This is a genomic window from Rothia mucilaginosa, assembly GCF_901875305.1.
Taxonomy (GTDB): domain Bacteria; phylum Actinomycetota; class Actinomycetes; order Actinomycetales; family Micrococcaceae; genus Rothia.
This window is the reverse complement of the sequence record NZ_CABFLY010000004.1, coordinates 1-230,686: the sequence shown is the minus strand read 5'-3', so window position 1 is coordinate 230,686 and position 230,686 is coordinate 1. Positions and strand designations below refer to the sequence as shown.

Here is a 230,686-nt window from a genome sequence, read left to right as displayed (position 1 = left end):
GCTGGCTTCGGAGTCTTTCGATGACACCAAGCCCTCGAAGCGTCCTGCTGTTCAGGTGGGCGACCCCTTCGCTGAGAAGGTTCTGATTGAGTGCTGCCTGGAGCTGTTCAAGGGCTCCGTGGTTGAGGGTATTCAGGACCTGGGCGCAGCGGGTATTTCCTGCGCAACCAGCGAGCTGGCTTCTAACGGTGAGGGCGGCATGCACGTCGACCTGACCAAGGTTCTGCTGCGTGACCCCACCCTGACTCCGGGTGAGATTCTGATGTCTGAGTCTCAGGAACGCATGATGGCGGTTGTCTCCCCCGAGAACGTGGAGCGCTTCGAGGCCATCATGAACAAGTGGGGCGTGGAGTACTCTTTCCTCGGTGAGGTGACCGACTCCGGCCGCCTGGTCATCGAATGGGACGGCGAGGTCATCGTGGATGTTGATCCCCGCACCGTCGCACACGACGGCCCGACCTACGAGCGCCCCTACGCTCGTCCCGAGTGGCAGGATGACGTGCAGGCTAACCACTTCACCGGTTCAGTTGCCGACGATTTCCGCCCGCGCGGTGAGGAGCTTGGCGAGGCAATCAAGGCCTTCATGGCATCCCCGAACATGTGCTCCAAGTCCTGGATTACCAACCAGTACGACCGCTACGTGCAGGGCAACACCGCCCTGTCCATGCCGGATGACGGCGGCGTGGTGCGTGTGGACGAGAACACCAACCTCGGTGTTGCTCTGGCCACCGACGCATCCGCACGTTTCACCTACCTGGATCCGTACGAGGGTGCACGTGCCTCCCTGGCTGAGGCATACCGCAACGTGGCTACCGTTGGTGCGCGCCCCGTGGCCGTGTCTGACTGCCTGAACTTCGGTTCCCCCGAGGACCCGGACGTCATGTGGCAGTTCGCCGAGGCTGTTCGTGGCCTGGCTGATGGTTGCATGGAGCTGGGTGTTCCGGTGACCGGCGGTAACGTGTCCCTGTACAACCAGACCGGTGGTAAGGCCATCAACCCGACTCCCGTGGTCGCGATGATGGGCGTGATGGATGATGTCACTCGCCGCACCCCGTCGGGTTGGGCTCCTGAGCATGATGGCCAGGCTATCTACCTGCTGGGCACCACCCGCGATGAGCTGGATGGTTCCGAGTGGGCTCGTTTCAAGGGTCATCTGGGCGGTCTGCCTCCGAAGGTTGATTTGGCTCTGGAGCGTCAGCTGGGTGACATGCTGGTGAACATGTCTCGTGACGGCATGATTGATGCCGCTCACGACGTGTCTGCCGGTGGTCTGGCTGCCGCTCTGGTGGAGGCTTGCTTGCGCTTCAACACCGGTGCCCGCATTGGCCTGGGCGAGGTTGCTGAGCGCGACGGTCTGGACCTGTTCACCCTGCTGTTCTCGGAGTCGCTGGGCCGCGTTGTGGTTTCGGTTCCGCGTTCGGAAGAGGTGCGCTTCAAGGATATGTGCACCGCTCGCCAGTTCCCCTTCGCCCGTATCGGTGTGGTGGATGCTGCGTCGAACGCTCTGGACTTCCAGGACGAGGTGTCCATCAACCTGGACGAGCTGCGTGCAGCTCACGAAGGCACCATGGCTGCTCACTTCGGTGAGGTTGCTAAGGGCTAACACCTAAGACGGTTATCGCTTGAGAGGGGCAGATGCTTGCGAAGGCATCTGCCCCTTTTAGTGCGCTTAGGGGTTGGTAGGTTGAGCATAGGGGCACTTATGCTTTCCACCTCAAAATATGCCAATATTCGCATGTATTAAATCTCTGTTCTGGAATGACTGTAACTATCAGCTCATTACGGGGCAAAGATTATCTTTATCCCCTTCTGCACGGATACACTGAGAGGTAGTGTCCGCAATGCTGAACTCTATTCAGTTCTGCATTCCACCCATTCGAGAAAGAGACCCCTGCATGGACCCTCAGCAGCCTCACGAGCGGAGAAACGCGAGCGCTGCCGCCGGATACGTTCCCGAGTACTCCGAAGCGGCGCATAGCGGCTCCTTTGACATCGCCCAGCACGGCCTCAGCAGTGACGACGTTGCACGCCTGACAGCTGAGGGTAAGGTCAATACCCAGAACACGAAGTCTTCTCGCACGCTGTGGAGCATTATGCGTGCGCACCTTTTCACGGTCTTTAACCTGGTTCTGGGCCTCTGTGGTGCCGTGGTGATTGCCTACCAGCGTTGGGCGGATCTTCTCTTCTTGGGTGCTGTGATTGCCAATATCGTGATTGGTTTTGTGCAGGAGTACAAGGCCAAGCTGGAGCTGGATCGCATCTCCCTGCTGGACCGTTCCCCCGCGACCGCTGTGCGCGACGGCAAGACCGTTGAGGTTCCTATGGAGCAGTTGGTGGAGGGCGACGTGGTGGTCCTCAAGCGCGGCGATCAGGTACCTGCTGATGCCGTGGTGCTTACCTCCGATTCGTTGGAGTTGGACGAATCTCTGCTGACCGGTGAGAACGATCCGATTGCGAAGCACCCGGGCGATATGGTGCTCTCGGCTTCGAGCGTGCTCGGCGGTACCGGTCGCGTGTTGCTCTCTCACGTGGGTGCTAATTCTCGTGCAAGCAAGATCTCTGATGAGGCGCGCCAGTTCTCGCGCATCCAGTCTGAGTTGCGTGATGCGCTGAACCTGGTGGTCCGCTGGATTACGGTTGGTCTTGCGGTCATTATTCCGGTGGTGCTGTGGGGTCAGATTCGCGCCGCCGGTGGCTTGGAGACCGTGCAGCAGAACCACCTGTGGGAACAGGTTTCTATTGCTGTGGTTTCTTCGGTGGCTTCGATGATTCCGCAGGGTCTGGCGCTGATGACCACTCTGGCCTTCGCGGCGGCGGCCGTGGCTCTGGGCCGCAAGCACAATATTCTGGTGCAGGAGCAGCCTGCGGTTGAGGTGCTGGCTCGTGTTGATGTGGTCTGCTTCGATAAGACCGGTACCCTGACCGAGGGTGGCGTGATTTTTGATTCGGTGCGCCCCCTGACCACGGACGCGGTGGCTGAGGGCCCCGGCGCCGACTCTGCCGAGCACACTTCCTGGCGTGCTTCTCTGCCGGCGGGTTGGAACGAGGCGCTGTCGTGGTTCGGTCACGATGAGAACGCGAACCCGACCGCAGCCGCGCTGACCGGTGGTTTCCCGCAGGCGTCTTCGGCTACTGTGAGCGGTATTGTTCCGTTCTCTTCGGCTCTGCGTTTTAGCGCAATTGAGTTTAAGGATTCGGGTGCGTGGCTTCTGGGTGCTCCGGAGGCGCTTCTCGCCAAGGGTAGCGCTGAGCGCGAGCGTGCCGCTGAGCTAGCGGCTTTGGGTCTGCGCACGATGGTTTTGGCTCATGCTTCTGCTGTGATTCGTAATGAGAAGGGTGAGCCCGTCCAGAAGATTCCGGCGGACGTCTCCCCGGTTCTGTTCGTGATTTTCCGTGAGAACGTGCGTGCGGACGCCCCGGAGATTGTGGAGTACTTCCACCGTCAGGGTGTGACGTTGAAGGTCTTCTCGGGTGATAACCCGTTCACTGTGGCTGCGGCTGCGAAGACTGCGGGCATGGATACTTCTGCGGGTGCGGTCGATGCATCTACTCTGCCTGAGGACGGTCCGGAGCTTACTGAGGCTGCCGCGACCCACAATATTTTTGGCCGTGTCTCGCCTGAGCAGAAGAAGAACATGGTGATTGCGTTGAAGGAGCGCGGTCACGTGGTGGCGATGACCGGTGACGGTATTAATGACGCGTTGGCTCTCAAGCATGCCAGCTTGGGTATTGCGATGGGTAATGCTGCCCCGGCGACGAAGGCGGTTTCGCGCCTGGTGCTGTTGGATGGCAAGTTCTCCTCGCTACCTGCTGCGCTGGAGCAGGGCCGCCAGGTCATTACGAACATTGAGATGGTGGCGAACCTGTTCCTGACGAAGACCGGTTTTGCGATTCTTCTGGGTGTTCTATTCAGCCTCTTCGGTTTGACCTTCCCGTTCTTGCCGCGTCAGTACTCGACGGCTGACTTCTTGATTGTGGGCGCGTCGTCCTTCGCACTGACTCTGTTGCCGAACTCACGCCGTTACGTGCCGGGCTTCTTGCGCCGCGTGCTGAACTACACGGTTCCGAACTCGGTGATTGTGGTGGCTATGCTACTTCTGGTGACGGCCGCTTCGCTGTGGATGCACATCGGTGATATCCGCCAGGTGCAGACGGCTTCGTTCGTTACCCTGGTCATGATGGGCCTGTGGAACCTAGCTGCGGTGGCCCGCCCGCTGAACCGTGCCCGCGTGTTGCTCTTCGGTGCGTTGTTGGCGGTGTTCTTCGCGGCATTGTTCGTACCGGTTCTGGTGGAGTACCACCAGTTCACTGAGGTAGCTCCGCATCTGCTGTGGACTGCGGTTGGTGCTGGCGTCCTGGGTGCGGCTCTGATTGAGGTGAATGCGCATCGCAACCGCCGCTGGCAGAAGCGCCACTACCCCGATCTTGAGGTGGCGTCGCTGAGCTTCGTTCCGAAGAAGGCCACGAAGTAGTTCGTTGCCTTTGGCCGGGGTTAGCCCCGGTTGGGACTTTTTCAGAGGGCCCCGTATCCTCGCTTTGAGGATGCGGGGCCTTTCTGTGTACTGTATCTCTGCTTATTGGGAGGGATTATTGGGCGGGACTCCGTCCATGTGTAGAAATTTTTAACAGCTTCTGAGAGTTTTCTGGGTCCATCTTGCCCTAAACCTGGGAAAACCCTTAAAGTTACAGGGAACTATTGAGAGAGGGCTGTTCCTCTCTTGACAGGATTGTTACTGGATTGGCAGGCAAGACCTGAGTGGCTCAACACCATAGCGGTAATGTAGCTTCCGGCGCGTAGCCGGTGGCCACGTTGCATCGCTGTACCCGTGCGGGGTGTCCGTCCCGACCGTCGGTTGAGAGTACTCGGGTCTTTTGTGTTTTTTGGAGTTTTTCCGCGTGTTGCGCGGCTGTTTCTCTTGGACCGCCTGGCCGTCTGGTTTGTATCCTGCGCATAGACTTTGACCGTATATCTAAGGAAGTATCGTGAACAACCGCGAACTTGGCAAGAAGATTCTTGAGGGCCTGGGTGGCCCTGAGAACGTCTCGCACATGACGCACTGCGCGACCCGCCTTCGTGTTACTCCTGTGTCTAATGACGCAGTGCAGAACGAGAAGATTAAGTCCCTGCCCGGCGTGCTCACCGTGATTGAGCAGTCCGGTCAGACTCAGGTGGTGCTGGGTGACCGCGTTGAGGCTGTGTACAACGAGATTACTGCACTGCCCTCCATGTCGAAGCAGGCTGAGAGCGAGGCTCCGGCGGAGGCTAATGGCAAGAAGACCAACTGGATTAACAACGTCTTTGACGTTCTGTCTGACTCTTTCCGTCCTCTGCTGTGGGCTCTGCTGGGTACCTCGATGGTTCTGACCCTGATTGTGTTCTTGCAGCAGCTGGGTTTCTTCGGCCAGTACACTGACTTAACCGGTCAGACCGTGAACATCGACATCATTAACGGTGCTCGCCTGGCTGATGATAAAGCCGCTACCGCTCTGAACAACCAGTGGATGCAGCAGTTTGCTTTCTGGTACATCCTGAAGGCTGCTTCGCTGTCTGTTCTGAACTTCATGCCTATCATGCTGGGTGCTACCGCGGCTAAGCGTCTGGGCGCGAACATGTGGGTTGGTGCGGCTATCCCGGCTGCACTGATGACCGGTACCTTCACCGATCTGACTGCTCTGGCTGATAAGACCACTAAGATTCTAAATGTTCCGTTCTTCGGTCTGGACTTGCCGCTGTACGCGTTCAGCTACACCGGTCAGGTTTTCCCGCCGCTGCTGGCTGTTGCTCTGTTGGCTCCGTTGGAGCGCTTCTTGAAGAAGGTTATTCCTGCGATGCTGCAGATGGTGTTCGTGCCGATGATTTCGGTGATGATTCTGGTTCCGTTGACCGCGTTCCTGGTGGGCCCCATCGGTATCGGTGTGGCTATGTCGATTTCTGACTTCCTGAAGATGATTAACGACCATGCTCCCGGTGTGGTGGGTGCTCTGATTGCTGGCCTGTACCTGTTCATGGTTCCGCTGGGTCTGCACTGGCCGCTGAACGCTGTCATGATTAACAACCTGCAGACCATGGGCACTGACTTCATTCAGTCTCCGATGGGTGCGTACAACTTCGCTGTGTTCGGTGTTGTGACCGGTGTGGCTATTAAGGCTAAGCGTGACCGTGAGTTGCGTCAGACTGCTGTTGGTGCGTCGATGTCCGGTCTGCTCGGTGGTATTTCTGAGCCGTCCCTGTACGGTGTTGTGCTCCGTTACAAGCGTGTGATTCCGAGCATTCTGGTTCCTGCTGTTATTGGTGGCGCTACCATTTCCTTCCTGGGTGTTAAGTCCTACGCGTTTGCGTTTACTTCGTTGCTGTCAATTCCGGCTATGCAGCCTTCTCAGCTGTATGTGATTGGTCTGGCGATTGCGTTCTTTGGTGCGATGACTAGTGTTCTGATTTTCGGTTATGAGTCGAAGGCTGATGCTGTTAAGCACGCCGCTCAGCGCGCGAAGGAAGAGGCTGTGGAGGCCGCTGTTGAGGCTGCTGAGAAGAAGGTGGAGGAGGCTGAGGCTCCTAAGGCTGAGGCTGCTACTCCTGCCGCTACCGCTGCTGCTCCCGCCGCTGGTGAGGTCATTGAGCTGCACGCCCCGATTGAGGGTACCGCTGTTGCTCTGTCTGAGGTTCCGGACCCGATTTTCGCTGCTGGTAAGCTGGGCCAGGGTGTGGCGATTGAGCCGACCGGTACTACTGTTGTTGCTCCGGCAGCCGGTAAGGTTGCTGCGACCTACCCCTCGGGCCACGCTGTTGGTCTGAAGCTGGAGAACGGCGTTGAGCTGCTGATTCACGTTGGTTTGGATACCGTGAACCTGGATGGTAAGGGCTTCAGCGTGAAGGTCGCTAAGGGCGATGTTGTTGCTGCTGGCGACGCTCTGATTGAGTTTGATCCTGAGGTTATCAAGGAGGCGGGTTACCCGCTGATCACCCCGGTGATTGTGACCAACACCCGCAAGTTTGCTGAGGTTAAGGGTCTGCCGGGCGTTGCTCACCAGAACCTGAGCACTGTCCTGAAGGTGACCACCAAGTAGTCCGCTTTCTAAGGCTCTGTAGGGGCCCCACCATGACGGTGGGGTCCCTTTCCTTATGCCCTTATTTCCTTGTGCGCTGATTCTTTGGGCAGGGTTTACTTGGGCGTATGCACTAGCCGGGGGGGGTATTTCTGCTAGTGTGGAAATAAGCTCAATAAGGAAGTTCTCAAGTGATAGCGAGTACGATGATGTCTTCTGATACAAGGGTGCGGGATACCGGGGCGTGGGAAGAGCAGCAAGAAGAGCTACGCGCTCTTTCTCCTTTTCGGCGGCTGATGCGCCAGCTCAACCTTGAGGCACTCATCTACGAGTCCGCGCCGTTCCCGGTTCTACTGCGTAAGCTTTCTGCACTGGTTCCAGCGTGCCTTCTGTGGTGGGTTATCTACGAGCCGTACCGGCTTGCTTCCTCCACCAGCCTCCCCGAAGGCACCCACCCCATTACCTTACTCCCTGGAGCCTGGGGGAACCCCGCTACGGGGGCTTATGGCGGCCTTCCTGACCTGCCGGGCGTCCTCGTACGCTGGGTGCTGTGCATTGCGGCAATGGTGGCTGTCGTTCATCTCTGCCGCGTCAAAGCAAAGGGTCAGAGCTTCACGATTCCTCACGATGCCCGTTCACGGCTGATTGCCCTGATGCAGGCTCTCGGTATTTTCGGTGCGTTTGCGCTGGTCGTCTGGATTGAGTACATGATGACTCCGCTGACCCTCATGTTTGAAACCGTGTACGCGGGCCCCACCGCAGCCTATAGCGGCGACGGCATGATTCCCCTGCACCTGTTCCTGTCATCGTCGTTGAGCGCTATTTTCCTGGGCTATTTTTGCGTGAACATTCTTGCCTCACTGAATATCCCCGGGTACCTGGGCATCCCCGCAATTATTTACGTAGGGGCGCTTCCGTGGGCTCAGACGGAGCGGCACCAGTTCACGTTAGCGCTGGCGTGGGTGATTGCGGTGACACTGGTGAGCTGGCTGGTGCGCGGCATGTGGGGCACTCTACTCGCCTGCGCGGGCTACTCCATGTGGATTGTGCTGGTGGCAACCAGCAGTGATCCTTTTGACCTGTCCGCCAATATGAGCCGTGTGCTCGTAATTTTGGGTTTCCCGCTGGCTTTTATCGTTGCTGGAGGCGGCATTTACCGCATCTTCTACCTGCGGCAGAACCCGAAGCTATTGAGGTACCTGCAGGAGCGTTCCCTGTACCTGGGCGAGTGGTAGTAGCCGGTCATAGGGGCACTCCCCTCCCCCAGTTTTTGTAATTACATACTCCCCAGAAAATGAGCACAGAAACAAAGCATAGAAAAATCCCGGGCACTCTCTCGCGAGAGTACCCGGGATTCTATGTCTTAGAGGACACTTAGAGCATTACCTGAGGCGGTATTACTCCTACCTGTTCTATGCCTGCCAGCCGACGTTGACCCAGTAGTCAGCGCTAGTGTAGCTAGCCTTGAACAGGGACGGGCCGTAGTTTGCGACCTTCGCCTTAGCAGCAACGTACATCGGGCCGTTTGCGTAGGGCAGGTACACGGCAACCTTCTCGTAGTAGAGCTTCTCCGCGTCGTTCGCAATCTTGATGCGCTCGTCTGCGTTCTCGGTGTCCTGCAGCTTCTTGATCAGTGCGTCCACCTCGGGGTCACCGACCTCAAACACCTGAGTGTCGAAGTAGTAGGGTGCGCTGGATGCCATGTCAGGCAGGACGCCCCAGCCGGTGAAGATTGCTTCGTAGCTCTTCTGGCCGACCACAGAGTTAGAGTTTGCCTGAGGCTGGTTGTCAGAGGTCAAACGGATACCTGCCGACTTCAGCTGCTGCTCCAGAATCTGGTAAACCGCCTGATAGACTGCCTCAGAACCGAAGGAGGTCAGGGCGAAACCAGCAGTCTTGCCGTTCTTGGTGTAGTAGTCACCAGACTTGGAGTAACCTGCTGCTTCGAGGAGCTTGGCAGCAGCCTGCGCACCGGTATCGCCTGCGTAGTTGTTCTGGTAACCCTTCTGGAACGGCATAGCAAGCAGGGAGCCAGGCAGCGGCTCAGTCCAACCAAGCTGCGAGAAGTAGGCCTTAGCAATCTGCTCGCGGTCTACTGCTGCGAGGATTGCACGGCGCAGAGCCAGGTCCTCAATACGCTTGGGGTTCAGCTGAATAATGTTGACATTGGTGTTCTGGCCCTGGCGAATCTCGGTTCCTGCCTGGCCCTTCACAGCGTTGTAGCTGGTAGCGCCTAGGAAGCTGAAGGCGTCCAGTTCGCCGTTCTTGAAACCTGCACGGATTGCGTCGGAGTCCATCTGACGCCAGACGATACGATCCAGCAACGGCTTCTCGCCCCACCACTTGTCGTTCTTGACCAGGGTGAGGACCTTCTGCGAAGAGTTCCACTCGCCAATCTTGAAGGGGCCTGCCCAGTACTGGTCGAGGGGCTTGTCAACAAATCCGTCGTTGAAGAGTGCGGTATCCACCAGTGCGGGGTGAATTGCGTAGGCGCACAGACCCTCAGAGGGGTAGTACGGGGTCTTCATAGTGACCTTGACGTGGTAGTTGTCGCCGTCGACTGCCTCAATGCTCTCAACCTGCTGCCACATCGCATTGTCGATGATGTGGTAGGGGTTATCGGAGGCGGCGCTGTAGACCTTCCAGCAAGCCTGCACAGCCTTCACGTCCATGGGAGTGCCGTCGTTGAAGACAGCCTTCGGGTTGATCTTGAAGGTTGCAATCTGCACGCCATTGACGGTTTCGGTCTTGTGCTCGGTGCAGAAGTCGTTGTTGAGGGTACTTTCACCGTCAGGGCTCATGGTGTAGAAGCCCATCACGGCTGCAAGGTTACACGGAGCCAGTGCATCAAGGTTGCTTGCGGTGTAACCGCTCTGAGTCTGCAGGTTGAAGTTCGGGCCAAGCGCAGGAGCTGCCAGGTTAAGGGTGCCGCCCTGCTTCAGAGAGGAACGGTCCTGCTTGTTGACCTGAAGGTTCTTCAGAATGTCTTCGGCACTGTTAGCGGCAGTACCACCGACCTTCTCCTTCGAACCGCCGCAGGCGGCCAGTAGACCAACGGTGCCGAGGGCAACGGTGCCGGTCAGGAGGGCACGGCGGGAGACAGAAAGGCTCGTCATTGAATTCTCCTAGAATATTCGCAGTGTTGCGGAAGGCCTCGCCGCATACGGTGCGCCTCGGGCTTCCTCCGGATGAGGCCTCAACGAGGAGGGCATTCGACCGGGTGTGAGCAGACCGCTCACTTGGTTTTAAGTATATCCTCGCCGCCCCTACCTAAAATGCTGAAAGCGGCGTGCTACAGAGGTTTAATCCTCCTGTAACACGCCGCTGACGCATCCTCACGGATGGTATCTCAGGCGATTATTAGCGCCCGTCCGCTACTTTTCCCAACCGACATTAATCCATACGTTCGGGTTGTAGTAGGGTAGGCCGAAGAGCATCGGGCCGTAGTTTGCCAGGCCCTTACGGCACGCCTTGAAGTTCGGGCCATTGTGGGTGGGCACGTAAATGGCGACCTCGTCCAGGTGGCGCTTCTCCAGCTCGTTCATGAGCTTAAGCTGTTCCTTCGGGTCCTCGGTGGACATCATGGTGGCTGCCAGCGAGTCCAGCTCCTTACCGTGACCGTTGTTGGTCTCGGAGATGTAGAAGTAGTTCGCCGCATCCACCGGGGAGGTGGTGATACCGTAGCCGCCGGTCTTAATCGCGAAGTTCTTGGAGGAGATGATGCTCGACATTTCGGAAGCACCGTGGTTCTCGATGGTCAGCTCGATGCCGACCTCCTTCATCTGCTGCACCAGGAACTGGGCGGTAGAGCTGACGACCGGGTCGCTACCGAAGGTGATGACCGGGTAGGAGGCCTTGGTGCCATCCTTGGCGTAGTAGTCGCCGTTCTTGGTGTAGCCTGCCTCTTCGAGGATCTTGGTGGCGACGTCCTTGCCGAGCTTGGTCGGGTAGTTGTCCTGGTAGCCTTCCTGCATGGGCAGCATGCACATGGAGCCGGGCAGGTTTTCCTTCCATCCGAGCTTCTCGTAGCGCAACTTGAGTAGCTGGTCGCGGTTGAGGGCCGCAACGAATGCGCGGCGGATGGGCAGCGGCACCTTTTCGGGGTTGAGTTCGTAGTTACCCACGCTGAGGGCGCTGCCCTTGCGAATGTCGGTGTTTGCCGCGCCGGAGAGCTCGTTGTAGGAGCTGAGGGTGCTGGCGTCCACGTAGTCGATTTCGCCGTTCTTGTAGGCCGCCTGCTCCGCCTGGGAGCTCATCTCGCGCCAGGTGATGCGCTCGAGAGTGGGCTTCTGGCCCCACCACTTATTGTTGCGGACGACGGTGAGGACCTTGGAGGAGGAGTTCCACTCACCAATCTTGAAGGGTCCTGCCCAGTACTGGTCGAGGGGCTTGTCATTCATGCCGTCGTTGAAGAACTTAACATCGGTGAACGCCGGGTGCAGGAACGAGGTGAAGCTACCTTCAATGGGGTACCAGGGCTTAGACATGGTGACTTTTACGTGGCGGTCGTCGCCGTCCACTGCCTCAACGCTGGCAACCTGTTCCCAGATGGGTGAGGGGGTGATCTGGTAGTCCTTACCCTCTGCGGCGCCGCGGTAGATGGTCTGGTAACTCTTAACAGCGTTCACGTCGATGGGGGTGCCGTCGTTGAAGACCGCCTTGGGGTTGATCTTAAAGGTCACGGTCTGCACGCCGTTGACGGTCTCAGCCTTGTACTCGGTGACGTAGTCTTCATTCATGTGGGACTCGCCGCGGAAGTCAGCGTAGAAGCCGCCGGTGAAGGCGGAGTTGATGGCGGCCTGAATGTTCAGGTTGCCGGCGGTGTAGCCGTTGGTGTTGAGGATGTTGAAGTTGGGGCCGATGCCGTCTGCGCTCAGGCGCAGTTCGCCGCCGTCCTTGAGGGCGGAGCGGTCCTTTTCGTTGTAGGAGACTGCCTTAGAGAGGTCGTCACCCGCGGAGAGCGCGTTGGTTTCGGTCTTGGAGGATTTGCTGCCGCAGGCCGCGAGCAGGCCGACGGTGCCCAGGGCGACGGTGCCGGTGAGCAGGGCGCGGCGGTTGAGGGTGAAAGTGGTCATGGTCTGTCCTTGTCTGAGGACCGGGGTACATACGTGAGGTATCGTACGGACCCCGGTCTGGGATGAGTGTTGAAACGTGGTGCCATTCGTTTGCGTGGAAGGTGGGGGAACACAACCCACCCCACACGTTTGTGATATGAATCTATGATGAAACGCACGTTTGCATTGAGATTAGTATACACACAAAACCCACACGCCATGACCCAACTCATCCTTTACAGGAAAATATTTCACAGAAACCCTTCACCTCTCAGCCTCAACCGCCCCGCCCCCTTAAGCACAAAAGAGTCCCGCGATACCCCACCCATTGGGCGGAATACCGCGGGACTCATACTATCCAAGGCCCCTAGCAGAGCATCCAATGATTCAGAAACTACCCGCTAAGACCTCAAAAAATAGCCTGTGGATTTACTTCTGCCAACCCACATTAGTCCAGCGCTTGGGGTCGGTGTAGCTGGTTGCAAAGAGGGAAGGACCGTAGTTAGCCAGCTTCTCCTTCACAGCTACGTAGCTAGGACCATTGCCGTAGGGGAGGTAAATAGCAACCTTCTCCATGTGCTGCTTCTCAGCCTCAGCAGCCATCTTCAGCTGCTCCTCGTGAGATTCCTTCTCGTAAATAGACGCAATGAACTTATCCAGTTCAGGATCACCCACACCCTCGTTGATTTCGCTGGTGTAGAAGTACTGAACACTATCAGCAGGATCAGCACCGACACCCCAACCGGAGAAGGCACAATCGTACTGCTTAGAGCCCATCACCGAGTTGAACTGAGACTGCGGCTGGTTGTCCTGCTCGAGCTTAATACCCGCTGCCTTGAGCTGCTGCTCGAGGTTCTGGAACTGAGCCAGGGAGGTTGCATCCGAACCGAAGTAGGTGATGGAGAAGCCTGCGGTCTTGCCATCCTTAGCGTAGTAGTCGCCGTTCTTGGAGTAGCCTGCGGCTTCCAGAATCTTTGCCGCTGCTTCAGGACCGGGCTTGGAAGGCATGTTGTCCTGGTAACCCTTCTGGAAGGGCATAGCAATCAGAGAGCCAGTCAGGGGCTCATTCCAGTTAATCTGACCGAACCTGACCTTAGCCAGCTGGGAGCGATCAACCGCCGCGAAAACTGCACGACGCAGGGCGGTGTCGGTCACGCGGGTCGGGTTGAACTGCAGGTTAATCACGCCGAGGCTCTGGCCGGTACGAATCTGGATGCCGGGCTGATCCTTGACGGCATTGTAGGTTGCCAGACCAGCGAAGCTGATGCTGTCCAGCTCGCCGTTCTTGAACGCTGCGCGCTCTGCTTCGTCGCCCATTTCACGCCAGATGATGCGGTCCAGCAGGGGCTTCTCGCCCCACCACTTGTCGTTAGCGACCAGGGTGAGGGTCTTGGCGGAGGAGTTCCACTCGCCCACCTTGAAGGGGCCGGACCAGTACTGATCCATGGGCTTGTTCACGAAGCCGTTGTTAAAGAGCTCCTTGTCGGTCAATGCGGGGTGCAGACCGAGCAGACCGAGGGTTTGAGCGGGATACAGGGGCTTGGACATGACAATCTTGACGCGGGTCTTGTCGCCATCCACGGGGTCGATGGAGGCCACCTGCTGCCAGAAGGGAGTGGCGGTGACGTTGTAGCCGTCATTAGGGTTGCGGTAGACGGTCCACGCGGCGCGGATTGCTTCAATATCAACGGGGGTGCCGTCATTGAAGACAGCCTTAGGGTTGAGCTTATAGGTAATCGTCTGAACGCCATCGACGGTCTCTGCCTTGTAATCGGAGACATAGTCATCATTGAGGCTGTATTCGCCAGCAGGGCTCAGGGAGGTAAAGCCGATAGCGGAGGGGATGTTGCAGGCACCGCCGAATGCGGCAAGGTTTTCGGTGGTGTAGCCACTCTGGGTCAGGATGTTGAAGTTCGGGCCGATTGCGGAGACGCTACCGCGGAACTCGCCTCCCTGCTTGAGGGCGGAGCGGTCCTGCTTGTTGATTTCGAGATTCTTGACGATGTCCTCGGTGCTTGAAGCAGCCTTACCGCTAATCTTCTTGTCCGAACCGCCGCCGCCGCAGGCAGCCAACAGACCGACGGTACCCAGGGCAACGGTGCCAGTGAGCAGGGCACGGCGATTAATCTGTAGGTGAGTCATGATGTTCTCCTCATGCCGGGGGGCCTCAACGGCGCATTAGGGCTTTGAACACCCCTGCCGTTCTACAGGCGAAGGTGACGAGGCCTCGCCCGCATCATCCTTTGATGTGAGAGCCCCCACATATTTTGTGGTCGAAACACAGTATACTCGCAAAATACGCGGTCCAAGACATATTTTTACGCACGAGCAAGACAAGTAACGCATAAAAATACTTTATGACCCATACGCACCTCTGACTTTTCGGGGCCCACGGGCATAAAAATTTATGAGCAAAACTTTATACCACTACCATCAACAAGCGTGTCATCTCATCAGCCAAGAAAAAGGACGAGTTTCAAACGCTTTGAGATAGGATTCAGACCACAAATTAAACCAAAACGCCCTCCACCCACAGAAAGCTCCCCGCCTCCACCACGACACTGCGAAACATAGTGGAAACGGGGAGCAGGTACTACAGGAGGCTACTCCATCCAGCCGACCGTGCTCCAGTCGATGGTCCTGAAGAGGGACGGGCCGTAGTTAGCCAGCTTCGGGCGGCATGCTTCGAAGTTCGGACCATTGAGGAAGGGGATGAAGAGGCAAACCTCGCTCATGTGCTTCTTCTCAATCTCGTTGCACTTCTCTGCGCGCTTGGCATCATCGAGAATGGTAACCATCTCTTCAACCATCGCATCAATTTCCGGGGTACCGACGCCATTCCAGTTCTTAGAGTGGTAGAAGTACTCCGCTGCACTGGTCGGCTCGGAGCTCACACCGAAGCCCGAAATGCTCACGTCGTACTCACGGTTACCAACAACCTTCGAGAATTCCGACTGCGCACGCGAATCGAGCTCAAAGTTAATGCCGACCTCCTTCATGCTCTGAATGAAGGTCTGTGCCTGGCCCTTGGTGGTTGCGTCATCGCCGAAGGTGGTCAGCTTCAGGGTGATGGTCTTGCCGTCCTTTGCGTAGTAGTCGCCGGACTTGGTGTAGCCTGCCTTCTCCAGGACCTTGCGCGCTTCTTCCGGGTTACGTGCCGGGTAGTTGTCGCGGTAGTACTGGGAGGAGCTCATCAACAGCATCGAACCGGGCACCTGTTCTTCATAGGGAAGGCCCTGGAAGCGAATCTTTGCGAGGGCACCGCGGTCGATACCCAGGAAGATTGCCTTACGCACGGCAGCATCAGTGATGTGCTGTGCGTTCAGGTTCATGCCGCCGGCGAAGAGGCGGTGGCCGCGGCGGATTTCGGAGTTGGAGGCATCCTTCATTTCGTTGTAGGCGCTGAGGGTACGTGCCTCAACAACGTCCAGCTCGCCGTTCTTGTAGGCAGCACGTGCCGCAGTATCCGCCATTTCGCGCACAATGATGCGATCCAGCTTGGGCTTGTCGCCCCACCACTTGCTATTGGGTACAGCCGTGAAGGTCTTCTCGGAGGAGTTCCAGCCATTAGGTGCCAGGGTGAAGGGGCCGCAACCAAGCTCGGGGTGGGGGTTGTCAACGAAGCCCTCATTAAAGAGGGTGACGTCGAGCATTGCCGGGTGCAGGATACCACCGAAGAGCAGGCCCTTGACGGGGTTGTGCGCAGTCTTGAAGACGACGCGTGCGTGGTAGCGATCGCCATCGATTGCTTCGACGCTTTCGATGTATTCGTAGATGCCCGCTGCACCGATCTTGTATTCGCCGTCGGGATCACGCTGAATCTGCCAGGTGGCTTTGAGCGCATCGATGTCGATGGGGGTGCCGTCATTGAAGACAGCCTTGGGGTTCAGGCGGACCTCTGCGGTAATCTTGCCGTCGACTTCCTTGACGTCGAAGTCGAGGCAGTAGTTGGGGTCGAGCTCGTCTTCACCCTTGTAGGTGCTCCGCCAGATACCGGCACCGGCGATAACGCCCATAGTATCGGAGACGGACATGCTGGAGCCATTCTGGGAGAAGCGGTTGAAGTCCGGGCCAAGAGAGTAGGTGCTCAGGTTCAGGGTGCCGCCCTGCTTGAGCTTGGAGCGGTCCTGCTCGTTGATTTCATACAGGGGCGTCTCGGAGGCCTTGTGCTCAACCTTGGAGGAAGAGGAGCCGCAAGCGCTGAGTGCGCCCGCAGCGGCGAGGGCACCCGCACCGCCGAGCAACACACGGCGGCTCAGCACGGGGTTGAATTCGAGGGGAGAGGGGGTGGGATGGGGGCTCATGGTGGGCTCCTTGTGGGTGTGGACTGCGCTGATGCAGTGTTTGCAGTGTAGAGTGGGTGGCTCGCGTGCTCTAGAGGCGGGGTTTCCGCTTACAGGAGCGCCTGCTATCTGCGGTGATGGAACGGGCAGGTGAAGCCGTGCAAAATAATGTGACTCAAATCTATGCCTTAAGCCACATTTAATATTTTTAGTAGTGTACACCACATACATTATCGCGTGTACACAACACGATATATTTTCTTAATTTTTTAGGTCCGCGTCGCTCACACTGCCGCCTCCAACAGACCCCTCCCCCACCTCCACGCCCCCCCCGAAGCAGGCAGGTAGCAGACACAACAAAGCGGGCCGAATGTGCGCATACACATTCGACCCGCTCATAGGGCAGAGCCGTTTAGGAGTTCATCCAACCCACGGCAGTCCAGTCGGTCGACTTGTAAAGACTCGGGCCGTAGTTAGCCAGGGTCTTCTTGACCATCATGAAATCCGGACCGTTCGTAATGGTACCCAGGAATGCAAACTCAGCCATGTGCTTCTTCTCAATCTCGTTACAAGCGAGGTTACGAGCCTTATCATCCTCCATGACAGTCATGGCATCAATCAGAGCGTCAATCTCCTTGCTACCATTACCATCATTATTTTCAGAGTAGTAGAACTGCTTCGTAGCCTCGGTAGCGTCCGGGGTAGAGACACCGTAGCCGCTGAAGGAAATATCGTAGTCCCAGTTGCCCAGCACGCTAGCAAACTCACTATCTGCACGCTGGTCGATGCGGATTTCAATACCGACATCCTTCATCTGCTGAGTGAAGGTCTGGGCCTTACCCTTGGTAGTCGGGTCGTCACCAAAGACCACCACAGCACAGCTAGCCTTCTGACCGTCCTTCTCGTAGTAATCGCCCTTCTTGGCGTAACCGGCGGCTTCCAGAATCTTCTGAGCCCCCGAAACACTATTGTTCGGGGTCGGGTAGTTGTCCTGGTAGTAGGGCGAGAACGGCATGTGAATCATCGAGCCAGGAATCGATTCTTCATATGGCAAACCCTGGAACTGAATCTTGGCAAGTGCCTCACGATTCACACCGGCAAAGATTGCCTTACGCAGGGCTGCATCCTTGACACGGCGGGGATTAATATCCAGACCACCGGCGTAGAGACGGGTGCCCTTACGCAGTTCAGCACCAGCAACACTCTTAACCTCCGTGTACGAGGCGGAAGTGTTAGCACCAATGGCGTCGATTTCGTCATTCTTGAAAGCAGCACGTGCAGCGCTGGACTCCATCTGAGTGAAGACAATCTTCTCAAGCAGAGGCTTAGTACCCCACCACTTATCACTGGGTACAACACTGAAGGTCTTCGCGGTGGAGTCCCAACCCTTGTCGGCGAGAGTGAAGGGTCCAGCCCAGTATTCAGGGTGAGGATTGTCGACGAAGCCATTATTGAAGAGCTCGACATCTTCCAGCGCGGGGTGCAGAATCTCGGAGAAGAGGCTCTGCAGCGGGTAGTAGGGCTTGGAGAAAGTGACGGTTGCACTATAGTCGTCTTCGCCCTTTTCTACGGATTCAACGAATTCGTAAATACCACTGGAGACGATGTTGTACCCGTTATCCAAGCTCTTGAAGATATTCCAGGTGGACTGAAGAGCCTTGTAGTTAATGGGGGTGCCATCGTTGAAGACAGCCTTGGGGTTGAGCTTGATGGCAACCTGAATCTTGTCGTCCTTCTTGCTGTGCTCAAAGGAGACAGCAAAGTCGGTGTTCAGCTTGTAGGTACCGTCAAAGTCGAGGTTCCACATGCCAGCCTGACCGATAGTGCTCATCACATTGACGTTATCGCCAGTGTTACCACTCTGAGTGTAGACATTGAAGTTCGGGCCAATGGAGCCGGAGGGGAGGCGCAGAGTGCCGCCCTTCTTCAGGCTGTTTACATCCTGGGCGTTGATGTTGTATAGGTCCTTGATGTTTGCCCCTGCACCTGCAGCCTTGGTCTTTTCGGCGCTAGCGCTACCGTTACCACAGGCGCTAAGCAGGCCCACAGCACCCAGAGCCGCAGTACCGCCAATCAGGGCGCGGCGGCTGAAGCTATTCTTAGTCGCTTCGTGGCTACTCGCGGTATATGCGGTGTTCGCGGTCATGGGATGGCTTCTTTCTTTTGCTCTGGTTAGGCCCGAAGCCTAACAACTCGTACGTTACTGATTATTTATGCAATAGCTTGCATAACTTTGTATGACTCTACTGTAGCGCATGTTCAGAGCAAAGACCAGGAATTTTCACAAAAATTCTTAATATTTATCGTATTTTTTGAATATTCATACAATGCATACGCTGCTTTTGTGCGAATTTTTCAGTTTTATAGCGGATAGCTATACCACCCATCCCCTACTTCTCCCCTCACACCGGCATACAGACAGACCCGTAAAGCCTCAGAAAACACAAAAGTGTCCACCCGAATAATCCGGGTGGACACTTTCACAGCTCTAGGTCATTCACCTAGCGGGTGAGGGAATGAGGACTTACTTAGCCCAACCAACCTTCTCCCAGGGAATGCCGGTGCCCTGGTACAGGGACACACCGTAGTTGCGCAGGCCCTTCTTCACGAACTTGTACTCGGGGCCGTTGAACAGCGGAACCAGCACAGCAACCTCAGCCATGTGCTTCTTCTCAATCTCGTTGCAAGCCTGGTTACGTGCCTTGTCGTCAGAGATGAGCTTCATCTTCTCAACCAGCTTGTCAATCTCGTCGGTACCGGCATCCTCAGGCTTCTCACGCTCATAGAACTGCTGGGTAGCCTGGGTTGCATCCGGATCGGTCAGACCGTAGCCCGATGCGGTAGCGTCATAATCCTTAGCCTGCATTGCCTTGCCGAACTCGCTAGCAGCGCGAGCATCCAGCTCAACGTTAATACCGGCAGCCTTCAGCTGCTGCACAACAGTCTGAGCCACAGCCTTAGAGGTGGGGTCCTCGCCAAAGACAGAGTACTTGAAAGTAGCCTGCTGGCCGTCCTTCTCGTAGAAGTCGCCCTTCTTGGTGTAGCCAGCCTCTTCCAGAATCTTGGAAGCTGCAGATGCATCGTTGTTCGGAGTCGGGTAAACGTCCTGGTAGTACTCAGAGAAGGGCATGTGAATCATCGAGCCGGGCTGCTTCTCTTCGTAATCCAGACCCTGGAAGCGCACCTTAGAAATAGCTTCGCGGTTCAGGCCAGCCATAACCGCACGGCGCAGGGCAACGTCCTTCATGCGGGCGGGGTTCATAATCATACCGCCGGAGAAGAGGCGAACACCGCGACGCATCTCAGTGTTAGAAACTTCCTTCAGCTCCTTGTAGCTTGCGGCAGCCGTAGCAGGAGCAACGTCAATTTCATCGTTCTTGAATGCTGCACGCTCAGCGGCGGAATCCATCTGACGGAAGACGATGCGCTCCAGAACGGGCTTCTGGCCCCACCACTTCTCGTTGCGGGTCAAGGTCAGGGTCTTCTCGGAGGAGTTCCAGCCACCCTCTGCAATGGTGAAGGGGCCGGCAGCGTACTCGGGGTGCGGGTTATCCACGAAACCGTTGTTGAAGAGTTCCTTATCCAGCAGAGCAGGGTGCAGAATCTCAGCAAAGAGGACGTTCACCGGGTAGTATGCTTCAGCGAAAGTAACCTTGACCTTGAAGTCGTCGCCGTCACGTTCCACGGAGGCAACGCTACCGTAAATACCGCTGGTCTCAATCTTGTAATCGCCGTCAGTGCTCTTAAGGATGTTCCAGGTAGCCTGCAGAGCCTTGTAGTCGATGGGGGTACCGTCGTTGAACTTAGCCTGGGGGTTCAGCTCGATGGAGACCACGGGCACGCCGTTCTCCTGAGACACATTGAAGCTCTTAGCAAACTCGGGAGCCAGGGTGCGCTTACCCTTGGGGTCTGCCTGCCAGATGCCGTTGTAGTATACGGGGCTCAGAGCAGCCTGGGTGTACGAGGTACCGCCGGTGCCAAGGAGGTTGAAGTCAGGACCAAGCGAAGTCACGGACAGGCGCAGAGTACCGCCCTGCTTCAGGTCCGAAACAGCAGCCTCAGCCATATCGTAGAGTTCCTTAGCATCAGTACCTGCGGTAGCGCCTTGGGTGGATGCCTTGGAGTCCTTCGACGAACCGCACGCAGCCAGTACGCCCACAGCGCCCAGCGCTGCAGCGCCACCGAGAACGGTACGACGATTCAGGATGAAATTCTTCTCCATGAGAGTGTCCTCTTATATGTATGACCCTCAATAATCCGCAGGAAAGCATCAAGGATTCCCTGCTCATACGCCACCCAAAGGTGCGGTGAGCGATGAATTAGTGCCGGTCTATGAATGTGTTCCATCGGGTGCGCCATTAGCGACGCGCCCCTACGGTTAATTATTACGCACCGTCCGTTCAGATACCCTCCCATAAATATTCATATCTTGAATGGTGAGAAAGGTTACGCCTAGTCAGTGCAGTTTTGTCCGTTTTCGGGGCTGTTTCAGTGCCTAGCACCACATTCTGAAGGTCGGAGCGTCTCACCAGGTGACAGCCCCCGAGCTGTGCATCCACGCCGGTATCGGGCATAAAAAACCCGAGGGGCGAACATCCACTAGATATTCGCCCCTCGGCACACATGCGACTTTTCAGCCGACTCTAGAGCTACACCATGGCCGCTTCGGCTTCAGGGTAGTAGCAAGCATATCCGTGATCCTCACCCTCAACGTGAGTAATCTCGGGCATCTTCTCCAGGCAACGCTGCTTCTTATCCTCAGGCAACAGCTTGAAAATCGGGCAACGGCTCGAGAAGCCGCAACCCTGCGGAGCGTTCACCGGGGTGGGCAGATCACCTTCCAGCATGATGCGGTGGCGGTTAGCCTCAACCTCAGGATCGGGAACCGGGATAGCCGAGAGCAGAGCACGAGTGTACGGGTGAATCGGGTTGTCGAACACGCGGTCCACATCACCAATTTCCACAATGCGGCCCAGGTACATCACCGCGACGCGGTCGGAGGCGTGGCGAATCACCGCAAGGTCGTGAGCCACCATCAGGTAGCTCAGGCCCAGGTTGGCGCGCAACTCCTCCAGCAGGTTAATCACGCCCGCCTGAACCGACACGTCCAGTGCCGACACCGGCTCGTCCAGAACCACCAGCTTGGGGTTCACGGCCAGGGCACGGGCGATACCGATACGCTGACGCTGACCACCCGAGAACTGGTTCGGGAAACGGTTCACGTGATCGGGCTGCAGGCCCACCGTGCGCATCAGCTCAACAACGCGCTTCTTAATTTCGGACTTCTTCATACCCTGGTTCTCCAGGGGCTCAGCCAAAACCTCGAAGACGGTGAAACGCGGGTCCAGGGCACCGGTCGGGTCCTGGAACACCATCTGCTGGTTCTTACGCAGTGCAAGAATCTCACCGGCGGACTTACCGTCCTTGGTGGAGACGCCGTTAATCAGAATCTCACCATCGGTGTCCTTGTTGAACTCCATGATTTCCAGCAGGGTGGTGGTCTTACCACAACCGGACTCACCCACGATGGAGAAGCATTCGCCCTCGCGAATATCGAAGGTTACGCCATTGACGGCCTTCACGGTACCCACGCGGCGCTTGATGAGAGCACCCTTCATGAGCGGGAAGTGCTTCTTGACGTTACGCACCTCCAGCACAGGAGCGCGCTCCTCACGCGGAATACCGTGATACTTCGAGACCGGGGGTTCCGGAACCGGGTACAACTCGTCAGCAGTCTTACCGACCAAATCCTGAGAGATAGTGCAGGCCGAGTAGTGACCTTCGCCGACGCCTTCCAGCAGCTGCAGCTCAGGCTCGCCGTTGGAGTCCTGGCAACACTGGCCACCACTCTTAGCAATGGGGCAACGCGGGCGGAAGGAGCAGCAGGTCACGGGCTTAATCAGGTTCGGAGGGGTACCCTCAATCGGAACCAGGGAGACCTTCTCAGAACGGTCCACACGCGGAACCGCACCCAGCAGACCAATGGTGTACGGGTGGGAGGGATGCTTGTACAGGTCCTCTGCCTTGGCAATCTCCACCGGCTTACCGGCATACATCACCAGAATGTCGTCAGCCATGCCCGCCACAACACCCAGGTCGTGGGTAATCATGATGGTAGCCGCGCCGGTCTCCTCCTGGGCCTTCTGCATGACCTCCAGCACCTGCGCCTGAATGGTCACATCCAGTGCGGTGGTGGGCTCATCAGCAATCAGCACACGGGGGTCGTTCGCGATGGCCATAGCGATCATGATGCGCTGGCGCATACCGCCCGAGAACTCGTGCGGGAAAGAACGCAGACGATCAGCCGGCGAGGGGATGCCCACCATGCGCATCAGCTCAATCGAACGGTCCTTGATAGCCTGCTTGCTCATGCCCTTGTTGTGGACCTTGAGCACCTCGGCAATCTGGTCACCAATGGTGTACACGGGAGTCAGCGAGGACAGCGGGTCCTGGAAAATCATGGAGATGTGCTTGCCGCGGTAGGCACACATTTCCTTATCGCTCAAGCCCAGCAGCTCGGTGCCGTTGTACTTAATCGAACCGGTGATATCCGCGGTGGTCGGATGCAGACCCATGATGGCCATCGAAGCCACCGACTTACCGGAACCAGACTCACCCACAATACCCAGGGTCTTACCCGGGTACAGGTCAAAGTTCACACCGCGCACGGCGTGCACGACACCGTTTTCGGTGTTGAATCGGACGTTGAGGTCCTTAACGCTCAGAACGGGAGAGGTGCTCATTAGTTCTTCGCCTCCTTCTTCTCGTTCTTCTTAGACTTCTTGATCTTACCGACCGACATGGAGGTCGGGTCGAAGGCGTCACGCAGACCATCGTTCATGAGAGCCAGCGGGCCGACCAGCAGGAAGAAGAACAGAACCGGGAACCAGAACATGTGCGGCAGAGTGTTAATCTGCTGCGAAGCATCCGAAATCAGCGAACCCAACGAGTAGTTCGGGTACTTAATACCGATGCCGATGAAGGAGTAAGCAACCTCGGAGAGCACAGCGTTCATGATGCCGCTGGTGAAGTTCAGAACCAGCAGGGAGCCGATGTTCGGCACCAGGTGACGCATCACAATCTTGAGGGGGTGCACGCCCATGTAGCGTGCAGCCTTCACAAAGTCGCGGCTGATGAGAGACTGCGCCATTGCACGAATCACACGGGCGCTACCCATCCAGCCGAAGGCAATCAGCACGGCAGCGAGCAGAATCCAGGTCGGCACGCTCTTCTGGATCTGCTTACCAACCTGACCGTTGATCAGGATAGCCAGAATCAGCAGGGAGGGAACCATGATGAGGGTTTCCAGGATGAAGAGCATAATCTTGTCGATCCAGCCACCGAAGTAGGCCATCACACAGCCGTACACTGCGGAAATCAGCACGGTTGCCAGACCAACAATCACACCAATCTCAAGGGAGGTCCACACGGCCTCCACCATCATGGCGAACACATCATTACCAGCAATGGTGGTGCCAAACCAGTGGTCGGCGCTCGGGCCTTCACCCAGGGCCATGTAGTCAATGTCGTTCGGCTTGTACTTAGTCAGGTACTTACCAAACAGGCCAAACAGGCCCATACCGATAAAGACCGCAAGGCCGAAAACAGCCGCCTTGTTACGCAGGAAGCGGCGCAGAATAATGACGTTCTTGTTGATGACCTTGAAGTCACCATTCTCCTGTACCACCGGCACGGAGGAAGTTGCAGTTACCTGGCTCATGAGATCCTCACTCGGGGGTCAACGACGGTAGTCGCAATATCAGCGATGATTGCACCAACGGCAAAGAGGGCGGAACCGTAAGCGAGAGTCACCGTCGCTGCGTTCACATCCTGCGAGGAGATGGAGTCAATCGACCACTTACCGATACCGGGCCACGCGAACACACTCTCCGCGAAGAATGCACCCGCGAAAATCAGCGGAATCTGGTAAGCGATGGACTGCGCCACGGGAATAAAGGACACGCGCAGAGCGTGACGGGTAATAGCCTGGTTACGGGTCAGACCCTTAGCGCGAGCGGTACGCACAAAGTCGGCGTTCACGTTATCGAGCAGGTACTGACGCTGAGCAATCTGGTAGCCAGCCCAACCGAAGATGGTCATACAGAAAGTCGGCACAATGTAGTGCGCCGCCATATCGAGGGTGATTTCCCAGAAGCCAGTTAGACCCGGCGTCGAAATACCGGTCACGTAGAAAATCTTCTCTCCACCATTAGCAACAGCAATGTTGTTGATAGTGGTCGCGCCCTGCTGCACCACGAAGTATGCAACGGGGGCGGGGATGATGTAAACCAGGTAGGAGTAACCGGTAATCACACGGTCAGAGAACTTGTACTGGCGAGCTGCCGAATACACACCCAGAGCGATACCAATCACGATGGACAGGAGGGTTGCGACCAACAGCAGTCGGGTCGAAACCCACACGCGCTGGCCAAACTCCTGGTTGATGTACGCGCCATTGGGGCTACGACCCCAGTCGAACTTGGTCACGACGTTGGTCAGCCACTGCACGTAGCGGTCCCAGGGGTTCATCTCAGGGTCAAGACCCAGTGATGCGAAGTTGCGGTTCACCTGCTCAGGACTGGGCTTCGGAACCTTTTCCTGCTCCAGCAGAGCAGGCTTCAGGGCAGTAACCGCAGCAAAGTAACCCATTGTGGTCGTAATAAAGACCATGACGAGATACGTCAGCGATCGCTGGAGGATGTACCTAAACATGGGACGGTTCCCCTCCTTGTGTAGATGTCGGTGTTAAGGCATGTGTGTCATGCTGTCCCAGTGCGCTGTTTCGTGATGACTGTCACTAGGAGCATAGTTACTTTATCTTATATAGCCCGTAACATTTCCACCAAACCCACATCGGGCGCTCTCACCCCTTAGAACACCCTGTACACAGGCTGGAAAGACCCTGTGTAAAAAAATACCCCGGAATTACCGGGGCAAAGGGGCGAATTAATAATTTTTACGAAAATTTTACTTCGGAAACATTCCCCACGACATAAGGACGTTATGACACTTTCGATAGGGGCATTATCAGGGTAAAACTCCACGTAAACCCACTAGTTCAGTGGCTAAACCAACAGGTCATAAAGCTGAAATAGAAGCTAAGGCTCACCTCAATAGTGCACTATCTCTCCATCCTCAAACTGGCAACACCCACGCACCAACGACAGACAAAACCCGGTGCCCCACGAGGTATCGACCCACGCAGGACACCGGGCATCAGCTCAACAAAATGCTAAGCTAGGCCTTCGCCTCCGGAGATGCATCCGAAGACTCCGAGGAACCGGACTCACCGACCACCGACTCAGCCGAAGCCTCCGAGCTCAACGACTCATCAATACGAGCACGAGCAGAGCCGTGCATCTCTTCAAGCTCCTGAGCATCCTGAACCGCCATCTCCGGAGTAATCACAGGAATAGCACCGGTCGCCGCACGAGCAACATCAACAGCAGGCTCAGTCTCCAGAGTCGTTGCGAGCGCATCCTCACGAATGAAGAGCAGAAGCAACGTAGACACCAAGCAGAGCGGCACCAGGTACAGGAACAGCGGAATCAGCGCATCGTTATACGCATTCACAATGATGCCGTGCACCGGCTCCGGCAGGGCAGAAACCATCTGCGGGGTAAGCGACGACGACGCGTGATCGCCCGAAGACTGCAACGCCTGCTTCGGCATACGCTCAGAAATCAGCGAAGTCAGACGCGAGGTAAATAGACCACCCACCAGGGATGCACCTACCGTCGAACCCACCTGACGGAAGAAGTTATTAGCCGCCGTCGCAGTACCCACCAGGCGCACCGGGAACGCATTCTGAACAATCAAGGTCAAGAACTGCATAGACATACCCAAACCGGCACCCATCACACCCAGGTACACGCAGAACAGCCAGGTCGGAGTCTCCAAATCCACCCGGGAGAGCAGGAAGAGACCAAAGGCCACAATCGCCGTACCCACAGTGACGTACGCCTTGTACCGTCCCGTCTTCGACACCAGGCGGCCGGTAATAATCGACACCACCAACAGAACACCCATCATGGGAATCATCAGCAGACCGGCCGCCGTAGCACTCACACCCAGCGCCATCTGCAGATAGGTCGGGATGTACTCCACCGCACCGAACATCGCCACACCCAGGGCCAGCGAAGCACCCAAGGTCAGCACAAAGTTACGGTTTTTGAACAGGTACATCGGCATAATCGGCTCAACCGCACGGTTCTCCACCGGGATAAACACCAGCGCTGCCACCACCGAGAAGACCAACAAGCCAATAATCTCAGGAGAAGTCCACTCGTACTGGTTACCGCCCCAAATCGTAGCGAGCACCAGCGCGCTCGTACCCGACATAAGAATCAGCGAACCCAGGTAATCAACGCTGTGCCTCTCACGGTCACGGAACGGACGGTGCGGCAACAGGAAAATCACCGCAAGAATCGACAGAATAGCCAGCGGCAAGTTCAGCCAGAACGCCCAACGCCAACCCGGGCCCTCAGTAATCCAACCACCAATCAGCGGGCCAGCCACCGAGGAGAACGCAAAAACGCCACCAATAACACCCATATAACGGCCACGGTCACGGGGAGGAATCACATCAGCAATCACAGCCTGAGACAGAATCATCAGGCCACCACCACCCAGACCCTGCAGAGCACGAGCCACAATCAACCAACCCATGCTATCGGCGAGCGCACCAACCACAGAACCAGCCATAAAGGCGACAATCGCGAAAATCAGGAAGGGCTTACGTCCAAACTGATCGGACAGCTTGCCGTAGACCGGCATCGTAATCGTCGAGAGCAGGATGAAAATAGTAATCACCCAGCTCATGTGCTCCACACCGTGCAGCTCGCCCACAATGGTGGGTAGCGACGGCGCCAGAATCGTCTGATTCAGTGAAGACATGAGCATCACAATCATCAGACCGACAAACATAGTGCGGATACGGTTCTTGCTGAGCGTCTGCGCACCCGTCGTGTGAGTACTCTGTTGCGCTGTGTCTTCTCCTGCAGGAGAGGACGCCGCACGGCTGGCGGGTTTCGAACTCATAATGACCTCTTCTAGTTATGTTCTGTGACTAATGCGTTGTCGTGCTGTGCGGTGGCGCGAACGCCACAAGATTCCGGGGCCTCCATGAGGTGCGCCCAGGAGTATTCCTCCGGTAAATTCGAAGCTGCCCCATCCCAACGGGCAGGATAAGGAGGCGCTATATCGCCGGGCGGCTCTGCTCAAAAAGCAGGAACTGGTAAGTCTTCACCGTCTGTCGGATACCGCGGTTAATTTCTTCCTCGTCCTCCAGGTGACGTGCGAACTCCAGCTGACGCAAAACCGCCGAGGCCAACTGCACCTTGGCGCGCGCACGCTCTTGCAGATGTTCAGTCAGCGGGTCCGACGGGGACCGGCGGGGGAAAGGACCACGACGCCCAGCAGCATCAAAAGCAACCCAGTCAATCGTATTCAGATACTCGGTGAGCACCTGCTCACACCGCATATGGTGCATCTTGAAGCGCTTGATTGAGTCGGGGAACTCACGACAGTGCGTCTGGAAGTCGTTGTTCTTGACCTTGATGTAGTAGAAGCTGTGGAAAATAATCTGCCACAGCAGGTGGGTGACACGAATAATCGTGTTTTCGTCCTCGTGGAGACGATCGGTTTCGAGGATCTCCTCGCTGACAACCGGCTCGCGCAGGCCCAGGACGGCATCTTCTTTAGAAGGGAAGTAATTGAAGAAAGTGCGGGGTGAAACCCCGGCCTCCTGCGCAATCTCCTCAACGGTAGTTCCGCGCATCCCGTGCTCACGGACGCGACTGAGAGCCGCTTCGTGGATGGCGCGCCAGGTCTGCTCGCGTCGTCGTTCTCGAAGACTCAGTTCCTTTTTCTGCATGAGTGCAATTATTACATCCCTGCATAAAATGCTCAAATGGACATCCACACCCCCTGCAACGACTTACCCCGTGCCTTTTTGTACTCTCCCCCAAACAGCACAGCCCCCTACATCAGACTGCGCACCCCGAACCCCGCATGAGTTCACCAACCACGGCATAATAGACGGGTGAATTTGTTTGCCCCCGCATACCTCGACTTCCTGCCCGACTGGCTCCGCATCACCCTCGGCATTCTCGATATCCTCATTCGACTCATTGCCCTCTTCTGGCTTCCGTACAACCGCAAGCCCGTGGTCGCCCTCGGCTGGCTCATGGCTATTTTCTTCATCCCCTACGCCGGATTCTTCGTCTTCCTCGTCTTCGGGTCCTCACGCCTACCCGCCTACCGACGCGCTCGACAACACGCCATGAACGACATGATTCGCGAGGCCACCGCCGGCACCCCCTTCCTGGCGCGCACCGACGACCTCTCTGATCCGGCGCTCGTAGCCAGCCAGCTCAACTACACCCTCGGCTCCCTCCCCCTCGTCGGCGGCAACCAATTCACCCTCCACACCGATAACCACCAAGCCATGGTCACCATGGCCGAAGAAGTCGACCGCGCCACCGAATACGTGCACTTCGAGTTCTACATCGCCGCCTACGATGAAACCAGCGCCGTACTCTGGGACTCCCTCTTCGCAGCCCACCGCCGCGGCGTGCAGGTGCGCGTACTCATCGACCACATCGGCTCACGGAAATACCCTTCCTACAAGCGTCTCGTGAAGATGCTCAACGAATCCGGCATGCAATGGAAGCTCACGCTACCCATCAAGCCCTGGAAACTCAAATGGCAGCGCCCCGACCTGCGCAACCACCGCAAGATACTCGTCGTAGACGGCCAGGTCGCCTTCTCCGGCTCGCAGAACGTCATCGACCGTTCCTACGACACCCCCGAAAACATCAAGAAAGGCCTGCGGTGGAAGGACCTCACGTTCTCCTGCACCGGTCCCGTCGTCGAAGAACTCAACGCCGTCTTCGTCTCCGACTGGTACTCCGAAACAAACCAGCTACTGCTCGCCGAAATTAACACAAACATTCCCTACGTAGGCGACGGGATGCGCGCCCAGGTTGTGCCCTCCGGCCCCGGTTTCGAAACGGAAAACAACCTACGCCTCATCAACTACATGATTTATAACGCCGAACGGCGCATCACCATCTGCTCCCCGTACTTCGTGCCCGAAGAAACCCTGCTTCAGGCGCTCACCAACGCGGCCTACTCCGGTATCGAAACCACCGTGATTGTGTGCGAAAAGGGCGATCAATTCCTACCCAACATGGCGCAACGCTCCTACTACGAGCAGCTACTCCAGGCCGGCGTGCGCATCCTTCAGTATCCCAGCCCAACCGTACTGCATTCCAAGTTCATGTTCGCGGACGACGACCTGGCATTCATCGGCTCCTCCAATATGGACCCGCGTTCCTTCTCACTCAACATGGAGGTTTCCACCTTCATCACCGACCGCACCATGGTCACCATGCTGGAGGAAGTCACGGCCGATTATGAAAGCAAATGCGCCGAGCTGCTGTACACCCAGTGGGCGGAGCGTCCGCGCCGCATCAAGGTGATTGAGAACCTCTGCCGGCTCTGGTCGTCGCTCCTCTAAATTGTTTTCGTGCGCTCGGGGACCGCATTTTTGTTCCCACACTGACCTAAGGATCCCAGATTGCCTCTCTTCATCCGTAAAGCACGCCGTAAGTTCGCAGAGCTCGACGCACACGACGTTGCCCACCGTATTTCCGCGTATACCTACGGTAATTTTCTGGTTCTAGCGGCGTTGCTGACCCTCTACGATGCAAAATCCATCTTTGACGGTACCGCAATCCTCTACATTGCGGGCACCGGCCTAACCACCTATATTGCCCACGTTATTGCTGAAATGCAGGAGTACCGGGTGCTACACGGCGGCACCCCTCCTCGTGAATTTGTTAAGCATGCACTACGCAACGCAAGCCCCATTCTTGGCACCACAGTGTACCCCGTCATGTTGCTGATTGTGGCCATGCTTCTGCCGTCTGGTGGCAAATATGACATCATCTTTGACCTCACAATTATTCTCTGTCTGGCAACCGTGGTGTGGCGTATTTTTAGCCTCAACTTCGTCATTGCTCACTACCGCGGTGAACCAATCTGCTGGCGTACTGTCCGAAGCGCAGTATGGCTCACCCTCGCCATTATTATTCTTGACATTATGAAGTTTATGTTTACTCACGCCGGTAAATAACCTCAAAGCTCCCCTAAAGCTCGGAATAACCGAGATCAGGGGAGCTTTCGTATCCTCACAAACGCACGGGTGTATCTAAATATACAAAGCATGGAAAATATACACCATGGCAGAACTACCGCTCAGGTTCACCGGGTATTCCCCGCTATCTCACTCCGCCAGGTCTCTATACTCCATCTGCCCTTGTCAGATGTTGCTTACAGGGATTACCCTACTGGCTCGCACCACCAGGTTTCAGCCGAAAAGGGCAAAAAGAAACACGCGAGGCCTCCACTCAATGCATAGATTCTATGCGGTGGACGCATCGCGCGTTTATTTCTACCCAATTCTATTCTAACGCCACAAACGGTTTCCCGTGTGAATTGAAGAAGGTTTAATCTGCATCCAGTCGGGAGCCATCAGACGAACCGCCTTCGCGCACCCCGCCAAAGCGGTAATAATCGACTCGCAGCGCTGATTGAATTCGCTTTGATGTCGTTTATCAACAATTTGCCCGGGAAAATGCCGATGCATTTTCGACACGGAGTCACTACTCTCCTGCAGGCCGTGGCCCGTATGGCCCGGAACATGCTTCACCAGCACACGCTTCTCACGAATTGCCTCGGTCAAAGCACGCATCTGCGCAACCACGCGTTCATCCTGCACGCCCTCCGAAGCCCAGGTCTCAAAAGCCCAACGACTATGAGCCAGGCGCAACACGAAGGTAATGGCACCCAACGAATCAGTGTTAATAATCAGACGACGCGAACCACTACGGAACACCGTGTAGGCGGCCAACACAGCCGAAAGCTCACCGGTCATGATATTCACACCGTCATAATGAGCATGAAAGTAGAAGCCGTCCTCACTCACACCGGCAATGCCCATGCGACCGCCACGCTGATACTTCTTGTTGTGCGTGGAACGAAACGAGCAGTCCGTAAAGACGCTGTAATCCTCCAGCTGTTCCAGCGGGCGAGGATCCAGAGCATCATGCACCATAGCGTCCACAGTCTCACGCGTACGGGTGACCTCAGCCTGCATCCGCTCATAGGCGGGGGTGCCGGCCAGCTTCACGTGCACCTCACCCAGAGAGTGATTATCGTAGGGGTCCAACACCTTCTCGAAAGCGCGATACTCCATAATCGTCTTCAGATGGTCGCAATCGCGGAACAGGTGCTTCAAATGCTTACGGTCAGCCGCAATCGTCACCAGGTTGCGACGGTACTGCTCCGGAATGTAATCCCAAGCAGCCAGCACAGCCCGGCCCAGCAGGCGGGGATGCACCTCATCGCAAGACTCCATGAGCGAATGAGTGTGCTGAAAAAGCAGGGGCTCCTCATTGATGACGGTACGGGTGCCGTCCTGCTTCGAAATAAAAACCACCGTCGACAGCGCCGAATAGCAAAAACCCTGCGCCTCGCGGTGTTCCTGAGCTACCGCAATAACAGCGACCCCTTGATTGGTGTACCCGGCCGGGTAGGAGGCACTATAGTCGGGTGCCTCCCAGGTCAGGGCGCATCGTTTGATATGAGCCGGTGAAAATACCAATGCGGTCACCTCCCGTGACTACCATTCCGCTTCTCCTTTCATGCGTGCGGATTGACTTACCTTTCTTTTATAGGTCGAAGCCGGAGGAGGCGCAAACATTTGTGAGAATTTTTTCCAGTCAGCGAAGGGTCAGCGGCCATCCGCTTCCACCGGGGTGGACATCCGCCGCGCCTGAACCACGCAACGGCCCCAAAGGTGTACCGTAAAAGAGTCATCAACGATGCGGCACCAGCCGCCCCTAACCGAAGGAGAAACCATGATTGGTGTCTACGCAGGACTGTCCGTCAAGCCCGAGCACGTCGAGGAATTCCTCAAGACCATTGAGCCGCTCGTAACCGCCAGCCGCAAGGACGAGGGCAACGTCAGCTACGACTTCGGTACTGTCTCCGAAACCGAGTTTGCTTTCATCGAGCGTTGGGAATCCCAGGCTCTGCTGGATACACACATGGCCACCGAGCACTTCCAGAAGGCTGTCGCCGCATGGGAGCCGCTACTCTCCTCCGAGCTGGACGTGCGTATCGTCAACTTCCGCTAAGTAGCCTCTAAACATACGGTGCCCGGCATCCCTTCCTCTGAAGGGTGCCGGGCACCGTGTACTTTAAGTCCCGAAAGCGAGCGCAATCGCTAGTGACGCTCCAGGCCAACCTCCACCGAATCAAGGGTAAAACCATGACCGGAGCTCACGCAGTGCACCTTACCGGTATTCACCGACTTGCAGGTGTACCCGTAGGCGGTCACCACTTGGCCAATCGGTAGGGTCATAATCTTCTGGGTGTCTACCGGCTCCGGGCTGGAGGTCTGACCCACCAGAGAGGCCTCCGCGGTGTCCTTGTTCAGGTGCACTCGCTGCTGCGGCGCACCGGTCGCGGCGTCCCACCCCGGCAAGGTAAGGGGCACCATAGCCTGACAGTCCACACCTCCAGGCTTGATGGCGCAAGCTACCTTACCGTCAGCGCTGGCGAAGCGCAGAGTCTCAACGGTTTTCGCCTGCTCCCCCTGACCAAAAGTGCCGCCGCCGTACGCCTCAGCGAAAGTCAGCGTGCCCGACAGCATACGGGTCGTAGCGGGAATAACCGCCAGGCGAGGCTTCTCGGCACTACCGCTCTGGGTAAAGCAGGCCGCCGTCACGTAGGCGCGGCCCTGCACCTGGGTTGTGCACTGGTACCACTCCACCGAGGCGGTGCCGTTCTGGCTCTTACGGTTATTGAAAAGACGGATCGTTTCCTGAGCCTTCGTACAATCGGATCCGTCATACACGTAGATACCGGCGGAATCCCCCAGCAGGCTCGTCACGCCGCAACGGGATCCGGGATCGGTGGTCTGGGCGCTCGAGGTGGCAAAGGCCGCCTCATACTCGGCATCGGTGCTCGGCTCAGCGGTGGGAGTTGCAACCGCATCAAAGGTGGCCGGCGCATCCAACCCGAGGGGAATCTGAACCGTGTTAGCCTTCCACGCACCGTCAGCGGTCTGGAAGAGGGTCTTCGCATCAACAGATGCCGTAGGGGTAGCCGCCGAGGTGATCGGAGCAGAATCAGAGTATTCTTCGTGGGCGGCACACGAACTCAAAGTTAGTGCGCCGATGCAGGCCAAAGCGGTTAGTGCGCGGCGCGTCAGGGGACGCCGCACACGTGCAGGTAGGGTAAGCATGAATGCCAAATCCTCACAGGTACGGTGGGTGCAATGTATTTGAGTGGTTGTGCTGAGTCGGTGAATACAAACCGGGTGCTCCTACACCCTACTGCAACCCAGGGAACCTCGCAATACACCTCGCCGAGAACCCACAAAAGAGAGCTACTACCGATAAGGGTAGTGCCCTACACCACATGTATGTGGTGTAGGGCACTACCCTTATCAGACGCCACGCTGAGGCATCCCACTACATCAGAGACCGGCCGCAACGCACCAGCCTCACGACCATCAAGTCAGCGACTTAAGCATCCTCAGGCAGGATACGCACGCCACCCTTATCGGCCGAAGCAGCCAGCATGCCGTACACCTTCAGCGCGTTCGACACGTGACGCTCACGCGGCTTCGACGGACGCCACGGCGCGGCACCCTTCGCCTCGCGGCGAGCAGCCAGCTCCTCATCCGAAACGTTCACGCGCAGGATGCGGTTGTTCACGTCAATCTCAATCTCGTCACCGGTCTGCACCAGGCCGATAGCGCCACCAGCAGCAGCCTCCGGGGAAATGTGGCCAATCGAGATGCCCGAGGTACCACCCGAGAAACGACCGTCAGTAATCAGTGCGCACTTCTTACCCAAGCCCAGGCCCTTCAGGTAGGAGGTCGGGTACAGCATCTCCTGCATACCCGGGCCACCCTTCGGACCCTCGTACTGGATGACGACGACGTCGCCCTCCTTGACGTTCTTCGACAGAATCTCGTACACAGCCTCATCCTGGGACTCGACCACGAAGGCACGACCCTTGAAGTGGAACAGTTCCTCATCGATGCCGGCGGACTTAATGATCGCGCCGTTCTGGGCAATGTTGCCGTACAGGACCGCCAGGCCGCCATCCTTGGTGTAGGCGTGCTCGACCGAACGGATGCAACCGTTCTCGGAGTCAGTCTCGTGGGACTCGTACTTGTTCGCGGTCGAGAACGCGCGGGTGGTGCGCACGCCACCGGGGGCTGCCAGGAAGAGGTCCTTGGCCTTCTCACTGGCCTTGCCGCCGCGGATGTCCCACTCGTCCAGCCACTCGTCCAGCGAATCCGCGTGAACAGAATGAACGTTCTTGTGGAGCAGGCCGGCGCGGTTCAGCTCACCCAGCAGGGCGGGGATACCGCCGGCACGGTGCACATGCTCAATGTGGTACTTGGTGGAGTTCGGGGCAATCTTCGCCAGGCAGGGAACCTGACGCGAGATACGGTCGATGTCGTCCAGGGTGAAGTCGGCGCCCGCCTCGTGAGCAATCGCCAGGGTGTGCAGCACGGTGTTGGTCGAACCGCCCATCGCCACATCCAGGGCCATGGCGTTCTCGAACGCCTCCTTGGTAGCAATCGAGCGGGGCAGAACCGACTCGTCGTCCTGGTCGTAGTAACGCTTGGCCAGCTCAACGATGCGGCGGCCAGCGTCCAGGAACAGCTCCTTACGAGCCACCTGGGTAGCCAGAGTCGTGCCGTTACCGGGCAGGGCCAGGCCGATAGCCTCATTCAGGCAGTTCATGGAGTTTGCGGTGAACATACCAGCGCAGGAACCGCAGGTGGGGCAGGCGTTCTTCTCAACCTGGGCCAGCTCCTCATCGCTGACGCTGTCGTCAACAGCCATCACCATGGCGTCAATCAAGTCGAGGCGGTGCTCCACGATGCCCTCGATGCCGGCACCGGACTCCATCGGGCCACCGGACACAAAAATCGTGGGGATGTTCAGGCGCATAGCAGCCAGAAGCATACCGGGGGTGATTTTATCGCAGTTCGAGATGCAGACCAGGGCGTCGGCACGGTGCGCGTTCACCATGTACTCGACCGAATCCGCAATCAGGTCGCGCGAAGGCAACGAGTACAGCATGCCGTCGTGACCCATAGCAATACCGTCATCAACAGCGATGGTGTTGAATTCCTTGGCGACGCCACCCGCCTCACGGATAGCACCGGCGACCAGTTCACCCATGTTCTTCAGGTGCACATGACCGGGCACAAACTGGGTGAAAGAGTTAGCGATCGCAATAATGGGCTTGCCGAAATCATCGTCACCCATACCGGTGGCACGCCACAGGGCGCGAGCACCGGCCATATTACGGCCGTGAGTTGAAGTACGTGAACGCAGTTCGGGCATTTCTAAACCTTCCGTAGTGATGCAACTACTGATTCTACGCGCGGCGTCCAACGCTCTTCAGCTCAGGGTCACTTTGGTTCCATGCATCGAAACGCGCACAAGCCTGCAACCACCAATCGGGGGGAGAGTTGAGGCCACGGGGGTTGTGCCGGATCTGCGGCAGAATTGCCCCCTTTGGGGTAGATGGGGGATATCACCCCATTATGCCCCCTAATCTGGAATGAGCTCAGGTTGCAGGCGGCGATATTCAGTCGGCGAACGCACCAGGAGGCGGCGGGCTGCTGTGTCTGCCGCGTACAGACCTCGTTGTGCATACGTAGCACCGGCGCGGTTCGTATCCAACACACTGATTTATACACACTGAACCCTGCTTACGTTTCAGAAGGTTTCGATGACACAGGCACCCACCGCATCACTCACCCTCACCCCGGCAACCACCCCGGCAGGCGGCAAGGACTTCGCGTCCTCGGTGATCTACCAGGTCTACCCCAAGTCCTTCTACTCCTCGGCCGGTGGCGCCTACGGCGACCTGCGCGGCATTATCGAGAAGGTGCCCTACATCGCCTCCCTGGGCGTGGACATGGTGTGGTTCAACCCATTCTTCGCCTCCCCGCAGAACGACAACGGCTACGACATCTCCGACTACTACGCCATCAACCCCGACCTGGGCACCATGGAAGACGTCGAAGAGATGATTGCCGCCCTCGCCGAGCACGGTGTGGGCGTCATGTTCGACATGGTGCTCAACCATGTTTCGACCGAGCACGAGTGGTTCCAGCGTGCGCTCGCCGGTGAGCGCAAGTACTGGGATTACTTCTACATTCGCCCCGGCAAATACACCGAGGACGGCCAGCTACGCGAACCGACCAACTGGGAGTCGAAGTTCGGCGGGCCTTGCTGGTCCCACTTCGGCGAGTACACGGACGAGCACGGCACTCCCCTGTTCTACATGCACCTGTACGACCGCACCCAGGCGGATCTGAACTGGTACAACCCGGTCGTGCGCGACGCACTGTTTAAGGTCGTGAACTTCTGGTACGACAAGGGCGTGCGCGGCTTCCGTTTCGACGTTATTAACGTCATCGGCAAGGGTGAGGAGCTACTCGACGCCCCCGAAGGAACCGTGGACAAGGCACAATACACCGATACCCCGATTGTGCACACACGCATTCAGCAGCTGAACCGCGCCTCCTTCGGTCAGCACGACGACACCGTGACCGTGGGCGAAATGTCCTCGACCAGCATCGAGAACTGCCTGGGTTACTCCAACCCGGTAAACCACGAGCTAGACATGGTGTTCAGCTTCCACCACCTGAAAGTGGACTACGAGAACGGCGAGAAGTGGTCAAAGGTGCCGTTCTGTTTTGCCGAGTTGAAGCAGATTCTGAACGATTGGGCACTGGGTATGCAGGCTGGCGGCGGCTGGAACGCGCTGTTCTGGAATAACCACGATCAGCCTCGCGCGCTGAACCGTTTTGGTGACGTTGAGCGTTACCGTGCCGAGTCGGCGACCATGCTGGCGACCGTGATTCACCTGCTGCGCGGCACCCCGTACGTGTACCAGGGCGAGGAAATCGGCATGATTGACCCGGTCTACTCCTCCATCGAGCAGTACATGGATGTGGAGGCGCACAACGCCTACGCGATGCTGCGTGAGCGCGGTCTGAGCGAGCAGCAGGCTCTGGAGATTGTGCGCGCGAAGGCCCGCGATAATTCGCGTGTGCCGATGCAGTGGACCGCTGATCCGGCAACCGCCGGCTTCGGTTCCGAGTCGCCCTGGCTGGCTCCTGCCCCGGTGCGCGATGCGGCGACCGGTGCCGGTATTTCGGTGGAGGACGAGGAACGCGACGGCGTTATCCTGCCCTACTACCGCAACCTGATTGCCCTGCGTAAGCAGTACCCGGTCATCTCTGCGGGTTCGTACGCGCCCTACGCGCTGGATCACGAGCGGGTGTTTGCGTACCTGCGTGAGCTACCCGCCGAAGGTGACACTGAAAACGATAACCCGGCGCAGCGTCTGCTGGTGCTGACGAACTTCTACGGTGAGCCGACCGAGGTTGAGGTTCCGGCTGAGTTCGTCCGTTCCGGTCGCGTGCTGGTGTGTAATTACAAGAAATATACGGTCGATTCCGCCGCGGCTGATTCGGCTGAAACGGTGACGCTGATCCTGCGCCCCTACGAGGCTCTGGCGCTGCTCGTCGAAGGCTAAAAGCGGCTCTGTGCCTCTCCCCTAGCTTGCGGGTAAAGAGCACTATAAACCGACCTGGCAATATTCTATTTCAAGAATATTCCCAGGTCGGTTTGATTTTATCCATACTTGTCAAGGAATTTTAGGAGGTGCTCTAGAAACCCCGCTCGCCCAGCCACCAGGCCGCCGCCTGTGCGGGTTCCTGCTTCAAGGTGCCAGCCACGCGGTCGTTAAGAACGCGAAGGTCGGCAGTGGTGAGCTTCTCCGAAACCCGGTTCAGCACCTCCACGGCGCTCTCGGGCACCCGCGAAGTATTCACGATGGGCAGCACCTGCTGGGCCAAAATCATATTCTTTGGGTCTTCCAATACCACCAGCTTATTCTGCTCAATCGCGGGGGTCGTCGAGTAAAGATCAACCACCTGCACGGTATCATCCAGCAGGGCCTTGACGGTCAGCGCGCCGCCTCCATCCGAGAGGGGTACGAACTCAGCGGGAACGCATCCGTACTTCTCCTTCAGGCCCGGGATACCGTAGGCGCGCTCGGCGAACTCGGGGGCCGCGCCGAGCTTGAGGTCGGTGCAGTGGGAGGCGAGATCCTCAAGGCTTCGCAGACCGTATTTTTGGGCAGTCTGCGCGGTCACGACGAGGCTGTCCTTATCCTCGGCGGCGGAGGCCTTCAGCGCGCGCAACTCACCGCCGCGAGTCTGCAGGGTACTCAGGGCCGCGGGCAAAGCCTGCAGAATTTCCTCGGCGGTCGAGGCGGTGGCCTTCGGGTCGAGGTAGAGCAGCAGGTTGCCGGAGTAATCCGGAATGACGTCCACCGCGCCGGAGGCGAGCGCCCCCAGGTAGGCCTCGCGCGCGCCGATGCTCAGCTGGGTGCGGGCATTAAATCCCGCCTTTTTGAGCGCCCCGGCGAAGATTTCAGCGAGAATCTGGGATTCGGCGAAGGCCGCCGAGCCGACGACGATTCCCTCGTGATCGCCGCTGAAGACGTTCTCACCGCTGAGCCCGCAGGCACTGAGAAGACCCGTCACGCCGAGCACTCCGGCAGCGCCCAGAACGGTGCGACGCGAGAAGATATGAGGCTTCTGATTCATCGGATTCATGCCTTCCTACGATTAATAGCGAGCCCCGCGGGGGTGAGCCAGCGCTGCACGAGGCCCATGAGCGCATCCACGACGAAGGCGAGAAGCGCCACGAGCAGGGTGGCGACCAGCATGCGCGGGTAGTCGCGCACCGCCAGGCCGTCAAAGAGGTAGCGACCGAGGGTTCCGCCGCTCACGTAGGCGACGATGGTGGCCGTCGCGATGACCTGCACGAGCGCGGAACGCAGGCCGCCCAGCATCAGCTGTAATCCCAGCGGAATCTCAACGCGCGTAAGAATCTGCCATTCGGTCAGGCCCTGGGCGCGGGCCGCATCCACCAGCTCTTCGGGAACGGAGGCGAGGCCCTCCAGCACCCCGGAAAGCAGTGGTGCGGCGGCGATAATGACCAGTACGACCAGGGAGGGGACAATCGAAATCCCTAGCCAGAGCGCCACGAGGGTGAGCAGACCGAGGGCGGGTAGGGCTCGGCTGGCGCCGACGAGGGTCGTCAGCAGGTTGGCAGCCCAACGACGCGAGCGGCTCCTGCGGTGTCCCGCCCAGAGGCCGAGCGGAACCACCAGCGCGGCCGCGCAGGCGACGGCGAAGAACGTGATGCCCAGGTGTTCCAGCAGGCGCGCAGTGATACCATCGCTCCCCTGCCAGCGGGAGGCATCCCCCAGGTAGAAGAAGGTGCGTTCGATAACGTTCACGGTGGTTACCTCCTTCTTTCAGCGGCACGCCAGGGGGTCAGGATACGGGTCAGCAGCATGAGGAGGCCGTCAAGCACGAAGGCCATGCCCAGGCTCAGGGCGACACCCACCAGAATCTCAGAGGGAATATCGCGCGCTAGGCCGTCGGTGAAGAGGGTGCCGAGCGAGGGCACGCCGATGAGCGCACCGACGGAGACCATGGCGATATTAGAGACGGTTGCCACGCGCAGGCCCGATAGAATCACGGGTGCCGCCAGGGGCACCATCAGTTCGCGACGTGCCTGGCCGGGTGTGTATCCGAGGGCTCGGGCCGATTCGTAGAGGCTGTCTGGCACGGAGTCGAAGGCATCCACACCGGCACGCACCATGAGCGAGAAGCTGTACACGCTCAGCGCGACCAGCACGTTCATCGGGGAAATAATCGAGGTTCCCAGGACGAGCGGCATCAGCACGAATAACGCGATGGAGGGAATCGTGTACAGCAATGAGGAAAGGTATAGGAGGATCAGCGTGCCGGGGCGACGTCCGCCTTTCGAGGCGCGGCGACGGCTGGCATAGTAGGCGACGGGCATGGCCAGGGCCGCCCCCACCGCGACGGGCACGACTGCCTGGTAGAGGTGGTTGAGGGTGAGCTCCAGGATGCGCCGACCATTGGCCGCGACCCATTCCCAGTGCAGGTCACCGGCCGCTAGAGGAGGTGCACTCAACAGAATAGATTGAAGAACGCTCATTCGTTATCCATGCCTTTCGGGGCGTGTTCTTGAGCCTCTCGGCGCATTCCCTCGAGGCGACGAGCACGCGCCTGACGCACCGTGCGCTCATCGAGCAGGCCGGCGACAGAGCGGCTCACGAAGGAACGCACGAAGTCATCGGCCGGACTGTACAGAATCTCTTCGGGAGTTCCGTACTGGGCCAGGCGACCGCCCTCGGCAAAGACGGCGATGCGATCGCCCAGCAGGAGCGCCTCGTCGATATCGTGAGTCACGAACACGATGGTCTTACCCAGGCGCGCCTGCAGATGCAGAAGTTCGCGCTGCAGCTCGGTGCGCACAATCGGGTCAACGGCCGAAAAGGGCTCGTCCATGAGCAGGATGGGCGCATTGGCGGCAAGGGCACGAGCCACGCCGACGCGCTGCACCTGGCCGCCGGAAAGTTGGGCCGGGTAGCGGTCCGCGTAGCCTGCGTCCAGGCCCACCAGCTCCAGCAATTCCACGGCACGGGCGCGCGCTTCACGACGCGACATTCCCTGAAGCCGGGGCACGGTAGCAATGTTTTGAGCAACGGTGCGGTGCGGCATGAGGCCACCGTTCTGCATCACGTATCCGATGCCTCGGCGCAGCTCGTAGGGGTTCTTCTCGTGCACGTTCACGCCGTCAATGGTGATGGTGCCGCTATTGGGCTCCACCATGCGGTTAATCATGCGCAGACTAGTGGTTTTACCGCAGCCGGAGGGGCCGACGAATACGGTAATCTGCCCGGCGGGAATATGCAGGTTCAGGTTCTGCAGTACCGTGGTGGGTTCACCGGTTCGACTCGGGTAGCTCTTGGTGATGTTGTCGAAGCGGATTCCGCCTGCCTGAGCGCTGTCGGCAACCGCATTTTTTGCCCAGGGAATCTGGGGTGAGCTCTCCGGAGGCTGTGTACTGAAATTCTGGGCAGTCATGGGTGCGGCAATCCTTTCTGCAACCCGTTGTATGCACTCTTTCAGCAGAAATTATCGAGTAGCTTCCTGCTGGGCGTTTCTACAGTGAGTGTGGTGTACCTGTTCTGTACATAGACCGTATATAAAAAGGCGGCACCCCAGGGTTTTATTCCCAAGATGCCGCCCTTTCGACAGTTTGCAGTATCTGCAACCGCCAAGTGTTTTAAAAAACAAAACCTGCCCCACTGTAGAAGCCTGGAGGCGGATTTCGTGGCTCCGACCGGCGTCGATCCGGTGACCTTACGATTTTCAGTCGTACGCTCTACCAACTGAGCTACAGAGCCTTGCGTATTTAGTTTTAGATACGCAATGACCGCGTCTTCGGATGAGTAATCATCTGAACTTACGCGGCCAGAGCGACCCCGACGGGACTTGAACCCGCGACCTCCGCCGTGACAGGGCGGCGCGCTAACCAACTGCGCTACGGGGCCTTGTTGGAATCAACAGGAGTAAATCCTACATCATCTAACTTGGCTTTGCAAACCGATATGATTTGCAAGTACCCCCAACGGGATTTGAACCCGTGCTACCGCCGTGAAAGGGCGGCGTCCTAGGCCGCTAGACGATGGGGGCCTAGTCGATCGAACAGGTTCTTTATTCATCCCGTCGTTCGAACCTCCACTAGTCTACGCTAGGTTCGGAAGAGCGCGCAAATCGTATTGTTCGATTTTGGGGGTTTCCGAGGCTGATACGCAGGTATTTATGTCCCAGGACACCATCATTTAAACATGTCAGAACAAATTATGTGAAAAATAAAAAATTTTTAAATTTTCTTCGAAATCCCTCTTGGATGCGGTTTTTGAGGTTCAATCCCCCTCCACGCCCCCCAAGCTACCCTTATATAGCCCCAAGGAATTGCCGACAGGAGAGATGCTCACGGAGATACCCACCTAATCACTCCAGCCAACCTGGGCCACATACAGCCACTGACGGTCGCACTGACAGTCGAGTAGGCGCTTTCCCACAGGCCTGCCGAGAGCGGCACCTGCCGGAAATTCATGAAGGCGCACACGCACTCAAAAAATCCGCATCCCTCCCACCCTCCGTCGCCTCGCATCTCGCACAAGCGCCCCGCGTGCATGCCTAAATTTATGGAGTGACCTCGGAAGTACTTTTGCCCTTTTCGACATTTACTAAAATGCACTTTGTGCATATTTGGCAAAATAGTCATTTATCCGATGCGCATATCAAGCGCATATTTAGTAGCGCGCTATGTGAAAGTGCACTTTTTGAAGAAAAGTATTCCCTGCGTCTCGCAAGTGTGCACCATAATGCAAATATTCACTCCAGGGAATACAATAAACCGGCTTGTCAGAGGCATATTTTTACGCCAATGCACCTAAAGCGGGATTTATGACGACACACAAATATAAAGATTTGATAAACCTCTAGCGATTGACAAGGCGAGATAATATTCGCCTCAAAATAGCCCCCAATATTGCTTGAAGCACCCTCTTTGAGCACCGTACTATAGGAGACGTGAGATCGCTTCCGGACCTCACGGGACCACTTCCGAAAGTCCCAACGACGAAAGTCACCGCACATTATTTACCGATAAACCGTATAGAGATCTGATGGGGGATCCAGCGTCGGCAGCAACGCCCGCCACGAATCACCGCGTGACAGGCACGGGCACCATCCCGTACGAAAGCATGCAACCTGGATCCTCCAACTGTGTCCATAGCTCGCTGAGCGCGTCAAACATGCCACGCCACCAGCAGCATCCCCCAGGTCTGAATAAGTGTGCGCGGTCCACACGCCGTAGGACCGCGTGCTTGTTTAGAGAGCTAATCTTGGTGTTTCTTTAGCTTTCTAGACCCCGTTAGAGGACGCGCCGCACGTGGAGCCACTGCATGGGTTCGCCGCGCGTCCAGGGTAGCCGGAGGGTATGTCCTCGAGTGTCTTCGGCACCTACCCCGCCCACCCCGCATTACCTCATGATGCGGGGTGGGTTTTCTTTACCCCCTCCTCGCCTCCCCAATTTCCCGCAAGAGACAAAAATCGACCCCGCACCGGCACACGGTACGGGGTCGATTTCTACGTTCTACCCACTACGCGGCAGGATTACTCGCCACGGGAGATGTTAATCATCTCGTCGCGGTCCACAACCTTCACGCGGGCGCGAGGCTCACCGGCAGCGTCCTTGGATGCTGCGCCCAGTGCCTTCTCGTGGTCGTCTAGGCGGTGCCAGCCTTCCCAGGTGGTGTACTTGATGCCCTTAGAGTCCAGGTAGGCGCTGAAGGTCTCGGCGTCCGGCTCGGGGGCAGTGTAGAGGTTCTCGTGGTCCTCAAGCAGGTGGGTGATGGTTTCGAGCGCATCGGACTTGGTGGAGCCAATCAGACCCACGGGGCCGCGCTTAATCCAACCGGTTGCGTACAGGCCGGGAACGACCTCACCGTTCTCGTCCACGACGCGACCCTCAACGTTGGTGACCACGCCGCGCTTGCTGTCGTAGCCGACCTCGGGCAGCTCGGAACCGAAGTAACCGATGGCGCGGTAGACGGCCTGTACGGGGTAGTCCACGTACTCGCCGGTACCGATGATGCCGCCGTTGCCGTCGAGCTTGTTGCGTTCCATGCGCAGGCCCACGACCTTGCCGTCTTCGCCGAGGATCTCGTGCGGGGACTGCAGGAAGTGCAGGTGCAGGCGGCGGGATGCGGTCTGCTCGTTGTTCTTCTGGTCTTCCAGCCAGCCGCGCAGGGTCTTCATCATAACCTTGGTCTGGGCGTTCTTCTCCATTGCTTCCTCGGAAGCGGCGTCGAACTGGAAGTCCTCTTCGTATAGGACGATGTCCACGTCACGGGAGTGTGCGAGTTCGCGCAGCTCGAGCGGGGTGAACTTCATCTGTGCGGGGCCGCGGCGACCGAAGACGTGCACGTCGGTCACGGGGGAAGCCTTCAGGCCCTGATAGACGTTATCGGGGATTTCGGTGACGAGCAGGTCGTCAGCGTGCTTGGAGAGGATGCGGGAGACGTCCAGGGCGACGTTGCCGTTACCGAGCACCGCTACCTGCTCAGCCTTCAGCGGCCAGGTGCGGGGGTAGTCGGGGTGACCGTCGTACCAGGAGACGAAGTCGGCAGCGCCGTAGGAGCCGTCCAGGTCGATGCCCTCAATGTTCAGCGCTGCGTCGTGAATGGCTCCGGTCGCGAAGATAATGGCGTCGTAGTGCTCGCGCAGGTCGGCGAGGGTTAGGTCCTTACCGTACTCGACGTTGCCGAAGAAACGGATGTCGCCGCGGTCCAGGACCTTGTGCAGGGCGGTGATGATGCCCTTAATGCGCGGGTGGTCCGGTGCCACACCGTAACGAATCAGGCCGAAGGGGGCGGGGTAGCGGTCGAAGATGTCGATGGCGACCTCGACGGCGCCGGTGCGGACTTCTTCGGACTTGGTGAGGATGTCGGCGGTGTAAATACCGGCGGGACCTGCACCAATCACGGCGACGCGCAGGGGGCGTGCTGCTTCAGACACGAATATCTTCCTTTCAAAGTTCACCGGCAAACGCCCGGTACGGCGTGAAGGCGCGGTGAGCTTAGTGTTCACTTCGTGCCTATTTTACCGGGCAGGAGCGCCCCTATACGGGGAAAAGGGGACAAGCTCAGCAAATAGGATAATTTTCTATCACCTAATACGGCCTCAGTGGAGGGCTGCGGGGCGAGCTACGGTCGATCCGCTCCGCACAAAAAACCGCCCCGCCCTCCGAGGTGCAGGAGGGCGGGGCGGTGTATGGAACACGCATCCGCGTGGATTTTTGCTACCTCAACCGTATGCGGGCGAGGAGTTTAGGGGCGAAGCCTAGCGAGCCTCGACGGGGTACTCGGCGTCCGGCTCGCCGGTGATGCGGTTACGCAAATCGCGGCGGACCAGTTCGATGGACCAGAGCCAGATGATGTGGCCGAAGAATTCTGAGAAGTGCTCGCCGAAGGGCTGGTTCCAGGGGGCGGGCACGATACCCATAGCGGGCATGATGATGACGTGGAAGAGGATGTCCAGGACGATACCAAATACGACACCCTGCCAGAGCTTAATCTTGGGCCAGTACTCGGCGACCACGCAGTAGAGGACCGCGAAGAAAATCGCGAAGGAGAAGTGGATGATAAAGCTCATGTAGGGCAGGTCGTTTCCCAGGTAGGAGTAGGTTGCGTGGGAGGTTTCCGGGGACATGCCGAAAATCTGCTCCAGCAACGCCTGCGGCGGGTTGGTGGAGTTACGCTCGGGGGTGCGCGGCGGGAAGGGCACTTCCCAACCGAACTTGATAATGCCCGAGAAGATACCGGCGATAATGCCGACGAGGACCGCAACGCCGACGCGGCGGCGTGCAGGGTCGGTGCTGGTTTTGAAGGTGACCTTGACCTTCTGCCCCGCCTTCTTGGCGGTGGTGGTTACTGCGTTCTCAGACATGTCGCTCCTGAGGTGTGAAGTGGTGTGCTTAGTGTCTCAACCCTACCGCAATCCCAACATTATTCCCAGGGGTTTCACACATAAACCCACTTAAAGCCAAAAATACCTTTATTTTTATATCGTGCTGACCAGTATGTTTACATTTCTAAATCTGCGGAAAATTTTTACTGACGGAATTCACACAAAGTGTCACATCACTTCATGTAATACTTGAAAGCTTCTCAGTAGCACCCCTTCAGAGCCGCTCGGGCACACGAAAGCCCCCGGCACGGCGAGAAAAACTCACCGCATCGGGGGCTCATAAAGCTTTCACATGCGACCCGAAGCGAAGACTAGGGGGTCAGTTACTAGGCGGCGGGTACCGCCTCAAAGGTTACGGCCAGTTCGTCACGCTCACCGAAGCGGACCAGGTGACGGTCCAGCACATCCGCCAGGCGGGCAGCCTGTTCGTCGTTTTCGGCGCGTACCTCCATGACGAGTGCGCCGTCGATTTCGCGCAGGTCACCGTAGCCGCGGAAAATGCCGTCGCGGTTGAAGGTGAGGCGGATGCCATCGGGCAGTTCTGCGGTGCCGAGCTTGCGGCCCATGTGCGAGCCGAGCTGCTTGATGTAGCGTGCGGGGCGGTCGGTTGCTACGATGGCGCGCTGGCGTACCGGCAGGGATTCTGCGGCGGGGTAGCTTTCGGCGGGAATGGCGGTGTTTTCCTGCGGGGTTTCAGTCACGGCGGACTCCTTCTTGTTCATGCCGAAAAAGGCTCACCACACAGAACCTGGCATCCGGCGACACAATATTTCACTCCGAATATAGCAGGAACTTAGGGTTCACTAACCTAATATGTCATCGTTGTTCGCGCAGGGGCGATAAACAACCACCGTTCTTTACACGCCTACCTCTTGAGCTTAATCTCAGCAGCAGCACCCAAATGTGCCGAAGTCACCGCATCGTCCAAATATTTAAAATCCGACCGGTCAGTATACGTAATCGTCAAAACAGCCTTCTGCCCATCGCACAGAAGAGTCTGGGAGAATTCAACATTCTTTGCAGCCGAACGAATAGCATTAAGCTCTTCAGTCCGTGCAAGAGCTTGCTGCACGTCCTCCGGTGAAGAAGCTGTTGCACAAGCTGGTGTAGTGGTCGAATACTCATTCAGCCATGGCTCAAAAGCTCCACCCCAGTACAGGCCCAGAAGAGCGCCAACAAACACCACGCAAGATACTAGAACGCCCACCACTTTTCGCGGCAGGTGCAACAATCCGTTTTTTCGAGGGGTGTCGCCTCCTGAATTTTCCGGTACACGATCATACTCATCACGAGCTAGAGGGCTCCTTGTCGTCATGATTTATTCTCCTTCCGTTGAGAATTTACGTTTACATCCACTAATCCCGAATCGGGAATTCTGGTAGGGCTTTCAAGACGGCATAGCCTATCGCAGGCGGTCATCATATCTGCATCATGAGTCGCCACGATAACTGTGGCTCCTCGCCGAGCAGCAGAGCTCAATAGCTCAACAACCAATGCCCGGTTCTCAGCATCGAGACTTGCCGTCGGCTCATCCGCAAAAATGTAGCGCACACCCTTGTGGATTGCCCGAGCAATGCCCACTCTCTGCTTCTCACCACCACTCAGCAGGGCAGCCGAAGTACGTTCCTTCCCTTCAAGACCAATGATGCTCAGAAGCTCACGGCTCTCATCCGTAATTCGAGCACGACCAAAGGTCCTACGATCAAGCAGAATATTCTCGATAACGCTCCATTCCTCAATAATTCCGTAATCCTGAAAAACGAAGGAAGCTTCATCAGCCCAGAACGCAAGACGCTCCTTCTCGCGAGCATGTTCCATATGCCGGCCCCCAATAACAACCTCACCCTCATGAGGCGGCATCAGCAGACCCAACACATTCAAAAGCGTCGTTTTACCGCATCCGCTCGGACCCACAATGCCAGTTACTTCCCCCGCATATGCCTCAAAGTGAGGACTCTGGAGAATGGGCTGCCCCTGCGCATACACCACAATGTCGCGGGAGGCGATAGTTACCTCAGGATGTTCCACATTGCCAGAGGGATAAACAGTATTCCTCATCATTCACTCCTATACGTGACGACGGTGAACCGTCGCGGTGAAGATACGGTTAAAACTCAGTCTCAGCACCAGCGCCAGAATAGTGCCGTACAACAGCGGTGCCGCCAACGCTGAAAAAGCGTACTCTGCTCCCTGCACCAGAAGAAGTACCAACCCAGCAGCAGAGCAAAGGCACACAATGCAGGCTTCCTTCAGAAGGTACCCACTAAAAATTGTTCTAAGAGGCAGACCAGCAGTGCGCAAAACAAAATCATTACGAGCACGAGCCGCAAGGGTAATGTACGTATTAATTGCTGTACCAATAACGAGTGCCGCACAGAGAATTGCTAGACCCACAAGATACGCAACATACTGGTTACGTTCCAGCTGCGCGATGTAAAGGTGTTCCTCTCCCGCGCGGTCCACAGAAAGTAGGGTCTGCCCAATTTCCTCAGCGTTGTAGGCAGCCCGTACAGACGCAGGCTGAGAGACCATGATGTTACCGGTAGTCAAGGCCGCAGAAATAAAGGAAGGTTGTAGATTCTGAGTCGCCGATTCGGTTACCACAAGAACAGGCTTTTTATAGTTCAGGAGCCGTGAATCCTGAGAGCTCAAAGCAGGCACCGTTACCCCCGACGAGCTGGTTTTATCCTCCACAGTGAGCAGAGTAAATCCGCGATCCTCGCGGTCCTTCTGGTGGAAAGAATACTCTGCACGCAAAGACTGAGATCCAGGGAAGCTGCTATCCTCAACCTTCTTGAACGACAAGCCAAGACGCTGCTGAAGAAGGTCCACATAGGCGCGGTTCACCATAAGAGCGCCATCGTATCCGCTACCCTCCAAACCCTTAACGTTTTCTAACGCATAGGACAGGAGGACACCGTTCCGTGATTCAAGAGAACCTAAAGCACGCACTGTGGCCTGGTCGTAGGAGGCGAGCGCTTGTTCATCCCGTATCGTCGCTTCAGGCACGTTCACACGTAAGGTGTACTGGTCAGAAAGAAGAGACCAGCCAGCCGCCGAATCGCTCCTACCCAAACTCACTTGAGCGCTTGAGACCAGACCCGGAATAGTGCACGCCACTAAAACCACCACAGCATACTTAGCGATTGCACTCGGAACTGTAAAACGTTGATACGCCGGTTCCCTACGTCCCACAGCATTAATGCTCGGCCAAGTCATGAGGTTGATAAGCAGTAGAGCAACCAGCATGAGAACGGTAAACACGGCAAAGATCAGTGCCGTAACCCCCATCAGTTGAGGAAGATGCGCCACGCCGTACACGAACCCCTCTACACACCCCATGCACAATGCTGTTACCGCTGCAGGAGGTAGCGCCAGGAGCAGGAGATCTTGTGCATCCCTTAGCTGCAGACGCTGCGGGGAGTATCCGTTCAGAAGCAGAATATTCTGAGTTCGCGAACGGACCGACAACCACCCCATGATTGCGGTACAGAAGAGCACAGCGAGGCAGATAAGGCTCGTCAGAGAGCCCGAAGAAGTAACAGCCCCGTAGACAACACGCACCGGGTTAACGGAGGTAACTTTAACATCCATGCCTTGTTCACGGGCAAGGTTTTCAAAAGCACGCACAAATTCTTGGCTACCCGCTAGCGCGTATTGGCCGTCAAGCGAAGAATCCCCGAGTGCTCGTGACGGATATTTTTTCCCGTGCTTATCCGGGTCGAACCAATCGATAGTTTCACCGTCAGAGCTCAGTGAATTCGCCCCAAACACGTAGACGGATTTTCCGTGCCAGAAATCTTCGGGGTCGGCGACCACCTTGAGTAGCTGGGCGCCATCGGCGGCGTAGCGATCCACCAGAGCATCAAAGTTCTGAATCAGCTCAGACTTAGACTGTTGCGAAGCACGCAGAGAAAGCTGTGCCTGCGCATTGGTACCCAGAGGAGTCTGCGTCTCCAGGACAGAGATGAGGGCGCTACCCAGCAGAAAGGTCAGAACTGTGCACAATATTGCGCACACTCTCAGAGCATTTTTCATCGTTGAATCCCCGTCTGTAGCGGGCGGGTATAAAACTTCACCGCCCCAGGCCTGGTGCTAGAAGACTACCACCTTCATAGCCTAAATGGTATAGATTTTCGAATTATTTAGATTCATGACATATATTTTTTTACTAGTCAGCGGATTTTAGAGTTTTTACCGTGCCTTACCAGGCTTCCTGAACGAAAGCTGAGAGTTTGCTGAACTAGCGTAGAAAATACCTTTAACCGTAAAATATCGTGGTAACAACAGCGTCACATCCCACTTTGCGGGACGTGACGCTTTTCTTATGCGGGCTCGGAACCCCGAGTCACGCCCCGACTACGAGTATCTACGGATTTTCACGAATGTCTTCTGAGAACACCGCGGCTCCCCAGACCCCCAAGGCAGAAGCCAAGGGCGCACTGGACCGTTACTTCAAAATCACTGAGCGAGGCTCCACCATCGCCGCCGAATTCCGCGGCGGCCTCGCCACCTTCTTCGCGATGAGCTACATCGTCGTGCTGAACCCCCTCATCATCGGCCTCGGCAAGGACGCATCCGGCAACACGCTCGGCGTGCCGCAGGTCGCCGCAATGACCGCACTGGTCGCAGGCGTCATGACCATCCTCATGGGCGTCGTCGCCAAGCAGCCCTTCGCCATGGCCGCAGGCCTCGGCGTGAACGCGCTGCTGGCAACCACCATCGCCTCCACCCCCAACCTGACCTGGCCCGCCATCATGGGTCTGGTCGTCTGGGCGGGTGTGCTGATGACCATCCTCGTGCTGACCGGCTTCCGCACCGCAGTGTTCAACGCGGTCCCCGAATCGCTCAAGGTCGCAATCGTCGTCGGTATCGGCTTCTTCATCGCCTTCATCGGCCTCGTTAACGCGGGTATCATCCGCCGTATGCCCGACGCAGCCGGCACCACCGTGCCTGTCTCCTTCGGCGTGAGCGGCCACCTACTCGGCTGGCCCACCCTGGTCTTCCTCTTCGGCCTGTTCCTCACCATTGCGCTGTTCATCCGCAATGTGAAGGGTGCAATCCTCTACGGCGTGCTCGCCTCCACCGCCCTCTCCATCATCCTGGAGCAGGTCGTGCCCTCCGGCAGCTCGGTTAAGTCCCCCACCGGCTGGTCTCTGAACGTCCCCGTCTGGGACTCCAACACCAGCAAGCTGCCCAACTTCTCCCTGTTCGGCTCCGCTGACCTGTTCGGTGCCTTCGGCACCCTCGGCGGCATGGCTGCAGTTCTGCTGATCTTCACCATCCTCATCTCCGCGTTCTTCGACGCAATGGGCACCTCCGTCGGTCTTGCGACCGAGGCAGGCACCATCAAGGACGGCCAGATCGAGAACGTCGACAAGGTCCTGCTCGTGGACGCCCTCGGCTCCGTAGCCGGCGGTGGCACCTCCTCCTCCTCGAGCCAGATCTTCGTGGAGTCCGCAACCGGTATCGGCGCGGGCGCACGCACCGGCTTCGCAAACATCGTCACCGGTGTGCTGTTCCTGATCGCTATCTTCCTGTCCCCGCTGGTCACCATCGTCCCCTTCGAGGCTGTTGCACCCGCAATGGTGTTCGTTGGCTTCCTGATGATCCGACAGGCAGTGAACATCGACTGGAACGACTGGGGTCTGGGTATCCCCGCGTTCATGACCATCATCTTCATGCCCCTGTCCTACTCCATCGCGGACGGTATCGGCGCAGGCTTCCTGTCCTACGTCTTCATCCGCCTGGTGCAGGGTCGCGGCAAGGAAGTTCACTGGCTCATGTACGTGGTTTCCGCAGTGTTCCTCATCTTCTTCGCTAACGGCCTGATTACCGGCTGGATGCACTAAATACATCGGGTGCCTCACCCTCCCACGTGGAGGCGGGCACCAGCAGGGCGGGGTACCGGCACCTTCGGGTGTCGGCGCCCCGCCCTGAGCTATTCTCTTCCCCGTTGCCGACCTAGCTGCCGGAGCGGGGAAACACCACATCACCGACTGAACCGTCGCACACAACGCGTTTCAACGGCACAAGCTAGGAGGCGGCGCCTACAATGGTTGAACCATTGTGGCGCCCGGTTATGAGCCTAGTCCGCGGGCTTCACCCGCGAAACCGGCGGCGCAACAGTACACACCGAACAACATCAACGGATCCTCACATGTCTGAACCCCAGAAGGCGGCAGCGCCCACCAGCGCACTCGACCGCTACTTCAAGATTTCCGAACGCGGCTCCTCCATCGCCGCAGAATTCCGCGGCGGCCTCGCCGCATTCTTCGCCATGAGCTACATCGTGGTGCTGAACCCCCTCGTCATCGGTACCGGTGCTGACGCCTCCGAACGCACCCTCGGTATCGCACCCGTCGCGGCTGTGACCGCGCTGGTTGCCGGCGTGATGACCATCCTCATGGGTGTTATCGCCAAGCAGCCCTTCGCCATGGCGGCTGGCCTGGGCGTGAACGCGCTGCTCGCCTCCACCATTGCCACCACCCCGAACCTGACCTGGGCAGACATCATGGGCCTGGTCGTTCTTGCCGGTCTGATCATGACCGTTCTGGTGCTCACCGGCTTCCGTACCGCGGTGTTTGAGGCGGTTCCCGAGTCGCTCAAGACCGCGATCGTGGTGGGTATCGGTTTCTTCATTTCCTTTATCGGTCTGGTCGACTCCGGCATTATCCGCCGCATGCCTGACGCAGCTGGCACCACCGTTCCGGTGAGCCTCGGCGCAGGTGGTCACCTGCTCGGCTGGCCCACTCTCGTCTTCCTCTTCGGTCTGTTCTTCACCATCGCCCTGTTTATCCGCAACGTGAAGGGCGCAATCCTGTGGGGCGTGCTCGCCTCCACCGCGCTGTCCCTGATTCTGGAGGCGGTTGTCCCCTCCGGTTCTGTACAGAAGGCTGCAACCGGCTGGTCCCTGAACGTGCCCTCCCTGGCTGACCTGAAGTTCACCACCCCGGACTTCTCCCTCATCGGTTCCACTGACTTGTTCGGCGCGTTCTCCCACATCGGTCCGCTGGCTGCGTCGCTGCTGGTGTTCACCATTCTGCTGTCCGTGTTCTTCGACGCGATGGGCGTTTCGGTTGGTCTTGCCGCCGAGGCCGGCACCATGAAGGACGGCAAGGTTGAGGACATTGACAAGGTCCTGCTCGTGGACGCTTTCGGTTCCGTTGTTGGTGGTGGCGCGTCCGGTTCGGCGAACCAGATCTTCGTGGAGTCCGCTACCGGTATTGGTGCGGGTGCACGCACCGGCTTTGCGAACATTGTGACCGGTGTGCTGTTCCTGCTGGCGATTTTCATTTCGCCGCTGGTCACCATCGTTCCTTTCGAGGCGGTTGCTCCGGCGCTGGTCGTGGTCGGCTTCCTGATGATCCGCCAGGCCGTGAACATCGACTGGACTGACTGGGGTCTGGGTATTCCGGCGTTCCTGACCATTATTTTCATGCCGCTGTCGTACTCGATTGCGAACGGTATTGGTGCCGGCTTCGTGGCGTACACTTTCATTCGCCTGGTGCAGGGCCGCGGTAAGGACGTTCACTGGCTGATGTACCTGGTCTCCGCGGTGTTCGTAATCTACTTCGGTATGGGCATCATTAACGGCTGGACTAGCTAAGTCCAACAGTCTACATATTTGCTGAGGGCAGGTTCCTGAGGCGGCTGAGAATGTAAGTTTTCAAGCTGCCGAAGGGCCTGCCTTTTGTGTACCTGGTTCGCCCGTGCAGGTTCCTTATCGCGACTGGGCGCGGGCGCAAATTCATGGCAGAATCATTCCGTTTCCGGTATGATTCTGCCATGATGTCCGTTCAAGAGTATGCTCAAGAAGCTCAGGTTTCAGAGCGAAGCGTGCGCGCCCGCCTAGAACGTGGAATGCTCCAAGGGCGTAAATTGGGAAGCCGCTGGGTTGTCGACGCTCTTCCCGCTGCGCACCGCAGTAATGCTGGCCGCCCTATTTCCTTCGAGGCATTCAATGCTTTGGCGCGTTACTGCGATGGCCAGTCATCTGTTTTATCTGCTGAGGAACGCCGCAGGGCAAAAGAACGCGCCTCAGCAATTCAGGTGCAAGGACCTGCGTCTGTTGAGCGATACCGAGCCCGCCGCGGTCTGAAAGTGCATCATCTGCAGGCTCCTCCCGCTGAGATTCCTGCAATTTTGGAAGACTCTGCATTGTCGCTTACCGGCATTAGTAGCGATATTTCTCAGGTGTACGGCTCAATGGTTGATGCATATGTTTCAAGCCAGGATTTAGAGAACATCATTTTTCTGTACAACCTGCTTCCGGCGTCTGTAGATTCGGCGAACATTATCTTGCGTGAATGCGATGAGCCGCCCCATATTCTGCCCTTGCATGTGGCGGTAGATCTTCTAGATTTGGGGGATCCGCGAAGCTCCGCTGAGGCAGAGCGCATTCTTCAAGATTCTGTTTTCAAGAAAGCGTCTTAGTCATGACCGCATCCCCTATTTTGATTCCTGCTATTGGGGCTGAGCGTGCCTCATGGCTAGGTCTGGCTGATATTTCAGATTGACTTTGAAAAGCTTCTAAAAGACAGAAGCTAACCAAAACAAAGAATGGCAGAATCGTTCCGGTTTCGGAATGATTCTGCCATTTCTTTTATGCCTGCCCTCTGCACGTACGAGAGGCAGGGAAAGTGACGAGATTTAGCGGACGTCGCCGTCCACGTAGAACCAGGCGCCGTCCACCTTCTCAAAGCGCGACAGCTCATGCATGCTGCCCTTCACCCGCTCCTCCGCAGGGGTGTCCGGCACCGACCGGTAGTAGGCGATAAACTCCACCGTGCCGGAGGCGTCAAACGGGCCGCCCGAAGCACCCAGAATATCCAGGCGGTACCAGCGGATATCATCCTCCAACTCCAAGGCGGGCGGGCGAGTACTCGGATGCCAGCTCGCCAACAGGTACGCCGCATCGCCAATCGCAAAGGCGGTAAAACGCGAGCGCATCAGCTGCTCCGGCGCGGGAGCAGTCAGCGTTCCGGAGGCAGCAAACTCGCCCAGGAACCTGCCGCAGCAGGCGCCGTACACCTCGCCGCTCGAGCAGGGGCAGCGGTCGTCATGATTCAGTTCAGTCATGCCAACCAGTATAGGGAACGCGCCGCACCAAGAAAGCACAGCGGCAAGAAGGCACAGCGCAGAGAAACGCCCGCTCAGCCGGGGATACAAATCCTCCAGCAGAACGGGCGTTCTTGTTTTCAATCGTTAAGTTTGAGCGAACCTACACGGCACGCTTCAGCGGCAACGCTTATTCAGCAATTGCGCGAGCCGGGGTGTCAGCCGCCGAAGGCTTGCCCACGTATGCGCCGCGGTACTTAGCAGCCGGGTGGGAGTCAGCAACCTTGGTGTGACCCTTACCGAAGATGTTCTCACGCAGGGTGTTGCCCTCGTACTCGGTGCGGTAGCGGCCGCGCTTCTGCAGCTCGGGCACAACGTACTCAATGAAGTCCTCGAAGGAACCCGGGGAGACGTGGTACGCAAGGTTGATGCCGTCCAGGCCACCCTCATCGATCCAACGCTCCAGCTCGTCAGCAACCTGAACCGGGTCACCAACAATGACATCGCCCATGCCACCGATGGTGGTGTGCTCGGCGATAGCCTTACGGGTCCACTTCTTGTCCTTCGCCTGCAGGGTGAAGGGGGTCAGGAAGGACTGAATCGACTCGGTCTGCACGTAGTTCAGGACCTCGTCCTCGTCGAACTGGGACAGGTCAACACCGGACCAGCCGCCGATAATGGCCTGTGCAGATTCGAGGTTGATGTACTTCTTGTAATCCTCGTACTTTGCCTTTGCCTTCTCTTCGGTCTCATCCACGATGACCGAGAGCATTGCGAGGATCTTCACGTCGTCGCGGCTACGGCCCTGCTCCTCAGCAGAGGCACGAATACGGTCAGTCACGACGCGGGTCAGGTCCGGGCGCAGGGCGCTAATGAACACAGCCTCAGCGTGCTTGCCGGAGAACTTCTGGCCGCGGCTGGATGCGCCAGCCTGGAAAATCACGGGGGTGCGCTGCGGGCTCGGCTCGGTCAGGGAGATGCCGGGCACGGAGAAGTACTTGCCCTTGTGGCCAATCGGGTGGACCTTCGAGGGGTCAGCGTAGATGCCGCGCTCGCGGTCCTTGATGACTGCGCCGTCTTCCCAGGAGCCTTCCCACAGCTTGTAGCAGACGTCCAGGAACTCGTCAGCGATGTCGTAGCGCTCGTCGTGCGGGATCTGGGTGGGCAGGCCCTGGTTCTCAGCAGCCGACGGCAGGTAAGAAGTCACAACGTTGAAGCCGACACGGCCCTCAGTGAGGTGGTCGAGGGAGGCGTAGCGGCGAGCCAGGGTGTAGGGCTGCTCGAAAGTAGCGGCAGCAGTCACACCAAAGCCGAGGTGCTCGGTCACAGCAGCCATTGCAGAAATCTGGGTTGCGGGGTCATTCACGGGAACCTGAGCGGCACCCTCGATGGCGGGAGCGGCAGAGTTCTTGTACACGTCGTAGATGCCGACCACGTCAGCGATGAACACGGCGTCAAACAGGCCGCGCTCAAGGGTCTTAGCCAAGTCAGTCCAGTACTTGATGGTGTTGTACTCGGTTGCGCGGGAGCGCGGGTGACGCCAGAGGTCGAAGCTCTGGTGACCGATGCAGGTCATCTCGAATGCGTTAACTACGATGCGCTTCTTCTGCTCAGCCATCGATTTTCCTTTCGCGAATGATCGGGGACGATCCGGTTTGTACCCTGCACCCCGCGCGCCGCCTCCTGATGCCTTCTGCGTTCGGTGGTGGCCTTCGTGCAGGTGGCGCGTTCGCGCCGTACTTGCCTCGTAACGTTGAGGCCAGATCATCATCTGGGGCACCCCGCTACGGGAGAGGGTTGCCGCCCAGCCAGCCAGAGCTTAGCGCCGGGACTCATGATCTCGTGGTTTGAGTGTACGGTGCACGCGGGAGGGAGAGCACGTTTGTGACGAAAAAATATTTTTGTGACGTAGAGCCGAAATATTTCGTGACAAATGCGACATAAAGAGTCACAGAAATTCATACGCGGCCATAGGGTTGATTGCGGCGTGGCACAGCCCATAGGGTGAGTAAAGCAAACCATCCAGAGCGACCGAGAGACCTGGCTCCACGACGTCGCAGCAACCGATAGCGGCATCCCCACCGCCGGTGCTAACGCCAGGAACGATGGAAGTGACTATGACACTCAACAGTGCAACATCTGCCGGCGTATCCAGCGCCGCAGTGCCCCTCATCTTCGATACTGTAGGCCAGTCCTTCGCGGTATCCGGCGGAACCCACGAAGTTCTGCGCGAGGTCACCTTCACCGCCGAACCCGGCGAAATCATCTCGGTGATTGGTTCCTCGGGATGCGGCAAGTCCACCCTCCTGCGCGCCGCGGCCGGCCTGAACCGCATCACCGCCGGCACCGTGCGCATCGGTGAGAAGGCCGTGACCGGACTCGACCCCCGCGTGGCCATTGGTTTTCAGGAACCGCGCCTGCTCCCCTGGCGCACCGTCGCCGACAACGTGGCGCTCGGCCTGCCGCAGGGCACTAAGAAGGCCGAGGGCGAGGCGACCGTGACCCGCCTGCTGAGCCTCGTCGGTCTGAGCGAGTATGCCGATCACCGCCCCAAGGAAATTTCGGGCGGCATGGCGCAGCGCGTCTCCCTGGCTCGAGCACTCGCCCGCACCCCCGGCGTGCTGCTGCTCGACGAGCCCTTCGGTGCTCTCGACGCGCTGACCCGCATCAACATGCAGGACCTACTGCTGGACGTACACCGCCAGGACCCGACCACGATTCTGCTGGTCACCCACGACGTGGAGGAGGCGCTCTACCTCTCCGACCGGGTCATCGTGCTCGGTAAGGACACCCCGGAGGCCCCCGCGACTATCCAGCGCATCGTGACCGTTGACCGTGCTCACCCCCGCGACCGCGCTGATGCAGAAATCACCGCGTTGCGCAGCGAGTTGCTTGCCGAGCTCGGCGTGGAGGAAATTGCGGTCTAAACCGCCCCAAGCCCTCTCGGTATTAGCGCCGTCTAGGGTATATAGCCAATTAGCTATACCCTGCGGGCCGCGCTCCTCATCTCATCACATCATCATCTTCAGAAGCGAAAAGAACCATCATGACTTTCTCCCCGTCCCGTCGTACCGCCCTCAAGTCCCTGGCCGCAGCCGCCGCCTTCGCAACCCTGCTCAGCGGTTGCGCCGGTGAAGGTTCTGGCTCCCCCAACGCCTCCGGTGCAGCCGGCGGCGGCAAGGACACCGTGACCATTGACTACGCCACCTACAACCCGCTCTCGCTGATTATCCGCAAGAAGGGCTGGCTCGAAACCGCCCTGTCCACCGAGGGCAAGAAGGTGGAGTGGGTCAAGTCGGCCGGCTCGAACAAGGCAAACGAGGCGCTGCGCAGCGGCAACATCGACGTCGGCTCCACCGCAGGCTCAGCGGCGCTACTGGCCCGTGCGAACGGTTCCCCCATCAAGGTCATCAGCCTCTACTCGCAGCCCGAGTGGTCGGCGCTCGTCACCCGCAAGAACTCGGGCATCACCAAGGTCACCGACCTGAAGGGTAAGAGCGTGGCCGTCACCAAGGGCACCGACCCCTACTTCCTGCTCCTGCAGGCCCTCAAGCAGGCCGGCGTTTCCGCCTCCGACGTGAACATTCAGAACCTGCAGCACGCCGACGGCCGCACCGCACTAGACAACGGCCAGGTCAACGCGTGGAGCGGCCTGGACCCGATTATGGCTGCTGCCGAGGTGGAGAGCGGCGACGTGCTCTTCTACCGCAATCTGGACTTCAACACCTACGGTTTCCTGAACGCCACCGAGAAGTTCATCCAGTCCAACCCGGCCGCCGCACAGATCATCGTGAACGTGTACGAGTACGCTCGTGCCTGGGCCAAGAAGAACCCCGAAGAGGCCGTGAAGATCGTGGAGGAGGAGTCCGGCATTAAGCACGAGACCGCCCAAGTCGTCATGGAGCGCACCCACCTGGACATCAACCCGGTTCCGGGCACTAAGCAGGTTGAGGTACTCAAGGGTGTGGGCCCGATTCTGGTCGAGTCCGGCGACGTCCCCTCCCAGTCCGACGTGGACAAGGCCCTGAACAGCATCGTGGACGATCAGTTCGCAAAGAAGGCTGACAGCGCCGCAGTCGAGAAGATCGCCAAGGCGGTGGATAAGTAATGAGCGCCGCAACCATTGCCTCCGCGCAGGAGAGCGCGGCTAAACTCCCGACGCCGAAGCTTCCCTCGAACCCCTTCGCGGGTAAGCAGTACTTGGGCCTGATTCTGCCCATCGCACTGATTGCGCTCTGGTATGTTCTGAGCACCAACGGCGTATTTACGCAGGTCCAGTTGCCTTCCCCCGACCGTGTGGTCAGCGCCGGTATTGAGCTGGCGCAACGCGGCGAGCTGGCCCGTCATATCGCGATTTCGACCCAGCGCGTGCTGATTGGCTTCGGCATCGGCGCGGTACTCGGCCTGGTACTCGGATCGCTGATTGGCTTGTCGGCCCCGGTGCGCGTGTTTGTTGCCCCGACCATCGGCGCTCTGCGCGCGGTCCCCTCGCTCGCGTGGGTCCCGTTGCTTCTGCTGTGGATTGGTATCGGCGAGAACTCGAAGGTGACCCTCGTGGCCATCGGTGCGTTCTTCCCCGTGTACACCACGGTTTCCGCCGCCCTTGCCCACGTGGACCCGAAGCTCGTGGAGATGGCTCGCGCCTTCGGCCTGAAGGGCCTGCGCCTGTTCACCACGGTTCAGCTTCCGGCGGTTCTGCCGGCCGTCATCTCGGGTCTGCGTCTGGCGCTGGCTCAGGCGTGGCTGTTCCTGGTCGCTGCCGAGCTGCTGGGCGCTTCCATGGGCCTGGGCTACCTGCTGACCGACTCGCAGAACAACGGCCGCACCGACCGCCTGCTACTCGCCATCGTGGCGCTGGCCATCCTGGGCAAGATTACCGACGCCCTCGTCGGCCTGTTTGAGCGCTGGGTTAAGGCAAAGTATCCCAGCAACTAGCGCCACCGGCACTAGCGCACAGCTAAACACAACGCTCAGCACGCGCCTGAGCCTTCAGGAGAGATGTCCGCGCGTCAGTCATTGCGACGCGCCGGAAAAAGAAGTCGGCGGGGAGACCTGTCGCCTACTGAATGATGATGATGTGCCCCGTCCCGCGCCCCACAGTAGTGAGCGCGGGGCGGGGTTCTTAATATGTCGTTATATTACGAAGCGCTACACAGTGTGCCTTTTATGACGGGAACCTTTGCATCAGGCCCCGCGGCGCGCTTTACTAAGAAGGCAAACCATCCAGAGCGACCGAGAGACCTGGCTCCATGACGTCGCAGCAACCCCCTCGCGCATCCGCACACACAAGTAGGCAGCGCGAGCAAGGGTGCTAATGCCAGCAACCGATGGGAGAGATATGGGACTGCCCACCCCCTTTTCATTCACCGACCCACTGAACCCCACCCCGAACCCCGCACTCGAATCTGACGAGGCGCGCGTAGCGTTCTGGGAGAAGCAGGCACAGCGCCTCACCTGGGCTGAGCCCTGGCACACCGCGCACCGCTTCGAGAAGCCGAAGTCCCTCGGCTTCGACGAAGAAGGCATCGAACAGTTCACGATTCCTGAGATTAAGTGGTTCGAGGGCGGTAAGCTCAACGTCACCTACAACTGCGTGGACCGCCACGTGGAGGCCGGCCGCGGCGACAAGGTCGCCCTCTACTTCGAGGGTGAGCCCGGCGACCGTGAGGCCATCACCTACGCAGAGTTGCAGCGTCGTATTGCGAAGGCAGCGAACGGTCTGCTGTCTCTGGGCGTGCGTAAGGGTGACCGCGTGGTCATCTACCTGCCCGTCATCCCCGAAACCATTATTTTCACTCTGGCCTGCGCGCGTATTGGTGCGATTCACTCCCTCGTGTTTGGCGGTTTCTCCGCCGAGGCGCTGAAGTTCCGTGTTGAGGACACCGGCGCGAAGGTACTCGTCACCACCGACGGTCAGAACCGCCGCGGCAAGGTCGTTCCCGTGAAGGTCAACGCCGACGAGGCATGCTCCGGTGAGAACAACATCGAGCACGTCATCGTGGTGGACCGCACCAGCGCCTCCGATCCGGTAGCGCACGCAGCTGTGCCGTGGACTGAAGGCCGCGACGTCTGGTACCACGACCTGGTGGATGACCAGCCGGACACCCACGCCTACGAACTGCACGACGCCGAGGATCCGCTGTTCATTATCTACACCTCCGGCACGACCGGTAAGCCCAAGGGCCTGGTGCACACGATGGCTGGATACCTGGTGCAGACCGCGTACACTCACGCGCTACTGTACGATCTGCTGCCGGATTACGTGGACGAGAACGGCGTGTTGCGCCCCGACGAGCTGTCGGCTGTCAACGACCCCGAGAAGGTAGAATCCACCGTCCACTGGTGCACCGCCGACCTCGCCTGGGTTACCGCGCACACCTACGAAATCTACGGTCCGCTGGTCAACGGCGTGTCCGAGGTGATTTACGAGGGTACCCCGAACACCCCGCACTACGGTCGCCACTTCGAGGTCATCGAACGCTACGGCGTGACCAACTACTACACCGCGCCGACCTTGATTCGCTCCCTCATGGGTGCGTTCCCGAACGGCCCGGAGCCCGGCAAGTACGACTTCTCGACCGTGCGCCTGCTCGGTTCGGTGGGTGAGTCCATCAACCCGGAGGCGTGGCGTTGGCTGCGCGAGCACGTGGGTGGTGGCACCGCATCCTTCATCGACACCTGGTGGCAGTCCGAGACCGGTTCGACCGTGTGCTCCCCGCGCCCGCACGACCCGGCCTTCGCCCCCGCCGGCACCTACCCGGAGGGCACCCCGCACTGCACTCCCCTGCCCGGTTGCGCTACCCGCGCCGTTCCGGGTGTGTCCACCCGCGTGGTGGATGAGCACGGCGACCCGGTGGAGCCGGGTAAGCAGGGCTTCATCGTGGTCGATAAGATTGGCCCCTCCATGGCCCGCACCGTGTGGAAGAACCCGCAGCGATTCCTGGACTCCTACTGGCGCCACTACGGCGAGCGCGGCTGGTTCCTGGCCGGTGACGGTGCGAAGGAAGACGAGGAAGGTAACGTGTACATCCTCGGCCGTATTGATGACGTGATTAACATTTCGGGTCACCGCCTGTCCACGATTGAAATTGAGTCGGCTCTGGTGACTCACCCGGCCGTGGTGGAGGCTGGCGTCTGCCCCGTGGAGGACGATCTGACCGGTCACCAGGCGGTCGCCTACGTGACGCTCACCGACGAGGGTAAGGCCCTGACCGAGGACGAGCTGAAGGCGGCCTTGACCGCGCACGTGCGTGAGCACATCGGCCCGATTGCTAAGCCCAAGGATGTTGTGGCGGTTGCCGATATCCCGAAGACCCGTTCGGGTAAGATTACTCGCCGTCTGCTGGGTGAGCTGTACCAGGGCCGCCCCCTGGGTGATGTTTCCTCGCTGCAGAACGAGGAGGCGCTGGGCCACATCGCGCAGGTGCTGGTGGAAACCGGCCGCGTGAAGAAGGATGAGGAGCGCGAGGCGGCTTAGTCTCCTCCCCTCCCTCGGGGCACCCCTCGGCGTGCTTGTTGGTGCGCTCCGGTGCAGCCCCGGCGTAGGGGTCGCTATGCATCACAAAGGTGCGGATGCCGAATGATGATTCGGTATCCGCACCTTGTTGTTTAACGGTACTGATAAGGCCTTTTGCCCCGGAAGCTGCCTAGTTAATCAGGCCCAGGGAGCGGGCGTACTCGGCGGTAATGCCGCTCGGCTCAATACGCTGGGGACCCTTCTCACGCTCCGGATGCGCGGTCGCCTGGAAGCGAATCATCTTCAGGTCGTTTGCCGCACCCAGGTTCGAGATCATGCCGTCACCGTTCAGGTCCACGGACACCGGCTCGGTATCGATCTTGCCGTTACCATTGAAGTCGATGGGGCCGTCGGCGGGCTTGCCCTTATAGAGCATCCCGGCGGCACGGGGGCCGAAGCCGCGTGCCTCGTAGAGCTTCGCCTCGTTCAACATGCGGTACTCGGCGGTGGAGTAGCCAAAGTAGCGGCTACCGTCGGCCATAGGCACGCCGGTGAGGGTGTACTGGTAGTTCATGACGCTCAGGTAGTTGGGCTTGTAGTTGATTTCGTCCCAGCCGCCGTGGCTCAGCGCCAGGTTGTGGCCGAGCTCGTGCACGAATACGGCCACGCGGATGTCGCTGCTTGCTTTACCCCAGAAGTGCGGGCCGACGGTGACCATGAGGTTGCGGCCTCCAAAGTTAGCGATGCCGGAGGAGGTGCTGTTGTCGTAGTAGTCGCCCCAGATGACGTAGTGGAAGGTGCCTTCGCGGGCGGGGTTGAACTTGCCCTCGGAGGCCTTGATCCGGTTAAGTGCCTTGAATTCGCTGTCGAGTGCCTGGTGGCTGATTTCATTACCGCCGCCGAGGTTGTACTTGGCGCTGCGGGCGCTACCGGCGTCCAGGTGAATGTTCACGCCGGCGCTACCATCGGGGTTACGCATGGGCAGGTCGGCGTAAATCTTAGTGATGCGGTCCAGTTCCTCTTCGCTGGGGAGCAGGCCGGGCATGTAGTCCATCTCAACGAAGATGTCCTTGTGGTTGGGGTCGGCGCCCATTGCGGGGAAGTCGACGTCAATCTTGCCGTCGCCGTCGGCATCGTAGCCCTTCATCTCCCAGGTGTTGGGGATGCCGTCACCGTCGATGTCGGGGTTGTAGGCGTTGGCTGCCGGGGCGGCGACCGCGCCCAGGCAGAGGACCGCCAGGGAGGCAAACGCGAGACGCGCGCGCTTCAGAGAGGCCATAAATCTGTCCTTTAACGTGATGGTGTGAGGATGCGATACCCGTGACGGGCACGCGGAGGTGGGCGGCAGTGTTCTTAGGTGTTCACGCCCGGGATGGGCTGTGCGTTGTTCTGCAAGGCTGGCGGGGTGCCTTTGGGCTGTGTCGCGTCACTTCATGAGCTTTAGCAAGAGCTTGCAGAAAACCTGCTTTAAAGTTGAGACAATTTTGAAGATGAGCTGAATTACACTACAGTATCAGTAATTCGCCCCACGCGCATCACCGTATTCACCAGTGAAAGAAAGAAAGATTACATGTCTCAACAGCCGACCAGTTACAGCACCCCCACTTCCGGCAAGCGTGGCGTAAACCGCCGCTCCCTCATCAAGGGTGCTCTCTGGAGCGCACCTGTCGTCGCTACCGCCGCGACCGTACCCGCCTACGCGGCCTCCACCGACGTACCGGAAACCCCGACCCTGCAGTTCGGTGTCTTCACCCAGGCCTTCAACTCCAACCCCTCCAATAACTTCGATACCCGCTACGGCCTAGACTCCTACACCGTGCAGGTGCCTAACAAGACTGCAACCTCCACGAGCCCGCAGAGCGCCGGCGGCGGCACTTTCACCCCCGGCGGTAGCGTCGGTGCGGGCCTGTACGGTGGTGCCGGCCTGTGGATTTCTGCCCCCATCAACTCCAAGGGCGAGTTCCAGGGCAGCACCTGGCTGTACGGCTCCGCGCACCTGCAGGTGACCTTCGAATTCACCTTCCCCACTGCTGAGGACGTCACCGCCCCGCTGCTGTGGGACCCCGACAACGACACTGAGGTAGCTGAGCTGGCCAAGAGCGAGGGCGGCGCCAAGACCAACAACCCGGCAGTGAGCGCCTTCAACGGTGTGGCCTACACGGCGAAGTTCTACGAGCCGGTCATTGAGGGCAACACCTGGACCGGTGTGCTGGATATCCGCACCGCGGACTTCCTGACCGCAACCGCTAACGGCCCCGTGCACTACGCACAGGTGCTGGCATCGCAGGTTCCGGTGTACTTCACCGAGGTGACCTCAACGTACACTCTGACCACGACCGCTCAGATCACCAGCGGCACCGTCGCAATGCAGCTGACCGACACCGGCGAGTACACCTACCAGGACCTGGCGGGCGCGAGCGCCTCCGCGACCATTACCCGCTAACGCGGCCGCCGCAGCAAGCAGAAAGGGGCCCGGCATCCGTAACGGATGCCGGGCCCCCCTTTGTTTTAGCGGGTTTTTAGCGGGTAGCGGCTACAGGCTAATCCTTAGCCGGGACCATACCCTGCGAACGAGCAAAATCGGCAGTCATCTTGTTCTGAGCAATAGCAGCCGACAGGTGCTTCTCAGAACGGTACACGCCGCCCTGCGCTTCCACGCCCTCAGCCTGCAGCTTCAGGGTTGCCAGGTCGTTCGGGGCGGTCAGCTCGGTCAGCTGGCCGTCACCGTTCAGGTCGACCGATACCGGCTCGTCATCAATCTTGCCGTTGCCGTTGAAGTCGATACCCTCCCAGGCGGGCTTGCGGAAGTACAGCCAGCCGTAAGCGTTACGACCAAAGCCGGCGCGCTCATCCAGCTTGTTCTCGTCCAGGGTCTTGTAGGCGCGGGTCGAGTAGCTGAAGTGCAGCTCACCGCTGGCGCGGCGCACACCGTAAATCTGGTAGCTGTAGTTCATGACGCTCTGGTAGTTCGGCTTATCGTTCACGTCATCAGTACCGCCGTGGCCCAGGCCCAGGTTGTGGCCAAGCTCGTGAATGAAGGTACCTACGCGCACGTCGGAGGTTGCCGACTTACCCCAGAAGCGCGGGCCCACGGTCACGACGAAGCCGCGGCCGCCCACGTAGCCCAGACCGGAGGAGCCGGAGTCGTCGTATGCGTCACCCCAGATCATGTAGTGGAAGACGCTTTCACGGTTCGGGTCCATGTTCTTCGAGCGGATTTCAGCCCACTTGGTCATGGTGTTGTCGAGCTGTTCGTGCGCCACCTCGTTACCGCCGCCAAGATTGTACTTGGCGCTGCGGGCGCTACCGGCGTCCAGGTGAATGTTGATGCCGGTGGTGCCGTTGGGGTTGCGAACGGGCAGCTGCGCGAAGGATTCGGTGATGCGGTCAAGCTCATCCTCGCTGGCGAGCAGGCCGGGCATGTAGTCCATCTCAACGAAGATATCCTTCTTCAGCGGATTGGCGCCCATGCCGGGGAAGTCGACGTCAATCTTTCCGTCGCCGTCGGCATCGTAGCCCTTCATCTCCCAGGTGTTGGGGATGCCGTCACCGTCAATGTCGGGGTTGTAGGCGTTAGCCGCGGGTGCCGCAACCGTGCCGAGCATCAGCAGAGCCGCTGAGGCGAGCGCGGTACGCACTACGCGTGTTGAGGTCAGAAAAGACATGGAATCTCTCTTCGTATCTTGACCACGCGGGAGGTTGCATCATCTGAGGTTGCGCACGGTATGGGTCGTACGGGTCCGGTTCTAGGGTGAGTAGAAGTATCAGGCGGCTACCGCGTGGTTCAGTGGTCATATGTGTGTCGCTGCCGCCAGCATGTAACCGGTGTACCGCAAGTGAGTACGGCATTTAAAAGACAGCGGGTCACTGCCGAACCCTCCGGTGGAGGCAAAGGAACCGTTCGTGGCTCCCTTCTGTTCGACGGTGACCCGCTTCATCATACACAGAGTGCATCTAGTTTGTCCCGGCATTCGCACCGTATCTCAAGTTATGCACCGTTTATAACGTAAAAGCGCTCTGATAAGCCTCTATTTAGTGTTTTCTGACTCAGGCTCTGACTCAGGGTTCTGTGCGGCAGCCTTCGCCTCGGAGGTCTTCTTGGAGGCATAGAACAGGCACACGACCGCGCCCGCAGCGGCCGCGACCAGGGGAAGCATCATGGAATCAGCCATTGCCGCCGCATAGGGTTCGCGCAGAATCTGCGGAAGCACGCCTCCAGCAGCGCCGTCGTGAGAACCACCGCCCGCTGCGGCTGCAGGACCCAACGCGGACAGGTGCGAGGTAATCGCAGACGCCATAATCGTGGTAATCGCAGCCGAACCGAGCACCGACGCCATCTGGCGGGTCTCGTTGTACACACCCGAACCGGCACCGGCACGCTGCGGCGGCAGGTTACGGGTCGCCGACACCGACAGCGGACCCCAGATGCAGGAGTTCGCCGCACCCAGAATAATCATCGGGCCAACCATCAGCCACAGGTTGCCGTCCGCAACCATCGTCGGGCGCAGCAGAGCAAAACCAACAACCATCAGCGTAAAACCAATTACCGCAATCCACTTCGGGTCGTTACGGTTCAGACGCGCACCCACCACCGGCGCCAACGCGCCCGAGAACAACGCCATCGGGGCGGTTATCAGCGCAGCCTGGGTCGGGTCCAGGCCCTCCACCTGCTGCAGGTACAGGGTCAGCGGGAACGCCATACTGATAGCGACCACGCCCATAGCCGAAATAGCCACATTCGATACGGAGAAGTTACGGTCACTGAACAGGCTCAGCGGAACCAGCGGCTCACGCGGGTTAATAGCCTGCCAACCGATGAACAGGCCCAGCACCAGAATGCCGGCAATAATCAGGCCCCACACGCTCACCGGAACACCGGTGCCCAGGAACGAATCGGTCATGGTACCCCAGTCGTAGCTAGCGCCTTCCTGAATGCCGAAGACCAGCAGGAACAGGCCGACCGCCGACAGCACCACGCCCAACCAGTCGAAGCTGTGCTTCTTCTGCTCAAACACCGGCACATTACGCCACGCCAAGAACAGGCCGACCAGGCCAACCGGAATGTTGATGAAGAAAATCCAGCCCCAGCTGAGGGTATCCACCAGCACGCCACCCAGAATCGGGCCAACCAGCGAGGCGACACCCGCAGTCGCGCCCCAAATACTCATCGCAACACCGCGCGCATTCGGCGGGAACATGAGCGTAATCAGAGACATGGTCTGCGGGGTCATCAGCGATGCGCCCAGGCCCTGCACCACGCGGGCAGTAATCAGCGACTCAACATTCGGCGACAGACCACACCACAGGGAGGCAAACGTAAAAATGCCCATACCAATCATGTACAGGTTCTTCTGACCGAAGCGGTCACCCATACGGCCGGTAATGAGCAGCGGCACCGCATACGCCAGCAGGTAGGCACTCGTCACCCACATACCCGCCGACAGGGATGCATCCAGATCCTGCAGCATATGCGGCAGGGCAATGGTGACAATATTGCCATCCACCAGGATCATGAAGAAGCCAACGACCAGGGACCAGAGAGCGGGCCAGGGCTTGTAGGGTGTCTTCGCCGGGTTACCGACGAGAGGCGCTTTCTTAGGGCGTGAACTCAATGATCCTCCAGCGGATGAGTGTTGCGGGTACATGTCTGCGTGTTCAGCGTGGCCGCTGATAAATATCACCCCATCTTACTCCCCTTATCGGCGCGGCCCCGGTTGCTCCACCCTAATCAGCGCTCATCAGCGGCTTACCGGCACCCGTGTGCGGCAACCCGGCAATAAGCAGCACACCGCACCCACTAGACTGAAGCTATAGAAGCTTATCGGGGCGCTAGCACCGGCGCCCCATCAGAACATCCTCAACGAGACGACCACGGGAGGACCCATGGGTTTCTTTGACTTCTTCACCGACCGCACCCCGGCTGAGCCCGCCGAAATCCGCCTCGTCGCCCATGTGCGCGGCAAAGTGCAGGGCGTGGGCTTCCGCTGGTGGTGTGCCGGTACCGCCAAGCCGCTAGGTTTGACCGGGTACGCCGAAAACCTCGATGACGGGCGCGTGAAGGTGATTGCGGAGGGGACGGCCGCCTCCTGCGCTCGCTTGGTGGATATTCTGCGCGGCGGCGACACCGCGGGCCGGGTTGACGAGGTGCTTGTGGAGTGGGAGGAGCCGTCCGGTTCGTTCCGCGGCTTCGGCATCAGGTAGCCTCCCGATTCTGCGTGTAGGGCGCGTCGGGTACTGTTCTCGCTACGAGGAGGCACCCGACGCGCCCCTATGCTGTGCACGAGCTAGCCCAGCGGGTCCGTCCAGAGCGCCGCGAATTGCGTGCGGGTCATATCGGCGCGGCGTACCCGGTGCTGCACCGGGTGGCCGTTCTCGTCGGGGCGGCCGGAGCTCGGGTCAATATCGTCATAGATACCGGTGAAACCCGCTTTAACCGCCACTCGTTCGGATGCCTCGTTACCCGCCAGGGCGGTCCAGCGGACGGTCTCAAGGCCCAGCCCGAGCGGGTCAAAAGCGTAGCCGAGGACGGCTCGTAGCGCCTCAGTCATGTAGCCCTTTCCGCGCGCCTGCGGGGCGGTGTAATAGCCCAGTTTGGCGCGAGTTCCGGGGCTTTCGGGGGTGCCGTCGGGCAGGCGCAGTTCGATACTCCCGGCGAACACGCCGGAGGCGTCAATCGCCCAACGCTGAATCTGCCCGGCGGCGATTTGGCGGGCAGTAGTAAGTAGGGAGTCCTCGGCGTCGGCGCGCGTGTAGTTCAGCGGTACGCGGGTGTAGCGAATCATTTGCGGGTCGCGGCAGGATTCCACAATGTCGGGGATATCCGCCTCGCGCAGGTGGCGCAGGGTGAGGCGTTCGGTAATGAGTTCGGGCTGGTTAGGGTTTTCGTCCTGTTCGGTGTGGCTGGGAGTGGCCGGGTGAAAGTTCATGGTTTCACCTTACACCACCTTCACCGGTGAGCTAAATCATAGTTTTGGGTACATGTTTAGGGTTGATTATTATGAGTAATTCATAATAATATAGAGATAAGCCCGGGTTCCCGGGCAGCGCACTGAAAAACGTCACGCGCAGTGCACACACCCGCGCGACACAAGAGAAAGAAGAACACCATGGCAGTTCTGACCATCGGCGACCAGTTCCCCGCATACGAGCTCACCGGCGTTGTCCCCGGCAAGCTCGCTGACATCGAAGCAACCAAGCCCGAAGACTACTTCACCACCGTCTCCTCCGAAGGTCTGGACGAGGACACCTGGCGCGTCGTCTTCTTCTGGCCGAAGGACTTCACCTTCGTTTGCCCCACCGAGATTGCAGCATTCGGTAAGCTGGCTGACGAGTTCGAGGCACGCGACTGCCAGGTCATCGGCGTTTCCGTCGACAACGAGTACACCCACTACGCATGGCGCCGCTCCCACGAAGAGCTCGTGGACCTGCCCATCGTCATGGCATCCGACCTCAAGCGTGAGCTGGTTAGCGCACTGGGCATCCTGAACAAGGACGGCGTTGCAGACCGCGCAACCTTCATCATCGACCCCCACAACACCATCCAGTCGGTCTCCATTACCGCTGACTCCGTCGGCCGTAACACCGACGAGGTGCTCCGCCAGCTGGACGCACTGCAGTCCGACGAGCTGTGCGCATGCAACTGGAAGAAGGGTGCAGCAACCATCGACGCATTCAAGGAGATGAAGTAATAAATGAGCATCGATAACCTGCGTTCGGCTCTGCCTTCCTACGCGAAGGACATGAACCTCAACCTGTCCTCCCTGCCCCGCATTAGCTCTCTCACCGAGCAGCAGCTTTGGGGCGCAATCCTCGCAACCGCAGCAGCAACCAAGGTTGACTCTGTTGTTGTTGAGATTGCTGCAGAGGCTAAGGAGCACCTGAGCGACACCGCTTACGAGGCTGCTCTGGGCGCTGCATCCATCATGGGCATGAACAACATCTTCTACCGCACCCGTGGCTTCCTGAACGGTGCATACGATGACCAGCGCGCAAACCTGCGTATGCAGATCATCGGTAAGAACGGTGGCATTGAGAAGCTGGACTTCGAGATGTACGCACTGGCAGTGTCCGCAGTCAACGGCTGCTCCCACTGCGTTGAGGCTCACGAGCACACCCTGCGCGAAGAGGGCGCAACCAAGGAGCAGGTCAACGACCTGATTCGCGTTGCTGCAACCCTCGGCGGCGTGGCACAGGGCATTCAGCTGGCTGAGGCACTGGGCTAAAACCCGCCACCTCAGCAGCCAGATTCGGTACATCGAACCCGGCGCACTAAGACGAGGTACGCGGTAGCGCGGCACTGGGTAAAGCACACACAGGGCTCGGTGACGCCCCCGTGCCGTCTTGGTGACGCATCCATAGCGATGCAGGAGAGATGAGAAGCGGCGCATCCACCCCGTCACGGGTCGGATGCGCCGCTTCGTTTATACTCCAAGCTCCGTTGTGACCAATAAACGCACTCTGCGGCAGATATATGTCCTCCCCCGGCGCTATACAATGCCTGTATGCGGTACTGTATTTTAGACTCCAGCAACCCCTACCCCAGCACGGAAGAACTTACCGAGCTCTACGACGCTGTAGGCTGGAGCGCATATACCAAAACACCCGAACGTCTCCTCCCCATGTTGGAAGGTTCACGGTATCTCTACACCGCACGGGAGGTGATACCGCAAGGAACAGGGCGACTCGTCGGGCTAGTACGCGCAGTCGGGGACGGACAATCTGTCGCCTACATTCAGGACCTCCTAGTACATCCGCAGGCTCAGCGTCAGGGCATTGGTTCTGCGCTTCTAAAGCGTGTCATTGAGGACTTTGACCGAGAAGACATTCGACAGCGACTTATTACTACCGACATCGGTAACGAACACGCCGTTGCGCTCTACAAATGCTACGGTTACGCCCCCGTAGAGGTAGCAGGATGCATCACCCTTGCATGCTATCGATAAGGCAATATCTCATACGGCTCGACTCGTTCAAGTAAGCGTTAGAGCTTGAAACAAAGCGGCGCATCCACCCCATCACGGGTCGGATGCGCCGCTTTGTTTTAGCTGCTTTTGTTTCAGCTGGTCGACGAGTCCGCTCGCAGGGCGGCGTCCCAGCCGCTCGCCAGGCGCGTCGCCGCGGCCACCAGAGCCGCCAAATCCTCGGCGTACACCGGGGTCGAGCGCACGCCCGCACACCAGTCAATCGTGCCCAAACCCAGCCAGGGCTTACCGGGGAAGAACTCGCGCCGCAGCGCCACGCGACGCTTACCCAGGGCGCGGCGACCCGGCACGTACCCGCCGCGGCTGACGAACAGCATCTCGCAGCCCTCGGACTCCACCAGCGCCTCCAGGGCCCTCAGCGCAGGAACCCAGCTCGGCTCCCCCACGCTCGCCAGGTCAGCCAGTTCGGGATACTCGCTCTCATGCTCCGCCACGCTCACGCCCAGGATGTACTGGTAGCGCACCTGCCCGAGCTCCTGCGGCAGGCCGCGGTCGGCGGTCTGAATCGTACCGCACAGGTGCCGAACGACCGGCTCACATTCGGCGTTCACGCCGGCCAGGGGTTCGCCGTCCCGGTAGATTGCGGGGCCGTCCAGGTAGAGCCCCACCGCGCCGGTACCCGTGATGTTGGGGCGCACCGACCAGCCGGGAAGCGCCTCCTCCAGGCGGGGCACCACGCCCCGCAGGATTTCGAAAACTTCGTCACGCGATACCGTCACGGCGGCTCCTTTCACCTTACATTCCTTCTTGCACCATACACGTGTGGCCCGGACCGAGTCCGGGCCACACGCCTCTAGTATTCGTCTAGACCCAGCTTAGCGAGCGCTCCGCTTACGGGAGGGTAGCCACACCATGAGCGCCGACAGCGCCGCACCGGAAAACATCATGATCGCCATAGACTCCACCACATTCAGGGGGCTCAACGCCAACAGCAGCGAAGAAATGATGCCGCTACCGTACTGGAAGGAACCCAGCAACGCCGCAGCCGTACCGGCGATAGCGGGCTCCACCGAGTTCAAAGCTGCCGCGTTCGTGCAGGCCGCCACCACGCCATTCATACCGAACACGAAGAACACCGTAACCACCACACCCCACAGGCCACCTACACCGGTTACAGCGGTAGCAACAAGCGCTACACCCGCCACAGTGGCCACCAAGGTGGCAACCTTGAGGATACCGCGCAGACTGTAGTTCTTCACCCACCGCTTGTTGAAAGCGGTCAAGCTCATCAAACCCACCATATTCAGGCCAAACAGCACGCCGTAGTAGCGCGGGTCCACACCGAAATGGGCGATATACGAGGAGGCCGAATTCGTCACGAAGGCGTAAATCGCAATGTAGTAGAAATACACGCACAGCACGTAACGCATGAACGGGCCGTTCTTAAAGAGCACCGGGTAGTTCACGAACGCTGAAAAAATTGAGCCGCTATCACGCTTCGCCGGAGGCAGGGACTCTGGCAGGAGCAGAATCAGCCCGAAAATAATGAGCGCAACGGCGGCAATAGTCCAGAAGGTCCAGCGCCAACCACCGGCCACCACCAGGAAACCACCCATGAGCGGGCCAAGAATCGGGGCGAGCGCCATAATCAGCATAAGCGTGGAGAGCACCTGAGCGGCACGCGTCCCCTCGTAGAGGTCACGCACAATGGCGCGGGCCAGCATCGGGCCGGTGCAGGCGCCTACGGCCTGCAGAACGCGGGTGGCGATAAGTTCCGGCATGGTGTCAGCAACAGCGCACCAGGCAGAACCCAGCGCGAATACAATCATGCCCGCAGCCAGCGGAATCTTACGGCCCACGCGGTCGCTCACCGGGCCCAGAATCAGCTGAGCCAGCGCGAAACCCAACAGGAAGCTGGTAATCATGAGTTCTTCGCCGGAACCAAGTTCCGCAGTGATTTCGGGAACGCCCGGCAGGAAAATATCCGTTGCGAGGGCCGTGCAGGCCATGAGAGCGCTGAGCGTAATGTACAGCAGAAGGGTGCGTTTCGCCCCGTAGTTATCGGGGTGGACCATGTGAGGCTCTGCTACGCCCCGAGAGGTTGAGTGAGAAGTGGACGAGGCGGTGGATGCGTCAGCAACCGTCTCAGAATTCGTTAGAGATGAGGCCATATGTCCTTAATTCTTGAGGCGCGAGGAGGCCCGCGTCTCAGCGATACTGTATGAGGTTATATCTGTGTGTTACCGCCCGTAGCCCTCACGGCGGGGTCATTCCCCTGTAAGAGGGCATAGAAAAGCCCGCGGGCGGATAGAACGGGCGGTTAACCAGTGTACGCCCGGGTGAGCCCCGCACGAAAATGAGGCAGCCGCCCGGTGCAGCACATGAGGTTCCGGGGTTGAGGTCCGCTCCCCGGTTCAACCCGCGCTCAACTAGGAGCGTTGCCGAGCCCGGGGCTACAATGAATCGGTGCTATGACGCCAACGCCCCCGAGCGCGCAGGTCAGCACAGCCGGATGCGGTGATAGCGTCGTCACCCGACCGCCCACCGTGCATGCCTCACCCCGCGGGCCCCGTTATGCCCGCAGGCACTGAGCACAGACACACATCGTCCACGCAGGAGAACGCCCATGCATGAGTTCTTTGACCCGGATCAGGTATTCCGCATCGTCGATATTGCCGCCGTTGTTGCCAACGGTCTGCTCGGCGGTGCTGTGGCGCGTGCCTTCCGGTTCGACATTGTGGGCTTCCTGCTGCTCGCCGTTGCCTGCGGTATGGGCGGCGGCATGATTCGTGACGTGCTGCTGAACTCGGGCCTGCCCGTGGCGCTCACCGACGGCGGCTACTGGATTGGCGCGATTGGCTCATCTATCCTGGCGTACAGCATTGATTTGAGCGCCCGCTGGGCGACCCGAACCCTGCTTGTCGTGGACTTCGTGGGTATGGGGTGTTGGGCTGCGACCGGCACCATCAAGTCCCTGAACATGGGCCTGCACTGGCTGCCGTCCATTACCCTGGGTATTACCACCGCCGTGGGTGGTGGTCTGATTCGCGACATCATGGTCAACCGTATTCCCGCGATCTTTGGCGGTAACTCCCTGTATGCGACCGTCGCCCTGGTTGGTGCCGCCGAGACCGCTCTCGTGACGGGCCTGTTCCACCGCCCGAACCTGGCGATGGCGCTGTCCATTCTCCTGTGCCTGGTGCTGGGTGTGCTGTCCCACGCGCGGAACTGGCAGCTGCCCACTACCCCGGGTGGTTTGCAGGTGCATCGCCCGCGTCTGCTGACCTTTTTCAATCGTCACGAGAACGCGGTGCATAACGAGGGCTGGTCACCGGGTGAGCCGCTCACCGATCAGCTGCAGGTGGTCAGTCCCGCGCAGCTGGATGAGTACCGCCGCACCAAAGCTCAAACCGAGCCTCACAAGGACGAATAATAGTAAAAGTAGGAGGGTGGGCCGGTCCGTAGAGGAACCGGCCCACCCTTCCGTTTTGGGCTCTGCCGCCGTGCGCTGAGGCATGGATACTGCCGCAGGGCTAAATGGTGTACTCGCTGCTGTCGTACACGGTCAGGAACTTGCGGATGCGCTCATCATCCGAGGCGAAGAAGCCGTTCGGCTCGCCGTTGTAGCGCAGGGTGCCGTTCTCCAGGAACACGATACGGTCCGCAACCTTCTTCGCGAACGCCATATTGTGCGTCACGATGACCAGGGAGCGACCTTCCTTCGCCAGCTGCATGAGCACGCGAATCACCTCGGCCTCAAGTTCGGGGTCCAGGGCGCTCGTCGGCTCGTCGAAGAGCAGGTAGGCCGGTTCCAGCGCCAGGGCGCGGGCAATGGCCACGCGCTGCTGCTGGCCGCCCGAGAGCGACTCCGGGTAGGAGCCGGTCTTATCGGCCAGGCCCACCTTGGCGAGCAGCTCGCGGGCGCGCTCCTCAGCCTGCTTAGCGTCCAGGGTGCCGTTGAGGGTCGGGGCGAGCGCCACGTTCTTCAGCGCCGTGTAGTTCGGGAACAGGTTGAACTGCTGGAACACCATGGCCGAGCGGGAGCGGATGTCACGCACCTGCGCATCGGTGAGCTTCTGGCTGTAGTCCACCTGCACGTCGTCAATGGTGAGCGTGCCGGACTGCGGGGTTTCCAGCAGGTTCAGGCAACGCAACAGGGTCGACTTGCCGCTACCGGAGGGGCCCAGAATGACGGTGGTTTCACCGCTGGGAATGTCCAGGCTAATGTTCTTGAGGACCTGCGTCGTACCGAAGCTCTTCGAGAGGGATTCCACGCTAAGCATTACGGCTCCTTACGTAACGGTTGCTGTACTTCTCCAGGGCCGACTGCGCGGCGGTCAGCACAGTGAAAATCACCAGGTAGACGATGGCAACCTCACTGTACATGGCCAGCGGCTCGAAGGTGCGTGAAGCAATCTGCTTACCGGTCTGGAACAGGTCAACCATCGAGATGACCGACACCAGCGAAGTGCCCTTAATCAGATCAATGAAGTTGTTACCCAGGTTCGGCAGCGCGATGCGCACAGCCTGCGGAATCACGACGTAACGCAAGGTCTGCAGGCGCGTGAAGTTCAGGGTTGCAGCCGCCTCAAACTGGCCGCCGGGAATAGCCGCCACGGCCGAGCGGAAGGTCTCCGCCACGTACGCGCCGGTGTGCAGGCTCATCGTGATGATCGCGGCGCTCCACACGTCCAGGGCTAAGCCCACCTTCGGTAGGCCGTAGAAGACGATGAACAGCTGAACCAGCAGCGGGGTGCCGCGGAAAACCCAAATGTACAGCCAGGCCAGCCAGTTCACCGGGGCGAAGCGGCTCGTGCGCGCGCCGGCGGAGATGATGCCCACCAGCAGCGCCAGCGCGAAGGAGATGAGCGATAGCGGAATGGTCACTGCCACCGTTGAGGTCAGCAGCTGCGGCAGTGATTCTGCCCAGAGGTTGAGGTAGCGTTCCATGCGCGGAACTCAGCTCCTTATGAGAGTGTTAGTTCTTCGGGGAGAGGTCTTCACCCACGTACTTTTCGTAGATGGCCTTGATGTCGCCGTTGCCCAGGTGCTTCTTCAGCGACTCGTCGATAGCGTTACGCAAGGCGTCCTGCCCCTTAGCCATCAGGATGGAGGAGTTGCTGCCGGTGCCCAGGTCACCGGAGAGCAGGCGCAGGTTGGCGTCCGGGTGCTCCTTGAAGTACTCGGCGAAGGACACGGAGTCGTTCGCGGTCATCTCGGCGCGGCCCGACAGGACCTGCTCGATGGCCTCGTCGAAGCCGGATACGACCACGATCGAGGCGCCCTTCGCCTCCACCATCTTGCGGAAGTTCGAGGTCTCAGACTGCGCCGAGGAGTGGCCGGAAATCTCGCTCACGTTCTGCAGGGAGGAGTCCTTCTTCACGGCAACCTTCGGCTCCGAGTACAGGTAGGGTACGGAGAAGTCGTACTTCTGCTTGCGCTCGTCGGTTGCGGAGACATTGTTAATGACGATGTCGTAGCGGTCGGCGTCCACACCGGCAATCAGCGAATCCCAGGGAGTCTCGACGAATTCGGCGGTCACGCCCAGGTCCTTGGCGATCAGGTCGGCGATTTCCTTCTCGAAGCCGACCAGGGTGCCGTTGGACTCGTGGAAGGAGAAGGGACGGTAGGTGCCCTCCAAACCCACGCGAATCTTGCCGGCGGACTTGATGGCCTCCAGCTTGTTGGCGCTGGATGCGGTGCTACCACCGTTGGAACCGCAGGCAGCGAGCAGGGCTGCCAGGCCGGTGAAGGCGGTGCCTGCGAGAACGGTGCGGCGGTTAATCATTGCGGACATGGTTCTTCCTTTGCGTCGTAGTCGATGCTCTTGTAGGTGCGGGTTGTCACCTTGCGATAACCCTGGGGCATCATGCGGTGTGCCCCTTCTCTGCGGGTGCAACGCTGGCTATCCTACAGCTATTCCAGACCCGAGAGAATTTAACGTAACATTCCGTCATATTCTCTCATCGGTGCAGGATAAGCCACGGAGACATCAACCACGACGCAATTTCAGAAGTCCTGGCGGGTGAGCCCTTTCCGGGCCCCTTCCGAGCCTTTCACGAAAGCTTAGGAGGCGGGGCTCAAGTCCTCGCTCACATGCTTCTCGAAAATTGCTTTGAAGTCGCCGTTGCCCAGGTGCTTCTTGATGGAGGCGTCAATCGCATCCTTCAGCGCGGTCTGGTTCTTAGGCAGCAGAACGGCGACGTTGGTGCCGGGGCCAACCTCACCCTCCAGCAGGCGCAGGTTGGCGTCCGGGTGCTCCTTGAAGTACTCGGCGAAGGACACGGAGTCGTTGGCGGTCAGCTCGGCGCGGCCGGTGAGCACCTGCTCGATGGCCTCGTCGAAGCCGGTGACTTCGATGATGGTGGCGCCGCGTTCCTCCACGAGCTTGCGGTAGTTGCTGGTGGCGCTCTGGGCGGCGCTATGGCCGGAGATTTCGGAGGCGTTCTTCAGGCTCGAGTCCTTCTTCACGCCCACGCGGGCACGGGAGTGCGCGTAGGGCACGGAGAAATCGTACTTCTTCTTACGTTCCTCGGTGGGTGCCACGTTATTGAGCACGATGTCGTAGCGGCCCGCGTCCACGCCGGCGATCAGCGAGTCCCAGGGGGTTTCGATGTACTCGGCGGTCACGCCCAGGTCCTTGGCGAGGGTCTCGGCGATGTCGTACTCGAAGCCGGCGAGCTTACCGGAGGCGTCGTGGTAGGTGTAGGGACGGTAGGTACCCTCCACGCCGATGCGGATTTTGCCCGCGGACTTGATGGACTCCAGCAGGTTGGAGGAGCTCTGTGCGGAGCCTGCGCTGGAGCCGTTACCGCCGGAGCAGGCGGCGAGCAGGCCGGTGGTTCCGGCGAGGGCCGCGCCCAGTAGCAGGGAGCGTCGGTTCAGTACGGCGGAGGTATTGAGAACGGTCATTCTTGGTTCCTTAATCTACGTTGATGCGTGGTGTGAAAGTTGAAATCTGCGGTATGAACCGGCGGCACGAACCTAGCCGGCGAAGGCGGCCTTCAGGCCAATCTCCAGGGCCGCGATGAGGTCCTGAATATCCTCAATGCCGATCGCCAGGCGCACAAGGCGGTCATCCACGCCGAACTCATCGCGATGCTCCTGCGCGTAAGCCCCGTGCGTGGTGTGCGCGGGCAGGCTCACGAGCGATTCGATGCCGCCCAGGCTCACGGCGTTGACGAAGATGGGCAGGGAGCGGGCGAAGGCCTGCGCGTCGCCGCCGTCCTTGAGCAGCAGCGAAAAGACGGAGCCGATGCCGCGGGCCTGGCGGGACTGCACCTTCGCCTGTTCCTCGGAGGAGTTGCCGGCGTAGAAAATCTTCTCGACCTCGGGACGCTCAGAGAGGAACTCGATGAGCTCGCGGGCGTTCTGCTGCTGGCGCTCCAGGCGCAGGGCCAGGGTCTTCACGTCCTGCAGCAGGCGGTATGAGTCAATCGGGGGCAGCAGCGCGCCGCTGACGAGCTGACCGCGGTGTAGCAGAATGGCCAGGTCGGGGTCGTTCGTGGCCGCGACGCCGGCGAGCAGGTCGGCGTGGCCGGCCAGGAACTTGGTAGCAGATTGCACGGTGATGTCAGCGCCGAGTTCCAGAGGACGCTGCAGGTAGGGCGTCATGAAGGTATTGTCCACGATCAGCAGGGCGCCGTGGCGGTGCACCAGCTCCGCAACCGCGGCAATGTCGGTGACCTGCAAGGTAGGGTTCGTGGGGGTCTCAAGGAAGACGACCTTCACGTCCGGGGTGAAGTCCTCATCGCTCAGGGTCGTGAAGTCGCTGATGAAGCGGGTCTTCACAGCGCGTTTAGTCAGCTCGGTGGTCGCGAAGCGGTAGGTGCCGCCGTAGGTCGGCATGCCCAGCAGCAGGGTGTCGCCCGCCTCCAGAACGCCTAGGGCCGCCGCAGTGGCCGCCATGCCGGAGGGGTACGCGTAGGCGTGCTCGGCCCCCTCGAGCGCGGCGAGGGTCGCCTGCAGGTTATCGCGGGTGGGGTTCGCGCCGCGCTGGTACATGTAGGTGGTGTCCTCACCTGCGGTACCGAAGGTGCTGGCCAGGTAGACCGGCGGCACAGACGCATCGTAGCGGGCATCGTGCACGGCGTGGATGGTGCGGGTCGTGAAACCGGTCGGTTCGAGCTGGTTCTGCTGGCTCATGGTGGTTCTCTTCCGTTCGGGCTACCCCGAACGCGGGCGTAGCTACTGTGTTTCGTCGTGTATCCGGGATTTACCCTACCCGCATTTTTTATGCCGTTCTAACCCCGCGTCACGGGGGTTAATATGTTCACGCAACGTCATATAAAAATGCGGTGAGGGTGCACAAAATACCCGAATCAAAAACATTCTTTTACATTGAAAGAAATACGTTAATCCGGGTATTTTGAGTAATTATTATGGGTGACATTACGCCGCGTATTTGGGGCACCTCGAATCACGCGATACGGTCGTGCGGTGCCTCATGTTCAGGGACTATGCCTGATGCGCCAGGGCTGCGGTCAGGCCGCGCTCCAAATCCTCGATAATGTCCTCAATCTCCTCGATGCCGATGGCCAGGCGGATGAGGTTGTCGCTCACGCCGTATTCGTCGCGGTGCGCCTGAGTGTAGGCGGCCTGCACCATGAGCGCGGGACGAACCACCAGCGACTCGATACCGCCCAGGCTCACCGCGTGGCTGAAAATCTTCAGGGCTTCGAGGAAGGCGGGCAGGTCTGCGCCGTCCACCAGCTCCATGGAGATGAGCGCGCCCAGGCCGTTCGCTTGGCGGGCGTGCACCTGCGCCTCGTACTCGCTGTGCGAACCCGCGTAGAGCACGCGCTTCACGGCGGGGTGCGCCTCCAGGTAGTTGATGACCTCGATGGTGTTCTTCTGCTGCTGGGTCAGGCGCAGCTTGAGGGTCTTGACCTCCTGCAGCAGGCGGTAGGAGTCGGTGGGCGAAAGCATTGCGCCGGTAATCATCTGCAGGTGCCAGAGGCGCTCGGCGAGCGCGTCATCGTTGGTTGCGGCGACGCCTCCGAGTAGGTCGGCGTGGCCACCCAGGTACTTGGTGGCGGACTGCACGCTGATGTCTGCGCCCAGGTCGAGGGGCTTCTGCAGCAGCGGGGTCATGAAGGTGTTGTCGACGACCACGATTGCGCCGTTGCGGTGCGCGATTTCGGCGATGGCGGCGATGTCGCTCACGCGCAGTAGCGGGTTGGAGGGGCTCTCCAGGAACACCATGGTCACGTTGTCGGTGAAGTCCTCGTCGGTGAGGGCCGTGAAGTCGCCGATGAAGCGGGTCTTGACGCCGCGGGCGGGCAGCTCGATGGTCGCGAAGCGGTAGGTGCCGCCGTAGGAGGGCATGCCCAGCAGCAGGGTCTCGCCTTCTTTGAGGATGCCGAGGGCGGCAGCGGTGGCGCCCATTCCGGAGGGGTAGGCGAAGGCGTGCTTGGCGCCTTCGAGGGTTGCGAGCGTGGTTTCGAGGGCCGCGCGGGTGGGGTTGCCGCCGCGCTGGTAGTCGTAGGGGCCTTCGGTGCCGTCACAGGGCTGGGCGTAGGTGGTGGTCGTGTAGATCGGAGGCAGGATGGAACCGTACGGGTTGTCGCGGTCCGTAGTGTGAATTGCCTTCGTCGTGAATCCGGTCATGCTGTCCTCGGCTAAGGTTGGGCATAAAATGCGGGGGATAAATATATTGCTAGCTTAGGACTCTTTTGGGGTACTGACTAGTTTTTTCTTTTCTGTGACCGAGTGACTTTTTATGACCGAAAAACGGCGTTATATTTCGACATTTTAGAAATATATTTCGTCATATTTCGCGCGTGAAAAGACCCGGCGGTCGGTACACGTGTGTGCTGAGTACCGGCCCCCGGGCTTCCATCTAGGATACCGGCTCAGCACCCCAGAACATAAGGATAGGTTTACCTTAAAGCTGAACGGCCCTCCACAAGGGGCGATACCGTACGCCAAAAGAGGGACGCACCCGGGAATCACCCCGGGTACGCCCCTCCGTTTATTTTTATGAGCACGGCAGCCTCATAGCGCGAGGCCAGCTACAGGAATGTCACCACGCTAAAAAATCTTTCGCGATCCCACCCCGATGCTGTAGCTTTCCTCTTGCCCAACTAGAGCTTTTATCGCTTTCCACGCTTCCCGCTGACGACGGGTGTTTCCCTGCAAAAGAGCAACGTTAGCGAAGCTGACCAACATACCCTTCGGGTCCGCCTCGCGGAGGTCCTTAGCAAAAATTTTGGGCTTTGCAGAGGTATCAGTCGTCGGCATCATCCAGAGGCGAGAACCATGAGCTACACGGTTTCTCAGAGTGGTCAGAGACTTTAGACGGCCCTCAAAGTGCTTATGGTTTACACCCATATATTCTGCGGTCTTTTTGTAGAGCAGCAGCTTTTCAGCGTCTCCGGACTCGGGGATAGTTCCTGAAGCATAACTTTGGACCACCGCATGGGAGAGAAGCCCTAATGAAAACGAATCGACAACAGACCACAGGGGAAGCTCTTTCTGCATCTTCAATCGAAGCTCCTCAACGTCCTCCCAGTCGTCCAAGTTTTCGGAAGGGGTTTTAGAAGAACTTTTAGCGCAGGATTTCCACCAAACCTCGATACGCTCACGAACATACGGTTCACGGTATCGCAGGATGTGCCGCATCATATCTTTGATGAGCGCATCTACTGGCCTGTCCTGGTCCATACAGATATATGCATCCGGGTTGAGATACTCATGGGGACTACGGTAAGTGCAAAATACATCCACCCATGCGGCTCGAATCGCTTGTTCGCTCTGCCTCATGTACCCGTACAGGAGGGAAGAGACCTTCACATCCATACGCACAATATCTAAAACATCCGAGATGTCTGGATTTCCCGGTAGAAGTCCCTCGTTCTTGTATTTGCTGTAATTACGGAAGTATCCCAGAAGGTAGTGGAAATTAGAGCACGCAAGCATGTCTCGGTCATCATCGCTCAGGGCCGTTCCCTGAGGAAAATACCTCTTAGCAACAAGGTATTCCTTCTGGTCCTCTATTGAAGGTAGAAATACGCACGATTTCTTGGGCAAACCCCTACTCTCCTTACTTCGATTCGCCGTAGAACCGAACATACAAAAGGACCCCCTCGAGATGCGCTTGAATCAGAGGCGGAGGGGGGACTGTTATTCCAACAATAACATTGGAGATACACGCTCTCAAGGAATCTGGGCATTTTCCCTGGCTACCTTCTGGTTACTTATGTCACTGTGTTAGCCTCACAGAAAGAGGAACGCACCCGGGATGGTTCCCGGGTACGCCCCTCGTTTTACGCGCTGACGAATACGCGCCTGATTTTTTGTAATTACAAGCCGCAACGGCTTATACAGCACAGGCTGCTTACTTCGACAGCACCTGACGCTTCGCAGAAATCACGCCTGTGTTGAAACCGGCCAGGTGCAGGCCTCCGTGGAAACGCGCGTGCTCAATCTTCACGCACTTATCCATCACCACGTTCAGGCCGGCGGCCTCACCGATTGCGGCAGCCTCCTCACTCCAGGAGCCCAGCTGCATCCAGACGGTCTTCGCGCCCAGATCCACAGCCTCCTGCACCACGCCCGGCAGGTCCTCATTACGGCGGAAAATCTCCACCAGATCCGGAACCTCCGGCAGGTCCTGCAGCGACGGGTACACCGGCTGACCCAGCACAAGCTTGCCCTTTGCCGCCAGAATCGGGTTCACGAAGTACAGCTTGTACGGCGAAGCCGACTGCAGGTACGTCGCCACGAAGTAGGAGGCACGCGAAATCTTATCGCTCATACCCACAATCGCAATCGTGCGGGTATTACGCAGAATGTTCAGACGCTCAGGGGCGGAAGGACCCACCCAGGTACGCTTCTCGGTCATTACTTCTCCTCCTGAGCGGTAGCGGCGGGCAGGGAGCAGGATGCGCCAGCAGCAGCCTCAGCGGCGGCAGCGTCCTCGGCGGCCTTAGCGGCGGCAACCGCCTCCTCAGCCTCCACAATCTTGTCTGCGCTGGACACACCCACACGCTCACCGGCGTGGTTCAGGCCGGTCGCGTAGGTCAGTGCCTGGTCCAGGTCCCAGATGATGTCTTCCACATCTTCCAGACCCACCGAAATGCGAATCAGGTCCTCGCCCACGCCGGCGGCTTCAAGCTGCTCCCGCGACAGCTGCTGGTGCGTGGTCGAACCCGGGTGCAGCACAAGAGTGCGAGAGTCACCAATATTAGCCAGGTGGCTTGCCAGCTGCAGGGCACCAATGAACTCGCCACCGACCAGTCGGCCGGACGCCTTCTCGGTCGCCTTCACGCCGAAGGAGAACACGGAACCGACACCCAGCGGCAGTAGCTTCTTCGCGCGCTCGTGGTGCGGGTGGTCTTCCAGACCGGCGTAGTTCACGTAGGCGATACGCTGATCCTCAACCAGCCAGGCGACAACCTGCTTAGCGTTCGCCAGGTGCGCGTCCATACGCTGCGGCAGAGTCTCAACACCCTGCAACAGGTTGAACGCGGCCTGCGGGCTCAGCGACGGGCCGAAGTCACGCAGCTGCTCAGAACGCAGCTTTGTCAGGAAGCCGTACTCACCGAAGTTACCCCACCAGGACACGCCATTGTAGGAGGGAACCGGCTCGGTCATGGACGGGAAGTTGCCGTTACCCCAGTTGAAACGACCGGACTCGACGACGATACCGCCAAGGGTGGTGCCGTGACCGCCCAGGAACTTGGTGACCGAGTGAATAACGATGTCCGCACCGTGCTCGAGGGGGCGGATCAGGTAGGGGGTGGAGATGGTGGCGTCCACGACCAGCGGGATGCCGGCCTCGTGGGCGACCTCTGCCAGGCCCTCCAGGTCGGCAACCTCGCCGGAGGGGTTGGCGACAACCTCGGTGTAGATTGCCTTGGTGTTCTCGGTCAGGGCCGCCTTGTAGTCGGCGGGGTCGGTGCCGGCCACGAAGGTGGTGTTGATGCCGAAGCGTCGCAGGGACACGTCCAGCTGGGTGACGGTGCCGCCGTACAGCTGCGAGGAGGCAACAATGTGGTCACCCTGCTGGCAGAGCGCCGCGAAGGTGATGAACTCGGCAGCCATGCCGGAGGCGGTCGCTACCGCACCGATACCGCCTTCAAGGGAGGCGACTCGCTCCTCCAGTGCGGCGACGGTGGGGTTGGACAGGCGCGAGTAGATGTTGCCGTACTTCTGCAGGGAGAAGAGGTTTGCCGCGTCGTCAGCGTCTTTGAAGACGAAGGAGGTGGTCTGGTAGATGGGGACCGCGCGGGCACCGTGTTCAGCGTCGGGGGTGCCGCCCGCGTGTAGTGCGCGGGTGCGGAAGCCGAAAGTGTGTTCAGCCATTGGTTTGCTCCTGATGTATCTGCCCGCCGGGGATGGGCGGGGAGTCGATAGTGGCTCGACTTTATACTGTGCCACCGGCGGCGGAGTGCACCAAGTGCGGGTACCTATGTGTCGTTTATTGCGGATTATGACGGGGCATCATATCAGCCGTCATAACAACTGACACAACAGAAGTTGTTATGACGGTTGTTATGATGCGCGGTCAATGAGATCGACAGAAATACCCGGTTTTAGCCTGCAATTCCGGGGGTTTTTAAGGTTCAAGGCGCGAGGAAAATACCGCATCATAGCAACATCATCGCAGGATCATATCAACATCATGACAGAAATTGTTATGATGCTGTTATGACGTTGCTATGACGTTCACCAAGAAGTAGCCATCGGGAGCATGCATGGAAACAAACACCGCTGAACTCATCGAAAACCTACGCCGTAGCCAGGCTGAAAACGGGCGAGTAGAAGTCAAAGCTGCAGCTGGCGGGTTCCCCAAGTCCGTTCTTGAAACCGTTAGTGCCTTCGCCAACGGCGACGGTGGCACCATTCTTCTTGGCCTCACCGACCCGGCAGAAGGTCTACAGCCAGTTGAAGGTTTCAACGCACAGGCAGTCCACGACGCATCCGTTGAGGCAATCCGTTCCAAGATCACGCCTCGACCCCCGGTAGATATTCAGATTGAGGCAGTAGACGAGCAACACCGTATCGTGCGCATCGATGTGCTCCCCGGCGATCCGACGCAGAAACCCTACTACATCGAAGCACACGGCATGTATAACAGCTCCTACCAGCGCGTCGGTGAGGCCGATATTCGCCTCACCAAGTACGAGATTGACCGCCTCCTAGAGAACCGCAGTCAGCCCCGCTACGACGAGGAGCTGGTCTGTGAGGCAAGCTTCAAGGACCTCTCCCCCACCCTTGTGAGTGCCTATGTCGCTCGCCTCCGCGAGGAGCAGCCTCGTGTTTTTGCGGCGCTTTCTGACCGTGAGGTTCTTCTGCAGGCGCGTATTCTACGCATCGATTCTGAGGGCCGAGAAGTGCCCACTCTTGGGGCGCTTCTCGCCATGGGATCCTACCCGCAGGCGTTCTTCCCGCAGCTGATGATGAGCGTTGTTGTTCTTCCCGGTGAAGAGCTTGGTGAGGTCACTGAGGACGGTCGACGTTTTCTGGACAATCACAGCTGTACGGGACCTATCCCCTCCATGTTGGATGAAGCTATGGGCGTTTTGGTTCGCAATATGCGCAAAACGTCCACGATGGAGGGCCTCAACAGTAGCGGTATCGGGCGGGTTGAGCGCTACGAGTATCCGCTGGAGGCTATCCGCGAGCTTCTGGTCAACGCCCTCATGCACCGCGACTACTCGCCCGGTGCGCGCGGCTCGCAGGTGCAGGTTGAGCTCTACACCAACCGCTTGGTGGTGCGTAGCCCGGGCGGTATTTACGGTGCTGTAGCTATCCGAGATTTCGGTCAGCCCGGTGTTTCTTCAACCCGTAACAGCTACTTGGCAAGTATTCTGACTGATCTGCCCGACCCGGGTACGGGGCGTTTGATTGCAGAGAATAGAGCTTCCGGTATTCCCACGGTTCTGCGCGCGCTGAAGGATGCGGGCCTGCCCGCTCCCCAGTTTGCTGACCGTCTACTCTATGTGCAGGTTACTCTGTTGCAGCCTCCGCAGGGTGCGTCTTCTATGAAACAGAAGACAGCGCCTGAGGATAGGATTCAGCAAGCAACCCATCCCGAGGGCAAACGTTCAGCGGACACCGTCGAACCGGCGGGCGCCGATGCGTCGCTTGACGGCCTTAGCAAACGCCAGGCCGGTATTGTGCGCGGCCTGCGCACACAGGGCGAGGCGGTCTCCACGGCGTATATCCAAGAGCATTGGGGTCGGGGCGCTTCACGTACCTCCATTACGAATGATCTGCGCCGTCTTGTGGAGGCGAAGCTGATTGTTCCTACGGCTCCGCCGCGTAGTAAGAACCGTAAGTATCGCGCTGCTTAAGCATCGCCGAAGTACGGGCGGGCACCGATTCCGGTCACGAGTGCGTCCGGCGGTTACAAAGCAGGTGCGAAAGCAGGTGCCAAGCGTGCTGAAAGCCCTGCCTCCTCACCCTCATGCGCGGGCATGAGACTGCGGGGGGGCACCCGGTTTTCTGTGTTTCACGGGGTTTGACGGGGTTTCACGAACGGTTTCAGAATTTTCCCAGTTTTACCCGGGGGTAAATCAAAGAATGCTTATCGTGTCAGGGGTCGCCCATAGAGTGTAGGTGTTGGAAGGGACGGTCCTTCCGACCGGGCACGCCGCCTCCCGCGGTGTTGCTAACGGGCCAATTCAGCATCTACGGAAGGAACGGTCATGGAAAACACCACTCGTGAGAACCAGTACGCACAGGCGCAGATTTCTTGCACTGCCGATGAGCAGCTTCGTCGTGATGAAGAGTTCAACTGGCTGATGCAGTGCGGCACCGTGGTGCGTATGGAACGCTTCGAGGTGGAAGAGTTCCGCACCGTTCTGGAGCAGCTAGTGGCTGAGGGTTCGTGCTTCCGCGTTGCGCCGGTGTCTTCCACGATGGGCCGCGTGATGCGTCACCTCACCCGGGGTGCTTCCGGTTACGAGGAGAACCTGCGTGAGTTGCGGGCGGCGGCTCAGAACGCTCTGCTGTTCGTGTTCCCCCTGGAGAAGGATTTGGAGATGTGCCTGCGTTTTGAGCGCGTTCAGGGTACCGGCCTGGCGTTGACCAGCATGGGCGTGAGCCCGGTCAATGGTGACCTGTGGGTTAAGCACTGGGCCATGCGTTCTCTGGAGTGCACCGGCGGTGTGTTTGCGGTGGAATCCGCTCCGGGTGCCTGCAATTTTGAGTTGCGCCGCGAGACGTTCTACGCGATACTCTCGATGGTTGAGCTGTCGACTTTGGGTCTGGCGGCTGAGCCGGGGAACTTCTCCATGTTTGACGATCCGAAGGCTATGTGCAAGAAGTTCAAGCGTGAGCGCCGCGACTGCCGCCGCGCGATGCGCGCACAGTACGACCGCGCCGCGTAAGGCTTGTGTGTGCGCCTTCGCGGCATACGCGTCAAGGCCCAGCCGATAGCGTTTAGGGCCAGTCAGAGCCACTTGTTTTTCTTGAAGAACCAGTAGAGGAGCAGACAGGAGACCAGCATCAGCAGCAGGGCTGCGGGGTAGCCGAATTCCCATTTGAGTTCGGGCATAACCTCAAAGTTCATACCGTACACCGAGCCGACGATGGTGGGCACCATGAGGAGTGCCGCGTAGGCGGAGATTCGTTTGGTGTCGTCGTTCTGTTGCTGTCCGAGCAGGGTGTCGTGTACGCGCAGGGCGTTTTCGAGGGAGGTGCGGAGGTCCTCCAAACGTTCCTTCGTGTGGACCACGTGGTCGAGCACATTACGGAACTGGCGGGCAAGTTCCACAACTTCGTCTTCGACTTCGCCTTGGCTTGCGCCCGGGTAGGGGGACGGGTCGAGCGCGCCGGTGCGTAGGCCTTCAATGATGCGACCCATCATCGGTTCGAGGGGTCGACAGGCTCGCTGAAAGTCAATCACCTGGTTGAGTAGCTCGTAGATGCGCTGCGCCAGGGGGTTGGCGTCTTGGCGGTCGTGGGTGGAGAACAGGATGTCTTCAATTTCGTCGTTGTCGTTTTCGAGTCCGTCGAGCACGGGGGCGTACCCGTCGACGGTGTTATCGAGGATGCGGTGTAGCAGGCGGGCCGGTGAGGCGTCCGGGGTGCCGAAGAGCAGGTTGTATTGCTCGCCGATTTTGCGGTCGCTACGCTGGGCGTCTTTGACGAGCACGAGGATGTAGCGGGGGCCTACGAAGAGGTGTATCTCGCTCAGGCGCACTTCTTCTTCTTTGTCGAGGTAGACAGCGGGGCGGATGACTGCGAAGAGGGAGTCTCCGTAGCGTTCGAGCTTGGCGCGCTGGTGGCCACGGGTGGCGTCTTCCACGGCGAGTTCGTGCAGGTTGAAGGCGTGTTGTAGCTCGTGTAGTTCGTGCACGCTCGGGTTGGCGTAGGTGAGGACGACCGCGGTGTGCTTGTCGGCGTAGGCGTTGAGGGTTTCTTCTTCGGTGGCACCCAGCTGGATGCGATCTGAGCTCGGGTAGATAGCTCCGGTGATATAGGACATCGTCTTCCTCCTCTGAACGCGCTAACACCACTTTTGTGGCCCTTACCCAGCATACGGGATACAACTCACCCGGTCATGCGGTGACTCAGGGATGGCGGCTCAAGGGGTGGCACCTCAGGGGCGGCGGGGCGGGCGTGTTGTCGTGAGTCGTCGATTTTCTGTGAACGATGCGCGAGATGATAGAGTTTCAACCTTCCCTTGAGGACCAAGAAAGACTAAACTTCTAGTTAATAAGACTGGGATTGTCTTAGAACCAACCACTATTTTCTTTTGAGGAGTCAACGATGCTGTTGAAACCGTTTGTGAAGGGTGCGGCGTGTACTTTTGCCGCTGCTTCTCTTCTGTTGTCTGCGGCGGTGCCTGCTTCTGCGGCACAATTGCACCCTAAGACTTTTTCTCCTTTTCCGGGTGATGAACTGGAAGTTACCTGCATTAATGAGTCTGAGTACAATACCCCGGGTGATTATCAGGATAAGGTGATTGCTTGGGCGGAATGTACCGGACTTATTACTCACGGTCGCCGTCTTTATCTTCAGAAGAATAAGAATGCTCCCCAGCCGGCGATGACTCGTGGGCAGCTTCTTGAGTTTCTGTACCATTTGAAGGGCAGGCCCGTGATTAAGGACCTTCCTGCTACGTCGCCGTACAGTGATATTTCAGCCAATGACCCGCACTACCCTATTGCTATCTGGGCTACTCGTGAAGGCATCAGTAGCGGATGGGGAGACGGAAAGTTCCATTACAACGACATCGCCTACACTGATACTGCGCTCATTTTCCTTTATCGGATGCACGGTAAGCCGACGGTCAACCTTACCCCCATCCCTGAAGAATACGCACATTGTGTTAAAGAAAATAGCGACATGCACAAGGCACGTAGCTGGTATGGTTCACCAGACATGAGCTGTGGTTATAACACCGAAGATGAAGTAACTTTCTCGAGTATCCTATATACCTTATACCATTTGGACTTGAATGGAATTTACTAGAATATTGGGGCTCTATATCAATACTGGAATTGATATAGAGCCCCAAATATTTATTTAAAATTCAACGGAATTAGATTCATAAATACTGCGACTGTAATTAGAATTTCTATCAAAATATTTCCGGTTTTTCTTGGATTCTTCTTCAATGTCATGCATTCCGTATCGCATGATGAATTCATTAATGGTGATATCCATGTATCCTGCACGCCACGGGCCAAAGTGAACTTTCCATGAGTAATTCTCAGGATGCTTCTTACGATGCTCGTCATAGACATCACCACCAACCACTACAATATCTCTGCAGTTACTTTCAAAGTAAAAGCCCCACCGTGCAGCGCGTACGTTTCTTTCCTCTCCTATAGCGCCGTCACCTACCTTATGCGGATTATCAGAACGTGGAGCGATGAACTTACATTCATGCGACCAATTGCTAATGTACCAATTGGCTGCTTGATTATTTTGCGCTTTGCCATGCGCTGTATCGAAGTAGCTGGATGATTCGCCAATGCAACTGTCGAAGATATTACGCTCAAAATCACTTACCCAGCCATGACCTCCATTTTCTTGGGCAGTGCATCCGATGAACATATTACGGCTTGCCGCAACATACCATCCTGCACCAGCCTTACCTGCATATGCATAATGTGGCTTCCCATCTTCACGCGGCCAATATAGCGATTCCCCAGACGAATACCGGTGGTTATACCAGCTCGTTGACTGCGAAAATTTACACTGCGAAGCGTAAACCTCAATGCCGGCATAATTCCTGCCGCAATTATTTGCGTCGGATACATCCAACATACTGAACTTATTATCAGCTGCACCGACACCTTCTACATTGATTGCCTTATGGCCAATAGGTTTACCCACAAGGAATCCTTGCCTCCATGTCATACGCACACGAATGTCATGGACCTTCATAGCACGATCATGGAGACCCAAAATAGCAACCCCCATATCTGCATCCCAGATTTCAAGGTTCTCTAGTGTCGCAACTGCTTCAGGCTCAGGTCGATAGTTTCTATTTGCATAGTATGTATGCAAAATAACTCCCGCAACACCTTTCATAACGGGGGTATGCCGAGCACGACTATAAGGGTCATCTCGATTTAGGGGAACATTATCAGCATTCGTACGAATAACTAAATCACGCACCCCAAAACGCATAGGTGCCTCAGAAAACCACTGATTAGCCCCCTTATCGCCTGGCTTTGGTTTTTCCGGTCCAGCAACAAGGTAAGACCCAATATGGAAAACGCCAACGCACTCTGCTTCATCCGCGTCCTTCTGCACTAGACCACCGCCAGGATGAGCAATAATCTGCGTGGCCTTACCATGCCCAAAGATTTCCACTCGGTCGAGCAGCTGAATAAAAGGGGCACTGACCCTATACTTTCCAGCAGGAATTTCCAGGGCTCCACCTCCAGCTGAAGCCAAAGTCTTTACTGCATCGTTAATGGCCTGAGTACAATCTTGAGACCCATCAGCTTTCACCTGCGGATAGCTCAGGAGATTAATGTAGTTTTTCGTGCGATTTTGCGGAGTAATTCCACCTTGAACTTCATCAGCATGCGCATCGGCGTATACCATTGTTGAGGCTAGCGGAACCGACAAAGCTGCACCGGCAATCATTGAGCGGCGCGATAATGCAGACATCACTGTCTCCAATCGTGTTGAGTGAAAATATTAAAATGCATACAGTGCATAAAACTATGCACAGAACATTCAATTACCGTGATACCCATCTGGTATATATCTTGGATGATTTAACCCTACCACTCACATGGAATAAATATCTTACATATTCAGATTTTTTGAATTTATTCATTTAAACATAAATCTTATGTTTGTCAATCATTTAACCTGCGATCCAAGAAAGTCTATAAATCACCCTAAGCATATATCAACATTAGAATGACGTTAATTCAGAAGAGCACTCAAAATAAGACAATATATTACAAGTCGTCAGGAATAAAAGGACCCCTGAGGAGGCAATCAAGCCTCGTCAGGGGTCCTTTGCATCAGCCTTTAGTCTTCGTTGATGAGGTCACGTACCACGATGGTCTGGTCGCGGTCCGGGCCCACACCAATCGCGGAAATACGGCAGCCGGAAAGCTCCTCCAGCTTCAGCACATACTTACGAGCATTCTCAGGCAGCTCATCCAAGCTCTTCGCATCCGAAATGTTCTCAGTCCAGCCGTCAAAATACTCGAAAATCGGCTTAGCGTGGTGGAACTCAGTCTGAGTCATCGGCATCTCGTCGTGACGCACACCATCCACGTCATAAGCCACACAAACCGGAATCTTCTCCAGGCCGGTCAGCACATCCAGCTTAGTGATGAACAGGTCAGTGAAACCGTTAATGCGCACAGCCTGGCGTGCCAGCACGGAATCGTACCAGCCGCAACGACGCGGACGACCGGTGTTCACACCAAACTCGCCACCAGTGGTGCGCAGGTAGTCGCCCATCTCATCAAACAGCTCGGTCGGGAACGGGCCAGCACCCACGCGGGTGGTGTACGCCTTCTGAATACCAATCACACGGGTGATGCGGGTCGGGCCCACACCCGAACCCACGCAGGCGCCGCCAGCGGTCGGGTTCGAGGAAGTCACAAACGGGTAGGTGCCGTGGTCAACATCCAGGAAGGTTGCCTGGCCGCCCTCCATCAGCAGGGTCTTGCCCTCATCCAGTGCCTTGTTCAGCAGCTGGGTGGTGTCCACAATCATCGGCTTCAGACGCTCAGCGTAGGACATGAAGTACTCGACGATTTCCTCAACCTCAACGTGGCGGCGGTTGTACACCTTCACCAGCAGCTGGTTCTTCTGGCGTAGCGCACCCTCAACCTTCTGGCGCAGAATCGACTCATCCAGAATGTCCTGAACACGCACGCCGAGGCGGCCAACCTTATCCATGTAGGCGGGGCCGATACCGCGGCCGGTGGTGCCGATAGCGCGTTTGCCGAGGAAGCGCTCAGTCACCTTATCCATGGTCTGGTGGTAGGGCGCGACCAGGTGCGCATTAGCGGAAATCTTCAGGCGGGAAGTGTCAGCGCCGCGAGCCTCAAGGCCTTCAATCTCTGCGAAGAGTGCCTCGGGGTTCACGACCACGCCGTTACCGATCACGGGAACGGCGTTATCGCTCAGAATACCGGCGGGCAGCAGCTTCAGCTCAAACTTCTGGCCGTTCACCACCACGGTGTGACCGGCGTTGTTACCGCCGTTGGGCTTGACCACGTAGTCCACGCGGGGGCCGAGCAGGTCGGTAGCCTTGCCCTTACCCTCATCGCCCCACTGGGCGCCCACAATCACGACAGCTGACATTTTGTGCTCCTTGAAAGCTTCGAAGAGACGCACCGGATTTCACGGCGCGGCGGCGTCCCATCATCCGTAGAGTGAATGTGGAGTGAATAGGCACACCTCTTCCCATGATACCGTGCCGCTCCCTTTAAGTCCCACGGCCCAGGCCTTAAATATCGGCTCGGTGCAGGAAACAGCACGGCGCCCCCGCCTGAGTGTTTGAGGCGGGGGCGCCGCGTGCAAGCGGTGCGGTCGGGTGATACCCGCCGCAGGTTACCGGATGACCTTGATGAAGGTCATCGGGTACTCATACAGGTTGCAATGAGCGGCCGCGATGGCGGCCAGCGAATGGAAGACGACCATCAGGATGGTCACCACCAGGGGCACCACCCACAGAACGATGCCGAGGATACCGAAGGTCAGCACAATAGCTACCCACGAGGCGGCACTAATGACCCACAGAGAAAAGTTGAAGTTGAACGCGCGGCGGGCAGATTCCTTCGTGAAGTTATAGCCGGGCTTGTCCTTGTAGATAAACCACATCACGAGCGGAGCAATCACGCTCACAGTCGAGAAAGACAGCAACGAGAGAATGGCCGAGGCCAGGTGGGCCAGAATCGCCATGTTCTTATCATCCGCTGAAGAAGGGGCAAGATTGTAAGAACCCTGAGGGTAATAGTTCTGCTGGAAACCAGCCTGGTAACCCGGTACCTGCTGGCCATAGGGAGGCTGCTGGGGTTGGTTGTACTGGTCGGGATACTGCGACATTGTCTTCGTTCTTTCTTCAATCAACGAGCAAATACGGTTGGGCCGGGGTGCCCATTCAGCGCCCGCGGTACCCCCGTGATGCCTCCACCCTATCAGCGCAAAGTAAATGGAGCATTAACCTCGGTGAGATGTCGGATAAAAATTACGGTCTGCCGGGTTTACGGTTCGCCCGGGTCATCCGATGTACACGGGGTAGTACCAGAACGCGGTAGCTTCCTCGGCGTTCCAGCGCTGCTCCCTCGCCTCGGAGTATTTCTTGCACACCTTGCTGATGGCCATAATCATGAAGACAAACCAGAGAATCACCAGAATACCGTAGGTGCCCAGCGCCAGGATGACCCCCAAAAAGAAGAGTGACCCGGCCACCTGATTGTCAAAGGGATAGAGAATCAAAGCGTCAATCAGCGGGTTGCAGAAGACTACAACAGCCAAAAAGAGCCATGCACCGCGGGTTATTTTCCAGGTGGTGGGGGCGCCGCCGGGGTACAGCGCATCCATCTCGTGAATATAGCCGACCGTTCCTTCCGGTAGCCGCTGGTTGGTGGCGGCGCCGGGGCCCTCCATGGCACTCTCGGGGGCGGGGCGGGTCCCCGGAATATCCTGGACGTGCATCCGCTGGAGAGAGGGGTCGGGCGTGCCAAAGATTGGCGTAGGCGTCACCTTGAGGGTGGGGGTGTAAGAGTAGACTCCCGGCTCCCACTCCAGCGCGCTTTTAGCGGCCGGTGACGCGGCGCCCTCCGAGACTTGCTGCGGGGAAGCTTCTGACGGAGCCTCGCTGTTCCCCAGGGAGATGTTCATGTAGCTCGGAACGGGCAGGGAGTCATCCCACAGGGGCTGGTAGGACTCCTGCTCATTTCGAGGCTGGTGCGAAGCGTGATTGGTCATCGCTATCTCCTTCGACAATGGTCTTAACTTAGTTCATATCCCTGCCGCATATTTGCACAGGTGGAACGCTCTTTGAGCACGCGCATATTACGCGGATCCATCGGATCCAGAACGCAAACACCAGAGGCGGGCTCCACGGTCTGACCCCGACTCCCCTCGACACCGACGGTTCTTCTCTCACCATCCCACACCGACCTGGAAGGATTCTCAATGTCCACGATGTGTCATGAAGACCAATTTTGCGTCACAAACAACCGGAAATCCCCTTATCAAACCCTTAAGGGTGTATTGTGGTTCACATCTGAGGCCTCATCCTCAGGTATAACCTGCGGGATAGCCCGCACCATATTCACAAACACCTCCCAGAAACACCACGGGAGCCAAGCAAAGGAGCACCGTGACTACCACCGACTCCCCCAACCCCCGCGGCCGGTCGCATCGACGCCGAATCGGTAGCGGGCTACTCACCCTCAGCATGGCGCTGAGCCCCCTCGCCGCACTCGGCGGCACCGCCCATGCCGCCGAAGACCCCGACGTCGTCAAGCAAGTACTCAGCGACAGCATGAAGAACGCCAGCGGCACCGTCACCGCCTTCGTGCGATTCAAGGGTAAGGGCGCCTTTGAACAGACCCAGCCCGCAGGCGTACGCGCCGGCACGCAGGCACCCGTCAACACCAGCTCGCAGGTGCAGGCCATCGCCTCCCAGGTGCAGAGCCAGGCACAGCAGGTCAGCAGCCAATCCGGCGCGCAGGTCCTCTACACCACCCACAACGCAGTACGCGGCGTAGCAGTACGCGGTGACGCCGAAGCCATCAAGGCACTCGCCAACCGCCCCGACGTAGAGAAAATCTCACCCATCCTGCCCAAGTACCGCCAGAACGCGGGTGCCGCCATTGACGCAGGCTCCCTCGCCACCTGGACCAGCACCACCAACCCCGCCGGTACCGGCGGGTACACCGGCAAAGGCGTGAAGATTGCCGTCATCGACTCCGGCATCGACTACACCCACACCGACTTCGGCGGCAGCGGCAAACTCGAAGACTACCAGAAGGCATCCAAGCTCACCGAGCTACCCTCCGCAGACTCCGGGCTCATCAACCGCGCCAAGATTGCTGGCGGCTACGACCTCGTCGGTGACGCCTACGACGGCACCAACACCGCAACCCCCGACGGCAACCCGCTCGACTGCACCACCGGCGGCCACGGCACCCACGTGGCAGGCACCGCGGCAGGCTACGGCGTGAACGCAGACGGCACCACCTTCACCGGCGACTACAGCAAGCTCACCGCAGAGCAGCTCAAAACCATGAAGATCGGCCCCGGCGTCGCCCCCGACGCCCAAATCTACGCCTTCCGCGTCTTCGGATGCAGCGGCAGCACCAACGTGGTCATCGAGGCGCTTGACCGCGCCCTCGACCCCAACGGTGATGGCGACTTCTCCGACCGTGTAAACGTGGTCAACATGTCCCTCGGCGGCGAATTCTCCCCCCTCGACGACCCCGAAGCCTACGCCGTTGACGCGCTCACCCGCGCCGGCGTGCTCTCCGTCATCTCCGCGGGTAACGCCAACGACTACAGCCTGCGCGGCGACACCTACTCCAACTCCGGTCACCCCGCCACCGCAGCCAGCGCAATCACCGTGGCCAACGCCTACGGCTCCACCCGCGCCGTCGATGCGGCAGAGCTGACCGACCCCGCCACCGGCACCACCCGCAAGGTACGCGGCGACTACAGCGTCTCCTACCCCTGGGCACAGGCCGGAACCAAGGAATTCACCGGTGAAGTCACCGCAATCCCCGAAAGCAACCGCTATGCCTGCAACCCCCTGAGCGCCACCGAAGCAGCAGCCGTCAAGGGCAAGTGGGCCCTCATCGACTGGGCCGAAGCCGACGGTAACCTCACCTGCGGCTCCAAGGTACGCTTCGACAACCTGCAGGCCGCAGGCGCCAAGGGCGTACTACTCGCAGGCCACGACGAAGAACCCGCCCTGGGCATCGCCGGCAACGAAACCCTGCCCGGCTTCCGCCTGGCCGCCTCCGCCGCCAAAGACCTGCGTGCACAGATCACCGCGGCAGAAGCTGCAGGTAAGCCCCTGACCGTGCGCCTCGGCAACGACCTGAAGTCCTCCCTGCGCGTAGACACCGGCAAGCTGGACCAGCTGAACCCCATGAGCGCCCGCGGCTTCCACGGCAGCTACGGCTACACCAAGCCCGACATCGCGGCACCCGGCTCATACATCACCTCCGCGGCGGTAGCGACCGGTAACGGCTCGGTGACTTTCAGCGGTACCTCCATGGCGGCACCCTACGTGACCGGCTCCGCGGCCCTGGTCATTCAAAGCCACCCGACCTACACCCCCGCACAGGTCAAGTCCGCCCTCGTCAACACCGCAAACCACGACGTGCGCACCGAATCCGGTGACGTCTACGCGGTGGACCGCGTGGGTGCCGGACGCGTGGACACCCTCGCAGCCGTGCAGTCGAAGTCCCTGGCCTACAACGCCCAGAATCCGAACACGACCTCGGTGAGCTTCGGCGTGCTCGAGTACGCCCCGGATGCAGGCGTTCAGACCCTCACCCGCGAGGTGACGGTGGAGAACACTGATTCCGCCGCGCACACTTACGCGCTGTCCTACGCCCCCAGCACTAATATTCCCGGAGTGGAATACTCATTCCCCGAGTCCGTAACGCTGGCCCCCGGTGAAACCAAGAACTTCACCCTGAGCGTGCGCATCGACCCCTCCAAGCTGGAAAAGACCCGCGACCCTGCAGCAGACGTCACCCAGAACGCGACCGACTACTACACCGGCGTTGAAACCGTGCCGGCACAGTACCGTCAGTACATCGCCAGCGCCTCCGGCCGACTCATCCTCGCCGAGGACAACGGCCAGAACCTGCGCGTGCCCATCCACGTGGCGCCCAAGCCCGTCAGCACCATGCACGCCGCCGACCGCACCCTAACCTTCCCCCAGAAGCCCTCTAACAACAAGGCTCAGAAGGCAGACACCAGCTGGCGGAAGACCCCCGTCACCCTCAAGGGCACCGAGGTCAACCAGGGCGGCTACCGCTCCCTGCTCGGCGCCTTCGAGTACGGTGCAAGCGTGGACCGGGTGGCCCCCACCTCCCTGTCAGTCAACAGCAACGTCAAGGCCAACCTGCAGTACGTGGGCGCCTCCTCGGACGCCCCCGCGCTGAAGGCCGCCGGCGGTAACGCCGACGACGGCACCCTGCGCTTCGGTATCTCCACCTGGGCCAACTGGGACGTCGTCTCCTACGAAAACACCTTCACCGTGGAGATCGACACCGACGGCAACAACCGCGCCGACTACAAGCTGGTCACCGACCGCGCCAAGGGCCTGGACTACCCGCTCGTGCGCCTCTACGGCTACAAGAACGGCAGCCTCGTCGAGCTGGCCTACTACCCGCTCAACGGCGCCTGGGGGGATGTAGACACCAACATGATGGACACCAACACCCTCATCATGGGCGCACCCCTCAAGGACCTGGGCCTGACCCGCGCCAACAACCCGGACATCCAGTACCGCGTCAGCGCCACCACCCAGTACGAGTGGGGCAACGTCAGCGAAACCGGCTGGATCAAGTACCGCCCCTTCAGCCCCAAGCTGTGGTTCAGCGGCGACTCCTCCGCCGTACCCGGCCTCTTCCCGGATGCTCCGGGTAGCTCTCTGACGGCGCACCGCTCCTCTGACGCCCTCCCCGCGCTCGGCGAATCCGGCACCCCTGCCAAGGCGCTGTTGCTGCACCTGCACAACGGCACCGGCGACCTCTCGGGCGTGAACGGTGCAACCGGCGACCGCGCCGAGGTGCTCAACGTCAAGGAGCACCAGGACGAGTACATCACTCCGTCCCGCTTCACCGATGTGAAGAGCGGCGACCAGTTCTACACCGAGATTTCGTGGTTGGCTCAGCGCGGCATCACCACCGGCTACCCGGACGGCACCTACCGCCCGCTGGAATCCGTGGAGCGCGGCGCAATGGCGGCGTTCTTCTACCGCATGGCCGGCTCGCCGCAGTTCACCGCCCCGAGCACGCCCAGTTTCTCGGATGTGCCGACCACCCACCCCTTCTACAAGGAGATTGAGTGGATGAAGGCCCGCGGCATCACGACCGGCTGGCCCGACGGCACCTACCGCCCGAACGCACCGGTCAACCGCGATGCGATGGCTGCGTTCTTCTACCGCTACGCCGGCTCGCCGCACGTTGATTTGCCCGCGACCAGCCCGTTCAAGGACGTGCCCGCCAATAGCCAGTTCTACCGCGAGATTACCTGGCTGGCTTCGACCGGCATCAGCACCGGTTGGCCCGACGGCACCTACCGCCCGGTGACCCCCATCGCCCGCGATGCGATGGCGGCGTTCATCTACCGCTACACCGATAAGGTCGCTAACCAGGCCGGCCGCTAATCGGTTGCCAAGAGCACGGTTCGGGGTCCCCTCCCGCCTCTGTACGGGGCGGGAGGGGGTAGCCCGGACCCTCAAAGTTTTGGTGGCGGTTTCGCCAGCGGACGTACTCACTCGTCGTCTGCCGGTGGGGCCGCCTCCACACATCACCGATAACACAACCACAGACCACACAGCACTATTGAAAACAGAAATTCTAAGGAGGATTCCATGACAACGCCTCATGCGCCACGCCGCAGAATGAAGGCTGTTGGTGCTACCGGTTTGAGTGCAGCTCTTGCCCTGACTCTCGGTGCGCCCGCAACTTTCTCTGCCGCTCACGCACAGAGCCCGCAGCAGGTGGAAGGAAATACGGCGAGCACATCCGGTGACGCTGCGTCGCGTATCAGCCCGGGCCTGCAGAAGGCTGAAGGCCAAATCACCGTGTATGTGCAGTTCAAGGGCAAGGGCGCGTACGAGCAGACCCAGTCCGCGGCTGTTCTGGCCCATAAGGAGGCGCCGGCGAACCGTCAGGCGCAGGTGCAGGCTATTGCCGCCCAGGTGCAGTCGCAGGCTCAGTCTGTGGCTGCCGCTTCGGGTGCGAAGCTGATGTACACCACGCATAATGCGATGCGTGGTGCTGCGATTACTGGTGATGCTGCGCAGATTCGTGCCCTCGCCAACCGCCCCGATGTGGAACGCATCTCACCGATTATCGCGAAGGAGCGCATGAACTCCGGTAGCGAGATTGATACGAAGACTCTTGCCACGTGGACTCGTGAGCATACGGGCTACACCGGTAAGGGCGTGAAGATTGCGATTGTCGACTCGGGTGTGGATTACACTCACGCTGATTTTGGTGGCCCCGGCACCGTCGATGCGTACCTGAAGGCTAAGGCGATGACGGAGCTTCCGACTGCCGATTCGGGTCTGATTGATCGTAATAAGTTCATTGGCGGTATTGACCTGGTTGGTGACGATTACAACGCCTCCGTTGATTCGAAGTCCACGCCTCACCCGGATAACAACCCGCTGGACTGCCGTCCGGATGGTTTCGGTTCTGGCGGTCACGGCACGCACGTGGCGGGTACTGCCGCCGGTTATGGTGTGACGGCGAACGGTACGACCTACCGTGGTGACTACAAGAACCTGACGGAGGACCAGCTCAAGGGCATGAAGATCGGCCCCGGTACCGCCCCCGAGGCTCAGATTCTGGCGATTCGCGTGTTCGGTTGCTACGGTAACTCGAGTGTTGTGATGAAGGCCCTGGACACCGTCATGGACCCCAACGGTGACGGCGACTTCTCCGATCGCGCCGACATTGTGAACCTGTCGCTGGGTGGCGAGTTCGCCCCCGCCGACGACCCCGAGTCGTACATGATTGACACGATGGCCCGCCAGGGCGTGTTCACCGTGGCAGCGGCCGGTAACGCCAACAACTACAACGGTGTGGGTGACACCTACTCCGATTCGGGCAGCCCCGCAAACGCCGCATCGGCGCTGTCGGTGGCGAACGCCTACGGCTCCACCCAGCCGATTGACCGCGCCCGCGTGACCACGAAGACCGGTTTGGAGTGGTTGCAGGGTGATTATTCGGTGAACTTCGATTATTCGAAGGCGCCCGCTGATCAGTTGCGTGGCGAGGTTGTGGCCGCCCCCGAGCGTAACCGTTACGCTTGCGAGGCGTTCACCGCTGATGAGGCGAAGGCTCTGAAGGGTAAGTGGGTTTACTTCGACTGGGATAAGGACGATTTGTCGTTCCCGTGTGGTTCGAAGGTCCGTTTCGATCACGTTCAGGCTGCTGGCGGTCTGGGTGTTGTGATGCGAGGCCATGAGGAGCGTTACACCATCGGTATTGGTGGTAACACGACCATTCCGGGTCTGCGTCTGACTGCTTCTTCGAGTCAGGCCCTGGAGAAGGCCCTGGCTGCTGGCCCGGTGACCGTTGAGATGAACCCGGACTACAAGGCTTCGGGTCGTGGCCCTCACTCGCACGCTTTTGATTTGAATTCTTCGAGCGCCCGCGGTCAGCACGGTTCTGACGGCTTCATTAAGCCTGACCTGGCGGCGCCGGGTACTGAGATTGTGTCTGCCGCAGTGGGTACGGGTTCGAAGGGTGTCTCGTTCACGGGTACCTCGATGGCCACCCCGCACGTGACCGGTATCGCCGCTCTCGTGATGCAGGCGCATCAGGATTACAACCCGCAGATGGTTAAGGCTGCCCTGATGAACGGTGCTTCGACCTCGATTAAGAACGAGAAGGGCGTGCAGTACGCGGTGGATCGTGTGGGTACCGGCATGGTGAATGCCCGCGCCGCCGTGGACGCGAAGGTTCTGGCCTACGACGCAAAGAACCCAGAGCGCGTGTCGACCGCGTTTGGTGTGCTGGAGTACACCCCCGATTCGGGTATTCAGACGGTCCAGCGTGACATTGTTCTGGATAACACCGATTCGCAGGCTCACACTTACACTCTGAACTACGAAGCAAGCACGACTATCCCGGGTGTGGAGTACTCCTACCCGCAGCAGGTCAGTGTTGGTGCTGGTGAGCGTAAGAACGTGACGGTGACCGTGCGTATTGACCCGTCGAAGCTGGAGAAGACTATGGATCCGGCGATGAGCGCTGATCAGGTCGCTCAGGATTGGACGACCGGTCAGACTCTGGCTGCTGGTAAGCGTCAGTACATTGCGAGCGCTTCTGGTCGCCTGATTTTCTCTGAGAATGGCCGCGAGGCTATCCGCCAGTCGATTCACGTGGCACCGAAGCCTGTCTCGAAGATGCGTGTGGATGCGTCCCGCATTGATTACAAGAGCGTCTCCGATAAGGAGTCCACGGTGACTCTGCGCGGTACGACCCTGAACCAGGGTGGTTACCGTTCGCTTCTGGGTGCGTTTGAGCTGGGTGCGGTCAGCGACCGTATTCCGTCCGGTCAGCTGAAGCTGCCGTCGAACCAGGCTGTTGATCTGCAGTACGTGGGTGCCGCCTCGGATGCTCCCGCCTTGAAGGCTGCCGGTAAGAACCCGAACGATGGTTCTCTGTTCTTCGGTATTTCGACCTGGGGTACCTGGGACACTATGCACTGGGGACGTCAGGTGCAGGTGCAGATTGATACGAACAACGACTCCACCGCAGATTACGTTCTGGAAGTGACCCGCGAGAAGGGTCTGGACTACCCGCTGGTGAAGGTCTGGTCCATCTCCGGTAAAGCATCCACCGTGGTGGCTCGCTACCCGCTGAACAGCGCCTGGGGTGACACCGACACCAACACCATGGACACCAACACCATGATTCTGGGTGTACCGCTGAAGGACCTGGGTCTGACCGCTGAGAAGGCTCAGACCATCAAGTACACGGTGCAGACTGACACCTGGGAGAATGACGGCAACCCGTACGTTGATGTTACGAACTCCATCGAGTTCTCTCCGTTCAGCCCCGGCCTGTGGTTCACCGGTGAGGAGTCGGGCGTGCCCGGCCTGTTCGTGGACCGTGACGGCGGCCAGCTGACCGTTCACCGCAAGAACAACAACAAGGAGCGTCAGGCTCTGTTCCTGCACATGCACAACGCAACCGGTGACCTGAGCGGCCGTAAGACTGCGAACGGTGTTGCGGCTGGTGACCGTGCGCAGGTGGTGGATGTTCCGCGTACCGTGCATGAGGCACGCTTCCGCGATGTTCCGCCGGAGAACCAGTTCTACCGTGAGATCACCTGGATTGCTTCGCACCAGATTGACCGCGGCTACTCGGATGGCACGTTCCGTCCCCTGCAGAACATGGACCGCGCCACCATGGCAGCGTACTTCTACCGTATGAGTGGTTCGCCGCAGTTTACCGCCCCGAGCACGCCCAGTTTCAAGGACGTTCCGCTCAACCACCCCTACTACAAGGAGATTGAGTGGATGAAGGCTCAGGGCATTACGACCGGCTGGTCGGATGGTACGTTCCGTCCTGACTCTTCGGTGAACCGTGATGCGATGGCCGCGTTCTTCTACCGCTACGCTGGTTCGCCCGCGTACACCGCCCCCGCGCAGGCTCGTTTCACGGACGTTCCGACCGACAAGCAGTTCTACCGCGAGATCTCGTGGCTGGCTGAGCAGGGCGTGACCACCGGCTGGCCCGATGGTTCGTTCCGCCCGGTGGAGCCGGTGCACCGTGATGCTATGGCGGCGTTCGTATTCCGCTACAGCACGAGTGTGCTGGGGTATAGCGCCGACCAGTAGTGATGCTCGGCTGACCGGCTCACCGCGTAGGCAGGGGTTCCACCCCGGCTGAGATGCCGGTGAGTCGCTGGCTGGCTCCAGTCGATTTCGGTCGACGGTGATGGGGGCCGTACCGTATGCAGCAATGCTGCCCGGTGCGGTCCCCCTTTGTTATCTTCAGCACCGCGGTGTTTTACGAGTCTGACTAGGTTAAATACCCTTCTCCTTGAGACAATGGTGAAGGTTCTTTCAGTGCCCGCTTGAGCCTCGTCGTTGAAGCACAGGCCGAGGACCCCTAGAAACACACAATGACAAGAGAATCGAGGAGCATTCAGTGGCTATTCTCCCTGAAGCTACCCCCGCTCCGAAGGGTTCGCGGCCACCGCGAGGACTTCGGCGCGTAGCCCGCGGCTGCGGCGCCCTAGTGCTGGGCCTGACCCTCGGGCTAACTTCCCTACCCTTCGGAACCCAGGCGTACGCCGCACCCGGCGTGGTGCGCGGCGGTGACGTGGATGCGCCGCGTAGCGCATCCGCTGAGACACCGAACCCGACCGAGGTGCTCTCCCCCAGCCTGGAGGGCGCAACCGGCGAACGCGCCGTGTTCGTGCGTTTTAAGGGTCAGGGTGCGTACGCGCAGACCCAGCCGGATGCGGTCCGCTCCCGCGCGCAGGCACCCGTCAATGCGCAAGCACAGGTGCAGGCAATTCGCGCCAGTGTGCAGCAGCAGGGCGCTTCCGCGGCGAAGGAATCCGGCGCGCAGGTCCTGTACACCACCCATAACACGATGCGTGGCGTGGCGCTCTACGGTAACGTCGAGCAGATTCGTGCGTTGGCGAACCGTTCCGATGTGGAGCGCATCAGCATCATTGAGGATATGGCGCCGCAGAACAGCGGCACCCTCATCGATACTGACACGCTCTCCGTGTGGGCTCAGCAGCACGCGCAGAATACCGCTTCCACCGGCTACACCGGCAAGGGCGTGAAGATTGTGGTGCTCGACACCGGCATCGACTATACTCACGCCGATTTGGGCGGCCCCGGCACTAAGGAGGCCTACGAGAAGGCGAAGGCATCCAACACGATTCCCGAGGGCACCTACGACCCGAAGAAGTTCCTGGGCGGCTACGACCTGGTCGGTGACGACTACAACTCCGCCAAGAAGGAAACCTCCACTCCCCACCCGGACGCGAACCCGCTAGACTGCGGCGGCCACGGTAGCCACGTGGCCGGTACCGCGACAGGCTACGGCGTGAACGCGGACGGCTCGACCTTCCACGGCGACTACTCCAAGCTCACCGAGCAGCAGCTCAAAGACATGAAGATCGGCCCGGGCTCCGCACCGGACGCTCAGCTGATTGGCCTGCGCATTTTCGGTTGTAAGGGCACCACCGCGTTCGTCCCCCTGGGGCTGGACCGCGTACTCGATCCCAACGACGACGGCGACTTCTCGGACCGCGCCGACATCGCGAACCTGTCGCTGGGCAACGAGTTCGGTGTGTTCGATGAGACCGTGAACTACGCGGTCGGCTCCCTCTACCGCGAGGGCATCCTCTCCGTGGTTGCAGCGGGTAACGCCAACAACTACAACGCCGTGGGTGACACCTACTCCAACTCGGGCGGCCCCGGCACCAGCGCCTACAGCCTGACCGTGGCGAACTCGATTGGTTCGACCCAGATGGCGGACCGCGTGAAGATCCTCGCCCCCGCGAACGAGGCCGACACCTACGGCGACTACTCGGTGAGCTTCAACTACGCAAAGGCCACCGAGGAGCAGCTACGCGGCACCGTGGTGCGTGCCGCCTCCCGCAACCGTTACGCGTGCAAGGCCTTCACTGAGGAGGAGGCCGCGGCGCTGAAAGGCAAGTGGGCCCTCATTGATTGGGCGGAGGCTGACGGCACCGTCCCCTGCGGTTCGCGCATGCGCTTCGATAACCTGCAGGCGGCGGGCGCTACCGGCGTGGTCGTCGCCTCGAACACTGAGGTCGGTGACACCGCTATTGGCGGTAACTCCGCTATTCCGGGCGTGCGTCTGGCCAAGAGCCAAGTGGAGCGCCTCTCCTCCCAGATTGATTCGGGCCACCTGACCCTGCAGCTGGGCGAGAACCTGCGCGAGTCGATTCGCGTGCAGAACGGCAAGCTGGATCAGGCGAACACCTCGACCGCGCGCGGTATGCACGGCTCGCACGGCATCACGAAGCCAGACGTTGCGGCACCGGGCACGAACATTTCCTCGATCCTGGTTGGCGGCGGTACTGAGGCGACCGTAAAGACCGGTACGTCCATGTCCACGCCGTTTGTTGCCGGTGTGGCGGCGCTGATTATGCAGGCGCACCCGGAGTACGGTCCGCGCATGATTAAGACCGCCATCATGAACACCGCGGATCACCGCATGCAGGACGCCTGGGGTAACCCGTACGCTGTGGACCGTGTGGGTACCGGCCGCATCAACACGCGTGCGGCCGTGGCTGACCGCGTGATGCTGTTCAACACGGCACGGCCCGAGCTGGTTTCGGATACTTTCGGCGTACTCGAGTACACCCCGAATGCCGGTGTGCAGACCCTGCAGCACCGCGTGAGTGTTGAGAATACTGATTCGGTGGCGCACACCTACACCCTGAACTATGAGGGCAGCACGACCATTCCGGGTGTGGAGTTCTCCTACCCGCAGTCCGTGTCTGTGGGTGCCGGTCAGACTGCGTCGTTCACTGTGACGGTGCGTATTGACCCGTCGAAGCTGGTGAAGACTATGGATCCGTCCATGTATCCGACCCAGGATTCGGTGAACTTCTCGACCGGTGCGGTGACTATTTCGGGTGCCCGCCAGTATATTGCGAGCGCTTCGGGCCGCCTGATCCTGACTGATGCTGACCCGTCGGCAACGGTGAAGACCCTGCGCATGCCCCTGCACGTGGCCCCGAAGCCGGTGAGTGCGCTGCGTGTGGCCGGTGCGGATATCCACTTCGGTTCGAATGGTCCGGGCGCGCTGGAACAGCGCCTGTCCGTTGAGGGCACCGCAGTGAACCAGGGCGGTTACCGCTCTCTGCTGGGTGCGTTTGAGTTGGGCGTTTCGAGCCCGCGCATCCCCATTGCGAAGCTGGGTACCGGTTCGGATTCCCGCATGGACCTGCAGTATGTGGGTGCTACCTCGAATGTGGCGGCGTTGAAGGCTGCCGGTGAGGATACCTCGCAGGCGCAGCTGTCCTTCGGTATTTCGACCTGGGGTAATTGGCAGGAGGTGACCCCGCGCGGCACCTACTACGTGTTCATCGATACTGATAAGGACGGCACGACCGATTACCGTCTGCAGACGGTGCGTGAGAAGGGTTTGGATTACCCGCTGGTGAAGGTTTCGCAGCGCGGTAGGGACGGTAAGTGGTATGCGATCGCGAACGCCCTGTACCCGCTGAACGGCACCTGGGGTGATACGGATACGAACATCATGGATTCGAACACTCTGGTGATGAGTGTTCCGCTGAGCGTTCTGGGTCTGGACCCGGAGGCTGAGTCGACCGAGATTTCGTATTCGGTGACGACGGCGAGCGCGTTCTCTGCGACAACTGTGGTGGATACGACCGAGCCGGTGTCGTTCAACTACGCCACCCCGGCGCTGTGGTTTAGCGGCGATTCGGCGGACGTTCCGAACCTGTTCGTGGATGCACCGGGCACGAACCTGGTGGCGCACCGCAGCGGTGAGGCGAAGGGCTCTGCCCTGTTCCTGCACATGCACAATGCGACCGGCGACCTGTCGGGTGTGAACGGTGCTACGGGTGAGCGTGCGCAGGTTTTGCGTGTGTCGATGGCTTCTGAGGATCTCGCCGAGAGCGCGCATTTCAAGGATGTTCCGGCGGATTACCCGTTCGTGAACGACATTAACTGGCTGGCTCAGCGTCGCATTACGACCGGCTACCCTGACGGCACATTCCGCCCGAATGGTTCGGTGGAGCGCGGCGCTATGGCGGCGTTCTTCTACCGTATGGCGGGTTCGCCGCAGTTCACTGCGCCGTCCACTCCGAGTTTCAAGGATGTGCCGCGTGACCACCCGTTCTACAAGGAGATTGAGTGGATGCGCGCCCGCGGCATTACGACCGGCTGGTCGGATGGTACGTTCCACCCGAACGATGCGGTGAATCGTGACGCGATGGCGGCGTTCTTCTACCGTTTTGCGGGTTCGCCGGCCTATTCGGCTCCTGCGGTGTCGCCGTTTACTGATGTGGCGGCGGGTAGCCAGTTCTATCGTGAGATTTCGTGGCTGGCTGAGCAGCGTATTACGACGGGTTGGGCTGATGGTTCGTTCCGTCCGGTTCAGCCGATTGAGCGTGGCGCGATGGCGGCGTTCTTGCACCGCTATAACGTGCGCGTGCTGAATAACCGCTAGTCGGATGCGGATGTGAGGGCCGTGTCGGGGTGGAGTTTTCTGCCCCGGCACGGCCTTTTCTGTGGGCTGTTATGTCTGCGGCGTAGACTTAGGTTATGCGTGAATTACAGGTTCAGAATAGCGAGGATGAGACGCTGTCAGCTACTCGGGATGTCCTCGATCAAGAGGAGCTTCTGAACGCGGCGGCTGATTTTGTTGACCGCTATGAGAGCGTCTTTGAAAATCTAAGCCACTGATATTCCTTTGAAAAAGAAATACCCCCGGTGGATGCTGTACGCATCTGCCGGGGGTATTTATTTGCCTCACCCTGCCCGAGGCGGGCTAGTTAGCGGCGGCGGGCTTCTTTAAGGTTGAGCTTCTCAATGGCGGCTTCCACCTTGGACTTGCGGTGACTCAGCTTCCAGAGGCTGAAAGACTGCCGCAAGACACTCTTGCCCATCTCCACGAGGGAAGGCAGCCCCTGCCGGATGAGTGCCTCATTGATTTCTTCCTGGGTGGCGCCCTGCTCCTTCATCTGCTCGATGAGGATATTCGCCTCCGCAATTTTCCCGGAGGTAAGCGGGTGGTTTTCGAGGCTGGTTTCGATGTCTACGAGCTCGTCGTAGAGTTCAGTTTTTGTTTTTGCCATGGTGCTGTCTTCACCGTCCTTGGTTGACGTGTTCTGTGGCGTAGCGGGTATAGGGGTGTTTTCCCTCATCACCGGCTATTTTGAACGGTATTTGAACCGTATGTTCATGCTAACAGCCGCACGGGTTGTCGCACAGGGTTTTTACCGGTGAGTATGCTGTGTATTTTCAGGGCTGAAACGATACTGAACCCGCCGCGTACGCCGCGCTGAACGCACCGTGTGGAACACTACCTCGCCTCCCCCGGCAGTTCACCGCACGGGCTATAAGGTGGAGCGTACACTTAAGTCATGCGTGAATTACAGGCACAGATCATCCGTGAAATGGGCGTCAAGCCCAACATGACCGAAGAGCAGGCACGCGAAGAAGTGGAGCGCCGCATCCAGTTCATCTGCGACTACCTGGAAGCCACCGGAAGCCGCGGCCTGGTACTGGGCATCAGCGGCGGCATCGACTCCACTCTGGCGGGTCGCCTCTGCCAGCTGGCGGTGGACCGCCTCAACGAGCGCGGCCGCACCACCGAGTTCGTGGCGGTGCGCCTGCCCTACCGTGTGCAGCACGACGAAGAGGACGCGCAGGAGGCGCTACGTTTCATCCAGCCCACCCGCTCCCTAACCTTCAACATTGCGGAGGCTGTCGACGGTTTCGACACCGCCTACACTGCCGCAACCGGCGAGCAGATGAGCGATTTCAACAAGGGTAATGTGAAGGCGCGCGCCCGCATGATTGCCCAGTACGCGGTTGCTGGCGGCCCCGGCTACCTGGTGGTGGGTACTGACCATGCGGCGGAGTCCATTACGGGTTTCTTCACGAAGTTCGGTGACGGCGGCGCGGACCTGCTGCCGCTGTACGGCCTGAATAAGCGCCAGAATCAGCTACTGCTGCGTGTTTTGGGTGCGTCTGAGCGCCTGTGGGCTAAGCCGCCGACGGCTGACCTGCTGGACGGCGTGCCCGGTCGCACTGATGAGGATGAGCTGGGTCTGACTTACCCGCAGATTGATGACTACCTGGAGGGTAAGGAAATCGAGGCGGCGGCGGCCGCGAAGCTGGAGCAGATTTACCTGCGTAGCCGCCATAAGCGCACTACTCCGGTGACGATTTTTGATTCCTGGTGGAAGAACTAGCGCGGATAGCGTCTTCCGGTTGAGCGCCTCAACCGGCGTAAAAACTAACGTGAAAGCCCCGGGCTCCCATATGGGAGTCCAGGGCTTTTACTATGTTTTCGCAGACCGAGGACTATGCCTTCTGTTCGGGCTGTGCGCCAGAAACCTGGGCAGCCTGAACGTCCGAATCCTCAGAACCTTCAGTCTCAACCTCAGCTTCAGCGGGCGGCACCTTCGCACCACCCGTGGCGAGGAAGAGCACCAGGCCCAGCGCGCAGGCGAGCACCTGGGTGAAGGGGAACGCCCAGGTCAGGCCCTTAAAGCCGAACCACATGTTGCCGAAGTACACGGCGGGGAAGAACAGCAGCGCAATACCGAGGGTCATCAGCATTGCCGGGCCGCCCTTACCGGCCGCCTGGAACCAGGAGACGAACACGATGCTGACCGCGTTGAACACGGCGGCGAGCATCAACGCAACCAGAATCTCTTCACCGGCGGAGACCAGACGCTCATCACCAACCACGGCGAGCAGTTCGCGGCGGAAAATTAGCACCGGAATGGTGATGGTTACGGAGGTAATGACGGACAGCATGGTTGCGGTGCGCAGCGCCTGCTTCACGCGGGCGCCGTTGCGGGCACCGTACGCGTAGGCGTACAGCGGGATACCGCCCATACACAGACCCATACACAGCATTTCGGGCACCATGTTCAGGCGCATTGCCAGGCCGAACGCCGCGACGGTGTCGTCACCGTAGGAGGCGGCGAGGTTGTTCAGTAGCAGGGCGGAGAAGATCAGATTGAGGCTCTGAATGAGTTCGGCGGCACCGACCGCGACCACGGGCTTGATGATGGCGGGGTCGAGGGAGAAGTCTCGGATGTTCGCGGAGAAGTTCTCGCTCTGACGCATCAGGAACAGCAGGTAGTACAGCATGGACGCAGCGTTCGCCAGGATCATCGTCCAACCGGCACCGGCGATGCCCATGCCCATGATGGCGATGAACAGCACGTCGAAGATGCAGGCGACGACGGTGCCGACGATGAGGCCGTACATGGACTGCTTGGCGTAGCCTTCGGAGCGCACGAGCTGTTCGAGGGTGAACATGCCGATAGCGAGGGGCGCGCCGAGGAACAGGAGGTGCACGTAGATGCGGGTCGGTTCGTAGGAGCCGCCGGATGCACCCATGATGCTGGTGATCGGGTCGGCGAGGATGAAGCCGATAGCCGCCGCGACGATACCGGCACCGAGCGCCGAGTACAGCGCGAAGGAGGTGACGCGGTGAATTTCGTGGGCGGGCTGGCCTTCACCGAGCTTGCGGGAGGCGAGGGTTGAGGAGCCCAGACCGAACAGGCCCGCAATGGCCATAATGACGCCGAAGACGGGCACGCCGTAGCTGGTGGCGGCGAGGTCTTCGGTGCCGCCGTAGTGGCCGACGAAGTAGGAGTTCACCACGTTGTAGATGCTGGTGATGGCGAGGCCGAGCGCCATGGGCACGCCGAGGGAGAGGAGCGCCTTGAGGATGGGTGCTTCTTTGAGCAGGTAGATGTTCTGCGGGTCTTCGCTTGCGCCGTGCGGGCCGTGGGGACCGTGCGGGCGGTGTCCTGCGGCGGGTGCGGTGTTCTTGGGTGCAGTGTTTTCGGAGGCACCGTTTTTGGGCGCGTTGTTTTCAGTCTGGTGGGACGTCATAGGTTCCTTGGTCTGTGCGGTCCGGTCACTTGTGTGCGTCAGATAGACGGCTGATGTCCGCGAATGTGCGGGTGCCGGGGTGCCCGAAATGTCTTGCTCGTTCCCTGCGCCGTTGAGGCTTCCGCGTGGGGGTAAGTGCGGGCGTAACTTCCATATTTTACCGATGTTCAGCGCGGGTGGGTAGATGCTCACCGTGAGTAAAACCTGCCGTATGGCCGCTCGGGGTGTGAGTTTATGGGAGGCGGCCCCGTGCATCCGGCGGGCCTGCTCAACCCACGAACCGCCCTACTCTGACCGCTTTTCATGACGTTTTGTGTCATTCTGACGTGAACTTGGGGTCGTACTGTGTCAGAGAACAGAAAATCCGCCTCCGTGAGTGCGCGCGAACACTCAGAACGTGAGAAGATAAGGTCATGACTGATAACAACACCGTAACCGGCAGCCCGCTTGTTAAGCGCGGCCTGGCCGACATGCTCAAGGGCGGCGTCATCATGGACGTCGTCACCCCCGAACAGGCTAAGATCGCTGAAGATGCTGGCGCTGTTGCCGTCATGGCTCTCGAGCGCGTTCCCGCGGATATTCGTGCGCAGGGCGGCGTGGCTCGTATGTCTGACCCGGACATGATTGAGGGCATCATTGATGCTGTTTCGATCCCGGTCATGGCGAAGGCACGCATCGGCCACTTCGTTGAGGCTCAGATTCTGGAGACCCTGAAGGTCGACTACATTGACGAGTCTGAGGTTCTTTCCCCCGCTGACTACGTGAACCACATTGATAAGCACCAGTTCAAGGTTCCTTTCGTGTGTGGTGCTACCAACCTGGGTGAGGCTCTGCGCCGTATCACCGAGGGTGCCGCTATGATCCGCTCGAAGGGCGAGGCTGGTACCGGTGACGTCTCTGAGGCGACTAAGCACATCCGCACCATTAAGCGTCAGATTGCTGAGCTGCAGGGCCTGTACAACACCATGCCCGATGAGCTGTACGTGAAGGCTAAGGAACTGGCTGCACCGTACGAGCTGGTGCTCGAGGTCGCTAAGACCGGCAAGCTGCCCGTGGTGATGTTCACCGCTGGTGGCGTGGCTACCCCCGCTGACGCTGCGATGATGATGCAGCTGGGCGCTGACGGCGTGTTCGTTGGCTCCGGTATCTTCAAGTCGGGCGACCCGGTTGCTCGCGCGAAGGCTATCGTGAAGGCTACTGCTTTCTACAATGACCCGGAGAAGGTTGCTGAGGCTTCTCGCGGCCTGGGTGAGGCTATGGTCGGCATTAATGTTGCTGACATTCCGGCACCGCACCGCCTGGCGGAGCGCGGCTGGTAATTCGTGCGCGCACCCCGTATTTGGGGTGAGTGTTTGATGAGGGGGTGGGGTTCGCTGAGGCGGGTCCCACCCTCCTTGTGTTTGTTGTGTTTGTTGTTTTGTGAAGGGAGCGGTGATGGTTGAGAAGGTTCAGCCTACCGGTGTTTTGCCGGGTGAGGGTTTGACGGTTGGTGTTTTGGCGTTGCAGGGCGGCGTGTGTGAGCATGCGCTGATGCTGGAGTCTTTGGGCGCGCAGGTGCGTTGGGTGCGTACCGGTGAGCAGCTTGAGGGTCTGGATGCGCTGGTTTTGCCGGGTGGTGAGTCGTCGACGATTGACCGTTTGACCCGTATTTTTGGTGTGCGTGAGCCGCTGATTGAGGCGATTTCTTCGGGCCTGCCGACTCTGGGTACGTGTGCTGGCCTGATTATGTTGTCGAAGCGTATTGATGATCCGGCGCCGGGTCAGCAGTCGCTGGGTGTTTTGGATGTTTCGGTGGGGCGTAACGCGTTTGGTTCGCAGGTTGATTCTGCGGAGGTGCGCCTGCCGTGGCTGACTCCTGCCGGTGATGAGGTGGTTATTGATACGGCGTTTATTCGTGCGCCGATTGTGACTGGCACTGGTGAGGGTGTGCAGGTGACGGCTCGTCATGAGGGGAAGATTGTGGGTGTGCGTTCGGGCAACCTGATCGGTATTTCTTTCCACCCGGAGGTTACGGGCGATACGACGGTGCATGAGGAGCTGCTGGCTCTGGCACGCGAGGTGAAGGGCAACTAGCCTCCCCCCCCCAAAAAAAATAAGCCCGGTAATGAGCGTTTAAAGAGTTGTGGCGGTGACCGTTGTTCGGTCACCGCCACAACTGTTTTTGCGCGGGTTTATGCGTGAGTGGGTTTATGCGCGGGAACTGCTGGGGATTTGGGGCTGGGCCTTCCACTGCTGGTAGGCGCTCGTGGCGAGGAATCGTGCACGGTTGCCGTCGCTGAGCGTCTTGATGTCTGCGGGGGCTGCCTCGTACCACTTGTCGTAGAGACGGATAATCATCTCGGGGTAGGCGGCTTCTTCCAGGTCTGCGCGGTGGGGGATGAATTCGTTGCGGTTCTTGATGTCTCGGTACTCGCTGTCGGCGAAGGGGTCGGTGACTCCGACGCTGGGGTGAGCGTTGTACGCATCGATGTTTTGAACGTATTCGGGGAGGGTGCTCCGCCCTGCTTTGAGTGCGGCGTGGCATTTGCTGTCGATTTCGCTGGGCTCAATGATGTGGGCACCGTCTGCGAGGATGTGCCGGTACTGGATGTACGCGGGGTACTGTTCATCGGTGCGCGGGACGGGCTTGGCGGCTTCTGCTGATGCGAGATCTTCAGCGGAGTATGAGGAGCAGCTGATGTACGGCGTGGTGCTTGCCGTTGCTGAGGCGCTCGCCGTTGAGGGTGAGGAGGTGCTGCTTGCCGCGGTGTTCGCACCGCCGCAGGCGGCAAGGAGCAGGGGCAGGATTGAGAGAGCGGCACCGTATCGCAGTGCGTTATAGCGGGGGTTGGGGGTCCTGGATTTCAGGGCCATAATGTCACCTCATTGTGGGCTGGAGCATACTGAGTTGCCCCTCAATATACAGGCAGTTTTGATACATGGTCAAGAGAAAAATATGTTTATTTTTTAAAATCCAACATCTCGAAAGAAACTCGACAAACAAGCCTGTTTAGCGCCTTGACTTGCGCAAATACGGAGACCATCGGGTTCTTGGGGTAAACACGACACCAAAACACCAGCATCAGATATTGTTATTTGCCCGATAATCAGCAGAAGCCAACATACCCGGAGGAGCATGGCCAGGGCGCCAATGGTGCAACCTCCAGCTCCGTCAAAGCCTGCACCTCAACGGCCCAACGCTACTGCAGGAGGAAGTAGATAAGTCCCCTAACGTATTCCCAGAGCAGTAGCGAGATGACGCACTGCGCAACAAATGCGGCTATAGCTGCGAGGGTTGGCACCCAGTAGCTACGCTTAGAACATGCAATAAAAACTGCTATAAAAATAACGCATGAGACAATATCGGGACCCAGGAGAATGAATACTTGCAAATCATATGGCCACAATATTCCATGCATATATTCTGTAGGGACTTTACATGGACTGACGATATAGCTTTTTACAATTTCATAAGTCCCATACATTTTAAAAGCTAAATATAGCGACGCAATCCAAAAAATGCCTATGCGAAGCTTGACACCCAGCCATATACTAAAAATCTGCCACAAGCTAGCTAATACAACTCCCACCACGAAGAAGGGCAAGTAGAAATAGGTACTTTGCCACCCATAACATGGCGAGACAAATCTATCGAAATCTGTATACAGGGCAGTTGGGAAAATATAAAAAAATTGCAATACAATGAGAAATAAGATATACAAAATTATTTTCTCATTTACGGCGAACATCTTATAAGTAGAATTCATAATGCCATTTCCTTTCAGTAGCATAAAACGCTAGTAGCGGAACACCGAACGCATAGCCTCAATGTTGTTTTTCTTATCCACTAAGCCCTAAAGTCAATCCTGGGACAAGTAGGTGACCTGCAAAATCTCCGCACTCTTACCCCGTCTACCTCATGTTTAAGCAGGTCAATACCCTAAGACTACTGGGTTGCACATCTTGCGTCTAGAGTGTTGGTTTTAAAAATAAGATGGTATTTTCCATTGACCATGTATCAAATATTGGGGTATGTTTAGACGCAATATATCGTTCCATCCCTCTTGCGAGGTGGTCTCATGACCCAAACCCCTGTTTTTCTTTCGTTCCGTTCCAGCGGTCTACGACGCGGTGCCGCGCTGGCGATTCTTCCCATGCTTCTTGCCTCCTGCGGCAGCTCCACCAGCACGGCATCAAACACTCCCGCACCCTCGAACACGACTGCAGCTTCCTCCCCATCATCAGCAAGCCCCACCGGGTCTGCCTCCTATTCCGCGGCGAAGAAGGCATCTACCCCCTGCCTTGAACCTGACGAAGCCGCGAAAGCTGAAACCCTCAAACAGCAGGAAGCCATCAGCGCCGACCGCGGAACAGCACTGCCCTCCTACGTCTCTGCGCGGCATGTTGTGCGCAACCAGGCGAACTTCCCCACCCGCGCCGAAGCTGAATCAGCAGGAGCCGAGTGCCTGGCGCTGTACGAGAAGAACAAGGCCGATCACGCCTACGCCGCAGCGTGGGTACGCGCTATCGACGACAATAACGTGGCAAGCGGAAAGGTAGCCTCCGGCCCGCGCTCTGACATCCAGAGCGCCGACCCCTACAAGGCAAGCAACTACGTCGATATTCGAGAGGGTAAGGAGTACTTCCCAACCCGACAGGAACTGCTCGCGGCAAACTACCCCGAGAACTACATTGTTGCTTTTGAGGCGTGGGCGCAGCAGGCACCAGCCGATGTGAAGCAGAAGAGCGACGCGAACCGTGCGGCCGCTAAGGATACTCGCTGGTCTGAGGTGATAACCCTGCCCAGCCCCGACAACCCTGTCTAATCGAACCCCGTCTAATCTGAGTCTGTCTCATCTTAAAAATAGTTGTGGCGGTGACCGTTGTTCGGTCACCGCCACAACTATTATAGGGTGCAGGTTAGGGTAGGAGCGCCAACCCAAACTCAATAATGATCAGCGCAATAGCGCCCGCGAAGAGCATCCCACGCGACACATTGAACTTCTGCCAGAGCTCGTACAACTGCCGGGGAACCACCCAAATAACGAACGCCTGAAAGGCAAGCGATAACGCGGGGTTACCCCACTGAATAATCATCAGGGCAAGAGCAAAACCCACGCCGAGCACATCCAGGATGCGCAGGTGCTTTAGCACCTGCTCCCTCTCCTTCTGATAGCTAGGGTTGTTTAGCAACCTTGGTGGTGCTTTTTTCAGCTGACCCACAATGACCAAAACCGCCAGCGGAATCAGAGAAATATCGAAGAACATAGGAACCGCCTTTCATGTTGGGGTTCGCTCGCTACGCCGGTGACGAGCTGATGGTGCACCATCATTGGTGAAAAATTCTCAAAAATAAGTAGTGTGCAACACGTGCATAACGTATTGTGGGTTACTTTACAGCACACATAGACCCTATTCAAGAGGTAAACACCTCCTCCCCCCCCCCCCGAAAAATTTTGAAAAATTTTTAAAGAATAAGGGCGCCGGGAACCTTACGTTCCCGGCGCCCACTCCCCAGCTGTTCATACCTCAGCGGGATTCAATTTAGAGGCGGAAGAAGCCCTCCACCGCGCGCGTCATGTACGCCATATCGTCCACATGGCACATCTCGCGCATCGAATGCATCGACAGCAAACCAATACCCACATCCACGGTGCGCATACCCAGGCGGGTAGCCGTAATCGGGCCAATCGTCGAGCCACACGGCATATTGTTATTCGACACGAACTCCTGATACGGCACACCAGCCTTCGCACACGCCGCAGCAAACACGCCAGCACCCACCGAATCCGTCGCATAACGCTGGTTCGCGTTAATCTTCAGCAGCGGACCACCACCGGGCAGCGGCTGAACGGTCGGGTCGTGGTGACCCTGATAATTCGGGTGCACCAGGTGACCGGCATCAGCCGACAGGCAGAACGACGCCGCAACCGAACGGCGGTACTCCTCCGTGCTCTCACCGCGGGCAGCGGACAGCCGCACCAAAATATCCTCCAGGAACGGGCCCGCCGCACCACTACGCGACTCAGAGCCGAGCTCCTCATGGTCAAACGCCGCAAGCATCACAGTCTCGGTAGCGTGCTCGTCCGCGTTATCGGCAACGTAACGCTCCAGGGCGGTCAAACCCGCGTGCACCGAAGACAGGTTATCCAGGCGACCCGAGGCGAACAGCTCCTGATCCGCGCCGAAGCGGCGCGGCGGCTGCGAATCCGCGAACAGCAGGTCGTAACCCACAATGCTTTCCGGGTCGACCGACTCGCCGTCAATCACGTGCTTCGCCATGTAGCCGAGCACATCATTCTCCGCCGGGTCCACACCCCACACGGGGTACATGTTGAACTGCTTGTCCAGCACCAATTCATTGCGCTTGTGGTCCAGGTGCGGCGCCAGCTGCGGGATGCGCGCAATCGCGCCGGTACGCACCAGGCGGTCCTTCAGCTCCCCGCCCTCAAGGACGGTGAGGCGGCCTGCCACGCACAGCTCGCGGTCCAGGAAGGAGTTCAGCAGTGCGCCGCCGTAGTTCTCGACGGCAATCTGGTGCCAGCCCTTCGTGGTGATGGAGGAGGAGGGCTTGATCTTCAGGGAGGGCGAGTCGGTGTGCGCACCCAGCACGCGGTAGCCGCTTGCCTTCTGCGCCTTCGCACCGCCAGCCCAGGCGATAATCGCGCCGTCACGGACGACGAAGTGGCGGCCGGTTGCGATCTGCGGGTCCCATGCTTCGGTCTCTACAAGCTCGGTGAAGCCCGCTGCTTGCAGGCGGCGCGCTACCGTGCGCGCGGCGAGGTAAGAGACCGGCGACTCCGCCACGAATGCGGCGAGGTCTTCAATATTCTTTACAGCATCAACAGTCATGGTTTAACCCTACCTTTTCTTGGGTGTTGACGGGGTGAACCGGCATAAAAGTCCAGATGGAACGCGGATGAAGCGGCGGCGAGCGAGCTGGGATAGTCGGATGAGGGCTACCCGCCGCATGCGCTAGTTATCGCTGGCTCCAGCCATCGCGGCCCTTAGTTATCAACCTTGAGCGGTTGTGTTTCACGTGAAACCTCGCCGCGGCGAGCACGTGCATTGAAGATCAGGCAGGCGAGCACCACGTACACGCCTTCCAACGCGATGCCCTGCAACGCATCCATGGGGGTCACGCCCTCGGAGGCGAAGGGATCCAGACCCGCCACGAGGGAGAGCAGCAACAGGGTCACATTATTGGCCACGTGCAGGCTGACGGAAGCTTCCAGGCCGCCGGTGTACCAGCACAGGAACCCGGCGTACACGCCCATCGCAAACACGAAGCCCAGGCCCCACGCATCGTAGGGGTGGGAGAACATGAAGAGCGCCGCCGGTAGCACAATCGGCAACCAGGGAGTGCGCACCCAGCGGCCCAGCATCTGCATCATGAAGCCACGGTAGGCGAGCTCCTCCGCGTAGCACTGCACGGGCACCAGAACTAGAATCAGCACCGCAATAACCCAAAATTCAACCTGTGAAGGTTGCGAATAACGGTAATCGGGCAGGGCTGCACCGCTCGTCGCCAGCACCACGGCATAGTAGATACCGTAAATCACAAAGCCCAAGCCCAGGTACGGAAACAGAAGTGAACGGCGCAGGCGGCCCGTCACCGAATGAATCAGGCCCCAGGGTCTAGGACCAACCACCAGGCGCGCCAAAAAGAGCGAAGGCACGATGGCAATAAGTGAGAGGAAGGTCAGCGCGAACAGCGCCGGGTGTTCCATAACGACAGCGCGGTTCGTAGCTAAATCATGGAAGGAAACTCCCGAACCCATAATGGCCGCCGCCGTAAAAAACGACAGTATCAAAGACAGGCCAATGAAAACTGCGCCACCGATGAGGCCCTCCAGCAGGGGTGAAAACCAGCGGGTATCCGGGTCGGCATGCGAGAGGCGATGGTAGGCCAGACCATCGGTGCGGGAGAATCGGCCCGAGGCAGCGGGGGCGAACGGTGCTTGCTGAAATGCGGGAGGGGGCGTTGTGTTCATGCCTTAATCCTAGCCGGGCAGCTTGGACGGGCACCGGCACGAAGCGTCCCAGGTGCGGAGGCTTCGGATACAGTGCGCATCGCACGCAAAACCCTCAACCTAAGCTCAAACCCCAATGTTTAACCGCGGATTAACGCTGAATGTTACAAAAGTGAAGAGTATGCCGTGATTCCTCCCAAAAACGACTAGGCAAGGCTTTTTATCCATAAAGCTGTGCCATAATTTGAAGCGATAATACACGTCATATACATAGTCGCTGATGACCGCTCTTCCGGGGTGTTTTCTCAGCACCAGAAAGGCTGCTTTCTTATGGCACTCGTCTTCAATCCACCGCCCAATTGGCCTGCCCCTCCCGCAGGTTGGACTCCCACCCCCACGTGGCGCCCGGATCCGGCATGGGGTCCCGTTCCTGACGGCTGGCAGCTGTGGGTCGAAGAGCCCGACCCTGAGCCCATCGATGTCGATGAAACTCCTCTTGAGCCGCTCATTTCGGAAGAGTCCGCCGAGGCGCTGGGCGCCTCCGAGCCCGTTGCGGAGGTTCCCGTAGAGGCACCCGCAGAGCCCGTTGCGGAGCCGACCGTTGAGGTGACCGAAGCCGAGATTTCCGCAGAGATTCCGGCCCCGGTTGAGGCGGTTCCCGCGGAGCCCGTCGTAGCCGAGCAGGCCGGTGCAGAATCGCATGAGGCGGAACCGAAGCCCATGCGCTACCTGACCCCGGTTCCGCTTCAGGAAACCGCTCTGCCCGAGCAGGTGCTGAACCCCGTAGCTGAGGTGGCTCCCGCCGCCCCGACGATTCCCGTGGCCTCCGTTCCCGCAGACGTGCCCGCTGAGCCCGCCCACGAGGCCTCCGTTCCCGCAGACGTGCCCGCTGAGCCCGCCCACGAGGCCCCCGCGGAGTCCGTCGCCCCGGCTGAGTCCCCCGTAGCTCCGGCCGAGCAGGCTCCTGCCGAGGCGTCCCTACCCCACTCCGTTGAGAGCTCCCCGCTGATTGAGTTCCACTCCTCGCCCGAGCAGCCCGCGCAGGCTCCCGAGGCAAGTGCCCCGGCCCCCGCCGATGTGGCGGCTCCCCAGGCTTTCGCTGGCCAGGAGTTCACTCCGCAGGCTCCCGCGGGTCAGAACTTCGCGGGCCAGGACTCCTTCGACCAGCAGAACCCGCACCAGGGTGCCGCCGATTCCTTCGGCGGTCAGCCCGACCAGTTCCAGGGTGAGCAATTCGCCCCGCAGCATGGTGGCCAGCCCTACAACCCCTACCAGCCCGCTGCTCAGGCAGGCCAGCAGGGTCAGCAGGCCCAGCCCGCCGCAGCGTTCAACCCCTACGTCCCCCAGATGGATTCTGCACCTCAGCACGAGCAGCAGAACCCCCAGCCCGCCGACTCCGAACCCAAGAAGAAGGGCGCATTCGGCGGCAAGCTGCTGGGCATTATCGGTGCTGCCCTGGCTCTGCTCATCGTCATTATCCTGGTCGTCGTAATGCTCCTGCCGCGTGGCGGTTCGGATTCCTCCGACCACTCGAAGCAGGCGGCAGGCACCTCCACCTCGGCGAGCGCCCAGTCGTCGGATGGCTCGTCCTCGACCACCGCGGCCGAGGCGAAGCTGCCCGAGGGCGAATACAAGGAGTACAAGGAGACCGTCACCGAGGATAAGAAGAACATCGACATCGAGAAGGTGAAGGGTGACGCCTCCAAGGGCATCGTCTACTACGAGTTCAAGCCCTCAGACGACATGAGTAGCCGCGCCTACATCACCAGCCTCACCGATAAGGGTGAGAACTCCACCGGCCTGAGCGTCATCGATATGACCGTCGACCGCACCCCTATCCGCGGAACCGCATGGCTGGACACCACCAACCCCTCCAGCCCCACCCGCAAGCTGGAGCTCAACGGTAAGGGCGAGTGGCTGATTCGCGTGTACGACGAATCCTCCGCACCGAACTACACCAAGGGCGAGAAGTTCCACACGACCATGAACTACTACGCTTACACCTACGACGGTGGCGAATCCACCATGGAGTTTGAGGCGAAGGGCCTGGACAGCAAGCGCGGCTTCGCACTGATGAGCGCCAGCCGTAGCGACCTTCTGTTCGGCACCAGCGTGGCGAACATGAAGAGCAGCATGGAGTGGAAGAGCACCGGCAAGAACTTCCTGCAGGTGCGTAGCACCTCCTCGGCTGACTGGAGCATCAGCACCCATTAGCCGCCCATAACCCGTGGTGGTCCGTCTTAACGGTTGAGCCCCCGCATCCCTGAGCGGATGCGGGGGCTCTTCTGCGTCTGCGGTCTTTCACGACCGCGGGTCGCGGCGGTTTCTAGTATGCGGCGCCCAGGGCGGTCACGCGTTCCCCTTCGCGGGCTGCGGCGCTATCAACGCGCTGGCGGTGCACCATGTACACGAAGAAGGTCACCACCGTGAACACGTACATGAACTGGTACGGGGATGTGCCCGCCATGAGACCCAGCGACCCTTCGGGCACCATGAGGATGTTGTCCGAGCTGAAATGCGGAGCGAAGGCCAACACAATCCAGTACGGGGAAATGTACATGCCCGCCAGCGCCACAGTCGCCGTGATAGCGCCGAGGGTCGCAATGAGCGAGCTTGCCCACCGGTAAAACAGCGGGAAGATTTCCACGACGACGGCAGCCAGCATCAGCGGGTACCAGGTGTTGTGGTGCGACCAGCTAATCGGCGAGATCTGCAGCATCATGAAGGCCGTCAGCGCTAACTGCGACACGACCGCGCGAGCGCGAATCAGCGGGATCAGCAGAACGGCTGTCACCAGGACAATGAGCAGGGTCAGGGCCACCTGTACGACCGACAGGGAGGTTGCTGTCAGCTCATGCTGCAGGCCCGCGTGGGTGAGGGTACCCATGATCGACACGTTGTCAAAGTAACTGAACCAGCCCACGCGGGAGGTGTCGCGCAGCGCCTGGAACCAATAGATTCGCGATTCTCGGGGTACAACGAGGTACGCAATACCCACGGTTGCTGAAAAGCTCAGGGCCGTGGTGATGAGCCCCTTCCAGTCCCTACGCATGAGCAGTAGCAGGCCGAAGGCGAGCGGGGTGAGCTTAATGCCGGCGGCAATGCCCAACAGCACGCCGCGCGGCACGCGGGTGGCCGGACGCATAAAATCGGCCAGGATTAGGGCGAGGATAATCGCGTTAATCTGCCCGAAGTGCGTGGTGAGGCGCCACGGGCCACAAGCCCAAATGAGGGCCGCCATGAGCGAGACCATGCCCCAAGAACTCAAGTACTTCTGCAGGGGCAGACGCCAGGCACGGCTACGCGCATAGGAGTACAGCGCGTAGGCGCACACGTAGCTGAGCACGCCGATGATGACGGTAATCAGCATCATGCTCTGCGGCTCGGTGAGGAACGCGAGCGGGTAGAAGAGCAGGGCCGCAAACGGCGGGTAGGTGAAGGGCAGGCCGCGCGTGCGGAAGCTATAGAGCTGCAGCCCGTCGGGGCCGTCGGCCAGGGAGACCGCGCCCAGGCGGTAGACGTAAATGTCGTCGGCCGCGGCGTGCGTGACGTAGTTGAGGGCGTAGGCGGCCACCAGGATGAACACCAGGTGCGCCCAAATATCGCCGCCTCGGAAGAAGCGTTCGCGCAGGCTGAGAACGCGTTCGGATGCCTCGGAGTGCTCGGAGCGGTCCTTCGGCTTCGCGGCCCGGGTTGAGGCGGGCTCCATGTCTTGCGAAGCGGCCGAGGCGGGCTCGACGGAGTCGGTATCCGCGGTAGCTGCGGAGGCCGAAGCCCACGGAATCACAGGAGCTACCGCCCCGGTATTCTTGATATTTTCGGCGTTCTTCCCGGCGCTCGTCTCAGCGTTCTTCGCGCGGCTCACGCGGTTGCCTCCCGAGAAGTAGCGGCACGTACAGACTCGACACGCTCGGCAACCAGGGCGCGGGCACCCCACCAGCCCAGGGGCGCGTCGTTGGGTGCAGAACCGTACCGCACGGGCTCAACCTTCGCACCGCGCACCGGGGCGCTCAGCGCGGCAACCGACCAGAGCATCGTCGTCACCCAAAGGCAGAACGCCGGAATCGCCGACACCGCCAGCGCGCCAGCGGCCAGGTGCTCCATATCGTCCATGGAACCGTGCATCCACGAGCCGATGCGCATCGGCGAAATGTACAGGCCCAGCACGGCAACCCAGGCAAAGCACGCAGCGGCCACGCGCAACCAGGCCGGCTGCGGGGCAAAGTAGGTGGGGAACGCCTCCAGCACCAGCACGGCCGCCAGCAGGGGCAGCAGCACGTTGTGGTGCGACCAGCTAATCGGCGACAGCGCCACCATCAAAGAGGCGGTCACCGCCACCTGCGCCAGCGCGGCGCCGCGGCGTTCCAACTGGTACAGCAGGCCAGCGGTGAGCACGATGCTCACGAGCGCCAAGGCGTAGTAGACGGGCTTCGCTGCACCTTCGGACAGGCCGAAGTGCAGCAGCCAGCCCTGAATCGAAATGTTATCCACAAAGTTCAGACCGCCCACACGCGAAGGATTCGTCAACGCAGAGAACCAGAACTCCGGCGCCTCCTTAGGCATCAGAATGAAACCCAGCGCAATCGTACCGAAGAAGGTTGCGCCCAGGGTCGCGACGCCCTTCCAATCGCGGCGCACCAGCAGAATCAGGCCGAAGACGAGCGGGGTGAGCTTCACGCCACCGGCAATACCGATGAGCACGCCGCGCGGCACGCGGGTCGCCGGACGCACAAAATCGGCCAGGATCAGCGCGGTAATGAACGGGTTAATCTGAATCAGATCGATGGTGCGCTGCCAGGGGCCCGCCGCAACCACCAGAAGGGTCAGCACGGCGATAGTGCCCACGCGGCCAAAGTACCGTTGCAAGGGCAGAGCGCGGCCGCGTGCATTCACGTAGTTATAGATGATGGTCGAAAGCCACCAAGCCACCGCCACGGACCCCAGCACCATGAGCACCTTACCGACGACCAGAGGCATGAACGCGAAGGGCAGGAACAGCATCGCCGCAAACGGCGGGTACGTGAACGGCGGCTTAATCACGCCGTGATCGTTCAGGGTTGGGGAGTACAGGTCCTGGGTGAACCCCTCATTATCGAAAATGGTCATGGCGCCCAGGCGGTAAATGGAGAAATCCAGGCCACTACCGGGGTCGCTCAGGATTCGGAGCAGGAAATCGACGCCCACCGCCAGGAGGGCCAGGACGGCAATAATGCCCCACATCGGGGTTTTGGATTCGGTTCTGGCCACGTGGTGTCCTTACTGTGAGGGTATGCTGCGGATCCCGGCGCAGGGTGTTTCGGATGCGCTGTGAGAGTGCGGGGCATCAGCGTTTTCAAGCCATAACAGTGTAACGCGAAGAAGGTGCATCCGATGCATCAGGGCGCAGATTCATAGGCTCCCGGAGCGCACCACAGAGCGCATTTATACGCACGTACTGTCTTCAAAATTGGTGCAAATGGGGCAATATAATGGGTTTGTATGGCATTCGACGCGCCCTTCGCGGAGTCTAGCGGATGCGGAGCGCCCCCGAACACACCGACGTCACCACACCAACGTAAACGCATCGACGTCTCGACGTGAACAACCAGCAGTGAAAGTAGTGATTGTGTGAGCGAACATCTCGGCACCCCACCCGAAAGCGAGAAGCCAAACGGCGGCGAGCGCCCTGGCGCGACCGGCGGCGGCACGCCTGACGGTCAGCATCCCCGGAGCGTCGGCGGGCTGAGCATCGGTGCACCCGGCGGTTCAGCAGGCGGTGCGGCTGTCTCCGGAGGCGGCTCCTCCGGGCTGAGCATCGGCATGCGCCCGGCTGGAATCCCCGGCGCTTCCCTCACCACCGAAGAGATTGCGCGCCGCGCATCCGGTCGCGGTACGTGGCATCGTCGCGCTTCTAAGCCCGTTTCTTACTGGATGTTTGCCCTCATCGGTGCGCTTCTGCTGCACCGCATCATTCCGAATAGCGGCTGGCTGATGGTGCACATGGTGACCCTAGGCCTGATTACGAACTCGATTCTAATTTGGTCGCAGCACTTCACCGAAGCGCTCATGAAGATCAAGATTCCCGATGAGCAGCGCAAGGTCCAGGTGGGCCGCATCTTCACGCTGAACGCGGGGATCGTACTTCTCATGATTGGCATGGTTGGCCAGCTGAGCGTGCCGGGACTCTATGCCGCCACGGTGGTGGGCGCCCTCGTCGTCGGCGCGATGGTGGCCTGGCACGGCATCTACCTGATGGGTCAGGTACGCCGCGCCCTACCCTCCCGCTTTGGCGCGACGATTCGCTTCTACATCGTTGCGGCCCTGTTGCTACCCCTGGGTGCCCTGCTCGGCGCAATGGTGGCCTACCCGGGCCTGAACGGCACCCTGCACTCGCAGTTTTTGCTCGCTCACGAGGCCGTGAACGTGCTCGGGTTCGTTGGCATCACGGTGGTTGGTACGCTGGTAACCTTCTGGCCGACCATGTTGCGCACCAAGATGGTGGATAAGGCACTCGCCCACAGCGTGCGCGCCCTGTACCTCATGTGCGGTGGCGTTGCGTTGACCCTGGTCGGCGCGCTCTTCGGGTTGCGCCCGCTAGCCGTGGCCGGCCTCGTGGTGTACCTGCTGGGCCTGCTACTCGTGGCCGGGGTGATGGTTCGTACCCTGCGCTCCAAGCGCCCGAACGAGTACCCGCCCATGAGCGTGGGTATGGGCTTCTGCTGGTTCCTGGTGGGCGTTGTGGCGACCATCGTCATGGTGGCGGCCACCCCCTTCGCGCAGCTGGATATGCGCGCCGTGACCCCCATTTTCGTGGTTGGCTTCCTGCTTCAGGTGCTGCTCGGCGCGATGAGCTACCTGTTGCCGCAACGCATGGGCGGCGGCCCGGCGGTGGTGCGCGCATCCAACAAGGAATTTAACCGTTTTGCCGCGGCCCGCGTGACCGCCGTGAACCTGTCCCTGCTCGTCTTCATGATGCCCGGCGCGGCGGTTGGCCAGTCCATTAAGATTGCCGTCGCCGTCGTGGGTGCTCTGGCCCTGGCCGTGTTCATTCCGCTCATGATTCGCGGTGTGAAGGCCTCGGTAAACGCCCGCAAGGAGATGATGGCGGCCCGCGCCCGCGGCGAGAAGCCCGTCTTCACCCCGGAGGCGCTCACCCCCGAGCCCGTCCCGCACGCCAAGCAGAGCTTCCAGGCTGCCCTGGCCGTGGCCATGGCCTTCCTGCTGGGCTTTGCCGTGAACCCCTCCGCGCTGAACCTCTCGGCCCTGCCCACCCTGGACGCCGGCTCGCAGGCGGTCGCGCCGACCGGCCAGACCACCACCGTCAAGGTGAAGGCAACCAGCAACTACCGCTTCACCCCCGCCGAGGTGGAGGTGCCCGCCGGTAACCGCCTGGTCGTCGAGGTCACCAACGAGGATCAGGGCATGACCCACGACCTGACCTTCGATAACGGCGCAACCACCGGCACCATCAACCCCGGCGAGACGAAGACCGTGGACGCCGGCGTCATGACCGCCGATACCGAGGCGTACTGCTCCGTGGCGGGCCACCGCTCCCTGGGCATGGTCCTCAAGGTGAAGGTGACCGGTGCATCCTCGCAGCAGCTGGCTTCCGGTGACCACACCAACCACAACCACGCCGCGACGGGTAACGTCCCGACCCTTATGACGGTCGCTAACGGCAAGATTGACATGTCTGCGGCGCCCGGTAGCGGCTATCAGTACCGCGACCCGAACATCCCGGCGCTGAACACCGCCGAGCAGGTGAACGGTAAGACCGTCCGCAAAGTCACCCTGCAGGTGCAGGAGGTCGACCGCGAGGTTGCCCCCGGCGTGACCGTCCACATGTGGACCTTCAACGGGCAGAACATGGCCCCGGTTCTGCACGGTAAAGTCGGCGACATTTTTGAAATTACACTCATCAACAACAGCACGATGGGCCACTCGCTCGACTTCCACGCGGGCATGGTCTCCCCCGATAACACGATGAAGACCATCGCCCCCGGTGAGCGTCTCGTCTACCGTTTCGAGGCGAAGGCCGCCGGCATGTGGCTGTACCACTGCAGTACCGCCCCGCTGAGCCTGCACATGACTCAGGGCATGTACGGTGCGGTCATCATTGACCCGGCGGACCTTGACCCGGTCGATCACGAGTACGTAATGGTTCAGGGTGAAGCGTACCTGCACGATACCGGCAAGACCGCCTCCGACGGCAATAAGCTGGCGGAGAACTCGCCTGACCTGATTGCGGCGGGCACGCCCACACTGACCATGTTCAACGGCCACGCAACCCAGTACAAGGCAAAGCCGTTGCAGGTGAAGAAGGGTGAGCGCGTGCGTATTTGGGTGATGGCGGCTGGCCCGAACCACGGCACGAGCTTCCACGTGGTCGGTTCGCAATTCGACACCGTCTACAAGGAGGGCGGCTACCTACTGCGCCGCGGCGCGGATGCGTACGGCAGCCGTGACGGCCACAGCCAGGCGCTGGATCTGACACCCGCCCAGGGCGGCTTCGTGGAGATGCAGTTCTTGGAGTCCGGCACGTACACATTCGTGAACCACTCCTTCTCGGAGATGGAGCGCGGTGCCGCCGGCAAGATTGTGGTGACCGACCGCTAGGCAACCTCGCAAGCTGAGTTCCTCGCGGCAGCGGGATTCGTGTGGCCCCGCCGGGTGCATCCTCGGATACGCCTGGCGGGGCCTTCTGCTACCCGGGGGCACTTCCCGGGCGGTTTTCCTTTCTCGAAGGCGGGCATCCGGACTGTTTGCGCCGGGCCGGGATGGGGTTCGTATTACGCGCTGACTATGGTTTTAACCTCATCCGGGGGTATTTTGTCGGTATCTGCGGTACGGGTACGTTAGTCTGGATGGATGGCACATAGCACTTCGGGCGCCCCTTCCGAGCGTAACGCTACGAGCGCCTCCAACCACACTTCCGTTTCGGCGGATCAACAGATTTCTTCCCCTCGGCCGCGTAGGGCTTTTCCCTTGCGATTCCTGGCCGGGGCTCTAGCGCACTGGCAGATTATTGCTTCGGCGGTTCTGCTGGGCGGAGGTGTCGCCGGTTTGGCGGCCACCTACGATAATTATTGCGGCATGACGGAGCTGTCCTACGCGCCCGCCGCCCTGCGAAGCGATTTTGAGCAGGGCGCTAAGGTGTCGGGTTTCCGGGCGGGTGTCATGGCCGCGCAGATTGAGACTGAGAGCCACTGGCGCGTGGGCGTTGAGTCCCATCAGGGCGCCAAGGGTATTGCACAGTTTACCGATGAGGCGTGGAACGCCGAGCACTACAGTTTCGGTAACGGCGGTAACGTGTTGAACCCGCACGATGCGATTGCTGCGCAGGCACGTTATTTGGCTGAGTTGCGTACTCGCTTGGCGAAGTACGCCTCTTCCGAGGACCAGTTGCAGGATGTGGTGCTCGTCGGCTATAACGCGGGCCCCGGTTCTGTGGAGAAGTACGGCGGTGTTCCTCCGTTTGAGGAGACTCAGAATTATGTGAAGTCGATTCGTGAACTATCGAATTCGAAGTACAAGCTGACCTGCGCTCCCGAGTACCAGTTCAAGCAGGCAAAGTTGAAATTTGTGAACGGTGTGACTCCGGCGATGGCTGGTGTTCATGCGGATGGTACGGCTCTGTCTCCGGAGGAGTCGGCATCGGCTACAGCGGAGGCTTCTACTTCGGCCTCAGCGAGTGCTTCAGCTCGTCCGTCTGCGAGCGGCTCTGCGGGTTCTTCTGTGAATCCTTCAGTCATGAGTTCTAGCCGCTAGATTCAGCTTTCTAGATAGCCAACTAGGCTATATAGCCGATAGGGAATATTCCGTTTCATCTATAGTGCGCGGCTGATACCGGCCACCACTACCCCTACTATTCACTCTTAACAGCGCGAGGCGCCAAACCCCAGCAAAGGGTTCGGCGCCTCTTGCGTTATGCTACAGCATCCGGCTCATTCCGCTCGGGCAATACTACCGGTGCTCATTACGCTTTAGTTGAAGATAGCGCGCACGACCGAGTAGCCGGAGACCGGGTACACGGCGTTCACAGTTGCGGGCTTCTCGCTCTCGTCCGCAATCTCGATGGATTCGGTGCCGCGCAGCAGCTCTTCCATCAGGATGCGCAGTTCCAGGCGTGCCAGGGGCGCACCGGGGCAGACGTGGACGCCGTCACCGTACACGAGGTTGCGGGACTGGTCGCGGTGTGGGTTGTAGGTGAGGGCGTCTTCGAAGGCGTCCTCGTCGCGGTTTGCGCTTGCCCAGTTGATGGTCACGCGGGAGCCGGCGGGCAGGGTGCGGCCGCCAAGTTCGGTGTCCTCGGTGGTGATGCGGCGGTTGGTGACGAGGGTGTCTTCAAGTCGCATGATTTCTTCAACGGCGAGGGCGATTTCGCTACGGTCATCGATAGCGTTACCGTCGGAGAGAGATGCGCGCAGACGGTCCTGCTCGGCACGGTTGCGTGCCAGGAAGTTCACGAATACGCCCACGGTTGCGGAGACGGTGGAGAGCTCGCCCACGGTCCAGTTACGGATGAGGCTGACGATCTCTTCGTCGGTCATGGTGCGGGGCTCTTCGCCGGGCAGGTCCACAATGTCGGTGAGCAGCTCGGCGGTGACATCCTTGGGGTTGCCCGCTGCGGCGTCCTCACGGCGCTCATCGAGCAGCTGGCGGATGTAACCGTCAAATTCGAGGGCGACCTTAGCGATTTCTGCGCGGTCACGGCGCAGGGTGGCCACGCGGTTCTTTTCGATCCACTCGGTGAGGGGCTGCTCAAGGCATGCGGGCCAGCCCATGAAGGCGTTCTGTACGCGCATTGCGTAGGCCTGGCCGAAGCCCTGCATGACGTCTACCTCTTCGCCGCGGGGCAGTTCTGCGATGAGGGCCTTCACGGCCTCGCGGATGACGGGTGCGAAGGGGGCCAGGCGTTCGGGGGTGAAGTACTTGTCGTTGATTGCGCGGAACGCGGTGTGCACGGGGGCGTCCATGCCGTTGGGGACGGCGATGTGGCGGTTGGAGACCACGTTGGAGTAGATTTCGGGGTGGTCGAGAACGTGCTGCACATCGGCGTTCTTGAAGACGGAGTATCCCATAAATTCGTCGTGGGCGACGGGGCAGCGGCGGCGCATCGCGTCGTATGCTGCTACCTGGTCCTTCTGGACCTCTTCGCTACGCAAATCCCAATCGTTGTGTACGTTCTCAGTCATAGTTCACCTGTATTCCATTAGAGTCATGTGTATTGCACCGGGTGACGATACGTTCCGGTGGCTGCGCGGTGTGTGCTCGCGTAGTCCAAGCATATATTTCGGTGCTTTGTAGTCAATAGTACCTTCTTGAAGGTAGCACCTTGCGGGCGGGGTTTCAGGGTAGGGGTTCCTTGCTTCTCGTTCAATGAACAGTCGCTACGCTTGCGCCGAACGGATTATGTGGATTAAGTCTCTTATTTTGGGTTTACACAACGACATTTACGGCGTGCTGAACCGAGCATTATAAATAAAGGACCTTGTGGGAGGCTTTTATGGATTATTCGCAAAAAATATAAAAAAATTTTGCGACACGCCCGAGGGATGAGCCTCCCAGAGGCACCCCGGGTAGCCATCACGGCCGGGTGCCGGGGGTAGCCTCAGAACTCTATACCCTACAGGCCGCGGTAAACCTCTCGCCGATGCCCGACTCGGAAAACCTCAACAATAACTGCCCCGTTATCAATGGTGTACAGAATGCGATAATTTCCTACTCGCGCCCTGTACCCTTCTTCACCCTGTAGCTTCTTGACTCCCGTCATATATGGGTCATCGCCAAGGGATTGGAGGCAGGCGATAATTTTCTCGAAGACGGCCCGGTCTTCTCGTTGGATTTTCTTCAGTTCTTTCGCTGCTTTACGCGTCAATTCGACCCGGTACGTGGGGTTTGAGAGATGGTTTGCAGTCATCTGCATCCTTCAGGCAGAGTTTTAAATCTTAACCTCAACCTTAGCAGAAAAAGTGTACACTTTTTACATACTTTACATTGTGTATACTATGTAAGTAGCTCTCCTGGATGGAACCTACACAGGAACTATCCTCGGAGCTAACGCATAAACCCCAGAAAGGAACCAGTCATGACTGTCACCACTCACCGGACTCGTTCCAATGTCACGACTCTTAAAGAACTCCGCGACAACCTCGGAACCAAAGTCAACGAAGCCGTGTTCTCCGGCGAACGTCCCCTCATCAGCCGCAACGGAAAGACTGTTGCCGCGCTCATCTCCTACGAAGATTTGAAGCTACTGGAAGAGTACGAAGAGCTCCTCGACATTGAGGCTCTGCGCAAGGCACGCGCCGAAGATGACGGCTACCGCATCGGCCTCAACGAGTTCCTCGAAAAGAACCCTGCAGACTAGTCTTTCAACGCATATTGCAAGGCGGGCGGCACCTCCACCGGGGAGGGGCCGCCCGCCTCATTCTTGCCTAAAAACCGCCAAATCTAACGCTTGTGTGCGAAGGGGTAGATGCTACCGTCCATCACGCCACGCTCCACCTGCTCCAGGCTCACGCCGCGAGTCTCCGGCAGATTGCGGGACATCAGCAGCGCAATGACCACGTTCACCACGGCAAAGCCAATGAAGGAGCCGGTCAGACCGACCGCACCCAGAATCACGGGGAACGCCAGCGACAGCGCACCGTTCATCATCCAGCCGCTAAACGCCGAAATACCCATACCCGCCGCACGCACACGCAGCGGGAACAGCTCACTCATAATCACCCACGTCGACACGTTCAGGCAGGTCTGCATCGCGCCCACAAAGCAGACGATGAGCACCAGCAGAATCCATGGACGCGCCGCGCTATCGGCGGGCAGCAGCATGGATGCGCCCGCAATCAGCACGTGGAAAAACGCAGTTGAACTATAGCCGGTAATGACCATGACGCGGCGCGGCACACGCTCTATCAGGCGCAGCGACAGGATGGAACCAAGCACCGCAATCGTACCCGGCGCAATATTCGCAATGAGCGCCGCGGATTCGCTGAAACCGGCTTCCTTGAGCACCTTAATGCCGTAGTACATGATCGAATTGATGCCGGTCAGCTGCTGGCCCGCGCCGACCAAAATACCGACGAGCAGGATGCGCACGAACCAGCCGCGCACGCCCACGCTTTCCTTACCCGCCGCATCGTTCTGGGTGGTCGCCTCCGCCTGCAGGGTGCGCTCAATGTCGGCGATTTCAGCTTCGGCACGTTCGGTGGAGCGGATGCGCTTCATCACCTCAAGCGCCTGCTCACGCTTGCCGACGCGCAGCAGCCATCGCGGCGACTCGGGCACACGCAGCATGCCGACGAACAGGCCGATGGCGGGCAGGGTGCAGATAGCGAACATCCAGCGCCACACGCCGTCGTGCTCGCCCCATACGTTGCCGATGAGGGCGTTCACGATGAACGCGGCAAGCTGACCGCCCACGACCATGAGCTCGTTGCGGCCGGAGAGGGAGCCTCGAATTTCGTAGGGTGCGAGCTCTGCGAGGAACACAGGCACTACGGCGGAGGCGCCACCGACCGCCAGGCCGAGCAGGGTGCGCCCGGTGATGAGCACGGCGACGTTGGGTGCAAAGACACAGGTCAGGGCGCCAATAAAGAAGATGGTGGAGAGCCCAATGATGGTGATTCGGCGGCCGTACCGATCGGAGATGCGGCCGCATCCGAGCGCGCCGATAGCGGCGGCGAAGGCGAGCGATCCGGTGACCCAGCCTTGGGCGGTGGAGTCCATGCCGAGTTCGCGGCTCATGGGTTCGAGCGCGCCGTTGATCACTCCGGTGTCGTAGCCGAAGAGCAGTCCGCCGAAGGTGGCGATGAGGGCAATGACGCCGAGGTATCGGCTGTGCTTCCCGGTGCCCAGAGGGGGCAGGGTGGAGGCGGTGCTCTGTGCGCTCATGGTGTCCTTTGATGTGCCGGTGGCGGGTGGCTGCGCCGGGTTGGCTCCAGGCGGCAGGGGTGGGTACATAGATGAGGTGAGGTGCGTCAGGTTAGACACACCTCACCTAATCCTAGCGAAAACGTTCGGCGGGTGATATTTATTTCTCACCACGCATATTTTTCAGCATATTTTACGGCCGCCCGGTGCGACCGCCTGAGTGCCCCTTTGAGAAGGAGCCGGAGTTTAGAACAGTGCGATCTTCTCGGGTGCCGGGAAGATGGCGTCCAGGGCGGCGAGGTCCTCAGCGTCGAAGCGCAGGCATGCCGCCTGTGCGTTGGCGCGCACCTGCTCGGCGCTGGTCGCACCGGCAATGACGGAGGTGACCGGCGACTGCTGTGCAAGCCAGGAGAACGCCGCCTGCACCTCGGTGATGCCGCGTTCGGTGCAGAAGCTGTGGAAGGCTTCGAGCTGGTCCCAGTTGGCGGCGTCGAGCACGTTCTTCTTGGAGTGGGACAGGCGCGAACCGGCGGGAATGTTGTCGCGGCGGTACTTGCCGGTCAGCAGGCCGTTAGCGAGCGGGAAGTACGGCAGCACACCCATGCCGAAGTGCCGTGCGGCGGGCAGGATTTCGAGTTCTGCGCGGCGGTCGAGCAGGTTGTAGTGGTTTTCAGCGACGATGAACCGTTCGGTGCCGAGTTCGTGGGCGCAGTGTTCGGCGTGGGCGAGCTGCCAGCCGGAGAAGTTGGAGTGGCCCAGGTAGCGGACTTTGCCGTCGCGTACGAGCTGGTCGAGGGCGCTGAGGGTTTCTTCGATGGGGGTGTTGGGGTCGGGGCTGTGGTAGAAGTACAGGTCGATGTAGTCGGTGCCGAGGCGGCGGAGAGACCCTTCGACGGCGCGCATGATGTAGCGGCGGGATCCGCGGGCGTTGCGGTCGTTGCCGTTGAGGTTGCCGACGGGCAGACCGAATTTGGTGACGATGGTCAGTTCGTCGCGGTCGAGGCCGAGCTGGGTGAGGGCGGTGCCGAACATGGTTTCTGAGAGGCCGGGCTCGGCGCCGTAGAGGTCGGCGATGTCGAAGAAGCTGATGCCGGCGTCGACTGCGGCGGCGATGACTTCGTTGGTGCCTTCTTGGGTGCGGGTGGGGGTGCCGGGGCGGCCGAGGTTGTTGCAGCCGATGCCGACGCTGGGCACGACGAGGCCGGAGTTGCCGAGCCTACGGTAGACGGGAGATTCAATACGTTCCATGCTTTTAACTCTACGTTGTGCGGGTATGTTGCGAGGTTATTTCCCCTTCCAGTTGGGAGGCGAAGAGCTTCCTGAAGCGTGATGTAGGGTCGGTCGTTAGCTCCCGGTAGGTTCCTTGCTCCACCACACACCCACCATCCAACACCACCACAGAATCAACACCACGCAACGTCCACGCACGATGAGACACCAACACCACCAAACGCCCACCAGCAGCCACCTTCAACCGAGCAAAAATCTCCTCCTCAGTCTCAGCATCCACAGCACTGGTCGGCTCATCCAAAACCCACACCGGCGCATCCCGAAGAACCACACGCGCCAACGCCAAACGCTGCCACTGACCACCCGAAAGACCAACACCACCAAACGACTCACCCAACTGAGCATCCAAACCACCCTCAAGACCACGCACAAAATCATCAGCACAAGCCACCGACAAAGCCGACCACAAATCAGCATCACCAAGACGCTCAACCACCTCCTGAGGCAAACCCAGAAGAAGATTTTCACGCACAGTCAGTTCATAACGGCCGTAGTCTTGACTCACCAAACCAACATTTGCCAACATGTTGTATTTACTCTCAGAAGAAGCACCCTTATACGTTATGTTCCCCTGGGCAATTGGTGTAATTCCAAGAATTGCATTTATTAGCGTTGTTTTTCCCGCGCCCGAGGCACCAACTACTGCAATCATTTGATTATTCATCAGCTCAAGATTAATATCTTTAAGCGCAAAAGACGACGCGCCCTCATACTGAACGGATACATCTTTGCATATAATTTTTGAAATATTTTCACGGTTAGGGTTAGAAGTTTTTATCTCAGAAGCATGGTCGTAAGTATCAGAGTCGCATACCCTTCGGAATTGCTGAACAGATAATGCTCCATTAATAATCTGGCCGAATGAATATCCCACCTCTTGGGTCGCGTTAACACAGGCAATGATTCCAATCAGCGATCCGGCCACATACGATATATCGGCGCCTGAATCCACAAGGAAGTACAGGGACGCAAAAAGTAAGACAGAGCAGAGTAGCCCTGCAACTATGGAGATGATTCCTCTAACACTTTCAAGGCTCAATTCCCTACCGGCTGCCCGGCGTCGCCAGGACGCTACGCGTTGCGAGAAAAATCGGGAGGCTCTCATGAGGTGAAGTTCTTGGGCTCGGCTCTGAGCCATCAGATTGTCTAGATAGTAGTTCTCTGCCCGATAATCCTCGTACATTAGGGTGTATATAGCGTAATCGCGTTTAGCGAGAATCACCATTGCAATGGCTAGGGGCAATGAACACAGTGCCGCAAAAATTGCTGCCACAATGCTGACGTTCGCAATATTAAGACAGAGAAGTAACACCATTGCGCAGGCACTCACCAGTGTCATAACTGACATGGTGTGAACCTGCAATTCCTGTTTCGATATTGCCTCTCTAGCAGCACGTATATCTTCCTGCGATTTTGTGCTACCTATATCAGACAACGGAAATGTAGATAACCTGTTATTTAACATGCAGTGAACCCGATAGTTCACCTTTGATTTGAGGATAAGCATGTTACTTCTTACCCAGCGTTGAGCAATGATATTAATTCCGACAACAAGGGCAAGAGCAATAATATAAATCCATGCTGCGCCACCATTTGAACCGCTCAAGGCTGATACTGTATTACCAATCAGCAGGGACTGACTCAAGGGAATGCAGGCGATGACGGCTAGCGATAGGGCAGTGCTCACTAGGGTCGCGGGACAGGTTTTCCAGGCTAGGCGGAAGGACCAGAGTATAGAGGAAAATAGATTTTTCATTCTCACCACGCTCACAAAGTCATATTGAACTCATCTTTGGGTCCTGAAACTCCTCGATGAGCGGACATTGAAACACTACCCGTGCCTCATTAGTTATTAGTTACCCTACCTCTCACTGAAAGATAAAACACATATATTCGCGCGTGTCCAAGAATATTAAGCAGACGTATCTGCGATAGTGCCAGGCATCCAGGGGTCAGCCGACACCCCTACCAGCAACACCCCCAGCCGCTCTTCGTCATAGTCAGTCATATTAAGTTCATATTTCGGTGACTCGTCATCTCTCGACATATTGGGCCATCATTCCCCGAAATTCTTGCGCACCCTCCAAAACGCCCGGTAGAGTGAGAGCGTTATCTATCAAGAGCGACCGAGAGATCTGGCTCGTAGACGTCGCAGCAACCTCGCCAGTATCCCCCACCGTCACGGTGCAGGGTACGGACAAGGTGCTCCCGCCAGAACCGATAGAGAAGAATACCCTTCGGCACCCCTTGATGAGTCGCACCAGCAAACCGGTGTAGCGCATCATGCAGAAGAATTCGCGCACCCTGCCGGTGCGTATCTATCGGGTGAACACGAAGGATGGTTATGACGACAGTTCACCCGGCTCTTTCTTTTGAGCTGTTCCCTCCGCGCTCACACGCGAGTTGCGAGTCACTGATTCGCACCATCGCAGAACTCGAGAGCACTAACCCCGACTACGTGTCGGTCACCTACTCCGGTGACGCAAAACGCCGCCAGAAGACCCTCGCCCTGCTCGACTACCTGGTACACGAAACCTCCCTCACCCCGCTAGCTCACCTGATTTGTGCTGGCCATTCGGTGCACGAGCTGGAGCGTGCAGTCCGCCTGATTCTGGGCCTGGGCGTGCGCGGCTTCCTGGCTCTTCGCGGCGACATTCAGGAAGGTCAGGTTTCTGAACTTCCTTTCGCCCGCTACCTGGTGGAACTCATTCGCCGCGTTGAGCGTGAAGATTTCGCCCACCTGGCAGCTGGCAAGGTGTCGATTGGTGTGGCGGCGTACCCGCAGAAGCACCCCGAGTCGGCATCCCTGTTGCAGGATATTGAGATTCTGCTGTCCAAGCAGCGTGCCGGCGCGGACTTCGCGATCACTCAGGTGTTCTTTGAGGATGAGCGCTACAACGCCCTGGTCGATTCGGCACGCCTGGCAGGTGTGGACATTCCGATTATTCCGGGCATCATGCCGGTGACCTCGCTGAAGCGCCTGCGGAACCTCTGCCAGATGGCGGGCATGGAAGTCCCGACGGACCTCGCCTACGCCCTAGAGACGGCAACCAGCAGCGCAGAGTTGCACCGCATCGGCGTGGACTACGCGCTGAACCAGTGCCGCGCCGTGATGGATGCGGGCGCACCGGGCCTGCACTTCTTCACCTTCAACGAGCATGCCGCGGTGCTGGACGTTCTGGACCAGCTGGACCTGCCCCGATACAGCAACCGTTTCTCCCAGTCCCTGAGCGAGCTGGAATTCGCCTAAACGCGACCCGCTCCACCCGGCGCGGATGCGCCACCCAAGTTTCCCCCAAAGTACCCCGGGAGCGTCCCACGGATCTCGGCCCCATCGACGGGGCCGGCAGGGCCCGCTGATTCTCCCAGTTCTATCCCCAGTAAAGGAATATGCACTATGTCTAACGTTGCTTTCCCCGCCGCAACTATTGTTGGCTACCCCCGCGTGGGCCGCTTCCGTGAGCTGAAGAAGGCTCAGGAGGCTTTCTGGAAGGGCAAGGCCACCCTGCAGGAGCTGCAGGACACCGCCGCTGACGTGCAGCGCACCTACTTCGAGCGCGTGACCGCCGCCGGTCTGAAGGCTGATAACTACTCGATTCCGGCAACCTTCTCCTACTACGACCAGGTGCTTGATGTAGTTCGCCTGTTCACCCTGGTTCCCGAGCGTCTGGCTGAGGCTAAGGATGCACGCGGCCTGCTGGATCTGCCCGGCTACTTCGCACTGGCGCGCGGTACCGAGACCCTGCCTCCTTTGGAGATGACCAAGTGGTTCGACACCAACTACCACTACCTGGTGCCCGAGATTGGTGCGTCCACCGAGATTAAGCTGAACCTTGAGGCTATTGACGAGCAGCTTGAGGTTGCAAAGCAGGCTGGCGTGAAGGTTCGCCCGCAGATTGTTGGCCCGCTGACCCTGCTGCTGGGCGCTAAGGCCGAGCAGGGTTCCGCCGAGGACTTCGCACCCATCGACCTTTTGGATGAGTTTGTTGCCGCTTACGCTCAGGTGCTGGAGCAGCTGGCTGAGCGCGGCGTTGAGTGGGTTCAGCTGGATGAGCCGGGCCTGACCGTGGACCGTGCCGACAACGCGAAGGTTGCCAAGCTTGCCGAGCGCACCTACCGCACCCTGGCTGCCGCCGAGAAGCGCCCGCAGATTCTGGTGACCAGCCCCTATGGTTCCCTGCGTGAGAACCTGCCGGCTCTGCTGGGTACCGGCGTTGAGGCCCTGCACCTTGACCTGGTGCACGGCGTGTACTCGAAGGCTGAGCTGGAGTCCGTTTCTGCCGCCGGCGTGCACCTGGTGGCAGGCATCGTGAACGGCCGCAACGTGTGGCGTGCCGACGTTCGCGCGGCGCTGAAGACTCTGGAGGCGCTGCCCGGCGCATCCGAGGGTGCCGTGTCTGTGGCTTCTTCGACCTCGCTGCAGCACGTGCCGCACGACCTGGCTCTGGAAGACCCGGCCGAGGTTCCAGTGGACGGCCTGGCATTCGCTGACCAGAAGGTCGCTGAGATTGCCCTGCTAGCTCGTGGCCTGGCTGAGGGTGAGGCCGCTGTTGAGCCGGAGCTGAAGGCTGCTGATGAGGCGCTGGCTCGCTTCGCCGCTGACCCGCGCAAGCACAACGACGAGATTCGTGCCCGCGCCGCAGCTGTGACCGCTGAGGACTTCAACCGCCCGACCATTGATGTTCGCCGTGCGGCTCAGGCCGACCTGAACCTGCCGAAGCTGCCGACCACCACCATCGGCTCCTTCCCGCAGACCGCTGAGATTCGCCGCCGCCGTGCGGAGGCTCGTGCGGGCAAGATTTCCGTTGAGGAGCTGAACGGCTTCCTGCGTGACGAGATCGCCTCGGTCATCAAGCTGCAGGAGGAGCTGGGCCTGGACGTGCTGGTTCACGGTGAGGCTGAGCGTAACGACATGGTTCAGTACTTCGCCGAGAACTTCGACGGCTTCGCAACCACCCGCCACGGCTGGGTTCAGTCCTACGGTTCGCGTTGCACCCGCCCCTCGATCCTGTTCGGTGACGTGAAGCGTCACGGTGAGGGCCTGCGCGGTGAGGCGTTCACCGTTCCATGGAGCTCCCACGCACAGTCGCTGAGCGAGAAGCCGGTCAAGGGCATGCTCACCGGCCCGGTGACGATTCTGGCCTGGTCCTTCGTGCGTGACGATCAGCCGCGCCGCGAGACCGCTAACCAGGTGGCTCTGGCGCTGGCCGACGAGATTGCCGACCTGGAGGAGGCAGGCATCCGCATCATTCAGGTGGACGAGCCGGCTCTGCGCGAGCTGCTGCCCCTGCGCCGCGACGAGCAGCCGCAGTACCTGGATTGGTCGGTGAACTCCTTCCGCCTGGCTACCAGCGGCGTGAAGGATTCCACCCAGATTCACACCCACCTGTGCTACTCGGAGTTCAACGAGATCATCGACTCGATTAACGCTCTGAACGCTGACGTGACCAGCATTGAGGCGGCTCGCTCGCACATGGAGCTGCTGGCTGACATTCCGGAGACCTTCGTTTCTGGTCTGGGCCCGGGCGTGTGGGACATCCACTCCCCGCGTGTTCCTTCGCAGGAGGAGATTGAGTCCCTGCTGAAGGCTGCGATTGGTTACGGCACTATTGCCGACCTGTGGGTGAACCCCGACTGCGGTCTGAAGACTCGCGATTACGAGGAGACCAAGCAGTCTCTGCGTCACCTGGTGGATGCCACCAAGGCGATTCGCGCTTCTCTCTAGGTTTCCCGCCCGGAGAGCTTTAGGTTCCGCTACCTGCTGCGGGTTGACCGGATGATGGTTTGCTCGCGGTGATTCGCGGCAGGTGGCGGCGGTTCGGCTTTACGCCGGTATGCGTACCGACTGCACGCCGAACTTTTGGGGATAGATAACGGGTCCGCCCGCACGGCTTCTTCTGCACCGTGCGGGCGGACTTTTTTGTGTAGTATGTGGGCGCTAACTGTTGGTGAGGCAGGTGTCTGCCGGGGTGTTTGTGGTGTGCTGATATCGGGGTGTTCAAATGGTTTTTTATTTGAACTTAGGGTATAAATTACTCTAAATTTAAGTGTGGTCTGACCAAAACATGCACTTGCTCGACAGGGAAAGCATTTATATTCATTGCACTATACGTAGCACTGTTGCCCAGTAGACAGATGTACATCACACAAATTCAGCACTTCCCTGTAATTCCGGGGCAAAAACAGTATTAAAAGAATAATCACTCTGAATATCTGTTCATCCTAGTGAACATTATACTGAAAACATTCCCATTAAATTAGCATTTTTATAAGAATCCGTTTTTAGAATTCGAGCATGACTACTACCGCTTCATCAAAGAAGAAGAAGGGTTCTGTACCCCGCTGGCTCGCGATTCCGGCACCCAAGCCTCAACTGGACGAGGCAGAAGTTTCTGCAAAGTACCCGCGCATGCGCCTGCAGGTCTTCATGGGTATTTTCATCGGTTACGCGACCTTCTACCTGATTCGTAACAACGTCCCGCTGGTCACCCCGATTCTGACCAAGGAACTCGGCTTCAGCAACGCCGCGATTGGTGCACTGTCCACCGCACTGCTACTGGCTTACGGCTTCAGCAAGTTCTTCACCGCAATGATTTCTGACCGCTCCAATGCGCGTCTATTCTTGCCGATTGGTCTGGTGCTCTCGGGTGTTGCAAACATCCTGCTGGCGCTGACCGGCTACATGGGTGAAGGTGCCGGCGCGACGGGCTACGCTGCCGCTATCGCCTCCATCATGGCGACCATCATGGTCCTCAACGGTGTCTTCCAGGGCATGGGTTGGCCGCCCTCGGGCCGTGTGCTCGTGAACTGGTTCTCCACCAGCGAGCGCGGCACGAAGGTTTCCTGGTGGAACACCGCCCACAACGTTGGTGGTGCGCTGTCCGGTCTGCTGGTTGCGTGGGGCTTCTCTATGTTCGGCAAGACCTGGGAAGTTGCCTTCTGGTTCCCGGCTGTTATCAGCTTCGTTCTGGCGTTCGTCGCATGGCTGCTGATTCGTGACAACCCCGAGGCGGAGGGTCTGCCCACCGTTGACGTGTACCGCAACGACCCGCACAAGGTTGAGTCCACCGCTGAGGATCGTGCAGAGTCCACTTGGACCACCATCCGTAAGCACGTGCTGACCAACTCGACCATGGTGTACCTGGCTCTGGCGAACGTGTTCGTGTACACCCTGCGCTACGGCGTGCTGGTGTGGGCGCCAAAGTACCTGCACGATGTGCGCCACGCTTCCCTTGAGGGTGGTATTGCGGGCTTCTCAATTCTGGAGCTTGCCGGTATTGGCGGCACCGTCCTGTGCGGTTACGTTTCTGACCGCATGTTCAAGGGTCGCCGCTCCCCCGCGGGCATCCTATTCCTGGTTGCGACCGTCGGCGCGATTCTGCTGTACTGGCTGCCCTCTTCGGATGCACCCCTGTGGATTGCTTACGTTGCGTTGGCTCTGATTGGTGGCCTGATTTACGGCCCGGTCATGCTGATTGGTCTGCAGGCTATTGACCTGTCCCCCTCGCACGTTGCGGGTACCGCTGCGGGCTTCACTGGCCTGTTCGGTTACGCGCTGGGTGCAACTCTGGCTTCTGCCGGTATCGGCATTATTGTTGACCACTGGGGCTGGAGCACCGCGTTCGTCTTCATGATTGTGTGCTCGGGTCTGGCAGTTCTGTTCCTCTGGCTGGTCAACGGTGCTGAGAAGCGTCTGATGGCTGAGCGTGCAGAGAAGCTGGCGGCGAAGGCTCAGGCTTAAGCGAATAGTGCTTCTTCTTTCCTGAACTGCTCAACAGTTCGGGGGTAGATGTTAACCCGCTTGTACGGTTGTGTGACCGTGCGGGCGGGTTTTCTGCATCCTGGCGTACCGCCTTCTCTGCCGCCCGCGTAGCCCGCTGAGGAGCGGCAAAATGCCCCTGAGAAGGGCCTGTTACCGGTGAGCCAGCATCTGGTGCCGCGCCGGGCATCCTGTGGCTTGCGGGCGTAAGAACATAGAATGGAACTATGACTACTAACTCTGGAATCACTAAAGAATGGGTGGATGAAACCGTCAAGCCGGGCGACGATTTCTTCCGCCACGTCAATGGTAAGTGGCTGGCAACCCACGAAATCCCGGCGGACCGCCCCAAGGATGGCGGCCTGTACACCCTCCGTGATAACGCTGAGAAGCACGTGCGTGAGCTGGTGGAGAAGATTGCGAAGGAGCAGCCGGAATCCCGTATCGGCGCGCTGTACAACTCCTTCATGGACGTCGAGAAGATTGAGGCAGACGGCCTGGAGCCGCTGCTGAAGGAAATCGCCCCGATTCTGAACTCGGCATCCCCCTCCCACCTGGCTGTGACCCTGGCGCTGCTGTCTCGTGCGGGCCTGCCGCAGCTGTTCGCCTGGTACACCAGCAATGACCCGAAGGACCCGAAGAACTACACGTTCTTCCTGTACCAGTCGGGTCTGGGCCTGCCGGACGAATCCTACTACCGCGAAGAGAAGCACGAGCAGGCATGCGCGGCGTACGTTGAGCATATTGCCCGTATGTTCCAGCTGACCGGCCTGGCGGAGGGCTTCGGCCTGGCTCCGGAGCAGGCGGCTCAGCTGGTGTTCACTCACGAGTCTGAGCTGGCTCGCCTGCACTGGAACGTTGTGGAGAACCGCGACGCGGAGGCGACCTACAACCCGTACCAGGCAACCGAGCTGGAGGAGAAGTTCCCCGGCTTCCCGTTCTCCCAGTGGTTGCTGGCTCTCGGCGCTGACCCGGAGACCCTGGGTCAGGTTATTGTGGGTCAGCCATCCTTCTTTGAGGGTGCGGCGAAGCTGTTCACTTCCATCCCGCTGATGAGCTGGAAGCTGTGGGCTGTGTGGACTGTTCTGCGTTCGCGTGCGCCGTTCATGTACGACGAGCTGGTTCAGGAAAGCTTTAACTTCTACGGCAAGACCCTTTCCGGTACCCAGCAGATTCGTGAGCGCTGGAAGCGCGGCGTGGGCGCTGTCGAGAAGGCTCTGGGTGAGGAAATTGGCCAGGAGTACGTGGCTGTGCACTTCCCGCCCTCGCACAAGGAGAAGATGCTGGTTCTGGTCGGCAACCTCCTTGAGGCGTACCGCGAGTCCATTGAGTCGCTGGACTGGATGACTGAGGCAACCCGTCAGAAGGCACTGGAGAAGCTGTCGAAGTTCGTCACCAAGATCGGTTACCCCGATAAGTGGCGTGACTTCTCCGCACTGGAGCTGGTGCCCGGTGACCTGTTTGAGAACCTGCGCCGTACCGGTGCGTTTGACGCTGACTGGCTGATTGCCCGTAAGGGTCAGCCGGTGGATAAGTCGGAGTGGCTGATGACTCCGCAGACCGTGAACGCGTACTACATGCCGCCGGCGAATGAGATTGTGTTCCCGGCAGCGATTCTGCAGCCGCCGTACTTCAACCCGGATGCTGATGATGCGGCGAACTACGGCAATATCGGCATGATTATTGGCCACGAGATTGGTCACGGTTTTGACGATCAGGGTTCCCGCTATGACGGCGACGGCAAGCTGGAGAGCTGGTGGACTGAGGAGGATTACGCGAAGTTCAAGGAGCGTACCGCAGCCCTGGTGGAGCAGTATAACGCGTACGTTCCGGTGGGTCTGGACGAGAAGTTCCACGTGAACGGTGAGCTGACTCTGGGCGAGAACATTGGTGACCTGTCCGGCATGTCGATTGCGTTGAAGGCGTACCGCTTGGCTCTGAAGAAGCAGGGTATTGAGTCGCTGGCTGATGCGCCGGTGATTGACGGTATGACCGGTATTCAGCGTTTCTTCTTCTCGAATGCTCGCGGCTGGTGCACGAAGTCCCGCCCGCAGCATGCTGAGGTGATGATTTCGGTGGATCCGCATTCGCCGGATGAGTTCCGCGTGAACGGTGTAATGCGCAATATTGATGAGTTCTATGAGGCGTTTGGTGTCTCTGAGGGCGATGCATTGTACTTGGCTCCGGAGGAGCGCGTGCGCATCTGGTAGCATCCCAATAAGGGTATATGCTTTATTGCGTATATAAGTGAGGCGCCCGCCTCGTGGCTTGAAAACCACGAGGCGGGCGCCTCTTTTCTAGAGAGCTGTGGACGCTACACGGAGGTAGGCGTCTACTGCTACTGTGCAGAGCGTTGCGTTAGATAATTTCTAGCGCAATGTCCATGTGCAGCGGCTCGGTTGCATCGATGTGGTACTGGCTGTGTACCGGCGAACCCCACGAGTCATCTCCACCAACACCGAGCTGACCTGCCAGGATACGCAGGTAGGTGCGGTTGTTTTCGGGCAGCTCCCACTGGTAGGAAGCTTCCTCAATCTGGTAGGAGGAGTAGGGCAGGAGCGATACGTGCAGGCCCTCACCGGCAGTCTGCAGCTGGCGGACACGGAAGCCGTGGTTGCTGTCGTTCGTCACTTCAGCCCAACGGACACCCATGTGGTTGCCGCTTTCCTGAGGTACCAGGTACGGTGCGTAGTCCTGCTCGGGGGTGCTTTCCCACACGCCCAGGCGGACACCGCTGCAACGGTCGGGGTAGGAGTCGCCGGGGCCGAGGCCGTAGTAACGCAGGTGCGAGAACTCGCCGGGCAGTGCCCATTCCAGACCGAATGCGGGCAGGGACGGTGCGTCCTTCTCGCCGGGGTAGTCGATGGTTACTCGCACGTTGCCGGTGCTCTGTGCTTCGTAGCGGACCGTAACAGCGGTGTGAGCGGGGGTTGCCAGCTCGTAGGTGTAGGTCACTGCCACGCTGTCGTCGCTGGGCTGCTCGACAGCAACGTTTGCGCAACGGGCGTAGCGGCCTGCGACGGTCCACTGGGCGCGTTCGAAACCGTGTCCGGCGCCGCGGTCGTTGTCGGTCAGGGGCCTGAAGGTGGTGAGCTTCGGGGGGCGAATAACGTGCTCGGTGCCGTTGTGTACCCAGGAGACGATGCCGCCCTGAGTGCGGGACAGAATAACTTCAGCCTGGTTGTTGCGCAGACCGACGTTCCAGCGGCCGACGGTCACCGTCGCATCTGCTGCGTCTTCAGTGGTGTTTGCTTCAGCCTGCGATGCGGGGATGACGTACTGGCCGAAGGCAATTTCGTGTCCTGCAGGAGCCCATGCGGCGTCTTCAGTGAGCACGAGGCTGACGTCCAGGGTTACTTCTGCGTTGTCGGCAGCGTATTCTTCCAGGGGCCAGGGAATTGCCAGCTCGTGGGTGGATTCGGGGGCTACGTCGAAGAAGTAGTCTTCCTGCCACTGAGGAACGCCGTTGACCAGCAGGCTAGCCTTGAAGGTGTAGTCTGCGGTGGAGGTGAAGAGGCTGTCGTTGACGACCGTCACGCCCTTCTGGTCGGGGGTGATGCGCAGGTTGGAGTACACTGCCTTCACTTCAGCGGCCTTGGGGCTTACCTTGCGGTCTGCGAAGAGGATACCGTCACCGGAGAATTCGTAGTCGCAGGGGCGTTCGCCGAATGCGCCACCGTAGGCGAGGTATTCGGGGGCGCCTTCGCTCTCACCGGGGTGCCAGAGTGCCTGGTCGATCATGTCCCAGATGAAACCGCCCTGGTAGTGGGGGTAGCGTTCCAGCGCGACGTATTCGTCGATAGCGCCGACCGAGTTGCCCATTGCGTGCATGTATTCGCACATGATGAAGGGCTTCTTGGGGTCGTTCGACAGGTACTTTTCGACGACATCGGTGTGGATGTACATACCGGATTCGATGTCGGTGACGTCATCAAATTCGCGGTGCCAGGTGATGCCTTCGTAGTGTACGGGGCGGTTGGGGTCCAGTTCGTGGACTCGGCGGTACATGGAGCGGAATACTTCGCCGCCGTATGCTTCGTTACCGAGCGACCAGATCACTACGGAGGGGTGGTTGTAGTCGCGGCGAATCATGGATTCTACGCGGTCAACGCAGGCGCCTTCCCATTCCATGCGGGAGCCGGGGATCGTGGTCTCGGGGGTGGGGATGTCACCGGGGGTGCACCAGGAGCCGTGAGTTTCCAGGTTCGCTTCGTCAACCAGGTAGATACCGTATTCGTCGGCCAGGGCGTAGAAGCGTGAATCGTTGGGGTAGTGGCTGGTGCGGATAGCGTTGATGTTGTGCTGCTTGCAGAAGAGAATCTCTGAAGTCATGTCTTCAACGGTCAGGACGCGGCCGGTACGCGGGTGGAACTCGTGGCGGTTGACACCCTTAAAGATGACTCGGTGACCGTTGAGGGTCATGATTCCGTTCTCGATGCGGAAGCGACGGAATCCGACGCGCTGGCTGGTGGATTCTACGGTCTTGCCGTCGTGGAGCAGGTCCACCGTCAGAGTGTAGAGAGAGGGCGATTCAGCCGACCAGGGGGAAATGCCCTCGAGAGCATCGGAGGAGATGCGCACGGATGCATCTTCGGCGGCGACGGTACCAGACCAGATGACCTGGGTGCCGTCAAGGACGCTGGCCTGCAGGGTGTACGCCTTGATTTCTTCACCGTTGAGGGTGACCAGAGCATCCAGGTGTGCTTCGCCGGTGGGTGCGTCGTAGTCTGCTTCAACGGTGAGGGAGGCGATGCTGACTGCGGGGCGGGCTACCAGGTTCACGGCGCGGAAGAGGCCGTGGAAACGCCACGAGTCCTGGTCTTCCAGCCATGAAGCGCTCGAGTATTCGTAGCATGCGACGGTCAAGGTGTGGTTGCCTTCTGCGTCCTTGCTGACGATATCGGTGATGTCGAAGGTGGTGGTGGTGTAACCGTCTTCTGCGTAACCGACGAAGGTGCCATCAACCCACACGTAAATTGCGGTTGCGAAGCCTTCGAAGGCGAGTGCGACGCGGCCCGATTCGCTCAGCATCTTCTTGAGGTCTCCCTCCAGGGTGAAGTGCTTACGGTAGAGGGCTACGTGGTTCTTCTCGGGGATGTGAGGAGCTTCGGGGTTTTCGTGACCGTCCCAGGGCATCTGGATGTTGACGTAGGCGGGGCGCCAGAGTCCTTCAGTTTCCAGGGTTGCGGGGACGGGGATGCTCTGGTAGTCGCTTTCGTCGAGGGCGGGGGCGGCGAATTCTGCGGTGGTGAGGTCAATTTCTGAGGCCCATGCAGTGCGGACAGCCCACGTGCCATTGAGGCTCTGCTGGGGGTTTGAGGAGTGATGGTCGGAGTGCGCTGCTTCCCTGTTGACAGCGTACACAGTGGGGTCCTCAAGCCATGCTGCGGAGGGTGACTGGGAGGAGACTACGGGAGTCGTCCGTTCGGTGGAAGACATGGCTTCCTTCCTCTCGTATACATCATTGTTTGTGGTCCACTTAAGGATGCCGGAAGGCGATGATGAAAACAAGGACATAGGACCTTCAACACAAAATTGTGCATATATGCGCCGTATCTGAAAATTTCATTTGAGTATCTGATGGTGAAATCTTCTCAACCCTCGTTCAACGGTTAAAGAAATATTCACAAAATTCCTGCAAGTGCATAACTTGAATCGATATACTTAAGGCATTCAATAGCCCTTGGATAAGGTATAAAACACATTTATCCATCAAAGCTTACGACACGCTTTTCCACATCTATGTCAACCTCGAAGGAGAAGGCGATGGCAGGCCAGAACACCTCTGGAGCCCCCGCGACTGCGGAGCACTCTGCTCCCAAGCGCAAGCCGAAGAGCCTCATGGTTCAGCGAATCTCATACGCATTCGGTAACCTGGGCCAGGCAGCATACTACAATGCACTAAGCACTTACTTTGTGACGTACTACGCTGCGCAGACCCTGTTCTCAAGCTACGAAAAAGATGAAGCGGCCGCGATGATCGGCATTATTACGTTTCTTGTCTTTATTATTCGTATTGCAGAGATTTTTATTGACCCGCTGTTGGGTAACCTCGTTGATAACACGAAAACCCGCTGGGGTCGTTTCCACCCCTGGCAGGTTATCGGTGGTGTCACTTCGTCGATTCTCCTTTTTGCGATTTTCACCGGTCTCTTTGGTCTGGTGAACACCGACAAGACCCTGTTTATCATCGTCTTCATCATCGTCTTCATCCTTCTGGATGTTCTCTACTCCCTGCGTGACATCTCCTACTGGGGCATGATTCCGGCGCTTTCGTCGTCTTCGCGTGAGCGCAGTATCTTCACCTCTCTGGCTACCTTCACCGGTTCGATTGGCTACAACGGCGTGACCACCACCGTGGTCCCCATCCTGGGCTTCTTCAGCGGTATGGCTGGTGCAGAGTCCAACTCGCAGGCTGGTTGGACTGCCTTCGGCGCTATCATCTGCATCCTGGGTATTGTGACCGCACTGGCTGTGGCTTTCGGTACCACCGAGCAGGACAGCAACCTGCGTACCCACTCTGAGGAGGGCGGTAACCCGCTGCAGGCTTTCAAGGCTATCGGCCAGAACGATCAGCTCCTGTGGATTTCGCTGAGCTACCTGCTCTTCTCCATTGCAAACGTGGCAACCACCGGCTTCCTGCTGTACCACTTCATCTTCGTCATCCGTGACAAGGAACAGTACTCGGTCGTTGGTCTTATCGCATTCATTACCGGTCTTGTGCTGGCTCCGCTGTACCCGGCCATCAACCGTTTCATCCAGCGTCGCTACCTGTACCTGTGCGGCCTGGCCATGATGATTGTTGCCTACATTCTGTTCATTCTTTTCCCGCAGAACTTGGCTCTGGTCTACGTGGCACTGGTGCTGTTCTACACCCCGAACACCTTCATCCAGATGACCGCTATCTTGGCGCTGACCGACTCCATTGAGTACGGCCAGCTGAAGACCGGTCAGCGTAATGAGGCAGTTACCCTGTCCGTCCGCCCGATGCTCGACAAGATTGCTGGTGCTCTCTCTAACAGCATCGTGGGTGCGGTTGCTGTTGCTGCGGCTATGACCAACGGTGCAGATCCTAATAGCCTCACCGCGCAGAACATTCAGACGTTCAACACGGCTGCTTTCTATGTGCCGCTGGCCGTTATTGTGTGCTCGTTCCTCGTCTTCTTCTTCAAGGTTTCTATCTCTGAGAAGGAACACGCGAAGATTGTGAAGGAGCTTGAGGAGAAGCTTGCTTCTGCATAGGTAGAAGCGGGGTAATTCTTCACCGTATTAGAGAGGTGCCCACCTCGTGGTTTATTCCACGGGGCGGGCACCTTTTAGGTGTAGAAGCTATATGCTTCTAGGCTGAAGCTTTTAGGAAGCAGAAGACGAGGACGAAGAAGAAGCACGCATACCGGTCAGCTTCCACGCGCCGTTCTCGTACACGCCGTGCAGGGTGCGCTCCACCTCATCCTTACGCTCCGATTCAGAGGGAGCTTCCTGCACGCGATCCTTGCTTGCAATGAACTCGCCGGGGTCCATGGTCATGCGGATATCCCAGTTGTAGGTGTCGCCCTCACGGGTGGGCTGCGCGGTGAGCATGGTGATGGTGACAGCCGCGTCGTGCATCCAGGCTTCACCCTTAACCAACTTTTCACCGATGGTGCCCTCTTCCGGCTCAATCATGCTCTTCAGCTCGGACTTATCGAGTGCACATTCACGCAGCGGCTCAGTCTTACCGGTACGCATGTAGTATTCCATGGCTGCGCCGAAGAATGCGATGGACTGGTACAGGCCTTCCACGCTGTTCTCGTTGGCGACGGCGGGCTTGGTCGGCACGGGGGCGTTCTTGGACGGCTCGGTGCGGGTTGCAGGCTGGTAGTCGGAAGGCTTGGAGGTGTAGCCGTCGAGGGTTGCAACGCCGGAGTAGTCGCTACGTGCGGTCTTAGATGCGGAAGCGGAAGCAGAAGCGCTACCGGATGCAGATGCAGAGCCGCTGGTTGCCTGGGGCTGAGCGCCACATGCGGCCAGGAAGGTTGCGCCACCGGCGGCCGCGATGAGGCCGAGCGCGGAGCGACGGGTGAGGGGGCTGATCTTATTCATGAGTTCTCTCTATCCGTGGTGGTGGGCGTACCGTGCGGAAGGTATAGCATGATACGCCGAAAGGCGGCGCCACAGGTGTGTGGCACCGCCTCCTAGTATATGTTTTCTTGCCGAACGCGGGGTTATCCCGGTTAGGCATTTGGTTTAGTTACCGCCGTTATCGACGATGATGACGCGATTGCGACGACCGTAGCGGGCGTTGTAGTGGTAGGTGTAGCGGAAGGCCGGGCGGTAACGGACGGTGGGTCGGTTGTAGTAGGCCTGCGCGGGGGTGAGCAGCGCGCCGAGGGCGGTTGCTGCGCCAGCACCGGCGGCGGCCAGGGCTGCGCGGCGGGTAAGCCGTGCGGACTTCTTGGTGGTCATGATGCACCTTTCGAGGTTGGTGTTTCTGTAGAGTGAGCGGTGGAAGTGCGGTGTGCGACCGTACCTTGAACCTTTTCTTATTCTAGAGGTTAAACGTTAAAGTTTTTGCGTGCGGAGTGCACCTTCTAGTTAAGGCTTAGAGTATGCGGGCTGGTCCGCGTTTTTCCGGCGGGATTTTTGCTGAAATATTAGTTTGTCAACACGCCGTATACGGCCCGGATTCTAGCGTTTTGCGGGGTGAATTTTGCGCGCCGATGGGGGCCGGTTCGCCGCAGAGTCGACCCTCCGGCTAATGGTCGCTCAGTCTTCACCCGAGCCTTGCACCCAGTTAACTTTCTGGTCAGATACCATGCGATAGGCTAAAGATGTGCCCGCCACCTCACCGTAGCGAGCACGATTCACCAACCACCACACAAGGACGTACACACTATGAGCACGGCTGAAGTAAGCAGAAAAGCGTACTCCGCTACCATCGCCGACTCCAACTCGTCTGAAGGAGCGAATAGCTAAATGATGTCTCAAGAATTTGCTATTACCTTTTGGGGCGCATGCTCCCTCATCACGATTATTTTCACGCTTTTCACCCTGGCCGCCTACATCATTAATCGACGCCGTGACGCGAAGAAGAAGCGTGAAGGCGTCTACATTAGTCGCGTGCAAGCGCTGCTGGCGTACATTATTGTCTTTATCCCGGGCTTCCCGATTATCCGCTATTTTTTGTCGCTCAACGGCCCCGAGACTAACTCTTTTATAGACATTGCATCCATACTCATGACTGCTTTCCTCTTGTATTACCTGTGGAGCGTTAACGCCACGTACTTGAAGATTTCTTCTGAAGGTATTGAGCAGCGCACCCCCATTCGCGGATCGAGGATCTGCCCCATTGGCGCGATTGATAGCGTCGTGTATAGCGAGTCCACGGATGAGGATACCCGAAGCCGCACCTGGTTCCTCACCAAGTCGGGGGCGCGTATTAACCCGTTGAACCCGAATTATGACGAGTACTATCTCTTGCTTATGACTCGATTTAGGATTGAGTACGGGCGTTGGCCTTACCTGGATATTCCGGCTGACGTTGATAAGGTGAACCGGTTGGATAACCCCGCTGAAGTCATTCCGTACTTCAAGTTCCGTAAGAAAATCTCGGGTCTGGCTGAGATTGACATGTAGCCCGGTTCGCAAGCTGAAGGCTCCGGGGATGCGCGGACGGGGTGCGCGCTCTTCCTATTTACCAACCACACGAAATGAGAACCCACCATGCGCATTTTCTTGATTATCTTATGGGGCATTATGGCCTTCATCTCGGTAACCGGGACGCTCTACATCATCATCAATTACGAGATTCAGCGATGGAAGGATAGAGCGCGCCGCCGCCAAGGTGCGTACATCCGACGAGTTAATCAGGCAGAGGCTCTTCTAACAATATTTACCCCTGGATTTCCGTGCCTTTTTCTTTACCTTCATCTTGTTGACGAGGGTTCTGCGGGTATCTTCTATGAATCAATTGCATTACTTCTGTCAATCGGACTTATGATGTATGCCTGGTATGTGCACGTTGCCTACGTGAACATCTCCCCCGAAGGTATTGAGCAGCGCATGTGGTCAGCACGCACGACCGTCTATCCCTTCAACGCTATTGACGGCATTGAATACTACGAGGCAACCTCTACAGACGACCAGGACCTCGTGTCTTTCTACAGTAAATCCGGAAAACTCATTGCCGCTTTCTGCCCGATTATTCACAAGAATTACCGCCTCATGGCGATTGTGCGGTTCAGGATTGAGAACGACCGCTGGCCTGATATGAATAATCCGAGTGATGTTGCTCGGGTGGATGCTCTAGATAGTGGCCCTGGTACAGTTCCGTATTTTAGGGAGCGGAAGAAGGTTACCGGCCTTGCCGACGTCGATATGTAGCCCGCTCGATAAGCGCCGACTACCCCCTACGTCCAAAGAGCCACAACCGGCACGAACACCACCAACACCGCGAAAGAGGAGCACGCATCATGCACACCTTTTTCCTTCTGCTCTGGGGCACCTACACCCTCGCATCAATCATCGGCGCCATCACTATCATTGTTCTGCATGATAGGCACCTGCGCCAGGACATGAAGCTGCGCGACGAGGGCATCTACATTACGCGCGTGCCCCGCCGTGAAGCACTCATAGGCCTTCTCACACCCATATTCCCGGCAGGTTTCTTCGCTCTCTACCTCTACACGCAGGTTGAGCTCGGTATCCTCTTCAACCTTCTGATGTTCATCCTGCTACTCGTCTTTCTCTACCACTTTCTGCACGTTCACCTGGTGTACACGAAAATCACGCCAGACGATGTGGAGCAGAAGCTCTCGCCGTTCGCCGCCGTGACCTCCTACCCGATTAGGGCTATCGATCAGGTTTTCTACTTCCAGGGTGATGCGGAGGAAGAATTGGAATGGACTGGGGTAGGGTCTGACAAGGCCACCTTCTACACCAAGAAAGGTAAGGAAATCGCTAAGCTTGACCCCGTTGGCAAGAACCACCGGCTACTGGCCATCGTACGGTTCCGGCTCGAGTTTGACCGCTGGCCCGATATGCGGGACCCGCAGGATCTGGCGTGGGTTGATACGTGGGATAACCTCGAGTGGACGCAGCCCCTGTTCAGGAAGCTATACAGAAGGCGCAACAAAATCACCGGCCTAGCGGATATCAAGATGTAGTGCCGCACGGCAACAACCCCCATGCATAGAGAAAGTTCCTGGGCTGGGAAATAACCTCAGCCGTGGGGTTTTTCTATGTCGAATAGAGTTCGGTAAGTGCACTAGACTGAAACGAAATGAAAAATACCTTTAACTATCACCTCAAGGTTGAATTGAATATCCTGATGAAGCACCAACTAGGAGGAAAAAATATCAACCTTCCCATATTGGACTGATAAAGTGGTACGGGGCTTTTTCTCTTTCCGGCTTTGCCCCTGACCCTTTCCACTCAGGTGGGCACTCTACAGTGGTGTTTCAGACTTGCCGCTGTTATGTGTCTGCACGGTATATAACTCAACGAAAAGATCACCATGACCAACCACACCACAGCGCGTCAGCGTCTACTCCGATTCCCTTTGATTTTGGGTGTCACTACGGCACTGATTTTCTCGTCTTGTTCCACGGGCACGAACAACAATAGCGCCCCTTCCGATAAGGGCACTGTCACTTCCCAGAGCCCCCACCAGGTGAAGAACGCTACTAATGTTCTGCAGAACGTGAATATTCAGATGGGCCGTGACGGCGATGTCTCTTCGATTGAGTCGACCAACATTTACGTTAATGACAAGGACCGCACGAGCTCCACGAGCAACGTTCAGTTCAAGCCCAAGGACGTCGTCAATGACCTTCCCGTGCGTGTAAGCCTGCAGTATTCTACCGAGCGCGGTAGCGGCACTAACCTGAATGATTTGAATGGTTATAGTGGCGAAATCACGATTAAGGTTACGGTTGAGAACCTGACGGTGAAGACTCAGGACGTCACCTATGATGCATCCGGTACCAGCCGTACTAGCCCCGCACCGGTTGGTACTCCGTTCTCCATCGCTGCTTCTACCGTTCTTTCGGGCTCTCCGACCCAGGTTATTACGACCCCTGATGCCGCTGATTCGTCGACGAATGGTGTGGTGAGCACCAATGATGAAGGCAAGGCTGTTGTTCAGTGGGGCGCTATTTCAGCGCCTCCGGTGACCGGCAGTTCCTCTTCATTTGTGTTGAAGGTTAAGGCGAAGGATTTTAGCGCACCAACCTTCAATATTTCGGTGCAGCCTGGCTTTGCCTCCGATTTGTCTGGTGCGGGAATCATTACTAATGGCTTCACCTCTCAGGATGCGTCTCAGGTGGCGCTTCTGCAGCGCACTATCGATACCGTCAACGATGTTAATTCAACGTTGAATAGCGCCAGTTCACAGGTTGCTCAAGTGCGTCAGAACCTGGATGATACGTCTGCAACTTTCGGTAAGGATGTTGCCGAGCATCTGAAGACTCAGAATGAATCATTGACAAAGACCATGCAGGGTCTGCAAGCGAATATTGAGAGCCTTCAGAAGGACCTTTCTGAGGCTTCGCGTACCAATAATTCTCAGCTGATTTCCCAGCTGGAACGTACTGTCGCGGCTCTTCACACCATGCTGGGTGATACGACGGCACGCCCCAATGTGTCCGTTTCGCATAGTGATGGTCGTTGTGTTGTTCATCGTGAGGAGGATGCAAGTAGCCGTAGCGTGTACGGTAACTTGGTTCAGCTCTCTGCGGTCCTGAACGCGTATGCGGAGGCAAGCTCGGACTGCCAGCAGGATCTTACGGCTTCGATTCGTGAGATTGTGGGCCCGGAGCATCCGACCGCCGAGACTTGCTCTTCTAACGGTTCGGTGACCTGCGCCCTGTTCGGTGCGTCGGTGACGGTGCAGAGCTCTCTGATTGCACTGGTTACTACCGGTGAGAAGATTGTGGATCACCTGCAGCCGGAGTATTTGAAGGGTGCGAACAACAACTATTCGGCGTTGAAGCGTCAGATGGATGAGATTGTTCAGCAGATGGAGAAGGACCCGTCCTCTCTTGACGCTGATGCTGTGCGCGCTTTGCGAGAGAAGGTCAGCGTGGCTCGTCAGGGTGTGAACCAGCTGAAGGAAACGTCGAGTCGTCTGATTGAGAGCATCAAGAACGTTCATTCTCGTGCGGCTTCCGCTCGTGCAGATTTGGTGGAAGGTTCTGGTTCCATGAGCGCCCAGAACAAGGAACTGGCGGAGCAGCTTTGCGCTCTGTCGACTGAGCGCGGCGGTTCTCTGTCTGCTGAGCAGGTGGAGCATCTGCGTGGATACCTGACGGCTTCTTCTTGTGGTGGCGCGGCTTCGCCGTCTGCTGCACCGTCTTCTGAGGCTCCTAGCCCTGCGCCGTCTGAGTCTGCTTCTACGACCCCTTCCGCAGAGCCGTCGAAGAATGAAGCGCCTTCTGCCGAGTCTACCGCTACTGAAGGTAATACGCGTTCCATCACGGTGGAGAACGCGAACAGGCGTACCATCACCCCAAACACCTCTGCTACACGTACTCCGATGGAGCAGCGTATCGCCGCGGCCGTAGCAGCATGGGATGAAGTCCTTGCCGCAACCTCTATGGATGACCCCAAGGAGGGCCTGGCTCGCGACGCCAAGAATCTTAACGATGCTGTGAACGCGGTAGATGGTGCCCTGGGCGAGGTTGAGAAGACCCTGAACGATGCCGCAAACGCGCAGAACCAGGACGCGGAGAAGAAGGAAGAGCCTACTGAGGAGGCTAAGGTTTCTCTGCGTGATCGTATCCATTCAGCTTCGGATACTGTCAATGCTCTGGGTAAAAACCTGGAAGATATGACGAACACGCAGGCAGATCTCTCCAGCGCTATTAAGGAAGCGTTCAAGGACTCTGCCAACGAAACTCGCGACACCCTAACGGGCATGATTAACGAGGAAATTCGTAAGGTTTCGAGTAACGGTTCGTCCGCCGCCTCGACTGCCCAGGAGGCGTTCGCCGCATCGATTGCAGGTATTACTGATACCGCGAATACCGTGGTTCAGGTGGCTGGCGATTCTATCGAGGTTCAGCACAAGGATATGAATGAGCGTATTGAGGGTCTGCGCCAGTCCCTGGATTCGGTGACTGAGCGTTCTCTGGTTGCTCTGAGCACCCGCGCTGAGAACGCTACCCGCGATTTGGCTGGTGCATCCGTTCAGCTGAATAACGACCTGTCGAAGCTCATGCTTGATTTGGGCGATAGCAACGCTGAGGGCGCTGGCCTTTTGGGCGCACTCAAGAGCAATAGCGCGAAGGCTGGTGCGGCTGATTATCAGCTTGCTTTGGCGATGCAGAACGCTCAGGGTTACACGAACCTCCGCTCCGAGGATATCGCTGCTCTGCAGAAGCGTCAGGCGCAGTTCAAGGCCTCGCTGCAACGTCTGCGTTCTCTGCCTACCTTCCATCTGTCGAATGCCGGCAGTGCAGAGGTGAAGACAGTGTACACCTTCCAGATTGGTGATTAGCCGTGGGGTTTTCCCCTCATTTGGGTTCTGATTCAGGTCCTCACCGCCGCGAGGGCAAGCGGCTCACTCAGCGCACCGTGGTGTGGTATGTCAGTCTGTGTGTGCTGTTTAGCCTTGCGGTGGTGGGGATCTGGTATGGCGTGCGCGCTGTGACCCCTCAGCCTTTGCCGCTTGGCACGGGTACGAACCCTGCGTCTGCGGTGACGGTTCAGCAGGCTATTTCTCTTCCGGCCTCTGGTCGTGAGCCTGTTATTGGTGTTGTTGCTACTTTTGGTGATGATGCTGAGGGGTCTGCGTGGCGTCTGAATGCTCAGGGTGCTCGTGTTGCACAGTACCGTCTGGCTTTGGGTAATTCTTCTGTAAAGGTTCTTTATGCGAACGATAAGGGAACGGAGCAGGGTGCCCGTGAGGCGGTAGAGAAGCTCTCTACTGAGGGTGCTCTGGGTATTGTGCTTGCTTCTCGGGGTGAGCATCTTCGGGGTGCTACGGCTGCTGCTAAGGAACGCAATGTTGCGGTGATTGAAACGTATGATCGGGTAGATGCTGGCGATGGGGTGTGGAGTTTTGCTCTGGACCCTGAACAGGAGAAGCAGGTCTATACGGCTGCTATTCGTTCGCTTGCCGGTGCATCTAGCGCGGGTTCTTCGCAGCGGCTTGATGGTGTGCGCACCATTCTGTTGGATGCAGGTGAGGGCTCTGCGCCGGACCTTCCCTATACGCATCGCGTTCAGGTTTCTGCTGATGAAGACAGCATGAAGGACACTCTCAAGGAGCTAACGCGCCTTCTGGGCGATAAGTCTTCGGGCTCTTCTCCTGTTCTGGTTTTGACGGGATCGGCATCGACTCAGGCGAAGGTGCTTCGTTCTCTTCAGAGGGCGGGCATTACGTCTCCCGTGATTGCGGGAGAGGAAGCTTTGACAGAGCCTTTTATGCGGCTTCTTCTGGAGAACGGCGGTTCCCTGACCGACAATATTCGCATTGTGGGGCGCGTACAGGCACGTGCGGCGGCGTTGAGTGCTGATGATGCCGGTCGTGCTTCTTCGGCATTTGTGTCGACGGTTGAGCGTATGAAGAATGATTCTTCGCTTAAGGATTTGTCAGGCGAACAGGCGTTCTCAAAAGCGGCAGCGTGGGCGGATGCTCCCTCCCATAACGCGCTCTTGGCTTTTGCGTATGCCACGAGCCATGTTCGTGAATACACTCCCGAGGCGGTTCGACGGGTTCTAGAAACCCTTCGTCTGGACGCTAAAGATTCTACGGTCGCGTATCCGTTGGATTTTTCGTCTTCCTACGCCGCGGGCGGGCAGGTGGGTCTTCTTTACCCGACCGCGGAAGCTTCGATGATTCAGGGCGGGTCTTCCTCAACGGATGCGGTGAATCCGCCCGTGTGGATGCTTCGCACGTTCACTTCAGAATCTCGCGACTAGCCTTTCCACACGGAGCCTACTGTGCAGAGCCAGCCCATAACACCCCAGCTTTCGGGTATCACTTCTAGTCCGTTCACCAGCGGGGCTCACGATTTATCTATTTTGGAGAACACCTTATGCGCTTTTTCCTTGATCTTGAAGAGCATAACGGGAGCTATGAACTAGACTCCTGGCAGCCTGAGACGACCATCGCTGATCTCGTCCAGGCGACCGGTGGCTCCTCCCTGCCTGCAGACGAGCCGCTGTACTGCGATAACCGCCCGGTGACAGCCTCCTCTACCCTGGCGGAGGTCAAGCCGATGGAGGGTATGCGCATCTCTAGGGCACCGCTCTCCTACCCTTCCCTGGTGCAGGGCTGGAGCATCTGCTTGAGCGGCGGTTCGACGGTTACCCTACCGCGCCCTATCCCTTCTTCGCGTCCTCTGGTGGCGGGTCGTTCCCCGTACGCCGACATTGTGCTACCCACAGCGAGCGCATCATGGGAGCATCTGCACCTGCAGGTGGTGCATGATGAGTCGACAAACACTCAGAAGGTGCGCATCACTGACCCGGGTTCTACGAACGGTAGTTTTGTGGAGGGTCAGAAAATCCCTGAGGGGGGTCTGACTGTTTCTGAGAGCACCACGATCCATGTTGGTGATTGCGTTCTGACCCTGCGGCCTGCTCCTCAGGAGAAGGCCGCACCTCGCCCCGGTAGCGCCCCGAATGTGAGCGCATCGGGCACCGCGCCGTTTAACCGTCCGCCGCGTCAGGGTGCGTTGAGCGCCCCGGAGAAAGTGGAGGCGCCCACCCGCAAGAACGTTTCTGACCCGCCAAAGTTCAATATTGCGATGGCGGTGGGCCCGATTATTATGGCGGCGGCAATGGTCGCCATTATGCAGGAGATTCGTTACGCCCTTTTCGCGATGCTCAGCCCCATTCTGAGTATTGGTATGTGGGTGGAGCAGAAACGTCGTCACGCTAAAGATAAGGTGAAGGAGCGTGTGCGTTTTGAGCAGGAAATGGAGAAGTTCAAGGAACGTATCGCTCTGAGTAACCGTGAGGAAATTGAGCGTCTTCACGACCTTGCCCCGGCACCGGATGCCGTTCAGCTGCGGGCGCTTCTTCCTGCAATGACGCTGTGGCGTCGCCGGAGCACCAGCCCTGACCTGTTGACTTTCCATGTGGGTACTGGGCATATTCATTGGGCTCCTGAGCTGACGAAGCCGAACAATCCTGAGCCTGAGGTTCAGCATATTCTTGAGCACAATACCCTGTGGGATACCCCGCTGGTTGCTGACCTGCGTGAGGGCGGCGCTATCGGTATTGTGGGTCCGCGTGAGCAGTCTCTTGCCCTGGCACGTAGCCTAGTGCTGCAGGCGGCGACCCACACGGGTCCTGCGGATATGACGATTGCGGTCTGTGCTGATTCGGCGCGCTCGCAGGACTGGGTGTGGACGTCGTGGCTTCCGCACATGCATATGGCGCAGAACCAGCAGATGCGTTGGTTTGCTTCTGGTAAGGAGCAGTCGGATCAGATGCTGCGCTCTCTATACAACGGCATTGAGTCTCTTCCGACCCGCGGCCTGTGCGTGGTCGTTGATTCGGATACCTTCACTGAGGGCCGTGAGTCGCCGGCACGCGACCTTCTGGCGTACGGCGATGAAGTGCGTCTGATGGCGAATAAGACTGCTGCTGCGGGTGCTCGCCGTGTTGCCGGTATTGTGTTGGCTTCTTCTGTTGACCGTCTTCCTGCGTCGTGTACTTCGGTCGTGGAGATTGGCGAGGAGGCTTCTATCACCTATTCGGAGCCTCGCCGCCGTTACACGGTCACTGACGGTGTGCTCGCCGGTGTGAGCGCTGAGGATGCTCTTCATGTGGCGCGTACTTTGGCGCATCATGAGGACCCTGAGCGTCTGCTTCTGGGCGGCGGTTTGCCGCAGCTGGTGAAGCTGCCTGAGCTGGTTGGTTTGCCGACCCCTCCGAGTGCTGAGGATATTGAGGCGTTTTGGTCGCAGGCTAATGGTTTCAGCACCGAGATTGGTGTAGGCGACTCTGGTGCGTTCACGCTGGATTTGGTGAAGGACGGTCCTCACGGTCTGGTGGGTGGTACCACTGGTTCGGGTAAGAGTGAGTTTTTGCGTTCGTTGGTGGCGGGTTTGGCTGCGCACCACGATCCGAGCCGTTTGAACTTCATTCTGGTTGACTTTAAGGGTGGTGCGGCGTTTAAGACGTGTGAGCGTCTGCCGCATACGATTGGTACTTTGAGCAACTTGGATGCTCAGTTGGCTCACCGCGCTATTGAGTCGTTGGAGGCGGAGATGGACCGTCGTCAGCGCCTGTTTGCAGCCGCTGGCGAGGGTGTGGATAACATTAAGGATTATTTGGCGACAAACCCTCCGGAGCCGATGCCTCGCCTGTTGCTGGTGATTGACGAGTTCGCGATGCTGGCGAAGGACTTCCCGGATGTCCTGTCGTCGCTGGTGAGTATTGGTGCGGTGGGTCGTACCCTGGGTGTGCACATGATTTTGGCGACTCAGCGTCCTGCCGGTGTGGTGAATGATGACATTCTGGCGAATACGAACTTGCGTGTGGCGTTGCGTGTGCAGAGCCGTGAGGATTCTTCGAACGTGATTGGTGTTCCGGATGCTTCGGAGATTTCGCGTTCGCAGATGGGTCGCGCCTATGTGAAGCTGGGCCAGAATGATATTTCGCCGGTGCAGACTGCCCTGGTGACGGGTCAGAGTGGCACTGAGGTGGTGACTTCTCTGGAGGTTCGTGCGACCGATAGTATCGGTATTCCTCGTTCGGAGCGCGCTCGTCCGAAGGTGTCGTCGAATGATGCGAATGACCTGGATCTGCTGATTGATGCTGTTGTGGCGGCTCATGCGGCTCGTGGCGCGGTTGCTCCTCGCAAGGTCTGGCCTGAACCGTTGGGTTCGTATGTTGATTTGGCTGATTTTGGTGTGCGTGGCTTCCCCGATCCGGATCTTCCCACTGTGGGTGGTGTCCGGGACGGTGTTCTGATGTGCACTTTGGGTGATGAGCCTGAACTGCAGCGTCAGGTGCCTATGGGCTGGAATATTGAGATGAGCAACCTGCTGTTGGTGGGTGTTGCCGGTAGTGGTACGACCACGACGATTCAGTCTGTGGTGCTGGGTTTGGCTCAGCATTATTCGCCGGAGGACATCGATATTGTTCTGATGGATATGGGCGCTGACGGTTTGCTGGCTCTACACTCCCTGCCGCATGTTGTGTCTGCTGTGGGTACCGGTCAGGGCGCCAGGGAGCGTCAGGCCCGTTTCTTGCGTTTTGTGAAGTCGGAGCTTGATGCTCGCCGTGCTGATGCGTCACGCCGTAAGCCTCTTTTCATTGTTTTGGATGGTTTTGCGACGCTGCGTGATGAGTTCTCTGACGCTGTGAGCATGGATTTGTTGGCGAATTTTTACCGCGTGTATGCGGACGGCCCTGCTGTTGGTATTCACTGCGTGGTGTCGACGAGTCGCGCAAAGAATATCCCCTCGCAGATTCTTGATGCTTCGTTGCAGACGTGGTTCTTCCAGCTGAGCGATATTCACGATTATTCGTCGTACGGTATTCGCGGTACAAATGTGCCAGCCGCCATTCCCGGTCGTTGCGTTGATCCGAAGCATCTGCGTCAGATGCAGGTGGCTACTCCCGCTGTTGGCGTGGAGGAGGCCGTCTCTATGGTTCGTGAGCGCTTCCCGCAGGCTCCTGCTAAGCGTGATGTGATTGGTCAGCTGCCGTCGTGGGTTACGTGGGAGAGCATGCCTGCTGCCGAGTTTTCTCCGAGCCTGTGGCGTATCCCTGTGGGTATTGCGGAGGCTACGTTGGAGGCGTGTGCTTTCGAGCTGTATGAGGGTGAGCACGCCATGGTTGCGGGTAATCCGCGTTCGGGTAAGTCTTCTCTGCTGGTTGCGTTTGCTCGTCTGGTTTCTCGGGCGAGGGCAGCGGCGAAGCAGGCGGTGTCTGCGGCGTTGGCGTCTGGTGATGCCGCCGCGGCGGAGAATGCACGCATGGATGCCGCTGAGGTTCCGGAGGTTTGGGCTGTCTTCGATCAGCGTTCCGGTCTGGTGAATGCGCCGGAGGGCGTTTTTGACCGGGTGTTTGAGAGCAAGAATGCTTCTGCTCAGGTGCAGGCGGCTTTGCAGGATGCCGCGGGCCCGGTGCTGTTGCTGATTGATGACGGTGACCGTGTGGATGACCCGATGAACGTTTTTGATGCGATTGTGAAGGGTGATTTCCCGGACGTTCACATTATTGCTACGGGTAAGCCGACTGATTTGCGTCCTTTGTATAGCCATTGGACGAAGGCTATTCGTAAGTTCCGTACGGGTGCCGTGGTTCAGCCGAATGTTGATATGGATATGGACATGTTCGGTTCTATTCCGAGGCGTGCCCCGGTTCAGCTGAGCGTTGGTCGTGGCTATGCGTTCCTTGCCGGGTCGCCGGTTCTAGTGCAGCTGATGAGCCCTGAGGATTCTCAGCACCGTGGCGGGCTGTAGGGCTTGTCTGGCGTGTGGTGAGGTATCGTGTAACTTTACCGGCCATTTTGCTGTAGGGGTCGCCCCGTCTGGGGAGTCTTCCTGCTTGTTGTGAAGTTGATGTTAAGGAGTTAGCCCGTGACTGTACCTGCTGGTTCGCCGCAGTACTCCGGCTCGGAGCGTCGTGATGCTCATCCTGCCCAGCAGGCTGCTGGTCAGCCTGCTGGGGGCTTGGTTGCGGGCGCTCCCCTTGGCTCTTCGTATCGTTTGCTGCGCCGGGTGGGTTCTGGTGCGGTCGGTGAGGTGTGGGCTGCTACGATGAGCGGCTCGTGGGCTCTGTATGCGGCGAAGGTTTTGCGTCCGGAGCTTGCGGAGAACCCTGTGGTTCTTGAGTCTTTTGTGCGTGAGCGTTCGGTGTTGTTGGCGCTGTCGCATCCTCATATTGTGCCGTTGACGGACATGGTGGTTGAGGGTGGCGTGCTGGCTCTGGTGATGGAGTTTCAGCATGGCGGTTCGTTGCGTCAGAAGCTGGATTCTGAGGGTCCGTTGCCGGTTCGTTTGGCGTTGAGTCTGATGGTGCAGGTTCTGAATGCGGTGGAGTTTGCTCACCGTCAGGGCGTGATGCATCTGGATATTAAGCCGGAGAATGTTCTGCTGAGCGGTGTTTTGGGGGAGTCTCTGGATCAGCAGGTTCGTGTGGCTGATTTCGGTATTGCTTCTTTTACTGGCTCTGCGGGTTCGGGGGCTTCTCGTTCGTTTTCTGGCACTCCGGGGTATATGGCTCCGGAGCGTTCTGCGCATGGTGTGGCTACTCCGGCGGTGGATGTTTATGCGTGCGCGGTGACTCTTCATGAGTTGTTGGTGGCGTCGCGTCCTCTTCCGGCGCGTGGTGGTGCGGTGCAGGTGTCGCCGCAGATTCCGGCTGAGGTGGCTGAGGTGCTTCACGGGATGTTGGCGGAGAACCCGGTTCAGCGTCCTGGTGCAGCTGAGGCTGCCGCTAAGTTGCGTCTTTTGGCTGAGGGTTTCGCTGCTGATACGGTGCTTCCTCGGTGGGTTGAGGTGTCTTCGGGTGCTGTGGGGTACACGCCTACGGTGGTTCATGGTGCTGAGCCTGCGGTTTCTGCGGTACCTGGGCAGAATGTTACGGAGCTGTATGGTGCGGGCATGCCGTCGCTGGGTCAGGCACAGAATGAGACGGTTATCCGCGCTCCTTTTGTGGTGGAGCAGCCGGTATATGTGCCTGATGAGGTCGTTGAGGAAGAGGAGCCTGCCCGTTCGCCCTTGCGCCGCCCGCTGGTGTGGGGCGCTATCCTGGGTTCTCTAATCCTTGTGGGTGTACTCGTCTTTGTGGGTTTGAACGGCGGTAAGGGTTCACCTAAGACGGCCGAGTCATGGTCTGCGTCGAGCCGTAGTTCGGCATCTTTACCGAGTGGTTTGGGTACCCGTATTGAGGGTACGTATAACCCGCGGGATAAGAGTGCCCGCCTGACTTTTGAGTTTTCTTCGCAGAAGTCGGCTCTTCGGGGCGATATTTTGCAGGTGCTTCCCGGTGTTGAGGGTGGTTCGTGTGCTTCGGTGACGTGGGATGCCGGTCAGGCGTCTTCTGGTGTGTCGAAGAATCAGTCGAGTGTGACTGCGGTGGATGTTCCGTGTTCGTGGAATCTGTCTGGGGTGAGTATCCCGGCTAATGGTGTGGTGCAGGTTCGGGCGAATGTGTCTGCTGAGTTTAAGGATTCGCGTGCTTTTGAGGAGTGGGTGAACCGTATTGATTCTGAGACGTCGAAGGCTATTTCTGACAGGGAGGTTCGTTCGACGGCGTACCCGATTCAGCGTTTGCGGTCGATTGAGTTGCGGGTTCCTTCTCGTGTGGTGAATCAGAGTGTTTTGCCGGTGACAGTGGTTCCGGTGTGGCCGAGCGGCGCGGATGAGTTGAATCCGTTGATGGTTTTGCCGCGTACGGGTGAGTTTTCGACGCTGGTTCAGGCGATTTCTCCGGATGCTCAGTTGATTAGTTTTTCGGATGGTTGTTCGGGGCATGTGTTGGTGTCTGAGGATCAGCGGGTGGTGACGGCGCTGTCGGTGACGTCTAAGTGCCGCCTGAACGCGCAGATTGGTAATTTCACGAATCTGTCCAGTAGCGACTTCGCGATTATCACCCGCTAACGGTGGCACTCAGATAAGCTGTCGCTGGCATGCAGAAAGCCCCTGGGCTGAGAGGCAATCTCTCAAGCCCAAGGGCTTTCTCTATACGGTGCTACATGTCAACGTCGGCAAGGCCAGTAACCTTCCCCAGATTCTCAAAGTAGCGCATCGTCTTCCCAGCACAATCCAAACGGTTCACCTGAGCCACATCATCCGGGTTGTCCATGTCAGGCCAACGCTCGTTCTCAATCCTGAACCGCACAATCGCCAGAAGCCGGTAATTTTTATGAGGCAACGGGCTAAACAGGGCAATCTGGGTGCCTGACTTGGCGTAGAACCCCACCATGTCCTCATCTTCATATTTTGCTGCCTTGTAGAACACGACGCGGTTAATCGCGGTAAAAGGGTAACGGGTCGGGTTGGAGAACCAGATGCGCTGCTCGATGCCGTCGGCGGAGGTTTTCACGTAGGCAACATGCACATACCGCAACAGCGGAAGGAGGGCAAATGACAAGCATAGGTAGAGTATTTCATTGCCTGTGCCGAATTCTTCTTCAATATAAATATGAAAGAAAGCCATTAGTACGGACGGGATGGGAACAAATATTAGGCATAAAGCTTCGAGCCGAGTAACTCGTCGAATATAGATACCCTCACGTAGCCGTTGCTTATCTTTCCAGCGCTGCACCTCGTAATTAATGAGGACATAAAACGTCGCAACTGTTGTGAACACAGCGAAGATACCCCAGAAGACAATGAGGAAAGTACGCATGGCGGGTTCTCGTTTCGTATGGTTGGTGAATATCCGGAAGCGCACCACCGGCAGGTGGCGTACCTTCCCCAAGGATACTCTATGTGTTTGAAAGCTCTGACACGTTGAAATGTCGAGCACTTTGATGGTCTATGGGTTAGGTGGCTAGAAAGTTAACTCGGCGCGAGGCTCGGGTGAAGACTGGGCGGCCATTCACCAGCGGCTGGGCTTGGGCCCGTATCCACCTGAGTTTCATGGCTGACCCTGGTATACAAAAAGCCTCTGGGCTGAGAGGTAATCTCTCAGCCCAGGGGCTTTCTCTATGCGGTGCTACATGTCGACATCTGCAAGACCGGTGACCTTCTCCAAATCCTCAAAATAACGAATCGTCCTCGAGGCACAATCCAAGAAATCCACCTGAACCACATCATCCGGATTATCCATATCAGGCCAACGCTCGTTCTCAATCCTAAAACGCACAATCGCCAAAAGCCGGTAATTGTTATGAGTCATCGGACCAAAAGCAGCAATCTGCTTACCCGACTTCGTATAAAAACCCACCATATCCTGGTCTTCAACATCCACCGTCTTGTAGTAGGTAACGCTATCAATCGCACCTATCGGGTAGACCGTTGGGTTAGCTGACCAGACACGCTGCTCAATACCTTCAGGAGAAAGCTTCACATAAGCGACATGCACATAACGCAAAAAGGCAATGAACATAGCCGATACTAATAAAATCACTATTTCAGTCGCTATATCTAATGATTCAGGACCGTATATGTGGGCTACAAACGAAAGGCAGGGGAAGGCGGGAGTAAATATCATCAAGAGAGCTTCAGCCTGATTAGCTCGTCGAATATAAATACCCTCGCGCCGCCGCTTCTTATCTTTCCATCGCTGCACCTCGTAATTGATGATGACGTAGAATGTCGCAACTGTCGTAGGTAAAGCGACGGCACCCCAGAAGATAGTCAGGAAAGTACGCACAATTATTTACCTTCAGCAGTTTCAGCAGGAGCTACAGTAGTATTCTCGACCGTAGCCTCGGTTGACTTCTTCAGCTCATCCTTATGAGATTTAAAACTACCGGCTCCCGACTTCAACAAATCTTTCGGAGTACCCAAAACAGCGTCCGTAAAGTCCTTTGCCATCAACAAATTCGCTCGACGCTCAGAAACAGGCGTCTGGTTCCGCGCAGACTTTTGCAACGCATCACGTTGAACATACTTTTCCGTCCAACCGAAGGTCGCATTCAGGCCACGCGATGTAACCTCATTAACTACAGTCTGTTTCATTGCGCCCCGAGTGAAATCCTTTGCGATATCCCATTTTTCCTGAATTCGCATCTTAAGCGGAGCTTTCTCTCCCGGCGCAATTTTATCTAGATACGATTCCTTAGTCTTAAGGATTGAATCTTTAGTCTTAGACGCAACCTTATCAGAATACCCAACCTTAACGCCCTTGGTTATACCACTCTTAGCAAAGCCAGAAATAGATGACCAAGTAAAAACCTTAGCAGCCTCCCCGGCGTTAAAGTTTTCGGCCTTCCTCGTGTAATCCCACACGGCACCCACGCCAGCAGACAATGACTCACCCGCAATCTCCGGGGCATACTTACCAGATATATTCTGCATCCTCACCCAAGGCGCAGGATCCTTAGTCTTCCAACTGATCTTACTCACGGAATCTCTACGAGCACTAATGAATGAAGCGGCCTTCTGAGCAGGCTTCTGAATAATAGAAGGTACAAGCTTATCAAAGCCCTTCTTAGAGGCAGCCTTAGAAGCCACCTTAGAAGCCATATTCTCCGTAAAACCGTTTACCGGAATTTTGGCAAAAACTTGAGCATGGGTAAACACCTTCGCGACAACGCCCGTAACAGCGCCTTTAGCTGCGCCCCAGCCTGCTTCCCCTATCACGTTCCAGAGATCCACCTGACCATTCTTCGTCTTCTCCAAGGCACCAGCAGCGCCTTCCAAAGCACCAGCAGCCGCACCCCAAGCAATAGCAGCGATAAGAGGACCACCCCAAAATACAGATGCAACCACGACCGCAACAGCAGCCACCTGCAACCAACGCGCCGCCATAATCGCACCCTTATTCTTAATGCGCTCCTGACGATACTCCTCATACTCCTCAAACGAAATCGGCGACAAACCCCACGGATCCACCAAAGAAACCGGGTTACCACCCACCAACGAGAACCGATCAGCACCCCACGCGGCACCCACAGGAGCCGCCAAAGGATCAGGCGCAGTAAAACGAGCCACACGCGAATCCACCACACGGGCACCCAACACCTCAAAACCAGAAGAACCCAGCACCACACCCGAAGCCGCAGAAACACCAACCAGCGAATCCGGCAACACAGGCGCACCACCAGTAGCAGAAGCGCCCTGAGCAGACGGCACAGCAGGCGCAGCAACACCCAAAGACGCCCAACCATACGGATCCAACAAACCAGCACCAGAACCAGCACCAGGAACCAACGAACCCACAGAAGGCAACGACGAGCCGCCCACACCCAGCACGCGCGGAACGAACGAATTCTCATCCCACACCAGCGGGTGCATCACCGAAGCATCAAAACCAGCCACAGAACCAACAGCGACACCAGCACCGGTTGAGGGCACACCAAACTCGGGTACACCAACAGGCGCACCACCGGCAGCAAGCACACGACCATCAGTAGAAGCGCACAACAGCGAGAAGGACACAGCAGAATCCTCAGCAGAACCCCACGACGCCACCGAGCTCACGAACCCAGCCGCACCATAAGTCAGCAACGAGCCAGAACCATCCGAAGAAACCTGCAGAAGACGCGAATCATTACCGTCATACGAGAACACGCTCGTCGAAACCGGCACCAAGGTAACGCCTTCAACTTCCACGGACTCCGGGCACTGGCCCAGCCACGCCTGAGCGTCCTCAACAACAGGAGCAAACTCAGCCGACGGGGAATCAGCCTTCGCCTCACCCTGCACACCGTAGAGACATACTGCGCGAACGCGGGCGCCCTCATCAGTGACCAGCACCTTCACCCAAGCGCTCTGCGGCTGGGCGCTATCAAAGTACTCAACACGCACCAGCGCACCAGCAGCGTCATAGGTCCAACGCAGAGTCTCGGTACCGCGTACGGCAGAAGAGAGCATCTGCGCGTCAGTGTAGGTGTACATGACCAGACCAGCAGGCGAATCCACACCGCTAATACGGCCCAAATCATCACGAATAATCTCAGTGCGCAGAGCCTCAGAAGAGTCTGCCACAGCAGGGCCCTCAGTCACAGAAATCATGTGCGCACCACGGTAACCAAACTCGCGAACCCAGCTACCCGCCAAATCAGACACCTGCGCACGCACCAGCGCATCTACCGCGTTGTACTCGAAAGAAGACTCCACACGAGACTCAGAGGTAACAGCGGTCCCATCCAGGCGATACGCGGTGATGTCAGTCTGCTTGACCATACGACCAGCAGCATCATACGCATAAGCGCTCGAACCCAGAGGGTGCACAAACTCAGTGCGCAGACCATCAGCATCATAAGCATAGGACAGCTCATAGCCGCCGGCCTCGTCCATGTACGCAGTGCGGAAAGACTGCGGAATCTGGGCACCAAACTCACGGCGCTGACGGATTAGACGACCTAAGCGGTCGTACGACTCGACGATCACTACGGGAGCACCAAACGCATCAACGCCCGCATGATCATAAGTCGTCATCGTACGGCGCGCAGAATCACGCTCCATACGGTACAACAGAGAGCCATTCACCGAATGGGAACAGGGAACGCCGTCACGGTCGTAACCGAAGGAATGTACAGCACCATTACCGTCAGTGCTGGTCAGCAGACGACCGGCAGCATCATAGGTAGAGGTAGTGCGCATACCCAGCGGATTGGTTACCGCCAGAACATTACCCATCAGGTCATACTCGTAGCTGGTAATACGACCGGCAGGGTCCATCACAGAGGTAACGTTACCCGCCTCGTCATAACGGTAATGGGTCACGCCACCGGCACCATTAGTCACCGCAACCACCTGGGAAGCAGCATCATAGGTGAACGAACGAGTACCCCACTTGTTATCACGGATGCTCTTCACACGACCACAAGAATCCCAGGTGTAGAACACCGGAGAAGCCACACCGGAACCGGTAATGGACAGCACACGACCGCACGCGTCATAGCGAACGCGCGCCTCAGAACCGTCACCGTACACCTGGCGAATCAGACGGGAATCAGCATCGTACTCGTAACGAGTCACAGACTGCTCAGCAGTACCGGCAGCCTCATAGGTTGCAGCCAGTCGACCGCACACATCATAGCTGTACTCGGTCACACGACCCGCGGGGGAAATCATACGCACCATCTGGTTCGAGCCGTTGTACTCGTAACGGCTCAGACCGCCCTCAGCGTCCAGAACCTGCACGGGGTTACCCGCGCCGTCATAAACCATCGTGGAGACAGTCGGGTCGTCAGCATCTGCACTAACCTGCGGGCCAGAATCCTCGGGGAGAACCTCGGTACGCACCGGGCGGCCCAGGTGGTCGCACGAGATACGCACGCGATCAACACCATCATTGGTGGTGAAGGTCTTGCGCGAGGAATCAACCGAAGTACGTACACTCACGCCGGTCGGGTCAATCAACGCGGTCAGGGTGCTTGCGGCATCATACTCGCGAGTCCACACACCACCGGCGGGGTCAATGGTGCGGACCAGGCGCATCAAACCATCGTAGGCGTAGTTGAACTGCGCGCCACCCGGCAGGGTAATGCGGTCAATATTGCCGTTCGTATCAAAGGAACGCTCCATGCGGCGACCCAGCGGGTCGACCACGGCAACAATGTCACCGCTCGGACCGTACTCGTACTCGGTACGGGCACCTGCAGGATCCACCGAAGCCACCAGGCGACCGCCAGCAGCGTACTCAAAACGCCAGCGGGAACCATCCGGGTCCTGACGGCACACCATGTGACCGGCAGAATCATAGGTGAACTCAGTCTCCAGCCCAAGGGCCGAAACAATCTTCACCAGGTGGCCCGCAGCAGAGTACTCGCAACGGGTCAGCTGCTGCTCAGCATTACGAATACCGGTCAGCAGACCGAACTCGTCATACTCAAGGGAGACAGTAACACCCTCAGGGCTCACCACACGCTGTAGCAGACCGTCAGCCCACTCAAAACGGGTCACATGGCCGTTACCGTCGGTCATAGAAGAAGGGTTACGCTCAAAATCATTCGCGTACTCGTAAGTCACCGTAGTCATCGGGCTTACGGCAGGGCTCTGGGCAGAGTCCTGCCCCGAAACACCCTCAAAAGTGCGACCCTGGGCCTCAGCCTCCATGCGGGCACGACGAGCCAGACGGGCGGCACGGCGAGCGCGCGGGTCCGTCTCAATAGCGCTCATTGCCACGGAGACTACGCGGTCATGCTCGTCATAGGCGAAGAGGGTTTCAGCGCCCTCATCGGTGACCTCACGAATAATACGGCCACGCTCATCACTGTAGCGGGTAATGCGAGAACCATCGCGGTCTACTACGCTCACACGGTTGCCAAAGTCATCGTAGGCATAGCTAGCACGCCCGCCTTCCGCGTCAACAATGGCGGTCAGGCGTGCGTACTGGTCACTAATCCACAGGTTCGTATAGGAGGCGTCTTCGTTCGAAACGTCAGTAATGCCATTCGGCAGGTAGCGGTAGCGAACACGACGACCGTATTCGGTGTCCTGTTCGGTAATGCGGCCGGTCGGGTCGTAGTAGTTCGTCACCTCAACAGTGCCGGCACTAGCTACCACACGGTGAATCAGACCGGTAGCGTCATGTTCATAACGGCGGGTACCGGCATCGCCATGCACCGCACACAGGTGAGTACGACCGTCAAGAGTGACGTACTCGTAACGCACCGACTGACCACGTGAAGAGTGAATAGCACCGACGAGGCCACCTTCGGTGTACTCCACCTCGATACGTGCACCGCGCTGATGCACGATAGCGCCAACACGACCCTCTTCATCGCGCAGGTATGCGACAGCAGTACCTGCTCCAGCGCTCATGCCCAGGTAAACACCGGTGAGGCTAAAAATGTGCTGGGTACCAGAGTTGTCGGAAATACGCAGCAGGGACGAGGCGTCATAGCCCGTAGCGTGCAAAATATAACGCAGGGAGGGATCAGCAATAGAGCCCTCTTCACCCATCAGCTGGGTGAGGGGCAGTTCTTCAAGCCACCATGCTTCACGCGGGGCACGAGCATAGCCGTGGGTGCCGTCCTCACGAGTCATTCGGTCGAAGGTAACCTCACGACCGTCAGCCATAGTCCAGACAGCATTCTCAACGTTCAGCTGCACACGGCTCTCAATATTTGAGGACCAGCCAGCACCGAACACGCCAGATACAGCGTGCTGACCGAAAACAGCCACACTGTTGTACATGCGAGTTACAGCGCACGCAGAAACCACGCCGGAGAACGCCATGTCGGTTTCTTCTTCAATGAAGTTACCGGTCGCAACGTTCACGGGGTCATTCACATAACCGCTGGTCGTAGACTTACCCACAATAGCCGGAGTCGGAACTTCCAAATCGTGACGCTCGGTGCTAACTCCAGCTGCACTAATGGCGCCATCCAGAACAGAATCAGCAACGGTAACAATCTGGCCCGAGCTACCGTACTTTTCAAAAGTATTGGCTACGATGCCCAGCCAAGTCTTATCGTTGGCGTTCGACTTATTCCACGCTTCAAACGTGCTGATGAGATTTTCAGCATCAATAGTTCCCCACTGGCACTTAGCCGCAAATTCAGAAGCAAGGCTACGGAGCTTACCGGGCTCAGCGTCAAAGCTAGTGCCGAGGTTCGCCAAAGTACCAGAAAGAGCACGCACGGTCGAAGGGCGCGCCGAAGAAACAGGCATGCCCGATGAACGAGTCTCAGTGCTCTCACGATGACCTAACGACGCAGTATCAATATTGGTGTCAGGTACGTAATGCTCAGCCTTCGGAGGATCACCTCCGAACGTTTCATTCCACCATTTACGGAAACCGCCCCAGTCAGTCTCATAGTGGTACATACGGTCGCGGTTCTCATTTTCCTTATGAGCAGCTTCCTTAAGGCGGTCCACCACCGTTGCCAGCTGGCGCAGAATATTCGCAATATCACGACCATCACTGACTGCAGTGTCAATATTGGCTGCCGTAATCTCTGCGTAGTGACCTTCAAAATCCTCAAGAGCCTTCGTCAAAGAGGACTTGAGGCCGGGAAGAGTATTATCAATGTTCTGCGCTACGCCACGGCAGGCATTCGCAAAAGCATCAGATGTTGCATCATCAAACTTAACTCTTTCAGTGCTCACATTAGTTGAATCGGGCGCATCCATGCTCTGCCACCTTTCAGGTGTGATTGGTTCGGAAGTGTGGTGATTAAACAGATGTAGACAGACATGTACACCATGTCTGGAAAACTACGTGGGTATAACCGAATAACAGAAAACGCCGCCTACCGCTCACCGCCCCGTAGCCGGGGAGCGGGGCGGTAAACGGCGTTTACCAGGGAAGGCTTAGGAGCCGCCACCTGCCTGGAAGATATCGGTAGAAATCTGGTTGAGCTGCTCGCGCAGGTCGGTCAGTTCCTGAGTCAGGTTACGCAGGGTGTTTTCTACGCCGGGCCAGGTGTCATTGCGGAAACGCTCAGCCAGGGGGCCGTCCCAGTTGTTGGGGTCCTTCAGCTGGTTACCCTGCTGGTTGAGGTTGTTGATTTCGTTCTGCAGGCCGCCATTGATGATGTTCTGGAGAGCAGTAATGGCATCCTTGGCTGCCTGCGATGAGAGTACGCGATCGGACACGAGTTCCTCTTTCGTCGTTGAGTTGCCGGAAGATGTGCATTAGATACACGAATATCAAATACGCACCGTTAGTGCTTTGCACCACTCCGAACATTACACTATTTCGCGGCAAAGCGCATCTTCCACACCCTGTTGTGAGAAAAATTTCTCATAGTAGACATTGCACAACAGTGCGTGCATATACATTTATCTACTCTCATCAAGAGATTTCTCCCGCTACGGTATCCTTAGGAAATGCCAGCCCACTCGGGGTGGCACCCTATCGATAGATTCACCAACCACATACGAAATGAGGACTTTCATGTCTGAAAACACCCCGCAGCCGGCCGCACCGCAGCAGCCGCAGTTCACCCAGCAGGCACCCGCCGCACAGCCCGCACACGGCGCACCCGTCGAAGCCCCGAAAAAGAAAAAGTGGGCGGCAGTAACCGCACTGGTCTTGGGCATTATCTCCGCCCTGACCGGCTTCATTATCCTGGGCGCATTTACCGCAGTTCCGACCGTTATTTTCGCGATTATTGCCCTGGTCATGGTCAAGCGCGGCACCGGCAAGGGCAAGGTCATGGCTATCATTTCGCTCGTGCTGGTCGCGGTTGCGATGGTCACCTTCGTTCTGGGTAACAATGTGCGCGCTCAGAAGCGTGCAGAGCGTGAGCAGATGGCACGCGAAGCGATTCAGAAGTGTGAGAGCAAGGAATTTGGTGCCTACTACACCGAGAAGGACGGTAAGCGTTACTGCTCATATGGTGGCTGGCTCTACCGCGTAGACAACAAGTAGACCGGGGTCTGGTTTAGTAACCTGAGTGGGGGCGTTCGCGTGTGCGGCAGTCGCCGTGCCTGCGAGCGCCCCTCAACCATATCTTCCGTGGGCGGTATGGCCTTTGACTACGGAGTACATCCTGGAACTCTTTGTAGAGTTTGGTGACTATGACCAGATGGATACCCTTATCAAAATCCTCTGCTACGCCCGCAAGTATGAGATTGGCTCCCCCGAGGCTGGGGAGTACCGACAGATCCCGGAGCACCTGCAGCGCATCCTTGACCGTGCTGCGGCAGAGTCCAAATAGCTGAAAGGGGAAATAGCATGAACGCTATCTCTGAAACCTTCAGAATCCTATGGCTAATCTTCCTATGGTTCTGCTTTAGCTTCATGATTCTTGTGTCGTTGTTATCGGGCATTTTTGGGGGCTGGCCGTGGGGCGCAATGTTCCTCGTTGCAAGTACTATCGGTCTCTCAGCCATAGATACAGTACTCAAGGGAGGTATTGGCTACGAATCAAACGGTGGCCTCTTCCACCACTTCTTTATCTTCGTTCACTCCATCAGCGCGGTGGGCTTGATTGTACTGACAGTTCTTACGGCTTTCGGTGTACTCCAGGGGGACCAGACTCCATGGACCCCTGAGACGAACTTCGCTTCCTGGTACATGGCTGGCGGAATATTCATTACCTACTTCCTCATTCAGCCGACCGAGCCTAATGACGATATTCCTAACCTGCAGCGCATGGAACAGCTGGATAAGCGCTCAGCCCGTGTGGGTGTTGTGTCGGCGGCTATTTTCACGGTTCTGTGCCTTGTGGTTCCTCTGACTAGTTTCATGACTGCAGGCTATGATCCGGCGGCTCTGGCGGTTGCGCTTTTCCTGGCTCCTGGGTTCCTGCGTGTTGTGCGTGAGGGCCTCTTTTACCTGCAGGGCACCCGCTTTGAGGAGGGAACCGAGGGGTACCGCACCCTGCGTGCCGTGTGTATTGGCGTGGCTGGTTTGGCTGGGTGTATTGCGCTTGGATACTTGGGCTATTCGCTGGTTCGTCTGGAGTTGCTGCCTGCACTGTTCTTCGCGGCATCGGTGGCGATGAATGGGTGGTCGGTGAAGAAGTACGTCACCGTGGGTATCACCATTCCTGAGAACGAAGACGCGGATTCCTCTTCTCACGCTAGCGTTCAGGAGGCGGAGTAAAGCATGCTAGATACCATCTTTAGTATTTTCTGGGGAATTATCTTAGTTCTCTCCATTGCCTCTATCCCCTACATTATTATCAGGTACGAGATTAATCGACACCAAGATAAGAAAAAAGAAGCAGAAGGAATTTACATTAGGCGAGTAAATCGCTTTGAGGTATGGATTTGTATATTTAATCCATTAATTCCATTTTTTGGATATATATGGCCAATAGTCATAGTGGAAATATGGGTATCTGGTTTAATATCGCCGGAATTGCTTTAGCGTTATTCTTTTTCTTGTGTTCTCGCTATATTCTTGTCGCTTACGTGAAGCTCTCCCCTGAAGGTATTGAGCAGCGCGTCTGGTCAGCTAATCCGACCCGCTACCCTATTAACGCGATAGACAGCATCGTGTATTACGAAACGCTGAATGTTGAAGATCAGGATATGGTGGGCTTCTATACCCGCTCCGGTAAACAGATTGCTGCCTTTGGTCCGACTACCCACAATAACTATCGCATCTTGGCGATTGTGCGGTTCAGGATTGAGAATGAGCGTTGGCCTGATATGAATAATTCGGATGATGTGGCGAGGGTGAATGAGTTGGACGATAGGGGTATGACCATTCTTTATTTCAGGGGTCGCGAGAAGGTTACTGGTCTTGCCGACGTCGATATGTAAATCTATCAAGGAATGAGGCAGTTAATGGAAATTAATTATAAACGCCGCCAAAGGATAGCGCTCATTATTTCATTCATCATTCTTTGGTACATGTTCTTTGTTTTCCCTAAATACTCACGTGATGACAGTGACGGTATCACCGCTACCTGCACCGTAACTAAGGCATATACGAAAGAGCGCGGCGGCACAGTAAGCGGCATGAATGATATTAGGCCAAAAGGATTTTTTGAGACAGAAGAATGCGGTACCCTCACATTGTATGAAGCCCCAGAAGGCTGGAAGGTTCCCGCCTACGTTGCAACAGCTCAGCCTGGTAAAAAATACCTATTCCATGTCGCAAATTCATCACCTAAAAAGGAACGGGATTTTGATACGACCCGCTTTGAAGAAATCAAAGAATAACAACCTCATAAATTAAAAACAAAGCCCCCGTAGCCGAGAGTCATCCTCTCAGCCGCGGGGGCTTCACCCTATCAGCGCATCCTCACGCGGCGAGCGCTAAGAAGCGCGGCGGCGAGAACGCAGCACCATCACAGTGCCCGCACCAAGCACCAGTGCGCCACCCACAGCCACAGACACCGCACCAAAACCAGTACGCGCCAGGCCACCCTGCTGGGAGCTCACGCCACCCGACGCAGCAGACACACCAGACTGACCCAAAGAGCCACCACCAGTGCCACCGCCGGAGATACCGCCCGGGTACACGCCGCCAGCAGAACCGTCAGCCGAACCCTGCGCGTTCACATCACCGGCAGCACCGGAAGCACCAGCCTGACCGGACTGACCAGCCTGCGCGGCACCAGACTGCGCGGAGCCGGGCTGGTTAGCACCAGCGGTACCACCCGGGGTTGCCGAATCCACACGGCGCACACCACTAAAGTCGTCCGCAGCCGCGTTCGGGTCCTTCGGCACGGCAGTCTCAAACGAGCACGCATCCGACGCCTTCTTACCCACAGCAACCGCAAGCTGCTGCACCGGGCTGTTCACCTCAGTACCATCAGCCAGGGTCGCAGAATAGTGCACGTCAAACATGTACTGGCCGGGCTCAGAGAACACCCAGTTCGCGTGCGCGTGCGTCGCGTAATCAATGTCGATCGTGGTCTTGCCGGTCGTCGAATCCAGCAGCACATCCGCACCGTTCAGCGACTCGGTGAACATGCCGAAGCGTGCGCCCTCAGGCATGACCTTCGGAACCACGTGCAGGCGCACCGGGTCGCGCAGCTGCGAGTAGTCAATGTCCTGCGTGTTGTAGCCGGGCCAGGGCAGGCCGCTCTGCTGAGTCTGCGGCAGGCCGTAGAAGGCGGTACCGACCGGGCCCATAAAGTTCAGCTTCTCATCAGCCATACGTTCGGTGCGTACACGGCGGGCGTTCTCGCTGACGGTCCACACGACCGAATCGAGCGGGCGCACGGTCGAATCGGCGTCAATGATGCCGCTGTCGTCACGCAGACCCACGGACAGCTGGCGGTCCTTCAGGGTCGCCTGGATATCCAGGTGGCCGTGCGAAATCTTGGTGCGGCCGTCAATCTTGCCGGGCACGCACTGGTGGCCGGGGGTTCCGGGGGTGGACGGCTGCGCAGACGGTGCCGGGCTAGTCGGAGCAGGGGCGCTCGGGGTCGGGTTCGCGGGCGTGGGGCTAGAGGGCGCCGGCTCGCTGGGCACTGCAGGCACGCTCGGAACCTCACTCGGTGAGGTCGTAGGCGCAATGCTCGGCTCGTTGCTCGGCTCAGCAGAAGGCGCGACGGTAGGCTCAGCGCTCGGCGACGGGTCCACCGGAGCAGGCTTCGGCGCATCGCTAATGGGTGCGCTATCGGGAGCCAAAGCACCGTGCGCGGTGTACTTGGTGCCCGGCTCGTAGTTCGCCGCAACCTCAGTGGTGGAGGCGGAAGCGTTCATATCCGGGTGGGTCAGCATCTTCACACGCAGAGCCGTACCCTTGTAGAACGACTCGTCACGGAAGGTAAAGCGCACCACGCCATCCTCAACGGAGCCTTCCAGGTCGAGGTACGGGTAGACCGGGTCATCCTGGGCGTAGAAGCCGCCGCGCAGGAAGCCGCGCACCTTCGGGTCCTTGAAGCGGACCTCAACGGTGCTGAAGCCGTTGCCGTTCGGGGTGACGGTCACGTCGTAGTCCATGCTGGTCGGCGTGTACTGCTGGGTGCTGAGTACGGTGTTCGCTTCGTCCGGGATTTCTTCGGGCCAGGAGCCGTTACCGTCGTCGCTGTACACGCTCTCAGCCTTGCCGGGCTCGTAGGCGAGCTTGTGCGAGATCCAGCGGGACGCCTCCGCGCTGTTCGCGTCGGAGGTGTCGGGGGTGAAGACCGCCTGCAGCTGGGAGCCCTCGCTACCGAGCATTTCAGACCAGGTGGCGGTACCGCTCACGACCGGCAGATCGGTCAGGAAGTAGCCGTTGTTGTACAGGGTCAGGGTGCCCTTGAGGTTCTTGTTCGCGGCGGTGAAGGTGATGTCGCTGAGCTTGTCGTCGGCGTCCTTGTTCTTTGCCAGGTCGGCATCCAGGCGGTGCGGTGCCACGGACAGCACGTACTTTGCGGCGTCCAGGTCGCCAACGGGTGCCGCATTGTAGCGGTCGACGGTGGGCACGGCGGTGGGGGTGCCGTCACCGAGCACGGGCTGCATGCCGCCAACCTGCCAGACCAGCTTCGACGGCTTGGAGCTGATGATGCGGCCGTCGGTGGAGCGCGCCACGGTGCGGTAGGTGACCACGTAGCGGCCGGGGCGGGTGAAGGTCGTGGTGTTGTGGGTGTGGCTGCCCTTGTCGAGCAGCCAGGAGTGCCAGCCGGTCGAGCTACTGGAGAGCATGCGGTACACGTCGGCGGGGGCGTCGTCCGGGTTGTAGCGGAAGAGCTCCATGCGGCCCGGGCCCTCAACGGAGAGAACGTCGGTGACGAACACGCCGTCACGGAAGCGTTCGGTGGGGATCTTAGCGGAGGCGCCCAGGCCAGCCCAGATGGGGTCCTGGTTGCCGGAGGTCAGGTGCGGTGCCATGTAGAGGGTCTGGCCGGGTTCGCCGAGGAACGCCAGGGAGGGCGAGTCGCCCAGGGTCATGGTGTACTGCGACTTGCCGTCGCGGCCGCTGTAGCCCTTGCCGACCCAGTTGACGGTCTTGTCCAGTTCGTAGGTGTCTGCGCCGGTCTTGTAGGGGTTCGCCTCGTTCATGAGGACGAAGGTGCCGTTCTGCTCGTCCCAGTAGGCTTTGGGGGCGTCGACGTGGCCCTTGGTGGTGACGATTTTTCCGTCGTCGGGGCCTGCGGCGGCGGGCAGGGAGGGGGCAGCGCCGGCGAGCGCGAGCAGTGCTGCGGAGGAGAGGAATGCGGCGGCGCGGCGGAGGGCGGGCTTGCCGCCGGGGATGAAGAGTGCGGGGGTGTGTGTGGCGACCCGTCGTTGGGTCTGCTTCTGGGAATTCATGATAACCTTTCTCACTTCTATTTCTTAGGGTAGCTCTTTTGCAAATAATTGTCATTTATGCAATAGCTGAGTATAGTGATTCTCAGAAACACCGGTGTGCCGCGGCATAAAACCCGCACACACACCACATACATTCACAAAGAGAAACAGCACGCACGCGCCCACTAACGGGGCAAAACCCGGACCCCGGCAACAGGTCGCCGGGACTAGCCCCGGCCTACCACCCGGCACACCCCGGGAACCCGGGCGGCGCGCCAGCCAACGAGCAGTCATCCAAGGAGCCACCATGCAAGGACGCACCAAACCCCTGAGCCTACTCAGCGCAACCACCCTCGGATGCACCCTCGCACTCGGGGCACCCCTCGCCCTGCCCCAGGTCGGCACCTTCACCGCCGCACAGGCGCAGGAAAACCAGGCCGGTACCCAGGCAGGTACCGAGTCGCGCACCTACGTCAACTACGAAGGTGACTACGTCATCGCGGGCGTACACACCGAAATGCTCAACGCCTTCCTCGACGGCAACCAGTTCACCCTCGGCACCCTCGCAGACACCGCCCCCGGCCAGCAGGGACGATTCAACCCCGCCCACACCGTCTTCCACCTGCCCGACGTCGAGGACGCACACACCACCGTCGCCGCAGGCTACGACTACATTGCCCCCGAAGGCACCGACGTCTTCTACATTCCCTCCACCCGCACCCGCGGCCTGCTCTACCCCGGCCTCGGCGCGGAAGGAATCCGCCCCGGCGCGCTCAAGGGCGACACCATCAACCTTGAACTCGTGCGCAGCAGCGTACCCGAAGGCGGCCGCGCCGAAGTCTTCACCGAATCCGGCCGCGACAACCCGCGCGTCTTCAGCACTAACGACCAGCTCGCACCGCACACCATCACCGCGGGCGGCCACGAGCACCTCAGTTGGGCGTTCACCCGCGCCGGCATCTACCAGCTGACGTTCCGCGCCACCGCAACCCTTACCGACGGCACCCCGGTCAGCTCCGAAGCGACCTACACCATCGCCGTGGGCACTAACGCTGAGGACGGCTTCAAGCTCCTGAACGCGCAGAACGCCGCAAAGGAGAGCACGCGCGAAGCGGCGGAAACCCCCGAGGCGACCTCCACCGCCACCGAGAGCGCCACCAGCAGCGCCAGCGCATCTACTTCCGCAAGTGCTGAGGCTGGCGCCTCTGCCGAGGCGAGCGCATCCACCGGTATTCGCCGCATGGACGCATCCGTGAACGGTCAGAACGCCGCGCAGGTGACCGACCCGAACGGCGCGAAGGCGGCGGCGAATGGTGAGCAGGCATCCCAGGGTGGATCCGGTGTTACCGCTATCAGCGGCGCCGACAACACCACCAATAACGGCTCTGACAAGGGCGAAAGCAAGGGTGGCAACTCCCACGGTGTGAAGGGATCCAGCGTGAAGGGTTCCAACGCCCAGAACGTCACCGCACCCGGCAACAACAGCGGCGGCGGTATCCTCTCCTCCGGCCTGCCCGGCAGCCTGAACCAGCAGTGCATCGCCACCGAGGTTCCCGCTGAAGACGCCAAAGATTCTCAAGATTCCAAGAGCGCGAAGGACAGCAAGCAGAACGCCCAGGCGGCCCAGGCGCCGACTGGCATCCCCACCCTTGCCGTGGTCAACACCGCCGAGCACAGCGGCCGTGAAGAAGTCACCCACGGCCACTTCGATGTGGGCCCGGTCCTCAACGGCGGCAACCTCACCAGCAGCGTGAAGGACGACCGCACCAGCCCCGCCCGCCACGTCTCCCCCGGCGCCCTCGAGTTCGTACTCAATGACGCCGCGAAGCTCAACCTGCCCGCAGGCATGGAAGACATCGCCCCGGCGGGCACCCCCGTGTACATGATCGGTGCAACCCAGCAGCAGGGCGTGCCCTGGCTCGGCTGGAGCACCCAGGACCCCGAACTGCTCAAGCAGCTCGACGGCCCCGTTACCATGAGCCTCAACGGCTTTGAGGGCCCCGGCACCCTATCCACCTTCCTCTCCGGCAACTTCGGTTCCGCCGGTCAGAAGGTCTTCGATTCGCGTAGCGGCGGCTCCTTCCAGGTGCCCGCAAACACCCACCAGCACAGCAATTGGGTGTTCACCGCCGAGGGTCGCTACACCGTGACCATCGGCTGGACTGCGCGCCTGAAGAACGGTCAGCAGGTCAGCAGCGAATCGGTACTACACTTCACCGTCGGCAACCCCGATAACGCCCCGGCAAGCAACAACGCGCAGGGTGCGGCGGGCACCAAGCAGGACGGCGGCGAGAAGAGCACCGCCAAGAACCCACTCAACGGCACCGTGGACGAAGCCACCGGCATCGTCACCAAGCCCGACGGATCTAAGGTGCGCATCGTCGGTAAGACCGCCTCCGGTGAGGATTGCGCCCTGACCAGCCAGGAACTCGCGAACGCCCAGAAGGCAGCCGCCGCAGGTAAGCTACCAAACACCGGCGTGGTCATCGACCCGTTCATGGTCAGCACCTCTATTCTGGCGCTGGCACTCGGTGCCATGATTCTGCGTTCGGCACGCCGAAAGGGCCGCAGCGGTGACGCCGCATAGCAGGCATACCGGCAACCGCGCGCAAGCATATAGTCGGCGTACCGCCCTCACCCTCGCTTCCCGTATCGCGGTGGGTGCGGGGATGGGGGCTGGTGCCCTCGCGCTGAGCGGATGCGCCAGCACCGTCAATGCTCCCTCCGACCGGATGCGCGTGGTCGCCACGACCCCGATCCTGGCGGATTTGGCGCAGCAGATTGCAGGAGAGCGCGCCAGCGTGCACTCTCTCGTTCCTGCAGGTGCCGACCCGCACTCGTACGAGCCGAGCCTGCGCGATATCCGCGATGTCGCCTACGCACGCTGCGCCCTGACAAACGGTCTGCTGCTGGAGCAGCGTAAGCTCAGCAAAATGGTTGAGGCGAACCTGCCCGCAGGGGTCGCGTCCGTGGCGGTTGCGGAGAAGATTGAGCAGTACGGCGGCAAGCTGGAAGCCATCGTGGAGGATGCCTCCCTGGACTCCATCTGGCTGGGTTTGCGCGTTGAGGAGGGCGGGCAGAACGAGTCTGCCCCCGCCGATTCTTCGGAGGCCGGCATGCGTTTTGAGGTGCAGAGCGTGCGGGCGCGCACCTCTACCGATTCGTCGAATGCGCAGCTGGCGGCGTTCATTACGCAGACCTTCGGCGCGGTGGAGATGCTGTGCGATTCGCATGCGCGCGGCGTGAACCTCACCCGTGAGGGGGACACCGCGATTCGTACCGGCGATATGGGTTCGTTGGAGCTTCCTCTGCAGGCGCATACGCACCTGTCGTGGGCGTTTAGTGATGCCGGCGAGTACGCCATTGAGCTGAGGGCCACCGCGGTGAAGGCCCCGGAGTCGGTGCGTTCTTCGCGCGGCACCCTGTACTGCGCGGTTGGTCGTGACCCGCAACAGTTGGTGGACCGCCTGGCGAAGGAGCAGAACGTTTCTGCCGCCGAGATCAAGGTTCTTTCCGCAGGTCACGCCGATATTACGGCACGCACCGGTGACGGCAGGCTCGTGCTTCGCGCGGATTCCTCCCAGGGCGCCGTCGAGTACGAACTGAACCGCACCGTGGTCGCGGTCCCCTCCCGCACCCTGCAGGAGGTGCCCGCCGGCGGTAGCTACCGCTTCCTGCGTTCGGGTGCTTCGGAGCATCGCGGCCAGGTGTACCTGCTGGCCCAGGCCGTTCTGGGCAAGCACGTGCACGGCGAAATTGACCCGCACATTTGGCATTCGGTGCCGAACACGAAGGCGAGCGTGCAGGTCATTCGTGACGCGCTCACCTCCGCTGACCCGGCGGGTGCGAGCGAGTACGCGACCCGCACCGAGCAGGTGATGAAGGAGCTCGACGCCCTGGACGCTCAGTTGCGTCAGGTGTACGGTGCCCTGCCGGAGGCGGCGCGCAACCTGGTCACCACGCACGACGGCTACCGCTATCTGGCGAGCACCTACGGGTTGCACATTGCTGGTTTTGTGAGTGCCAGTGCCAGCGGCGAGCCGAGTATTCAGCAGCGTCAGCGTCTGCGTCGCACGGTCGAGGATTTGAAGGTCCCGGCGATTTACCTGGATAAGTCCACGGCGATGCGTTCACCGGTTCTGACGGAGTTGGCTCGGGAGGCGCAGGTGCGTACCGGGGTGCTCTATTCGGACACCCTGGATGCGCAGGCTCCTCACTACGCGCAGATGATGTTGGCGAATGCTCACACGATTGCGCTGTGCTCTGGGGCTAGTTCTGGTGGCGATTCTTCGGGCGCTAGTTGCTCGGAGGCGAGCACCTCTTAACCCGATTTTTTAAGCCTCTCGCAAGCTAATATAGCCATATCAGTATATAGATAATCTTTCATACACAGTTTCGGTCATGATTCAAGGAAGTCCTCATGATGAACTCAACCACCCGCTCTTCTCGTAGCCTGTCCGCTCTGGTTCTGGGCGCCAGCCTCATGCTCGCACCCCTGGGTGTGGCCCACGCGGAGACCAGCCCAGCAACCACCGAGAGCACCTCCGCACAGCCGAGCGACAGCAACCTGAGCCGCGGCGAGCGCGCCCTCACCCAGACCCTGTCGGCGGAGCAGCCGGTCGCATCCGGCCGCACCGAAATCTCCGCCGGCCACGTGGATATGGGCCCGCGCTTCAACAACGGCAAGTTTGAGCTCATGCTCCACGACGACCACGGCGAGAGCCCCGTCTGGCGTAGCCTGGACGAGGTCATCTACCGCGGTAGCGATAAGGCGATCCTTGAGGTGCCGAACGACCCGCGCTACTCCTTCGTGGGCGCGCCCGCCGGCTCGAAGGTGTACGTGATTCCGCAGACCGAAACTAAGGGCGTGATTTGGCCCGGTTGGAACACGCAGGATCCGCAGCTGGTGTCCAAACTGAACCGCGGCGTGAACCTGACCCTGGAGCAGGTGAGCGGCCCCGGCACATTCAGCCTGTACCTGGAGAACGGCAACTTCTCGGCACCGCAGGTGCTGTGGTCCTCGACCAAGAGTGAGCCGCAGAAGCTGTGGGTTGAGAAGAACACTCACACCCACGCGAACTGGGTGTTCACCGCCCCCGGTGAGTACCTGTTGAAGATCACCGCGAGCGCCGAGCTCTCTGACGGCTCGACTGTTTCCGATACCCGCTACCTGAAGTTTGCGGTGGGTGATTCTGCGAGCGCCGATACCCTGTACGCGATGGAGGCGCAGGCGCGCGGTTCGGCGGGTTCTGCATCCTCGGGTTCGGCTTCTTCTACTTCTCAGGCATCCGGCGCGCAGGCGTCCGGTTCTTCGTCTGCCGCCGCGGCGAGTGACCAGAGCGGTTTCCGTGCTGAGTTCACGATTTCCTGGGGTGCTATTGCCGCAGGCGTGGCAGCTGTGATTGCCGTGGGCGCGTTCCTTTCGTTCCGTCGCCGCTCCTCCGCGCAGCGTGAGGCACTGGATGAAGTGCGCGGTGACCGTTCGTGAGCGCGTCGGTAACCTCGGGCGCTAAGGCAGCGAGCACTGAGCCCGTCCTCGAAATTTCAAACCTGTACGCCGGCTACGCGCGCCGTTCCATCCTCAAGGATCTGTCCCTGACCTTGGAGCGGGGCGAGTTTGCGGGTCTGATTGGTGCTAATGGCGCCGGTAAGACCACGCTGTTGCGTACCATTTTGGGTCTGATTCGCCCGGCGTCCGGCCAGGTTCGCGTGTTGGGTAAATCGCCCCGCGCGGCGCGTGCGCACATCGGTTACGTGCCGCAGAAGCACCAGTTCCAGTGGGATTTTCCGCTGACCGTCAAGGACACGGTGATGACCGGCCGCGTGCGTGAGATTGGGTTCTTCCGCCGCCCGGCGAAGAAGGACTGGGTGCAGGTTTTTTCGGCGATGGAACGCACCGATGTTCTGCACCTGCAGGACGCCTCCATCGCTGAGCTTTCCGGTGGCCAGCGGCAGAGGGTGCTACTTGCGCGCGCGCTGGCGGCCGGCCCCTCCCTGCTGTTGCTGGACGAGCCGTTCACGGGCGTGGACGCCCCGACTCAGACCACTCTGACCCGCCTGTACCGTGAGTTGGCGGACGAGGGCATCACGATTCTGATGTCCACGCACGACATGCTGGCGGCGCGCGAGTCCTGTTCGCGTCTGTGCGGCGTGCGCGGCAATATTCACCTGGATGGCCCGGCAGCGTCCTTTAGTCTGGAGCAGCTGCATACGTGGTTGCACGGTCACGACATTGAGGAGGCGCAGGGTCACGCCCGCACGGGCTTCACCTGTGCCGGTCGTGCGTTGGATGAGTACGGCCACGAGCTGCCGGATTCCTGCGCTTCTTCCCCCGCCCACGCTGATTCTGTTTCTACCGGGGGTGCCCGTTGATTACTCCTCTCGATTTTATTGCCGACCTGTTCAACCCGTCGCTGGCGTTCCTTCCGCGCGCCCTGGCGGCGGTACTGCTCGCGTCGGTGGTTACCGGTGTGGTGGGTTGCCATGTGCTGATGCGCGGCATGGTCTTCATTGGCGATGCGGTGGCTCACTCGGTGTTCCCGGGTCTTGCGGTGGCGTTCGTGCTGGGCGGCAACCTGATGGTGGGTGGCCTGGCCGCGGGCGTGGTGACGGCTATTCTGGTGGCTATTTTTAGTCAGAATCAGCGGCTGCGTGAGGATTCCGTGATTGGTATTTTCTTTGCGGCATCTTTTGCGTTGGGTATTGTGATTATTTCTTTGGCGCCTGGCTATTCGGGGTCGGTGCAGGATTTCTTGTTCGGCTCAATTGTGGGTGTTTCGAATGAGGACATTACTAATGCCGCGATTATGGGTGCCGTGATCCTACTGGTGTTGTGGCTGTTCCACCGTCAGGTTGTGACGGTCAGCCTGGACCGTGAGAGTGCTCGCGCGATGGGCCTGCCGGTGCTCGCCCTGGATATTGTGCTGTACGTTCTGGTGACCATTTCTGTGGTGCTGGGTTTGCAGACGCTCGGTAATGTGCTGGTGTTGGCGCTTCTGGTGATTCCGGCGTCGGCTGCGCGACTGGCCTGCCGCCGACTGGGGTCGATGATGGTGTTCTCGCCGGTGTTTGGCGGTATCTGTTCGGTGGTCGGCCTGTACCTGTCCTGGGCGTTTAACCTGCCGACCGGTGGCACGATTGTGCTGTCGATGGTGGCGGCTTTCGTGTTGGTGTGGGCGGTGACGGCGATTCGTTCGCGAGCGCGTGCCCAGTTGAAGAATTAAACCCAGCTCAACCCAACTTTTCTTGATTAAACGCACGAGGCGCATCCCCCATTTTTTGGGGGGTGCGCCTCGTGCTTTTCTACAGGTCTTATGTACCTAAATCGAATTACGTTTATGTTTAAAGAACCAAAAGATACACTCCGCGTAATATAAGCGCTTAATTCAACATATCGGGTTTAATGAAAGTACAACCTATCAAATATTCCTTATAGGTTGATACAGGCGGTGATTACTCAGCCACTGTACCCTCATTAGAGCTTCAACGAAGGAGTCATCATGAAGGCGTATGTGTACCACGGCCCCGACCAGAAGGGCGCTTGGGATGAAGTCCCGAACCCCACCATCCTTGAGCCCACGGACGTTATCGCTCGCGTCGATACCACTTAACACCATGTGGATTTCGAACGTGAGCATCAACATGGGTCTGGTCAACTGCAACACTGTCGGTAACCTGCTGAACATGGTCCGCTCGGGTCGCCTGAACGCTAAGGCGATGGCAACCCACCACTTCACTTTCGACCAGTTCGAGGAAGCCTACGACCTGTTCACCCACGCCGCTGAGCACAACGTGGTGAAGGTTGTTATTTCCCGTAACCCCGAGGTTGCGGCATAGACTGCGGTAAGCTCATATACCGCTACCCGAGGTTCCTCGTGGTGTAAAGAATCACCGAGCGAAGGATTTCGGAGGGGATATTTTCAGTATGCTAGAAGTATCTCCATCGTTCGCTCGCCGGGTGGGAGAGGGTAGATTCCACCCGACGAGCGAATTATCCCCCTTAGGGGAGGCATATTCTATAGCGTGATGCGCCCTCTACCAGGCGCTCTGCCGACCCGTTCAGCGGGTTCTTCTATAAGGCAACCTCTACTGCTGGTGGAGGGGCGCATCATTTAGCTCTTCTTGGGTGGGTGGTACCTCCGATTCTGCCTGCCCTCGAAGGGTAAAGAAAAGGGTCGTACGCTTACGGTTCATTGGTGCACCGTAAGCTGCGACCCTTTTCTTGTTTCCCCGCTGGCGTTTAGGCCGAGTGGTGTTCGGGGGTGTCAAGATTGTCTGTATTGTCTGCGGTGGTGTTTTTGTCCGCGGGGTTATTGGTGGTGGAGTTGTTGTCACCAGGCTTTTCGGCGGTGGATTTGGCGGTTTTTTCGGTTTCTGCTCGTTCGGGCTTCGCGTCGTTCTTTTCGTCGGGTTTTGTCTCGGAGGCGTGCGTGCCTTCTGCCTTCCCTCCGGCCTTATGCGCCTCAACCGTCTCAACGTCCGCAGTCTTAGCGTCCTTCGCCTCGGCGGGTTCGGTCTCGTTGCGGGCGCGGCGGCGGAACCGCTTTGCGGGCCGTTCCGGGGCCTCATCTCCGGCCAGCACTACCTGCTCGTTCGGGTTCTTCTGTGCCTGGTCTTTGCGTTCCAGGGAGTAGATGACGCGGGGGTTTAGTTTTTCGAAGCCAATCTTGGAGCGCACCCAGTTTACGAAGCGGTCGATGCGGTCCTCCTCTTCGTACGTCTTGACCACGCGGTAGTTGTGCGGCAGCATCACGCTATCGCTGAGCACGCGCGGGTACTCGTCAATCTCCTGAATACCGGCCATGTACATGTTTTCGCGGAATTGCTGGGCGAACTCCTGCTGGCCGAGGAACAGCTGGTCGGCGTAGGTTTTAGCCGCCAGGCGCTCGCTGTAGGCGTGGGCCGAGTCGCGGGAGTTCTTCTTGGAGCCGTAAATGTCCCAGAAGTAGAAGTACACGTTGTTCGCGATAATGGCCGAGATGACGCGGTTCTGCAGGAAGATGAGGACGCCCACGGCGGCCACACCCAGGACGAGAAGCACAACGGCCAGCGGAGAGAGAGCGTACTCGGTCCATTCGCCACGGTGGTTTGTGAAGAGACCCACCAGGTAGGCGATGGTGACCACGATGATGGGCACGCCGATGAACACCACGGCCAGCGGTACCCAAATGTACAGCAGGGCACGCAGAATCAGGCGGTAGTAGCTAATCGAGTCGCCCATCTGGATGGGGGTGGGTTTGACTGAGGAGTGGGCGCGCTTCATGAGCAGGCTGAAGATGCGGTTGCTGTCGATGCCGACCTTACGCAGTTTCGATTCGAGGGAGGCACGCTTGAGGAAGACCCGGTAGTTCTCTAGGACGACGCGCTGGTCGGAGGTCAGTTCGTCGGTGGGCGGCAGGGTGCTGATTTCCATGCCGGCTTCGTTGAGGAGTTTACTCCACAGCTCCAGTCGTGCCAGTTCGGAGGGTTTTGCTGCCGCCTGCGCCTGGTAGTTTTTATAGGAGATGAAGATGGTGCTGGCACCGATTAGCAGGGTGATGAAGGGTGCTATCCAGTCTTTGAGTCCCATGCGGGCCTTTCTCATTGAACGCGTGTACCGGGGGTCGGTCGCTCATGGTGCCGTGTAAGCACGGCCCGGGCGTTGCCTCGGGTGCAATATCTTCTGGGTTCTACCGTACCACCCGCACCTGTGACCGGCTGGGCCTGGTCTGGGAATCCGCACGCTGGGGTGGCACAGCCGGGTAATGCAGCGCCGCCCGCGCCGGTTTCCGAAGAAGGCCGAGGCGGGCGGCGGACCCATGACGAACGGGTGCAATATGTGGTTTAGTGCTCAGCGGGCTTCATCTCACGGGGTGCCTTGCGAATCATAAGGTAGCTGATAACAGCCATAACACCCATGAGCGCGGCGCTGAACGCGGAGCTAGACACCACGCCGGAGTCGAAGGCGGCGAACGCGGAGGAGAGCAGCTGGTTTGCCTGCTCACCGCCCACGTGGCTTGCAACCGTCACGGCACCGCCGAGGGTTTCGTGGGCGTGGTTGGTGAGAGACTCATCCAGACCGGAGGGTACGACCACGTTCGCGCGGTAGACGGCGGTGAGCATACCACCGATGATGACGGTACCGAGCACCGCACCCATCTCGTAGGAGGTCTCAGAAATCGCAGATGCCGCACCCGCCTTACGCGGCGGTACGCTAGAGAGCATCAGGTCGTTCGAGATGGTCTGGGAAATACCGATACCGGTACCGAGCACGATGAAGATCAGGATAATGACCGCGTCGCTGTGCGCGCCAAGGACAGAGAGCACCGCAAACGCGGCACCATTCAGCAGCAAACCAAAGGACACAATCTGCGCCGGGTGGAAGTGAGGCGCGACGCGCACAATCACCAGGCCAGCGATGATAGTCGCAATGGTGCCGGGAATCATCAGGATACCGGCGTACATGGGTGCCAGGCCTGAGACCAGCTGCAGGTGCTGGGAGACGAAGTAGATGAAGCCGACATCCACCATCATCGAAACGAGGTTTGCGGTAATCGCACCGGTGAACACGGTGTTGCGGAAGAGACGCACATCCAGCATGGGCTGAATATCGTTCTTTTCACGGTTGAGCTGGCGTAGCACGAACAGGGCGATAAAGATCAGGCCCACCAGAATCGAGCCGATAGCGACCGCGTCGAAACCGCTTTCGGAGGTGTGAGTCAGGCCGAAGGTAATGCCGGTCATGCCAACCATAATCAGCAGGATACTCAGCGGGTCCACCGGGCTGGGGTTCGGGTCCTTCGACTCGGGAACTATAATCGGGGCAAGAATCAGCAGAGGAATCAGAATCGGTACTGCCAGCAGGAACACCGAACCCCAATCGAAGTGCTCCAGCAGGAAGCCACCCACAATCGGGCCCAGCGCCGCACCGGCGGAGAAGCCACCTGCCCACACAGCAATAGCGGTTCGGCGCTCGTTCGCATCCACGAAAATGTTGCGAATAATCGACAGGGTTGCCGGCATGAGCATGGCACCGAAAATACCGACCAGGGCACGGGCAACCACAAGCATCAGCGCGGAGGGCGCGAACGCCGCGAGCGCGGAGATGACCGCGAAGCCGGTCGAACCAATGAGCAACAGCTTACGGCGGCCGATGCGGTCACCAATAGTGCCCATAGGCACGAGCAGGGCGGAGAGCACCAGCGGGTAAGAGTCAACAATCCACAGCTGTTCCGCGGAGGAGGGGCTCAACGCTTTAGCGATGGCGGGCACGGCGAAGGCGAGCACCGTGTTGTCGATGGAAACCAGGAGCACCGGAAGCATGAGCACGCCGAGGGCGGCCCAGCGCTTTGCTTTCTGGTCGGGGGCATGGATGGGCAGAGCCGAGGTGTGCGGGTTGTAATCTGTCATGGGTTGTTTTCGTGCGTCTATAAGGTTTCGGTTGATGCAGTGGACGCGGAGGCATCAGCTCGGTCTATCTTTTGGTCTAGTTCTTTTAGTGAGGTTTTGAGGCTTACCCGGAGGTTTCAGATATCCGGGCGGGTCCACAAACGAAGATTAACTATACCAACTGGACGGTATAGTTTCAAACGGTTAGACTGGTACCCATGATCACCCCCAACCACCGCAAACAGCGCGCCAACAACTCCCGCGAGCACATCCTCGACACCTACGTCAACCTACTGATTCACACCGGAGAACGCGCCGCCACCCTCGACGCCGTCGCCACCGCCGCGAAGGTCTCCAAGGGCGGACTGCTCTACCATTTCTCCTCCAAGAAGGCACTGCTTGAGGCACTCGCCGAACGCACCGTCACCCTGGCAGAAGAAGACTTCGACACCATGGCACAGGCACCCGAAGGGGCAAGCGCCTACTACATCAACTCTTCCATCCCGAGTAACAACCCCTTCGACCGTGCCCTCATCGCCCTCAGCCGCCTGGCACAGAATAACAATGAGCTCGCCCAGCGCACCCTGGCCCGTGTACAGGAAGGCTGGCATTCACTCATCCTCGCCGAGCTCGGTGACGAGCACATCGCCCGCGCCGTGCTACTTCTGGGCGACGGCATGTACTACAACGCAGCCTTTGGGGGCGCCACCACCAGCGCGCAGACCGCCGACATACTGACGTCCGACCGCGCGGCGCTGGAACGCGCACTGCAGGTTCTCAAAGCCGCGGTTGCCGCCGGGTAACGGCCCCCGCACGTATGGCCGGCCCAACCAGCGCCCGGGCGCTGACAGGCACCGCGGGTTTAAACTGAAGTGACACATAACCACCCTTAACCAAGGAGTTCCCATGATCTTTATTGCCGTGAAGTTCCCCGTCAAGCCCGAATACGCAGACCAGTGGATTGAGACCACCCGCGCCTTCACCGAGGCTACCCGCGCCGAGGAGGGTAACAAGTTCTTCGAGTGGTCCCGCAGCATCGAGGACCCGAACGAGTTCGTTCTACTCGAAGCTTTCAACGATGATGCCGCCGGCCCGCACGTGAACTCCGAGCACTTCCAGCAGGCCATGAAGGATATGCGTCCGTTGCTGTCAGCAACCCCGAAGATTGTTTCCCGCGTGGTTGAGGGCGAAGGCTGGGACGCCATGGGCGAACTGCAGATTGACTAGTCTGCATACCGACCCCGCAAGCCTGGCTCTGTACTTCATACTGCACAGTTAAGCTCTGCATAGTTAGACTCTGAGGCGCCCCTCCGCACTGTTCTTATGGACAGTCCGGAGGGGCGCTTTCGCGCGTGCCGCACCTGAACTTTTTTCCTTGACATTCTGCAGATGGTGCACGTTTTCCACCCTCACCGCCTCTGAGGCACGTTTTTACTTCACTCACCCCTTAAAATAGGTAGAGTATGCACACCTATCGATACCCATTCGCACAGGAGGCCTGAATGAGCATCGCATCTCAGCCTCTTCCCGGCGTAGCCGCCGTTGAAGAGCACAACGACGTGGACCACTCTTCCGTATCTCTCGCCGTTTCAACCGTGATTCTAGCTTTGCGTCCCAAGGAAAATGAGACCCATCCGACCCTGTGGCTACCGCTGGTTCGCCGCCTCCGCGAGCCTTATAAGGGCCAGTGGGCGTTACCCGGTGGCCCTCTCAAGCCGACTCTCTCCCTGGAGGAGGCGGCTGGCTTTACCCTGAAGCGCGCCACCAATCTGGAGCCCGGCTACCTGGAGCAGCTCTACGCATTTGGTGACGTTCTGCGCGCCCCTGAGGCACGCACGGCCCGTCTGAACGGCGCCCCGGTTCCTTCCCCCACTGCCGATCACGAGCGTGTGGTGTCTGTGGTGTACTGGGCATCGATTCCCGCCACTGAGGTGGCGAACACTCGCGTGCATGAGAACATTCAGTGGTTCCCGGTAGACGAGTTGCCCGAGCTGGCCTTCGATCACAACGAAATTATTGAGTACGCGCTCTACCGCCTGCAGAATAAGGTTGAGTATTCGCGTATTGCGCACTCCTTCCTGGGCGAGGAGTTCACCCTGGCACAGTTGCGTGAGGTGTACGAGGCGATTCTGGGCCGCACCCTGGATCCGGCGAACTTCCGCCGCCAGATTGCGGCGTCAAAGTCGATTATTGACACCGGCCGTCGTGTGGAGGGCACCCGTCACCGCCCGCCGCGCCTGTACCGTTACAACGATGCGCAGGCGTACGCGGATGCGGGCCCGCTGGGCATGTACCGCGAGCGCCACGAGGCGTAAGAACGTTTCGCGCGGCTCACGCGCGGTTTACGCGCAAATTTTAGACTCTCGAAGAGGGGTGGCGCCGGGTGGTGCCGCCCTTCTTTGTGCGCCTTCTTGAATTGCATCTTCCCTTGTCAAGCGGTTCTGCGGGAGGATGCTTGACCCGCCGCCCGCACGTTCCCTACACTGGAGTCCTCAGCTCCCTTTTACTGCCACCTCGTTGCAGAGGTAGCCTGCGGAGCTGAATGCATTGTTTGACCGAAGCCACCCAAGGTGTGACCGGGGTGTTCTTCGGAATCTAGGAGGCATCAAAGAAATGACCCACCGAGCATAAGCCCGGACCCACAGAATTTTCGCGCGCTCACGCAGCTATTTGCGCAGGCATATTTTCCTGCGCATTTCCATTTCTCTGCGTATTTCCATCAACGCGCACGCACCCGGGCACAGGTACATCCACCGTTATGCTCGGGTTTTTTCATGCCCTTTGAAGGCGACTTTCTTCCCATACTCTCCGCAGAGCTATTGCGCCGGCGATTGAGGGAGCCCGAGCACCTACTCGAAGGAATTCGGCTCATGTCACGCCACATTACACTTGACCATATTTCGTATGCGCACCCGAGCGAACCCACACTCTTCAGCGACCTGTCGGCGGTGTTTTCGGCACCTCTGACCGGCCTTATTGGCGATAACGGTTGCGGTAAAACCACCCTCATGAGGTTGATTTTAGGTGAATTGGCCCCGGACTCCGGGTCTGTAGTGGCGCCGGAGCGCATGGCGCACCTGCCGCAGGATTTGGGGCTGGGGCGGGGCCAAACTCTCGCCGAGCTCTGCGGAATCGCCAAGATTCTGCAGGCATTGCAGGCGGTGGAATCCGGCGAGTACTCCCCCAAACTCTACGAGACCATCGGAGATAACTGGGATGTTGAGGAGCGCATCCTCACCACCCTGGCCGCCTACGGGTTCACCCCGGCAACTCAAGTGGACCGCGATAGTCCAGAGGCCATCCGAGCACTCTTCGCCCGCGATATGCGCAGCTTCTCGGGCGGCGAGGCGGTCATCGCCGCGCTTGCCTCGCTCATGGTTTCCGATCCCGAGTTCATTCTGTTGGATGAACCAACCAACAATCTGGACTCTGCGGCGAAGGCTCAGTTTTTCGAAACCCTGGAGGCGTTCCCCTGCCCGGCGCTCATTATTAGCCACGACCGCGACCTGCTGGAGCGCATGCACGTGATTGCGGAGCTTCACGCCGACCGGCAAGGGGTGTCCCACCTGCGTCTCTTCGAGGGTAATTACAGTGCGTACCGGCAGGCGCTGGAGACCGAGCAGCAGGCGGCTCAGCGTCGCGTGAGCGAGGCAAAAAACCGGGTGCGTTCGGCGCATCGCGAGTGGGTGCAGGCACAGGAGATTATCTCGAGGAACATGGCGCACGTGTGGAAGGACGACCAGCCGGATACGATTCTAGACCTGGCAAAGGATGCCTCACGTCAGGCGGCGGCGAAGCTTCGCGGGCTGCGCATCGGCAAGCAGGAGCAAGCCCGGGAGGCATACCAAAGCGCTCAGGATGAGGTCCGCGTTCAGGAGAAAATTTACGTCGAGCTCAGCCAGCGGCCACTGCCGGCGGGGCGCAAGGTGCTGGAGCTTCGCAGGGTTGGCTCTCGCCCTATTGATTCTCGCGGGACTAACCCTCAGCAGGTTTCACGTGAAACATTTACGGTTTGGCAACCTACTGAGGTTGATTCTCTGCATTTTTCGCCCACCGGGGTTGATAGCGAGAACCAGCAGGGAACCCCGGCGGAGCACCCCGAACACCTGATTCTTAGCGGCCCCGAGCACCTGCGCATCACCGGTGCGAACGGTAGTGGCAAGACCACCCTCCTCGAAGCCATCGCCCACGCAAAAGACCCGGAGTACCACTCCCCCGTGCAGCCTGCCTACCGCGTGGATTACTGCATCGAGGAGGCGTACATTCCGCAACGCATTAGCTTGGACCCGAAACTCACCCTCCTACAGTGCGTGCAGCAGTCGAACCCCGGAGTGAGTGAACAGCACCTGCGCGACCAGCTGGCGCGCCTGCTTTTCCGCCGCGAGAGCGTGCACCACAAGACCGGCGAGCTCTCCGGTGGTGAGCGGTTCCGCGCAGCAGTGGCGCAGGTACTTCTGGCGGATCCGGTGCCACAGCTACTCATGCTGGATGAACCAACGAATAACCTCGATATTTCCTCGGTGGATTGGCTGGTGCAGGCGCTCGAAGCCTATACCGGTGCGCTCATCGTGGTGAGCCACGATGAGGACTTCTGCCGCCGCATCCGCATTGACCGCACGCTGGCACTCTAGGGTTCCGCTGTATATCTAAGACAGGAAATAAGTATCCAGAGTGCTATCTAGGACAAAGTTACGTGGCAATCGTGCATGTACTCCTGTGTGAACTTTACATTTTGAGTGACAAGATCCGCTGGAGAGTTACATTTTGTCACTCAAAACCTCCACATTTGTAAGTTTCACATTCCAGTTGTTACATCAGCACGCTTAAAACTACGGGCGCATCCCGATTAAGCCGTTAAAGAGACGGGTGCCCAGCACCTCCACTTCAGGAGGTGCCGGGCACCCTCCATAGCAACAGCCAACATACATTCGCCCAACTTTGCAGACCGCCTCCTATTGACATGACAAATCATCGCCAATAGTGACATCTTTGTCACAAAAATCGCCCTCATTTGTAACTAATATTCCGCATTGAAATCCAAAATGTCACTCCAGGAATTACAATATGCACATGTACACGCCTGAAGAACTAACACAAACGCTCAATGAGCTACGACTTCTAGGCAGGGACAGCCTGACTGTGGAAGTTAAGTCAGCCCACTTGGGTTACCCCTCCTCCATTGCCGAAACTATCTGCAGCTTTGCTAATCGTCCAGACGGAGGCGCGATTATATGCGGCGTGGATGAATCCCAAGATTTCGCTCCAGTAGGTGTCTATGACGTCGAAGACTTACGAGCAAAAATTATTGATGCTGCACAGAATCTCAAACCAAAAATTGCAGTAGAAACCAGTGACATGGTCCTGGATGACCATCGGCTACTTATTGTGTCTGTTCCAGGGTTGCCGGTTCAGGAACGCCCCTGTTTCAAAGGTAATATAGCCTACCAACGGCTTGGGGATGGTGACTATCCGATGGATAGTTACGCACTAAGTCTGATGTACGCCCAACGTCATAAACCACACAATGACCTACAAAGCATTCCTAATACGTCCATTGATGATTTAGACAAGTCCTACACCCAGGGCTTCCTGCACCAGGTACGTCTCTCCTCAGCCCGTTTACACCAAAGCTCTGACCAAGAAATTTTGTATAAACGCAATGTACTAGCGGCAGATAATCATTTAACCTTGGCTGGGTTGTGCGCTCTGGGTGACTACCCTCAGCAGTTTTATTCCGGGGCGAGCGTTATTGGCATAGTATCTACAAGCGGAACAACCCGCAATGATGACCGTTTTCGAAGCGAAGGCCCTATTCCCGCCATGCTTGAAGATACCCTTGCATGGCTTATGCGCAACATTAAGAACCGCACCGTAACAGTTCCCAATGGCGCTGGGCTCATCGATCAGCCAGAAATCCCCCTGGTAGCTCTCCGTGAATTTGTGGCCAACGCACTCGTCCACCGTAGTTACGAACAAGATGCTTCAGGGAAATTTATACAGATCTTTATCAAACGCGGGCGTATTGAAATCATCAGCCCCGGCGGTTTTTGGGGTATCCTGCCGAGTCAGGTAGGCCTCGTGCATCGCCCCGCGGCTGTAAACGAGGCGCTCTATGCTATCTGCCAGAATGTTCGTCTCAGTGACGGTCATCGACTTATCGAGGGCGAAGGCGGCGGTATCCTCGCTGCGCAACAGGCCCTGGTTGATGCTGGATTGCGTAAGGCGCATATTATCGACGAGGGTATACAGGTGCGTGTCATCATCTACCGCTCTGCCGATGACACGCAGCCTACGAGCACAATGGGGGTATCCTCTGCTCCTCAGCATGCTGAGATACCAGAAAATTTGTCCCCCACGGAATCCCAGGTATACGCTGCTTTGACCCGCGGACCAGCTACAGTCGCCGACATTGTGGAAAGCACCCAGTTGACTGCACGGCAGGTGCGGTACGCGATGCCCAAGCTAATCCAACGAGGTTTAGTAGAGCAAAAAGCGCGTTCGGGACGCCGCGGCTCGGTATACCACACGGTAGCCATCTAGAGTCTCACGTTCTCTAACGCGCCACGTGGTTCAGGGCTTAACGAACGGGTGCCCAGCACCTCCACTTCAGGAGGCGCCGGGCACCCGTTTCAGTAATCTCACCGCGGCTACGTCACCGCGCTGGCGAAAACTCTAGATTAGAGGACCAGGCCCTTGGTCTGGGACACTGCGCGCTCGAAGCGAGCCTGAACGTCAGCCCAGTTCACAATGTTCCAGAATGCCTTGACGTAGTCGCCCTTGACGTTCTGGTAGTCCAGGTAGAATGCGTGCTCCCACATGTCCAGCTGCAGAACGGGAATCAGTGCAACGGAGATGTTGCCCTGCTGATCGTAGAGCTGCTCAATGATGAGGCGCTTGCCGACGGTGTCCCATGCGAGGATTGCCCAGCCGGAGCCCTGAATGCTCAGTGCAACGCTGGTGAAGTGCTCGCGGAACTTATCGAAGGAACCGAAGAACTCGTCGATTGCTGCTGCCAGCTCGCCGGTCGGCTTGTCGCCGCCCTCGGGGGACAGGTTGTTCCAGAAGATGGAGTGGTTGGTGTGGCCACCCAGGTTGAATGCCAGGTCCTTGGAGAGCTTGGAGACGTTGCCGTATGCACCGTTCTCGCGCGCCTCTTCCAGCTGCTCGAGAGCTGCGTTAGCGCCTGCAACGTATGCTGCGTGGTGCTTGTCGTGGTGCAGCTCCATGATCTTTGCGGAGATGTGGGGCTCGAGCGCCGCGTAGTCGTAGGGGAGCTCGGGGAGGGTGTACTTTTCAGCCATGGTGTATGCCTTTCATTAGGATTCATGGGCTACTTAACAGGTTACCAGCGTCGCCTTTGCTTTACTTGTAACGATTTTTTGCCGTACCGTCGCCTGATACGCCTCTCCCCCGCCTGTGGATTTCTGTACGCAGGGTTTTCCACCCTACTGTGGAAAACTTGGCCTCCGCGGGTGGTGAAAGGTACTAACACGACCTTTTGCCGCGAAATACCGGGGTATGCATCCTTGTGAATAACAGGGATGTAAGTTCTCCACACTGTGGAAAACTTCTGTGGATAACCTTCTTTTAAGGGGATAGGCAGGGGATTACATTGCACCGAGGCCCCTCGCTCCCAGCCAAAGTATGTGACCTCTCATGACGCCTCTTCACGATTTTTGGGACTGCAGGGTGGAGGCGGTGGATTAAGTGCACAGGGTTATCCACAGCTGTGGAGAAAATCTGTATCCGCGGATTTAAAGGCGAGAAACCTTTCGGTTTAAGAATTTCCCCTCGGTTTTAATGAACATAGAAGCCTGTAATTACAAGAATCTCTCCGCCACACTAAGTTTTTACAGCGCGCCGAACCTTCTACATCAGGAGCGAGAATCACACGCGTGTAAGTTCTCCACACTGTGGAAAACCCCTGTGGATAACTCGATTCCCGAAAAGATCGGAGGAGAGAGCGAGAGAAATATCCTCTCGTCACCCGGGGGCCAAATTCCGGACCATAAATCCCCCATCAGGAACCGTCAGGAACCACAATTTCCGCCAACACCAGCCTTGGGGCACGAAAAGAGGGCAAAAGAAAAGAGCATCCGCAGTGGGATGCTCTTGAGTGAGTGATAGAGATACACGATTAAAAAGATACGGTACGGAATGCAGCCCAACCACGAACTGCATCCGCACCGCACATCCGTCGGTAGAAATACGAGTTGCTCGTACACCGACGACAATCACCGATAAATAGAGAGTCGAACCTATCGAAGCGAGCTTCCGGTCTCGCCTCGGAGGCTTCCTTCGACCCCGTTATGTAACTAGTGTACACGGTTTCATAACGTCTGCAAACCCAAAACCGGGATTTTTTTAAAAAATTTGTTATCGTTTCGTTATTTTTCACTTGGGGCAACTTCTTTGCACTCTCCAGAATTTTCACCAACACCCCTAAAACCCTTGATATTCCGCGGAATTCACCGGGTTAGCCGAAGATGATTTTTGAGTCATTCTCGTTTATACTTGCGGTGGAAATCTTTTAGTAAGTGTCCTGTGTCACTATGCAGTTTACTGTTTTTGCACTAGATGCTCGCAAATCGATAACCGTAGCACCCTTTGAAAAATTAGCACTAAAGTGTCAAGCATTACTTGACCGTACCAATTTCAACCTTGAGCGGTTGTCACTTCGCTACAATGGGTGCCAACCACACCGCATTTCTCTCCCCCGGAGAGTTCCTACCCGATAAAAGAGGAACCGATTCCGTGTCCACACCGACCACACCGCAGCACCCAGACGGCACTGCAGACCATGAGCCTCCGCGCTGGCTCTCCGCCGAAGAACGTGAGGGCTGGCTCTTCATCAGCTCCATCATCTTCAACCTCACCCGCCGCCTCGAGAACCAACTACAGAACGAGGCCGGCATCAGCTTCGTCGAATACATGGTGCTCGCAATGCTCTCCGAGTCAGACGATCTCTCCCTGACCATGACCGAGCTAGCCATCACCACAAATACCCTCCCCGCACGCCTCTCCCGCGTGGTGGCCCGCCTCGAAAAGGACGGCTACGTGCGCCGCTCCCTCAGCACGGAAGATCGCCGCGTCAGTATCTGCCACCTCCTACCGGCCGGCCAAAAGAAGGTACAGGAAGTAGCCCCCGGCCACGTCGCGGAGGTACGCCGCCAGATTTTCGACCACCTTACCCACCGACAGGTCAAACAACTTGCAGAGATCGGCGAAGCCGTCCTGGGCAACACCCCCTCAAACGTCATCTCCATCGACGCCTTAAAACGTGGAGAGTACCCCGAAAGCTAAACGCCACCGGCAGCACATTCGAACAAATACACTCTTCACGACAAAACGAGCACGCCCCTACCGAGCCCGACATCAACAGCCGCTCGGAAGGAGGCGTGCACCTCTTTAACGGTGCGCCCGGTTCAAGCCCGCGCCCTTCAGATACGCCAGAACGAATACCCCACAGTACTACTACGGGGCTCCATGCAGGGTCTCCACACAGAGATTCCACGTAATTTTTATAAATTTTTCTCATCATCGAAGATTTAAGAACGCCCCGCAAAAACCGCTGATAGGGCCTCAGTTTCCCCACATGAATCCAGAAATAGCGGCCCGATGCATCCACCCCATACCCGGCTACGCCCCGCTATACCGCGGAACTGCACCATCCCACCCCACCGCGGCTGAGGGTACACCATGCATCCCGCTAAGGCCGGCGGTGACACACCATCAGGTTCACCTCACGGCCGCCGCCGATTAGCCTATTCTGCCTGCAACAACACCAAAACATCCCATACGATAGATGCCAGCAGATTGCACCGCGCCACCCGGCGCCCACAAGCAAATAAGGAGAAACCCAATGTCCAAGTCTTTCTACGACCTGCTGAGCGAGCAGATCGGCCACGAGTTCGCAGCATCCCACCAGTACCTCTCCATGGCCATCTGGCTCGACGCTGAAGACCTGCCCCAGCTGGCCAAGTTCTTCTACCGCCAGTCCCTCGAAGAGCGCGAGCACGCCCTTATGATGGTTCAGTACAAGCTGGACCGCGGCCACAAGGTCGAAATCCCCGCCGTCCCCGCTGTCAAGAACGACTTCGAAAACGTCCAGGAGATCGTCGACATGTCCCTGGCACAGGAGAAGGTCGTCACCGGCCAGATCGAGGCGCTGTTCTCCGCAGCACGCGCTGAGAACTACGCACTGGGCGAGCAGTTCATCCTCTGGTTCCTGAAGGAACAGGTTGAGGAAGTCGCCACCATGGAAACCCTCGTGACCGTTGTGAAGCGCGCAAACGGCAACCTCTTCGATCTCGAAAACTACGTCGCACGCGAGCTGGCAGACGACCACGGCCAGGAGTCCGGCGCACCCGCCATCGCAGGTGCAGGCGCCTAATCCTCCACAACACGGCCCGTAGCTAAGCCGCCACCTCTCATAGCGTTCCGCTGCCTCCCCATAACCGGGTTGAGACGGCGGAACGCTATACGTTTAAAGAAACACCGAAAGAAACCCACCACACCCATAGGTACCCCGAAGCGTCACCACAACACCGTCCGAGAGCTAAGAGAAAGCACCCCGGTACTCGAATACCACCACAGCCACGGGTACACTTAATGCCTTAGATACCACGGAATCCCGCGGCAGAAAGAGGAGAAGAGCATGACCAACACCCCAGCACACCCGGACACCCTCAGCCGCGGCTCATACAGCAACTCGCGCCGCGTCGCAGACATCCTGCGCGCCGAATCCGTCGGCGGTATCATCCTACTCATCGCCACGGTCCTGGCGGTCGTTCTAGCCAACACCCCCGCATCCACCCTCTACTTCGGAGTGCGTGACACCGTGCTCGGCCCCGACATCCCCGGGTTCAAACACCTGCAGATGAGCGGGGGCACATGGGCCGCAGACGGTCTGCTCGTGGTCTTCTTCTTCCTCACCGGCCTGGAGCTCAAGAAGGAGTTCGTGATTGGCGACCTCAAGTCGCCCTCCACCGCGATTGTACCCATCGCGGCGGCCTTCGGCGGCGTCATCACCCCCGCCATCATCTACACGGCCATCAACTTCGGTAGCCCCACCGCGTTGCACGGTTGGGCAATCCCCACCGCCACCGACATCGCCTTCGCCGTGTCCGTACTCGCCGCCGTTGGTACCTTCCTCCCCTCGGCGATGCGCGTCTTCCTGCTGACCCTGGCGGTGGTCGATGACCTCATCGCAATCTTCATCATCGCAATCTTCTACACGAACAACTTCCACGGCGCGTACCTGCTCATCGCGCTGATTCCCATCGCGCTCTTCACGTTCATCGCCCACCGCGGCGAAACTATGCTTCACCTCAAGCCCCTGGCCGCGTGGCTACTGCTGCTACCACTGGGCATCATCACCTGGGCGCTCTTCCTTGAGTCCGGTATTCACGCAACCATCTCCGGCGTGATTCTGGGATTCTGCGTACCCGTCAAGATGACGGCCCGCTCCAAGGCCGCCCGCGCAGAGCACGGCCTAGCCGAGGTACTCGAGCACCGCTTCCGCCCCCTCTCCACCGGCATTTGCGTTCCCGTCTTCGCGTTCTTCAGCGCCGGCGTGGACCTTGGTGGCTTCGACGGCCTGCACCGCGCGCTCACCGATTCTGTGGCCGTGGGCATCATGCTCGCACTCGTGCTCGGTAAGACCATCGGTATTTTCGGCACCACTTGGCTCGTCACTCGACTCAAGAACGCCAACCTCGACCCCGACGTCGCCTGGATCGATGTGGTCGGCCTGGCCACCACCGGAGGTATCGGCTTCACCGTGTCCCTACTGGTCGCCGAACTGTCCTTCCCGCACGGTTCCCCGCACACCGAAGACGCCAAGATTGCGATTCTCTTCGGCTCCATCCTCGCAGCCATCATCGGATCCCTGATTCTCTCACGCCGCAATAAGCACTACCGCGCCCTGGCCGAGAAGGAAAGCGTCGACGCCGACGACAACGGTATTCCCGACGTCTTCGAGGGCACATACCGCGAGCCGAAGACCGAGCCGAAGGCTTAAACACTCACCCACTACACCCCGATTCCCAGCTGAAGATAACCATGTCTCACCGCATCGAAACCACCGAAAACCGCACTCTCCACAGAGACCGCCACACGGCGGACAGCCCCGCGGAACGTGCGGAATACGTAGCGGAGGGAGGCGGACACCACCGCGCAGGAGGCCTCAGGAGGCAGAAGCTCGCCGCCCCTTCCCGGTATGCGGAAATTTCGGCACGCTGGGTGATCGGGGTGTACTCGTTTGCCGCGATTCTCACCTCGTTCGCGTGGATTCTCTCGCCGTTACGCCACGGCCGCGGGTTTACCTGGTGGGAGGTCATAGCTGACCTGCTCAACATCCCGTCTACGCACACTCTGCCCAGCGCCATCACCCTGATCGTGGTGGTTTCCGGGCTTATCGCTCGTAAGCGTGCCGCTCTCTACGTTGTCGTTGCTTTCCAGATTTTCGGTGCGTTCCTGGCCTCGCACGGTGCTTTCACGTTCCTTTTCCCCGCCGGTATCATGCCCAAGGACCGGCTCTTCTCATCGAGTATCGATACGCTCTCGATTCTGTGCGCGATCCTGCTGGTCCCGTTCCTTGTGACGATTCGCTCGGCGTTCCCCGCGCGTGTGGGACGCCTCTCCTGGGCCGGGGCTTTGGCGACCGCGGTAGGCGGTATCGCACTGACGACTCTCGCTCTGTGGTATCTCTGCCAGGTGGGCTGGTGGCCTGAGTTGCGCCACGTCTCCGCATGGGAATTGCTACTGCACGGGCTGGGTATCGAGCGTATGCATCCGGGCTTGTGGTCCGCCGATGTCGTGGGCTTTATCGCTTCTGTTGGCGATGGTCTCTTCCTTGTGCTGGCCCTCTACCAGTTGGCCCGCGGGTACCGCGCCCCCGACGAATGGGACGGCGAGAAAGAATTGCAGATTCGCGCCCTATTGCAGCACTACGGCACGAACGATTCCCTCTCCTACTTCGCGACTCGCCGCGACAAGCAGGTGATTTTCTCTTCCGATCGCAGGGCGGCTATCACTTACCGCTCGGTGGGTTCTGTGTGCCTGGCTTCCAGCGACCCTGTGGGTGATCCGCGCGCTTGGCAGGACGTCATCGAACGTTGGATGCTGCAGGCCCGTAGCTACGGTTGGGTTCCGGCGGCTCTGAGCGTCAGTGAGGCTGGGGCTCGTGCTTATAGTCGCGCGGGGCTGAGCGTGTTTCAGATGGGTGAGGAGGCGGTGCTCGAGACCGACCGATTCACTCTCAATGACACCTCGATGCTCGCGGTGCGTCAGGCCGTTCAGCGCGTGCGTCGTGGCGGGTACGGCGTGCAGATTCGCCGCTACTCGGAGCTCAACGAGGATCAGAAGCAGCAGGTTCAGCACAATATTGAGGCGTGGCGGCACGGTCGTGTGGAGCGCGGCTTCTCTATGGCCCTGAACCGCGTTAATGATCCGGCGGATCAGTCCACGGTTCTGGTGTCGGCTCACGATGGTGAGGGCCGTATGGTTGCCCTGCTGTCTTTCGTGCCTTGGGGTCCTACCGGGCTCTCTTTGGATGTCATGCGCCGCTCCCCCGAAGCTCCCAACGGGGTGGTGGAGTTTATGGTGGCCTCTCTCATGGAGCAGGCCGCTTCGCTTGGTGCGCGCAGGGTGTCCCTGAATTTCGCGATGTTCGGTCAGGTGTTTGCTGCGGCCGACCGGGTGGGTGCCTCGGCGTGGAATCGTTTTGCTTCCCGGTCTTTGGGTGTGTTGGATCGTTTCTTGCAGTTGCGTCGCCTGTACCGCTTCAATTTGAAGTTTTCTCCGCGTTGGGTGCCTCGGTTTTTGGCGTGTGAGCCGACGCTGGCGCTGGTGAACGTGGCGGTTGCGGCGGGCGTGGCGGAGGGCTTCCTGCCGGACTTGTCTGCTCGACGTTCGCGGGAGGAGCATCGCACGCTGAGCGAGGGCGAGCTGGTTCTTTTGCGCGAGATGCAGCAGGTGCGCGTTGAGGAGCATCCACAGGTGCCGCGGAGCCAGCAGACGCAGCATCGTTTGCGCCATCTGCAGGAGCTACGCGATGCTGGCATGAATCCGTATCCTATCGAGGGTGAGGATGTTGCTGAAACTCGCGGTTGGGGTGGCTCTGCCATAGTGCTCAGCGTGCCTGAGGCCCTCGATATATTCTCTCACCAAAATATTCCAGGAAAAGAATATATAGTTTCAGGCCGTGTCCGCGCTTTACGCGACCATGGCGGAGTTCTCTTTGTCGTGCTTTTCGAGGCAGGTCAAACCCTGCAGGTCATCCTAGAACGCAAGCTCGTTGGCGAGAAGCTCTTGAACCTTGCCTCCCGAGCCCTCGATACCGGTGACCTCATCGAGGTCATCGGCACCTACGGCACGAGCCGCACGGGCACCCTCTCACTCATCGCCTCCGGGTGGCGCATGGCCGCTAAGAGCCTGCATCCCATCCCCTTCGACTCCTTCACCGACCCCGAGGCCCGCCTGCGCCGACGCTCGACCGACCTGATTGTGAATCCTGACCAGATGCGCAACCTGCGCCTACGCACGGCGGTTATCAAGGCCTTGCGCACACGCCTGGATACTGAAGGCTTCCTCGAGGTTGAGACTCCCATCCTGCACACAGTGCATGGCGGGGCGAGCGCACGCCCCTTCCGCACCTATATCAATGCCTACGGCGAGGACCTGACGCTACGTATCGCCCCTGAGCTGTATCTCAAGCGTCTGGTGGTTGGTGGTAGCGGCCCGGTGTACGAGCTGGGCCGGGATTTCCGCAACGAGGGTGCGGATGCAACTCACAACCCGGAGTTCACGGTGTTGGAGGCGTACCGCCCCCATGCCGATTACGTGCAGATGCGTCAGCTGACCGAGCGGCTTATCAAGGATGCCGCGCGGGCTGCGTTCGGTACGGTTCAGTTGCCGCTGGGCCCCAAGTCTTCGTCGGAGCGTGTGCTGACGGATGTTTCGGGTCCCTGGCGTGTGATTTCGGTGTGTGATGCTCTGTCAGAGGCGTTGGGCCGCCGCGTCGACCTGCAGACGGATTTTGAGGAGCTTCTGGCTCTTGCGCAGCGTCACGGGGTGCGCGTCCACGAGGGTATGGGGCCGGGCGCCATCATTGAGGAGCTGTACGGCGAGCTGGTGGAGGCTGTCACCGTGGAGCCGACGTTCTACACGGATTTCCCGGCGGAAACGAGCCCGCTTGCGGCTCCGCATCGTAGTGTGCCGGGTCTGGCGGAGCGCTGGGATTTGGTTATTAATGGCATGGAGATGGGGTGTGCCTATTCGGAGCTGACGGATGCCCTCGTGCAGCGTGAGCGTCTGACGGAACAGTCTCTGAAGGCTGCTGCGGGTGATCCGGAGGCGATGGAGGTGGATGAGGACTTCCTGTATGCCTTGGAGACGGGTATGCCCCCGACTGGTGGTCTGGGCCTGGGGGTGGATCGTCTTGTGATGCTGATAGCTCAGACGCAGATTCGCGGTGTGCTTTCGTTCCCGTTCGTGAAACCGCGGCGTTCGTGAAGTCCCAACGAGGCTAGGGCGCAGTACTGCGTTCCCGCCCCGGTGTGGCCTCTTTGTGGCCCGCCGGGGTGTGAATGTTTAACCCGGCCCTATATTAAGTATTCGTTACATTTTGAGCACTGCCCCGCTTTTAAGTTGCCGAATGAAGCCTGTCACCCCCACAATGAGATGACTAATCATGCGGGTGTGAATCCCGCATCGCGGATTTAATGCCGCATCACCAGCAGAGAAGCCCCTCGTAACCCGCCCTTCGGTGTGAACGTGCGGGCTTTCACGCTTTCTAGATTGGAGTGCCGAGTGGATTTTCTTCTGAATATCATCGGGGACATTAATACGCAGACTGCAGAGCTAACTTCCTTCGTGGATGCTGTGCAGAACTGGATGTGGAGTAATTTCCTCTACTACGCCCTGATTGCGGCGGGTCTGTACATCACGATTCGTACCCGCGGTGTGCAGTGGCGCTCCATCAAGGAAATGGTGCGCGTGCTGGGTGACCCGGTGGCTCGTGAGGCTGACGGTAAGAAGAGCATTTCTTCGTTCCGCGCGTTTACGGTCTCTGCTGCCTCTCGTGTGGGTACCGGTACTGTTGCGGGTGTGGCCTTGGCTATTGCTATGGGTGGCCCGGGTGCTGTGTTCTGGATGTGGGTTATTGCGGCTGTTGGTGCGGCTTCTGCTTTTGCGGAGTCTCTGCTGGGTCAGCTGTATAAGGAGCGCGGTAAGGATTCCTATATTGGTGGTCCCGCGTATTACATGAAGCGTGGTCTGAACGCTCGCTGGATGGGTTATATCTTCGTGGCGTTCATTGTGATTACCTATGCGTTTGTGTTTGTGGCGGTGCAGACGAACGCTGTGGTGGATGCTACTTCGAACTCCTTGGGTATTAATGTGTCGGGTACGAACTCTATGGGCTTCCGCATGGTTGTGGGTGTCATCATGGTGTTGCTGACTGCGGCTATTATTTTCGGTGGTATTCGCGCGATTTCTTCGGTGACTGAGTGGCTGGTTCCGATTATGGCGGTGCTGTATCTGTTGCTGGGTCTTCTAGTGGTTCTACTGAACATTACCGAGGTTCCGAACATGCTGTTGATGATTTTCCAGGGTGCGTTCGGTATTAAGGAGTTTGTGACCGGCGGTACTATGGGTGCCGTGATTTGGGGTATGAAGCGTGGTCTGCTGACGAATGAGGCCGGTATGGGTACCGCTCCGAACGCTGGTGCTACCGCGACGATTTCCCACCCGGCGAAGCAGGGTTATGTGCAGACTCTGGGTGTGTATTTTGACACGATGATGGCGTGTACGGTGACTGCGTTTATTGTGTTGCTGTCGAACCCGACCTATGGCGATAAGTCGCATGGTGCTTCGCTGACTCAGTCGGCGCTGGCTATGCAGCTCGGTGACTGGGCGGTGCACTTCCTGACTATCGCGATTTTCTTGTTTGCGTTCTCGACCGTGATTGGTAACTACTACTACGGCGAGTCGAATATGCGTTTTGTGACTGAGAACAAGGCAATTTTGACGATTTTCCGAGTGCTGGTTTTGGTGTTTGTGTTCTTCGGTGCGATTTCTTCGCTGGATTTGGTGTGGACGACCGCGGATATGCTGAATGCCGGCATGGTTGTGGTGAACCTGACGGCGGTGCTGTTAATGACTCCGAAGGTGGTTGCGGTGCTGAAGAATTACGAGGCGCAGCGTAAGGCTGGTTTGGAGCCGATTTTCAGGGCTTCGGATCTTCCGGAGATTAAGAATCTTGCGGCGTGGGACGGCACGGATGTGGTGACGACTCGTGAGTTCTGGGCTGAGTATGATGCGAAGACGGCTGAGCGTCGCAAGTTGAAGGCTGCTAAAAAGGCTGGCCGCTAGGCTCGTTGGGGTGGTTCACCGGATGTGAGCCGCTGATTGTGAGTTTGTGTGAGGGCTCGTCCCCGTTGAGCGCGGGGGCGGGCCCTTATTCCGTCCTTGTGGGATGGGATGGTGCGATTCGGTGAGTGGGTGTCGGGTGCACCGGTATTCTGGTGGGGTGTGCCGCGCGCAGGCGGGGTACTTTTGAGGCGTTGTGAGGAGAAGTGATGGACTGGAAGCCCGTTGTGGATGTTGTGGTGACCGCGGTTTTCCTGCTGGGTATTGGTTTGGCCCTGTGGGGTCTGTTGACGGTGCATCGTAGCCCGTATTTTTCTGAGGTGCAGAAGCTTAAGTGGCTTCTGTTGGTGTTGTTTCTGCCGTATCTTGGCCCTCTATTGTGGATTCTGCGGGTTCGTACGGAGCGTGCGGAGGCGGCACACCGAGAACTGGAGGCGGCCAAGCGGGCCGAGTAGTGTGATGTTTGGGCTGATGGGGTCTTTCACACCCCGTTAGCGGACCATCCAGCTAATATAGTAACAAAGGTCACAGTGTTTCGATTGGACAGTGCATCACACACCCCGTATAGTTGTATGTGTTGCCTGCGGTAATACGCCGTAAGACACTTGCGCGAGTGGCGGAATAGGCAGACGCGCACGGTTCAGGTCCGTGTGCCCGTGAGGGCGTGGGGGTTCAACTCCCCCCTCGCGCACCAGTGATCCCCGGTTCGAGAGAACCGGGGATTTTTTCATGCGCTAACGGCCCAATCCCCAGATGAGACGAGGGATTCCGGGCTGATTCACCCGTGCATCCCCTAAAATGGAACCGGGTGAGTTCACGCACAGAACACACAGCTAACGCACAGACACGCTCGTTAAACTGAGCCTTTTGGAGGGCATGCCGCGAGCGCAGTCGCTACTCGGATTGGTCGTTGAGAAGGAGGCGGCATGAAGTTTTTCGATAAGCTGGGAAAACTGGAACAGGGCATCGGCCGCACCGTTGGCTTTTCTAAGGGCTTCGGCACCTTTGAGAAGGCGGATGTCGCCAACCGCGTCCGCATCATGATGGACGACGAATCGTACGTGGACGGCGGCGGCCGCACCATGGCCCCGAATATTTACACGCTCCGTTTTGCGCCGGTCGATTTTCCGCGCGTGCGCGAGTGGGGTAACCCGTTTGCCGTGGAACTGTGCGATTTGGCCATCTCCCACGCGCGCGCCCAGGGGTACACCCTCATCGGTGCGGTGCGCGTGACCTTCAACGTTCTTGATTCTCTGGCCGAGGGTGAATTTGAGGTGGTGGCCACCTTCGAGCCGTTCTCGGTTCCGGATGCGCCCGTCTCCCCCACTCTGCGTGGCGCCGCGAACTATACGCCGGTGCGCCCGCCTCGGGAGTCTTCGTTGCCCACGCGCATTACGAAGCCGGCCGTTCAGCCTCAGCCCGTCCAGCCGGCTCAGCTGCAGCAGCCGGTGGCGCCGCAGAACTCTCGTCTCTCGCGCATCCCGCATAGCGGTCAGGGTGGGTATGCTCGGCAGGGCGCTCACGGCGCCCCGGCGTCCCCCGCTGCTCCTGCAGCGGCAGCTCCCCGTCTTTTCCTGGAGATTAACGGGCGCATGTACCCGATTAACCGTCTGCCCTTCACGTTGGGTCGTGGTTCGGAGTCTGATTTGCGCTTGGATGATAAGGGCGTTTCCCGTCGTCACGTGAAGCTGTCGGCGCATGACGGCGCCATCATCGCCACCGATTTGGGATCTACGAACGGAACCCTGGTTAACGGTGCTCCGCTTCGTTCTCCTGTGGTGCTGACCAACGGTTCGCTCCTTCGTATGGGTAATACCCGCATCATCTTCCATAGTTCTACCGGAGGTGCCCGTTAATGGCGTCCGAACTAACCGTCACTATTCTTCGCTACGCGTTCTTGGCACTCATCTGGTTCTTCGTGTTCCTGGTGGTTTCCGCAGCACGTCGCGATTTGGGTCTGGGTAAGAACTACCGTGCCGTGCCGGTGGAGGCTTCTGCCGAGGCCACCCACATCACACCCCCGCCCTCGCGCCCCTCGCAGCTGATTATTACCGAGGGTGCACAGGCTGGCGCCATGATGCAGTTGGGTAATCACCCCATCACGATTGGTCGCGCCAACGATATTGAGGTGTCTCTGCAGGATGATTACGCTTCGGGTCGTCATGCCCGCTTGTTCCCGCAGGGGTCCCGCTGGTTCCTGGAGGATTTGAATTCGACTAACGGCACGTACGTTAACGGTGAGCGTCTGACGCGTGCTACCCCGATTGAGCCCGGTGATGAATTCCGTGTGGGCGGCACCACCATGCAGCTGAGGGGGTAGCCGGTGAAGATTGCTTTCCGTCTTGAGGCGCGCTCCGATACGGGTCTCAAACGCTCCAAAAATGACGATTCCGGTTACGGTGGCCGCTACCTTGCGGTTGTCGCCGATGGCATGGGTGGTCACGTGGGTGGTGATGTCGCCTCCGCAACCACGGTGCTGAACCTGACCCCGCTGGACCACCCCGACTTTGAGAATGGTACCGGCGGCGTTTACCTAGCTGATGAGATTCAGAGTGCCAATCTGATTATTAACGAGCTGGCTGCTAACGATCCGCAGCTAGCGGGGATGGGCACCACCTGCACCGCATTGCTGATTGACGGCGACTGCATCGAGTTCGCCCATATCGGCGATTCGCGTGCGTACCGCCTGCGCCCGGGTGCCGACGGTAAGTTTGAGCAGATTTCAACCGACCACACCTTCGTGCAGCGTCTGCTGAACGAGGGCCGTATTACCCCGGAGGAGGCCGAGCATCACCCGCATAAGAACGTGATTATGCGCGTTCTCGGTGATGTCGACGCTTCCCCTGAGCTGGAGCTCAAGACCCTGGACGCCGTCGTGGGCGAGCGCTGGGTGCTGTCCTCGGACGGCCTGGATGCGGTGGTGTCCGTGCCCGAGATTGAGCAGGTGATGCGTTCGCATGACGACCTTGCGGAAATGGCCGACACGCTCATCTCCATGACTCTGCAGCGTGGCGCGCCCGATAACGTGACCGTTGTGGCCCTGCAGGTCATCGACCGCGAAGAACTGCCGGTGGATGAGCCGGTGGGTTCCTCCGCGCTACCGGATTCCGCTTTGCCCGACTCGATTGAGGCGCAGCAGGAAGTCAGCGTGAACACGCAGAAGCTCCCTGAGGTTGCCGCAACTGCTGAGGCTGCGGAGGCGACCCTCGCCGCACTGGAGCAAGAATCTGCCGACCAGAATGTGCGTCGTTTTCGCCGTGCCCGCGACTTCGCTGGAACCCTGTTGCACAGCGGTTCCGATGCGGTGCGCCACCACATTGGAACCTACGACAACGCTGTGGATGCGGCTCTCACCAATGCCGCGATTCTGCGCGGCGAACTGGGTTCACGTCCGCATCAGTTGGTTGGTGCCGCCGCGGTGGCGACTGAGACCGGTATGATTCCGGCGGTGACTTCCCGTACTTTGGAGCACCGTGCCACGGTGGCTCAGCGCATGCCGTTGACGGTGGATGACGCTCCCCTGCCTGCTGAGCTGGAGGAGCTCATCGCGAAGGAACCGGCTGAGCGTTCCCCTCGCCGTTCTTGGTCGGTGCGTCTCTTCATCTTCCTGCTGGTGGCTGCTCTGCTGACCCTGGCGGCGTGGACTGGTTTGCGTTATGTGGAACATAGCTACTATGTGGGTGAAAGTGACGACACGGTGGCGGTGTACAACGGTATTCCGCAGGCTCTGGGCCCGATTCGCCTCTCGCATGTGGTGGAGAATACCGATATTCCGACCTCGCAGCTCTCCGACCATACCCGCACTCTGTTGCGTCATTCGATTACCGCGAAGGACCTGGATGAGGCGCACCAGATTGTGTCGCGTCTGAAGACCCAGGCTGAGCAGGGCCGCATGAAGGCTGAGCAGGTGGCGTCCGCTTCCGCTTCGCCGACTCCTAGCCCGACGGCAACCGCATCGCTCACTCCCGAGCCTGTTGAGTCGCAGGGTGAGACCCCGACCGAATCCCCGAGCCCGGAGGACGGTGAGAACCGTGGCTAAGCTATCGTTCCGCCGAGATTCCGATGCGCCGCGCGCGCGTCGTTTCACGGAGTTGTTGCTACTGGTTGTGGCTGTTGGCATTAGCTCTTTCAGCATGTATCTGATTGACCCGGAGCATGCCCTGGACACGTCGAAGAGCCAGTGGCTGCCCTGCACTATCGTGCTGGGTGCCGGTTCGCTTCTGATTCACCTGGTCCTGCAGTTCCGTGCCCGCTATGCTGACCCGTTCATCCTGCCGCTGGTGGTGGCGTTGAACGGTATTGGCCTGACGATGATTTACCGTCTGGATCCACAGATTGCGGCTCCGGTGGGTGATAGTCAGCTGATGTGGACCGGTGTGTCTATGGTGCTGTGCGCGGTCATCGTGTTCGTGTTGCGCGATCACCGTGTGCTGCGCAAGGTCACGTACACCTCTCTGGTGCTGTCGATGATTCTGCTCATCATGCCGCTGGTTCCCGGTCTGGGCATGGAGTTGAACGGTGCGCGCATTTGGATTCACATCGGTAACCGTACCTTCCAGCCCGGTGAGGTCGCGAAGATTACGCTGGCGATTTTCTTTGCCGGTTACTTGGCGACGCACCGCGACCTGATTCTGGTGGCGGGCCGCCGCATCGGTCCGGTGAATCTGCCGCGACTGCGCGATTTGGCGCCGGTGTTCCTGGCTTGGCTCGTGAGCCTGGGTGTTCTGGTGTTCCAGAAGGATCTGGGTTCAGCCATCATGTTCTTCGGTTTGTTCATGGCGATGCTGTACCTGGCGACGGGCCGCCTGTCGTGGCTGGTGGTGGCCGGTATCGGTATCGCTGTGGGCGGTTACTTCGCGTACAACTATGTTTCGCACGTGCACGCCCGCATTTACGCGTGGGTTCACGCCTTTGACCCGAATATTTACCAGGCTTCGCCGGGCGGTTCGGGTCAGATTCTGCAGGGCGTGTTCGGTCTGGCGTACGGCGGCCTATTTGGTCGCGGCTGGGGTCAGGGCCGAGCGAACCTGGTTCCTTACGCGAATTCCGACATGATTATCTCGTCGCTGGGTGAGGAGCTGGGCCTGATTGGTCTGGGTGCCATCTTGATGATGTTCATGCTGTTGGTTTCACGCGGCTACCGCGCGGCTCTGGGTACCCGCGATGGCTTCGGTAAGTTGCTGGCGGCGGGCCTGTCCACGGTCATGGTGTTGCAGCTCTTCGTAGTAATTGGCGGTGTGACCCGTCTGATTCCGCTGACGGGTCTGACGACTCCGTTCATGTCGGCTGGTGGTTCGTCGCTGGTGGCCAACTGGATTATTGTGGCGCTGTGGCTGTCGATTTCGCATAGTGCCCGCGCCCCGCACCTGGTGGCCGGTTACGACGCACCGCAGGGTATCGACCATATGGATACCAGCTACGAGCCTGAGGGCGCGACGAGCGTCCTGGCCCGTATCACGGCAAAGGATTCTGGAGGTGAGAAGAATGGATAGGGCGATTCGCCGCATGTGGATGTCTGCCGCGTGCGTGTTTGTCCTGCTGATGGGTACCCTCAGCTACATTCAGTTCTTCGATTCGAAGACTCTGATGGCTAACCCGTGGAATAGCCGAGCGCTGTACGATAACTACGGTTCGGCGCGCGGTTCCATCGTGGTGGACGGCACGGAGATTGCATCCTCGGTGAAGTCTAATGATGAGTACAACTATCAGCGCGTGTACAACCACCCGCTCAAGTACGCGGCTCTGACCGGCTACTTCTCCACTATCTACGGTGCGACTGGCCTGGAAGCTGCCATGGATAAGGAGCTTGCCGGCACGAGCGATAGCCAGTTCTACGACCGTGTGGCGCAGCTGTTCAGTGGTTCTTCCGCTCAGGGTGCTAGCGTGGAGTTGACCATCAACTCGAAGCTTCAGGACATCGCCTACAACGCTCTGCAGGGTCGTAAAGGTGCCGTCGTGGCGCTGAATCCGAAGACCGGCGAGATTCTGGCGATGGCTTCTTCCCCTTCCTACGATCCGAACCTGTTGTCTTCTCATTCGGGTTCTTCCGTGATTGCGAATTACCAGGCGCTGACGGCTGATGAGGATCAGCCTCTCTTCAATCGAGCGATTGCGGGTAACACGTACTCGCCGGGTTCGCCCTTCAAGATTATTGATGCGGTGGCGGCGCTGGAGTCCGGCAAGTACAACGCATCTTCGGTCATTGCGAACCCCGCGCAGTTGCCGCTGCCGGGCACGAACATCAGCCTGCCGAACTATACGGGCGGTCAGTGTTCGACCCGCACTCAGGTGACGATTGAGTGGGCTTTGGCTCAGTCCTGTAATACGCCGTTTGCGCAGATTGCGATGGATTTGGGCCAGGAGCGCATCGCGAAGACTGCCGAGAACTTCGGTTACGGTCAGGATTTGAAGATTCCGCTGACCGTGTCGAAGTCCTCGTTCCCTTCGAATCTGACGCAGAGCCAGCTGGCCCAGTCGGCGATTGGTCAGTACGACGTGAAGACCACTCCGCTGCAGGTGGCGATGACTTCTGCAGCGATTGCAAATGGCGGCGTGCAGATGAAGCCGAACCTGATTCGTTCGGTGAAGACCAGCAACCTGAGCACTTTGCAGGAGTTCTCTCCTGAGAAGCTGCGTACGTCCACTAGCCCTGAAATTGCTAACCAGGTGAAGCAGTGGATGGTGAATGCGGTTGATAATGGTATTGCACGTAATGCTGGTGTCTCCGGTGTGAAGGTGGCGGGTAAGACCGGTACCGCGGAGACCACGGCGGGTTTGAATAATTCTTGGTTCACCGGCTTCGCTCCGGCCGATGACCCTCAGATTGCCATCGCAGTGGTGTATGAGGATATTGATGTGGCGACCGGTGCGCAATTGGCGACCGGTACGAGTAAGCAACTTTTTGAGGCGGTGTTGAACAAGTGAGGCCTGCAGCTGATATTACCCTGGGCGGGCGCTACACTCTGACCGAACGTATCGCAATTGGCGGTATGGGTGAGGTGTGGAAGGCTCGCGATAAGGTGCTCGGTCGCATCGTTGCGGTCAAGATTCTGAAGGAAGAGTACACCGGCGACCCCGGGTTTCTGGAGCGTTTCCGTGCGGAGGCGCGCAATACGGCGTTGCTGAACCACCCCGGCGTGGCGAATGTGTTCGACTACGGCGAGGAGGATAACTCCGCTTATCTGGTGATGGAGCTTGTGCCGGGTAGCCCCTTGTCGAGCATCATCGAGCGCGAAGGCACTCTGACGCCGGACCGTGTCCTGAACTTTATCGCGCAGACCGCTCGTGCGTTGGCCGCCGCGCATTCGCAGGGCCTGGTGCACCGCGATGTGAAGCCCGGTAACCTGATTATCACTCCTGACGACCGCGTAAAGGTGACCGATTTCGGTATTGCTCGTCTGGCAAATCAGGTGCCGTTGACGGCGACCGGTCAGGTGATGGGCACCGCCCAGTACTTGGCTCCTGAGCAGGCTACCGGTCAGGCTGCGACCGCGTCATCGGATATGTACTCCTTGGGCATTATTGGTTATGAGTGCATGGTGGGTCGTCGTCCGTTTACGGGTGAGTCACAGATTGCGATTGCGTTGGCTCAGGTGAATGATCCGCCGCCGCCGCTTCCGGAGAGCATCCCGGCCGCGGCGCGCGCGCTAATTATGTGTCTGCTGGCGAAGGACCCTGCGCAGCGGCCTAAGGATGCAACCGCTTTGGCCTCTGCGGTGGATGCGATTCGCCGCCGCGATTTGAAGGCCGCGGTGAAGGCTGTGCCTTCCCTGGCCCAGTTCTTGGCTGAGGAGAATGCCGACGATGCGACCGTAGCTATGGACGCTATGCATGTTGCGGCTGAGCCGATTAGCGCTTCCGCTGCTCCGCGTTTCGGTTCGGGCGGGCGTTTCTCGCCGGAGCCGACAACGGCGCCTATCCCTCGCACGAGCGCGCAGACGGTGCGTACGAGTGCGGAGCGTGCTGCGGCGGCTCGTTCTTCGTCGAAGCGTGGCCCGAATGTGTGGATGTGGATTGCGATGTTGTTGGCAATCCTGCTAATTCTGGGTGGCATTTGGACCGTGTTCTTCACCAATAACGGTGGAGGCGGCGCGTCCCCAGATTCTTCGGCGAGCGCTTCGGTTTCTGCAGCGCCGACGAACACCGGCAAGGTATCGACGGTGGAGACGGGCGAGGCTACGGCCCCGCACTCTTCTAAGAAGAAGGTGACCGTGAATGCGGTGAACTATGAGGGTCGTGAGCTGCAGGATGCGGTCAATGAGCTGAAGAACCTCGGTCTTTCCCCCAAGACGGAGGGTGTGGAGTCTACTCAGCCGGAGAACACGGTGATTTCTGTGTCGCCGACCGGCTCTTTGGATCAGGGTAGTAGCGTCACGGTGCGTTACTCGACCGGTCCGAAGTCGGTGACTCTCCCGTCGAACCTTGAGGGTAAGAACGTGGATGAGGCTTCGAAGGCTGTTGCAGCGCTTGGTGTGAATGTCTCTCTGCACTATGAGAATTCGGATACTGCGGCTCCCGGTACGGTGCTTCGTACTACCCCTTCATCTGGCACTAAGGTGACGGTTGGTAGTAATGTAGACATGTATGTGGCCTCTTCCAATTCGGGTAGGGGATCGAGTGCTAGTACTTCCGCGGCACCGTCTGCGTCGGCTTCTGCTTCGGCGCGTTAGCCCCTACGTTTTGATTTAGTTTTTAGTCTTATTGATCCAGGAGAACTTATGGACCTGTCGGTTCCCGACACGGTTGATAACCGTTACAAGGTACTCGAGGTAATCGGTACCGGTGCGATGGCGACCGTTTACGCTGCCGAGGACACCCGTCTTGGCCGCAAGGTGGCTCTTAAGATTCTGCGTCCGGAGCAGGCCCAGGATGAGACCTTCCGTGCCCGTTTTAAGCGGGAGGCGGAGGCCGTCGCGTCTCTGAATAATCCTGCGATTGTTGCGGTGTATGACACCGGTTCGTTCGATCCTTCCCAGAGCTACGGCGTGGATGAGGCTGCGGGTAAGCCTACGCTCATCCCCTATATTGTGATGGAGTATGTGGAGGGCCACACTCTCCGCACTATCCTGTCGCGCGGCGGTCACCTGCCGGTGCGCGATGCACTGGGTTACGCTGAGCAGCTGTTGGGTGCGCTCCAGTACAGCCATTCGATGGGTATCATTCACCGCGATATTAAGCCGGCAAACATCATGGTGTTGGACCGCACCAGCGAGGATATCACGAAGGGTCAGCCGGGCCAGATTAAGGTCATGGATTTTGGCATTTCTCGTGCGATTGAGGAGGCCGGCGAGGCGCTGACCAAGGCGAACGTGGTGATGGGTAGCGCACGCTACATGTCCCCCGAGCAGGTCAGCGGCAAGGAGGTCGACGCCCGTAGTGACCTGTACTCGGCCGCCTGCGTGATTTACGAGATGATTGCCGGCCGCTCCCCCTTCGACGCCGAGTCGAATGTGGATTTGGCGGCTAAGCATCTCTCCGACACTCCTGAGCCCCCGAGCAAGTTCACCCCGCTCGAGGTTCCGGCGGGCCTGGACGCTGTCATCCTGAAGGGCCTGGCTAAGAACCCGAATGACCGCTACCAGAGCGCTGCTGAGTTCGAGCAGGCCCTGGTCTCCGTGATCCGTCCCGGTGAGGAGACTGTGGCTCAGGACGCCGCTATGACGACTGCGTTCGTGCCGTCGGCAACTACCGCATCCCTAGGCGAGGATTACGCCCCGTACACTACCTCAATTACTGAGGCTTCGGTGGAGGATGGCGGCCTTAATGGCTTCTTCGACTATGAGGAGGCGGAAGAGCCGTACGAGGACGAGGAGTACGCCGAGTATGACGAGGGTTCGCCTCGTAAGCGTGCATGGACGCGCTTCCTGGTGGGTATTCTCATCGCCGCGCTGTTGGCGTTTAGCGTCGGTTCGGTCCTGTACTACCAGAACAAGCTGAATGAGGTTCCGCAGGTGCCGGTGCCGGCCGTCGTGAACGTTTCCCGTGATGATGCCGATAATCAGCTGCGTAACCTGGGCTTCGTGCTTGACTACCGCACGGCTTACTCTGACAGCATCAAGAAGGGCAACGTGATTAGCGTCGAGCCGGGTGTCGGTTCAAAGGTTAATAAGGGTTCGACTGTGACTGTGACCGTTTCGAGCGGTCCGGAGAAGATTAAGTTGCCCGATAACCTGCAGGGTCAGAGCGAGGCTTACGTGCGTAACGCTCTGAAGGACCTTGGTCTGGTGGACGGCCGTGTCTCCACCGTGGAGAGCGCGTCGGTGCCTGCCGGTATGGTGGTTGAGCTGTCTCCTGAGAAGGGTTCGACGGACGACAAGGGCGCTCAGACGGTTGAGGCTGGTAGCACCGTGAACATTGTTCTGTCCTCGGGTAAGGTGAAGGTCCCCTCGCTGGTGGGTCTGACCAAGGATCAGGCGATTGCCGCTCTGACCGCTCAGGATGTTCTGCTGAACACTAACATTGAGACGGTTCAGACGACCGAGCGTCCCGCCGGTACTGTGCTTTCGCAGAGCTCTGCGGCTGGTACCTTGGTGCCGCAGAATAGCACCGTGACGATTCGTGTGGCCGCTACTCCGACCCAGACGACTGCTCCTACTCAGCCGGCTACTTCGACCGGTAACCAGAACACTACCACTGGTAACCAGCAGCGTCAGGCCACTCAGCAGGCTACTCAGCCGGCTACTTCGACCGGTAACCAGAACACTACCACTGGTAACCAGCAGCCTACGGCTTCTGCGAGTGCTTCGGTTAATACCCGAACCATTCAGGGTAACAACGGTGGCAACGCTAACGGCGGTAATGCCGGCCAGCGCTAGATTTAATAGATAGCGTAGGGGGCGGCACCTGCATCTTCGGATGCGGGTGCCGCCCCCTTTGTTGTATCCGCCATTTCTTCGTTGTCCCGTAGACGTAAATCGCCTCCTGGGTTTTCCTTGCTCGGGCATGGACTTGCTCGGGTAAGGACTCTCAGGAGGCGATGTGCGGCGCTCTGTCGGTTTTATGGTGGTGGGGGTTAGGCAATGAGGGGTGAGAGGCTCTTTGCGCGTTCTGCGGCGCCGTGCAGGCCGGTTTCTTCGAGCCAGTTGCCGAGCATCAGGTAGCCACCTTCAGTCAGGGCCGATTCGGGGTGAAACTGTACGCCGTGTATGGGGGCTTCGCGGTGACGCAGACCCATGATGATGCCGTTGTCGGTGGTGGAGGTGGTTTCCAGGACGTCGGGCATGCTCTCGGGTACGACCGCGAGCGAGTGGTAGCGGGTTGCGGTAAAGGGGCAGGGGACGTCCTTGAAGACGGAGACGTTCTCGTGCACCATCTGCGAGGTCTTGCCGTGCATGAGCTCGGGAGCGTGAGTAACGGTGCCACCGAAGGCCTCGGCAATGGCCTGGTGACCCAGGCAGACGCCCAGCAGAGGCTTCTTCGCTTCGGCAGCCCAGCGGATGGTGTCAATGATGACGCCCGCTTCTGCGGGAGCGCCGGGGCCGGGAGAGACGAGCACGCCGTCGTGTTCTTCGGCGAGCTTGATGACTTCGTTGAGGTCGTATTCGTCGTTGCGGATGACGGTGGTCTCGGCGCCGAGCTGCTGCAGGTATCCCACGAGGGTGAAGACGAAGCTATCGTAGTTGTCGATGACAAGGATGCGGGTCATGGTGTTGTCCTAGCGCTAATGGTTGATGGTGACGTTCTGGTTGAAGGGGCCGTACTCGGCGAAGTGCGGGAAGACGTACTCCATGAGCAGGTAGACGACTACGAGCACCAGCACGATGGCGATGATGATGCGAAGCCACAGGGGCCCGGGTAGGTGTCGGAAAATCCATCCGTACATGTTTTTTTCCTTTCCTTAAGATCCGGCCACAGAGGCGGCGATTTCTGCGGGAGCACCGGCGGAGGCGGGACGCCACGATTCGAATCGGGCGTGCACGATGTATCGTTCGGTATCACCGTAGCGTGGGTGGCAGGTGGTGAGGGTCATGAGGCGCTCGGTGGGGGCTACGCCGGGCTGGCCGGGTACAGGTTCGATGACTTCTACCTGGTCGGGCTGCACGATTTCGTGGCTGTAGACGGTGTAGGTGTAGTAGCCATCTTTAGTGCGCACGTAGATGTGGTCGCCTTCGGTGAGCAGGTCGATGTCGTTAAGGACTTTACCGCGGGTTTGGCGGTGGCCGGCGAGGGAGAAGTTGCCGATCTGTCCGGGCATGGCGGTCCCGTCGTAGTGTCCGAGACCGAGGGAGTCGAGCACGTCGGCGCTGGTGCCCTGGGTGGCGGGACGATGATAATCCGCGCCAAATTTGGGGATGTAGACGACTCCGAAGACCTCACCGTGTTCAGGTTCGCTCAGGCCTTGAGGAGGGGTATTGGGGTCCCAGCTGGGTGGGGCTTCGGCAGGATGTGCATCGAACTCTTGCACGAGGGTGCTGACGGCCTGGGATTGAGTGCGGTCAGCGTCGATGTTGGTCCACCACAGCTGCCAGGCAACGAAGAGAAGCAGAATAACGCCCGCAGTGATGAGGAGCTCACCGGTGATCTGGATAATCCATTGCAGCACGGTGCGGGGTCGGCGCGTAGCCTCGTGTGCCTTTCCGTGGCTCATGCTCTCTCTCCTTGAAGTTCGTGGCGTAGCGTTTCTCAGCCGTCATACGCTGTGTTTAACGCTCGGGCGAGGTGAAATCATCCCGCAAGTCTGCAAAGATAGGTGTAAACGTATATTTTCAGGTTACCCATATAACAATAAGCGGAGGAAGTATGTCGTCCAACTCAGCTAAGGCATCATCCAAGAAGAAGTCTCAGAAGTCCGAGAAGTCTGAGGTGGAGGACGCAAGCGAGATTCGTCTGCGCGAGATTGCCCATGAGATGGAGAGCGGTACGCAGCTGAAGGAGCAGACTCCGCTGTGGTACCGAGTCATCATGTTTTCGTTGCTGGCTTTGGGCATCCTGTGGATTATTATTTTCTACATTACGCAGGGTTTGTTCCCGATTCCTGATTTGGGTATGTGGAACGTCAGTATCGGTGTGGGCGCCATGATGGTGAGTATGTTGATGATGACCCGCTGGCGTTAGAGCGTCTTGGGGATGCGGCCGTCTCGTTGGGGGCGGCCGCTTTTTCGTGTCCGCGGGGTACTTGAGGAAGGATATCACCTTATCCATATATACCGATATAGATATATATACTTGTCAGAGTCTTATTATAAAGTTAGTCATTTATTTCAGATTGACCAGTGTCGACTCGTTTAGTACACCAGGTCACCGCGGGCTGCCTCATGGACTCGGCGGGTTACGGTCTCCATGACGGGCGAGTTAATGTTCCACCGCTGCCAGTAGAGGGGGAACTCCACGGGAGTGCTGGAAAGCTCAATGAGTTGCCCCGCAGCAAGCTCTTCGGCACATTGAGCTTCTGGGATGAGTCCCCAGGCGATGCCGGCGCTGACGGCGCGCGCGTAGTCCGGCGAGGAGGGAATGTAGATGGTGGGGCTTTGTACAAAGGTCTCTTCGGCTTCTAGACCTACTTCGTTTTCGATGAGAGCCCGCGCCACGTCCTGCACAAAATCCTTGCGATCATATTCAACGACGGGGGCGTGGTTGAGCTCTTCGCGGCTCACGCGCTTGGGCCAGCCAGGCAGGTATCGCTGCATGAAGTCGGGAGTCGCGACACACCAGTAGCGTGCCACGCCGAGGGTTTCAACGGAGCAGCCGGGGATTTTTTCGGGTTTGGAGGTAATGACTGCCATGACTTCTCCTGAGCGAAGCATGGCGGAGGAGTGGAATTCTCCTTCTCGTCGCAGGTCGCAGAAGATGCCGTCTTCGCGACTGAGTGTGCCTACCGCATCGAGAAACCAGGTGGCTAGGGAATCGGCGTTAACGGCTACTGCGACGCTCTGGAAGCCACCGGCGCCCATGAGTTCGCGTTCCATTTCTTGCTGTAGGAATTCACTCTGTCGGGCGATGCGCAGCACGCTCTGTCCGGCATCGGTGGGAGTGACTGGGTTGCTTCGGCGTAACAGGACCTTTCCGGCGATTTGCTCCATTGCTTTGATGCGCTGGGAGATGGCGGAGGGGCTCACTCGTAGGACGTCTGCCGCGGCATCAAAGGTACCCTGTTCGATGACGGAGGCGAAGGTGGTGAGCTGGTCGGTGCTGAAACGTGTCATAAGAATATCTTACGTACTGTAAAAATATTTAGATAGATTTATGATTTGTTTTCCGGTATTCTCGCCTCTGGCACTTCGTGCTTCAGTGAGTAGGATTATATCCCCCGCATTGTGCAGGATGTGCGAGATGCCCTCTGCCGCTATACGAGTGAGTCAGTCCCTGTTTTGATTCGCATAGAAAGTTTTGCTGTGTCCGATTCCCTGTCTTTGCTGTTTTTGGGTGCTACCACCACGATTTCTTTGGTGGCGGGTATTGGCGCCCAGGGAACTTTTGTGCTGCGTCAGGGTATTTTGGGCCGGCATATTACCCCAATTCTTGTTTTCTGTATTCTGTCGGATGCTCTCATGATTGGCTTGGGTGTGGTAGGGCTGGGCGCCCTGCTGGATGCGGCGCCGTGGTTTATTGAGGTGTTCCGCTATGTTGGTGCGGCGTTTTTGGCGTGGTTTGGTTTTGAGGCTGGCCGCCGAGTGTTTACCCCTCATTCGATTGTGGTCGATGATGAGGGTGATTCTCAGCCGTTGAAGGCGGCTCTGCTGACCACGGCAGCGGTAACGTATTTGAATCCGCTGGCCTGGTTGGATACGACTATTCTTTTGGGTTCGCTGGCGAACGCCCAGGGCAATCCTGACCGTTGGTGGTACTACCTGGGCTGCTGCTGCGGTAGCCTCATCTGGTTTTTGATGCTGGGCTATGGTTCACGCCTGTTGCGTCCGTTCTTTGCGCGTCCTTCGGCATGGCGTATTTTGGATGGGGCGACGGCACTTCTGATGGCGTACCTGGTGTTCAACCTGCTGACGATAAACCTGTCGACCCACTAGCTTATACCCCCTAAGTGGCCCCTTTATGCCTTGTCAGGCTCTTTTTCGGTAGTTTTCTCCTCTTCGAGGGGTACGAGCACTTCGTTTTTGGGCAGGGTGAGCAGGCCCAGGTAGATATCGCGAATAATCAGGATGTGCTTGATTCGCTCAATCATGGGCTTGAGGAAGCTTCGGGCATACTTTTCGTCACTACTGGTGGTTGCGACAAAGCTAAGCCCAGAGAACACGGCTACAATCATGGACACCTTGATGACAACGGCGTTGATGTTGGTGTCTACGCCGAGGATTTTGAGGTGTTCGGGTTTGACTGCCATCCAAGATTCGAGGGTGGAGTCGCTGATAGCAATGGAGGCGAACCCCATGAAGAATCCGAAGACGAGCAGCATGAAGAGGGTCGCCTGAATAATCTGCCCAATCATGGGGATGATAATGAGGTTGTCCCAGGGTGCGATTTTGAGGGGTCGGTGTTCAAGAATTTTCTTCTCTTCAACCCAGTCTTGGGCGGTGTTCCAGATTCCGCCTTCGAGGGCTACGGCATGCTTGTAGTCGTTCTCACTAAAGCTTGCGATGTCGTCCCCTCTGGAGCACCCCAGCAGGCGCGCTGTACACTCTAGGGAGGTCGTGACGACCACGAGCACCGCGAGTAGCCCTATGAGTCCCAGAACCGCCCAGGTGCGCGGGAAGCTGAGTCCGTTGGCGAGCGTCCAGAGGTCTGCGTTCACGAAGATAAAGAGCACGGACACCATGAGCACGGGCAGTACTTTCGCGATCATGGGCGGCAGGGAGGCGAGCTGGTGGATGGCGTGCTTGAGGGACCAGCCGAGTACGGTATCTACGCCCAGGAAGATGGCGAGGTAGATTCCGATAACGATGAGCGGGAATACTTGGCCGCCGTCGTAGACGAAGTCGAGGCCGTCAAGGGTGCTTGCTTCGAAGACGCCGGTGGTGAAGAGTATTCCGGCAAAAAGTACGGTAAGAATACCCGTGGTGATTTGAACCCATCGCGGGGTACGGACCATCAGCCCGTGGGCAAGAGTAATGAACATGCCGAAGATGACCGGCATAACGAGGAAAATCCCGCCGAGTATGAGCACTGGGAGTACTTCGTTGCTGAGGGCGCTATCGCTTGTGAGAGCTTTGATGTAGTTCGGTAGGGAACCTTTCACATCCTCTACTACGAAGAGGAGAAGGTCGCGCAGGAAGATATAGCAGCTATGCATGATGCCAGCCCACAGGATCCATGGCACGAAGCGTGAGAACGCATCGAGAGCACGTTGACGCGCAGAAATGATGAGGGGCGCGCCCTGTTTACGGAACCAGATATTGCTCTGTTTCAGCACATCAGTCTTGCTGTAGCACTGAAGTTGTGTCTCTTCTGCCACAGCTTTAGTACGCAGCCGTGCCCAGATGGGGCGTGCCTCCTTCTGCTATACGGTGTCATGTTCCTGTGTGCTCATGACATGCCACTCTACAGGGTTGAGAACCCTCTTTTACCCGTGAGCCCCTATAATTCTTCTCTCTGGAGCGTAGTCCCAATAAAGCGGCTGTAGGCACCCATGAGTAGCACAGCTGCTTCTTCCTGTCCCGCGTAGATACCCAGTTCTTCATCCTCACGGCCCGCGTAGGTGCCGCTACTGATTTCGAGCAGGGATAACGGTCCTTCTGCGGTCTCCGGGGCTAGAGCATCCAGGATGAAGCTCAGGCTTTCTTCTGATTCTTCAGCTACGCCCATGAGCCGCCCCAGGCGTGTACCCGGGTAGGGTGCGATGGTGAAGACGTCTTCGTTCTCACATTGGATAATGCGTGCGACAGGAATGATATCCCCGTCTGCGGTCTCTTCGAGCAGTAGCTCAGTGGAGAGGTCGATATGGCTTTCCTCGCTCTGTAGGAGCTGCCTGGGCCACCAGAGGTGAATGTATTCGGTCAGTGCCGCCCAGGCTTCGTGAGGGTCCAGTGTGCTCTCTACGTAGAGGGCTGCCGTTCGTTCTTCACCGTTGTGTTGGTGTTGCTGATCGGCTGGCTCTGGTGCGTGGGAAAACATGGGGTAGTGCATGGTTCTACTCTATCCCAGTGTGTCTGTGAGGAGCATTCTTCCTTGTAGACAAAGCATTATAGACAAGGGTCTGAGGGCACAAGAAAGGGGCAGACCCGCATGGGTCTGCCCCTTTCTAGCTTTAGCTATTAAAGCAAAAGAGCCCGCACAAGCGGGCTCTTTTTATTACCTATTGGATTGTTATCCAAAAACCATACAGTGAACGCAAACACACAATTCCTCGAAAAAATAAGCCTTCAGCCTATTAGTACCAGTCAACTCCACGAGTCTTCAGTCCCCGCTTCCATACCCGGCCTATCAACCTCATCATCTATAAGGAGCCTCACACACCAAAAAGTGCCAGGAAATCTCATCTCGAAACAGGCTTCCCGCTTAGATGCTTTCAGCGGTTATCCCTCCCGAACGTAGCCAATCAGCCATGCACCTGGCGGTACAACTGACATACCAGAGGTTCGTCCGTCCCGGTCCTCTCGTACTAAGGACAGCCTTTCTCAAATTTCCAACGCGCGCAGCGGATAGGGACCGAACTGTCTCACGACGTTCTGAACCCAGCTCGCGTACCGCTTTAATGGGCGAACAGCCCAACCCTTGGGACCGACTCCAGCCCCAGGATGCGACGAGCCGACATCGAGGTGCCAAACCATGCCGTCGATATGGACTCTTGGGCAAGATCAGCCTGTTATCCCCGAGGTACCTTTTATCCGTTGAGCGACGGCCGTTCCACAACGTACCGCCGGATCACTAGTCCCGACTTTCGTCCCTGCTCGACCTGCCAGTCTCACAGTCAAGCTCCCTTGTGCACTTACACTCAACACCTGATTGCCAACCAGGCTGAGGGAACCTTTGGGCGCCTCCGTTACACTTTAGGAGGCAACCGCCCCAGTTAAACTACCCATCAGGCACTGTCCCTGAACCAGATCATGGCCCGAAGTTAGACATCCAGATTGACCAGAGTGGTATTTCAACAACGACTCAACACAAACTAGCGTCCATGCATCACAGTCTCCCACCTATCCTACACAAGCCAAACCAAACACCAATACCAAACTATAGTAAAGGTCACGGGGTCTTTCCGTCCTGCTGCGCGAAACGAGCATCTTTACTCGTACTGCAATTTCGCCGAGTTCATGGTTGAGACAGTAGGGAAGTCGTTACTCCATTCGTGCAGGTCGGAACTTACCCGACAAGGAATTTCGCTACCTTAGGATGGTTATAGTTACCACCGCCGTTTACTGGGGCTTAAATTCTCAGCTTCGCCACAAAGGCTAACCAATCCTCTTAACCTTCCAGCACCGGGCAGGAGTCAGTCCGTATACATCGTCTTACGACTTCGCACGGACCTGTGTTTTTGATAAACAGTCGCTTCCCCCTGGTCTCTGCGACCCATACACGCTCCAGGCAGCAAGTGCCCATCACGCTCAAGGTCCCCCTTCTCCCGAAGTTACGGGGGCATTTTGCCGAGTTCCTTAACCATGATTCTCTCGATCGCCTTAGTATTCTCTACCTGATCACCTGTGTCGGTTTAGGGTACGGGCGGCTAAAACCTCACGCCGATGCTTTTCTCGGCAGCATAGGATCACCAAATCCCCCAAAAACGGAGTCCCATCACGTCTCAGGCACACAGCCGGCGCATTTAACAACCGACAACCCTACACGCTTAGACCACGACAACCATCGCGTGGCTTGGCTACCTTCCTGCGTCACACCTGTTAACACGTTTACCTCCAAAGATCGGGTCCCACAACCCACACAACACACAAACAAAAGCCTGCACATCATGCTTCGCATGGTTAGCATCACAATATCAGTATGGGCGGTTCTTCACCGGTACGGGAATATCAACCCGTTATCCATCGACTACGCCTGTCGGCCTCGCCTTAGGCCCCGACTAACCCAGGGCAGATTAACTTGACCCTGGAACCCTTGATCATCCGGCGGATGAGTTTCTCACTCATCTTTCGCTACTCATGCCTGCATTCTCACTCGCATAGCCTCCACCACTGGTTTACACCGCAGCTTCAACGGCCACACGACGCTCCCCTACCCAACAATCCAAAAAGATCATTGCCACAACTTCGGCGGTGTACTTGAGCCCCGCTACATTATCGGCGCAGAATCACTTGACCAGTGAGCTGTTACGCACTCTTTCAAGGGTGGCTGCTTCTAAGCCAACCTCCTGGTTGTCTAAGCAACTCCACATCCTTTCCCACTTAGCACACGCTTAGGGGCCTTAGTTGGTGGTCTGGGCTGTTTCCCTCTCGACAATGAAGCTTATCCCCCACTGTCTCACTGCTACGCTCTCACTTACCGGCATTCGGAGTTTAGCTGACGTCAGTAACCCGTGAAGGCCCATCGGCCATCCAGTAGCTCTACCTCCGGCAAGAAACACGTAACGCTGCACCTAAATGCATTTCGGGGAGAACCAGCTATCACAGAGTTTGATTGGCCTTTCACCCCTATCCACAGCTCATCCCCTCCATTTTCAACTGAAGTGGGTTCGGTCCTCCACGACGTCTTACCGTCGCTTCAACCTGGCCATGGATAGATCACTCCGCTTCGGGTCTAGGTCATGCCACTCAAACGCCCTATTCAGACTCGCTTTCGCTACGGATACCCCACACGGGTTAACCTCGCGACATAACACTAACTCGCAGGCTCATTCTTCAAAAGGCACGCTGTCACCCCAAAAGGCTCCAACGGCTTGTAAGCACACGGTTTCAGGTACTATTTCACTCCCCTCCCGGGGTACTTTTCACCATTCCCTCACGGTACTGATTCACTATCGGTCACTAAGAAGTATTTAGACTTACCAGGTGGTCCTGGCAGATTCACACGAGATTCCACGAGCCCCGTGCTACTCGGGTGGCCACACCACGGACAGAACAATTTCGATTACGGGACTCTCACCCTCTACGGCCGACCATTCCAAGTCGTTCACCTACCATCCTGAACATCATGCCGGCAGCCAGTTAGAACTGCCACTGTGACTCCCACAACCCCCATGATGCAACGCCTAACCGCTATCACACACCACAGGTTTAGTCTCTTCCGCTTTCGCTCGCCACTACTCACAGAATCATTACTTTATTTTCTCTTCCTGCGGGTACTGAGATGTTTCACTTCCCCGCGTTCCCCCCAACCAGCCTATACATTCAGCTGGCGGTAACTCACCATGAAGATGAGCTAGGTTTCCCCATTCGGAAATCCTCGAATCAACGCCCAGTTATCGGCTCCCCGAGGCTTATCGCAGATTCACACGTCCTTCATCGGCTCTTAATGCCAAGGCATCCACCGTGTGCCCTTAATAACTTACACACAATCAAGAAAAATAAGAATCTAAAATCAACAATCAAACCAACACAACATTGATTCAACGCAAATTCCAGAAGATGCTCGCGTCCACTATATAGTTCTCAAACAACAACCCACAACACAACAACAACACAAACAAAAACATCTGCATCATCACCATGCCAGGCAAAAACAGGAACAACACACACGTGTTACCCCAAAACCCAACAATGCGCCTCATCCAACCCAAAACCAACATTCCACCCATGAGCAAAACCACCCATCCGACACTCGCAGACAGCATGGCCAACTAAATGTGCTCCTTAGAAAGGAGGTGATCCAGCCGCACCTTCCGGTACGGCTACCTTGTTACGACTTAGTCCCAATCGCCAATCCCACCTTAGACGGCTCCCTCCAAAAGGTTAGGCCACCGGCTTTGGGTGTTACCAACTTTCGTGACTTGACGGGCGGTGTGTACAAGGCCCGGGAACGTATTCACCGCAGCGTTGCTGATCTGCGATTACTAGCGACTCCGACTTCATGGGGTCGAGTTGCAGACCCCAATCCGAACTGAGACCGGCTTTTAGGGATTAGCTCCACCTCACAGTATCGCAACCCTCTGTACCGGCCATTGTAGCATGCGTGAAGCCCAAGACATAAGGGGCATGATGATTTGACGTCATCCCCACCTTCCTCCGAGTTGACCCCGGCAGTCTCCTATGAGTCCCCACCATAACGTGCTGGCAACATAGAACGAGGGTTGCGCTCGTTGCGGGACTTAACCCAACATCTCACGACACGAGCTGACGACAACCATGCACCACCTGTATACCAGCCCCGAAGGGAAACACCATCTCTGATGCGGTCCAGTATATGTCAAGCCTTGGTAAGGTTCTTCGCGTTGCATCGAATTAATCCGCATGCTCCGCCGCTTGTGCGGGCCCCCGTCAATTTCTTTGAGTTTTAGCCTTGCGGCCGTACTCCCCAGGCGGGGCACTTAATGCGTTAGCTACGGCGCGGAAAACGTGGAATGTCCCCCACACCTAGTGCCCAACGTTTACGGCATGGACTACCAGGGTATCTAATCCTGTTCGCTCCCCATGCTTTCGCTTCTCAGCGTCAGTTACAGCCCAGAGACCTGCCTTCGCCATCGGTGTTCTTCCTGATATCTGCGCATTCCACCGCTACACCAGGAGTTCCAGTCTCCCCTACTGCACTCTAGTCTGCCCGTACCCACTGCAATACACGGAGTTAAGCCCCGGCCTTTCACAGCAGACGCGACAAACCGCCTACAAGCTCTTTACGCCCAATAATTCCGGACAACGCTCGCGCCCTACGTATTACCGCGGCTGCTGGCACGTAGTTAGCCGGCGCTTTCTCTGCAGGTACCGTCAATTTCTCTTCTTCCCTGCTAACAGAGGTTTACAACCCGAAGGCCGTCATCCCTCACGCGGCGTCGCTGCATCAGGCTTGCGCCCATTGTGCAATATTCCCCACTGCTGCCTCCCGTAGGAGTCTGGGCCGTGTCTCAGTCCCAGTGTGGCCGGTCACCCTCTCAGGCCGGCTACCCGTCGTCGCCTTGGTGAGCCATTACCTCACCAACAAGCTGATAGGCCGTGAGCCCATCTATAACCACTACATAACGCTTTCCACCAACACCCCATGCGGAGATTGGTCGTATCCGGTATTAGACCCAGTTTCCCAGGCTTATCCCAGAGTTAAAGGTAGGTTACTCACGTATTACTCACCCGTTCGCCACTAATCCACCTAGCAAGCTAGGCTTCATCGTTCGACTTGCATGTGTTAAGCACGCCGCCAGCGTTCGTCCTGAGCCAGAATCAAACTCTCCGTTGAAAAAATAGAAAAGTTCGATAACCTGATCTCAAACAGCGAATCACACACGGGGGTGTGCGACTCAAGCTGACTAAATTTGAAACCATTTGATGATTATCAAATATAAATAAATATTTGGTATTAGTTTCAGTTTCCATCACCATTCGGTGATTTTATTGAACAAAGCACACTATTGAGTTCTCAAGCAACACACCGATTCAACACCTCAACTACTCGTACAAGAAGTCTCACCGTTGAACGGTCATTCTCTTTATCATCATTACCGCGTTCCCGCGGCAACCCAATCAACTGTACCAGCGTTTTGTTTGCCATGCAAATCCGATTTCCGTGATTCACACCACAAAGTTTCTTTCCTAAACTCCTTCACATCACCAGAAAATGACCAAGAATTCCTTCAAGCAAGAAACCAAAACACTATACAATTGAAAGCCAGTCAAACCGCTCCTGACTAGGAGAAACACCGAAGAAAACTCTTCGTTTTTTCCTCCTCGCCGCGGCGACTCATAAAACTATACAGACCCCCAAACACCCATGCAACCCGAAAAAGAGTGAAGTAGGACACAAATAAGGGCTTGAAAGAGCCCCAAACACCCACCCAAACACCAAAATACCTAGTCAGTACGTTTCAGGCGTGCCAAAAAATCTCCAAAAAACTTCCAAAA

General features: G+C 58.5%; 154 protein-coding genes, 4 tRNA genes, 2 rRNA genes and 4 riboswitches (1 of these 164 cut by a window edge). Of the genes, 79 read left to right on the top strand and 81 right to left on the bottom strand.

Annotated elements, in window-relative coordinates; translation table 11 throughout:
* The 4 genes from purL to JX292_RS06360 form a co-directional block, all read left to right on the top strand.
* Nucleotides 1-1,603, top strand: the 3' portion of a protein-coding gene (gene purL / locus JX292_RS06375) for a phosphoribosylformylglycinamidine synthase subunit PurL (protein WP_204862698.1). 716 nt of this gene lie to the left of the window's left edge; only the last 1,603 of its 2,319 coding nucleotides appear in the window; its start codon lies beyond the left edge, outside the window; the stop codon is at nt 1,601-1,603.
* Nucleotides 1,604-1,895: 292 nt separating this feature from the next.
* Nucleotides 1,896-4,472, top strand: coding sequence for an HAD-IC family P-type ATPase (locus JX292_RS06370; protein ID WP_204862697.1), 2,577 nt, complete (start codon nt 1,896-1,898; stop codon nt 4,470-4,472).
* A 511-nt stretch (nt 4,473-4,983) separates the two neighbouring features.
* The gene (locus JX292_RS06365) at nt 4,984-7,065 is read left to right on the top strand and encodes a glucose PTS transporter subunit IIA (protein ID WP_204862695.1); all 2,082 of its coding nucleotides are present in this window, start codon (nt 4,984-4,986) and stop codon (nt 7,063-7,065) included.
* Nucleotides 7,066-7,340: 275 nt separating this feature from the next.
* Nucleotides 7,341-8,279: a dihydrodipicolinate synthase gene (locus JX292_RS06360; RefSeq protein WP_239653674.1), complete on the top strand. Its 939-nt coding sequence runs from the start codon at nt 7,341-7,343 to the stop codon at nt 8,277-8,279.
* Between the two features lie 177 nt (nt 8,280-8,456).
* On the opposite strand, the gene JX292_RS06355 is transcribed toward JX292_RS06360, so the two are convergent.
* The 11 genes from JX292_RS06355 to JX292_RS06305 form a co-directional block, all read right to left on the bottom strand.
* Nucleotides 8,457-10,160, bottom strand: a complete 1,704-nt coding sequence (locus JX292_RS06355) for an ABC transporter family substrate-binding protein (protein WP_204862693.1) — start codon at nt 10,158-10,160, stop codon at nt 8,457-8,459.
* 258 nt (nt 10,161-10,418) lie between these two features.
* A complete protein-coding gene (locus JX292_RS06350; protein WP_204862691.1) occupies nt 10,419-12,119 on the bottom strand; it encodes an ABC transporter family substrate-binding protein in 1,701 nt (566 codons plus the stop codon).
* 408 nt (nt 12,120-12,527) lie between these two features.
* On the bottom strand, nt 12,528-14,240 hold the full coding sequence (locus JX292_RS06345) for an ABC transporter family substrate-binding protein (protein ID WP_204862689.1): 1,713 nt from the start codon (nt 14,238-14,240) through the stop codon (nt 12,528-12,530).
* Nucleotides 14,241-14,701: 461 nt separating this feature from the next.
* On the bottom strand, nt 14,702-16,402 hold the full coding sequence (locus JX292_RS06340) for an ABC transporter family substrate-binding protein (protein ID WP_204862687.1): 1,701 nt from the start codon (nt 16,400-16,402) through the stop codon (nt 14,702-14,704).
* A 391-nt stretch (nt 16,403-16,793) separates the two neighbouring features.
* Nucleotides 16,794-18,527 (bottom strand): ABC transporter family substrate-binding protein, encoded by a 1,734-nt coding sequence (locus tag JX292_RS06335; RefSeq protein WP_204862685.1) that lies wholly within the window; start codon nt 18,525-18,527, stop codon nt 16,794-16,796.
* Between the two features lie 378 nt (nt 18,528-18,905).
* The gene (locus JX292_RS06330) at nt 18,906-20,603 is read right to left on the bottom strand and encodes an ABC transporter family substrate-binding protein (RefSeq protein ID WP_204862683.1); all 1,698 of its coding nucleotides are present in this window, start codon (nt 20,601-20,603) and stop codon (nt 18,906-18,908) included.
* Between the two features lie 427 nt (nt 20,604-21,030).
* A complete protein-coding gene (locus JX292_RS06325) occupies nt 21,031-23,124 on the bottom strand; it encodes an ABC transporter ATP-binding protein (protein ID WP_204862681.1) in 2,094 nt (697 codons plus the stop codon).
* The gene (locus JX292_RS06320) at nt 23,124-24,101 is read right to left on the bottom strand and encodes an ABC transporter permease (RefSeq protein WP_204862680.1); all 978 of its coding nucleotides are present in this window, start codon (nt 24,099-24,101) and stop codon (nt 23,124-23,126) included. The genes JX292_RS06325 and JX292_RS06320 overlap by 1 nt, the downstream gene beginning before the upstream one ends.
* Nucleotides 24,098-25,093, bottom strand: a complete 996-nt coding sequence (locus JX292_RS06315; RefSeq protein ID WP_204862679.1) for an ABC transporter permease — start codon at nt 25,091-25,093, stop codon at nt 24,098-24,100. The genes JX292_RS06320 and JX292_RS06315 overlap by 4 nt, the downstream gene beginning before the upstream one ends.
* A 525-nt stretch (nt 25,094-25,618) precedes the next feature.
* Complete coding sequence (locus tag JX292_RS06310) at nt 25,619-27,421, bottom strand: MDR family MFS transporter (protein ID WP_239653673.1); 1,803 nt, start codon at nt 27,419-27,421, stop codon at nt 25,619-25,621.
* A gap of 157 nt (nt 27,422-27,578) precedes the next feature.
* Nucleotides 27,579-28,256: a TetR/AcrR family transcriptional regulator gene (locus tag JX292_RS06305; protein ID WP_204862678.1), complete on the bottom strand. Its 678-nt coding sequence runs from the start codon at nt 28,254-28,256 to the stop codon at nt 27,579-27,581.
* A 168-nt stretch (nt 28,257-28,424) separates the two neighbouring features.
* Between JX292_RS06305 and cls the strand changes: the two genes are divergently transcribed.
* Both cls and JX292_RS06295 read left to right on the top strand, forming a co-directional pair.
* Nucleotides 28,425-29,903, top strand: a complete 1,479-nt coding sequence (gene cls / locus JX292_RS06300) for a cardiolipin synthase (RefSeq protein WP_204862677.1) — start codon at nt 28,425-28,427, stop codon at nt 29,901-29,903.
* Between the two features lie 60 nt (nt 29,904-29,963).
* Nucleotides 29,964-30,521, top strand: coding sequence for a hypothetical protein (locus JX292_RS06295; protein ID WP_204862672.1), 558 nt, complete (start codon nt 29,964-29,966; stop codon nt 30,519-30,521).
* A 333-nt stretch (nt 30,522-30,854) separates the two neighbouring features.
* Here the strand turns inward: JX292_RS06295 and JX292_RS06290 are convergent, their stop codons facing one another.
* Nucleotides 30,855-32,051 carry an RNase H family protein gene (locus JX292_RS06290; protein ID WP_204862670.1) on the bottom strand — a complete coding sequence of 399 codons (1,197 nt, stop codon included), beginning with the start codon at nt 32,049-32,051 and terminating at the stop codon, nt 30,855-30,857.
* A 256-nt stretch (nt 32,052-32,307) separates the two neighbouring features.
* Here JX292_RS06290 and JX292_RS06285 point away from each other — a divergent pair, with 256 nt between their 5' ends.
* Nucleotides 32,308-32,586: a putative quinol monooxygenase gene (locus JX292_RS06285; RefSeq protein ID WP_204862668.1), complete on the top strand. Its 279-nt coding sequence runs from the start codon at nt 32,308-32,310 to the stop codon at nt 32,584-32,586.
* An 89-nt stretch (nt 32,587-32,675) separates the two neighbouring features.
* Here JX292_RS06285 and JX292_RS06280 read toward each other — a convergent pair whose 3' ends face one another.
* Nucleotides 32,676-33,698 carry a 2-oxoglutarate dehydrogenase gene (locus JX292_RS06280; protein WP_204862666.1) on the bottom strand — a complete coding sequence of 341 codons (1,023 nt, stop codon included), beginning with the start codon at nt 33,696-33,698 and terminating at the stop codon, nt 32,676-32,678.
* Between the two features lie 283 nt (nt 33,699-33,981).
* Complete coding sequence (gene ilvD, locus JX292_RS06275; protein ID WP_204862664.1) at nt 33,982-35,826, bottom strand: dihydroxy-acid dehydratase; 1,845 nt, start codon at nt 35,824-35,826, stop codon at nt 33,982-33,984.
* A 391-nt stretch (nt 35,827-36,217) separates the two neighbouring features.
* On the opposite strand from ilvD, the gene JX292_RS06270 reads away from it, so the two are divergent.
* Nucleotides 36,218-38,035: an alpha,alpha-phosphotrehalase gene (locus JX292_RS06270; protein ID WP_204862663.1), complete on the top strand. Its 1,818-nt coding sequence runs from the start codon at nt 36,218-36,220 to the stop codon at nt 38,033-38,035.
* Between the two features lie 133 nt (nt 38,036-38,168).
* On the opposite strand, the gene JX292_RS06265 is transcribed toward JX292_RS06270, so the two are convergent.
* From JX292_RS06265 to JX292_RS06205, 13 genes are all read right to left on the bottom strand, one after another.
* The gene (locus JX292_RS06265; protein WP_204862661.1) at nt 38,169-39,113 is read right to left on the bottom strand and encodes an ABC transporter substrate-binding protein; all 945 of its coding nucleotides are present in this window, start codon (nt 39,111-39,113) and stop codon (nt 38,169-38,171) included.
* 5 nt (nt 39,114-39,118) lie between these two features.
* Nucleotides 39,119-39,811: an ABC transporter permease gene (locus JX292_RS06260; protein ID WP_204862659.1), complete on the bottom strand. Its 693-nt coding sequence runs from the start codon at nt 39,809-39,811 to the stop codon at nt 39,119-39,121.
* Between the two features lie 5 nt (nt 39,812-39,816).
* The gene (locus JX292_RS06255) at nt 39,817-40,542 is read right to left on the bottom strand and encodes an ABC transporter permease (protein WP_204862652.1); all 726 of its coding nucleotides are present in this window, start codon (nt 40,540-40,542) and stop codon (nt 39,817-39,819) included.
* A complete protein-coding gene (locus tag JX292_RS06250; protein ID WP_204862650.1) occupies nt 40,539-41,474 on the bottom strand; it encodes an ABC transporter ATP-binding protein in 936 nt (311 codons plus the stop codon). The genes JX292_RS06255 and JX292_RS06250 overlap by 4 nt, the downstream gene beginning before the upstream one ends.
* 250 nt (nt 41,475-41,724) lie before the next feature.
* Nucleotides 41,725-41,797, bottom strand: a tRNA-Phe gene (locus JX292_RS06245).
* Between the two features lie 73 nt (nt 41,798-41,870).
* Nucleotides 41,871-41,944, bottom strand: a tRNA-Asp gene (locus JX292_RS06240).
* Nucleotides 41,945-42,013: 69 nt separating this feature from the next.
* A tRNA-Glu gene (locus JX292_RS06235) sits at nt 42,014-42,086 on the bottom strand.
* Between the two features lie 1,491 nt (nt 42,087-43,577).
* Nucleotides 43,578-44,981 (bottom strand): FAD-dependent oxidoreductase, encoded by a 1,404-nt coding sequence (locus JX292_RS06230; RefSeq protein WP_204862648.1) that lies wholly within the window; start codon nt 44,979-44,981, stop codon nt 43,578-43,580.
* 324 nt (nt 44,982-45,305) lie between these two features.
* The gene (locus JX292_RS06225; protein WP_204862646.1) at nt 45,306-45,911 is read right to left on the bottom strand and encodes a YagU family protein; all 606 of its coding nucleotides are present in this window, start codon (nt 45,909-45,911) and stop codon (nt 45,306-45,308) included.
* Between the two features lie 347 nt (nt 45,912-46,258).
* Nucleotides 46,259-46,633: a DUF2218 domain-containing protein gene (locus JX292_RS06220; RefSeq protein WP_204862644.1), complete on the bottom strand. Its 375-nt coding sequence runs from the start codon at nt 46,631-46,633 to the stop codon at nt 46,259-46,261.
* A 164-nt stretch (nt 46,634-46,797) separates the two neighbouring features.
* Entirely contained in the window at nt 46,798-47,247 is a 450-nt protein-coding gene (locus JX292_RS06215; RefSeq protein WP_239653671.1) for a hypothetical protein, read from the bottom strand.
* Entirely contained in the window at nt 47,244-47,993 is a 750-nt protein-coding gene (locus JX292_RS06210; RefSeq protein ID WP_204862641.1) for an ABC transporter ATP-binding protein, read from the bottom strand. The genes JX292_RS06215 and JX292_RS06210 overlap by 4 nt, the downstream gene beginning before the upstream one ends.
* Nucleotides 47,994-47,999: 6 nt before the next feature.
* A complete protein-coding gene (locus JX292_RS06205; RefSeq protein ID WP_204862639.1) occupies nt 48,000-49,970 on the bottom strand; it encodes a hypothetical protein in 1,971 nt (656 codons plus the stop codon).
* Between the two features lie 347 nt (nt 49,971-50,317).
* Here JX292_RS06205 and JX292_RS06200 point away from each other — a divergent pair, with 347 nt between their 5' ends.
* The 3 genes from JX292_RS06200 (at nt 50,318) to JX292_RS06190 (ending at nt 54,368) form a co-directional block, all read left to right on the top strand.
* On the top strand, nt 50,318-51,784 hold the full coding sequence (locus tag JX292_RS06200; RefSeq protein WP_204862637.1) for an NCS2 family permease: 1,467 nt from the start codon (nt 50,318-50,320) through the stop codon (nt 51,782-51,784).
* A 308-nt stretch (nt 51,785-52,092) separates the two neighbouring features.
* Nucleotides 52,093-53,541 (top strand): NCS2 family permease, encoded by a 1,449-nt coding sequence (locus tag JX292_RS06195; protein WP_204862635.1) that lies wholly within the window; start codon nt 52,093-52,095, stop codon nt 53,539-53,541.
* 143 nt (nt 53,542-53,684) lie between these two features.
* Nucleotides 53,685-54,368: a hypothetical protein gene (locus JX292_RS06190; RefSeq protein ID WP_204862633.1), complete on the top strand. Its 684-nt coding sequence runs from the start codon at nt 53,685-53,687 to the stop codon at nt 54,366-54,368.
* A 216-nt stretch (nt 54,369-54,584) separates the two neighbouring features.
* Here JX292_RS06190 and JX292_RS06185 read toward each other — a convergent pair whose 3' ends face one another.
* Nucleotides 54,585-55,013 (bottom strand): YchJ family protein, encoded by a 429-nt coding sequence (locus tag JX292_RS06185; RefSeq protein WP_204862631.1) that lies wholly within the window; start codon nt 55,011-55,013, stop codon nt 54,585-54,587.
* Nucleotides 55,014-55,182: 169 nt separating this feature from the next.
* A complete protein-coding gene (locus JX292_RS06180) occupies nt 55,183-56,610 on the bottom strand; it encodes an LLM class flavin-dependent oxidoreductase (protein WP_204862629.1) in 1,428 nt (475 codons plus the stop codon).
* A 113-nt stretch (nt 56,611-56,723) separates the two neighbouring features.
* Nucleotides 56,724-56,832, bottom strand: a riboswitch (SAM riboswitch).
* Nucleotides 56,833-57,007: 175 nt separating this feature from the next.
* A riboswitch (SAM riboswitch) is annotated at nt 57,008-57,104 on the top strand.
* A gap of 5 nt (nt 57,105-57,109) precedes the next feature.
* On the opposite strand from JX292_RS06180, the gene JX292_RS06175 reads away from it, so the two are divergent.
* The 4 genes from JX292_RS06175 (at nt 57,110) to JX292_RS06160 (ending at nt 62,469) form a co-directional block, all read left to right on the top strand.
* A complete protein-coding gene (locus tag JX292_RS06175; protein ID WP_204862627.1) occupies nt 57,110-57,919 on the top strand; it encodes an ABC transporter ATP-binding protein in 810 nt (269 codons plus the stop codon).
* Between the two features lie 119 nt (nt 57,920-58,038).
* Entirely contained in the window at nt 58,039-59,100 is a 1,062-nt protein-coding gene (locus tag JX292_RS06170; protein ID WP_204862625.1) for an aliphatic sulfonate ABC transporter substrate-binding protein, read from the top strand.
* A complete protein-coding gene (locus JX292_RS06165) occupies nt 59,100-59,927 on the top strand; it encodes an ABC transporter permease (protein WP_204862617.1) in 828 nt (275 codons plus the stop codon). Before JX292_RS06170 ends, JX292_RS06165 begins: the two co-directional genes overlap by 1 nt.
* 281 nt (nt 59,928-60,208) lie before the next feature.
* Nucleotides 60,209-60,326: riboswitch (SAM riboswitch) on the top strand.
* 4 nt (nt 60,327-60,330) lie between these two features.
* The gene (locus tag JX292_RS06160; protein WP_204862615.1) at nt 60,331-62,469 is read left to right on the top strand and encodes an AMP-binding protein; all 2,139 of its coding nucleotides are present in this window, start codon (nt 60,331-60,333) and stop codon (nt 62,467-62,469) included.
* 169 nt (nt 62,470-62,638) lie between these two features.
* Here the strand turns inward: JX292_RS06160 and JX292_RS06155 are convergent, their stop codons facing one another.
* A complete protein-coding gene (locus JX292_RS06155) occupies nt 62,639-63,727 on the bottom strand; it encodes a C4-dicarboxylate ABC transporter substrate-binding protein (protein ID WP_204862612.1) in 1,089 nt (362 codons plus the stop codon).
* A 291-nt stretch (nt 63,728-64,018) separates the two neighbouring features.
* Here JX292_RS06155 and JX292_RS06150 point away from each other — a divergent pair, with 291 nt between their 5' ends.
* Nucleotides 64,019-64,891: a transcriptional initiation protein Tat gene (locus JX292_RS06150; protein ID WP_204862611.1), complete on the top strand. Its 873-nt coding sequence runs from the start codon at nt 64,019-64,021 to the stop codon at nt 64,889-64,891.
* Between the two features lie 97 nt (nt 64,892-64,988).
* Here JX292_RS06150 and JX292_RS06145 read toward each other — a convergent pair whose 3' ends face one another.
* Nucleotides 64,989-66,113: a zinc-dependent metalloprotease family protein gene (locus JX292_RS06145; RefSeq protein WP_204862609.1), complete on the bottom strand. Its 1,125-nt coding sequence runs from the start codon at nt 66,111-66,113 to the stop codon at nt 64,989-64,991.
* A 363-nt stretch (nt 66,114-66,476) separates the two neighbouring features.
* Nucleotides 66,477-68,060: a DHA2 family efflux MFS transporter permease subunit gene (locus JX292_RS06140; RefSeq protein ID WP_204862607.1), complete on the bottom strand. Its 1,584-nt coding sequence runs from the start codon at nt 68,058-68,060 to the stop codon at nt 66,477-66,479.
* Between the two features lie 271 nt (nt 68,061-68,331).
* On the opposite strand from JX292_RS06140, the gene JX292_RS06135 reads away from it, so the two are divergent.
* On the top strand, nt 68,332-68,649 hold the full coding sequence (locus JX292_RS06135) for an acylphosphatase (RefSeq protein WP_204862599.1): 318 nt from the start codon (nt 68,332-68,334) through the stop codon (nt 68,647-68,649).
* Nucleotides 68,650-68,732: 83 nt separating this feature from the next.
* On the opposite strand, the gene JX292_RS06130 is transcribed toward JX292_RS06135, so the two are convergent.
* Complete coding sequence (locus JX292_RS06130; protein ID WP_204862597.1) at nt 68,733-69,374, bottom strand: GNAT family N-acetyltransferase; 642 nt, start codon at nt 69,372-69,374, stop codon at nt 68,733-68,735.
* A 180-nt stretch (nt 69,375-69,554) separates the two neighbouring features.
* Between JX292_RS06130 and JX292_RS06125 the strand changes: the two genes are divergently transcribed.
* The 3 genes from JX292_RS06125 to JX292_RS06115 all read left to right on the top strand — a co-directional run bounded on the left by JX292_RS06125 (nt 69,555) and on the right by JX292_RS06115 (nt 71,390).
* Nucleotides 69,555-70,136: a peroxiredoxin gene (locus JX292_RS06125; RefSeq protein ID WP_204862595.1), complete on the top strand. Its 582-nt coding sequence runs from the start codon at nt 69,555-69,557 to the stop codon at nt 70,134-70,136.
* Between the two features lie 3 nt (nt 70,137-70,139).
* Nucleotides 70,140-70,670, top strand: coding sequence for a carboxymuconolactone decarboxylase family protein (locus tag JX292_RS06120; RefSeq protein WP_204862593.1), 531 nt, complete (start codon nt 70,140-70,142; stop codon nt 70,668-70,670).
* Between the two features lie 279 nt (nt 70,671-70,949).
* The gene (locus JX292_RS06115; RefSeq protein ID WP_204862587.1) at nt 70,950-71,390 is read left to right on the top strand and encodes a GNAT family N-acetyltransferase; all 441 of its coding nucleotides are present in this window, start codon (nt 70,950-70,952) and stop codon (nt 71,388-71,390) included.
* 113 nt (nt 71,391-71,503) lie between these two features.
* Here the strand turns inward: JX292_RS06115 and JX292_RS06110 are convergent, their stop codons facing one another.
* A complete protein-coding gene (locus JX292_RS06110; RefSeq protein ID WP_204862571.1) occupies nt 71,504-72,148 on the bottom strand; it encodes an L-alanine-DL-glutamate epimerase in 645 nt (214 codons plus the stop codon).
* 96 nt (nt 72,149-72,244) lie between these two features.
* Nucleotides 72,245-73,540 (bottom strand): multidrug effflux MFS transporter, encoded by a 1,296-nt coding sequence (locus tag JX292_RS06105; protein WP_239653670.1) that lies wholly within the window; start codon nt 73,538-73,540, stop codon nt 72,245-72,247.
* A 455-nt stretch (nt 73,541-73,995) separates the two neighbouring features.
* Between JX292_RS06105 and JX292_RS06100 the strand changes: the two genes are divergently transcribed.
* Complete coding sequence (locus JX292_RS06100) at nt 73,996-74,802, top strand: trimeric intracellular cation channel family protein (protein ID WP_204862569.1); 807 nt, start codon at nt 73,996-73,998, stop codon at nt 74,800-74,802.
* A 100-nt stretch (nt 74,803-74,902) separates the two neighbouring features.
* Here JX292_RS06100 and JX292_RS06095 read toward each other — a convergent pair whose 3' ends face one another.
* The 9 genes from JX292_RS06095 to JX292_RS06055 form a co-directional block, all read right to left on the bottom strand.
* Nucleotides 74,903-75,652 carry an amino acid ABC transporter ATP-binding protein gene (locus tag JX292_RS06095; protein WP_204862567.1) on the bottom strand — a complete coding sequence of 250 codons (750 nt, stop codon included), beginning with the start codon at nt 75,650-75,652 and terminating at the stop codon, nt 74,903-74,905.
* On the bottom strand, nt 75,645-76,319 hold the full coding sequence (locus JX292_RS06090; RefSeq protein WP_204862565.1) for an amino acid ABC transporter permease: 675 nt from the start codon (nt 76,317-76,319) through the stop codon (nt 75,645-75,647). Before JX292_RS06090 ends, JX292_RS06095 begins: the two co-directional genes overlap by 8 nt.
* A 28-nt stretch (nt 76,320-76,347) precedes the next feature.
* A complete protein-coding gene (locus JX292_RS06085) occupies nt 76,348-77,166 on the bottom strand; it encodes a transporter substrate-binding domain-containing protein (RefSeq protein WP_204862563.1) in 819 nt (272 codons plus the stop codon).
* A 269-nt stretch (nt 77,167-77,435) separates the two neighbouring features.
* The gene (locus JX292_RS06080; RefSeq protein WP_049346548.1) at nt 77,436-78,281 is read right to left on the bottom strand and encodes a transporter substrate-binding domain-containing protein; all 846 of its coding nucleotides are present in this window, start codon (nt 78,279-78,281) and stop codon (nt 77,436-77,438) included.
* Nucleotides 78,282-78,353: 72 nt separating this feature from the next.
* Nucleotides 78,354-79,514, bottom strand: coding sequence for a trans-sulfuration enzyme family protein (locus JX292_RS06075; protein ID WP_204862561.1), 1,161 nt, complete (start codon nt 79,512-79,514; stop codon nt 78,354-78,356).
* A gap of 312 nt (nt 79,515-79,826) precedes the next feature.
* Nucleotides 79,827-80,978: a trans-sulfuration enzyme family protein gene (locus JX292_RS06070; protein ID WP_070685184.1), complete on the bottom strand. Its 1,152-nt coding sequence runs from the start codon at nt 80,976-80,978 to the stop codon at nt 79,827-79,829.
* A gap of 423 nt (nt 80,979-81,401) precedes the next feature.
* Nucleotides 81,402-82,400: an Abi family protein gene (locus JX292_RS06065; RefSeq protein ID WP_204862560.1), complete on the bottom strand. Its 999-nt coding sequence runs from the start codon at nt 82,398-82,400 to the stop codon at nt 81,402-81,404.
* A 307-nt stretch (nt 82,401-82,707) separates the two neighbouring features.
* A complete protein-coding gene (locus JX292_RS06060; RefSeq protein WP_070648402.1) occupies nt 82,708-83,214 on the bottom strand; it encodes a CoA-binding protein in 507 nt (168 codons plus the stop codon).
* Complete coding sequence (locus JX292_RS06055) at nt 83,214-84,677, bottom strand: O-acetylhomoserine aminocarboxypropyltransferase/cysteine synthase family protein (RefSeq protein WP_204862558.1); 1,464 nt, start codon at nt 84,675-84,677, stop codon at nt 83,214-83,216. The genes JX292_RS06060 and JX292_RS06055 overlap by 1 nt, the downstream gene beginning before the upstream one ends.
* Nucleotides 84,678-85,069: 392 nt before the next feature.
* On the opposite strand from JX292_RS06055, the gene JX292_RS06050 reads away from it, so the two are divergent.
* A complete protein-coding gene (locus JX292_RS06050; RefSeq protein WP_204862556.1) occupies nt 85,070-86,671 on the top strand; it encodes an ATP-binding protein in 1,602 nt (533 codons plus the stop codon).
* 354 nt (nt 86,672-87,025) lie between these two features.
* Complete coding sequence (locus tag JX292_RS06045; RefSeq protein ID WP_204862554.1) at nt 87,026-87,709, top strand: integrase; 684 nt, start codon at nt 87,026-87,028, stop codon at nt 87,707-87,709.
* Between the two features lie 62 nt (nt 87,710-87,771).
* On the opposite strand, the gene JX292_RS06040 is transcribed toward JX292_RS06045, so the two are convergent.
* Nucleotides 87,772-88,809: a magnesium and cobalt transport protein CorA gene (locus JX292_RS06040; RefSeq protein ID WP_204862552.1), complete on the bottom strand. Its 1,038-nt coding sequence runs from the start codon at nt 88,807-88,809 to the stop codon at nt 87,772-87,774.
* A gap of 284 nt (nt 88,810-89,093) precedes the next feature.
* Between JX292_RS06040 and JX292_RS06035 the strand changes: the two genes are divergently transcribed.
* A complete protein-coding gene (locus JX292_RS06035) occupies nt 89,094-89,798 on the top strand; it encodes an S-layer homology domain-containing protein (RefSeq protein ID WP_204862550.1) in 705 nt (234 codons plus the stop codon).
* A gap of 54 nt (nt 89,799-89,852) precedes the next feature.
* Here the strand turns inward: JX292_RS06035 and JX292_RS06030 are convergent, their stop codons facing one another.
* From JX292_RS06030 to JX292_RS06015, 4 genes are all read right to left on the bottom strand, one after another.
* Nucleotides 89,853-91,454 carry a glycosyl hydrolase family 28-related protein gene (locus tag JX292_RS06030; RefSeq protein ID WP_204862548.1) on the bottom strand — a complete coding sequence of 534 codons (1,602 nt, stop codon included), beginning with the start codon at nt 91,452-91,454 and terminating at the stop codon, nt 89,853-89,855.
* A gap of 372 nt (nt 91,455-91,826) precedes the next feature.
* Nucleotides 91,827-93,119 carry an adenylosuccinate synthase gene (locus JX292_RS06025; protein ID WP_070679567.1) on the bottom strand — a complete coding sequence of 431 codons (1,293 nt, stop codon included), beginning with the start codon at nt 93,117-93,119 and terminating at the stop codon, nt 91,827-91,829.
* A gap of 249 nt (nt 93,120-93,368) precedes the next feature.
* Nucleotides 93,369-93,863 (bottom strand): DUF4870 domain-containing protein, encoded by a 495-nt coding sequence (locus JX292_RS06020; protein ID WP_204862547.1) that lies wholly within the window; start codon nt 93,861-93,863, stop codon nt 93,369-93,371.
* A gap of 174 nt (nt 93,864-94,037) precedes the next feature.
* Nucleotides 94,038-94,748 carry a hypothetical protein gene (locus tag JX292_RS06015; protein WP_204862545.1) on the bottom strand — a complete coding sequence of 237 codons (711 nt, stop codon included), beginning with the start codon at nt 94,746-94,748 and terminating at the stop codon, nt 94,038-94,040.
* Between the two features lie 475 nt (nt 94,749-95,223).
* Here JX292_RS06015 and JX292_RS06010 point away from each other — a divergent pair, with 475 nt between their 5' ends.
* The 3 genes from JX292_RS06010 (at nt 95,224) to JX292_RS06000 (ending at nt 107,719) form a co-directional block, all read left to right on the top strand.
* Nucleotides 95,224-99,171, top strand: a complete 3,948-nt coding sequence (locus JX292_RS06010; RefSeq protein ID WP_430538713.1) for a S8 family serine peptidase — start codon at nt 95,224-95,226, stop codon at nt 99,169-99,171.
* A gap of 207 nt (nt 99,172-99,378) precedes the next feature.
* Complete coding sequence (locus tag JX292_RS06005) at nt 99,379-103,365, top strand: S8 family serine peptidase (protein WP_204862541.1); 3,987 nt, start codon at nt 99,379-99,381, stop codon at nt 103,363-103,365.
* A gap of 313 nt (nt 103,366-103,678) precedes the next feature.
* Complete coding sequence (locus JX292_RS06000) at nt 103,679-107,719, top strand: S8 family serine peptidase (protein ID WP_204862540.1); 4,041 nt, start codon at nt 103,679-103,681, stop codon at nt 107,717-107,719.
* A gap of 325 nt (nt 107,720-108,044) precedes the next feature.
* Here the strand turns inward: JX292_RS06000 and JX292_RS05995 are convergent, their stop codons facing one another.
* Complete coding sequence (locus JX292_RS05995) at nt 108,045-108,347, bottom strand: recombinase (RefSeq protein ID WP_204862538.1); 303 nt, start codon at nt 108,345-108,347, stop codon at nt 108,045-108,047.
* 288 nt (nt 108,348-108,635) lie between these two features.
* Between JX292_RS05995 and nadE the strand changes: the two genes are divergently transcribed.
* Entirely contained in the window at nt 108,636-109,469 is an 834-nt protein-coding gene (gene nadE, locus JX292_RS05990; protein ID WP_204862536.1) for an ammonia-dependent NAD(+) synthetase, read from the top strand.
* 112 nt (nt 109,470-109,581) lie between these two features.
* Here nadE and JX292_RS05985 read toward each other — a convergent pair whose 3' ends face one another.
* Nucleotides 109,582-111,132: an MATE family efflux transporter gene (locus JX292_RS05985; protein ID WP_204862533.1), complete on the bottom strand. Its 1,551-nt coding sequence runs from the start codon at nt 111,130-111,132 to the stop codon at nt 109,582-109,584.
* Between the two features lie 413 nt (nt 111,133-111,545).
* Here JX292_RS05985 and pdxS point away from each other — a divergent pair, with 413 nt between their 5' ends.
* Nucleotides 111,546-112,451 carry a pyridoxal 5'-phosphate synthase lyase subunit PdxS gene (pdxS, locus tag JX292_RS05980; RefSeq protein ID WP_204862532.1) on the top strand — a complete coding sequence of 302 codons (906 nt, stop codon included), beginning with the start codon at nt 111,546-111,548 and terminating at the stop codon, nt 112,449-112,451.
* Between the two features lie 115 nt (nt 112,452-112,566).
* A complete protein-coding gene (gene pdxT / locus JX292_RS05975) occupies nt 112,567-113,205 on the top strand; it encodes a pyridoxal 5'-phosphate synthase glutaminase subunit PdxT (protein WP_204862531.1) in 639 nt (212 codons plus the stop codon).
* Between the two features lie 114 nt (nt 113,206-113,319).
* Here the strand turns inward: pdxT and JX292_RS05970 are convergent, their stop codons facing one another.
* Nucleotides 113,320-113,985, bottom strand: coding sequence for a hypothetical protein (locus tag JX292_RS05970; RefSeq protein WP_204862530.1), 666 nt, complete (start codon nt 113,983-113,985; stop codon nt 113,320-113,322).
* A 1,205-nt stretch (nt 113,986-115,190) separates the two neighbouring features.
* Here JX292_RS05970 and JX292_RS05965 point away from each other — a divergent pair.
* Nucleotides 115,191-115,937 (top strand): hypothetical protein, encoded by a 747-nt coding sequence (locus JX292_RS05965; protein ID WP_204862528.1) that lies wholly within the window; start codon nt 115,191-115,193, stop codon nt 115,935-115,937.
* Nucleotides 115,938-116,031: 94 nt separating this feature from the next.
* On the opposite strand, the gene JX292_RS05960 is transcribed toward JX292_RS05965, so the two are convergent.
* The 3 genes from JX292_RS05960 to JX292_RS05950 all read right to left on the bottom strand — a co-directional run bounded on the left by JX292_RS05960 (nt 116,032) and on the right by JX292_RS05950 (nt 119,105).
* A complete protein-coding gene (locus tag JX292_RS05960; protein WP_204862526.1) occupies nt 116,032-116,379 on the bottom strand; it encodes a hypothetical protein in 348 nt (115 codons plus the stop codon).
* A gap of 276 nt (nt 116,380-116,655) precedes the next feature.
* Nucleotides 116,656-117,963 carry a M18 family aminopeptidase gene (locus JX292_RS05955; protein ID WP_204862516.1) on the bottom strand — a complete coding sequence of 436 codons (1,308 nt, stop codon included), beginning with the start codon at nt 117,961-117,963 and terminating at the stop codon, nt 116,656-116,658.
* 155 nt (nt 117,964-118,118) lie between these two features.
* Complete coding sequence (locus JX292_RS05950; protein ID WP_204862514.1) at nt 118,119-119,105, bottom strand: CPBP family intramembrane glutamic endopeptidase; 987 nt, start codon at nt 119,103-119,105, stop codon at nt 118,119-118,121.
* 309 nt (nt 119,106-119,414) lie between these two features.
* Between JX292_RS05950 and JX292_RS05945 the strand changes: the two genes are divergently transcribed.
* Nucleotides 119,415-121,298 (top strand): hypothetical protein, encoded by a 1,884-nt coding sequence (locus JX292_RS05945; protein WP_204862512.1) that lies wholly within the window; start codon nt 119,415-119,417, stop codon nt 121,296-121,298.
* Nucleotides 121,299-121,410: 112 nt separating this feature from the next.
* Here JX292_RS05945 and JX292_RS05940 read toward each other — a convergent pair whose 3' ends face one another.
* A complete protein-coding gene (locus JX292_RS05940; RefSeq protein ID WP_204862510.1) occupies nt 121,411-122,949 on the bottom strand; it encodes a glycosyltransferase 87 family protein in 1,539 nt (512 codons plus the stop codon).
* Nucleotides 122,946-124,331 carry a glycosyltransferase 87 family protein gene (locus tag JX292_RS05935; protein ID WP_204862504.1) on the bottom strand — a complete coding sequence of 462 codons (1,386 nt, stop codon included), beginning with the start codon at nt 124,329-124,331 and terminating at the stop codon, nt 122,946-122,948. Before JX292_RS05935 ends, JX292_RS05940 begins: the two co-directional genes overlap by 4 nt.
* 360 nt (nt 124,332-124,691) lie before the next feature.
* Between JX292_RS05935 and JX292_RS05930 the strand changes: the two genes are divergently transcribed.
* Nucleotides 124,692-127,679 carry a multicopper oxidase domain-containing protein gene (locus tag JX292_RS05930; protein WP_430538712.1) on the top strand — a complete coding sequence of 996 codons (2,988 nt, stop codon included), beginning with the start codon at nt 124,692-124,694 and terminating at the stop codon, nt 127,677-127,679.
* 252 nt (nt 127,680-127,931) lie between these two features.
* On the top strand, nt 127,932-128,831 hold the full coding sequence (locus JX292_RS09085; RefSeq protein ID WP_204862500.1) for a lytic transglycosylase domain-containing protein: 900 nt from the start codon (nt 127,932-127,934) through the stop codon (nt 128,829-128,831).
* Between the two features lie 215 nt (nt 128,832-129,046).
* On the opposite strand, the gene JX292_RS05920 is transcribed toward JX292_RS09085, so the two are convergent.
* Both JX292_RS05920 and JX292_RS05915 read right to left on the bottom strand, forming a co-directional pair.
* A complete protein-coding gene (locus tag JX292_RS05920; protein WP_204862499.1) occupies nt 129,047-130,258 on the bottom strand; it encodes a cytochrome P450 in 1,212 nt (403 codons plus the stop codon).
* A gap of 431 nt (nt 130,259-130,689) precedes the next feature.
* Nucleotides 130,690-130,983 carry a type II toxin-antitoxin system RelE family toxin gene (locus JX292_RS05915; protein ID WP_204862498.1) on the bottom strand — a complete coding sequence of 98 codons (294 nt, stop codon included), beginning with the start codon at nt 130,981-130,983 and terminating at the stop codon, nt 130,690-130,692.
* 168 nt (nt 130,984-131,151) lie between these two features.
* Between JX292_RS05915 and JX292_RS05910 the strand changes: the two genes are divergently transcribed.
* Nucleotides 131,152-131,433 carry a type II toxin-antitoxin system prevent-host-death family antitoxin gene (locus JX292_RS05910; protein ID WP_204862497.1) on the top strand — a complete coding sequence of 94 codons (282 nt, stop codon included), beginning with the start codon at nt 131,152-131,154 and terminating at the stop codon, nt 131,431-131,433.
* Nucleotides 131,434-131,516: 83 nt separating this feature from the next.
* Here the strand turns inward: JX292_RS05910 and JX292_RS05905 are convergent, their stop codons facing one another.
* From JX292_RS05905 to JX292_RS05895, 3 genes are all read right to left on the bottom strand, one after another.
* A complete protein-coding gene (locus tag JX292_RS05905; RefSeq protein ID WP_275586151.1) occupies nt 131,517-133,028 on the bottom strand; it encodes a sugar porter family MFS transporter in 1,512 nt (503 codons plus the stop codon).
* Nucleotides 133,029-133,184: 156 nt separating this feature from the next.
* Nucleotides 133,185-134,186: an aldo/keto reductase gene (locus JX292_RS05900; protein ID WP_204862493.1), complete on the bottom strand. Its 1,002-nt coding sequence runs from the start codon at nt 134,184-134,186 to the stop codon at nt 133,185-133,187.
* 10 nt (nt 134,187-134,196) lie between these two features.
* A complete protein-coding gene (locus JX292_RS05895) occupies nt 134,197-135,915 on the bottom strand; it encodes an ABC transporter ATP-binding protein (RefSeq protein ID WP_239653669.1) in 1,719 nt (572 codons plus the stop codon).
* A 423-nt stretch (nt 135,916-136,338) separates the two neighbouring features.
* Nucleotides 136,339-136,455, top strand: a riboswitch (SAM riboswitch).
* A gap of 117 nt (nt 136,456-136,572) precedes the next feature.
* On the opposite strand from JX292_RS05895, the gene JX292_RS05890 reads away from it, so the two are divergent.
* The 4 genes from JX292_RS05890 (at nt 136,573) to JX292_RS05875 (ending at nt 144,197) form a co-directional block, all read left to right on the top strand.
* Complete coding sequence (locus JX292_RS05890) at nt 136,573-137,478, top strand: methylenetetrahydrofolate reductase (protein WP_204862482.1); 906 nt, start codon at nt 136,573-136,575, stop codon at nt 137,476-137,478.
* A gap of 147 nt (nt 137,479-137,625) precedes the next feature.
* Nucleotides 137,626-139,953 carry a 5-methyltetrahydropteroyltriglutamate--homocysteine S-methyltransferase gene (metE, locus tag JX292_RS05885; protein WP_204862480.1) on the top strand — a complete coding sequence of 776 codons (2,328 nt, stop codon included), beginning with the start codon at nt 137,626-137,628 and terminating at the stop codon, nt 139,951-139,953.
* 570 nt (nt 139,954-140,523) lie between these two features.
* Nucleotides 140,524-141,969 (top strand): MFS transporter, encoded by a 1,446-nt coding sequence (locus tag JX292_RS05880; protein WP_204862479.1) that lies wholly within the window; start codon nt 140,524-140,526, stop codon nt 141,967-141,969.
* 245 nt (nt 141,970-142,214) lie between these two features.
* Nucleotides 142,215-144,197 (top strand): M13 family metallopeptidase, encoded by a 1,983-nt coding sequence (locus JX292_RS05875; protein ID WP_204862477.1) that lies wholly within the window; start codon nt 142,215-142,217, stop codon nt 144,195-144,197.
* Nucleotides 144,198-144,345: 148 nt separating this feature from the next.
* On the opposite strand, the gene JX292_RS05870 is transcribed toward JX292_RS05875, so the two are convergent.
* A complete protein-coding gene (locus JX292_RS05870) occupies nt 144,346-147,426 on the bottom strand; it encodes a glycoside hydrolase family 2 TIM barrel-domain containing protein (protein ID WP_204862475.1) in 3,081 nt (1,026 codons plus the stop codon).
* 327 nt (nt 147,427-147,753) lie between these two features.
* Between JX292_RS05870 and JX292_RS05865 the strand changes: the two genes are divergently transcribed.
* Entirely contained in the window at nt 147,754-149,229 is a 1,476-nt protein-coding gene (locus JX292_RS05865; protein ID WP_239653668.1) for a glycoside-pentoside-hexuronide (GPH):cation symporter, read from the top strand.
* 111 nt (nt 149,230-149,340) lie between these two features.
* Here JX292_RS05865 and JX292_RS05860 read toward each other — a convergent pair whose 3' ends face one another.
* Both JX292_RS05860 and JX292_RS05855 read right to left on the bottom strand, forming a co-directional pair.
* The gene (locus JX292_RS05860; protein ID WP_239653667.1) at nt 149,341-150,069 is read right to left on the bottom strand and encodes a DUF6318 family protein; all 729 of its coding nucleotides are present in this window, start codon (nt 150,067-150,069) and stop codon (nt 149,341-149,343) included.
* A 144-nt stretch (nt 150,070-150,213) separates the two neighbouring features.
* A complete protein-coding gene (locus JX292_RS05855) occupies nt 150,214-150,432 on the bottom strand; it encodes a transcriptional initiation protein Tat (RefSeq protein WP_204862473.1) in 219 nt (72 codons plus the stop codon).
* Between the two features lie 510 nt (nt 150,433-150,942).
* On the opposite strand from JX292_RS05855, the gene JX292_RS05850 reads away from it, so the two are divergent.
* The 7 genes from JX292_RS05850 (at nt 150,943) to JX292_RS05820 (ending at nt 164,537) form a co-directional block, all read left to right on the top strand.
* The gene (locus JX292_RS05850) at nt 150,943-151,602 is read left to right on the top strand and encodes a hypothetical protein (protein WP_204862471.1); all 660 of its coding nucleotides are present in this window, start codon (nt 150,943-150,945) and stop codon (nt 151,600-151,602) included.
* A gap of 360 nt (nt 151,603-151,962) precedes the next feature.
* The gene (locus JX292_RS09010; protein ID WP_239653666.1) at nt 151,963-152,349 is read left to right on the top strand and encodes a hypothetical protein; all 387 of its coding nucleotides are present in this window, start codon (nt 151,963-151,965) and stop codon (nt 152,347-152,349) included.
* Nucleotides 152,350-152,438: 89 nt separating this feature from the next.
* A complete protein-coding gene (locus JX292_RS05840) occupies nt 152,439-153,131 on the top strand; it encodes a hypothetical protein (protein ID WP_204862460.1) in 693 nt (230 codons plus the stop codon).
* A 350-nt stretch (nt 153,132-153,481) separates the two neighbouring features.
* Nucleotides 153,482-156,463 (top strand): chitinase, encoded by a 2,982-nt coding sequence (locus JX292_RS05835; protein WP_204862459.1) that lies wholly within the window; start codon nt 153,482-153,484, stop codon nt 156,461-156,463.
* A 149-nt stretch (nt 156,464-156,612) separates the two neighbouring features.
* On the top strand, nt 156,613-157,890 hold the full coding sequence (locus JX292_RS05830; protein ID WP_239653665.1) for a molecular chaperone Hsp90: 1,278 nt from the start codon (nt 156,613-156,615) through the stop codon (nt 157,888-157,890).
* Nucleotides 157,891-158,006: 116 nt separating this feature from the next.
* On the top strand, nt 158,007-162,395 hold the full coding sequence (locus tag JX292_RS05825) for an FtsK/SpoIIIE domain-containing protein (protein ID WP_204862457.1): 4,389 nt from the start codon (nt 158,007-158,009) through the stop codon (nt 162,393-162,395).
* Nucleotides 162,396-162,512: 117 nt separating this feature from the next.
* Entirely contained in the window at nt 162,513-164,537 is a 2,025-nt protein-coding gene (locus JX292_RS05820) for a serine/threonine-protein kinase (protein ID WP_204862450.1), read from the top strand.
* 91 nt (nt 164,538-164,628) lie between these two features.
* On the opposite strand, the gene JX292_RS05815 is transcribed toward JX292_RS05820, so the two are convergent.
* The 4 genes from JX292_RS05815 to JX292_RS05800 form a co-directional block, all read right to left on the bottom strand.
* Complete coding sequence (locus JX292_RS05815) at nt 164,629-165,288, bottom strand: hypothetical protein (RefSeq protein ID WP_204862449.1); 660 nt, start codon at nt 165,286-165,288, stop codon at nt 164,629-164,631.
* Nucleotides 165,289-165,597: 309 nt separating this feature from the next.
* A complete protein-coding gene (locus JX292_RS05810) occupies nt 165,598-166,257 on the bottom strand; it encodes a hypothetical protein (protein WP_204862447.1) in 660 nt (219 codons plus the stop codon).
* A 2-nt stretch (nt 166,258-166,259) separates the two neighbouring features.
* Nucleotides 166,260-172,634 carry a DUF6531 domain-containing protein gene (locus JX292_RS05805; protein ID WP_239653664.1) on the bottom strand — a complete coding sequence of 2,125 codons (6,375 nt, stop codon included), beginning with the start codon at nt 172,632-172,634 and terminating at the stop codon, nt 166,260-166,262.
* Between the two features lie 180 nt (nt 172,635-172,814).
* The gene (locus JX292_RS05800) at nt 172,815-173,099 is read right to left on the bottom strand and encodes a pyrophosphorylase (RefSeq protein WP_005507345.1); all 285 of its coding nucleotides are present in this window, start codon (nt 173,097-173,099) and stop codon (nt 172,815-172,817) included.
* A 301-nt stretch (nt 173,100-173,400) separates the two neighbouring features.
* Between JX292_RS05800 and JX292_RS05795 the strand changes: the two genes are divergently transcribed.
* From JX292_RS05795 to JX292_RS05775, 5 genes are all read left to right on the top strand, one after another.
* A complete protein-coding gene (locus JX292_RS05795) occupies nt 173,401-173,877 on the top strand; it encodes a DUF4190 domain-containing protein (RefSeq protein ID WP_204862445.1) in 477 nt (158 codons plus the stop codon).
* A 103-nt stretch (nt 173,878-173,980) separates the two neighbouring features.
* On the top strand, nt 173,981-174,166 hold the full coding sequence (locus tag JX292_RS05790) for a hypothetical protein (protein ID WP_204862443.1): 186 nt from the start codon (nt 173,981-173,983) through the stop codon (nt 174,164-174,166).
* A 17-nt stretch (nt 174,167-174,183) separates the two neighbouring features.
* A complete protein-coding gene (locus JX292_RS05785) occupies nt 174,184-175,056 on the top strand; it encodes a hypothetical protein (protein WP_204862441.1) in 873 nt (290 codons plus the stop codon).
* 230 nt (nt 175,057-175,286) lie between these two features.
* The gene (locus tag JX292_RS05780; RefSeq protein ID WP_239653663.1) at nt 175,287-175,721 is read left to right on the top strand and encodes a hypothetical protein; all 435 of its coding nucleotides are present in this window, start codon (nt 175,287-175,289) and stop codon (nt 175,719-175,721) included.
* Nucleotides 175,722-175,745: 24 nt separating this feature from the next.
* Nucleotides 175,746-176,123, top strand: a complete 378-nt coding sequence (locus tag JX292_RS05775; protein ID WP_204862439.1) for a hypothetical protein — start codon at nt 175,746-175,748, stop codon at nt 176,121-176,123.
* Between the two features lie 96 nt (nt 176,124-176,219).
* Here JX292_RS05775 and JX292_RS05770 read toward each other — a convergent pair whose 3' ends face one another.
* Nucleotides 176,220-179,147, bottom strand: coding sequence for a choice-of-anchor M domain-containing protein (locus JX292_RS05770; RefSeq protein WP_204862437.1), 2,928 nt, complete (start codon nt 179,145-179,147; stop codon nt 176,220-176,222).
* A 286-nt stretch (nt 179,148-179,433) separates the two neighbouring features.
* Here JX292_RS05770 and JX292_RS05765 point away from each other — a divergent pair, with 286 nt between their 5' ends.
* The 6 genes from JX292_RS05765 (at nt 179,434) to JX292_RS05740 (ending at nt 186,962) form a co-directional block, all read left to right on the top strand.
* On the top strand, nt 179,434-181,713 hold the full coding sequence (locus JX292_RS05765; protein WP_204862435.1) for a TIGR03773 family transporter-associated surface protein: 2,280 nt from the start codon (nt 179,434-179,436) through the stop codon (nt 181,711-181,713).
* Nucleotides 181,700-183,451: an anchored repeat ABC transporter, substrate-binding protein gene (locus tag JX292_RS05760; protein WP_204862433.1), complete on the top strand. Its 1,752-nt coding sequence runs from the start codon at nt 181,700-181,702 to the stop codon at nt 183,449-183,451. The genes JX292_RS05765 and JX292_RS05760 overlap by 14 nt, the downstream gene beginning before the upstream one ends.
* Nucleotides 183,452-183,546: 95 nt before the next feature.
* Nucleotides 183,547-184,614 (top strand): choice-of-anchor M domain-containing protein, encoded by a 1,068-nt coding sequence (locus JX292_RS05755; RefSeq protein WP_204862431.1) that lies wholly within the window; start codon nt 183,547-183,549, stop codon nt 184,612-184,614.
* A complete protein-coding gene (locus tag JX292_RS05750; RefSeq protein ID WP_204862429.1) occupies nt 184,611-185,498 on the top strand; it encodes a metal ABC transporter ATP-binding protein in 888 nt (295 codons plus the stop codon). The genes JX292_RS05755 and JX292_RS05750 overlap by 4 nt, the downstream gene beginning before the upstream one ends.
* The gene (locus tag JX292_RS05745) at nt 185,495-186,349 is read left to right on the top strand and encodes an anchored repeat-type ABC transporter permease subunit (protein ID WP_204862427.1); all 855 of its coding nucleotides are present in this window, start codon (nt 185,495-185,497) and stop codon (nt 186,347-186,349) included. Before JX292_RS05750 ends, JX292_RS05745 begins: the two co-directional genes overlap by 4 nt.
* A gap of 406 nt (nt 186,350-186,755) precedes the next feature.
* Entirely contained in the window at nt 186,756-186,962 is a 207-nt protein-coding gene (locus JX292_RS05740) for a hypothetical protein (protein WP_239653662.1), read from the top strand.
* A 403-nt stretch (nt 186,963-187,365) separates the two neighbouring features.
* Here JX292_RS05740 and JX292_RS05735 read toward each other — a convergent pair whose 3' ends face one another.
* Nucleotides 187,366-188,694, bottom strand: a complete 1,329-nt coding sequence (locus JX292_RS05735) for a CoA-disulfide reductase (protein ID WP_239653661.1) — start codon at nt 188,692-188,694, stop codon at nt 187,366-187,368.
* Nucleotides 188,695-188,948: 254 nt separating this feature from the next.
* Entirely contained in the window at nt 188,949-190,514 is a 1,566-nt protein-coding gene (locus JX292_RS05730; RefSeq protein WP_204862425.1) for an MFS transporter, read from the bottom strand.
* A 197-nt stretch (nt 190,515-190,711) separates the two neighbouring features.
* Here JX292_RS05730 and JX292_RS05725 point away from each other — a divergent pair, with 197 nt between their 5' ends.
* The 5 genes from JX292_RS05725 to JX292_RS05705 all read left to right on the top strand — a co-directional run bounded on the left by JX292_RS05725 (nt 190,712) and on the right by JX292_RS05705 (nt 197,033).
* Complete coding sequence (locus JX292_RS05725; RefSeq protein WP_204862423.1) at nt 190,712-191,296, top strand: TetR/AcrR family transcriptional regulator; 585 nt, start codon at nt 190,712-190,714, stop codon at nt 191,294-191,296.
* Between the two features lie 103 nt (nt 191,297-191,399).
* Complete coding sequence (locus JX292_RS05720; protein WP_204862421.1) at nt 191,400-191,720, top strand: putative quinol monooxygenase; 321 nt, start codon at nt 191,400-191,402, stop codon at nt 191,718-191,720.
* Nucleotides 191,721-191,995: 275 nt separating this feature from the next.
* Nucleotides 191,996-192,808, top strand: a complete 813-nt coding sequence (locus JX292_RS05715) for an NUDIX hydrolase (RefSeq protein WP_204862419.1) — start codon at nt 191,996-191,998, stop codon at nt 192,806-192,808.
* A gap of 555 nt (nt 192,809-193,363) precedes the next feature.
* Complete coding sequence (locus JX292_RS05710; protein ID WP_204862417.1) at nt 193,364-195,124, top strand: ATP-binding cassette domain-containing protein; 1,761 nt, start codon at nt 193,364-193,366, stop codon at nt 195,122-195,124.
* 439 nt (nt 195,125-195,563) lie between these two features.
* A complete protein-coding gene (locus JX292_RS05705) occupies nt 195,564-197,033 on the top strand; it encodes an ATP-binding protein (protein ID WP_204862416.1) in 1,470 nt (489 codons plus the stop codon).
* Between the two features lie 137 nt (nt 197,034-197,170).
* On the opposite strand, the gene JX292_RS05700 is transcribed toward JX292_RS05705, so the two are convergent.
* On the bottom strand, nt 197,171-197,794 hold the full coding sequence (locus JX292_RS05700) for a superoxide dismutase (RefSeq protein ID WP_049333763.1): 624 nt from the start codon (nt 197,792-197,794) through the stop codon (nt 197,171-197,173).
* 1,453 nt (nt 197,795-199,247) lie between these two features.
* Between JX292_RS05700 and JX292_RS05695 the strand changes: the two genes are divergently transcribed.
* The 14 genes from JX292_RS05695 to pknB all read left to right on the top strand — a co-directional run bounded on the left by JX292_RS05695 (nt 199,248) and on the right by pknB (nt 218,680).
* Nucleotides 199,248-199,796 carry a MarR family winged helix-turn-helix transcriptional regulator gene (locus tag JX292_RS05695; RefSeq protein WP_204862414.1) on the top strand — a complete coding sequence of 183 codons (549 nt, stop codon included), beginning with the start codon at nt 199,248-199,250 and terminating at the stop codon, nt 199,794-199,796.
* A gap of 559 nt (nt 199,797-200,355) precedes the next feature.
* Nucleotides 200,356-200,886: a ferritin gene (locus JX292_RS05690; protein ID WP_204862404.1), complete on the top strand. Its 531-nt coding sequence runs from the start codon at nt 200,356-200,358 to the stop codon at nt 200,884-200,886.
* 264 nt (nt 200,887-201,150) lie between these two features.
* Entirely contained in the window at nt 201,151-202,515 is a 1,365-nt protein-coding gene (gene nhaA, locus JX292_RS05685) for a Na+/H+ antiporter NhaA (RefSeq protein ID WP_204862402.1), read from the top strand.
* 41 nt (nt 202,516-202,556) lie between these two features.
* Entirely contained in the window at nt 202,557-206,009 is a 3,453-nt protein-coding gene (gene lysX / locus JX292_RS05680; RefSeq protein WP_204862400.1) for a bifunctional lysylphosphatidylglycerol synthetase/lysine--tRNA ligase LysX, read from the top strand.
* Nucleotides 206,010-206,306: 297 nt separating this feature from the next.
* A complete protein-coding gene (locus JX292_RS05675; RefSeq protein WP_204862396.1) occupies nt 206,307-207,869 on the top strand; it encodes an alanine/glycine:cation symporter family protein in 1,563 nt (520 codons plus the stop codon).
* Nucleotides 207,870-208,075: 206 nt separating this feature from the next.
* Nucleotides 208,076-208,321 carry a PLDc N-terminal domain-containing protein gene (locus JX292_RS05670; RefSeq protein ID WP_204862395.1) on the top strand — a complete coding sequence of 82 codons (246 nt, stop codon included), beginning with the start codon at nt 208,076-208,078 and terminating at the stop codon, nt 208,319-208,321.
* A 152-nt stretch (nt 208,322-208,473) separates the two neighbouring features.
* A tRNA-Leu gene (locus JX292_RS05665) sits at nt 208,474-208,560 on the top strand.
* Nucleotides 208,561-208,792: 232 nt separating this feature from the next.
* On the top strand, nt 208,793-209,722 hold the full coding sequence (locus tag JX292_RS05660; RefSeq protein ID WP_204862393.1) for an FhaA domain-containing protein: 930 nt from the start codon (nt 208,793-208,795) through the stop codon (nt 209,720-209,722).
* Nucleotides 209,722-210,186 carry an FHA domain-containing protein FhaB/FipA gene (locus JX292_RS05655; RefSeq protein ID WP_204862392.1) on the top strand — a complete coding sequence of 155 codons (465 nt, stop codon included), beginning with the start codon at nt 209,722-209,724 and terminating at the stop codon, nt 210,184-210,186. The genes JX292_RS05660 and JX292_RS05655 overlap by 1 nt, the downstream gene beginning before the upstream one ends.
* A 3-nt stretch (nt 210,187-210,189) precedes the next feature.
* On the top strand, nt 210,190-211,905 hold the full coding sequence (locus JX292_RS05650; protein ID WP_204862390.1) for a PP2C family protein-serine/threonine phosphatase: 1,716 nt from the start codon (nt 210,190-210,192) through the stop codon (nt 211,903-211,905).
* Nucleotides 211,898-213,358: an FtsW/RodA/SpoVE family cell cycle protein gene (locus tag JX292_RS05645; RefSeq protein ID WP_204862389.1), complete on the top strand. Its 1,461-nt coding sequence runs from the start codon at nt 211,898-211,900 to the stop codon at nt 213,356-213,358. The genes JX292_RS05650 and JX292_RS05645 overlap by 8 nt, the downstream gene beginning before the upstream one ends.
* Nucleotides 213,351-214,790, top strand: a complete 1,440-nt coding sequence (locus JX292_RS05640) for a peptidoglycan D,D-transpeptidase FtsI family protein (RefSeq protein WP_204862388.1) — start codon at nt 213,351-213,353, stop codon at nt 214,788-214,790. Before JX292_RS05645 ends, JX292_RS05640 begins: the two co-directional genes overlap by 8 nt.
* Entirely contained in the window at nt 214,787-216,535 is a 1,749-nt protein-coding gene (locus JX292_RS05635) for a protein kinase domain-containing protein (protein ID WP_204862387.1), read from the top strand. Before JX292_RS05640 ends, JX292_RS05635 begins: the two co-directional genes overlap by 4 nt.
* 48 nt (nt 216,536-216,583) lie before the next feature.
* Nucleotides 216,584-218,680, top strand: a complete 2,097-nt coding sequence (pknB, locus tag JX292_RS05630) for a Stk1 family PASTA domain-containing Ser/Thr kinase (RefSeq protein WP_204862382.1) — start codon at nt 216,584-216,586, stop codon at nt 218,678-218,680.
* A gap of 197 nt (nt 218,681-218,877) precedes the next feature.
* Here the strand turns inward: pknB and JX292_RS05625 are convergent, their stop codons facing one another.
* Genes JX292_RS05625 through JX292_RS05615 form a run of 3 tightly spaced genes read right to left on the bottom strand, consistent with a single transcriptional unit; the run spans nt 218,878 to nt 220,452 of the window.
* On the bottom strand, nt 218,878-219,510 hold the full coding sequence (locus JX292_RS05625; RefSeq protein ID WP_204862381.1) for an aminodeoxychorismate/anthranilate synthase component II: 633 nt from the start codon (nt 219,508-219,510) through the stop codon (nt 218,878-218,880).
* Nucleotides 219,511-219,525: 15 nt separating this feature from the next.
* Nucleotides 219,526-219,687 (bottom strand): hypothetical protein, encoded by a 162-nt coding sequence (locus tag JX292_RS05620; protein ID WP_204862380.1) that lies wholly within the window; start codon nt 219,685-219,687, stop codon nt 219,526-219,528.
* A 15-nt stretch (nt 219,688-219,702) separates the two neighbouring features.
* Nucleotides 219,703-220,452: a class E sortase gene (locus JX292_RS05615; protein ID WP_204862379.1), complete on the bottom strand. Its 750-nt coding sequence runs from the start codon at nt 220,450-220,452 to the stop codon at nt 219,703-219,705.
* Nucleotides 220,453-220,604: 152 nt separating this feature from the next.
* Here JX292_RS05615 and JX292_RS05610 point away from each other — a divergent pair, with 152 nt between their 5' ends.
* Nucleotides 220,605-220,919 carry a cell division protein CrgA gene (locus JX292_RS05610; protein WP_204862378.1) on the top strand — a complete coding sequence of 105 codons (315 nt, stop codon included), beginning with the start codon at nt 220,605-220,607 and terminating at the stop codon, nt 220,917-220,919.
* A gap of 170 nt (nt 220,920-221,089) precedes the next feature.
* On the opposite strand, the gene JX292_RS05605 is transcribed toward JX292_RS05610, so the two are convergent.
* On the bottom strand, nt 221,090-222,007 hold the full coding sequence (locus JX292_RS05605; RefSeq protein WP_204862377.1) for a LysR family transcriptional regulator ArgP: 918 nt from the start codon (nt 222,005-222,007) through the stop codon (nt 221,090-221,092).
* Nucleotides 222,008-222,196: 189 nt separating this feature from the next.
* Here JX292_RS05605 and JX292_RS05600 point away from each other — a divergent pair, with 189 nt between their 5' ends.
* Nucleotides 222,197-222,826 (top strand): LysE/ArgO family amino acid transporter, encoded by a 630-nt coding sequence (locus JX292_RS05600; RefSeq protein WP_204862376.1) that lies wholly within the window; start codon nt 222,197-222,199, stop codon nt 222,824-222,826.
* A gap of 23 nt (nt 222,827-222,849) precedes the next feature.
* Here the strand turns inward: JX292_RS05600 and JX292_RS05595 are convergent, their stop codons facing one another.
* The 4 genes from JX292_RS05595 to JX292_RS05580 all read right to left on the bottom strand — a co-directional run bounded on the left by JX292_RS05595 (nt 222,850) and on the right by JX292_RS05580 (nt 230,024).
* Nucleotides 222,850-224,166: a D-mannonate dehydratase gene (locus JX292_RS05595; protein ID WP_239653660.1), complete on the bottom strand. Its 1,317-nt coding sequence runs from the start codon at nt 224,164-224,166 to the stop codon at nt 222,850-222,852.
* Between the two features lie 164 nt (nt 224,167-224,330).
* Nucleotides 224,331-224,867: a GTPase gene (locus JX292_RS05590; RefSeq protein ID WP_239653659.1), complete on the bottom strand. Its 537-nt coding sequence runs from the start codon at nt 224,865-224,867 to the stop codon at nt 224,331-224,333.
* A gap of 236 nt (nt 224,868-225,103) precedes the next feature.
* Nucleotides 225,104-228,194 (bottom strand): 23S ribosomal RNA (locus tag JX292_RS05585).
* A 303-nt stretch (nt 228,195-228,497) separates the two neighbouring features.
* Nucleotides 228,498-230,024: ribosomal RNA gene (locus JX292_RS05580) — 16S ribosomal RNA — on the bottom strand.
* The 16S and 23S rRNA genes sit together here, the layout of an rRNA operon.
* Nucleotides 230,025-230,686 lie beyond the last annotated feature (662 nt).

Excerpts from the sequence above, each read along its gene's own strand:
- JX292_RS06325 (WP_204862681.1), bottom strand. The coding sequence starts at position 23,124 with ATGAGCACCTCTCCCGTTCTGAGCGTTAAGGACCTCAACGTCCGATTC.
- JX292_RS05720 (WP_204862421.1), top strand. The coding sequence starts at position 191,400 with ATGATCTTTATTGCCGTGAAGTTCCCCGTCAAGCCCGAATACGCAGAC.
- JX292_RS06320 (WP_204862680.1), bottom strand. The coding sequence starts at position 24,101 with ATGAGCCAGGTAACTGCAACTTCCTCCGTGCCGGTGGTACAGGAGAAT.
- JX292_RS06155 (WP_204862612.1), bottom strand. The coding sequence starts at position 63,727 with ATGGCCTCTCTGAAGCGCGCGCGTCTCGCGTTTGCCTCCCTGGCGGTC.
- JX292_RS06070 (WP_070685184.1), bottom strand. The coding sequence starts at position 80,978 with ATGACCGGATTCACGACGAAGGCAATTCACACTACGGACCGCGACAAC.
- JX292_RS06130 (WP_204862597.1), bottom strand. The coding sequence starts at position 69,374 with ATGAACTTTCACCCGGCCACTCCCAGCCACACCGAACAGGACGAAAAC.
- JX292_RS06020 (WP_204862547.1), bottom strand. The coding sequence starts at position 93,863 with ATGTCGCAGTATCCCGACCAGTACAACCAACCCCAGCAGCCTCCCTAT.
- JX292_RS06145 (WP_204862609.1), bottom strand. The coding sequence starts at position 66,113 with ATGTCTTTTCTGACCTCAACACGCGTAGTGCGTACCGCGCTCGCCTCA.
- lysX (WP_204862400.1), top strand. The coding sequence starts at position 202,557 with ATGTCTCACCGCATCGAAACCACCGAAAACCGCACTCTCCACAGAGAC.
- JX292_RS06350 (WP_204862691.1), bottom strand. The coding sequence starts at position 12,119 with ATGACCACTTTCACCCTCAACCGCCGCGCCCTGCTCACCGGCACCGTC.
- JX292_RS05870 (WP_204862475.1), bottom strand. The coding sequence starts at position 147,426 with ATGTCTTCCACCGAACGGACGACTCCCGTAGTCTCCTCCCAGTCACCC.
- JX292_RS05780 (WP_239653663.1), top strand. The coding sequence starts at position 175,287 with ATGGGTATCTGGTTTAATATCGCCGGAATTGCTTTAGCGTTATTCTTT.
- JX292_RS06010 (WP_430538713.1), top strand. The coding sequence starts at position 95,224 with ATGGCGCTGAGCCCCCTCGCCGCACTCGGCGGCACCGCCCATGCCGCC.
- JX292_RS05920 (WP_204862499.1), bottom strand. The coding sequence starts at position 130,258 with ATGACTGAGAACGTACACAACGATTGGGATTTGCGTAGCGAAGAGGTC.
- JX292_RS06150 (WP_204862611.1), top strand. The coding sequence starts at position 64,019 with ATGTCTCAACAGCCGACCAGTTACAGCACCCCCACTTCCGGCAAGCGT.
- JX292_RS05610 (WP_204862378.1), top strand. The coding sequence starts at position 220,605 with ATGTCGTCCAACTCAGCTAAGGCATCATCCAAGAAGAAGTCTCAGAAG.
- JX292_RS06115 (WP_204862587.1), top strand. The coding sequence starts at position 70,950 with ATGCGGTACTGTATTTTAGACTCCAGCAACCCCTACCCCAGCACGGAA.
- JX292_RS06315 (WP_204862679.1), bottom strand. The coding sequence starts at position 25,093 with ATGTTTAGGTACATCCTCCAGCGATCGCTGACGTATCTCGTCATGGTC.
- JX292_RS05655 (WP_204862392.1), top strand. The coding sequence starts at position 209,722 with ATGGCGTCCGAACTAACCGTCACTATTCTTCGCTACGCGTTCTTGGCA.
- JX292_RS05705 (WP_204862416.1), top strand. The coding sequence starts at position 195,564 with ATGTACACGCCTGAAGAACTAACACAAACGCTCAATGAGCTACGACTT.
- JX292_RS05825 (WP_204862457.1), top strand. The coding sequence starts at position 158,007 with ATGCGCTTTTTCCTTGATCTTGAAGAGCATAACGGGAGCTATGAACTA.
- ilvD (WP_204862664.1), bottom strand. The coding sequence starts at position 35,826 with ATGCCCGAACTGCGTTCACGTACTTCAACTCACGGCCGTAATATGGCC.
- JX292_RS05995 (WP_204862538.1), bottom strand. The coding sequence starts at position 108,347 with ATGGCAAAAACAAAAACTGAACTCTACGACGAGCTCGTAGACATCGAA.
- JX292_RS06355 (WP_204862693.1), bottom strand. The coding sequence starts at position 10,160 with ATGACGAGCCTTTCTGTCTCCCGCCGTGCCCTCCTGACCGGCACCGTT.
- JX292_RS05905 (WP_275586151.1), bottom strand. The coding sequence starts at position 133,028 with ATGTACCCACCCCTGCCGCCTGGAGCCAACCCGGCGCAGCCACCCGCC.
- pknB (WP_204862382.1), top strand. The coding sequence starts at position 216,584 with ATGGACCTGTCGGTTCCCGACACGGTTGATAACCGTTACAAGGTACTC.
- JX292_RS06335 (WP_204862685.1), bottom strand. The coding sequence starts at position 18,527 with ATGACCGCGAACACCGCATATACCGCGAGTAGCCACGAAGCGACTAAG.
- JX292_RS06340 (WP_204862687.1), bottom strand. The coding sequence starts at position 16,402 with ATGAGCCCCCATCCCACCCCCTCTCCCCTCGAATTCAACCCCGTGCTG.
- JX292_RS05805 (WP_239653664.1), bottom strand. The coding sequence starts at position 172,634 with ATGGATGCGCCCGATTCAACTAATGTGAGCACTGAAAGAGTTAAGTTT.
- JX292_RS05660 (WP_204862393.1), top strand. The coding sequence starts at position 208,793 with ATGAAGTTTTTCGATAAGCTGGGAAAACTGGAACAGGGCATCGGCCGC.
- JX292_RS05965 (WP_204862528.1), top strand. The coding sequence starts at position 115,191 with ATGACCCAAACCCCTGTTTTTCTTTCGTTCCGTTCCAGCGGTCTACGA.
- JX292_RS05690 (WP_204862404.1), top strand. The coding sequence starts at position 200,356 with ATGTCCAAGTCTTTCTACGACCTGCTGAGCGAGCAGATCGGCCACGAG.
- JX292_RS05960 (WP_204862526.1), bottom strand. The coding sequence starts at position 116,379 with ATGTTCTTCGATATTTCTCTGATTCCGCTGGCGGTTTTGGTCATTGTG.
- JX292_RS06345 (WP_204862689.1), bottom strand. The coding sequence starts at position 14,240 with ATGACTCACCTACAGATTAATCGCCGTGCCCTGCTCACTGGCACCGTT.
- JX292_RS06270 (WP_204862663.1), top strand. The coding sequence starts at position 36,218 with ATGACACAGGCACCCACCGCATCACTCACCCTCACCCCGGCAACCACC.
- JX292_RS05855 (WP_204862473.1), bottom strand. The coding sequence starts at position 150,432 with ATGACCACCAAGAAGTCCGCACGGCTTACCCGCCGCGCAGCCCTGGCC.
- JX292_RS05730 (WP_204862425.1), bottom strand. The coding sequence starts at position 190,514 with ATGACAGATTACAACCCGCACACCTCGGCTCTGCCCATCCATGCCCCC.
- JX292_RS06035 (WP_204862550.1), top strand. The coding sequence starts at position 89,094 with ATGCTGTTGAAACCGTTTGTGAAGGGTGCGGCGTGTACTTTTGCCGCT.
- JX292_RS06030 (WP_204862548.1), bottom strand. The coding sequence starts at position 91,454 with ATGTCTGCATTATCGCGCCGCTCAATGATTGCCGGTGCAGCTTTGTCG.
- JX292_RS05670 (WP_204862395.1), top strand. The coding sequence starts at position 208,076 with ATGGACTGGAAGCCCGTTGTGGATGTTGTGGTGACCGCGGTTTTCCTG.
- JX292_RS05840 (WP_204862460.1), top strand. The coding sequence starts at position 152,439 with ATGCACACCTTTTTCCTTCTGCTCTGGGGCACCTACACCCTCGCATCA.
- JX292_RS06075 (WP_204862561.1), bottom strand. The coding sequence starts at position 79,514 with ATGAGCCAGCAGAACCAGCTCGAACCGACCGGTTTCACGACCCGCACC.
- JX292_RS09085 (WP_204862500.1), top strand. The coding sequence starts at position 127,932 with ATGGCACATAGCACTTCGGGCGCCCCTTCCGAGCGTAACGCTACGAGC.
- JX292_RS05865 (WP_239653668.1), top strand. The coding sequence starts at position 147,754 with ATGGCAGGCCAGAACACCTCTGGAGCCCCCGCGACTGCGGAGCACTCT.
- JX292_RS06305 (WP_204862678.1), bottom strand. The coding sequence starts at position 28,256 with ATGCAGAAAAAGGAACTGAGTCTTCGAGAACGACGACGCGAGCAGACC.
- metE (WP_204862480.1), top strand. The coding sequence starts at position 137,626 with ATGTCTAACGTTGCTTTCCCCGCCGCAACTATTGTTGGCTACCCCCGC.
- JX292_RS06255 (WP_204862652.1), bottom strand. The coding sequence starts at position 40,542 with ATGAGCGTTCTTCAATCTATTCTGTTGAGTGCACCTCCTCTAGCGGCC.
- JX292_RS05590 (WP_239653659.1), bottom strand. The coding sequence starts at position 224,867 with ATGTTTTCCCACGCACCAGAGCCAGCCGATCAGCAACACCAACACAAC.
- JX292_RS06125 (WP_204862595.1), top strand. The coding sequence starts at position 69,555 with ATGGCAGTTCTGACCATCGGCGACCAGTTCCCCGCATACGAGCTCACC.
- JX292_RS06175 (WP_204862627.1), top strand. The coding sequence starts at position 57,110 with ATGACACTCAACAGTGCAACATCTGCCGGCGTATCCAGCGCCGCAGTG.
- pdxS (WP_204862532.1), top strand. The coding sequence starts at position 111,546 with ATGACTGATAACAACACCGTAACCGGCAGCCCGCTTGTTAAGCGCGGC.
- JX292_RS05715 (WP_204862419.1), top strand. The coding sequence starts at position 191,996 with ATGAGCATCGCATCTCAGCCTCTTCCCGGCGTAGCCGCCGTTGAAGAG.
- JX292_RS05795 (WP_204862445.1), top strand. The coding sequence starts at position 173,401 with ATGTCTGAAAACACCCCGCAGCCGGCCGCACCGCAGCAGCCGCAGTTC.
- JX292_RS06005 (WP_204862541.1), top strand. The coding sequence starts at position 99,379 with ATGACAACGCCTCATGCGCCACGCCGCAGAATGAAGGCTGTTGGTGCT.
- nadE (WP_204862536.1), top strand. The coding sequence starts at position 108,636 with ATGCGTGAATTACAGGCACAGATCATCCGTGAAATGGGCGTCAAGCCC.
- JX292_RS06200 (WP_204862637.1), top strand. The coding sequence starts at position 50,318 with ATGTCTTCTGAGAACACCGCGGCTCCCCAGACCCCCAAGGCAGAAGCC.
- JX292_RS06160 (WP_204862615.1), top strand. The coding sequence starts at position 60,331 with ATGGGACTGCCCACCCCCTTTTCATTCACCGACCCACTGAACCCCACC.
- JX292_RS05735 (WP_239653661.1), bottom strand. The coding sequence starts at position 188,694 with ATGGGACTCAAAGACTGGATAGCACCCTTCATCACCCTGCTAATCGGT.
- JX292_RS09010 (WP_239653666.1), top strand. The coding sequence starts at position 151,963 with ATGATGTATGCCTGGTATGTGCACGTTGCCTACGTGAACATCTCCCCC.
- JX292_RS06120 (WP_204862593.1), top strand. The coding sequence starts at position 70,140 with ATGAGCATCGATAACCTGCGTTCGGCTCTGCCTTCCTACGCGAAGGAC.
- JX292_RS05640 (WP_204862388.1), top strand. The coding sequence starts at position 213,351 with ATGGATAGGGCGATTCGCCGCATGTGGATGTCTGCCGCGTGCGTGTTT.
- JX292_RS06025 (WP_070679567.1), bottom strand. The coding sequence starts at position 93,119 with ATGTCAGCTGTCGTGATTGTGGGCGCCCAGTGGGGCGATGAGGGTAAG.
- JX292_RS06195 (WP_204862635.1), top strand. The coding sequence starts at position 52,093 with ATGTCTGAACCCCAGAAGGCGGCAGCGCCCACCAGCGCACTCGACCGC.
- JX292_RS06330 (WP_204862683.1), bottom strand. The coding sequence starts at position 20,603 with ATGGAGAAGAATTTCATCCTGAATCGTCGTACCGTTCTCGGTGGCGCT.
- JX292_RS05985 (WP_204862533.1), bottom strand. The coding sequence starts at position 111,132 with ATGACGTCCCACCAGACTGAAAACAACGCGCCCAAAAACGGTGCCTCC.
- JX292_RS06095 (WP_204862567.1), bottom strand. The coding sequence starts at position 75,652 with ATGCTTAGCGTGGAATCCCTCTCGAAGAGCTTCGGTACGACGCAGGTC.
- JX292_RS05900 (WP_204862493.1), bottom strand. The coding sequence starts at position 134,186 with ATGGAACGTATTGAATCTCCCGTCTACCGTAGGCTCGGCAACTCCGGC.
- JX292_RS05950 (WP_204862514.1), bottom strand. The coding sequence starts at position 119,105 with ATGAACACAACGCCCCCTCCCGCATTTCAGCAAGCACCGTTCGCCCCC.
- JX292_RS05815 (WP_204862449.1), bottom strand. The coding sequence starts at position 165,288 with ATGCGTACTTTCCTCATTGTCTTCTGGGGTATCTTCGCTGTGTTCACA.
- JX292_RS06060 (WP_070648402.1), bottom strand. The coding sequence starts at position 83,214 with ATGACCGAGAAGCGTACCTGGGTGGGTCCTTCCGCCCCTGAGCGTCTG.
- JX292_RS05890 (WP_204862482.1), top strand. The coding sequence starts at position 136,573 with ATGACGACAGTTCACCCGGCTCTTTCTTTTGAGCTGTTCCCTCCGCGC.
- JX292_RS06360 (WP_239653674.1), top strand. The coding sequence starts at position 7,341 with ATGCGCCAGCTCAACCTTGAGGCACTCATCTACGAGTCCGCGCCGTTC.
- JX292_RS06310 (WP_239653673.1), bottom strand. The coding sequence starts at position 27,421 with ATGAGTTCGAAACCCGCCAGCCGTGCGGCGTCCTCTCCTGCAGGAGAA.
- JX292_RS05875 (WP_204862477.1), top strand. The coding sequence starts at position 142,215 with ATGACTACTAACTCTGGAATCACTAAAGAATGGGTGGATGAAACCGTC.
- JX292_RS05605 (WP_204862377.1), bottom strand. The coding sequence starts at position 222,007 with ATGACACGTTTCAGCACCGACCAGCTCACCACCTTCGCCTCCGTCATC.
- JX292_RS06050 (WP_204862556.1), top strand. The coding sequence starts at position 85,070 with ATGGAAACAAACACCGCTGAACTCATCGAAAACCTACGCCGTAGCCAG.
- JX292_RS06180 (WP_204862629.1), bottom strand. The coding sequence starts at position 56,610 with ATGGCTGAGCAGAAGAAGCGCATCGTAGTTAACGCATTCGAGATGACC.
- JX292_RS06190 (WP_204862633.1), top strand. The coding sequence starts at position 53,685 with ATGGCAGAATCATTCCGTTTCCGGTATGATTCTGCCATGATGTCCGTT.
- JX292_RS06055 (WP_204862558.1), bottom strand. The coding sequence starts at position 84,677 with ATGGCTGAACACACTTTCGGCTTCCGCACCCGCGCACTACACGCGGGC.
- JX292_RS06165 (WP_204862617.1), top strand. The coding sequence starts at position 59,100 with ATGAGCGCCGCAACCATTGCCTCCGCGCAGGAGAGCGCGGCTAAACTC.
- pdxT (WP_204862531.1), top strand. The coding sequence starts at position 112,567 with ATGGTTGAGAAGGTTCAGCCTACCGGTGTTTTGCCGGGTGAGGGTTTG.
- JX292_RS06285 (WP_204862668.1), top strand. The coding sequence starts at position 32,308 with ATGATTGGTGTCTACGCAGGACTGTCCGTCAAGCCCGAGCACGTCGAG.
- JX292_RS06045 (WP_204862554.1), top strand. The coding sequence starts at position 87,026 with ATGGAAAACACCACTCGTGAGAACCAGTACGCACAGGCGCAGATTTCT.
- JX292_RS05835 (WP_204862459.1), top strand. The coding sequence starts at position 153,482 with ATGACCAACCACACCACAGCGCGTCAGCGTCTACTCCGATTCCCTTTG.
- JX292_RS06015 (WP_204862545.1), bottom strand. The coding sequence starts at position 94,748 with ATGACCAATCACGCTTCGCACCAGCCTCGAAATGAGCAGGAGTCCTAC.
- JX292_RS05775 (WP_204862439.1), top strand. The coding sequence starts at position 175,746 with ATGGAAATTAATTATAAACGCCGCCAAAGGATAGCGCTCATTATTTCA.
- JX292_RS05700 (WP_049333763.1), bottom strand. The coding sequence starts at position 197,794 with ATGGCTGAAAAGTACACCCTCCCCGAGCTCCCCTACGACTACGCGGCG.
- JX292_RS05620 (WP_204862380.1), bottom strand. The coding sequence starts at position 219,687 with ATGTACGGATGGATTTTCCGACACCTACCCGGGCCCCTGTGGCTTCGC.
- JX292_RS05880 (WP_204862479.1), top strand. The coding sequence starts at position 140,524 with ATGACTACTACCGCTTCATCAAAGAAGAAGAAGGGTTCTGTACCCCGC.
- JX292_RS06090 (WP_204862565.1), bottom strand. The coding sequence starts at position 76,319 with ATGGAACGCTACCTCAACCTCTGGGCAGAATCACTGCCGCAGCTGCTG.
- JX292_RS06280 (WP_204862666.1), bottom strand. The coding sequence starts at position 33,698 with ATGCTTACCCTACCTGCACGTGTGCGGCGTCCCCTGACGCGCCGCGCA.
- JX292_RS05785 (WP_204862441.1), top strand. The coding sequence starts at position 174,184 with ATGAACGCTATCTCTGAAACCTTCAGAATCCTATGGCTAATCTTCCTA.
- JX292_RS06370 (WP_204862697.1), top strand. The coding sequence starts at position 1,896 with ATGGACCCTCAGCAGCCTCACGAGCGGAGAAACGCGAGCGCTGCCGCC.
- JX292_RS05970 (WP_204862530.1), bottom strand. The coding sequence starts at position 113,985 with ATGGCCCTGAAATCCAGGACCCCCAACCCCCGCTATAACGCACTGCGA.
- JX292_RS05765 (WP_204862435.1), top strand. The coding sequence starts at position 179,434 with ATGCAAGGACGCACCAAACCCCTGAGCCTACTCAGCGCAACCACCCTC.
- JX292_RS05755 (WP_204862431.1), top strand. The coding sequence starts at position 183,547 with ATGATGAACTCAACCACCCGCTCTTCTCGTAGCCTGTCCGCTCTGGTT.
- JX292_RS06205 (WP_204862639.1), bottom strand. The coding sequence starts at position 49,970 with ATGAAAAATGCTCTGAGAGTGTGCGCAATATTGTGCACAGTTCTGACC.
- JX292_RS05955 (WP_204862516.1), bottom strand. The coding sequence starts at position 117,963 with ATGACTGTTGATGCTGTAAAGAATATTGAAGACCTCGCCGCATTCGTG.
- JX292_RS05725 (WP_204862423.1), top strand. The coding sequence starts at position 190,712 with ATGATCACCCCCAACCACCGCAAACAGCGCGCCAACAACTCCCGCGAG.
- JX292_RS06040 (WP_204862552.1), bottom strand. The coding sequence starts at position 88,809 with ATGTCCTATATCACCGGAGCTATCTACCCGAGCTCAGATCGCATCCAG.
- JX292_RS06100 (WP_204862569.1), top strand. The coding sequence starts at position 73,996 with ATGCATGAGTTCTTTGACCCGGATCAGGTATTCCGCATCGTCGATATT.
- JX292_RS05915 (WP_204862498.1), bottom strand. The coding sequence starts at position 130,983 with ATGACTGCAAACCATCTCTCAAACCCCACGTACCGGGTCGAATTGACG.
- JX292_RS05860 (WP_239653667.1), bottom strand. The coding sequence starts at position 150,069 with ATGAATAAGATCAGCCCCCTCACCCGTCGCTCCGCGCTCGGCCTCATC.
- JX292_RS06135 (WP_204862599.1), top strand. The coding sequence starts at position 68,332 with ATGGGTTTCTTTGACTTCTTCACCGACCGCACCCCGGCTGAGCCCGCC.
- nhaA (WP_204862402.1), top strand. The coding sequence starts at position 201,151 with ATGACCAACACCCCAGCACACCCGGACACCCTCAGCCGCGGCTCATAC.
- JX292_RS06210 (WP_204862641.1), bottom strand. The coding sequence starts at position 47,993 with ATGATGAGGAATACTGTTTATCCCTCTGGCAATGTGGAACATCCTGAG.
- JX292_RS06265 (WP_204862661.1), bottom strand. The coding sequence starts at position 39,113 with ATGAATCAGAAGCCTCATATCTTCTCGCGTCGCACCGTTCTGGGCGCT.
- JX292_RS05910 (WP_204862497.1), top strand. The coding sequence starts at position 131,152 with ATGACTGTCACCACTCACCGGACTCGTTCCAATGTCACGACTCTTAAA.
- JX292_RS05625 (WP_204862381.1), bottom strand. The coding sequence starts at position 219,510 with ATGACCCGCATCCTTGTCATCGACAACTACGATAGCTTCGTCTTCACC.
- JX292_RS06080 (WP_049346548.1), bottom strand. The coding sequence starts at position 78,281 with ATGACCGTTCTCAATACCTCCGCCGTACTGAACCGACGCTCCCTGCTA.
- JX292_RS06085 (WP_204862563.1), bottom strand. The coding sequence starts at position 77,166 with ATGTCCGCAATGATTAACCGCCGCACCGTTCTCGCAGGCACCGCCTTC.
- JX292_RS06215 (WP_239653671.1), bottom strand. The coding sequence starts at position 47,247 with ATGACGACAAGGAGCCCTCTAGCTCGTGATGAGTATGATCGTGTACCG.
- JX292_RS06185 (WP_204862631.1), bottom strand. The coding sequence starts at position 55,013 with ATGACTGAACTGAATCATGACGACCGCTGCCCCTGCTCGAGCGGCGAG.
- JX292_RS06250 (WP_204862650.1), bottom strand. The coding sequence starts at position 41,474 with ATGACTGCCCAGAATTTCAGTACACAGCCTCCGGAGAGCTCACCCCAG.
- JX292_RS06170 (WP_204862625.1), top strand. The coding sequence starts at position 58,039 with ATGACTTTCTCCCCGTCCCGTCGTACCGCCCTCAAGTCCCTGGCCGCA.
- JX292_RS06105 (WP_239653670.1), bottom strand. The coding sequence starts at position 73,540 with ATGGCCTCATCTCTAACGAATTCTGAGACGGTTGCTGACGCATCCACC.
- JX292_RS05615 (WP_204862379.1), bottom strand. The coding sequence starts at position 220,452 with ATGAGCCACGGAAAGGCACACGAGGCTACGCGCCGACCCCGCACCGTG.
- JX292_RS05850 (WP_204862471.1), top strand. The coding sequence starts at position 150,943 with ATGATGTCTCAAGAATTTGCTATTACCTTTTGGGGCGCATGCTCCCTC.
- JX292_RS05710 (WP_204862417.1), top strand. The coding sequence starts at position 193,364 with ATGTCACGCCACATTACACTTGACCATATTTCGTATGCGCACCCGAGC.
- JX292_RS06225 (WP_204862646.1), bottom strand. The coding sequence starts at position 45,911 with ATGTCTGAGAACGCAGTAACCACCACCGCCAAGAAGGCGGGGCAGAAG.
- JX292_RS05770 (WP_204862437.1), bottom strand. The coding sequence starts at position 179,147 with ATGAATTCCCAGAAGCAGACCCAACGACGGGTCGCCACACACACCCCC.
- JX292_RS05945 (WP_204862512.1), top strand. The coding sequence starts at position 119,415 with ATGGCACTCGTCTTCAATCCACCGCCCAATTGGCCTGCCCCTCCCGCA.